178 protein-coding genes, 5 tRNA genes and 3 rRNA genes (2 of these 186 running past the window's edge) are annotated in these 230,686 nt (G+C 32.9%); 122 read left to right on the plus strand and 64 right to left on the minus strand.

The features are described 5' to 3' along the window. The 8 genes from ACYX4H_RS08235 to ACYX4H_RS08270 all read left to right on the plus strand — a co-directional run. Positions 1–615: the 3' end of a pyruvate dehydrogenase complex dihydrolipoamide acetyltransferase gene (locus tag ACYX4H_RS08235; protein WP_476235777.1), read on the plus strand. Its footprint begins 999 nt before the window's first position; the window shows 615 of its 1,614 coding nt (coding positions 1,000–1,614); the start codon falls outside the window, past its left edge; it ends in the stop codon at positions 613–615. Positions 616–738: 123 nt separating this feature from the next. Beyond that, entirely contained in the window at positions 739–1,746 is a 1,008-nt protein-coding gene (locus ACYX4H_RS08240) for a M28 family metallopeptidase (RefSeq protein ID WP_476235778.1), read from the plus strand. Further along, entirely contained in the window at positions 1,739–2,422 is a 684-nt protein-coding gene (locus tag ACYX4H_RS08245; protein ID WP_476235779.1) for an SDR family NAD(P)-dependent oxidoreductase, read from the plus strand. Before ACYX4H_RS08240 ends, ACYX4H_RS08245 begins: the two co-directional genes overlap by 8 nt. Before the next feature lie 146 nt (positions 2,423–2,568). After that, on the plus strand, positions 2,569–5,202 hold the full coding sequence (locus ACYX4H_RS08250) for a T9SS type B sorting domain-containing protein (protein ID WP_476235780.1): 2,634 nt from the start codon (positions 2,569–2,571) through the stop codon (positions 5,200–5,202). 4 nt (positions 5,203–5,206) lie between these two features. Beyond that, complete coding sequence (locus tag ACYX4H_RS08255) at positions 5,207–5,842, plus strand: HAD family hydrolase (RefSeq protein ID WP_476235781.1); 636 nt, start codon at positions 5,207–5,209, stop codon at positions 5,840–5,842. Between the two features lie 143 nt (positions 5,843–5,985). Beyond that, positions 5,986–6,552 carry an RNA polymerase sigma factor gene (locus ACYX4H_RS08260; RefSeq protein ID WP_476238644.1) on the plus strand — a complete coding sequence of 189 codons (567 nt, stop codon included), beginning with the start codon at positions 5,986–5,988 and terminating at the stop codon, positions 6,550–6,552. Next, on the plus strand, positions 6,539–7,288 hold the full coding sequence (locus ACYX4H_RS08265; RefSeq protein ID WP_476235782.1) for a hypothetical protein: 750 nt from the start codon (positions 6,539–6,541) through the stop codon (positions 7,286–7,288). Before ACYX4H_RS08260 ends, ACYX4H_RS08265 begins: the two co-directional genes overlap by 14 nt. Positions 7,289–7,337: 49 nt before the next feature. After that, complete coding sequence (locus ACYX4H_RS08270) at positions 7,338–8,417, plus strand: hypothetical protein (protein WP_476235783.1); 1,080 nt, start codon at positions 7,338–7,340, stop codon at positions 8,415–8,417. Between the two features lie 79 nt (positions 8,418–8,496). On the opposite strand, the gene ACYX4H_RS08275 is transcribed toward ACYX4H_RS08270, so the two are convergent. Further along, positions 8,497–8,820 (minus strand): alpha/beta fold hydrolase, encoded by a 324-nt coding sequence (locus ACYX4H_RS08275; RefSeq protein WP_476238646.1) that lies wholly within the window; start codon positions 8,818–8,820, stop codon positions 8,497–8,499. A gap of 166 nt (positions 8,821–8,986) precedes the next feature. Here ACYX4H_RS08275 and dnaG point away from each other — a divergent pair, with 166 nt between their 5' ends. After that, positions 8,987–10,945 (plus strand): DNA primase, encoded by a 1,959-nt coding sequence (gene dnaG, locus ACYX4H_RS08280; RefSeq protein ID WP_476235784.1) that lies wholly within the window; start codon positions 8,987–8,989, stop codon positions 10,943–10,945. On the opposite strand, the gene ACYX4H_RS08285 is transcribed toward dnaG, so the two are convergent. Together ACYX4H_RS08285 and nadE are read right to left on the minus strand one after the other, a co-directional pair. Continuing rightward, complete coding sequence (locus ACYX4H_RS08285; protein ID WP_475294513.1) at positions 10,940–11,572, minus strand: response regulator; 633 nt, start codon at positions 11,570–11,572, stop codon at positions 10,940–10,942. The genes dnaG and ACYX4H_RS08285 overlap by 6 nt on opposite strands. 96 nt (positions 11,573–11,668) lie before the next feature. Next, entirely contained in the window at positions 11,669–12,457 is a 789-nt protein-coding gene (nadE, locus tag ACYX4H_RS08290) for an NAD(+) synthase (protein ID WP_476235785.1), read from the minus strand. A gap of 74 nt (positions 12,458–12,531) precedes the next feature. Between nadE and gldB the strand changes: the two genes are divergently transcribed. Then, entirely contained in the window at positions 12,532–13,512 is a 981-nt protein-coding gene (gldB, locus tag ACYX4H_RS08295) for a gliding motility lipoprotein GldB (RefSeq protein WP_476235786.1), read from the plus strand. Continuing rightward, a complete protein-coding gene (gene gldC / locus ACYX4H_RS08300) occupies positions 13,512–13,847 on the plus strand; it encodes a gliding motility protein GldC (protein WP_476235787.1) in 336 nt (111 codons plus the stop codon). Before gldB ends, gldC begins: the two co-directional genes overlap by 1 nt. Here gldC and ACYX4H_RS08305 read toward each other — a convergent pair whose 3' ends face one another. From ACYX4H_RS08305 to ACYX4H_RS08345, 9 genes are all read right to left on the minus strand, one after another. Continuing rightward, positions 13,848–14,255, minus strand: a complete 408-nt coding sequence (locus ACYX4H_RS08305) for a GNAT family N-acetyltransferase (protein WP_476235788.1) — start codon at positions 14,253–14,255, stop codon at positions 13,848–13,850. Continuing rightward, complete coding sequence (gene def / locus ACYX4H_RS08310) at positions 14,242–14,868, minus strand: peptide deformylase (RefSeq protein WP_476235789.1); 627 nt, start codon at positions 14,866–14,868, stop codon at positions 14,242–14,244. The genes ACYX4H_RS08305 and def overlap by 14 nt, the downstream gene beginning before the upstream one ends. Positions 14,869–14,900: 32 nt before the next feature. Beyond that, entirely contained in the window at positions 14,901–16,178 is a 1,278-nt protein-coding gene (gene rodA, locus ACYX4H_RS08315) for a rod shape-determining protein RodA (RefSeq protein WP_476235790.1), read from the minus strand. After that, positions 16,178–18,115: a penicillin-binding protein 2 gene (gene mrdA, locus ACYX4H_RS08320; RefSeq protein ID WP_476235791.1), complete on the minus strand. Its 1,938-nt coding sequence runs from the start codon at positions 18,113–18,115 to the stop codon at positions 16,178–16,180. The genes rodA and mrdA overlap by 1 nt, the downstream gene beginning before the upstream one ends. Continuing rightward, the gene (locus tag ACYX4H_RS08325; protein ID WP_476235792.1) at positions 18,112–18,618 is read right to left on the minus strand and encodes a rod shape-determining protein MreD; all 507 of its coding nucleotides are present in this window, start codon (positions 18,616–18,618) and stop codon (positions 18,112–18,114) included. The genes mrdA and ACYX4H_RS08325 overlap by 4 nt, the downstream gene beginning before the upstream one ends. After that, positions 18,611–19,423, minus strand: a complete 813-nt coding sequence (gene mreC / locus ACYX4H_RS08330) for a rod shape-determining protein MreC (protein WP_476235793.1) — start codon at positions 19,421–19,423, stop codon at positions 18,611–18,613. Before mreC ends, ACYX4H_RS08325 begins: the two co-directional genes overlap by 8 nt. Before the next feature lie 11 nt (positions 19,424–19,434). Further along, a complete protein-coding gene (locus ACYX4H_RS08335; RefSeq protein ID WP_475294503.1) occupies positions 19,435–20,463 on the minus strand; it encodes a rod shape-determining protein in 1,029 nt (342 codons plus the stop codon). 333 nt (positions 20,464–20,796) lie between these two features. Further along, positions 20,797–22,329, minus strand: a complete 1,533-nt coding sequence (gene purH, locus ACYX4H_RS08340; RefSeq protein ID WP_476235794.1) for a bifunctional phosphoribosylaminoimidazolecarboxamide formyltransferase/IMP cyclohydrolase — start codon at positions 22,327–22,329, stop codon at positions 20,797–20,799. Between the two features lie 177 nt (positions 22,330–22,506). Beyond that, complete coding sequence (locus tag ACYX4H_RS08345; protein ID WP_476235795.1) at positions 22,507–22,965, minus strand: GAF domain-containing protein; 459 nt, start codon at positions 22,963–22,965, stop codon at positions 22,507–22,509. Between the two features lie 68 nt (positions 22,966–23,033). Here ACYX4H_RS08345 and xrtF point away from each other — a divergent pair, with 68 nt between their 5' ends. From xrtF to ACYX4H_RS08380, 7 genes are all read left to right on the plus strand, one after another. Next, positions 23,034–23,582 (plus strand): exosortase family protein XrtF, encoded by a 549-nt coding sequence (xrtF, locus tag ACYX4H_RS08350; protein WP_476235796.1) that lies wholly within the window; start codon positions 23,034–23,036, stop codon positions 23,580–23,582. Then, positions 23,575–24,009 carry an exosortase F system-associated membrane protein gene (locus tag ACYX4H_RS08355; RefSeq protein ID WP_476235797.1) on the plus strand — a complete coding sequence of 145 codons (435 nt, stop codon included), beginning with the start codon at positions 23,575–23,577 and terminating at the stop codon, positions 24,007–24,009. Before xrtF ends, ACYX4H_RS08355 begins: the two co-directional genes overlap by 8 nt. Positions 24,010–24,074: 65 nt before the next feature. Continuing rightward, positions 24,075–24,488, plus strand: coding sequence for an HYC_CC_PP family protein (locus ACYX4H_RS08360; protein WP_476235798.1), 414 nt, complete (start codon positions 24,075–24,077; stop codon positions 24,486–24,488). 72 nt (positions 24,489–24,560) lie between these two features. Then, positions 24,561–26,801 carry a TonB-dependent receptor plug domain-containing protein gene (locus tag ACYX4H_RS08365; RefSeq protein ID WP_476235799.1) on the plus strand — a complete coding sequence of 747 codons (2,241 nt, stop codon included), beginning with the start codon at positions 24,561–24,563 and terminating at the stop codon, positions 26,799–26,801. A gap of 90 nt (positions 26,802–26,891) precedes the next feature. Then, positions 26,892–27,239: a heavy-metal-associated domain-containing protein gene (locus tag ACYX4H_RS08370; RefSeq protein ID WP_476235800.1), complete on the plus strand. Its 348-nt coding sequence runs from the start codon at positions 26,892–26,894 to the stop codon at positions 27,237–27,239. A 24-nt stretch (positions 27,240–27,263) separates the two neighbouring features. Beyond that, on the plus strand, positions 27,264–28,547 hold the full coding sequence (locus ACYX4H_RS08375) for a cryptochrome/photolyase family protein (RefSeq protein ID WP_476235801.1): 1,284 nt from the start codon (positions 27,264–27,266) through the stop codon (positions 28,545–28,547). A 111-nt stretch (positions 28,548–28,658) separates the two neighbouring features. Further along, complete coding sequence (locus ACYX4H_RS08380) at positions 28,659–31,118, plus strand: endo-1,4-beta-xylanase (protein ID WP_476235802.1); 2,460 nt, start codon at positions 28,659–28,661, stop codon at positions 31,116–31,118. 93 nt (positions 31,119–31,211) lie between these two features. Here the strand turns inward: ACYX4H_RS08380 and groL are convergent, their stop codons facing one another. The 7 genes from groL to miaB all read right to left on the minus strand — a co-directional run bounded on the left by groL (position 31,212) and on the right by miaB (position 38,089). After that, positions 31,212–32,843: a chaperonin GroEL gene (gene groL, locus ACYX4H_RS08385; RefSeq protein ID WP_476235803.1), complete on the minus strand. Its 1,632-nt coding sequence runs from the start codon at positions 32,841–32,843 to the stop codon at positions 31,212–31,214. Between the two features lie 103 nt (positions 32,844–32,946). Further along, the gene (locus ACYX4H_RS08390) at positions 32,947–33,222 is read right to left on the minus strand and encodes a co-chaperone GroES (protein ID WP_475294493.1); all 276 of its coding nucleotides are present in this window, start codon (positions 33,220–33,222) and stop codon (positions 32,947–32,949) included. Positions 33,223–33,388: 166 nt separating this feature from the next. Then, entirely contained in the window at positions 33,389–33,745 is a 357-nt protein-coding gene (gene secG, locus ACYX4H_RS08395; protein ID WP_476238647.1) for a preprotein translocase subunit SecG, read from the minus strand. After that, a complete protein-coding gene (locus tag ACYX4H_RS08400) occupies positions 33,742–34,704 on the minus strand; it encodes a hypothetical protein (protein ID WP_476235804.1) in 963 nt (320 codons plus the stop codon). Before ACYX4H_RS08400 ends, secG begins: the two co-directional genes overlap by 4 nt. A 56-nt stretch (positions 34,705–34,760) precedes the next feature. Next, the gene (gene lptE / locus ACYX4H_RS08405; RefSeq protein WP_476235805.1) at positions 34,761–35,270 is read right to left on the minus strand and encodes an LPS assembly lipoprotein LptE; all 510 of its coding nucleotides are present in this window, start codon (positions 35,268–35,270) and stop codon (positions 34,761–34,763) included. 34 nt (positions 35,271–35,304) lie between these two features. Continuing rightward, positions 35,305–36,573 (minus strand): sigma-54 interaction domain-containing protein, encoded by a 1,269-nt coding sequence (locus ACYX4H_RS08410; RefSeq protein ID WP_476235806.1) that lies wholly within the window; start codon positions 36,571–36,573, stop codon positions 35,305–35,307. Positions 36,574–36,640: 67 nt separating this feature from the next. Beyond that, positions 36,641–38,089, minus strand: coding sequence for a tRNA (N6-isopentenyl adenosine(37)-C2)-methylthiotransferase MiaB (gene miaB, locus ACYX4H_RS08415; RefSeq protein ID WP_475294489.1), 1,449 nt, complete (start codon positions 38,087–38,089; stop codon positions 36,641–36,643). Positions 38,090–38,328: 239 nt separating this feature from the next. On the opposite strand from miaB, the gene ACYX4H_RS08420 reads away from it, so the two are divergent. From ACYX4H_RS08420 to ACYX4H_RS08460, 9 genes are all read left to right on the plus strand, one after another. Continuing rightward, positions 38,329–38,718, plus strand: a complete 390-nt coding sequence (locus tag ACYX4H_RS08420; protein WP_476235807.1) for a hypothetical protein — start codon at positions 38,329–38,331, stop codon at positions 38,716–38,718. A gap of 79 nt (positions 38,719–38,797) precedes the next feature. Next, positions 38,798–39,580 (plus strand): hypothetical protein, encoded by a 783-nt coding sequence (locus ACYX4H_RS08425; RefSeq protein WP_476235808.1) that lies wholly within the window; start codon positions 38,798–38,800, stop codon positions 39,578–39,580. Between the two features lie 127 nt (positions 39,581–39,707). After that, a complete protein-coding gene (gene topA / locus ACYX4H_RS08430; protein WP_476235809.1) occupies positions 39,708–42,197 on the plus strand; it encodes a type I DNA topoisomerase in 2,490 nt (829 codons plus the stop codon). Between the two features lie 5 nt (positions 42,198–42,202). After that, positions 42,203–43,369, plus strand: coding sequence for a formimidoylglutamase (locus ACYX4H_RS08435; protein ID WP_476235810.1), 1,167 nt, complete (start codon positions 42,203–42,205; stop codon positions 43,367–43,369). A gap of 163 nt (positions 43,370–43,532) precedes the next feature. Continuing rightward, positions 43,533–44,900, plus strand: a complete 1,368-nt coding sequence (gene porK / locus ACYX4H_RS08440) for a T9SS ring complex lipoprotein PorK/GldK (protein ID WP_475294484.1) — start codon at positions 43,533–43,535, stop codon at positions 44,898–44,900. Positions 44,901–44,980: 80 nt separating this feature from the next. Beyond that, on the plus strand, positions 44,981–45,622 hold the full coding sequence (gene porL / locus ACYX4H_RS08445; RefSeq protein WP_476235811.1) for a type IX secretion system motor protein PorL/GldL: 642 nt from the start codon (positions 44,981–44,983) through the stop codon (positions 45,620–45,622). 41 nt (positions 45,623–45,663) lie between these two features. Beyond that, positions 45,664–47,226 carry a type IX secretion system motor protein PorM/GldM gene (gene porM / locus ACYX4H_RS08450; RefSeq protein WP_476235812.1) on the plus strand — a complete coding sequence of 521 codons (1,563 nt, stop codon included), beginning with the start codon at positions 45,664–45,666 and terminating at the stop codon, positions 47,224–47,226. Positions 47,227–47,264: 38 nt separating this feature from the next. Continuing rightward, positions 47,265–48,155 carry a type IX secretion system ring subunit PorN/GldN gene (gene porN / locus ACYX4H_RS08455; RefSeq protein WP_475294481.1) on the plus strand — a complete coding sequence of 297 codons (891 nt, stop codon included), beginning with the start codon at positions 47,265–47,267 and terminating at the stop codon, positions 48,153–48,155. Positions 48,156–48,260: 105 nt separating this feature from the next. Then, complete coding sequence (locus tag ACYX4H_RS08460; RefSeq protein WP_476235813.1) at positions 48,261–49,304, plus strand: NAD(P)/FAD-dependent oxidoreductase; 1,044 nt, start codon at positions 48,261–48,263, stop codon at positions 49,302–49,304. A gap of 163 nt (positions 49,305–49,467) precedes the next feature. Here the strand turns inward: ACYX4H_RS08460 and ACYX4H_RS08465 are convergent, their stop codons facing one another. Next, positions 49,468–49,851 carry a DUF983 domain-containing protein gene (locus ACYX4H_RS08465; RefSeq protein WP_476235814.1) on the minus strand — a complete coding sequence of 128 codons (384 nt, stop codon included), beginning with the start codon at positions 49,849–49,851 and terminating at the stop codon, positions 49,468–49,470. Positions 49,852–49,936: 85 nt separating this feature from the next. Between ACYX4H_RS08465 and ACYX4H_RS08470 the strand changes: the two genes are divergently transcribed. The 7 genes from ACYX4H_RS08470 to ACYX4H_RS08500 all read left to right on the plus strand — a co-directional run bounded on the left by ACYX4H_RS08470 (position 49,937) and on the right by ACYX4H_RS08500 (position 60,278). After that, a complete protein-coding gene (locus ACYX4H_RS08470) occupies positions 49,937–51,847 on the plus strand; it encodes an ABC-F family ATP-binding cassette domain-containing protein (RefSeq protein ID WP_476235815.1) in 1,911 nt (636 codons plus the stop codon). Between the two features lie 91 nt (positions 51,848–51,938). Continuing rightward, on the plus strand, positions 51,939–53,069 hold the full coding sequence (locus tag ACYX4H_RS08475) for an efflux RND transporter periplasmic adaptor subunit (protein ID WP_476235816.1): 1,131 nt from the start codon (positions 51,939–51,941) through the stop codon (positions 53,067–53,069). Further along, entirely contained in the window at positions 53,069–56,275 is a 3,207-nt protein-coding gene (locus tag ACYX4H_RS08480) for an efflux RND transporter permease subunit (RefSeq protein WP_476235817.1), read from the plus strand. The genes ACYX4H_RS08475 and ACYX4H_RS08480 overlap by 1 nt, the downstream gene beginning before the upstream one ends. Then, positions 56,259–57,572: a TolC family protein gene (locus ACYX4H_RS08485; protein ID WP_476235819.1), complete on the plus strand. Its 1,314-nt coding sequence runs from the start codon at positions 56,259–56,261 to the stop codon at positions 57,570–57,572. Before ACYX4H_RS08480 ends, ACYX4H_RS08485 begins: the two co-directional genes overlap by 17 nt. Before the next feature lie 145 nt (positions 57,573–57,717). Then, positions 57,718–58,542, plus strand: a complete 825-nt coding sequence (locus tag ACYX4H_RS08490) for a leucine-rich repeat domain-containing protein (protein WP_476235820.1) — start codon at positions 57,718–57,720, stop codon at positions 58,540–58,542. A gap of 193 nt (positions 58,543–58,735) precedes the next feature. Further along, positions 58,736–58,808, plus strand: a tRNA-Met gene (locus tag ACYX4H_RS08495). Positions 58,809–58,955: 147 nt separating this feature from the next. Next, the gene (locus ACYX4H_RS08500) at positions 58,956–60,278 is read left to right on the plus strand and encodes a sugar MFS transporter (protein WP_476238649.1); all 1,323 of its coding nucleotides are present in this window, start codon (positions 58,956–58,958) and stop codon (positions 60,276–60,278) included. Here ACYX4H_RS08500 and ACYX4H_RS08505 read toward each other — a convergent pair. Continuing rightward, complete coding sequence (locus ACYX4H_RS08505; RefSeq protein ID WP_476235821.1) at positions 60,275–61,306, minus strand: LacI family DNA-binding transcriptional regulator; 1,032 nt, start codon at positions 61,304–61,306, stop codon at positions 60,275–60,277. The genes ACYX4H_RS08500 and ACYX4H_RS08505 overlap by 4 nt on opposite strands. 152 nt (positions 61,307–61,458) lie before the next feature. Between ACYX4H_RS08505 and ACYX4H_RS08510 the strand changes: the two genes are divergently transcribed. From ACYX4H_RS08510 to ACYX4H_RS08530, 5 genes are all read left to right on the plus strand, one after another. Then, positions 61,459–62,505, plus strand: coding sequence for a PfkB family carbohydrate kinase (locus tag ACYX4H_RS08510; RefSeq protein WP_475294465.1), 1,047 nt, complete (start codon positions 61,459–61,461; stop codon positions 62,503–62,505). A gap of 118 nt (positions 62,506–62,623) precedes the next feature. Next, entirely contained in the window at positions 62,624–63,292 is a 669-nt protein-coding gene (locus ACYX4H_RS08515; RefSeq protein ID WP_476235822.1) for a bifunctional 4-hydroxy-2-oxoglutarate aldolase/2-dehydro-3-deoxy-phosphogluconate aldolase, read from the plus strand. 115 nt (positions 63,293–63,407) lie between these two features. Further along, positions 63,408–64,136, plus strand: coding sequence for an FKBP-type peptidyl-prolyl cis-trans isomerase (locus ACYX4H_RS08520; protein WP_476235823.1), 729 nt, complete (start codon positions 63,408–63,410; stop codon positions 64,134–64,136). Positions 64,137–64,258: 122 nt separating this feature from the next. Next, positions 64,259–65,143, plus strand: coding sequence for a GTPase Era (gene era, locus ACYX4H_RS08525; RefSeq protein WP_476235824.1), 885 nt, complete (start codon positions 64,259–64,261; stop codon positions 65,141–65,143). Positions 65,144–65,227: 84 nt separating this feature from the next. Then, positions 65,228–66,802, plus strand: a complete 1,575-nt coding sequence (locus tag ACYX4H_RS08530; RefSeq protein ID WP_476235825.1) for a choice-of-anchor I family protein — start codon at positions 65,228–65,230, stop codon at positions 66,800–66,802. Positions 66,803–67,163: 361 nt separating this feature from the next. Here ACYX4H_RS08530 and ACYX4H_RS08535 read toward each other — a convergent pair whose 3' ends face one another. Beyond that, the gene (locus tag ACYX4H_RS08535) at positions 67,164–67,691 is read right to left on the minus strand and encodes a GTP-binding protein (RefSeq protein WP_476235826.1); all 528 of its coding nucleotides are present in this window, start codon (positions 67,689–67,691) and stop codon (positions 67,164–67,166) included. Between the two features lie 145 nt (positions 67,692–67,836). Here ACYX4H_RS08535 and der point away from each other — a divergent pair, with 145 nt between their 5' ends. After that, complete coding sequence (gene der, locus ACYX4H_RS08540; RefSeq protein ID WP_476235827.1) at positions 67,837–69,141, plus strand: ribosome biogenesis GTPase Der; 1,305 nt, start codon at positions 67,837–67,839, stop codon at positions 69,139–69,141. A gap of 44 nt (positions 69,142–69,185) precedes the next feature. Here der and ACYX4H_RS08545 read toward each other — a convergent pair whose 3' ends face one another. From ACYX4H_RS08545 to ACYX4H_RS08565, 5 genes are all read right to left on the minus strand, one after another. Beyond that, complete coding sequence (locus ACYX4H_RS08545) at positions 69,186–70,049, minus strand: TPM domain-containing protein (RefSeq protein ID WP_476235828.1); 864 nt, start codon at positions 70,047–70,049, stop codon at positions 69,186–69,188. A 9-nt stretch (positions 70,050–70,058) separates the two neighbouring features. Beyond that, the gene (locus ACYX4H_RS08550; protein ID WP_475294457.1) at positions 70,059–70,496 is read right to left on the minus strand and encodes a TPM domain-containing protein; all 438 of its coding nucleotides are present in this window, start codon (positions 70,494–70,496) and stop codon (positions 70,059–70,061) included. Positions 70,497–70,520: 24 nt separating this feature from the next. Next, positions 70,521–71,108: a LemA family protein gene (locus ACYX4H_RS08555; RefSeq protein WP_476235829.1), complete on the minus strand. Its 588-nt coding sequence runs from the start codon at positions 71,106–71,108 to the stop codon at positions 70,521–70,523. A gap of 102 nt (positions 71,109–71,210) precedes the next feature. Further along, entirely contained in the window at positions 71,211–71,540 is a 330-nt protein-coding gene (locus tag ACYX4H_RS08560; RefSeq protein WP_475294455.1) for a MerR family transcriptional regulator, read from the minus strand. Further along, positions 71,540–72,511 carry a M23 family metallopeptidase gene (locus tag ACYX4H_RS08565; RefSeq protein WP_475294454.1) on the minus strand — a complete coding sequence of 324 codons (972 nt, stop codon included), beginning with the start codon at positions 72,509–72,511 and terminating at the stop codon, positions 71,540–71,542. The genes ACYX4H_RS08560 and ACYX4H_RS08565 overlap by 1 nt, the downstream gene beginning before the upstream one ends. A gap of 221 nt (positions 72,512–72,732) precedes the next feature. Between ACYX4H_RS08565 and alaS the strand changes: the two genes are divergently transcribed. The 8 genes from alaS (at position 72,733) to ACYX4H_RS08605 (ending at position 82,949) form a co-directional block, all read left to right on the plus strand. Then, positions 72,733–75,345: an alanine--tRNA ligase gene (gene alaS / locus ACYX4H_RS08570; RefSeq protein WP_476235831.1), complete on the plus strand. Its 2,613-nt coding sequence runs from the start codon at positions 72,733–72,735 to the stop codon at positions 75,343–75,345. A 165-nt stretch (positions 75,346–75,510) separates the two neighbouring features. Then, entirely contained in the window at positions 75,511–76,476 is a 966-nt protein-coding gene (locus tag ACYX4H_RS08575; RefSeq protein ID WP_476235833.1) for a GSCFA domain-containing protein, read from the plus strand. Positions 76,477–76,589: 113 nt separating this feature from the next. Then, positions 76,590–77,135, plus strand: coding sequence for a DUF6252 domain-containing protein (locus ACYX4H_RS08580; protein WP_476235835.1), 546 nt, complete (start codon positions 76,590–76,592; stop codon positions 77,133–77,135). 30 nt (positions 77,136–77,165) lie between these two features. Then, complete coding sequence (locus ACYX4H_RS08585; RefSeq protein ID WP_476235837.1) at positions 77,166–79,043, plus strand: outer membrane protein assembly factor BamB family protein; 1,878 nt, start codon at positions 77,166–77,168, stop codon at positions 79,041–79,043. A 235-nt stretch (positions 79,044–79,278) separates the two neighbouring features. Next, a complete protein-coding gene (locus ACYX4H_RS08590) occupies positions 79,279–79,560 on the plus strand; it encodes a hypothetical protein (RefSeq protein WP_476235839.1) in 282 nt (93 codons plus the stop codon). A 9-nt stretch (positions 79,561–79,569) separates the two neighbouring features. After that, the gene (locus ACYX4H_RS08595; protein ID WP_476235841.1) at positions 79,570–81,513 is read left to right on the plus strand and encodes a tetratricopeptide repeat-containing sensor histidine kinase; all 1,944 of its coding nucleotides are present in this window, start codon (positions 79,570–79,572) and stop codon (positions 81,511–81,513) included. A gap of 2 nt (positions 81,514–81,515) precedes the next feature. Continuing rightward, on the plus strand, positions 81,516–82,166 hold the full coding sequence (locus ACYX4H_RS08600; protein WP_476235843.1) for a response regulator: 651 nt from the start codon (positions 81,516–81,518) through the stop codon (positions 82,164–82,166). Between the two features lie 168 nt (positions 82,167–82,334). After that, complete coding sequence (locus ACYX4H_RS08605; RefSeq protein ID WP_476235845.1) at positions 82,335–82,949, plus strand: DUF4230 domain-containing protein; 615 nt, start codon at positions 82,335–82,337, stop codon at positions 82,947–82,949. Here the strand turns inward: ACYX4H_RS08605 and ACYX4H_RS08610 are convergent. Next, the gene (locus ACYX4H_RS08610; protein WP_475294445.1) at positions 82,938–83,246 is read right to left on the minus strand and encodes a rhodanese-like domain-containing protein; all 309 of its coding nucleotides are present in this window, start codon (positions 83,244–83,246) and stop codon (positions 82,938–82,940) included. The two genes, ACYX4H_RS08605 and ACYX4H_RS08610, sit on opposite strands and share 12 nt — an antisense overlap. A 111-nt stretch (positions 83,247–83,357) precedes the next feature. Here ACYX4H_RS08610 and ACYX4H_RS08615 point away from each other — a divergent pair, with 111 nt between their 5' ends. Beyond that, positions 83,358–84,293 (plus strand): pyridoxal-phosphate dependent enzyme, encoded by a 936-nt coding sequence (locus ACYX4H_RS08615; protein WP_476235846.1) that lies wholly within the window; start codon positions 83,358–83,360, stop codon positions 84,291–84,293. A gap of 25 nt (positions 84,294–84,318) precedes the next feature. Continuing rightward, complete coding sequence (locus ACYX4H_RS08620) at positions 84,319–85,077, plus strand: enoyl-CoA hydratase/isomerase family protein (protein WP_476235847.1); 759 nt, start codon at positions 84,319–84,321, stop codon at positions 85,075–85,077. Positions 85,078–85,255: 178 nt separating this feature from the next. Here the strand turns inward: ACYX4H_RS08620 and ACYX4H_RS08625 are convergent, their stop codons facing one another. Further along, positions 85,256–87,019 carry an aromatic amino acid hydroxylase gene (locus ACYX4H_RS08625; RefSeq protein ID WP_476235848.1) on the minus strand — a complete coding sequence of 588 codons (1,764 nt, stop codon included), beginning with the start codon at positions 87,017–87,019 and terminating at the stop codon, positions 85,256–85,258. Between the two features lie 146 nt (positions 87,020–87,165). On the opposite strand from ACYX4H_RS08625, the gene ACYX4H_RS08630 reads away from it, so the two are divergent. Then, positions 87,166–87,492, plus strand: coding sequence for a thermonuclease family protein (locus ACYX4H_RS08630; protein ID WP_475294441.1), 327 nt, complete (start codon positions 87,166–87,168; stop codon positions 87,490–87,492). A 39-nt stretch (positions 87,493–87,531) separates the two neighbouring features. On the opposite strand, the gene ACYX4H_RS08635 is transcribed toward ACYX4H_RS08630, so the two are convergent. Together ACYX4H_RS08635 and ACYX4H_RS08640 are read right to left on the minus strand one after the other, a co-directional pair. Beyond that, positions 87,532–88,092: a DUF4136 domain-containing protein gene (locus ACYX4H_RS08635; RefSeq protein ID WP_475294440.1), complete on the minus strand. Its 561-nt coding sequence runs from the start codon at positions 88,090–88,092 to the stop codon at positions 87,532–87,534. Between the two features lie 155 nt (positions 88,093–88,247). Then, positions 88,248–88,409: a DUF5522 domain-containing protein gene (locus ACYX4H_RS08640; RefSeq protein ID WP_475294439.1), complete on the minus strand. Its 162-nt coding sequence runs from the start codon at positions 88,407–88,409 to the stop codon at positions 88,248–88,250. A 49-nt stretch (positions 88,410–88,458) separates the two neighbouring features. On the opposite strand from ACYX4H_RS08640, the gene ACYX4H_RS08645 reads away from it, so the two are divergent. The 4 genes from ACYX4H_RS08645 (at position 88,459) to hemL (ending at position 91,793) form a co-directional block, all read left to right on the plus strand. Beyond that, a complete protein-coding gene (locus ACYX4H_RS08645; protein WP_475294438.1) occupies positions 88,459–88,788 on the plus strand; it encodes a hypothetical protein in 330 nt (109 codons plus the stop codon). Further along, complete coding sequence (locus ACYX4H_RS08650) at positions 88,788–89,699, plus strand: 1-aminocyclopropane-1-carboxylate deaminase/D-cysteine desulfhydrase (protein WP_476235849.1); 912 nt, start codon at positions 88,788–88,790, stop codon at positions 89,697–89,699. Before ACYX4H_RS08645 ends, ACYX4H_RS08650 begins: the two co-directional genes overlap by 1 nt. A 93-nt stretch (positions 89,700–89,792) precedes the next feature. Beyond that, positions 89,793–90,488 carry a glucosaminidase domain-containing protein gene (locus ACYX4H_RS08655; RefSeq protein ID WP_476235850.1) on the plus strand — a complete coding sequence of 232 codons (696 nt, stop codon included), beginning with the start codon at positions 89,793–89,795 and terminating at the stop codon, positions 90,486–90,488. Positions 90,489–90,506: 18 nt separating this feature from the next. Next, positions 90,507–91,793: a glutamate-1-semialdehyde 2,1-aminomutase gene (hemL, locus tag ACYX4H_RS08660; protein ID WP_476235851.1), complete on the plus strand. Its 1,287-nt coding sequence runs from the start codon at positions 90,507–90,509 to the stop codon at positions 91,791–91,793. A gap of 85 nt (positions 91,794–91,878) precedes the next feature. Here the strand turns inward: hemL and ACYX4H_RS08665 are convergent, their stop codons facing one another. The 4 genes from ACYX4H_RS08665 to lysS all read right to left on the minus strand — a co-directional run bounded on the left by ACYX4H_RS08665 (position 91,879) and on the right by lysS (position 98,293). Next, entirely contained in the window at positions 91,879–92,349 is a 471-nt protein-coding gene (locus ACYX4H_RS08665) for a hypothetical protein (protein WP_476235852.1), read from the minus strand. A 97-nt stretch (positions 92,350–92,446) separates the two neighbouring features. Further along, on the minus strand, positions 92,447–93,667 hold the full coding sequence (locus tag ACYX4H_RS08670; protein WP_476235853.1) for a hypothetical protein: 1,221 nt from the start codon (positions 93,665–93,667) through the stop codon (positions 92,447–92,449). A gap of 288 nt (positions 93,668–93,955) precedes the next feature. After that, the gene (locus ACYX4H_RS08675) at positions 93,956–96,496 is read right to left on the minus strand and encodes a TonB-dependent receptor plug domain-containing protein (RefSeq protein ID WP_476235854.1); all 2,541 of its coding nucleotides are present in this window, start codon (positions 96,494–96,496) and stop codon (positions 93,956–93,958) included. Between the two features lie 105 nt (positions 96,497–96,601). Then, complete coding sequence (gene lysS, locus ACYX4H_RS08680; protein ID WP_476235855.1) at positions 96,602–98,293, minus strand: lysine--tRNA ligase; 1,692 nt, start codon at positions 98,291–98,293, stop codon at positions 96,602–96,604. Positions 98,294–98,526: 233 nt separating this feature from the next. On the opposite strand from lysS, the gene ACYX4H_RS08685 reads away from it, so the two are divergent. Further along, a complete protein-coding gene (locus tag ACYX4H_RS08685) occupies positions 98,527–98,685 on the plus strand; it encodes a YqaE/Pmp3 family membrane protein (protein ID WP_475294430.1) in 159 nt (52 codons plus the stop codon). Positions 98,686–98,714: 29 nt separating this feature from the next. Continuing rightward, positions 98,715–99,434 (plus strand): lipoyl(octanoyl) transferase LipB, encoded by a 720-nt coding sequence (gene lipB, locus ACYX4H_RS08690; RefSeq protein WP_476235857.1) that lies wholly within the window; start codon positions 98,715–98,717, stop codon positions 99,432–99,434. A gap of 1 nt (position 99,435) precedes the next feature. Here the strand turns inward: lipB and ACYX4H_RS08695 are convergent, their stop codons facing one another. The 4 genes from ACYX4H_RS08695 to ACYX4H_RS08710 form a co-directional block, all read right to left on the minus strand. Continuing rightward, positions 99,436–99,948, minus strand: a complete 513-nt coding sequence (locus ACYX4H_RS08695; RefSeq protein WP_476235858.1) for a DUF3124 domain-containing protein — start codon at positions 99,946–99,948, stop codon at positions 99,436–99,438. Positions 99,949–100,021: 73 nt separating this feature from the next. Continuing rightward, a complete protein-coding gene (locus ACYX4H_RS08700) occupies positions 100,022–101,071 on the minus strand; it encodes a nucleoid-associated protein (RefSeq protein ID WP_476238650.1) in 1,050 nt (349 codons plus the stop codon). 373 nt (positions 101,072–101,444) lie between these two features. Next, complete coding sequence (locus tag ACYX4H_RS08705) at positions 101,445–103,880, minus strand: ribonuclease HII (RefSeq protein WP_476235859.1); 2,436 nt, start codon at positions 103,878–103,880, stop codon at positions 101,445–101,447. A 61-nt stretch (positions 103,881–103,941) separates the two neighbouring features. Next, positions 103,942–104,541: a ribonuclease HII gene (locus ACYX4H_RS08710; protein ID WP_476235860.1), complete on the minus strand. Its 600-nt coding sequence runs from the start codon at positions 104,539–104,541 to the stop codon at positions 103,942–103,944. A 478-nt stretch (positions 104,542–105,019) separates the two neighbouring features. Here ACYX4H_RS08710 and ACYX4H_RS08715 point away from each other — a divergent pair, with 478 nt between their 5' ends. From ACYX4H_RS08715 to ACYX4H_RS08765, 11 genes are all read left to right on the plus strand, one after another. After that, positions 105,020–108,388 carry a SusC/RagA family TonB-linked outer membrane protein gene (locus ACYX4H_RS08715; RefSeq protein WP_476235861.1) on the plus strand — a complete coding sequence of 1,123 codons (3,369 nt, stop codon included), beginning with the start codon at positions 105,020–105,022 and terminating at the stop codon, positions 108,386–108,388. 11 nt (positions 108,389–108,399) lie between these two features. Next, positions 108,400–109,899, plus strand: coding sequence for a RagB/SusD family nutrient uptake outer membrane protein (locus ACYX4H_RS08720; protein ID WP_476235862.1), 1,500 nt, complete (start codon positions 108,400–108,402; stop codon positions 109,897–109,899). Positions 109,900–109,916: 17 nt separating this feature from the next. After that, positions 109,917–110,768, plus strand: a complete 852-nt coding sequence (locus tag ACYX4H_RS08725; protein ID WP_476235863.1) for a substrate import-associated zinc metallohydrolase lipoprotein — start codon at positions 109,917–109,919, stop codon at positions 110,766–110,768. Between the two features lie 5 nt (positions 110,769–110,773). Further along, complete coding sequence (locus ACYX4H_RS08730; protein ID WP_476235864.1) at positions 110,774–112,156, plus strand: DUF4302 domain-containing protein; 1,383 nt, start codon at positions 110,774–110,776, stop codon at positions 112,154–112,156. Between the two features lie 175 nt (positions 112,157–112,331). Next, positions 112,332–114,359, plus strand: a complete 2,028-nt coding sequence (locus tag ACYX4H_RS08735; RefSeq protein ID WP_476235865.1) for a putative porin — start codon at positions 112,332–112,334, stop codon at positions 114,357–114,359. Between the two features lie 934 nt (positions 114,360–115,293). Further along, positions 115,294–116,811, plus strand: a 16S ribosomal RNA gene (locus ACYX4H_RS08740). 135 nt (positions 116,812–116,946) lie between these two features. Continuing rightward, positions 116,947–117,020, plus strand: a tRNA-Ile gene (locus ACYX4H_RS08745). Positions 117,021–117,106: 86 nt separating this feature from the next. After that, positions 117,107–117,180: transfer RNA gene (locus tag ACYX4H_RS08750), tRNA-Ala, on the plus strand. Positions 117,181–117,320: 140 nt separating this feature from the next. Next, positions 117,321–120,120 (plus strand): 23S ribosomal RNA (locus ACYX4H_RS08755). A gap of 161 nt (positions 120,121–120,281) precedes the next feature. Further along, positions 120,282–120,389 (plus strand): 5S ribosomal RNA (rrf, locus tag ACYX4H_RS08760). Together the 16S, 23S and 5S rRNA genes with 2 tRNA genes alongside form the textbook arrangement of a ribosomal RNA operon. A gap of 317 nt (positions 120,390–120,706) precedes the next feature. Further along, positions 120,707–123,247, plus strand: coding sequence for a S9 family peptidase (locus ACYX4H_RS08765; RefSeq protein ID WP_476235866.1), 2,541 nt, complete (start codon positions 120,707–120,709; stop codon positions 123,245–123,247). A 117-nt stretch (positions 123,248–123,364) separates the two neighbouring features. Here the strand turns inward: ACYX4H_RS08765 and ACYX4H_RS08770 are convergent. Continuing rightward, positions 123,365–123,437, minus strand: a tRNA-Phe gene (locus ACYX4H_RS08770). 174 nt (positions 123,438–123,611) lie between these two features. Between ACYX4H_RS08770 and ACYX4H_RS08775 the strand changes: the two genes are divergently transcribed. From ACYX4H_RS08775 to ACYX4H_RS08805, 7 genes are all read left to right on the plus strand, one after another. Further along, entirely contained in the window at positions 123,612–124,346 is a 735-nt protein-coding gene (locus tag ACYX4H_RS08775; protein WP_476235867.1) for a type III pantothenate kinase, read from the plus strand. Beyond that, on the plus strand, positions 124,343–125,653 hold the full coding sequence (gene bamG, locus ACYX4H_RS08780) for a BamG family beta-barrel-assembly machinery protein (protein ID WP_476235868.1): 1,311 nt from the start codon (positions 124,343–124,345) through the stop codon (positions 125,651–125,653). Before ACYX4H_RS08775 ends, bamG begins: the two co-directional genes overlap by 4 nt. 18 nt (positions 125,654–125,671) lie before the next feature. Beyond that, entirely contained in the window at positions 125,672–127,051 is a 1,380-nt protein-coding gene (locus ACYX4H_RS08785) for a tetratricopeptide repeat protein (RefSeq protein WP_476235869.1), read from the plus strand. 33 nt (positions 127,052–127,084) lie between these two features. After that, a complete protein-coding gene (lptC, locus tag ACYX4H_RS08790) occupies positions 127,085–127,633 on the plus strand; it encodes an LPS export ABC transporter periplasmic protein LptC (protein WP_475294414.1) in 549 nt (182 codons plus the stop codon). A 47-nt stretch (positions 127,634–127,680) separates the two neighbouring features. After that, a complete protein-coding gene (locus ACYX4H_RS08795) occupies positions 127,681–127,875 on the plus strand; it encodes a hypothetical protein (RefSeq protein ID WP_475294413.1) in 195 nt (64 codons plus the stop codon). After that, positions 127,876–129,165 (plus strand): hemolysin family protein, encoded by a 1,290-nt coding sequence (locus tag ACYX4H_RS08800; protein ID WP_476235870.1) that lies wholly within the window; start codon positions 127,876–127,878, stop codon positions 129,163–129,165. It abuts the gene before it with no gap. Between the two features lie 211 nt (positions 129,166–129,376). After that, positions 129,377–131,500, plus strand: coding sequence for a peptidylprolyl isomerase (locus ACYX4H_RS08805; RefSeq protein WP_476235871.1), 2,124 nt, complete (start codon positions 129,377–129,379; stop codon positions 131,498–131,500). Between the two features lie 48 nt (positions 131,501–131,548). On the opposite strand, the gene ACYX4H_RS08810 is transcribed toward ACYX4H_RS08805, so the two are convergent. Both ACYX4H_RS08810 and ACYX4H_RS08815 read right to left on the minus strand, forming a co-directional pair. Next, positions 131,549–132,457 carry a GYDIA family GHMP kinase gene (locus ACYX4H_RS08810; RefSeq protein WP_476235872.1) on the minus strand — a complete coding sequence of 303 codons (909 nt, stop codon included), beginning with the start codon at positions 132,455–132,457 and terminating at the stop codon, positions 131,549–131,551. After that, entirely contained in the window at positions 132,450–133,775 is a 1,326-nt protein-coding gene (locus ACYX4H_RS08815) for a hydroxymethylglutaryl-CoA reductase, degradative (protein ID WP_476235873.1), read from the minus strand. Before ACYX4H_RS08815 ends, ACYX4H_RS08810 begins: the two co-directional genes overlap by 8 nt. Positions 133,776–134,011: 236 nt before the next feature. Between ACYX4H_RS08815 and ACYX4H_RS08820 the strand changes: the two genes are divergently transcribed. The 4 genes from ACYX4H_RS08820 (at position 134,012) to ACYX4H_RS08835 (ending at position 140,077) form a co-directional block, all read left to right on the plus strand. After that, complete coding sequence (locus ACYX4H_RS08820; RefSeq protein WP_476235874.1) at positions 134,012–136,189, plus strand: S9 family peptidase; 2,178 nt, start codon at positions 134,012–134,014, stop codon at positions 136,187–136,189. A gap of 45 nt (positions 136,190–136,234) precedes the next feature. After that, positions 136,235–137,659: a peptide MFS transporter gene (locus ACYX4H_RS08825; protein ID WP_476235875.1), complete on the plus strand. Its 1,425-nt coding sequence runs from the start codon at positions 136,235–136,237 to the stop codon at positions 137,657–137,659. A gap of 9 nt (positions 137,660–137,668) precedes the next feature. Next, entirely contained in the window at positions 137,669–139,444 is a 1,776-nt protein-coding gene (locus ACYX4H_RS08830; RefSeq protein ID WP_476235876.1) for a peptide MFS transporter, read from the plus strand. Positions 139,445–139,528: 84 nt separating this feature from the next. Further along, entirely contained in the window at positions 139,529–140,077 is a 549-nt protein-coding gene (locus ACYX4H_RS08835) for a thioredoxin family protein (RefSeq protein WP_476235879.1), read from the plus strand. 3 nt (positions 140,078–140,080) lie between these two features. On the opposite strand, the gene ACYX4H_RS08840 is transcribed toward ACYX4H_RS08835, so the two are convergent. From ACYX4H_RS08840 to surE, 5 genes are read right to left on the minus strand one after another with little or no spacing between them, the layout of a single operon-like run. Continuing rightward, on the minus strand, positions 140,081–142,120 hold the full coding sequence (locus ACYX4H_RS08840) for a ComEC/Rec2 family competence protein (RefSeq protein WP_476235880.1): 2,040 nt from the start codon (positions 142,118–142,120) through the stop codon (positions 140,081–140,083). Between the two features lie 23 nt (positions 142,121–142,143). Beyond that, positions 142,144–142,656, minus strand: a complete 513-nt coding sequence (locus tag ACYX4H_RS08845; RefSeq protein WP_476235881.1) for a C40 family peptidase — start codon at positions 142,654–142,656, stop codon at positions 142,144–142,146. A gap of 12 nt (positions 142,657–142,668) precedes the next feature. Further along, on the minus strand, positions 142,669–143,781 hold the full coding sequence (lpxB, locus tag ACYX4H_RS08850) for a lipid-A-disaccharide synthase (RefSeq protein ID WP_476235882.1): 1,113 nt from the start codon (positions 143,779–143,781) through the stop codon (positions 142,669–142,671). Positions 143,782–143,789: 8 nt separating this feature from the next. After that, positions 143,790–144,071, minus strand: coding sequence for a hypothetical protein (locus tag ACYX4H_RS08855; RefSeq protein ID WP_476235883.1), 282 nt, complete (start codon positions 144,069–144,071; stop codon positions 143,790–143,792). Positions 144,072–144,078: 7 nt separating this feature from the next. Beyond that, the gene (gene surE, locus ACYX4H_RS08860) at positions 144,079–144,861 is read right to left on the minus strand and encodes a 5'/3'-nucleotidase SurE (RefSeq protein ID WP_476235884.1); all 783 of its coding nucleotides are present in this window, start codon (positions 144,859–144,861) and stop codon (positions 144,079–144,081) included. A 178-nt stretch (positions 144,862–145,039) separates the two neighbouring features. Between surE and ACYX4H_RS08865 the strand changes: the two genes are divergently transcribed. Both ACYX4H_RS08865 and ACYX4H_RS08870 read left to right on the plus strand, forming a co-directional pair. Continuing rightward, positions 145,040–147,190 carry a carboxy terminal-processing peptidase gene (locus ACYX4H_RS08865; protein ID WP_476235885.1) on the plus strand — a complete coding sequence of 717 codons (2,151 nt, stop codon included), beginning with the start codon at positions 145,040–145,042 and terminating at the stop codon, positions 147,188–147,190. A gap of 7 nt (positions 147,191–147,197) precedes the next feature. Next, the gene (locus ACYX4H_RS08870) at positions 147,198–148,292 is read left to right on the plus strand and encodes an ABC transporter permease (protein ID WP_476235886.1); all 1,095 of its coding nucleotides are present in this window, start codon (positions 147,198–147,200) and stop codon (positions 148,290–148,292) included. A 68-nt stretch (positions 148,293–148,360) separates the two neighbouring features. On the opposite strand, the gene yihA is transcribed toward ACYX4H_RS08870, so the two are convergent. After that, on the minus strand, positions 148,361–148,966 hold the full coding sequence (gene yihA / locus ACYX4H_RS08875) for a ribosome biogenesis GTP-binding protein YihA/YsxC (RefSeq protein WP_476235887.1): 606 nt from the start codon (positions 148,964–148,966) through the stop codon (positions 148,361–148,363). 24 nt (positions 148,967–148,990) lie between these two features. Then, complete coding sequence (locus tag ACYX4H_RS08880) at positions 148,991–149,755, minus strand: alpha/beta fold hydrolase (protein WP_476235888.1); 765 nt, start codon at positions 149,753–149,755, stop codon at positions 148,991–148,993. A gap of 291 nt (positions 149,756–150,046) precedes the next feature. Between ACYX4H_RS08880 and mraZ the strand changes: the two genes are divergently transcribed. The 15 genes from mraZ (at position 150,047) to ACYX4H_RS08955 (ending at position 166,449) form a co-directional block, all read left to right on the plus strand. Then, the gene (gene mraZ / locus ACYX4H_RS08885) at positions 150,047–150,517 is read left to right on the plus strand and encodes a division/cell wall cluster transcriptional repressor MraZ (RefSeq protein WP_476235889.1); all 471 of its coding nucleotides are present in this window, start codon (positions 150,047–150,049) and stop codon (positions 150,515–150,517) included. Continuing rightward, entirely contained in the window at positions 150,504–151,400 is an 897-nt protein-coding gene (gene rsmH / locus ACYX4H_RS08890; RefSeq protein ID WP_476235890.1) for a 16S rRNA (cytosine(1402)-N(4))-methyltransferase RsmH, read from the plus strand. Before mraZ ends, rsmH begins: the two co-directional genes overlap by 14 nt. A 39-nt stretch (positions 151,401–151,439) precedes the next feature. Further along, a complete protein-coding gene (locus ACYX4H_RS08895; protein WP_147137259.1) occupies positions 151,440–151,757 on the plus strand; it encodes an FtsL-like putative cell division protein in 318 nt (105 codons plus the stop codon). A 60-nt stretch (positions 151,758–151,817) separates the two neighbouring features. Next, on the plus strand, positions 151,818–153,779 hold the full coding sequence (locus tag ACYX4H_RS08900; RefSeq protein ID WP_476238651.1) for a penicillin-binding protein: 1,962 nt from the start codon (positions 151,818–151,820) through the stop codon (positions 153,777–153,779). Beyond that, positions 153,776–155,239, plus strand: a complete 1,464-nt coding sequence (locus ACYX4H_RS08905) for a UDP-N-acetylmuramoyl-L-alanyl-D-glutamate--2,6-diaminopimelate ligase (RefSeq protein WP_476235891.1) — start codon at positions 153,776–153,778, stop codon at positions 155,237–155,239. The genes ACYX4H_RS08900 and ACYX4H_RS08905 overlap by 4 nt, the downstream gene beginning before the upstream one ends. A 55-nt stretch (positions 155,240–155,294) precedes the next feature. After that, positions 155,295–156,536 (plus strand): phospho-N-acetylmuramoyl-pentapeptide-transferase, encoded by a 1,242-nt coding sequence (mraY, locus tag ACYX4H_RS08910; RefSeq protein WP_476235893.1) that lies wholly within the window; start codon positions 155,295–155,297, stop codon positions 156,534–156,536. Continuing rightward, entirely contained in the window at positions 156,537–157,868 is a 1,332-nt protein-coding gene (gene murD, locus ACYX4H_RS08915; protein ID WP_476235895.1) for a UDP-N-acetylmuramoyl-L-alanine--D-glutamate ligase, read from the plus strand. It begins immediately after the preceding gene. 87 nt (positions 157,869–157,955) lie between these two features. Beyond that, positions 157,956–159,152, plus strand: coding sequence for an FtsW/RodA/SpoVE family cell cycle protein (locus ACYX4H_RS08920; protein WP_476235897.1), 1,197 nt, complete (start codon positions 157,956–157,958; stop codon positions 159,150–159,152). Continuing rightward, positions 159,152–160,249, plus strand: a complete 1,098-nt coding sequence (gene murG / locus ACYX4H_RS08925) for an undecaprenyldiphospho-muramoylpentapeptide beta-N-acetylglucosaminyltransferase (protein ID WP_476235899.1) — start codon at positions 159,152–159,154, stop codon at positions 160,247–160,249. Before ACYX4H_RS08920 ends, murG begins: the two co-directional genes overlap by 1 nt. Then, positions 160,246–161,598, plus strand: a complete 1,353-nt coding sequence (gene murC, locus ACYX4H_RS08930) for a UDP-N-acetylmuramate--L-alanine ligase (protein WP_476235901.1) — start codon at positions 160,246–160,248, stop codon at positions 161,596–161,598. Before murG ends, murC begins: the two co-directional genes overlap by 4 nt. A gap of 85 nt (positions 161,599–161,683) precedes the next feature. After that, positions 161,684–162,304, plus strand: a complete 621-nt coding sequence (locus ACYX4H_RS08935) for a cell division protein FtsQ/DivIB (protein WP_476235903.1) — start codon at positions 161,684–161,686, stop codon at positions 162,302–162,304. Between the two features lie 78 nt (positions 162,305–162,382). Beyond that, positions 162,383–163,711, plus strand: coding sequence for a cell division protein FtsA (ftsA, locus tag ACYX4H_RS08940; RefSeq protein ID WP_475294385.1), 1,329 nt, complete (start codon positions 162,383–162,385; stop codon positions 163,709–163,711). Positions 163,712–163,780: 69 nt separating this feature from the next. Continuing rightward, positions 163,781–165,766 (plus strand): cell division protein FtsZ, encoded by a 1,986-nt coding sequence (gene ftsZ / locus ACYX4H_RS08945; protein ID WP_476235906.1) that lies wholly within the window; start codon positions 163,781–163,783, stop codon positions 165,764–165,766. A 146-nt stretch (positions 165,767–165,912) separates the two neighbouring features. Next, entirely contained in the window at positions 165,913–166,362 is a 450-nt protein-coding gene (locus ACYX4H_RS08950) for a GatB/YqeY domain-containing protein (RefSeq protein WP_475294383.1), read from the plus strand. Positions 166,363–166,375: 13 nt separating this feature from the next. Continuing rightward, positions 166,376–166,449 (plus strand) — tRNA-Arg (locus ACYX4H_RS08955). A gap of 61 nt (positions 166,450–166,510) precedes the next feature. On the opposite strand, the gene ACYX4H_RS08960 is transcribed toward ACYX4H_RS08955, so the two are convergent. The 4 genes from ACYX4H_RS08960 to ACYX4H_RS08975 form a co-directional block, all read right to left on the minus strand. Further along, positions 166,511–166,645 (minus strand): hypothetical protein, encoded by a 135-nt coding sequence (locus ACYX4H_RS08960; RefSeq protein ID WP_476235908.1) that lies wholly within the window; start codon positions 166,643–166,645, stop codon positions 166,511–166,513. Between the two features lie 11 nt (positions 166,646–166,656). Beyond that, positions 166,657–168,321 (minus strand): sulfatase-like hydrolase/transferase, encoded by a 1,665-nt coding sequence (locus ACYX4H_RS08965; RefSeq protein ID WP_476235909.1) that lies wholly within the window; start codon positions 168,319–168,321, stop codon positions 166,657–166,659. Further along, entirely contained in the window at positions 168,321–169,763 is a 1,443-nt protein-coding gene (locus ACYX4H_RS08970; protein WP_476235911.1) for a sulfatase-like hydrolase/transferase, read from the minus strand. The genes ACYX4H_RS08965 and ACYX4H_RS08970 overlap by 1 nt, the downstream gene beginning before the upstream one ends. A 124-nt stretch (positions 169,764–169,887) precedes the next feature. Continuing rightward, positions 169,888–170,754 carry a helix-turn-helix domain-containing protein gene (locus tag ACYX4H_RS08975; RefSeq protein ID WP_476235913.1) on the minus strand — a complete coding sequence of 289 codons (867 nt, stop codon included), beginning with the start codon at positions 170,752–170,754 and terminating at the stop codon, positions 169,888–169,890. Positions 170,755–170,950: 196 nt separating this feature from the next. Between ACYX4H_RS08975 and ACYX4H_RS08980 the strand changes: the two genes are divergently transcribed. The 16 genes from ACYX4H_RS08980 (at position 170,951) to ACYX4H_RS09055 (ending at position 195,407) form a co-directional block, all read left to right on the plus strand. Further along, a complete protein-coding gene (locus ACYX4H_RS08980) occupies positions 170,951–174,190 on the plus strand; it encodes a DUF1553 domain-containing protein (RefSeq protein WP_476235915.1) in 3,240 nt (1,079 codons plus the stop codon). A gap of 13 nt (positions 174,191–174,203) precedes the next feature. Then, positions 174,204–175,703 (plus strand): DUF1501 domain-containing protein, encoded by a 1,500-nt coding sequence (locus tag ACYX4H_RS08985; protein WP_476235917.1) that lies wholly within the window; start codon positions 174,204–174,206, stop codon positions 175,701–175,703. Positions 175,704–175,731: 28 nt separating this feature from the next. Beyond that, positions 175,732–176,865, plus strand: coding sequence for an NHL repeat-containing protein (locus ACYX4H_RS08990; protein WP_476235919.1), 1,134 nt, complete (start codon positions 175,732–175,734; stop codon positions 176,863–176,865). Between the two features lie 19 nt (positions 176,866–176,884). Then, positions 176,885–178,270 carry a DUF2231 domain-containing protein gene (locus tag ACYX4H_RS08995; RefSeq protein WP_476235921.1) on the plus strand — a complete coding sequence of 462 codons (1,386 nt, stop codon included), beginning with the start codon at positions 176,885–176,887 and terminating at the stop codon, positions 178,268–178,270. A gap of 288 nt (positions 178,271–178,558) precedes the next feature. Further along, positions 178,559–179,689, plus strand: a complete 1,131-nt coding sequence (locus ACYX4H_RS09000) for a glycoside hydrolase family 117 protein (RefSeq protein WP_476238652.1) — start codon at positions 178,559–178,561, stop codon at positions 179,687–179,689. A 102-nt stretch (positions 179,690–179,791) separates the two neighbouring features. Beyond that, positions 179,792–180,586 (plus strand): IclR family transcriptional regulator, encoded by a 795-nt coding sequence (locus ACYX4H_RS09005; protein ID WP_476235923.1) that lies wholly within the window; start codon positions 179,792–179,794, stop codon positions 180,584–180,586. Positions 180,587–180,955: 369 nt separating this feature from the next. Next, positions 180,956–181,972, plus strand: a complete 1,017-nt coding sequence (locus tag ACYX4H_RS09010) for a zinc-dependent alcohol dehydrogenase (RefSeq protein WP_476235925.1) — start codon at positions 180,956–180,958, stop codon at positions 181,970–181,972. A gap of 85 nt (positions 181,973–182,057) precedes the next feature. Then, positions 182,058–182,822, plus strand: coding sequence for an SDR family NAD(P)-dependent oxidoreductase (locus ACYX4H_RS09015; protein ID WP_476238653.1), 765 nt, complete (start codon positions 182,058–182,060; stop codon positions 182,820–182,822). Between the two features lie 25 nt (positions 182,823–182,847). Then, a complete protein-coding gene (locus ACYX4H_RS09020) occupies positions 182,848–184,272 on the plus strand; it encodes a sulfatase (protein WP_476235927.1) in 1,425 nt (474 codons plus the stop codon). A 13-nt stretch (positions 184,273–184,285) separates the two neighbouring features. Next, positions 184,286–185,740 (plus strand): aldehyde dehydrogenase, encoded by a 1,455-nt coding sequence (gene aldA / locus ACYX4H_RS09025; protein WP_476235928.1) that lies wholly within the window; start codon positions 184,286–184,288, stop codon positions 185,738–185,740. A gap of 54 nt (positions 185,741–185,794) precedes the next feature. Next, on the plus strand, positions 185,795–187,954 hold the full coding sequence (locus tag ACYX4H_RS09030; protein WP_476235929.1) for a glycoside hydrolase family 3 C-terminal domain-containing protein: 2,160 nt from the start codon (positions 185,795–185,797) through the stop codon (positions 187,952–187,954). 2 nt (positions 187,955–187,956) lie between these two features. Continuing rightward, a complete protein-coding gene (locus ACYX4H_RS09035) occupies positions 187,957–189,048 on the plus strand; it encodes a mandelate racemase/muconate lactonizing enzyme family protein (RefSeq protein WP_476235930.1) in 1,092 nt (363 codons plus the stop codon). Between the two features lie 21 nt (positions 189,049–189,069). After that, positions 189,070–190,116 (plus strand): aldose epimerase family protein, encoded by a 1,047-nt coding sequence (locus ACYX4H_RS09040; protein ID WP_476235932.1) that lies wholly within the window; start codon positions 189,070–189,072, stop codon positions 190,114–190,116. A 22-nt stretch (positions 190,117–190,138) separates the two neighbouring features. Then, positions 190,139–191,158: an L-rhamnose/proton symporter RhaT gene (locus ACYX4H_RS09045; protein WP_476235933.1), complete on the plus strand. Its 1,020-nt coding sequence runs from the start codon at positions 190,139–190,141 to the stop codon at positions 191,156–191,158. A 239-nt stretch (positions 191,159–191,397) separates the two neighbouring features. Continuing rightward, complete coding sequence (locus tag ACYX4H_RS09050; RefSeq protein WP_476235935.1) at positions 191,398–193,593, plus strand: DUF7133 domain-containing protein; 2,196 nt, start codon at positions 191,398–191,400, stop codon at positions 193,591–193,593. 2 nt (positions 193,594–193,595) lie between these two features. Continuing rightward, entirely contained in the window at positions 193,596–195,407 is a 1,812-nt protein-coding gene (locus tag ACYX4H_RS09055) for a DUF5060 domain-containing protein (protein WP_476235936.1), read from the plus strand. 56 nt (positions 195,408–195,463) lie between these two features. Here ACYX4H_RS09055 and ACYX4H_RS09060 read toward each other — a convergent pair whose 3' ends face one another. Continuing rightward, the gene (locus tag ACYX4H_RS09060; protein ID WP_476235938.1) at positions 195,464–198,382 is read right to left on the minus strand and encodes a glycoside hydrolase family 2 TIM barrel-domain containing protein; all 2,919 of its coding nucleotides are present in this window, start codon (positions 198,380–198,382) and stop codon (positions 195,464–195,466) included. 291 nt (positions 198,383–198,673) lie between these two features. Here ACYX4H_RS09060 and ACYX4H_RS09065 point away from each other — a divergent pair, with 291 nt between their 5' ends. The 9 genes from ACYX4H_RS09065 to ACYX4H_RS09105 all read left to right on the plus strand — a co-directional run bounded on the left by ACYX4H_RS09065 (position 198,674) and on the right by ACYX4H_RS09105 (position 217,285). Then, positions 198,674–199,960, plus strand: coding sequence for an MFS transporter (locus tag ACYX4H_RS09065; protein WP_476235940.1), 1,287 nt, complete (start codon positions 198,674–198,676; stop codon positions 199,958–199,960). Between the two features lie 11 nt (positions 199,961–199,971). Then, entirely contained in the window at positions 199,972–201,129 is a 1,158-nt protein-coding gene (locus tag ACYX4H_RS09070) for a mandelate racemase/muconate lactonizing enzyme family protein (RefSeq protein WP_476235942.1), read from the plus strand. Positions 201,130–201,143: 14 nt separating this feature from the next. Next, complete coding sequence (locus ACYX4H_RS09075; RefSeq protein ID WP_476235944.1) at positions 201,144–201,779, plus strand: bifunctional 4-hydroxy-2-oxoglutarate aldolase/2-dehydro-3-deoxy-phosphogluconate aldolase; 636 nt, start codon at positions 201,144–201,146, stop codon at positions 201,777–201,779. Between the two features lie 14 nt (positions 201,780–201,793). Then, positions 201,794–204,019 carry a sulfatase-like hydrolase/transferase gene (locus ACYX4H_RS09080; RefSeq protein ID WP_476235946.1) on the plus strand — a complete coding sequence of 742 codons (2,226 nt, stop codon included), beginning with the start codon at positions 201,794–201,796 and terminating at the stop codon, positions 204,017–204,019. Positions 204,020–204,051: 32 nt separating this feature from the next. Further along, complete coding sequence (locus ACYX4H_RS09085; protein ID WP_476235948.1) at positions 204,052–207,354, plus strand: VCBS repeat-containing protein; 3,303 nt, start codon at positions 204,052–204,054, stop codon at positions 207,352–207,354. A gap of 346 nt (positions 207,355–207,700) precedes the next feature. After that, the gene (locus ACYX4H_RS09090; RefSeq protein WP_476235950.1) at positions 207,701–210,820 is read left to right on the plus strand and encodes a SusC/RagA family TonB-linked outer membrane protein; all 3,120 of its coding nucleotides are present in this window, start codon (positions 207,701–207,703) and stop codon (positions 210,818–210,820) included. Between the two features lie 17 nt (positions 210,821–210,837). After that, positions 210,838–212,412 carry a RagB/SusD family nutrient uptake outer membrane protein gene (locus ACYX4H_RS09095; protein WP_475294354.1) on the plus strand — a complete coding sequence of 525 codons (1,575 nt, stop codon included), beginning with the start codon at positions 210,838–210,840 and terminating at the stop codon, positions 212,410–212,412. 162 nt (positions 212,413–212,574) lie between these two features. Continuing rightward, the gene (locus ACYX4H_RS09100) at positions 212,575–216,768 is read left to right on the plus strand and encodes a hybrid sensor histidine kinase/response regulator transcription factor (protein WP_476235951.1); all 4,194 of its coding nucleotides are present in this window, start codon (positions 212,575–212,577) and stop codon (positions 216,766–216,768) included. Between the two features lie 91 nt (positions 216,769–216,859). Further along, positions 216,860–217,285, plus strand: coding sequence for a CBS domain-containing protein (locus tag ACYX4H_RS09105; protein WP_475294352.1), 426 nt, complete (start codon positions 216,860–216,862; stop codon positions 217,283–217,285). Here ACYX4H_RS09105 and rpe read toward each other — a convergent pair. The 7 genes from rpe to rpsO all read right to left on the minus strand — a co-directional run bounded on the left by rpe (position 217,282) and on the right by rpsO (position 224,551). Further along, the gene (gene rpe, locus ACYX4H_RS09110; RefSeq protein ID WP_476235952.1) at positions 217,282–217,944 is read right to left on the minus strand and encodes a ribulose-phosphate 3-epimerase; all 663 of its coding nucleotides are present in this window, start codon (positions 217,942–217,944) and stop codon (positions 217,282–217,284) included. The genes ACYX4H_RS09105 and rpe overlap by 4 nt on opposite strands. Positions 217,945–217,980: 36 nt before the next feature. Beyond that, complete coding sequence (locus ACYX4H_RS09115) at positions 217,981–218,391, minus strand: BLUF domain-containing protein (RefSeq protein WP_476235953.1); 411 nt, start codon at positions 218,389–218,391, stop codon at positions 217,981–217,983. Between the two features lie 81 nt (positions 218,392–218,472). Continuing rightward, positions 218,473–218,877, minus strand: a complete 405-nt coding sequence (locus tag ACYX4H_RS09120) for a BLUF domain-containing protein (protein WP_475294349.1) — start codon at positions 218,875–218,877, stop codon at positions 218,473–218,475. 162 nt (positions 218,878–219,039) lie between these two features. Beyond that, positions 219,040–219,903 carry a sigma-70 family RNA polymerase sigma factor gene (locus ACYX4H_RS09125; RefSeq protein WP_019387909.1) on the minus strand — a complete coding sequence of 288 codons (864 nt, stop codon included), beginning with the start codon at positions 219,901–219,903 and terminating at the stop codon, positions 219,040–219,042. 174 nt (positions 219,904–220,077) lie between these two features. Then, positions 220,078–221,526, minus strand: a complete 1,449-nt coding sequence (locus ACYX4H_RS09130) for a glycosyltransferase family 2 protein (protein WP_476235955.1) — start codon at positions 221,524–221,526, stop codon at positions 220,078–220,080. A 204-nt stretch (positions 221,527–221,730) separates the two neighbouring features. After that, positions 221,731–223,977, minus strand: coding sequence for a polyribonucleotide nucleotidyltransferase (locus tag ACYX4H_RS09135; protein ID WP_476235956.1), 2,247 nt, complete (start codon positions 223,975–223,977; stop codon positions 221,731–221,733). Positions 223,978–224,281: 304 nt separating this feature from the next. Further along, a complete protein-coding gene (gene rpsO / locus ACYX4H_RS09140) occupies positions 224,282–224,551 on the minus strand; it encodes a 30S ribosomal protein S15 (RefSeq protein WP_475294345.1) in 270 nt (89 codons plus the stop codon). Between the two features lie 187 nt (positions 224,552–224,738). Between rpsO and ACYX4H_RS09145 the strand changes: the two genes are divergently transcribed. Further along, the gene (locus ACYX4H_RS09145; RefSeq protein ID WP_476235957.1) at positions 224,739–225,842 is read left to right on the plus strand and encodes a sensor histidine kinase; all 1,104 of its coding nucleotides are present in this window, start codon (positions 224,739–224,741) and stop codon (positions 225,840–225,842) included. 56 nt (positions 225,843–225,898) lie between these two features. Here ACYX4H_RS09145 and accD read toward each other — a convergent pair whose 3' ends face one another. From accD to tamL, 3 genes are all read right to left on the minus strand, one after another. Next, on the minus strand, positions 225,899–226,756 hold the full coding sequence (gene accD, locus ACYX4H_RS09150; protein WP_475294343.1) for an acetyl-CoA carboxylase, carboxyltransferase subunit beta: 858 nt from the start codon (positions 226,754–226,756) through the stop codon (positions 225,899–225,901). Between the two features lie 209 nt (positions 226,757–226,965). Then, the gene (fbaA, locus tag ACYX4H_RS09155) at positions 226,966–228,033 is read right to left on the minus strand and encodes a class II fructose-bisphosphate aldolase (protein ID WP_476235959.1); all 1,068 of its coding nucleotides are present in this window, start codon (positions 228,031–228,033) and stop codon (positions 226,966–226,968) included. Between the two features lie 119 nt (positions 228,034–228,152). Further along, positions 228,153–230,686 carry the 3' portion of a translocation and assembly module lipoprotein TamL gene (gene tamL / locus ACYX4H_RS09160; RefSeq protein WP_476235961.1) on the minus strand. It continues 7 nt past the right edge of the window, so only the last 2,534 of its 2,541 coding nucleotides appear in the window; its start codon lies off the right edge, out of view — the gene reads right to left on this strand; its stop codon occupies positions 228,153–228,155.

Consider the following 230,686-nt stretch of genomic DNA (forward strand, 5'->3'; position numbering starts at 1 on the left):
AAATTCTCTGCACCACATTATTACTTAGCAGTTGAGTTTGATATGGATAACGCCATAGCCTTCCGTAAGCAGTTTAACTCTATTCCAGATACAAAAATATCATTTAATGATATGGTAGTTAAAGCATGTGCATTGGCTTTAAAAGCTCATCCGCAAGTAAACTCGCAGTGGTTTGATGATAAAATGCGTTTAAACAATCACGTACACATAGGTGTAGCTGTAGCTGTTCCAGACGGTTTAGTAGTGCCTGTAGTACGTTTTGCTAATGAACAAAGTTTACCGCAAATAGGTGCTGAGGTTAAAGAATTAGCAGGTAAAGCAAGAAATAAAAAATTAACGCCCGATGAAATGTCTGGTAGTACATTTACAGTTTCTAACTTAGGTATGTTTGGTATAGATTATTTTACATCAATTATTAACCAACCTAACTCAGCAATTTTATCTGTAGGTGCTATTGTTCAAAAACCAGTAGTGAAAGAAGGGCAAATAGTAGTTGGTAACACAATGAAATTAACCTTAGCTTGTGATCACAGAACGGTTGATGGTGCCACTGGAGCACAATTCCTTCAAACATTAAAAGGGTATATTGAAAACCCAGTAACTATGTTAGTGTAATATTGTTTTGAAACGCATTTCTTTACAATGTAGTGTGTTTCAAAACACTCATAATAATATAATGTTAAACCTGTTTCTAATGAAACAGGTTTTTTTATCTTTAGTTTTTAAGCAATAATATATATGTACAAAGTATTTTTTTTAGCTGTTACTATTTTTTTTACAACTTGTAAAACTACAGAAACAACTACCAAAACTGGCGTTATTCACAATAATAACAAAAATGAAATAGCACAAAATGATGTTGTAAATTTAAGCACTATAATAGAAGAGGTTAGTATAAAATCAAATTTAGAATTTTTAGCTTCTGATGCTTTAGAAGGTAGAAATACAGGAACTCTTGGTATTGAAAAAGCAGCTGTTTTTATAGAAGATTTTTTTAAAAAGCATAACGTAAAGCCTTATTTTGAAACGTATCGTGATAGTTTTAACCTTAAAGATATTGTTGGTTATAATGTGGTTGGTTATGTTGAAGGAAATGATGATACGCTTAAAAATGAATTTATAATTCTTGGGGCGCATTATGATCATATAGGAAAAGCTAAAGAGGTTAATGGTGATGTTATTGCTAACGGAGCAAATGATGATGCCTCAGGAACAGTTGCAGTTATGGAATGGGCAAAATATTTTGCAGCAACAAAAAACAATAAGCGTAGCATTTTATTTACACTATTCAGTGCAGAAGAAATGGGCTTAAAAGGCTCAGAGCATTTAGCAGAAAGACTTAAAGCGGCTAATTTAAACTTGTACACCATGATTAATTTTGAAATGATTGGTGTGCCAAGAGCTAAAAATCAAGTCATGTCGTATATTACAGGGTACAGTAAATCAAACATGCCAGAAAAATTAAATGAATATGCTGGTAAAGAGGTTGTAGGTTATTTTCAAAAGGCAAAACAATTTGGTTTGTATAAACGTTCAGATAATTATCCGTTTCATAAAGTATTTGGTGTACCTGCTCATGCTATTTCAACATTCGATTTTACAAATTTTGAATATTATCATCATGTTGATGATGAAGCAGATAAAATGGATTTTAAACATATGACGCATTTTGTAAATAGTTTTATTCCAGTAATTGAGGGCATAACTAATTCAGTTTCAAAAGAAATTAAAATAAAAAATGAGTAAAAATATAATTATAACAGGAACTAGTAGAGGTATTGGTTTTGAACTTGTAAAACTATTTGCTAAAGCAGGACATAGAGTTTTAGCTTTATCTAGAAATGAAAAACCGGTGTTTCAATTGGCTTATGAAAACGTTACAACATTTCCGTTTGATTTAAGTAATCCGTTAGATTATAAACGCGTTGAAACGTTTTTAGATTTAAAATTTAAAAAAGTTGATGTATTAATAAATAATGCAGGCATGTTACTAAACAAGCCTTTTGCTGATACTACTATAGCCGATTTTGAAAGGGTGTATAAAACCAATGTTTTTGGAGTATCTGAAATGACCCGAAAATGCTTGCCTTTTATGGGTGAAAATGGGCATGTAGTAACTATTAGCTCTATGGGTGGTGTACAAGGTAGTATGAAATTTCCGGGTTTAGCTGCATATAGTTCTAGTAAAGGAGCTGTTATTACTTTAACCGAATTATTAGCCGAAGAATATAAAGAAACCGGGCCTAGTTTTAACGTGTTGGCTTTAGGTGCCGTACAAACTGAAATGTTACAAGAAGCATTTCCTGGATATCAGGCACCAATTAACGCATTAGAAATGGCTGAATATGTTTTTAACTTTGCGTTAACGGGCCAAAATTTTTATAATGGAAAGTTGTTGCAAGTTGCTAATTCTACACCGTAAAGCATAAAAATAAATCATCGTTTTTTATCTAAAATAATTAAAAGTTCAACGTGAAAGTCATTTTTTTCTTGCGGTTGTAAGTAAATTGTAGTAACTAGAGGCTTTAATAATTTGATTATATTTTCAAATTAAGCTATTAACTGCAAATGAATAATTTAGCTATCCCTAACAAAGCTATACAAATAACTTTTGTATGCTTTACGCTATTCTTTTTTTCAATTTTATCTTTTTCTCAAACACCAATTTATGCCAACGTATTAGTAAGTGATGTTGGTGTAAGTAATAATATTGGTAGAGCTAACACAAGTAGAAATGTTGTGGTTTCTGAAAGTGGCGAAATATACGTGGTTTTCACCGGATCTATGGGAATAAGAGTAGCGAAAAGTATAGACAGAGGTCAAAGTTTTCAACCAAGTGTACCTGTGTTTGCAGGTAATAATGAGCCTGAAATTATTGTAAATAAAAGAGGCGATGTTTTTGTAAGTTGGGTGTCTTTAGGTCGTGTTTATATATCTAGAAGTATAGATGGTGGTGCTACATTTGAAGTGCCAGTAAATATAGGTACAAGTTTTTCTGAAGCTTTACATATGGCTGTGTTTGATGATGCTTTGTATATAATTGATAGAATTGGAGCAAACATATACATAAACAATAACAGGGGTGAAGGCACTTTTACACACATAACTAATACAAATTATGTATATGCCGATATTAGGGCAGACCAAAACGGCGTTTTATATATTCCTTCTGATGATCCTGCACTCTATTTATCTAGAAGTGACGATGGCGGCGCTACATTTACAAGTGTACCTGTATTGCCCAGAGGTAGAAGCGTATATTTTTCTAGTTATGCGTTAAGTGACGGACCATGTGGTACATTTATATTTGTTGCAGGCGGAAGCCCTACTGTAACTGATGGTTTTAAAATTGACGTAGAAACAGGTGTTACAACACCCATAATTTTTGGTAATAATAGCGGAGATACAGAAGGAAGAACACTGTTTGCAGATAATAGAGGGACTTTAGTTGATGGCTACAAAAGCTCTTCAGGCCAATTATTTATAAACATTAGTTATGATCAAGGACAAACATTTAGTACGCCTATTTTAGTAGCAAATGGAACTAGCCATAACGTAACAAGAAACCCGTTTCATGAAGATATTGATGTTGTTTTTGATGCTGCTGGCCAAGTGTATCTTAATGTGTATGATGGCATTTTAAAAAATATTAAAATAACTAATAACAATTTACCAGCAATTTGTCCTGGAGATACTTTTAATCTTCCATACGAGTTAGCGGGTACATTTAATGCAACCACAGAATTTGTGGCATATTTAAGTGATGCCACAGGTAGTTTTGAAAATAAAACCGAAATTGGGTCAATAATAAGCAATGCCAATGGGCAAATATCTTGTAGTATACCAAGCAGCATTACTTTTAGCGAGTTTTACAGAGTTGTTATAGAATCTGCAACAGATTGTGCTCAAAGCAATATTGTAGACATAAAAATTGGAAAAGTAGATATAAACACGCCAACAACTTTAATAGTTTGTGATGATAATAATGATGGTTATTACGCCTTTGATACTTCAAACATAGAGTCTGAAGTACTTGGAAACTTACCAAAAACAGGTTTAAGTATAACGTATTTTGATGGTAACGGTAATGCTTTACCTAGCCCTTTGCCCAATCCTTATACAAATACAATTCAGCATGAAGAAGATATTTTAATTAGAGTTTCTAGAACTGGTACTAGTTGTTTTTCTGAAACATCATTAAAATTACAAGTGTTTGATAGACCCATTGTAAACCAACCGCAAACAATATTTGCTTGCGATGAAGGTAATGGAATAGCTACTTTTAATACAACAAATATTCAAACAGAATTAATTGGAAGTCAAACTAATGTTACGGTTTATTATTTTGATAGCAATGGAAATGCATTACCAAGTCCATTACCAACAAATTATAATAATACAGTGCCTTGGAGCGAAACCATACAAGTTAAAGTTGAAAATAATTTGAATACAAATTGTTTTGTAGAAACATCATTTAGTTTAGAAGTTAATACAACACCAAAAATAGATTTAGAAGGAAAATATTACATATGTAACCTTGAACCTTTTCGTTATTTATCGGTAAGAACAGATTTAGATTATTACGAGTGGGAATATCAAGATGGTACTATAATTTCAAATACTTTTGAAGCTAATTTAATTAATGAGGGTAATTACACACTACATTTCGGAACATTAAATAATAACATTTTATGTCAAAATTCTGTAGAATTAACCCTTGTTAGGTCTGTGTTACCATCTATTCAAGAAGTTAAAACTAAAGAACTTTCTGATGAAAATTATATTGAAATAATAGCTACGGGCGATGGTAATTTTGAATATTCAATTGATGGTGTAAACTTTCAAAATAGCAATATATTTTCAAATGTTATAGGCGGTGTTTATACAGCTATGGTTAGAGATAAAGACGGTTGTGGCGAAGATTTTCAAAAGGTTATAATATTAGATTACCCAAAATATTTTACGCCAAACGGTGATGGTTTTAATGATGTTTGGCAAATTAAAGGCATAGAAAAATATCCGTTAGCCGATATTAAAATTTATGACCGTTATGGCAAATTTATAAAGCAAATAAAACCTCGTGTAAATGATGGTTGGGATGGTACTTTTAATGGAAAAACTTTACCTTCGTCTGATTATTGGTTTACAGCCAATTTAGATGGCGAAAAAACAATAACCAAACATTTTACACTTAAAAGATAATAAAGTGAGCAAATACAAGTGTGTTATTTTTGATTGTGATGGTGTTTTAATAGATAGTGAATCTATTGCTATTGGTGTACTAGTAGATATGGCCAATAATTTAGGCGCTAATTTTAATTTTAAAGAATCATTAATTGCCTTAAAAGGTAAATCGCTTAACTCATGCATGGCGCTCATTTCAGAAACTATTAAAAAACCACTACCCGAAGATTTTGAAAAGCAATACAGAGCTAATACTTTTGAAACTTTTAAAAAAGAAATTCAGCCAATAAAAGGTATAAAAAACGTACTGCAAAATATTAAAGTACCATTTTGTGTAGCCTCAAGCGGTCCCGAAAATAAAATACGTTTAAATTTAGAAGTAACAGAATTACTGCCATTTTTTGGAAATAATATTTTTAGTTGTTACACCATTCAAAAATGGAAACCAGAGCCCGATGTGTTTCTTTGGGCAGCAAAAACAATGGGATTTCAACCCAAAGACTGTTTAGTTGTAGAAGATAGCGTGTCTGGTGTAAAAGCAGCTTTGGCCGGTGGATTTGATGTTGTTGGTTACACAGAGCACGATTATAAAAATGAATTACCAGCACTTGCAACCAATACCATTAAAAGCATGGATGAATTATTGCCAATGCTTTAATTTTTAAAAAAAATACCATGTATAACACTATTTAAATCAGTGTTTTAGGGTGTTTTTATCTTCAGAATAAATTATTTTTTATTGCTTAGGCAACCATTTGCACAAAATTTGCGTCTGTATAAATAGAAAGCAAAATGAAACTTTTGAAGGTTATACAACTCCATAAAAACGAAACAGCTTTAATAAAAAAAGCATTAAAAAATAATCGTGAAGCACAACACGTATTATTTGAGTTGCATGCCCCAAAAATGTTAAGCGTTTGCAGGTATTATGTAAAAGATTTACAACAAGCCGAAGATGTTATGCTTAACGCATTTTTCAAAGTGTTTTCAAATCTAAAACAATTTAAGGCAGAAGGAAGTTTTGAAGGTTGGATTAGGCGTATTATGGTGCGCGAAGCTATTTCATATATAAGAAAAAAAAATAGTGTAGAGTTTCCTGTTGATACATTTCAAAACAATACAAATTCAGAAAATAATATAAATACAAACATTGAAGTAGCAAATATTCAACAACATATTGATGCCTTGCCCCAAGGTTATAAAATGGTTTTTGTAATGTATGCCATTGAAGGGTATAAACATCATGAAATTGCAACCATGTTAAATATTACAGAAGGAACATCAAAATCGCAATTGTTTAAAGCGCGTAAAATGCTCCAGGAAGCTATTTTAAATTCAAATAAAATAACAAGCTATGGCACCAAATAATTTTGATAAACATATAAAAGAAACCTTAGAGAAACGTAGCATACAACCATCAAATGATTCATGGAATAAACTATCAAATCGTTTAGATGCTACTTCAAACAATAGCACTAAAAAATCCTATGTTTGGGTTGGTTTAGCGGCTAGTGTTGCGGCTATTTTGTTGGTAGCATTTCAGTTTTTTAAAGCAGATAGTATAAATGAATCAACTATAAAAATTGTTGATACTTCAAAAGAAGAAATTTTAAAAACTAAAACAAATACAACAAAAGAAGAAGTTATAAGTGCACCTAAAACTTCTATTGCAGTTACAAAAACAGTAAACAAAGAAAAAGAGTTAATTAAAAAGCAACACATTAATAAACAGATTGTTAATGTAGTTGTAACAGCAGAAATATTGCCAAAAGAAGCTGAAACCATTACAAAACCAACAAAAAAACTACAGGAAAAATTAACCTTTGAAGACCAAAAAGTACAACAAATAGTAGCTAAAGTACACCAACTTAAAACTGAAAAACAACAAGTAACCGATGCAGAAATTGAGGCATTATTAAAACAAGCACAGCAAGAAATTGCATTTAAAAAGCTTTATAACGAAAGTACAGGTGTTGTTGATGCTAATGCATTATTAAGAGATGTTGAAAATGATATTGAACGCTCTTTTAGAACCAAGGTTTTTGATGCGCTAAAAGCAAGTTACAGTACCGTAAAAACTGCGGTTGCCAACCGAAATAATTAAAATACATCAATCAATAAATCATCAAATCAAATCAAATAAACGAACAGTTATGCAAACTATTACTCACTATGCAGTGCTTTTGGCACTATGTTTAAGCGTGCAACTAATCAATGCACAAGACACTATTTCTAACACCAATAATACGCTTAAAATTGAAGTATTAAAACAAACCAAAGCACAAATAGAAAAAGAAGAACGTGCTTTTTTAAAAGCTGAAGTTGAAGCTATTAATACAAGGCTAGATAACAAAGAAATAACCATTGAACAAGCCGAAAATTTAAAACAAGAAGCCGCAAAAAAACGCGCTTTAAACATTGAAAACAGAATATCTATAATCAACAATAAAATAGCGCTTTTACAACGTAATGATGAAGGTTATGAAACTGAAAATGATGTTGACGACTCTAAAATAGGTATTTCAATTAGTACAGAAGAAGGTACTTTTGCAGGTATAAAAATTAACAGTAAAAACAAGCCAAAAAAGTATGATAAACGAACTACCAGTGATTTGGTAGTGGCATTTGGACTAAATAATGCTATTGTTGAAGGACAAAGTTTAAATGATTCACCTTATAAATTTGGAGGTTCGCGCTTTTTTGAAATAGGTTGGGCATGGAAAACACGTGTGTTTAAAGAATCTAATTTTTTACGTTTTAAATATGGTTATTCGCTGCATATTAATGGTTTAAAGCCCGATGATAATATGTATTTTGTTAAGCAAGGCAATCAAACAGTGTTACAAGAGTTTCCTCAGAATTTAAAAAAATCTAAACTGTCAATTTCCAATTTGGTATTTCCAATGCATTTTGAATTTGGTCCTTCAAAAAAAATAGAAAAAGACACTTATTTTAGATATTCAACAAAAAAACAATTTAAAATAGGTGTTGGCGGTTACGCTGGTTTTAATATAGGAACCCGCCAAAAATTAAAATATGAATTAGATGGAGAACGTATAAAAGATAAACAAAAGCGTGGTTTTAATACTACTAATTTAGTGTACGGTGTAAGTAGCTATATTGCTTTTGGCGATGCTGCTTTGTATGTTAAATATGATTTGTCTCCTATTTTTAAAGATCAATTAGTTGAACAAAACAACATATCAATTGGTGTGCGTTTTGATATGGATTAGGTTATAAGCACGAGTTAGTCAAAGCAAAAACCCTCAAATTTTGAGGGTTTTGTGTTGTATATAAATATTTTTTGAATGTTTACAAAACACGTCCCATAAAAGCACGTATTTTTTCAATTATTTCATTACCATCTTCTTCTAAAGCAAAATGGCCTGTATTAAAAATGTTATAGTCAATATTTTTTACATCATTTTTAAAGGCTTCTGCACCACTTTCAGGAAAAAAAGCATCGTTTTTACCCCAAACAATTAATAAAGGTGGTTGGTTGTCGCGTAAATATTGTTGCCATTTTGGGTATAGTTTAATGTTATTTTGGTAGTCATAAAACAAATCTATATTTACTTTATGCGCGTTAGGTCTAGACAGTCTTAAGTAATCTAAGTGCCAAGTATATGTTTTTATTTTTTAAGTGAAAAAACTTCAACTTGCTTAATGTAATTAATAAATTGATAAAGAGTGTTTTATTTCTATTGTGATTTTATAAATAACCGAGCGATTTGTGAAATAATTTTCATTTTACAAATCAATTCTTAAATAGTATTTTTACAAACACTTTAAATTTTGTGTATTGATTTCAGCAGCTTCCATAGATCAAGTATTTGAAACCGCCAGAGTAGAGGAGGTTATAGGTGATTTTGTAAACCTAAAAAAAGCAGGTAGTAATTTCAAAGGGCTTAGCCCGTTTAGTGATGAGCGTACCCCAAGTTTTATGGTATCGCCAGTAAAACAAATTTGGAAAGATTTTAGTACTGGTAAAGGCGGTAATGTTGTAGCTTTTTTAATGGAACATGAACATTTTACATATCCTGAAGCTATAAAATATTTAGCTAAAAAGTATAACATTGAAATTGAAGAAACCCAACAAAGTAATGAGCAAAAAGAAGCTGCAAATGAGCGTGAAAGTTTGTATCTGGTAAGTGAATTTGCAAATGATTATTTTCAGCGTATACTTACCAAAACAGATCAAGGTAAATCTATTGGGTTAAGCTATTTTAAAGAACGTGGCTTTACCAATGAAACCATAAAAAAATTCAATCTTGGTTATTCTCTAGATCAGTGGCAAGCGTTTACAGATGAGGCTTTAAAAAATGGCTATAATATTAATTATTTAGAAAAAACAGGACTTACCATTGTAAAGCCAGATAAACATTTTGATAGGTTTAAAGGCCGTGTTATGTTTCCTATAAAAAGTATGAGCGGACGTGTTTTAGGCTTTGGCGGGCGCATACTTACAAACGATAAAAAAGCCGCAAAATATTTAAATTCACCCGAGAGTGATATTTATCATAAAAGTAAAGTGCTTTACGGTATTTATAATGCCAAACAAAGTATTTCAAAAGAAGATAACTGTTTTTTAGTAGAAGGTTATACTGATGTTATTCAATTTCATCAAACAGGCATTAAAAACGTAGTATCATCATCTGGTACCGCATTAACTTCAGAGCAAATTAGACTGATAAACAGGCTTACAAAAAATATTACTGTTTTATTTGATGGTGATGCAGCAGGTATGCGAGCATCATTACGTGGTATAGATTTAATTTTAGAGCAAGGTATGAATGTTAAGGTTTGCAGCTTTCCTGAAGGCGAAGACCCCGATAGTTTTGCAAGACAAAATACCTTGGAAGAATTAACCGAATATTTAGCAAATAACGCTAAAGATTTTATACAGTTTAAAGCTAATATTTTACACCAAGACAGCCAAGGAGACCCCATTAAAAAGGCCGAAACTGTTAGAGATATTGTAAATAGTATTTCTAAAATTCCTGATAGAATTAAAAAAGAAATATACATACAAGAGTGTGCTAGAATAATGGATATTAGTGAAGAGGTTTTATTTAGCACCTTAGCGCAAATTGATAAAAAAGAGCAACAAGAAACAGGTAAACAAGTAAAGCAACAACAAAAAGCTTTTGAAGTAATAAAACACCAACAACCTGTAAAAAAGGTAGATGTTCAATATTTATTGGAACGAAAAATTATTGAAATTTTATTACTATACGGAGATAGAACCGAAGATTTTGAAGATTTAGTTTTAAAAGAAAATGAAAAAGGTGATTTAATTTTAGAACCAGTAATACAACAAGCACGTGTTTTTGAAAAGGTGTTTTTAGATTTGCAAGATGATGAAATGCAATTTTCAAATACCCAGTTTAAAGATATTTATTACACAGTAATAGATAACCTTAACCAAAATGAAAATTTTGATTTAAGAACCTTTATTAATAGTGTAGATCAAGATACATCAAACGCTATTACTACTATTTTAATGGATGATGAAAAACATGCCCTTGCAGATTGGAATAGGGTAGAAATATATCCAAAAGAAAAAAAAGATAGTGTTGCTCAACTAGTAAGCGAAACAATTTTAAGCCTGCGTTGCTTTTTAATAGACCAAAAGGTTAAGGAGTTTCAACAAGAAACGTTACAAAACAAAGGTGATGTAAATAGAAATATTCTTGAGGAAGTAAAAGAATACTCAGGCTTAAAAATGTTATTATCTAGAAAACTAAACAGAGTTTTATAACTGTTCTGCTAGTTTAGCTTGGTTTACTAAATCAACTAAATTAGTTACTTTTAATTTACGCATTAAACGCGCTTTGTAAGTACTAACCGTTTTTTCGTTAATATCAAGCTCTTTTGAAATTTCTTTATTCTTTTTACCAATGGTTAAAAGTTTTAAAACTTCAGCTTCTCTAGTTGATAATTTTTTGTAAAAAGTACCACTGCTTCTGCCAACACGGTTGCCAAAAGCAAGTTGTTGGGTTAATTCGTTACTTAAATAAATACCGCCATCATGCACTTTGGCAATGGCTTCACTTATTGTAATAACGTTTACAGTTTTTGAAATGTAACCAGAAGCGCCTGCTTTAATGGCATTTATGGCATAAACTTCTTCTGGTTGCCCGCTAAATAGTATGGTTTTAACTTCAGATTGCTCATTTTTTAAATGGCGCAAAATGGTTAATCCATTTAACTTAGGAAGATCTGTTTCTGTTAAAAGAATATCTACTGAATTCTTCTTAATGAAATCTAATGCGGCTTCGCCGTCATCTACACTACCAACAATTTTTATGTTGGGTGACGCAGAAAAGAGAACTTCAAGTCCCTTTCTGGTAATTGGATGGTTGTCTGCTATTAATAATTTTATCATAATGTGGTTGTTTTTGCATAATTTTTTGAGAGATAATGATTACATTGAGAGATTATGCATCGGTAAAAGTAGTAATTTATTTATAATTGTACAAATTTACTTCAAATCACTAGGAATAGTACAAACTGGTATTGGTACCATTTTGTGTTTATTACTTCGGTTAAAACGTTTATAAATTTTAAAAACTTCAAGTTTTCTACCTTCAAAATCATTATCTGTTTTACCTTCATCATCCATTTGCATAGCCCATTCTAGTTCTGGGTAAGTGGCACCAATTTGGTCTTCATCACTTCTTGCATCACCAAATAAACCATCACTTGGGGCTGCTTTCATAATAGATTCGGGTACTTTTAAAAAGTCGCCAATGTTATATACTTCAGATTTTAAAAGATCAGCAATAGGGCTTAAATCTACACCGCCATCACCGTATTTTGTGTAAAAGCCAACCCCAAAATCTTCTACTTTATTACCTGTGCCAGCAACCAAAAGTTTGTATAAACCAGCATAGTAGTATAAGGTTGTCATGCGTAAGCGAGCACGGGTATTTGCTAAAGCCATATCTACAGTGGCTTGGTTGCCTTCTAAAGATACTTCGGTTTTAAATTCTTCAAAAACAGGTGTTAAATCGGCTCTGGTATCGCTAACATTATCATAACGCTTTTTAAGTTGTAAAATATGTTCTTGCGCTCTACTTACATGGCTTTCGGCTTGATGTATTGGCATTTCAACAACTAAAACTTGTAAGCCAGTTTCAGCACATAATGTAGATGTTACGGCAGAATCTATGCCGCCAGAGACACCAACAACAAAACCGTTTACACCAGCATTAGTAGCGTAATCTTTCAACCAATTTACAATATGTTTAACAACTTTTTCTGTTTGCATATTAAATGAATTTAATTCTAAGAATAGTACCTTTGCAAACAAAAATAAACCAAACACTCTATTAATAAAAATTTATGCTGACTAAGTTTTGTAAGAATTGTTTTTTATTGTTTTCACTTGTCATTATGTTCATTTTATCGTGTAAACAAGATTATACACTTAAAAATGAGATAGCAAAAATTAATACTAATATTGAAATTGAAAGGTTTGATAAGCATTTTGCTAAAACTAATGAAACTAATTTAGCTGATTTAAAGCAGGCGTATCCGTTTATGTTTTCAGAAAAATTTAAAGATTCATTTTGGATTGCAAAAGCACAGGATACCTTGCAACAAATGTTATATAATGAGGTAGATAAGGCGTTTTCTAATTTTAATACTACTGAAACTGAAATAGAGAAACTTTTTAACCATATAAAATATTATTTCCCTGAGTTTAATCCGCCACGTGTAATTACAACAACTAGTGATGTTGATTACAGAAACAAAGTTATAGTAACAGATACTATTGCAATTATAGCTTTAGATAATTATTTAGGCAGTGAACACGAGTTTTACGCCAATATACCACGATTTATTACGGCTAATTTAGAAAAAGAACAAGTGGTGGTAGATTTAGCTACAGAATATGCTAAGAAATATATATTTCAAACAGCAAACAAAACATTGCTAGATGAAATGATTTATTTTGGCAAACAACTCTACTTTAAAGATGTTGTTTTGCCTTTTAAAACTGAAGCTCAACGTATTGGCTATACCCAAGTTCAGCTAGATTGGGCAACAGCTAATGAAAGTGATGTTTGGCGTTATTTTGTTGAGCGTGAATTACTTTTTAGTACAGATGCTAAATTGCCAAGTCGTTTTATAAATCCGGCGCCATTTACCAAATTTTATTTAGAAGGTATTGATGCTAATTCACCCGGTAGATTGGGCCAATATATTGGTTGGCAAATTGTAAAAGCATACATGGAGCAAAATGATGTAACCCTAAAAAAAATGCTAATTACAAGCCCCGAAGAAATTTTTAATAACACTAAGTTTAAACCCAAAAAATAATGGCAAAAACACATACTTCTAAAATAGAATTAAATGTTGAATTAGATGAAAACCGTGTACCCGAAAAACTATCATGGTCTGCACAAGATGGCGGTATAAATAACGAAGAAGCTAAGGCAATGATGCTTAGTGTTTGGGACTCTAAAGCGCAAGAATCTTTACGTATAGATTTGTGGACTAAAGATATGCCTGTTGATGAAATGAAAGTGTTTTTTCATCAAACATTAGTATCAATGAGTGATACGTTTAAAAGAGCAACGCAAGACGAAAAAATGACAGCTACAATGAAAGATTTTTGCGATTATTTTGCAGAAAAATTAGAGTTAAAAAAATAGCTACAAGTTTCGCTTCATAATTATATACGTAATGCCTCCTTTTTCAAAAGTTTCATCGGTTTCTTTTAACCTGAATTTTTTGTAAAAGGAGGTTTTATCTTTTCTAGCATTACACCATATTTCTTTAAATTGGTTTTGTTTAGCATATTCAAAAACATGTGCTAATAATTGTGAGCCGTAACCTTTACCTTGGTGTGTTTGTAGTGTTGCAAACTTTCTAAATTGTAGCGTATGAGCTTCAGTAAACAATGATACTACCGAAACTAAGGTGTTGTTTATAAACAAGCCAAAATGTATTGCTGTTTCATCATTGGGCAACTCAACATAAGCTGTAGGTTTGTTTGGCCTCATAACTTTATGCCTTATAGCAATGGTTTCAAAAGCTTCAATAGGCTTAATTACTATCATTTTCCTGGTCTTTTTCAAGATGATCTAAATACAAAATACCGTTTAAATGATCTATTTCATGTTGAAAAATTACCGATGTAAAACCAGTTACGGTTTCAGTTTTGTGTTCGGCAGTAGGTGTGTCGTATTCAATGTTTATAGAAAGAGAACGGCTATTTAAAGTATCTGTTCTATTGGGTATAGATAAACAACCTTCTCTAACAGTTTGTGTTTTTTTTGAGTAGCTAGTAATTTTTGGGTTTAAATACACTTCAAAAGGCATATGTTCTTTATCAAAGCGTTGCACCCAAATAATATTTTTTAAAATACCAACTTGCGGCGCTGCAATACCAACGCCTAAACTCATGCTGTCTCTAACTGTAGCGTATAAACGTTTTATAAATTTTTGCTGAATTGCGTTTTTAGGATCAGGTTTTATATAAGTGCTTTTAGTTCTTAATAATAAAGAATCTTTTGTGTTAGTAATTTTAAAAACACGCATAGGTTTTGTATCACTAGAATTAGAAATTAATTCAATTTCAGATTTAGAAAAGCGGCCATTAGTAACATGTTTTGCTCCAGAGCATCCAATAATTGTAAATACGGTTAAAAGTATTAAAAGGTATTTTTTCATTTTGATTAAGCTCTTGAAAACAGTATTCAATATTACCATTCGTTAATTCTGTTAGAATCTAGTTTTATAAATATAAAAATTAGAATTGTGAAGGCCCAAAGCCCAGAGCCACCATAGCTAAACATGGGTAACGGAATACCAATAGTTGGTATTAAGCCCATAACCATGCCAATATTTATAAAAAAGTGAATAAAAATAATAGATGCCACACCATAACCATAAATTCGGCTAAATTGCGATTTTTGTAGTTCGGCTAGGTGTAAAATTCTAAGTAGAAGTAACACAAAAACAATAACTACAAATGATGTACCTAAAAAACCCCATTCTTCACCAACAGTACTAAAAATATAATCGGTGTGTTGTTCTGGTACAAATTTCCCCGTAGTTCTGGTGCCTTCAAGGAAGCCTTTGCCTTTAAATCCGCCAGAGCGGATGGCTTTTTCAGATTCGTTTAAGTTGTAAGCAAATGTTTTTTTCATAGCCTCTAACTTAGCAGGATCTTTTTCTAACCTAAGCCATAAGCTAATTCTGTCTTGCTGATGAGGTTTTAATACACTTTTGTAGAAAAAATTAACACCAAAACTTAAGCCAGAAGCCAAAAGTAGTATAAATAGTGCTTGTATTAGGTTTAATTTTTTTTTGTTGAAAAAGTAATAGGTGAAAATTAAAATTGAAGCTATTATTATAGTTACAATAGCGCCAAATTTTAAAGCTAAAATAGCAAGGATAATAACCGAAATACCTATGGCTAAATAAAATTTAGGTAAGCCTTCACGATATAAAACAAAAAAGAAAGCACCGTAAACTATGGTACTACCAGTATCATTTTGCAATAATACTAAAACGGCTGGTGTAATTATAATGGCAAACGTTCTTATTTGGTCTTTAAATTTCTTAATATCAGTATTTAAATCGCTAATATATTTTGCAACAGCTAAAGCAGTGGCTGTTTTTGCAAATTCACTAGGTTGAATAGTGAAGCTTCCAATAGCGTACCATGATGTAGCACCGTTTACATTTTTTCCAAAGATGAATAAACCAACTAATGATATCATTGAAAATATGTAAATAACACTAGAAAATCGTTCGTAAAATTTAGCATCAAAAGCTAGTAATAGTACAATTAACACAAGGGTTAAAAATATAAAGGCAAGCTGTTTACCAAAGGGTTGCGAAAAATCAAAGTAGTTTATTGTGTCTCCAGTATGAGAAGCCGATAAAATATTTAACCAACCAAAACCAACGAGTAATAAAAATAGAATAATGGTTATCCAATCAAATTTAAAATGTCTATTTGTGTCTCTTAGCATTATGGGGTTTTGCTTTCTATGTGGTTTAAATGTTGTTTTAAGCGCTTATACTCATTATCATCAACAAATTGAAATGATGTTTGGCCATTAATTTTAAACGGCTCGCCAGAGTAAGGTTTTGCGTATTCGTTTTCTAAAGTATGTTTTAAAAGCCATTCTTCTAAATCTTTTCTTGTAGTGTAGCCTTTTATGTGTTTTTCTATCATTAAACTGGCTACTTTACCAGCATAACGGCTTCCCCAATAGCCGTTTTCAACAAATACAGCTATAGCAATTTTAGGGTTTTCTTTAGGGGCAAATGCCACAAAAATAGAGTGGTCTGTTAACTGTGTTTTTGTACTATCAATTATTGCAAAATTCTCTACAGTACCCGTTTTTCCACAAATATCAATATCTTTTATTTGCAGAGACTTTGCAGTACCATTTTTGTAAACTTGATACATCCCTTCAATAACAGGCTCAAAATGTTGTTTATCAATAGTGGTATATTTGCGTTCTGTAAAGCGGTTTGGCACATCTTCACCCTTAATAGCTTTTATTATATGCGGTGTGTAATAATAACCACGGTTTGCAATAGCAGCAGCCATATTTGCTAATTGTATAGGTGTTGTAGCAACTTCACCTTGGCCAATGGCATTTGAAATAGTATATGTTGAATAAAATGTTTTTGGATATATGTATTTGTAATAATCTCTATCTGGAATGCGCCCTTTTTGTCCAACGTACAAATCGTTATTTAAAAAATTACCTAAACCAAAGCTTTTGGCATGACTACTCCATCTGTCAATACCTTCAGAAGCGTTATTGTTTTTATCTAAAATCTTCCTGTAAGTAGTTGCAAAATAGGCGTTGCAAGATTCTTGTATACCCGATATTAAATTATTTCTTCTGCCAATATAACAGTGACATTTCATAAACCTATTACCATAACGGTAACCGGCATAACAAGTTACTTTATCGTGTGGTGTTATAACGCCTTCTTGCAAGCCTATTAAAGCATTCATGAGTTTAAATGGCGAACCAGGTTCATATACGCCTTGTAAACTTCTGTTAAAAAGTGGTTTTGCAATAGAATCGTTATATAGTTTTGTGAAATTTTTAGAGCGTTTTCTGCCAACTAACATGTTGGGGTTGTAGGTTGGAGCTGCTACCATGGCTAGAATTTCACCCGATGCAGGTTCAATAGCAATAACACCACCGCGTTTATTTTGCATAAGAAGTTCTCCGTACTCTTGCAGTTTAGCATCAATGGTAATATGTATGTCTTTACCTTGTTTTGGTAGTGTATCAAACTTGCCGTCTTTGTACGGACCTATGTTACGGTTAAAGCGGTCTTTTTGAATAAACTTGATGCCTTTTACGCCTCTTAGAATATCTTCGTATGATGCTTCAACACCTTGTTTACCAATAAGGTCACCCATTTTGTAGTAAGGTTGTTGCTCTATAATACGTTGGTTAACTTCGCCAATATCACCTAAAACATTAGCGCCAATAGAGCGTTGGTAGTGGCGTAAAAAACGTTTTTGAATATAAAAACCTTCAAACTTGCGCATTTTTTCTTGTAAAACGGCATAGTCTTCTTTTGATAAATGCGATAAAAATACTGATGGCAGCCTAGGCGAGTAGTTTCTTGCTTTAGCAAATGTTTTTAAAAAGCGTTCTTTATCAATTTTTAACAGTTTACAAAACTCAGTAGTATCTAAAGGTTTTACTTCTCTAGGAATAATCATAACATCGTATGATGGTTGGTTAGATACTAAAAGCTCTCCGTTTCTGTCATACACAAAGCCACGTTTGGGATAGTCGTACACTTTTCTAATAGCATTATCACTATACAAATCTTGACCATTAAAGGAATAAATTTGTAAGTAAAATAACCTTGAAATAAATACTAACCCAACAAGAATTATAGATCCAAAGAGTAAAAATTGCCTCATTTAGTTTTTCTACTAAAAATGATAGATAAAATTATGCTTAAAATTACTGTAAATATACCACAGAATAACGTTTTTTGAAGTATTAAAATTGTTTTTGAAATGCTAAAAAATTCTAAAGAAAACAAAATGAAGTGGTGTGCAAATGTTAAAAGTATTACATAACTAATTTTAGGGCCAAAATCTATTGTTGAAAAACGTATGGTTTGGTGTTCATATAAAGTACCAAAAGACCACCTTAAAAGCAGCGGCCTTACATAGGCTATAAAAACACTGGCCGCGGCATGCATACCACCCGAGTCTAAAAACATATCAATAGTTAAACCAATTAAAAAACTCACAAAAATAAGAGTTAACCTATTGTCTTTAACCGGAAAAAACGCAATAAATAAAATATAAACGTAAGGGTTTATGTAGCCGTAAAAATTTATATTATTAAAAATAATTATTTGGGCTAGCACTAGCACAACAAACCTGCTTATATTTAGTATTAAAGCGCTATTCATTTAACAGATTGTTTATTTCTTGTTTGTATGCGTTTTCAATAATATAAACATGTTCAAGGTTAGTCATGTCATTAAATAAGGTAATGTTAATTTCATAAAAGTTTTCGGCAACATCTTTTTCAAAATCTTTCACAATACCAATACCAATATTTTTTGGAAATATTGATGAACGCCCTGATGTAATTATGGTATCGCCAATGTTTACTCTTGCGTTCACAGGAATATCAATTAATTGAACGGTTGCTGGGTTTTGCCCGTTCCAGGTTAATGTACCAAAGTGGTTAGATTTTTTTAACTGAGCACTTATTTTGTTAGTGGTGTTTAAAATTGAAATTACGGTTGCAAAGTTATTACTTGTTTTATCAATAATTCCAATAATACCTTTTGAACTTATAACACCGTAATCTGGCTTTATGCTATCGTTTGCACCTTTATTAATAAGTAAAATATTGTCTTTGGTTGTGTAGCTGTTTTTTATAATACTTGCAGAATAAAACTTGTACGCTGTGCCAAATTTGGTAGAATCAATAAAGGTAGAATCTACATTTAAATTGCTATTAAAAAGTAAATTTCTGAGGCGGTTGTTCTCTTGGGTTAATAATTCGTTTTGCGTTTTTAAGTGTAAATATTGGCTAATGTTGTTAACTGAATTATACACGCCGCCACTAACAAAATTAGCAGAATTTACAAACTTGCTTTTATGGTAAGAGTGTGATTGAATGGTAAATACCAACGACACTAAAAATAGCAACAAGAACAACAGAAAGTTTTTGTTCCGTATTATAAAATTTATAATTTGTTGCATGTGTTAACCTCCTATTTTATCAATACACTTTTGTATTTAGGTAAGTTTTTAAGTGTAATACCAGTACCTCTAACAACAGCACGTAATGGGTCTTCGGCAATATAAACAGGTAAATCTGTTTTTTGCGATAAACGTTTGTCTAAACCACGTAGCATAGAGCCACCACCGGCTAAATAAATACCAGTATTGTAAATATCGGCAGCCAACTCTGGTGGAGTTTGCCCAAGTGTTTCCATAACGGCATCTTCAATTCTTAAAATAGATTTATCTAAAGCTTTAGCAATTTCTCTAAATGAAATTGAAACCTGTTTAGGTTTACCTGTTAATAAATCGCGCCCTTGTACGCTCATATCTTCAGGAGGTAACTCTAAATCTTCGGTAGCAGCACCAATTTGAATTTTTATTTTTTCAGCAGTACGCTCACCAACATATAAATTGTGTTGCGTACGCATGTAGTAAACAATATCGTTGGTAAATACATCTCCTGCAATTTTAACCGATTTATCGCACACAATACCACCCAAAGCAATAACCGCAATTTCGGTAGTACCACCACCTATATCAACCACCATATTTCCTTTAGGTTGCATAATATCAACGCCAATACCAATAGCGGCAGCCATAGGCTCGTGTATTAAGTAAACCTCTTTTCCATTAACACGTTCAGCACTTTCTTTAACCGCACGCATTTCAACTTCAGTAATGCCCGAAGGAATACAAATAACCATTCTAAGTGCTGGTGTAAAAAACTTCTTTTTTAAAGCCGGTATGTTTTTAATAAACATACTAATCATTTGTTCTGAAGCATCAAAATCTGCAATCACACCATCTTTCAACGGGCGAATCGTTTTAATGTTCTCATGGGTTTTACCTTGCATTAAATTAGCCTCTTGGCCAACTGCAATTATTTTGTTATTAACTCTATCTCTAGCAACAATAGATGGTGCATCAACAACAACCTTGTCGTTATGTATAATAAGCGTATTTGCAGTACCTAAGTCTATAGCAATTTCTTCGGTTAAGAAATCAAAAAATCCCATGTATTTCCTGTGGTTTTATTGCGTTAGTATATGAAATCTTGTAAATGTACTAAAAGTTGATAAAAGATTGCATGCGTTAAGTGCCTAAAAATTATAATATTTTTAGGCACATTAAAGTTATACGTTTTTTATCTCATTTCAGACTTTTTGTATTTAAAATTTGGGCGTTACCTAAAGGTCGGGCTTTTCACTATATCTTTTTAAAATATTAGTTTAACTAAGTGTGTTTTTACTATGCATTGGCAACGTTTTGCAAGTAAAACAGCTTATTTTAATGGTTTTAAAAAGGATGCCGTTGCAATCCCTAACGCCTTTGTTTGTTGTGGTTAGTGCTTAGTGTTTAAAATGGCGTGTACCCGTCATAACCATAGCCACATCATTATCATTACAATAATCAATGCTAAGTTGGTCTTTAATAGAACCACCTGGTTGAATAACCGATGCTATACCAGCATTTTTAGCAATTTCTACACAATCTGGAAACGGAAAAAACGCATCACTAGCCATAGCAGCACCATTTAAATCAAACTCAAAAGAATTAGCTTTGTGTATAGCTTGTTGCAATGCATCAACACGGCTTGTTTGCCCTGTTCCGCTAGCGCATAATTGTTTTCCCTTTACCAGTACAATGGTGTTAGATTTTGTGTGCTTACAAATTTTTGATGCAAATAATAAATCTTCAACCTGCTCTGGTGTTGGTGCTAAATTTGTAACAGTTTTTAAATCTTCGGCTTTGTCTGTAACGTTATTTCTGTCTTGTAATAAAACACCATTTAAACAACTTCTTACGTTCATTTTAGGCATTTCAACATCATGAATTTCAAGTAAAATTCTGTTTTTCTTTCCTTTTAATAACTCTAAAGCTTCAGCATTAAAAGAAGGCGCAATAACTACCTCACAGAATAATTTGTGAATTTCTTCGGCGGTAGCCAAATCAATTTCAGTATTACTAATTAAAACGCCTCCAAAAGCAGAAACTGGATCACCAGCCAAAGCATCAACGTAGGCTTTATGAAGTGAGTCTCTTTGTGCTAAACCGCAAGCATTATTGTGTTTTAAAATGGCAAATGTTGGTGCATCGTTTTTAAATTCTAACATTAAATTAACGGCTGCATCAACATCTAAAAGGTTATTGTAGCTTAACTCTTTGCCATGTAATTTTGTGAATAACTCATCAAAGTTTCCAAAGAAAAAACCTTTTTGGTGTGGGTTTTCACCGTAGCGTAATACTTTGCCTTTAGTTTCACTTACTTTTAAAGCGGCTATTTCATGGTCTTGGTTAAAATAGTTAAAAATAGCAGAATCATAGTGCGAAGACACGTTAAAAGCTTTGGCTGCAAAACGCTTTCTATCAGCTTCGGTTAGTGTGCCGTTTTTATCTGTAATTAATTCTAGAAATTCAGCATAATCATCAACAGATGATACGCAAATTACATCGGCATAATTTTTAGCAGCGGCTCTAATTAAAGAAATACCACCTATATCAATTTTTTCAATAATATCTTGGTTGCTAGCACCCGATGCTACTGTTTTTTCAAAAGGGTATAAATCTACAATTACAACATCAATTTGTGGGATTTCGTATTCAACTAATTCAGCAACATCAGAGTCGTTATTTTGTCTGTTTAAAATACCACCAAAAACCTTTGGGTGTAGTGTTTTTACACGTCCGCCAAGTATTGATGGGTAAGATGTTACATCTTCAACAGGAACAACATTTATTCCTAAGTCATTAATAAATTTTTCGGTACCACCTGTAGAATAAATGGTTACACCTTGCTCATTTAATTTTTTTACAATGGGCTCTAAGCCATCTTTACTAAATACAGAAATTAAGGCAGACTTGATTGTTTTTTCGTTGCTCATTAGTGTTGTGTTGTTTAAAAATTGAGAGTTTTTAGTTAGTTTTTGTAATAAATTGCAAAAGTACTCAAAATCATTAAATAACAAACTAATGGCTTGTGTAAAATAGACCTATTTTTTAACTAAACAGGTAAGTTGTTAACAGTTGTGATGTGTTAAATTTTAAGTTGTGTTTGGGGTTTATGCAAGTATTGTGGCTACTTGTTGGCAAACGTATTCTAAAAAACGTTCGTCTGCTTGGGTAAATGGGTCTGGTGTATTAGAGTCTATGTCTATTTGCCCAATATTTTCACCATTCACAAAAATAGGCACTACAATTTCTGCTTTTACGGTTATACTACAGGCAATGTAATTATCTTGAGCAGCTACATCTGGTACTACAAAATTTTCATTGCTAACAGCTACTTGCCCGCAAATACCTTTACCAAACGGAATTACGGTATGGTCTGTTGGCGCACCAACATAAGGGCCTAAATGTAGTTCTTTTTTATCAGCTTTAGCAAAATAAAAACCAACCCAGTTGTAATATGCAATGTGTTTTTCAAGTAATTCGCAAATGTTTAATAAACGTTGGTTTGTTGTTTTTTCGGTGTTAGAAATTATAGCGTCTACCTGTGGTTTTAATGTTTCAAAAATCATAAATAAAAAAGTTTTGGCAAAAGTATTTAAAAAGGTGTAATTTCGGTATTTAGTATTCCTAATTTTTTGTGAAAACACTTTTGGTAAAATACAGGTCGGTTTTAACATTCATCCTTACATTTTTGGTTGTTTATGTTGGGCTTTCATTTTTATACAACTGGTATTTAAGTGTTTCAGAAAGTTTAAATTATTACCCAGATTATATAACACATTTAGTGGCAATGCAAACAGAACAATTATTAGCTAGTTTGGGGTATAATGTACAAATGTTGCCACACCCTAATGAACCATCAATTAAAGTAATTTTAAATGGAAATTATTTAGCTAGAGTAATAGAAGGCTGTAATGCCGTAAGTGTTATTATTTTATTTGTAAGTTTTATTATTGCGTTTTCTAGCAAGTTAAAAACAACATTGGTGTTTTTGTTTGCAGGAAGTGTTTTAATTTATGTGGTTAATTTATTAAGAATTGTATTATTAAGTATGGGTTTGTATCATTACCCGCAATATGAGCATGTATTACACACCGTAGTATTTCCGGCCATTATTTATGGTATGGTGTTTTTGCTTTGGGTGTTTTGGGTAAACCGTTTTTCAAAAACAAGCACGCATGCATAAAACCCTAAAATATTTGGTGTTATTTATGCTTTTTACTTTACTTGTTTTAGTAAGAGCTTTTGAAGAGCAGTTGTTTTACGACCCATATTTGCTGTTTTTTCAAAACGATTATTTATACATTGATAGCCCAAGGCGTGAAATTGCAAAACTTTTAGCATTTACAACATTGCGCTACACTATTAACACAACATTATCAATAGCCATTTTATATGTGGTTTTTAAAGATGCAAGTGTGGTGAAATTCTCCAGCCTGTTGTATGCAGTTGCTTTTGTGGGGCTCATGTTGTTATATAGTTATTTTGTAATTAACCCAAAACAAGAAGATTATTACATGTTTTTTAATGTGCGCCGTTTTTTAATCCAGCCTATATTTTTAATATTACTACTACCAGCATTTTACTATAATAAGTTGAAAAAGCGCACTTAAAAAATGTTAATCATTTAATAAAACAACCTGGGTGTGCGCATACTTTTGTATTTTTGTTTTAAGTTATGATAAAACAGTTATTATATAAAAGTTTTTGTGCAACTTTAGCATTGTTAGTGTTGGTTTCTACAGTATCTTTTACTGTTGAAAAACATTATTGTGGCGATGTTTTAATTGATGTGTCTTTATTTACCGATGCCAACAAATGTGCAGGTATGGAAATGCAAGGGCAAACTTCAGAAGAAATAACAAAAAAATCATGTTGTAAAGATGAAATTCATGTTGTTGAAGGGCAAGATCATCTTTTTAAATCTTTCTCTGATTTAGATTTTCAACAGCAATTATTCATAGCATCATTTGTTTATACATTTTATAATTTTAGTGAAAGTTTACCAAAACAAACAGTGCCTCACAAAAATTATTCTCCACCAAAATTAATATCCAATATTTTAGTTTTAGACCAAGTTTTTTTGATTTGATTTAATAGTGTTTTTTCAATTTCAGCAAACGCTGTAAATAACCAAAAAAATTATTTTAAATTAAATAAAAAAATGAAACAACTATTATACGTGTTGTTTTTAATACCATTAATATTTAGCGCACAACAGCAAATTAATGGTGTAATTTTAGAAGCAAACACCCAAAATAAAAATATAAGAATAGCAGGTACTAATGTATATTGGCTAGGTACAGATGTTGGTACTGTTACTAATATTGATGGTGAATTCTCCCTTCAATATAAAAAAGAATACAGTAAACTAATTATAAGTTATATAGGTTACAAAACAGATACCTTAATTATAAAAGCACCCAAAACAATTAAACATTATTTGCAGCCAACAGATAATTTAAAGGCCGTAACTGTAACCTCAAGAAAACAAGCAACTGCAAAGTCATACATGCAGGCCACCAATACTTTTACGGTAAGTAGTGACGAGTTGCTAAAAGCAGCCTGCTGTAATTTATCTGAAAGTTTTGAAACCAACCCATCAATTGATGTAAATTTTGCCGATGCCGTTACAGGCACCCGCCAAATAAAAATGTTAGGGTTAACAAGTCCGTATATATTAATAACTACTGAAAATATTCCGTCTATTCGTGGGGCTTCGCAAGCGTTTGGGTTAAGCTTTGTTCCGGGTACTTGGGTAGAAAGTATTCAGGTAACCAAAGGAGCAGGCAGTGTTGTTAATGGTTTTGAAAGTATTGCAGGCCAAATAAATACAGAACTTGTAAAACCATCTATAGACAACAAGTTGTTTGTTAATTTATACGGTGCAAGTAGTGAACGTATGGAGCTTAATACGCATATAAACACAAAGGTTTCTAATAAATGGCATACAGGTTTGTACGTACATGGCAACACACACCAAGCTAAACACGATGTAAATGACGATGGTTTTTTAGATATGCCACTTTACAACCAAGTAAACATTATGAACCGTTGGCAATACACTAATGCCCAAAAAGGCTTTGTGAGTTTTATAAATTTGAAGTTTTTAAATGACGAAAAACAAGCTGGTGAAGTAGATTTTAACCCTAATAACGATAAATTAACAACAAACCATTGGGGAAGCGAAATAGATACCAGGCGTTACGAAGTTTCAGCAAAATTAGGCTACGTAAACCCAGAAATTCCATGGCAAAGTATTGGTGTGCAAACCGCTTTTAGTAGCCATGAGCAACAATCGTATTTTGGGTTGAATACCTATAATATAACCCATAATAGTTTGTATGCTAATGCTATTTATAACTCTATAATTTCAGACTCTAGGCATAAAATTAAAACAGGCGTTAGCTATACGTATGATAATTATGACGAGCTTGTTAATACTACAAATTATGAGCGTAAAGAACAATCTGTAGGAGCATTTTTTGAGTATAATTATGATAACTTAGAGCAACTAAACGTAACTGCTGGCGTTCGTGTAGATCATCATAACTTACTAGGTACTTTTGTTACACCAAGGCTACATGCCAGATATTCACCTTGGAGCAAATCGGCCTTTAGGGCATCGGTTGGTCGTGGTAAACGTAGTGCTAATATTTTTGCTGAAAACCAAAATATATTTTCAACATCAAGAAATATTAATATTTTAAATACCAATGGCGAAATTTATGGTTTAGACCCCGAAATTGCTTGGAATTACGGCATATCGTATTTACAAGGTTTTAATCTCTTTGGAAGAAAAGCCGATGTTACTTTTGATTATTATAAAACCGATTTTAAAAATCAAATTGTTGTAGATTTTGAAAACCCGCAAGAAGTGAATTTTTATAATCTTGAAGGCAATAGTTACGCTAATAGCTTTCAAATAGAAGTAAATTATAACCTTTTTGAAGGTGCTGATTTTAGAACCGCCTACAAATATTATGATGTTAAAACAGATTATAAATCTGGAACATTAGAAAAACCACTAACACCTAAACACAGGTTTTTTGCAAATTTAGGCTATGTAACTAATAGAGGAGAAGGCGCGCGTAGCCGCTGGAAGTTTGATGTTACATTTAACTGGTTAAGTAGCCAAAGATTTACGTCAACATTAAGTAATCCATCTCAATACCAATTGCCAGAATACACACCAACATTAGCAACCTTAAATGCGCAAATAACAAAAGTGTTTTCTCCTAAATTTGAAGTATATTTAGGTGGCGAAAACATTACAAATGTAAGGCAATCAAATCCTGTTTTAGGGGCCAATGACCCTTTTGGTGCAAATTTTGATACCACATTTGTATACGGCCCAATTTTTGGCAGCATGTATTACGCGGGGTTACGTTTTAAAATTAAATAGTAGCTATCGTCCTAATAAATGAGTGAATTAATAAAAGAAATAATTTAAATAGATTTTCGCTTCCGCGGAAATAAAAAAAAGAAAATAATCATGAAAAAAATACTAACATTAGCATTAATGCTAACTGCAACAATTACATTTTCACAAAACAAAAATGCAAGAGCCAGTTTAGAGGTTGATGGCGTTTGCATGATGTGTAAATCACGCATTGAAAAAGCAAGCTTAAATACAAAAGGTGTAAAATCTGCATTATGGAATGTAAAAACACACGAGCTTAAATTAATTTTTGATGAACGTAAAACCAATGTAGAAACTATTGAAGCCAACATATTAGCTGTAGGGCACGATGTGAAAGATAAAAAAGCAACTGATGAAGCATACAATTCAGTACATCCATGTTGTAAATATCGTGATACAGAGGTGAAAGACGCACATTAGTAATAAAAACAGATAACAAATTTTATGGATAGTATTTCGGTATTTTGGTTTAGAAGAGATTTAAGATTACACGATAATACGGCATTAAACAAAGCACTTTCTGGTAAGCAGAAGGTGCTTTGTCTTTTCATTTTTGATGAACATATTTTAAATGAATTGCCTGAAAATGATGCCAGAGTTAGTTTTATTCATGATCAATTGAAGCATGTAAATGAAGAACTTAAAAATTATAAATCTTCGCTTTTAGTTTTAAAAGGAAAACCGCTTGAAATATGGAAAGAATTAACTAAGAAATATAAAGTAGACGCTGTTTTTGTAAATAAAGATTATGAGCCATACGCACGCAATAGAGATACTGAAGTGGCTAAATTTTTAAATGAAAACAATATTACTTTTAATACAAGCAAAGACCAAGTAATACATGAAGAAAATGATGTATTAAAAAACGATGGCAAGCCATACACGGTTTATACACCTTACAAAAATAAATGGTTATCAGTTTACAAAGCTCAAAAACCAGAAGCATTATCAAATACAGCTAATTTTTTAAATAAAACACATGATTTTCCAGAGTTAAGTACCATTGGTTTTAAAGGTTCTGCCATAAAAGTAAAAGCATACAATCTTGATAATTTAAATGTTTATAAAGAAAAACGTGATTTTCCTGATGCCGATATTACCAGTTATTTAAGTCCGCATTTACGTTTTGGTACGGTAAGCGTAAGAGAAATAATTAGTAAGTTGAGTGAAGAAAATAGCGTGTTTTTAAGTGAATTAATTTGGCGTGAATTTTTCATGCAAATATTGTATCATTTTCCTAAGGTGGTTACTGAAAATTTCAAATCGAAATATGATGGTGTTCAATGGCGTAATGATAAAACAGATTTTAAAAAATGGTGTGAAGGAAAAACGGGTTACCCAATGGTTGATGCAGGTATGCGCCAATTAAATGAAACGGGCTATATGCATAACCGTGTAAGAATGATAACTGCAGGTTTTTTATGCAAGCATTTGTTAATAGATTGGAAATGGGGCGAAGCCTATTTTGCTAAAAAACTGTTAGATTATGAGTTGGCAACCAATAATGGTAACTGGCAATGGGCCGCAGGTACTGGTTGTGATGCGGCGCCTTATTTTAGAATATTTAATCCTATTGAGCAATTAAAAAAGTTTGATAAAGATTTGGCTTATGTAAAACAATGGATTCCAGAATTTGGAACTGCGGACTACCCTGAACCTATAGTGGAACATAAATTTGCTAGAAAACGAGCTTTAGAAACTTATAAGCTTGGTTTAGAGGTAGTGTAAAAAAGTTAAGGCTTAGTTTAAACCAAATAGATTTATAAAAGTCTAAACCATAGGTTTGGACTTTTTTATGCATTCTACCAAAGATAATACTAACTTAACTAATTTTTTATTATGAAGAACAAAGCAAATATCATTCAGCAGTTATTAATTTTTTACGTACTTATAAATTCAAATTATTTTTTAGCCCAAGCTGAATACGATATTTACGGAGGACGAGTAGATTTACCAATTAAAGAAGGAACAGGTTTTTTTAATCTTGGAAAAATAGGAGATAAAGATTTTTTGGTAACACCAGAAGGGCATGCTTTTAAAGCTATTGGAGTTAACCATACGCACATGGTGAATTCTGGAAATTATGATAAAATTATAGAAAATATTAAATCTTTAGGGTTTAATTCTGGAGATTATCAAGGGCCGCATTGGATGTGGCATAAAATTCCTCATACAAAAGGGGTGAATTTATTAGAAACATCTATTTGGCTTTCAAGAGATAAGCTACATTTTGTAGATGTTTTTGATTCTCAATTCTTAAAAACTCTTGAAGCTAAAATAAATCGCACTGTCACTCCTCAGGTGAATAATAAAATGCTAATTGCCTATTTTTTAACAGACGTTCCCGTTTGGAATATTAAGAAAAAGGATAAAGGTTGGATAGATTTTTTTAAGTCTCTAAATAAAGATGCGCCTGGAAAAATAGCTTTTGAAAAGTGGAAAAAAGAAAACCCCAATAAACCAGAAGACAATTTTATTCCAATAATAGCAAGACAAATATATTCTAAAGGAACAGAATTCATTAAGAAATACGACAAAAACCACCTGATATTTTCAGATAGATACTATGAGAATCATTTTCCGAAAAAGGTTGCTCAAGAGGCACTACCTTTTGTAGATGGTATTGCTATTCAACCCAAAAATTTTCTTGATTTTAGTTTTTTTGATGATATATATAAAACGTTTAAAAAACCCATTTTTATTGCAGATCATGTAACATCTTATGCCACAAAAGAGCATTCAAACACTATGGGACAGGTGGCTACAAATGTTAAAGATTACTTCAAATACTATAGTAAAAGTGTTAATCAAGCAATGTCTAAGCCTTACATTGTAGGGTATAATAAATGCCAGTATAAAGATGAAATTAAGAAAACTCAATTAAAACAGGGGTTGTATAATGTTAAAGAAGAACCTTATCCGTATGTGCGTAATTTGAAAGAAATTCATCAAAGCGCTATAAAAAAAGCTTATGCAGTGCCAAAAGTTGCAAAACATTTAGATAGTTATGGACTACAAGATTGGGGACCATATGAAACGGTGAAACAAGAGGCTGTTAATCGTATAGAAAAAAATAGAAAAGGAAACATTCATTTAAAGATAAAACTTCCAAATAATAAGATTGCTTCTAATGTAAAAGTAAAAGCAATACTAAAAAAACATAAATTTAAATGGGGTGCCGTAGTTAAAGAAAGTTTTGCAAATTCACCATATTCAGAAAAGTACAAAGAAATTTTTCTAAAATATTTTAATGCTTCTGGGTTTACAGTGGCTCTTAAACCTAAATTTAGAAATTCACCTAGAGAAAAAACTGCAGAAAACATAATTATGCCATGGTTTTTAGATAATGATATTTACGTTAGAGGGCATACATTAGTTTGGGAAGGGTTTAATTTTATGAGGCCTGAAGATAAGGCAGTATATAAAAACCCAGCTTTGTCAGATAAAGAGAAAGGAGAACAGTTATTAGAGTCTTGTAGTAAGCATTTTTACCATGCTATACCTAAATGGAATGTAAATTGTTGGGATGTAAGTAATGAGTCTCTCGCTAATAACACAATTAATAACCTGTTACCAAATACTGATACGCATGTGGGGTGGTTTAAATTAGCAGACAGTTTAAGAACCGTTTATAATAAAAAGAATGTTGTATTATATCAAAATGATTACCAAGTTATTTCTGGTATTGCGCCTTGGGTATTGAATTTTAGAAAAAAAGGTTATAAAGGTGTTGGTAGAGTTGCGGTTTATCGAGAAACCTTAGAAAAACAAATAGCTTTAGGAGCTCCTATAGAAGGCATCGGATTTCAATCACGTATTAAGTATGGTAAGATTACACCAGATACTATATATAACCGTCTGTGCAATTTTGATAAATTTAATCTTCCATATCAAGCAACCGAATTCGAGATAAGAGATGTTCAGAAAAAATACGTTTATACCGATGAAGAAAGACGATTAATTACAGAATATATGATGATTATGTATTTTAGTCACGCTAAGGTAAACGGATTTTGGCATTGGACATTTGCTGATGGAAGGAAAGAAAACTTAGATTATCCATTATTTAACTTTGATGGTACACCAAAAGTAAATGGAGAAAAATGGATAGAACTTATGGAAGGGTTTTTAAATACTGAAGAGATTATTGAAACTACTGCATCTGGTGAAATAGACTTGCGCGGATATTTTGGTAACTATGAAATTATTGCTGAAGTTAATAAAAAACTATACACAGGAACATTTGTAATTGATACTGGCATAAATGAAACCCAAGAAGTAAATTTAGAAATGAAATAAAAAAAAACGCTTTTCTAAATCAGAAAAGCGTTTTTAAAAATATTAATGTTTCTCACAGCATATGAGTGAGATATTATCTATAGCAATTTGCTATTACATCATACCTGGCATACCACCGCCACCCATTGGAGGCATTGCAGGGGCGTCTTCTTTAATATCAATTAAAGCACACTCGGTAGTTAAAATCATACCGGCAACAGAGGCAGCATTTTCTAAAGCAATACGTGTTACTTTTTTAGGGTCAATAATACCAGCTTTAAGCATATCTACATATTCTTCAGATTTTGCATCGTAACCAAAATCTTTTTTACTTTCAAGTACTTTGTTTATTACCACAGAGCCTTCACCACCAGCATTTTCAACAATTGTACGTAAAGGCGCTTCAATAGCTTTATTTACAATTTGTACACCAGTAGTTTCATCTAAATTAACAGTTTCAAGTTTTGCTAATACTGCTTTAGCTCTTACTAGTGCAACACCACCACCGGCAACAATACCTTCTTCAACAGCAGCACGAGTTGCATGTAAAGCATCATCAACACGGTCTTTTTTCTCTTTCATTTCAACTTCAGAAGCAGCACCAACATAAAGCACAGCAACACCGCCAGCTAATTTAGCTAAACGTTCTTGAAGTTTTTCTTTATCATAATCTGAAGTAGTGGTTTCAATTTGAGCCTTTATTTGATTTACACGTGCTTTAATAGCTTCTGCATCACCATTACCATTTACAATTGTAGTATTGTCTTTATCAACAGTTACTGTTTCAGCAGTTCCTAACATTGATAAATCAGCGTTTTCTAAAGTAAATCCTCTTTCTTCAGAAATTACTGTTCCGCCAGTTAAAATAGCTATATCTTCAAGCATAGCTTTACGTCTGTCTCCAAATCCTGGAGCTTTTACAGCAGCAATTTTTAAACCGCCACGTAATTTATTAACAACTAAAGTAGCTAAAGCTTGCCCATCAACATCTTCTGCAATGATTAATAACGGACGACCAGATTGTGCAACTGGCTCTAAAATTGGAAGGATTTCTTGTAAGTTAGAAATCTTTTTATCAAATAATAAAATGTACGGATTTTCTAAATCTGCAATCATTTTATCAGAATCTGTTACAAAATAAGGTGATAAATACCCTCTGTCAAATTGCATACCTTCAACAACATCAACGTATGTATCCATTCCTTTGGCTTCTTCAACAGTAATAACACCTTCTTTTCCTACTTTGGTAAAAGCTTGAGAAATTAATTCTCCAATAGTGTCATCATTATTTGCAGAAATTGCGGCAACTTGTTTTATTTTTTCTGAAGAATTACCAACCTCTTGTGCTTGTGCCTCAAGATCTTTAGTAATAGCTTCAACCGCTTTGTCTATGCCGCGTTTTAAATCCATTGGGTTTGCCCCAGAAGCTACGTTTTTTAAGCCTTCTTTTACAATAGCTTGAGCTAAAACGGTAGCAGTAGTTGTACCATCACCAGCTAAATCGTTGGTTTTGCTTGCTACTTCTTTTACCATTTGTGCACCCATGTTTTCATGAGCATCTTCTAACTCAACTTCTTTTGCTACAGATACACCATCTTTAGTAATGTGAGGTGCGCCAAAGCTTTTAGAAATTATTACGTTACGCCCTTTTGGACCTAAAGTTACTTTTACTGCATTTGCTAATGCATCAACACCACGTTTTAATCCGTCGCGTGCGTCTATATCAAATTTTATGTCTTTTGCCATTTTTTTAATTTTTAGCTTTTTGCCTTTAGCTGTTCGCTATTGGCTTTTAAGTTTATTGATTAATTTTTAGGAGCTAGAAGCCAAGGGCCAATAGCCAAAGTTTTTATACAATTGCAAGTATATCGGTTTCTCGCATAATTAGGTAATCTGTACCTTCTAATTTCAATTCTGTACCGGCGTATTTACCATATAAAACGGTATCACCAACCTTAACAGTAATAGGTTCGTCTTTGGTGCCAGGTCCGGCAGCAACAACAGTTCCTTTTTGTGGTTTTTCTTTTGCATTATCTGGAATGATAATACCCGATGCTGTTTTGGTTTCAGCTGCAGCAGGTTCAATAACAACTCTGTCTGCTAAAGGTTTAATGTTTAAGCCCATTTTGTATATAGTTTTTATAAAATTAATATTGTTTAACGCCTTAGTGTTAAGCTAAAAATGTGCCAATGGTGTATAACTGACAAACTTTCAGATTACGGTGTTTTGGAAATTATAAGGCATAAAAAAAGCCAGCTAATTTAGCTGGCTTTGTAATTTTTTAACTGGCTTAGTTAGTAGCTGTAGTATCTGCAGCTGCGCCGTTAGTTGTTGGTTCTGTAGCTTGTGTTGGTAATTCAATTTCATTTACCGTATCAGTATCTAATGCTTTTGAGTCTACAGACTCATTGCCTCCTTTTATAGCTATGTTTGATGCTAAAATTAACACCAATAAAAAGGTTGCTAAATACCAAGTACTTTTATCTAAAAAGTCTGTAGTTTTTTTTACGCCTCCTAGTTGTTGAGTACCGCCACCGCCAAAAGAAGATGATAAACCACCACCTTTAGGGTTTTGTACCATAATAACAACTATTAGTAAAAAAGCTACTACAACAATTAAACTTAAAAATATTGTAAAACTCATTATTCTTTATTGTTTTGTTTTTGTAATTGTTCTACTGCCTTAATTTGGTTTGCAAAGAAACTACTTTTTTCTGGATATTTCAAACTTAAAATTTTATAAGATTGAATTGCCTTTTTAAAGTTTTTTTGTTCCACATAAATTCGTGCCAAAGTTTCAGTCATTAATGCCTCTGGTTTTACCATTTGTGCTTTGGCTAAATTACCCTTTTTATTCGGTGTTGCGCTTGGTGTTATTTTAGGTGTGTTTGTTATAAACTTGTCTATAAGTTCAAACTTTTTAGCCTTTTTTGGGTCTATGCTTTGTGGTTTTTTTTGAGGTATTTCTTCTTGTTTTTGAGGTGTCTCGCTGTTGGTGTTTTCTCTTTTAATAGGTTTAAAACGTGTTAGTTTTAACCATTGATTAAAAGAATGTTTTTCATTTTTATCAAATTGAAGCGGTTGACCTAAGTTTAAAATTTCTGTAGGTGATAGTGTTGTTTCTTCGTTGTTTTTTGTGGTTTCTGCAATACTTTCTTTAGTGTCTAAACTAAAATTCGCGACTTTTTTTTGAGGTTCTTTGGGTTGAAAAAGTGCCGGATCTAAAACATCTTTAGTGTCATTAATATGTTGTTTTAAAATCTCATCTTCAACAATTCTTCTATCTATAGTAATATTTTCTGAAGCAACATCAATATTTTTTAAATGTGCGCTATTTTTTTTTATAATTTGAGATATTTCGTTTTGTGAAAATGCTTCCGAAGTAATAAAATCAAAAAGTATACTGCGGTCTGTAGTATATGCAGCTGTGGTTTTTAATGCTTGGTTGTATTTAAGGCTGCTTTGATTTTTTAACCCTTTTAGATACATGGCTCTTGCCGCTTGAAAATATGGGAATTCATCAACTACAGTTTGTAAATCACTGGTTTGTTGGTGTGTTACTTGCTGCGGATTTTGTAATATGTTAGTTAATTGTGATGAATTCATGGGTTTAGCCAAATTTACGTAAAAAATAATATTTGCTGTTTTATTAGGTTTTTATGTTACCACCTGGCTAAAGTGGCATTAAAAATATCTTGTGTTAAGCGGTCTAAAATTTCTTCGTGGGCTGTGTCTTTTACTGAGCCTACAAGTTGTGAGCTTGCTGGAAAATCATAGAAAAAAGAAAAGCTTTGTTCTAAATCGTCTTCAGAGTTATTGGTGTTAAAAAAACGCACTTTAACAGTAATTGTTAATCGGTTTTGGGCAGCTGTATTTTGTGCTGTTGATGTTGTGGGTGCAATGGTGTAATTGGTTATTTCGCCTTCATAAATTAAATCTGCACCTGATGGTTCTAACCTGTAATTGGTTTGGTTTTGTATTAAATCTTCTAAAGTTATTTTAAAATCGCGGTCTAAACCGGGTTCAAATAAAAGAGACGTGTTTTCAAACCTGTTAACCTGATATGTGTCTGCTTTTATTGATGTTGGTGGCGAAAACCCATATTGTACTTTACAATTGGTAAATAGTACTGCCGAAAAAACTAATAAAAATAAATATGCTGTGTGTTTCATTTTTTTTGAACTTGTTTATAGAAAGAACTAAAAATTACAAATCATATTGTTTAATTTTTCTATATAATGTGCGCTCGCTAATACCTAGTTCTGCGGCGGCTAATTTACGTTTTCCGTTGTGACGTTCAAGTGATTTTTTAATTAATTCTAACTCTTTGTCTTGTAATGAAAGGGTTTCTTCCTCTTCTATTTCTTCGGCAAAATGATATTTGTCTTGTGAATTATCACTGGTTTCAGAATTACCTGTATGTTCGGGTATAGACAATAATTCGGGTTCTTGTACGGGTTCTTCGTAAAGTGCATCTTCATCAGCATCATTGCCGTAAATTTTCTGAATTAAATGTTCGTTGTCTTTTTCAACATCTTTGGTATTGCCGCTTTTCATGAGTTCCATGGTGAGTTTTTTTAAATCGTTTAAATCACTCTTCATGTCCCATAAAACTTTATAAAGAATTTCGCGTTCGCTACTAAAATCACTTTCAGATTTTGATGTTTTTATTACTGCTGGCAAATTATTGTTGGCGTTTGGTAAATATGAGCGTAGAGTTTCGGCAGATATGTTTCTGTCTTGCTCTAAAACAGATAATTGTTCGGCAATGTTTCGTAACTGCCTAATGTTACCATTCCAGCGGTGTTTTGTAAGTACGTCAATTGCGGCATCTGTTAATTTTACGGTTGGCATTTTGTATTTTAAAGCAAAATCACTGGCAAACTTTCTAAATAACAAATGGATATCAGTTTGTCTTTCACGTAGTGGAGGCAAATGAATTTCAACTGTACTTAAACGGTAGTATAAATCTTCTCTAAACTTTTCTTTTTCAATAGCTTCAAACATTTTTACGTTTGTGGCAGCTACAATACGAACATTGGTTTTTTGTACTTTGCTAGAGCCTACTTTTATAAACTCGCCATTTTCTAAAACGCGAAGTAAACGTACTTGAGTGGTTAGAGGTAACTCGCCAACTTCATCTAAAAAAATAGTGCCGCCATCGGCTACTTCAAAATATCCGCTACGGGTTTGGGTGGCACCTGTAAATGCTCCTTTTTCATGCCCAAAAAGTTCACTATCAATAGTGCCTTCGGGTATTGCACCACAGTTAACGGCAATATATTTATTATGTTTTCTGTGTGATAATTGATGTATTATTTTTGGTATACTTTCTTTACCAACACCACTTTCGCCGGTTACCAATACAGAAATATCTGTAGGTGCTACTTGTATGGTTTTTTCAATGGCACGATTTAGTGCTGGTGTATTGCCAATAATACCAAAACGTTGTTTTATAGCTTGAACAGATTCCATTTTTTTTTAAGATTTAGATGAAGGAGAAGCAACAAGCGTTTTTTATTCATCTTTTGTCTGTATTTTTTTAATTGTTTTCAGAATAACCAACGGCTTCACCCATTAAGGTTGCGCTGGTACAATTGGTTATTTTAACGTTTACAAAATCGCCTATTTTATAGTTTTCTTTAGGAAATACTACCATAGTGTTTTGGCTGTTTCTTCCAGACCAATGCTCGTTTGATCGTTTTGAAGTTTTTTCAATTAAAACCTCTTCAACTTTTCCAACATGCTGTTGTGTGCGCATTAAACCGTGTTTTTGCTGAAGTGCTATAATTTCGTTTAGGCGTCGTTTTTTTACATCTAAAGGAATATCATCTTCCATTTTACGCTCAGCTAAAGTACCAGGTCTTTCAGAGTAGGCAAACATAAAACCAAAATCGTATTTTACGTATTCCATTAGGCTTAGTGTGTCTTTGTGATCTTGTTCAGTTTCAGTTGGGAAACCGGCAATCATATCTTGACTAATGGCACAATCTGGAATAATACGTTTTATATTGTCAATAAGCTCAAAATATTCCTCGCGCGTGTGTTGGCGGTTCATTTCTTTTAAAATACGGTTACTACCACTTTGTACCGGTAAGTGTATGTATTTACAAATGTTTTTGTATTTGCCCATGGTTTCAATAACATCTAAAGTCATGTCTTGTGGATTTGATGTTGAAAACCTAAAACGCATTTTTGGTTGCGCTGTGGCACATAATTCTAATAATTTAGAAAAATTAGTGGCTGTAGCTTTTTGTAAATCGGTGGCTTTTTCAAAATCTTTTTTAAGGCCGCCGCCATACCAAAGGTAGCTGTCTACGTTTTGGCCTAAAAGCGTTACTTCTTTATAACCTTTATTCCATAAATCATTTACTTCTTCTAGAATACTTTGAGGGTCTCTACTACGCTCACGACCGCGTGTAAAAGGTACTACGCAAAACGTGCACATATTGTCACAACCACGGGTGATTGATACAAAGGCGGTTACACCGTTGCTGTTTAAGCGTACCGGAGCAACATCTCCGTAAGTTTCTTCTTTTGATAGAATGACGTTTATGGCGTCTCTGCCTTCATCAACTTCAGCTAAAAGGTTTGGTAAATCTTTGTAAGCATCGGGGCCAACAACAAGGTCTACAATTTTTTCTTCTTCAAGAAATTTGCTTTTAAGGCGTTCTGCCATACAGCCTAAAACTCCAACTTTCATGTTTGGATTGCTTTCTTGTTTTACGGCATTGTATTTTTCTAAGCGTTTACGTACGGTTTGTTCTGCCTTATCTCTAATAGAACAGGTATTAACCAAAACTAAATCGGCTTCTTCTAAAATTTGCGTGGTGTTGTAACCTTGCTCATTTAAAATTGAAGCTACAATTTCACTATCAGAAAAATTCATTTGGCAACCATAACTTTCAATAAAAAGTTTGCGTTTGTTGCCTTCCTTTTGCGTTAAAACTAAAGATTCGCCCTGTTTTTTCTCGTCTATAATCTTTTCCATAATATAATTCAACCAAATTACGGTCAATATTTATGCCTCTATTAATTTAGGCAGTTGCAAAGATACAATTAATTTGGGTTTTGTGACAAAGTGTCAGATGCTAAATTTAGTTAAAATTCTTAGTAAGTTTATTTAATGAAAACGCAACCATTTGGTGTTTAATACATCTTTTGAAAAAAATAGTTATGTTTAAATTTATGAAGCAGCTTTTGTTTTTTATTGTATTAATTTTTAGTGTGATGAATACCCAATGCAATGACGATAACAGCATTGATACAAATACATGTGATTTTACAGCCATAGTTAATAAAGAAGCATACGCTAAAGCTAATTTTGAAGGTTTAAATATTATAAATGCTACAATTGAAGCCGATTGTTTGCAAGTTACATTTGGGGCATCGGGTTGTAGTGGCAAAAATTGGGAGTTTCAGTTGGTAGATTCTGGAGCAGTTGCAGAATCATTACCAGAACAGCGGTACATAAAATTAAATTTTAAAAATAATGAGGCTTGTTTAGCTTATTTTGAGCGTACGGTATCATTTAATTTAAAACCAGTTAGAGTAAAAGGCAGTAATGAAATAACGCTACATTTAGAAGGATTAAACACACCGTTAACTTACAATTATTAACACTTTTTTTATGGGTTTTTGTTTGTAATTGAAAAAAAAATATACCTTTATTCGGTATTAAATAACTAACCCAAACATAATGAATACCATATCAAATTTATTAGAGAAAATTCAAAATGCAAAAACTTTAGATTTCGGAACCATTTTTGGCGAAGCCATAGAGCTATTTAAAAAAACATGGTTGCACGGTTTTTTACTGCAGCTTTTCACAATATTAATAATGTTGCCGCTTATAATTATATTTTATGTGCCTTTTATAGGTTTAATTGTAGCACAACAAGAAAGTGGTTATAGTGATAACCAAGCTATAGGTAACTTTTTTGCAGGTATGTCATTATTATACATACTTGTTGTAATTGTGGGTGTGTTTGTTTTAGGAGCCGTATCTGTGGCGCTAAATGCCGGTTTTTACAGAATTATTAAGAAGTTTGATTATAATGAGCAGGTAACAACCTCAGATTTTTTCCATTTTGTAAAAGTGAAATATTTAACCAAGTTCTTGGTGTTAATGTTAATTTCAATGCTAATTGCAATACCATCGGCGTTATTGTGTTATATACCTTTATTATATGTAATTGTACCAATAAGCTTTTTTGCAATTGTAATGGCTTTTAATCCAGATTTATCTGTGGGAGAAGTTGTTAAAGTTAGTTTTAAGCTAGGAACAAAAAAATGGGGGATTACCTTAGGTTTATTAATAGTAGCCAGTATATTATCGCAAATAATAGGAATGCTTTTATGTGGTATTGGTATACTTTTTACAGGCGCATTTCCGTATCATACAACATATTTAGTATATAAAAACGTAATTGGTTTTAAAGATAATGATGACATTAATCAAATAGGATTAATAGAAGAATAAATTTTAAAAAAGCCCGTATTTATGTATTGAAATACGGGCTTTTTTGTAAAAATATTACAGGGTTAATCCATAAAATGCGGCACATAAACTTTTTTTCATATACATTTGTAGCTTCAAAAACGGAAGTATGGCGAAGAATTTAGTGATTGTAGAGTCACCTGCAAAAGCAAAAACTATAGAGAAATTTTTAGGAAAAGAATTCAAAGTAGAATCTAGCTTTGGGCACATATCAGACCTTCCTTCAAAAGAATTAGGGGTTGATGTAGATGGTGATTTTAAACCAAAATACGAAGTATCAAAAGATAAAAAAGCGGTAGTTAAAAAACTAAAAGAATTAGCTAAAAAAGCAGAAATTGTTTGGTTAGCTAGTGATGAAGACCGCGAAGGAGAAGCTATTGCATGGCATTTAGCCGAGGCTTTAAAACTTGATAAAAACAAAACAAAACGTATTGTTTTTCATGAAATTACCAAAGCTGCAATAAAAAAAGCTATTGAAAATCCGCGAGGCATTGATTACGATTTGGTTGATGCACAACAAGCGCGCCGTGTTTTAGATAGAATTGTGGGTTATGAGTTGTCGCCAGTGTTATGGCGAAAAGTAAAAGGAGGTCTATCTGCAGGAAGAGTACAATCAGTTTCAGTACGTTTAATTGTTGAAAAAGAACGTGAAATTCAAGATTTTAAACCTGAAGCATCTTACAGAGTAGACGCCGAATTTTCTAATGAAGATGGGCAATCTTTCAAAGCCAAATTACCAAAAAACCTTTCAAATAAAGAGGAAGCGCAAGCGTTTTTACAAAAAAATGCATCGGCCAGCTTTAAGGTAGCCAATTTAACTAAAAAGCCTGCAAAAAAATCGCCTGCAGCACCGTTTACAACATCAACATTACAGCAAGAAGCATCGCGTAAATTGTATTTTTCAGTAAGTAAAACCATGACGATGGCACAACGCCTTTATGAAGCGGGTTTAATTACATACATGAGAACAGATAGTACCAATTTATCTGATGAAGCTCGCCAAGGTGCACAAGCTGAAATAGAAAAAGCTTATGGTGATAATTACAGTAAACCTCGTAATTACACAGGCAAAACCAAAGGTGCACAAGAAGCGCATGAGGCTATTAGGCCAACAGATTTTTCAAGGCACACGGTTAATATAGATAGAGATCAAGCGCGTTTATATGAGTTAATTTGGAAACGCGCCATTGCATCACAAATGAGTGAAGCGCAATTAGAGCGTACCAATGTTAAAATTGAAGCTTCTACACATAATGAAACGTTTACAGCTAACGGTGAAGTTATTACGTTTGATGGGTTTTTAAAAGTGTATTTAGAAGGTACAGATGATGAAGATGTTGAGCAAGAAGGTATGCTGCCAGCAATGAAAACCGGTGAAACACTTCTATATAATTACATAACCGCAACAGAGCGTTATACACGCCCGCCAGCACGATATACAGAGGCTTCATTGGTTAAAAAACTTGAAGAATTAGGTATTGGGCGTCCGTCAACATACGCGCCAACAATTTCAACCATTCAAAATAGAAATTATGTTGAAAAAGGAATGGTTGACGGCGTAGAGCGTAACTATTCACAACTTACATTACAAGAAGGTAGCGTTACAGATAAAACGTTAACCGAAAAAGTAGGCTCAGACAAAGGCAAACTTGTTCCAACTGATATTGGTATGATTGTAACAGATTTTTTAGTTAATCATTTCAACCAAATATTAGATTATAATTTCACCGCCAAAGTAGAAGAAGATTTTGATGATATTGCTGAAGGAAAAGAAGATTGGCAAAAAATGATGAAATCATTTTGGAAAGATTTTCACCCTAAAGTTGAAGACGTCAAAGAAAACGCCGATAGAGAATCTGGTGAACGCATTTTAGGAACAGACCCCAAAACGGGCAGACAAGTAAGTGTGCGTTTAGGTAAATTTGGACCAATGGTACAAATAGGAACCGTTGATGAAGAAGAAAAACCACAATTTGCAAGCTTAAGTCCAGACCAGCAATTAACAACCATAACCTATGAAGAGGCAATGGATTTGTTTCAATTACCTAAAACGTTGGGCGATTTTGAAGGCGAAGAAGTACAGGTTAATAACGGCCGTTTTGGGCCTTATGTTAAGTTTGGTAAAGCATACGTATCATTACCAAAAGGCACAGATCCTTTAAGTGTAGATTTAGATGATGCTATTGTTTTAATAAAAGAAAAGCAAAAAGCCGATGCACCAATTTACATGTATAAAGATTTACCAGTGCAAAAAGGAAAAGGACGTTTTGGGCCATATATAAAATGGAACAACATGTTTATTAATGTGAATAAAAAATACGACTGGGATAATCTTTCAGATGACGATATAGTAGAACTTATTGAAACTAAAATTCAAAAAGAAATTGATAAAGTTATACATAATTGGGAAGACGAAGGTATTCGTGTAGAAAAAGCACGCTGGGGAAGGCATAATGTAATACAAGGCAAAGTAAAAGTAGAGTTGGCTAAAACAGTTGATGTTACTGAAATGACGCTAGATGAAGCTAAAGCTATTATTGAAGCCAATGCACCAAAGAAAAAAACAACCAGAAAAAAAACTACAACAAAAAAGAAATAATATAAATGAATTTTAACTTTCTTTCTCCAGTATCAGATTTAGTTTTGGCTCACAATGAGCTATTATCTGCTCAAGCATTAGGAAGAAAACTTAAAATACATTCTGAAAAAAATGGTATTCCAGATTTAGATGATGTAAACATTGCTATAATTGGCGTTTTAGAAAACAGAAACAATGTTAATTATATAGGTGAAACATTTCATTTAGATGAAATTAGAAAAGCATTTTACAGTCTTTTCCCAGGTACTTGGAATACCACAGTGGCCGATTTAGGCAATATTCACAAAGGCGAAAGCGTTGAAGATACCTACTTTGCTGTAAAAACAGCCATAAACTTACTTGTTAAAAAAAACATTATTCCTATAATTTTAGGAGGCTCGCAAGATTTAACATACGCAAACTATAGGGCTTATGATAATTTAATACCCATGGTTAATGTGGTTAATGTTGATAGTAAGTTTGATTTAGGCGATTCTTCAAAACCCATAAAAAATAACAGTTTTGTAGGGAAAATTATTTTAGATCAGCCCTATAACTTATTTAACTATGCTACAGTTGGGTATCAAACATATTTCAACTCACAAGAAGAAATAGATTTAATGAATCAACTTTACTTTGAATCGTATAGGTTGGGTGAGGTGTCTCACAATATTTCATTAGTAGAACCTGTTTTAAGGGACGCTAATATTGTGAGTGTAGATTTAACTTCGGTAAAAAGTTCAGAGGTAAGTTCAAAACAAAAGTTCTCCCCTAACGGATTAAATGGTAAAGAAATTTGCGCCATTGCAAGATATGCAGGTATAAGCAACAAAGTATCATCATTCGGTATTTATGAATATAAACCTTCAAAAGATGACGAAATCACAGCTATGTTGGTAGCTCAAATGCTATGGTACTTTGTTGAAGGTGTAAACTACAGAGTGAACGATGATGATTTTACTAATGATAATAACTACCAGAAATTTATAGCTTTAGTTGATGATGATGAACTTATTTTTTACAAGAGTACCAAAACAGGAAGATGGTGGATTGAAATTCCGTTTATTACCGAAGTAAATAATAAATTAAAGAGACATACGTTATTACCTTGCAGCCATGAAGATTACCTTGATGCATGTGCTAATAAAGTGCCAGAACGCTGGTATAAAGCCTTTAGGAAAAATTGCGTATAAAATCGCTATTAGGGTTGAAAAGGTAATTTCATCGGTGAAATGCCAAATTTTTACGATGAAACGTAATTTTTTTTTAAAAAAAGTTGGTTATTTAAAAATATATAAATATGTTTACGCCACAAATTAAGAAGCTGAATTAATTAACCTCGAGTTTACTATAGATATGAAGAAGTTTATTTTATTAACCGCAGTAATAACAATACTAGCTAGTTGTGGCTCTAAAGATAGAGGAGAACTAGTGGGTGTTAAAGGTAAAAAATGGCACCCAGAAAAACCTTATGGGATGGAGCTTATTCCAGGAGGTGCATACATTATGGGTAAAGCTGATGATGATTTAGCTGGTATTAATGACGCGCCAGCAAAAACAGTAACTGTAAGAGCATTTTATATGGATGCTACTGAAATTACAAACAGTGAGTACCGTCAATTTGTTCATTGGGTTAGAGACTCCATTGTTAGAATGCGTTTAGCAGTTTTAGCAGATGAGGTTGGATTAACTCAAGAAGATGATGGAACAATTGGTGAATTTGCATTTAAAGATGCAGATACAACAAATATGACTGTTTACGAAAAGTATATGTTTGAAAACTATACAGGCTTAGGTCCAACTGGTTACGAAGGCAGAAAAATAAATAAAGACATTGATTTAATATTTGATACATCAGAATATATAGATGAGTATTATGCCGAAGTAATGGATACCATGTATTTACCGTTAGAAGAGTCATACAATGGGCAACGTACTTGGGATGTGAAAAAATTCAAGTTCCAATATAATTATATGGATATTAAAGAAGCTGCCAAAAACAGAGGTATAGCGCGTAAAGACGTCATTAAAAAAGAAGAAGTAGAAATTTATCCAGACACTACTGTATGGATTAGAGATTTTGCCTATTCATATAATGAGCCAATGCACAACGATTACTTTTGGCATGATGCTTACGGAGATTACCCTGTAGTAGGTGTAACTTGGAAACAAGCAAAAGCATTTTGTGAATGGAGAACCATAAATAAAAATACCTACCAAAAATCTAAAAAAGGAGCAGCTTTAGTTAACAGATTTAGATTACCATCTGAAGCAGAATGGGAGTATGCAGCAAGAGGAGGCCTGCAAGCAGCAACATACCCTTGGGGTGGTCCTTACACAAAAAGTGATAGAGGCTGTTTTATGGCTAACTTTAAACCAGTAAGAGGTGATTATGCGGCAGACCAAGCATTATATACTGTTGAAGCAAAATCGTACGAGCCAAATGACTATAATTTATACAACATGGCGGGTAACGTTTCAGAATGGGTAAATGCATCTTATGATCCTAACTCATATGAGTATACATCAACTATTAACCCTAATGTTAACGATGAAGACAACACAAGAAAAGTAATAAGAGGCGGCTCATGGAAAGACGTAGCATACTTTTTACAAGTAAGCTCAAGAGACTATGAGTATGCAGACTCTGCAAGAAGTTATATTGGCTTTAGAACTGTGCAAGATTACATGGGCACTAAAGTAACAAGTAACGGAAGCAATTAACAACGTAACAAATCAAATTTAAATACTATTAATTAACCTACTTAAGTACTAGCGTACTTAAATTTTAAAAACCGAAAATTATGGCACAGTCAAAAGCAAGTAAAAGATTCATGAACATGGCTTATGGATTAGGAGCAGCAATTGTAATTGTTGGAGCATTATTCAAAATTATTCACTTTGAAATTGGTCCCTTAACAGGTAATGTTATGTTAACAATTGGTCTTGTAACCGAGGCTATTATATTTGCTATTTCAGCATTCGAACCTGTTGAAAACGAATTAGATTGGTCTTTAGTATACCCAGAATTAGCTGGTGGTGCTAAAAAAGACAGAGCAGTAGCTACAGATGAAAATCCTCAGGGATTATTATCTCAAAAGTTAGACAACTTATTAAAAGAAGCTAAAATTGATGGCGAGTTAATTTCAAGCTTAGGCGAAAGCATTAAGAATTTTGAAGGCGCAGCAAAAAACATGTCTTCTACTGTAGATTCTATTGAGGCTACTAAAAAGTATGGTGAAGAGTTATCTTTAGCAGCAGCGCAAATGGAATCATTAAACAGCTTATACAAAGTACAGTTAGAAAGCATTAACAAACAAACATCTATCAACGAAGAGTCTGTTGAAAATGCAGCAAAATTAAAGGAGCAAATGCAATCTTTAGCATCTAACTTATCTTCATTAAATGGTGTATATGGTGGAATGTTATCTGCAATGAACAAATAATTAGGTAATACCTAAAGTATTAACCCAAAACCTAATTAAAAATGGCAGGAAATAATTTATCACCAAGACAGAAGATGATTAATCTGATGTATTTAATCTTCATTGCAATGTTAGCATTAAATATGTCTAAAGAAGTGCTTTCAGCCTTCGGATTAATGAATGAAAAGCTTACACAGTCTAACAAAGCAGCAAGTGAACGTAATGAATCGTTTGTAGCAAGTTTAGACCAAAAAGCTGCAGATCAACCAGAAAAATACGAGCCTTTAAAAGCCAAAGCGCATCAAATTGATGTATTGGCAACAAACTTCAATAACTATCTTGAAGATTTAAAAGGTAAAATGGTTGCAAAAATTGATGATCCTACGGATTATGAAATTATGGATAAAGGCGATTATTTAGATCAAAATTTCTTTAAAGGCGATGTAATTAAGCCCGAAGGGAAAGAGTTCTTAAATCAAATTGCAACATTTAGAGATGGCGTTTCTGAAATTTTAAAAGATGAAAAAGGAATGCAAGACATTGTTAAAGATGTACAGAAAAACTTTAGCACAGACCAAGTAATTAATAGAGATAACAGGCCTGTAGATTGGTTAGATTACCATTATAAAGGTTTCCCTTTAGTAGCATCATTAACAAAAATGACGCAATTACAAGCCGATATTAAAACTACAGAGTCTCAAGTGTTGTCAGCAATGTTACAAGGTACACTTTCTAGTGAGGTGTCTATGACTAACTATACTACTTTAATGGAAACTTCAAAATCTGCTTACTTTAATGGCGAGCAGTTTGACGGACAAATTGTTTTAGGTAGAAAAGATGCTTCAACAAAACCAAGTAGAGTTGAATTAACTTTAGATGGAAGAAAGCTTACTGAAAAACAATATGCAATTGAAGATGGTAAAGTAAAATTAAAAATAGGTACAGGTGGTGTTGGTGAACATAAAATTGAAGGAAAATTAATTTTTGCTCAAGATGGTGAAGAAATTGAAGTTCCTGTAAGTTCATCATTTGCTACAGTGTCTAAACCAAACTCGGCTACAATTTCAGCAGATAAAATGAACGTAGTTTACCGTGGTGTTAAAAACCCAATGACTATTTCATTTGCTGGTGTGCCAGATAACAAAGTATCTGCAAGCGCCCAAGGTTTATCAAGATCAGGCGGAAGTAAATACATCATGGATGCTACATCTGTAAAAGGAAGAGAAGTAACAATTAATGTAACAGGTACATTACCTGATGGCGGTAAAGTTTCAGATAGAGCTACTTTCAGAATTAAAGATTTACCAAAACCAACGGGTACAGTTAGAGGTGAAGACGGTGCTTTAAAAATGCAAAGAAACTCTTTAGAAATTTCAACTGTTGGTGCTAAGTTTGATGATTTTGATTTTGAATTACCATTACGTGTAACAGGATTTAAATTTAAAGTACCAGGACAGCCTACAATAACTGTAAAAGGAAGCAAGTTAGATAGTAGAGCAAAAGCCGCTTTACGTAAAGCAAAAAGAGGTTCGGGCGTTCAAATATTTGATATTGAAGCTAGAGCTAGCGGTGTTAGCGTAAGGCTTAAAAAAGTATCGCCGGTATTTATTGAGCTTACTAACTAGTACCATAGGTAATACCTAATAAATAAAAAGAAAAGACAATGAATTTAAGAAGTTTTTTATTAACCGTAGCAACTGTTTGTACAGCAACTACCATGTTTGCTCAAGCAAATATTTTAAATGCTAAAAGCCCTGAAGATATTGGGGTGCGAACAGATGAACAAAAAGTAGTAGATAATGACAAGCCCTTAGAATACGGTTATGTTGATGATAGAGATATCTTATTTGCTAAAATGACGTGGGAACGCGTAGTGCTTAATGAGCGCTCTAACTTTCCGTTGTACTACCCAATTGATACTAATAACATTGGTAAAGACAGACGTAGTTTATATGATGTTTTAATGAAAAACATTAAAAACGGTAAAATAGAAAACATCTATGATGATTCATATTTTTCAACAAAACGTACTTTAAAAGATATTGAAGCAGCTTTAACTAAAGTTGATACCACTGAGCTTGGTATTGAGCAGTTAAATGCAGGCGAAACTCTATCTGCTGAGTATATTGATAAAAGAGCAATAACAGCGGCTGACATTGTTGAGTACCGTATTAAAGGTTTATGGTATTTTGACAAAAGGCAATCTGAAATGAAATACAGATTGTTAGCTATAGCACCTGTAGCCCCAGATGTTAATTTTATAGACTCTGATAACCCAGATTTAGTGCCATTGTTTTGGGTGTTTTTCCCAGATGCCAGACAGGTGTTACATGAGGCTAAAGCTTTTAACGGTGAAAACAGTTCGCAACCTTTCTCTTTTGATCATGTGCTAAATTCTAGACGCTTTCATGGTTACATTTATAAAGAAGAAAATGTATATGGCGATAGAAAAATTACAGAGTACGTGTCAGATAACGCGCTTATGCAGTTGCTAGAATCTGAAAGAATTAAAGATAAGATTAGAGATTTTGAATTAGATATGTGGACATACTAATTTAAATTTATCAAATCAAAATATTTAAAGCGCTCACTTTATAAAGTGAGCGCTTTTTTTGTGTTTATTAATAAAGGGAAAACTTCCATTTTATATCTTCGCAGCATGCAAGTAGATTATATTATTGTTGGCACCGGTTTAGCAGGTATTAGTTTTTGTGAACAGTTAAAGGTTAATAACAAAAGTTTTGTTGTTTTTGATGATGGTTCGCAGCAATCATCAATGGTGGCAGGTGGTTTGTATAATCCAGTAGTATTAAAGCGTTTTACAGCTGTTTGGCAAAGTAAAGAACAGCTAAATGTTGCGCTGCCAATGTATAAAAACATTGAAAACCAATTAAATATAACTGTAGATTATAAAATACCAGTGTACCGAAAATTTGCATCAACCGAAGAGCAAAATAATTGGTTTACAGCTTCCGATAATGTTAAGCTTACTCAATATCTTTCAGAGGAAATAATAAAAAATACAAACGCGGCTATTAATGCCCCTTTTGGTTTTGGTAAGGTATTAAATACAGGTAGAATTGATGTTAAAACCTTAATTGAAGCTTATAAAAAAGACTTGAAAAGTAATAAGCAGCTTATTGAAAGTGGTTTTAATTATAACGAGTTAAAAATTACAAGTTTAAATGTTACTTACAATAATATTGAAGCTAAACATGTTGTTTTTGCTGAAGGTTATGGGCTTAATAAAAACCACTATTTTAATTACTTACCTTTAGTACCAGCAAAGGGCGAACTGCTTGTAATACATGCGCCAAATTTAAAAATAGATTTTGTGCTAAAGTCGGCAGCTTTTTTAATTCCTATTGGTAATGATAATTATATTGTTGGCGCTACTTATGAGTGGAAAGATTTAAGCAATAAAACAACCAACAAAGCAAAATTAGAGCTGTTAGATAAACTTAAAAATTTACTTAACTGTAACTTTACAGTGGTTAATCAGGTGGCAGGTATTAGGCCAACGGTTAAAGATAGAAGGCCTTTGGTTGGGCAACACCAAGAATATAAAAACTTATATGTTTTAAATGGCTTGGGTACGCGTGGTGTAATGATTGGGCCATACGTTGCGCAAAAGCTTTACAATTTTATTGAAAATGAAATGCCTTTAGATACTGAAATAAATATAACAAGGTTTAAAGCATAACGCTGCTGCGTTAAGGATAGAAGCGGCATCCTTTTTAAAACGTTTTAACCAGAGTATATTTTTAAAATGCTAAATGTTTTGAAATATAATTATAGCTAACAAAGTGTTGTTATGTTTTAAAAAGATATAGCGTATAGCCTGACCCTTTAGGGTAACGCCCTAATTATTTTTTTACTAGATTTTTATCATAACTCATAAAAAAGTTAATCCAAATATTTCTAGACAAACGCATTATTACTGGCATAAAAACAACTAATGTGCCAACAATTGATATAAATGTAACTTTTAAATTTGCGTTAAAAATTAAATTGCTAATTACAAAAGCAGCCACTGCAAAAGCAACACCAACGGCGTAGCTAACATACATGGCGCCATAAAAAAATGAAGGCTCTATGCGGTATTTTGTTTGGCAGTGAGAGCAGCGTTCGTGCATTTTTAAAGTTTCGGCTAGGTTGTATGCGTTTTTATTTATGTACATTGATTCTTGCTGACACTTTGGGCAAGCGCCGGTTAAAATACTATATAGTTTGGTTCCTTTTTTAAACATTTATTTTAGTGTATTTTTGTACGCGTTTTTATAACGCAAAAATAAATTTATTAGTTTTAATAATTGTAACAAAAGTCACATATCTATGCTTAATATACATAATCTTTCTATTTCATTTCAAGGAGAATATCTTTTTGAAGACATTACTTTTAAGCTAAGTGGTGGCGATAGTGTTGGGCTTATTGGTAAAAATGGTGCGGGAAAATCTACCATGCTAAAAATTTTATCAAAAGATTTAGAGCCAGATTCTGGCCAAATTGCCACAGATAAAGCTTTAAAAATTGGATTTTTAAAACAAGATATAGATTTTATTTTAGGTAGAACCGTGTTAGAAGAAGCTTATGAGGCCTTTACCGAAATTAAAGCTTTAGAGGCAAAAATGGAAGCGGTAAATACGCAATTAGCAGAACGAACAGATTATGAAAGTGAAGCCTACAACCAGTTAATGATTGACATTAACGATTTACAACACCACTACGAAATTTTAGGTGGCTATAATTACCAAGGTGATACAGAGAAGATTTTACAAGGTTTAGGGTTTAAACGCGAAGATTTTAACAAACTAACAGATACTTTTTCAGGCGGTTGGCGCATGCGTATTGAACTGGCAAAACTACTGTTGCAAAACAACGATATTTTACTGTTAGATGAGCCTACAAACCACCTAGATATTGAATCTATTATTTGGTTAGAAGGCTTTTTAAAAAGCTATACTGGTGCCGTTGTTATTGTATCGCATGATAAAATGTTTTTAGATAATGTAACCAACCGTACCATTGAAATTTCTTTAGGTAGAATTTATGATTATCCAAAACCCTATTCAAAATACTTAGTTTTAAGAAAAGAGCTAAGAGAACAACAACTAGCATCACAAAAAAATCAGCAAAAACAAATTGAACAAACCGAAAAGCTTATAGAAAAGTTTAGAGCCAAAGCATCAAAAGCAACCATGGCACAATCTTTAATTAAAAAGCTTGATAAAATTGATAGAATTGAAGTTGATGAAGATGATAATAGTGTAATGACATTAAATTTTCCGGTATCAATAACACCTGGAAAAGTTGTTGTTGAAGCTGAAAAGGTTTCAAAAAATTATGGTGACAATCAAGTTTTAAGTGAAGTAAGTTTACTTATTGAACGCGATAGTAAAACGGCTTTTGTTGGTCAAAACGGGCAAGGTAAATCTACCTTAGCTAAAATAATTGTAGGCGATTTAAAATATAACGGCCACCTAAAATTAGGGCATAATGTACAAATAGGATATTTTGCACAAAATCAGGCAGAATATCTAGATGGTAATAAAACTGTTTTAGATACCATGATTGATGCCGCTAATGAAACCAACAGAAGTAAAGTACGCGATATTTTAGGCTCGTTTTTATTTAGAGGCGATGAGGTTGAAAAATATGTGCGTGTGCTTTCTGGAGGTGAGCGAAACCGTTTAGCCTTAGCAAAATTAATGCTTCAGCCGTTTAATGTGTTGGTAATGGATGAGCCTACAAACCATTTAGATATAAAATCTAAAAACGTATTAAAAGATGCTTTAACACGTTTTGAAGGTACTTTAATTTTAGTGTCGCATGATCGTGATTTTCTTCAAGGTTTAACTAATAAAGTTTATGAATTTAAAGACCAAAAGCTAAAAGAATATTTAGGTGATATAGATTATTACCTAGAACAGCGTAAAGTTGATAATTTAAGAGAGGTTGAAAAAAGAACTGTTGTAAAAGAAACACCAAAAGTTAAAAAACAACAAACCTACGAAGAACAAAAAAAGCTCAAATCTTTAAACAATAAGCTTAGTAATGTTGAAGCTAAAATAAGTGATTTAGAAAAAGAAATTAAAGCTATTGATGCAGATTTAGAGGCTAATTATGAGCAGATAACCTCACAACCTAATTTTTTTGATAACTACCAGAAAAAGAAAAAAGATTTGCAAGAATTCATGGAAAAATGGGAATTGCTTCATGAAGCGTTAGAAATGTTAGAAAATTAAGGTACACATTATCTATTTTATGTTTTTTTTAACTTTATTCACTTAGGGGTTTAGGTAATTTTGCGCGTATACACCATCAAAATTACACTAAATGCGTAAAATTATACTATCCGCTATAGGCGTTTTGCTAATAGTAGTTTCTTTTTTTATTGCCAAAAATTTAATTGCTAGTAAAAATAAACCCAAACCTGTAAAAGGTAAAGTAGTTAAAACAGTTTTTGTAGATACGGTTAAAAATGCCACTATTCCTATAGTTGTTACAGCAAGCGGTAATACCGTAGCCAAACGTAGGGTGGAGCTTTATGCCGAAGTACAAGGTGTTTTTAAACAAACAGGAAAGCTTTTTAAACCTGGGCAAGTTTACAAAAAGGGACAACCTTTAATTAGAATTGATGCTTCAGAATATTACGCAAGTGTACAATCTGCCAAAAGCAATTTGTATAATGATATTGCAGCAATTATGCCAGATTTAAGATTAGATTTCCCTGAGGTTTACAGCAAATGGCAACAATATTTATCTGGTTTTAATATTGAAAAAACAACGCCAAAGTTGCCTAAAATGACTTCAGAAAAAGAAAACTTTTTTATTACCGGCAGAGGCATAGTATCTAGTTACTATAATGTTAAAAATTTAGAGCAACGTTTAGCAAAATATGCAATAAATGCGCCGTTTACTGGTGTGCTCACAGAGGCTTTAGTAACCGAAGGTACTTTGGTAAGAAATGGCCAAAAGTTAGGAGAATTTATTGATACTTCAGACTATGAAATTGAAGTAGCCATAAGCAAAACGTATGCACCATTTTTAAAAACGGGTAAAAAAGTAGTGTTAAAAACATTAGATGGTAATGCTACTTACACAGGTACGGTAGTACGAGTTAATGGTAGTGTAGATTTAACCACACAAACCATAACAGCATTTATTGAGGTAACGCACCCAGATTTAAAAGAAGGTATTTATTTAGAGGCTGAATTAGATGCTAAAAACGAAGAAAATGCTATTGAAATTAACAGGTCTTTGTTAACCGATGATAACACCATTTTTATTTTAAAAGATAGTGTTTTAGATGTTGTACCCGTAAAACCAGTATATTTTACAGATACTAAAGTGGTTTTAAAAGGCGTAAAAGATAATGTTATTTATGTGAGCCAACCAGTACCAGGAGCATACAAAGGTATGTTGGCAAAACCAGCAAATGAAGCATTAGCAACAATACAAGAATAATGAAAAAGATAATTGAATATTTTATACGCTACCATGTTGCTGTTAACGTGGTAATTTTAGCCTTTTTTGTGTTTGGTATTATTGGTATGCTATCGTTAAAATCGTCTTTTTTTCCGTTAGTAGAATCAAAAATAATTACAGTAGCCATTACCTATCCTGGTGCATCTCCACAAGAAATTGAAGAAGGTATTGTGCTTCAAATTGAAGATAATTTAAAGGGTTTAAAGGGTGTAGATAGAGTTACATCAGTTTCTAGAGAAAACAGCGGAAGCATAACTGTTGAAATTGAAAAAGGCGAAAACTTAGATTTTATGCTTTTAGAAGTTAAAAATGCGGTTGATAGAGTGCCGTCATTCCCTTCGGGCATGGAGCCTTTGGTGGTTTCTAAACGAGAAGCTGTTAGAGAAACTATATCATTTGCTGTTAGCGGTAAAGATATTCCGTTAGTAACTCTTAAACAAATTGCGCGCCAAATAGAAACAGATTTGCGTGCTATTGATGGTATTTCGCAAATTGAAATTTCCGGTTTCCCAGATGAAGAAATTGAAATTGCTGTAAATGAAACCAGCTTATTAGCTTATAATTTAACTTTTAATGAAGTTGCTCAAGCTGTTAGTAACGCTAATATTTTAGTAACAGGTGGTAACGTTAAAACTGTTACCGAAGAGTATTTAATTAGAGCAAATAACAGAGAATATTACGGTAGCGAGCTTTCAAATATTGTTGTAAGAGCCAGTAATGACGGTAAAATAATAAGGTTAAAAGATGTTGCAGAAATTCGTGATGTGTTTTCTGAAACACCTAAAGCTACTTATTTTAATAAAGAATTAGCAGTAAATGTATCGGTTACTAGTACTAATAATGAAGATTTAATTTCATCGGCAGATAGGGTTAAAGAATACATTGAAACATACAACCAAAAATATACCAATTTAAAGCTAGATGTAGTAAGAGATTTATCTATAACCTTAAATCAACGTACAGAGTTACTAGCAGAAAATGCTATTGTAGGTATGATTTTAGTTTTAGTATTTCTATCTATTTTTTTAAATACAAGATTAGCCCTTTGGGTGGCTTTTGGTTTACCAATTTCGTTTTTAGGGATGTTTATTTTTGCAGGCCAGTTTGATGTTACTATAAACGTATTGTCATTATTCGGAATGATTATCGTTATTGGTATTTTGGTAGATGATGGTATTGTAATTGCCGAAAATATTTACCAACACTACGAAAAAGGAAAAAAACCAGTACAAGCAGCTATTGATGGTACTTTAGAAGTTATTCCGCCAGTGGTTTCGGCCATTATTACAACACTACTAGCTTTTTCATTGTTCTTTTTTTTAGATAGTAGAATAGGTGAGTTTTTTGGTGAAGTATCAGTAATTGTAATATTAACACTAGTTGTTTCATTAGTAGAAGCTTTAATAATTTTACCAGCGCATTTAGCACATTCAAAAGCATTAAGAGTTAAAAAAGAAACACTTCAAAACGCCAAATCTTCAAACAGTTTTTTTGCTTTTATGAGAGGTTTAAACAAAAGTGGCGATAGATTCATGTCTTTTTTAAGAGATAAGGTATACACACCGGTGCTTAACTTTGTGTTGGCCTATAAAATTTTGGCATTAGGCATTTTTATAATGTTACTAGTTTTAACCGTAGGATCGATTGGTGGCGGAATAATTAAAACAGCCTTTTTTCCAAGAGTTGCTAGTGATGCTGCAACAATTGAATTAGAAATGCCTGCTGGAACTAATGTTAAAATTACAGATTCTATTATTTCTATGATTGAAGAAAAATCATTTATAGTGAATAAAGAACTTACCGAGAAGTATTTAAAAGGCACAGATAAAGAGTTGTTTGAAAACACTATTGTAGATATTAACAGTTCATCTAGTGCAACACTTAAAATTAATCTTTTACCAGGTGAAGAACGCCCTGATGAAATTCAATCGTTTTTAGTAACTAATAGGTTAGAGGAGCTTGTTGGCCCTGTAATTGGTACAGAGCGATTAATTTATGGCTCTGGTGGAAATTTTGGCGGTAATCCTGTTTCGGTTTCACTATTAAGTAATAATATTGAAGAGTTAAAAGCATCAAAAAATGCCTTAAAAAAATACTTGCAAACAAACCCGTTGTTAAAAGATATTGGTGATAATGATCCTGCAGGTATTAAGGAAATTCGTCTTCAACTTAAAGAAAACGCCTATTTATTGGGCTTAGATTTAAGAACTGTTATGGCTCAAGTGCGTTCAGGTTTTTTTGGCGCCCAAGCGCAACGGTTTCAACGTGGGCAAGACGAAATTAAAGTTTGGGTACGTTATGATAGAGCAAACCGTAGCTCTATTAATAATTTAGATAATATGCGTATAGTTACCCCAACAGGAGCACGCGTTACTTTAAAAGATATTGCAAATTATAGTATTGTAAGAGGTGATGTAGCAATAAACCATTTGGAAGGTAAGCGAGAAATACAAGTGTATGCAGATTTAAAAGACCCAAGTAATAGTCCAACAGATATTTTAGATGATATTAAAGAAAATTTTATTCCACAATTGCAAATAAAGTATCCGTCGTTAAGCGCATCTTTTGAAGGTCAAAATAGAGAGTTCAACAAACTTTCAAGTTCTTTAGGGTTTGCAGGTCCTGTAATTTTGCTGTTAATATACATTACAATTGCTTTTACATTTAGAAGTTATTCACAACCATTATTACTAATTCTTTTAATACCATTTAGTTTAACAGCTGTGGCTTGGGGACATTGGATATCTGGTTTTCCGGTAAATATTTTGTCACTATTAGGTATTATAGCATTAATAGGTATTATGGTAAATGACGGTTTGGTTTTAATAGGAAAGTTTAATACCAATTTAAGAGACGGAATGAGGTTTGAAGAAGCCCTATCTGAAGCAGGAAAATCACGTTTTAGAGCCATTTTCCTAACATCACTAACAACTATTGCTGGTTTAGCACCATTACTTTTAGAAAAAAGTAGGCAAGCGCAATTTTTAAAACCTATGGCAATATCAATTTCATATGGTATTGGCTATGCAACCGTATTAACATTATTGGTTTTACCGCTGTTTTTATCATTTAGTAACAGTATAAAGCAAGGCTTTAAATGGTTAATTACCGGAAATAAAGTAACAAAAGAAGAAGTAGAACGTGCTATTATAGAGCAAAATGAAGAACATGAACATGAAAATTAGTTTTGTAAGTCTGTTATTTTTTACAACCGTTTTATTTGCACAACAAAAAATAACACCAAAAGATGCGGTAACATTAGCGCTAGATAATAATTACGGTATAAAATTAGCTAAAAATCAAGTTGAAGTTGCTAAAAATAATGCCAGCATATTAAACAATGGCTACCTGCCAACATTACGAGGTGTTGCTGGTGCAACCTACAATATAGATAACACAGAAGCTGAGTTTTCAAACGGAGACGTTACTAATTTAAACGGGGCAGAAAGTTCGCGTTACAATGCTTCAGTAGAATTGGGGTATACTATTTTTGATGGTTTAGGGCGTTCATACAACTATAAACAATTAAAAGAAACTCAGCAATTAACGGCTTTACAAGCTAGAGAAACCATTGAAAATACTATTCTGCAACTTTTCACAGTATATTATAATGTAGCTGAATTTAAAGAAAATAAGGCAGCATTAGCACAAACTCTTAATATTTCAAACGATAGGCTTACCAGAGCTAAATATCAATTTGACTATGGGCAATCTACTAAACTAGAAATTTTAAATGCTGAAGTTGATATTAATAATGACAGTATTAATGTAATGAATGCCCAACAGCAACTGCAAAGTGCTAAACGAGACTTAAACCTAGTTTTAGGAAATGCAATAACCAATACTTTTGATGTTGAAACAAATGTGGTTTTTACAAACTTGTTAAGTAAAACAGATTTGCTTAATAAAGCAAAAGCCTACAACGCTAGTTTACTTCAAATAAATAAAAATATTGAAATAAATAACTTAATAGTAAAATCTGAAAAAGCAGCCTATTTGCCAACAATTGGTTTAACGGGTAGTTACGGTTGGAATAAAAATGATAACAATGCAGCATCATTTTTAGCAGTATCAACAAATACAGGCTTTTCCGGTGGTGTTAATTTAAGTTGGAATTTGTTTGATGGCGGCAGCACTATAACACGCGTAAAGAATGCTAAAATAAATTTAGAAAATCAAAACCTTCAAAAAGAAGAATTATTAATAACCTTAGAGCGTGATTTTAATAATGCTTGGGACGATTATCAAAACAAACTTAGTATATACAAATTACAAGAAAAAAATATAATAACAACACAAAATAACTTTGATAGAACTGCCGAAAAGTTCAAATTGGGGCAACTCAATTCTATAGAGTTTAGGCAAGCACAAATAAATTTACTCAATGCAGAGTTAACAAAAAATCAAGCCAAATATGCTGCAAAGATAGCAGAATTAGAACTTTTAAAAATTAGTGGCGAACTGTTGAATATCAATTTTTAAAGTACGATTATTCGTCATATCCGGATGAAATACATGTTTTTAAGGATTAAGTGTTAAATTTTTGCGCATTTAATCGATTAAAATGGTTTTTAATCCTTTTTTAAGTTAGTTTCGTATTAGAATTAACCCCTAATCTAGTTCTACAATGAAAACTTTAAAACTTATAGCCATTTGTTTATTCACAACAGCATATACTTTTGCTGATAATGTTTCACTACTTCAAAAAGAAGCTTTAATAGTATTTTATAATGCCACAAACGGTAGTAATTGGAATACAAAATGGAACTTATCGGCCGATGTTAGCACATGGCATGGTATTACTGTTGAAAACAATAAAGTAACAGAAATTAATTTACCATTTAATAATTTACAAGGTGAATTGCCACAAGAAATTGCAAACTTAACAAGTCTTAAAGTATTAAATTTAGGGTTTAACAAAATTTCAGGAAACATACCTGCATCAATAAGTCATTTACAAGATTTAACCTCTTTAGAATTATTTATGAATGCTTTTGAAGGTAACATTCCATCAGAGCTAGGAAAGCTTAAAAATTTACAATCGTTAAAATTATATAGCAACAAGTTAATTGGTGAAATTCCAGCAAGCTTAATGCAATTAACAAACCTAGAAGAGCTTTTAATAGGAAGCAACTTTTTAACAGGAACTATACCAACTAATATTAACGCCTTAACAAAACTTAAAAAATTAAGTTTAATGGATAACAAATTAGTGGGCGAAATACCAGTTCAATTAAGTCAATTAAATAATTTAGAAGAATTGTTATTATCTTCTAACAACCTAACTGGAGATTTACCAATTGAGCTAGTTAACTTAAAAAAGTTAAATACAGTAATGGTTAGTGATAATAACTTAAACGAAGAATATGTAAGTATTTCTGGTAAAAATCCTCCAGGAATGATGACAATAGACACAAACGCAACAGCGGTATTAGATATTGAAAAAGAATAATTTTTTTAGAGTAAAGTTTTATATTGTTAGTTTAAAGCAGTCTTTTATAGGCTGCTTTTTTAGTTTTATAATAATAAATGGTTTTAAAAGTTTAATAAAAGCTTAATATTCAGCAACTAATAATTATTGCGAAAATAATTTTAAAATATTGCTTGTTAAATGTAAAAAGGGTTGTATATTTGCAGTCCAATATCGCGGGATAGAGCAGTAGGTAGCTCGTCGGGCTCATAACCCGAAGGTCACTGGTTCGAGTCCAGTTCCCGCTACTAGTAAAGCCTTCAACTTATGTTGAAGGCTTTTTTTGTTTTACAAATTCCATGTTTTTATAAATATTGATAGAATTTAAAACATTATCAAACTAAAACAGTATTTTTAGCATTACTTCAAAATATCAGTTTTAATATATGAGTAACATGCATACTTCGGCAAGCGCTAAAACTAATTACACATTACCAATTGTTATTATAGCTAGTTTATTTTTTATTTTCGGATTTGTAACCTGGATTAACGGAGCGCTAATTCCTTTTATGAAAACCATCAATGAACTCACTGAAGCACAATCGTATTTAGTAGCATCTGCATCGTATATTTCATTTGTTGTTATGGCGCTACCGGCTTCATCTGTGATAACAAAGCTAGGATACAAAAAAAGTATGTCTTTGGGTTTAATAGTTATGGGGCTTGGTGCTTTAGTGTTTATTCCAGCGGCAAATGCCCGAACGTATTGGTTGTTTTTAACCGGTATTTTTATTCAAGGTGCCGGTATGACTTTGCTTCAAACAGCTTCAAATCCTTATATAACTATTTTAGGACCTATTGAAAGTGGTGCTAAACGAATTGCCATTATGGGAATTGCAAACAAAATTGCTGGTGCATTGGGGTCGGTAATATTTGGAGCTATTCTATTGTCGGGTATTGATGATGTAAAAGAAAAATTAGCCATAGTTGACGTTTCAGAAAAAGAAACCTTACTAAGTACAATGGCCGATAGTGTTATAACACCATATATTATTATGGCAGTGGTATTATTTCTATTAGGCGGTTTAATTTTAAAAGCACCGTTACCGAATGTTGAAAATACCTCTTCGGGAGAAGCTAGTACTGAAAAAACCACCAAAACAAGTGTATTTCAGTTTCCTAACCTATGGTTTGGGGTGTTAGCTTTGTTTGTGTATGTTGGTGTTGAAGTAATTGCTGGTGATACCATAATTTCATACGGCATTGCATTAAATATTCCCGCTGAAGAAGCTAAATACTTTACGCTATTTACATTAATGGCCATGGTAGTAACCTATGCTTTAGGGGTTATTTTAATTCCTAAATATGTAAGCCAATCTTTAGCGCTTAGAGCAAGTGCTATTTTGGGGGTAATTTTATCACTTTGTATTGTATTTACAACTGGGTTTGCATCGGTACTTTTAGTAGCGGCTTTGGGTATAGCAAATGCATTGGTTTGGCCTGCAGTATGGCCTTTAGCTTTAAATGGTTTGGGTAAGTTTACAAAAACAGCATCGGCTTTATTAATTATGGCAATTTCTGGTGGGGCTATCATTCCTCCATTGTATGGTGCCATTGTAGATAGTAGAAAAGAAACATTAGTAACAAGTGGTTTAGGCGAAGCAAATGCTGCTATAGAAGCCGCTAATAACGGTTACTGGATTTTACTACCGTGTTATTTTATAATTTTATTTTACGCTTTCTGGGGTTATAAAATTGGTGTTTCAGAAAAAAACTAATTGCGTTTTTTATTAGAAGAAGCTCTAACAACTAATTCAGCATCTAAAATTTGCTTATTTAAAGTTTGTGTAATAGTGTCTTTTTTAGCGTGTTCTAAAAAGGTTAGAGCAGCACGCCTTCCTATGTCTTCACTATGTTGGTTAATACTTGAAATACTTGGTGTAACCATGGCGGTAAAAGGTTCGTTACCAAAACCAACAAGCGCTATGTCTTCAGGAACTTTTATGCTTTGTTCGTTTAGCACCTGTAAAGCCCCTAAAGCAGCATAATCTCCAGCAACATAGACTGCATCGGGTCTATTTTTTAAGTTTAGAATTTGTTGCATTTTAGCTCTACCATCTTTAATAGTTAAGCTACTTTCAATGAGTAATTCATTTTCTAAAGGTAAATTATGCTTTTTTATAGCATCAATGTAACCTTTAATTCGGTTATTATAAATTCGGGTGTGTTTAAAACCACCAATATGGGCAATACGTTTACAACCTTGCTGTACTAAATGTTCAACAATCATGTGGCTACTTTCATAATCATTAATACCAATGTAATCTACATTCAAATCGTTTTCACCACGGTCAAATAAAATAAGTGGTATGCCTTTAGATTTTACTTTCTCGTAATAGTCTAAATCTACCGTTTCATTCGCCATAGAAGCAATAATACCATCTACTTGGGTAAATAACAAAGTATCAATATTATCACATTCTTTTTTATATGATTCGTTAGATTGGGTAATAATAACATTATAGCCTTCTTTGTTTAAAACCTCTTCAATATTTTGAATAACCGACGAGAAAAAGTTACTATTAGTTCTTGGTACAATTAAGCCCACCAAATTGCTTTTACCTTTACGTAAGGCACTGGCCAAATGGTTAGGTTGGTAATTTAAGTTTTTAGCAACTTGTCTTACTGCCTTTTTGGTTTTATCACTTATTCGGGAATCATTGTGCAACGCCTTAGATACCGCTGCTGGTGAGATGTTAAGCACGTTGGCAATATCTTTTATAGTCGCTTTTTTTTTGTTTCCCAATTTTTTATATATTTGCTTAATCGTTTAAGCAAATATATTGCTTTAGTAAGAAAAATCAAAACAACTTAATATTTTTAATACGTTTTGATTTATTTTTAAAACACTGCTTAAACGTTTAAGCAAAAAACTAATTTATTAAATAAGAATTTACAATGAGTAAAGTAGTCACGTTTGGAGAAATCATGTTAAGATTAGCTCCTCAAGGATTTTTAAGATTTTCACAAGCAAATAATTTTGATGTTATTTACGGTGGTGGTGAGTCTAACGTAGCAGTTTCATTAGCAAACTATGGTGTAGATGTTGATTTTGTTACACGTTTACCAAAAAATGATATTGGTGAGTGTGCCATGATGGAAATGCGTAAAAGAGGCGTTGGAGTAGATAAAATTGTTTGGGGTGGAGACCGCTTAGGTATTTACTTTTTAGAAACTGGTGCGGTATCTCGTGGTAGTAAAGTGGTATACGATAGAGCACACTCTGCAATGGCTGAAATTGAATCTGGAATGATAGATTGGGATGCTGTTTTTGAAGGTGTTGAGTGGTTCCACTGGACAGGTATTACACCTGCAATTTCTCAAGGTTCTGCTGATGTTTGTTTAGAAGCTGTTAAAGCAGCTAGCGCTAAAGGTATTACTATTTCAACAGATTTAAATTACCGTGCTAAACTTTGGAAATATTGTGATGCTGCTCATAGAGAAGCTGTCATGACTGAGTTAACTTCATATTGTGATATTGTTTTAGGTAATGAAGAAGATGCTGAAATGCACTTTGGTATTAAGCCAGAAGGTATCAGCGTTCAAACTGAAGGACACAATGTAAAAGCTGAAGCATTTTTATCAGTTTGTCAACAAATGATGGAAAAATTCCCAAGAGCCAAAAAAGTTATCACAACATTAAGAGGTTCTATTTCTGCATCGCACAATACTTGGGCAGGTGTATTATATGATGGTAAAACATTATTTGAAACACGCCAATACCAAATTACTGATATTGTTGATAGAGTAGGTGGTGGAGATTCATTTATGGGTGGTTTAATCTACGGATTATTAAAATACCCAGAAGATGACCAAAACGCACTAGATTTTGCTGTAGCTGCTTCTTGTTTAAAACACACAATTAAAGGTGATGCAAACTTGGTTACTGTTTCTGAAGTTGAAAAATTAATGGGAGGAGACGCTTCAGGGCGTGTTGCTAGATAAATCCCCTCTTTAATTCTCCCCAAAGGGGAGATGTAGAGTGTAATTTACATTTAAAATAACTAAAGTTTAACTTAAAAATATAAAGTCCTTCCCTTTGGGAAGGATTTAAGATGGGAATATGGCACAATTTACAAGATTAGAAGTTGCTCAAGCAATGAAAGAAACAGGGATGATTCCTTTGTTTTTTAACAACAATATAGAATTAAGTAAAAAAGTATTAAAAGCATGTTATGATGGTGGTGCTCGTTTAATGGAGTTTACTGCTCGTGGTGATTTTGCTCACGAAGTTTTTGGTGAATTAACTAAATATGCTGTAGCTGAATTACCGGGTATGATTATGGGTGTTGGTTCTGTAACCGATGCAGGACAAGCATCTCTTTACATGTCTTTAGGTGCAAACTTTGTAGTAACACCAGTTTTAAGAGAAGATATAGCTATTGCTTGTAACCGTAAAAAAGTACTTTGGTCTCCAGGTTGCGGTACACTAACCGAAATTACTAGAGCTGAAGAATTAGGTTGCGAAATAGTAAAATTATTCCCAGGTGATATTTACGGTCCGCAGTTTGTAAAAGGTATTAAAGGTCCGCAACCATGGACAAGCATTATGCCAACAGGAGGTGTATCGCCAACCGAAGAAAACTTAAAAGGATGGTTTGATGCCGGCGTAACATGCGTTGGTATGGGGTCTAAATTAATTTCAAAAGAAATTATAGCAAACAAAGATTACGCTAAATTAGAGCAAGACGTAAAAAATGCGTTAGCAATAGTTAAAGCTGTTAGAAAATAATAACCATGTTTTTTTAGAACAAAGAGCGCCTCAATTTATTGGGGCGCTTTTCTTTTTATTCTGAACATAAATTCGTTAATTCGCATCTATTAAAACAATAAACAAATTATATACAATGAAAATAGGAAAAATTTTTAGCGTTTTTGCCGTAGCTTTATTAGTGGTGTCTTGTAACCAAAATGGCGCGCAAAACAAGCCATTAAACACAGCTGCAGATTCTTTAAGTTATGCCATTGGTATGGATGTAGCAAGAAATGTATCTGCTACATTTGATGAAGAGTTTGATCATGATTTATTTTACCAAGGCTACAAAAATGTTGTTGATTCTGCCGATGTTAAAATTGATAAAAATCTAGTACAAGGTATCATTCAAACCTACATGCAGAAAAAACAGCAAGAAATGGCTGAAAAGCAACAAGCTGAAGCAGCTAAAAAAGCTGAAGAGCAATTTGGAGAATTAAAAGCTGCTGGCGAAAAATTAATGGCTGAAAATATATCTAAAGAAGGTGTACAAACTACTGAGAGTGGTTTACAATATATTGTTTTAGAAGAAGGTGATGGTGAAAAACCAACAGCTTCAGATAGAGTTAAAGTACATTACCACGGTACATTATTTGACGGTACTGTGTTTGATAGCTCTGTTGATAGAGGTGAACCAACAACATTTGGTGTTGGGCAAGTAATTAAAGGATGGACAGAAGGTTTACAATTAATGCCTGTAGGTTCAAAATACAAATTCTTTATCCCACAAGATTTAGCTTACGGTCACCAACAACGTGGGCAACACATTAAGCCTTTTACACCTTTAGTATTTGAGGTTGAATTATTAGAAATAGTTAAGTAATAACACATTACTTTTAGCAATATTAAAAAGCAGGAAGCACAGTCTTCCTGCTTTTTGTTTTAAATAAATTGTTTAAAACAGCCGTAAGGTTGTAACTTTGCATAACATTTTAAAAAGAATATATGGCGCATAAAGCAGGTTTTGTAAATATTATAGGTAATCCAAACGTGGGTAAATCTACCCTAATGAATGCTTTTATAGGCGAAAAACTTTCCATTATAACCTCTAAAGCGCAAACCACGCGTCACAGAATTTTAGGTATAGTAAATGGCGAAGATTTTCAAGCGGTTTTAAGTGATACACCAGGTATTATTAAGCCAGCATATGAGTTACAAGAATCTATGATGGATTTTGTAAAATCTGCCTTTGAAGATGCCGATGTTTTAATTTACATGGTTGAAATTGGTGAACAAGCCTTAAAAGACGAAGCATTTTTTAATAAAATTACCAATTCAAAAATACCTGTTTTATTATTACTTAATAAAATAGACACTTCAGATCAAACACAACTAGAAACTCAAGTGCAATTATGGGCAGAAAAAGTGCCAAACGCTGAGATTTATCCAATTTCAGCACTTGAAGGTTTTAATGTAAAAGAAGTGTTTTTTAGAATAGTTGAACTTTTACCAGAATCTCCACCATTTTACCCCAAAGATCAGTTAACAGATAAGCCAGAACGTTTTTTTATAAATGAAAGTATACGCGAAAAAATTCTGTTGCACTACAAAAAAGAAATACCATACGCCGTTGAGGTAGAAACCGAAGAATTTCACGAAGAAGAAAATATCATCAGAATTCGTTCTGTTATAATGGTTGAGCGAGACACTCAAAAAGGCATCATCATAGGCCACAAAGGAAGCGCGTTAAAACGAGTAGGAACCGAGGCTAGAAAAGATTTAGAAAAATTTTTCGGCAAGCAAATTCATATAGAACTTTACGTAAAAGTGAACAAAAATTGGCGCTCAAACCAAAACCAGCTGAAACGTTTTGGTTACAATCAACGCTAAAAGCTAACGCAACTTTTAAAGTTACATAACATTCTCTTTAACAAGTAGTTTCATATTTGTTGATTAATTAATCAACTTAAAAAAATGAAACTTAAAAACGTATTAAAATTATTTAGTGTAGCACTAGTATCTTGCTTTATGTTAACTGCATGTGCCGAAGATGGTATTGATGGGCAAGATGGTGTTGATGGTGTAAACGGACAAGACGGTGCTAATGGGCAAGATGGACAAGACGGCGCCGATGGAATGGATGGAATGGATTTTACCTATTTCTCAACCGCAGCAAAAGTGGCTTTAGGTGATGGTATAACTGAAATTTCGGCATACGATGCCAATACACAAACTATTTTTTCTACAAATTCTGAAGCTAAAGAAGTAGAGGTTATTGATATTTCTGATGTAAATAATCCTGAAATAAAAACCGCTATTGATGTAACTCTATACGGAGGAAATGTTAATTCTGTAGCAAGTAAAAATGGCTATTTAGCTATTGCTGTTGAGGCAGAAAATAAACAAGCTGATGGTAGTGTAGTTATTTTTAAAACCGATGATTTAACAACACCTTATGCCAACATTACTGCAGGTGCATTGCCAGATATGGTTACTTTTACACCAGATGGTAAATATATATTATCAGCTAACGAAGGTGAACCAAATGATGACTATACTGTAGACCCAAAAGGTTCTGTTACTTTAATTGATGTTGAAGCAAAAACAGCAAGCCAAATAAATTTTGATGCTTTTAATAGCGAAGAAGCTACGCTTGAAGCTAGCGGTTTTAGGGTATTTGGTCCGGGTGCGGATTTAAGTACAGATGTTGAGCCTGAATACATTACCGTATCTTCAGACTCTAAAACAGCTTTCATAGCACTACAAGAAAACAACGGTATAGCAAAATTAGATATTGACACCAAAACAATTACAGATATATATCCGTTAGGAACAAAAGATTATAATGAAGTTGCTTTCGATTTAAGTGATAAAGACGATATTGTAGGAAACCTAAACTATTGGCCTGTATTAAGCTTTTACCAACCAGATGCTATTGATTATTTTGAAATTAATGGCATGGGGTATATTATTACCGCAAATGAAGGCGATTCAAGAGATTACGATGGATACTCTGAAGAAGATAGAGTAAAAGATTTAACTTTAGATCCAACAGCATTTTCAGGTGCAGCAACATTACAATTAGAAGAAAATTTAGGACGTTTAAAAATTACAACAGCTAACGGTGATACAGATAACGATGGTGATATAGATCAAATTTACGGATACGGTGCGCGCTCTTTTTCTATTTGGAGCACAACAGGTGCTTTGTTATTTGATTCTGGCAATGAATTTACTTTAAAAGGACTTTACAGTTTTGGTAATTATCAAGAAGGAAGATCTGATGATAAAGGCTCTGAACCAGAGGCAGTAACCACTTTTGTTGAGGGCGCAAATACATACGCCGCCATTGGTTTAGAAAGAAGTGGTGATGTTTTAATTTATAACATTACAGATATTTACAATCCGCAATTCATGCAACGTTTACGTAACACATCACCAGAAGGTTTATTAGTAATTGATGCTGCAAATAGCCCTAACGGAAAAACATTACTGGTAGTTTCTAATGAGTTTCCAGATGATGCTACATTAAACATCTATTCAAAATAAAACTAAAACATTTAGTTTGTTAAAAATAAAGAGCTGTTTAAAAGATAATATAATTTTAGGTAGCTCTTTTTGTATTTTAAAGTATTCGTAATTATAGGTGTAATAAATCTTGTAGAATGTATATTAAATAAAAATACCAGTTGTTAAATGTGTATTTTTTAAAATCTAATGGTAAGTTGTTATTAACGTAACAATTAGTTAAAATGAAAAAGGCATATTTGCCTCATCAAAGTTTGTTAAACTTTTGAGTTAGTTAGTTTAGTTATAAAAAGCCTTAATTTTGCCCTAAATTAAGGCTTTTCTTCTTAAAAAAAACTAAATTTTTAGAAGCCACTAAGTACGTTCAAAATATAAAGTAATATTAAACTTCACTAATATTTGGCGCTCCAACATTTTGGTTTAATATTTCTTTCATGAAATTATTAAGCATATGCATTTCTTTTTTGCTAGATGTTTTACCAATACTACCTGCAAAATATAAAGTAAACCAAATTAGTGTCATTAAAATCATAACACTAATTTGTATGCTATAATTGGTGTTTAGTTTCCAGTTGCTGTAAGCCCAAATACCAAAACCAATAAATAGCGTAGCAACAATAAAGTGTAAAAACATAAAAAGCGTCCACACAGTAGGGTTAGGGCCAAATAAGCCATATAATAAACTTGTGTTATTATCTATTTCATCAATTTCTAAATGTAACTGTGGTGTAAAAAACTGCTGTTCTTTTTTAGGGAATTTTATAAAAACATGATTCTCAATACGGTTAACAATAAAAGTGTTTTGTTTGTTTTTAACGTTTTCAAAAGCCTTTAAAATAACTTGGTTATTAACATGTAATTTTAGTTTAAACCTAGGTCTTAAGGCTATATTTTTGTTAGTTGGCATCATATTAGTTTTGTACCATTTAAAATAGTAAAATTTATTAATTAAAAGCAAACCCCTTAATAGTTTTAAAAAACAGTAACTAATGGCAGTATATTTTCTATTTTTGCAAAATATTTAAGGAGCATAATAACGCTAACCTTTTAATTTTATGAGTAGTATAGTAGCAATAGTAGGAAGACCAAATGTAGGTAAATCAACGTTTTTTAATCGTTTAATTCAAAGGCGAGAAGCCATTGTAGATTCTGTAAGTGGTGTAACAAGAGATCGCCATTATGGTAAATGTGATTGGAACGGGCGCGAGTTTTCTTTAATTGATACAGGAGGTTACGTTATTGGTAGTGATGATGTTTTTGAAGCCGAAATAGATAAACAAGTTGAGTTAGCTATTGATGAAGCCGATGCCATAATTTTTATGGTTGATGTTGAAACAGGTATAACTGGTATGGATGAAGACGTTGCTAAGTTATTACGAAAAGTACAAAAACCTGTATTTTTAGTAGTGAACAAAGTTGATAATTCAAAGCGAAGTGAAGATGCCGTAGAGTTTTATGCACTTGGTTTAGGCGAATATTTCACCATTGCAAGTATTAATGGCTCTGGAACCGGCGAACTTTTAGATGCTTTAGTTGAAGCTTTACCAGAAAAAGAAGAAGTGGTTGAAGAAAACTTACCACGTTTTGCTGTAGTTGGTCGCCCTAATGCTGGAAAATCGTCATTTATTAATGCGTTAATTGGTGAAGATAGATATATTGTAACCGATATTGCTGGCACCACACGCGATGCTATAGACACTAAATATAACCGTTTTGGTTTTGAATTTAATTTAGTTGACACGGCTGGAATTAGAAGAAAATCTAAAGTTAAAGAAGATTTAGAATTTTATTCTGTAATGCGAAGTGTTAGAGCTATTGAACATGCCGATGTGTGTTTGTTGGTTTTAGATGCTAACCGCGGATTTGACGGGCAAGTGCAAAATATTTTCTGGTTAGCCGAACGTAACCGAAAAGGTATTGTTATTCTAGTTAATAAATGGGATTTGGTTGAAAAAGATCATAAATCTGTTAAGGAATATGAAAAAGCCATTCGTAAACAAATTGAACCGTTTACAGATGTGCCTATTGTGTTTATTTCTGCACTTACAAAACAACGTATTTATAAAGCAATAGAAACAGCTGTTGAAGTTTATGAAAACCGCAGTAAGCGTATTAAAACAAGCGAGCTTAATGAAGTGTTTTTACCTTTAATAGAGCATTACCCACCGCCAGCATATAAAGGCAAATTTGTTAAAATAAAATACATTATGCAGTTGCCAACACCACAACCACAGTTTGCGTTTTTCTGTAATTTGCCACAATATGTAAAAGATCCTTACAAACGTTTTCTTGAAAATAAACTACGCGAAAATTTTGGCTTTACAGGTGTGCCAATTAGCGTTTACATGCGTAAGAAGTAGTTTTGTAAATATTGAAGTTTAGGGTTGGTGTAACTTTAAATGGTTTACCAACCTCCAGAAGCTCCGCCACCGCCAAAGCTACCGCCACCAAAGCCGCCGCCAAAACCACCGCCAGAAGACCAGCCACCGCCGCCAGAGCTACCCCAGCCACTGCCACCAGATGAACCACGGTAACTACCGCGCCCCATGTTGCTTAAAATAATAGCATCTAAAATACTGGTACCATCAGTTCGGTTACCACGGTTGTTACCGCCACCACCACGTCGGTTTTTTGAAATAGAAATTAAAATAATAAAAAATATAAAAAGGAGCATAACAATTAATCCAACAGGGAAATCATTGTTTTGCTTTCTGGTGCCTTTATATTCGCCATTTAAAACTTCAAAAATAGCATCGGCCCCACGGTTTAAACCGCCAAAGTAATTGTTTTGTTTAAAGTAAGGTATTATATCGCGCTCAATAATACGTTTTGATAAAGCATCGGTTAGCAAATATTCAATACCATGGCCCGTATTTATTCCAATACGCCTATCATCTTTAGCTAATAAAATAAGAATACCGTTGTCTTTTTCTTTACTGCCACCAATACCCCATTTTTGGCCCCATTTGGCTCCTAAATAATTTATGTTTTCACCTTTAGTAGAACTAATAATGGCCACCACAATTTGCGTAGATGTAGTATCAGAATATTTAATAAGTTTGTTTTCTAATATTTTTTTTTGTGAAGGTTCTAATAAGTTTACATAATCGTAAACACTTGTTTGAAATTTAGGTGTTTCAGGAATGTCAAATTGAGCAAACCCAACTGAAGTAGTAAAAAGTAATAATAATGGTAATAGATTTTTAAACACAGTTAATAATTGGGTGTCTTTTTTTTTAGCTAAAGAGAAAGAAACTGAATACTGCATGCCGTAATTTTATCCTTTTGAAATGTCGTTTGAAAGCTCGTTGGTATCCTCTTTTGTGTACGGAAAATAATGTTTTAACGCATTACCAGCTTTAGTGATACCATCAACTAAGCCTTGCTTAAAATTACCTTTTTTGAATTGCTGTTGAATACTGTTTTTTGTGCTATCCCAAAAATTAGGCTCAACCAAATTATTAATACCTTTATCACCATAAATAGCGAAGGTTTTATCTTCTACAGCTACATAAATTATAACACCGTTTTGTGCTTTAGTGTTTTCCATTTTTAGCATGTAAAACACTTCTAAAGCTCTTTTAGAGGCGTTACCATTGCAAGTTTTTTCAATGTGTACGCGTATTTCTCCAGAAGTGTTTAACTCGGCCAACCTAATGGCTTCAATAATTTCTTGCTCTTCAGTTGCAGAAAGAAAATCTTCTATTTTAGACATAATAAAGCAATGATTTCTTAGGTTTTATTGGAAATCAAATTTAACCTCGGGAGCTTTTTCGGCGCCAGCTTCAGCTTCAAAATACGCTTTTTTATCAAACCCCATAATACCGGCAATTAAGTTGTTAGGGAAAGAACGTATGGTTTTATTGTATGGTTTTACAGCTTCATTAAACCTGTCTCTAACCACATTTATTCTGTTTTCAGTACCTTCTATTTGAGATTGTAATTCAAGAAAATTCTGGTTTGCTTTTAATTCTGGATATCGCTCAACGGTTACTAATAAACTTTTTAATGCGCCTGTTAAGCCTCCTTGAACTTCATTAAATTTAGCTAATTGTTCTGGTGTAATATTTGATGGGTCTATGCTTACAGAAGTAGCCTTAGCTCTTGCATTAATAACGGCTTCTAGAGCGCCTCTTTCGTAATCTGCGGCACCTTTTACGGTATTAACTAAATTATCAATTAAATCTGCACGTCTTTGGTATGCGCTTTCAACTTTACCCCAAGTTTCATTGATGTTTTCATCTAGACTAACCAAGGTGTTGTATTTATTCATAGCAAAAAGGCCAAATAAAACAATAATTACAACAGGTAAAATCCATTTTTTCATAATAAAATTAATTTATAGGTTAATGTTTGTAAATGTATGACACAATATTGGTTAAAATGTTACTTAATTATAAAAAATGAATGAAAATTTTGCAGAAATATTTCAAAGATGTTCTTTTATTTTAAGTAGTTGCTCTTTAATGTCTTCAAGCTTATTTATAATTTCAAAGTTGCTTAAGGCTTCTTTTTTTTCTTCTTTTAAATGAATTTTTGCGCCTTCTAAAGTAAACCCACGTTCTTTTACTAAATGATATATAAACTTAAGGTTTTTTATGTCTTCGGGAGTGAATTTGCGGTTGCCTTTTGCATTTTTTTTTGGTTTTAAAATGTCAAATTCTTTTTCCCAAAAGCGTATTAATGATGTGTTTACACCAAAGGCCTTTGCAACTTCGCCTATGCCGTAATAACGTTTATTGGGTAAATTAATATGCATTAGTCTAGTGATTGGTTTTCCATTGAAGCATGTTCAAGCATTTCGCTAAACTCTTCGGCAGTTAAACTTCCGTAGTAAAAATTAATAGGATTTATATTTACACCGTCTTTTCTAATCTCATAGTGTAAATGTGGTGCCTGAGATCTTCCTGTGCTACCAACAAAACCAATTAAATCACCGCGTTTTACTTTTTGGTTTTTGCGTACGTTGTATTTGTATAAATGCGCATAGAGGCTAATGTAGCCAAACCCATGATCTATTCTTATGTGTTTACCGTAACCGCTAGAGCCTGAGTCTGCACGCACTACAACACCATCTCCGCTGGCATAAATTGGGGTGCCTCTTGGTGCTGTAAAATCCATGCCTTTATGCATTTTTCTAACTTTAGTAAAAGGGTCTGTACGCATACCGTAACCAGAAGCCATACGTGTTAAATCTTCATTGCTAACAGGTTGTATGGCAGGAATTGCAGCTAATAATTTTTCTTTTTCTTCGGCAAGTAACGCAACTTCGTCTAAAGATTTTGATTGTACAACAATTTGTTTTTGTAAAATATCTAAACGTTTTGTGGTTTCCATAATAAGTTTAGAGTTATCAAAACCCGCTAAGTTTTTATAACGGTTTATACCACCAAAGCCTGCTTTTCGTTGTTCATCGGGTATAGGGTTTGCTTCAAAATAAACGCGGTAAAGGTTGTTGTCTCTATCGGCAACATTGGCTAAAACCGCTTCAGCTTCATCCATTTTTTTATTTAAAATTTCAAACTGAAATTGCATATTTTGTAATTCTCGTTTTAAGGCCTTCTCTTTAGGAGATTCAATGTATTGTCCTGCAATAAAAACAAAGCCAAAAGCAAATAAGCAAGCAGCTAGTAAAAACAAAAAAACGTACTTAAATGTAGTTCTTTTTTTACGCTCAATTTTTCTGTATGAAAGTGATTCTGAATCGTAGTAATATTTTACCTTACTCATTACGTTATTTATTCTATTTTTGCATGAGATTATCTAAACCTAATTAGCTTAAAATTTTAAAGCTAACGTGCCAAACTTGTAATTATTGTATTTAATGTTTGGTACTAATTTTAAAGCTAAATAGGTACGCTAACACCAAACTAAAATAAAATTTGGCGAGTAAAGATAAAAATTGTTTTACAATTTAAATAATTTAACTAAAAAAGAGCAAATCTGCATTCATGAAGTCACAAGAAATTAGAGCTACGTTTTTAAATTTTTTTAAAGATAAACAACATGCCATTGTACCATCTGCACCTATGGTGTTAAAAGATGACCCAACGCTAATGTTTGTTAATTCTGGTATGGCGCCTTTTAAAGAATTCTTTTTAGGCAATGCTGAACCAAAAAGTAGTAGAATTGCAGATTCTCAAAAATGCTTACGTGTTTCTGGCAAACATAATGATTTAGAAGAAGTTGGGTATGACACTTACCACCACACCCTTTTTGAAATGCTTGGAAACTGGAGTTTTGGCGATTATTTTAAAGAAGAAGCCATAGCTTGGGCTTGGGAACTTTTAACCGAAGTGTTTAAAATAGATAAAGATATTTTATACGTTACTGTTTTTGAAGGTGATGAAGGTGATAAACTACCAATGGATACTGAGGCTTATAATTTATGGAAAAAGCACATACCTGAAAACCGCATTTTAAAAGGAAATAAAAAAGATAATTTCTGGGAAATGGGAGATCAAGGTCCGTGTGGGCCATGTAGCGAAATACATGTAGATATACGTTCGGCAGAAGAAAAAGCCAAAGTAGATGGTAAAGATTTAGTAAACATGGATCATCCGCAAGTGGTTGAAATATGGAATCTTGTATTTATGCAATACAACCGTAAAGCAAACGGCTCATTAGAACCATTACCAAATAAACACATTGATACCGGTATGGGTTTTGAACGCCTATGCATGGTATTGCAAAATGTACAAAGTAATTATGATACCGATGTTTTTACACCTTTAATTAGAGAGGTTGAAACCATTACAGGTAAAAATTATAGTAAAGATGAGAAAGTTGATGTAGCCATTCGTGTTATTTCAGATCACGTACGCGCGGTAGCTTTTTCAATTGCCGATGGCCAATTACCAAGCAACAATGGTGCAGGCTATGTAATTAGGCGTATTTTACGAAGAGCAGTACGCTACGGCTTTACGTTTTTAGATAAAAAAGAACCTTTTATTTACAGGTTGGTTGATGTGTTAAGTGAAAAAATGGGAAGCGCTTTCCCAGAATTAAAACAACAAAAACAATTAATTCAAAATGTTATAAAAGAAGAAGAACAATCGTTTTTAAGAACTTTAGAGCAAGGTTTAATTCTGTTAAATAGAATTGTTGAAGAAACTAAAGGCAATACTGTTTCTGGTGAAAAGGCTTTTGAATTATATGATACCTATGGTTTTCCAATAGATTTAACATCGTTAATTTTAGGTGAAAAGGGTTATAGTTTAGATGAAGCAGGCTTTAATAAAGAACTTCAAAAACAAAAAGATAGATCGCGTGCAGCTAGCGAAATGAGTACTGATGATTGGACGGTTATAGTTAATGATGCCGACCAAGAATTTATTGGCTACGATGCCTTAGAAGCAAACGTTAAAATTACTAGATACAGAAAAGTAACCTCTAAAAAAGACGGTGATATGTATCAATTAGTATTCAATTTAACACCATTTTACGCTGAAGGTGGTGGGCAGGTAGGAGACAAAGGTTATTTAGAAGATGTAAATGGTGATGTAGTTTATATTTTAGATACTAAAAAAGAAAACAACGTAATTATTCATTTTACCAAAAATTTACCTAAAAATATAGAAGCATCGTTTAAAGCGGTTGTAGATGCTAAACAGCGTTATCGTACAGAGTGTAACCACACAGCAACGCATTTGTTACACCAAGCGCTACGCGAAGTTTTAGGAACACACGTTGAGCAAAAAGGTAGTGCCGTACACTCAAAATACTTACGTTTTGATTTTTCACACTTTTCAAAATTAACTACCGATGAATTGCGCGATGTAGAAAATTTTGTAAACGCTAGAATAGACGGCAAATTACCTTTAGAAGAAAAACGAAATATTCCTATGGATGAAGCTGTTGCCGAAGGTGCTATGGCATTATTTGGCGAAAAATATGGTGATACCGTAAGAGCTATTCGTTTTGGGCAATCTATTGAGCTTTGTGGTGGTACACACGTAAAAAATACAGCCGATATTTGGCATTTTAAAATAACATCAGAAAGCGCAGTTGCTGCCGGTATTAGAAGAATTGAAGCTATTACTAATGATGCGGTTAAAGATTTCTATCAAGAAAATAACCGTGCGTTTTTTGAAATGAAAGATTTACTTAACAATGCTAAAGAACCTGTTAAGGCACTTCAAAACTTACAAGACGAAAACAGCGCTTTAAAAAAGCAAATTGAAGCTTTACTTAAAGACAAAGCTAAAAATTTAAAAGGTGAGTTAAAAAATGAGCTAGCTGTTGTAAATGGCATTCAGTTTTTAGCTAAAAAAGTAGATTTAGACGCCGCAGGTATAAAAGATATAGCCTTTAATTTGGGCGGAGAACATAATAATTTATTTCTTTTATTAGCTGCCGAACAAAATGGTAAAGCATTGTTATCTTGCTACATATCAAAAGAATTGGTTGAAAGTCATAATTTAAATGCAGGACAGGTAGTACGAGAATTAGGTAAGCACATTCAAGGCGGCGGCGGCGGGCAACCTTTTTTTGCAACCGCAGGCGGTAAAAATCCTAACGGAATTGAAGTGGCTTTAAAAGAAGCAGAGGCTTTTATAAAATAGGCTTTATTTTATTCTAAGTATTTTGTTAAATGTTTTTATTTCGCATTTGTAAAATTTAATTAATCTATTTTTTAATGTGATATAAGTTTTATTTGTTTTCATAATAAATGTTTTGTGGTTATTAGACAGTAAAACATAAAAAGTGTTACATTGATGTGATTAAAAATGAACTTACAAACAAACATACCATTACTTAAACAAAATGAAAATTTAATAAATTATGAGTCTAATATTCTATTATTAGGCTCGTGTTTTGTTGAAAATATTGGTGAAAAGTTATCTTATTTTAAGTTTAAAAATAAGTATAATCCGTTTGGTATTCTATTTCAGCCTAAAGCTATAGAAACACTTATTAAACGCGCATTAAACAATTTACTTTACACAGAAAAAGATGTGTTTTTTAATAATGAACAGTGGCATTGTTTTGATGCGCATTCAAAACTAAGCAATACTTCAAAAGCTAGTTTGTTAGAAAATTTAAACGCTCAATTACAATTAACAGCACATCAAATAACAAATTCTTCACACATCATTATAACCTTAGGAACTGCTTGGGTTTACAGCGCTATTAAAAATGATAATATTGTGGCAAACTGCCATAAAGTTCCGCAGAAAAATTTTAATAAAATATTACTTCCGGTAGAAGATATTGTGGCATCACTACAAAATATAATAGCGCTTATAAAAACTGTTAATGCTGGGGCGTCGGTTATTTTTACGGTGTCTCCAATTAGGCATATAAAAGATGGTTTTGTTGAAAACACACGTAGTAAAGCACATTTAATTTCGGCCATTCATCAGGTTATTAATGCACAATTATTAACTGAAAAACATAAACTACACTACTTTCCTTCTTATGAAATAATGATGGATGAGTTGCGTGATTATCGTTTTTATGCTGAAGATATGATTCACCCAAACCAAACAGCCGTAAATTATATTTGGGAAAAGTTTAAGCATGTATGGCTTTCAGAAAACGTATTGAAAACAATGGATGATGTTGATACTATTCAAAAAGGACTAAGGCATAACCCCTTTAATCCAAACTCTGAAGCACACAAAAAATTTCTTCAAAAATTGGAAAATAAAAAACAGGCCTTAAGTAAAGCCTTCCCGCACATTTCTTTTTAAAACAAAATTTTAAATTGTACGTAATAAATCAAAATATACGTAATTCATCGTATTGATTCCCCTTGTGTTTTGTTGCAGTTTTGTGATGCTATTAATCATAAAAAAACAACAAAATGAAACATTTCAAAAATCAATTCTTATCAGTAGTTATTATTTTATCAATGCTATTTGTGTCATGCTCATCATCTGATGATTCTGACGGCGATATAAAAGCATCATCAGGTATTTTAGTGGCAGAAGTAGATGGTACTTCGTATAAATCATTCGAAATTTCTTCTTCAGCAACCATTTCAAACGTAAGTTCAACAGCAAAAAGTTTAATAATTATTGCAACAAACAGTGATGGTAACGCTTTTTCTATGACTGTTTTTGGGTATGAAGGCGCGGGCACATACGATTTTACAGGTGCTAATTTAGCCATAACAAATGTGGCAAGTTACACTGAAACCGATGTAAATATAAATAACCCTTCAGCTTCAACAACCGAAATTTGGCAAGCACCCTATGACGATACTAAAGTAGGTTCTATTACCATTACCGAAGAAACCGATACCAAAATTAAAGGCACATTTAGCTTTACATGTAAAAACGTAAACGGCGATAACTCTATAAAAAATATTACAGAAGGTTCTTTTGATTTAAAAAAACAAGTACTGTAATAAGCTAATTATCATAAACCAAATTCAACAATGAGAACATTACAAATTTTAGTTTTTCTATTAGCAAGTACGCTAATGTTAAACGCACAAAAAGCAGAAACACCAGAAAATAGTTATGATTTAGGTGCCAATATTAATCAAATGACTTTAACAGTTGCAGGTACTTTAGTTGTTGCAACTAATGATGGTTTGGTAGGCATAAAACCAGATACCAATAAATTACTTTTCAATTTTACAGATTATGGCAGAGTAAAACCTGAAGAATTAAATTATGTCCCCATGTCTCCGTACGTAATGGTGGGTCAAACAGGGTTTGCAAACTTATCGGCAAAAAAAGCGGTAATAGACCATATTTCCGGTAAAGTATTATTTACTACAGAATCTAAAGGTTGGAAAAACGTTTTTACTTGCGATGTTATTATGCCACAAAACAAATTGGTGGTAAGCGGTTTTCAAAAAGGAGGCGGAAAGGCTGAAAATGTAACGCCTAAAGTAGGTGTTTACGATTTGGCTACGGGTAATTTAGATTATGAATTCTTTTTAATAAAACCAGGAAAAGTATCTATGAAATACTTTGCTGTTACCGGTACGCCAATGCTTTTAAAAGATAAATTACTGGTGCCAACATCACAAGGTATTATAGCAAAATCTAAAACAGGCGAAACACTTTGGGAAAACAAAGTAAAAAATGTTAATTGGATGACTGCTAATGAAACCGAAACCGATATTTATGCGTTTGCAGCTACAACAAACGGAAAAAACACACGAATTTATAAGCTTAATGGAAGTGGTAATGAGGTTTGGACTGAAGAGCGCAAAGTAAAAGGAAACGTTACCAATTTTGAAATGCTACCCCAAGGTTTAGCTGTGGTTAGTGATGTTACTGGCGGTAGTGGTGCTTTAGGCGCAAAAGCAGAATCTAAAATAACCATGTTTAGTGCCGCAACTGGAGATGATTTATGGGAAAAAGCACCAAAAACAAAAGGCTACGTGCAGCATTTTTATGTGCAAGATGATGGTATTTTGTTTGGTATATATGAAGGCGGTATCAATAAAATTTCATTTGATGGCAATACCTTGTTTAAAAAACCATTAAAAACTGGTGAAAACATTATGGTAATGGCCCAAACACCTCAAGGTTTAATTTATATTACCAGTGAAGATGCTAATATAGTAGATTTAAAAACAGGTGAACAGGTTTGGAGCAAGCCTTTAAAATATAAACGAGCTACTTCGGTTGCCTCTACTTTTGATGCTAAAAACAACCGTTATTTAATTGCAGCCGATGGTAAAATTATGGCTATTGATGCTAATTCTGGTAGCGTAAGCGATTTTGCTAAATGTAATTTTGATGAAAAGGAAGATCCTAACACTATGCAAATTAGAGATGGTGGCGTGTTCTTATCATCAGACCAAAATATGACTTTAATAAATTTTGATGGTAAAGAAAACTATCATGCCTATTACAAATCACCAGGCAGAAGCACATTTGGTAAAATTGCAGGAGGTGTTTTAGCGGTAGCATCTACGGCAATGGCTGCCGGTATGAGTATGAAAGCTGGCGCTAACCGTAGTGCTTTTGGTAGTGTAAATGATTTAGATAGCTATAATGAAACAGGAAAAGAAGCAAAACGAGCTGCCGATATGTTTGCAGGTATTGCAAGTGCCTCTTTTGATTATTTATCAACCAGATTTAAAGCAACAGCCGCTACTGAAAACGCTCAATTTATTTTAACAAATTTAGATGGTGGTGCTGGTCTTGTAAAAGTGAATAAAGATTCAGGTAAAATTGATAAGGAAATTATGCTAAAAGATAAAAAACCAGAATATGAAGTAGATGAACTAGGTGGTTATTTGTTTTACAAAGCCAATGATAAAACAATATATTCTTACAACCTTAATAAGTAAATCTTGTTGTTGAGATTTGTACTGATTAGGCGTGATAAATCCTTTTATTGCGCTTAATCTTTTTTAATAACTTTTAGTCGATATTTTACCTTTTTAGAAAACTTATATTGTAGATTTAAAATGCTATTAATCAGTTCATATCAAAAGCATCAATTGCTATTTTCTTGTGAAACAGGAAAGCAGTTGGTGTTTTTTTTATGGGCAACCATAACTAATAATGTAAAACGTTATAGTTATGTGTTTTAATATAATTTTTGAGGTTATAATTGGGTTGCTGTTATTACTTTTAAGTACAGCTATTATTGTTACGGTTAAACGTATGCTTGTGTTTAATGAAAACGCAAAAAAAAGTAATCAAGCACTTGCTTTTAAAGTATATTTAGCAAAAAAGCAAAGTGCGCAATTACAACAAAAAACGGTGTTGTTAAACACCTTAAACACCAAGTTATACCCTCGTTTTTTTAGTATAATTGAACAAATACTTTCATTACAAAAATTTATATTTGATGAAAGTTGATAAATTTTTATGAAAAAACTACTGTGCGCTCTCGTATTAATATTCAGTAATTATTGCTTTTCACAAAATGCTCAAAAAACAATTGATAGTTTAAAAACACTATTAAAAACCCAAAAAGAAATTTCTTTAGTAAATACACTCACTGAACTTGCATGGGAGTATGAAAACCGTAGTATAGATAGTGCATTATTCTATTCAAAACGGGCATTAAAAATTTCAAAAAACATAAAAAGTGACGAGGCTTTTGCTGCGTCTTACAATAGTTTAGCCAGTTGTTTTGATGCTTTAGGAAAATTAGATAGTGCCATTTATTATCATCAAAAAAGTTTAGATTTAAAGCTAAAACTTAATAATAGAATTGGTGCAGCAAATACATATAATAACTTAGGTATTGTTTATGATTTATCGGGTGATTTTGATGTGTCTCTAGAACATTACTTTAAAGCATTAAATATTTTTGAAACTGAAAATGTACCTTTTGATAAAGTACCAATGGTATTGGGTAATATTGGTATTGTTTACAAAAAGCAAAAAGAATTTGAAAAAGCTTTAGAGTATTACAACAAAGCCTTAGAAATTTACAAAGCAAATAATTATAGTTTTGGTGAAGTTGTTACAAAAGGTAATATTGGTGCTATTTTAATTCAATTAAGTCAATTTGAAAAGGCAATAAGATACTGTTCTGAAGCCCAAAAAGCTTATACCAAGTTAGGCTACAAAAGGTATGTGCCTTACATGTTAAGTAACATAGCCATTGCTAAAGATAGCTTAAAACGCTACAACGAAGCAGAAAAAGATTTTGAGCGAGTTATTGCTTTATTTCAAAAAGAAAATAATAACTATGAATTAGTGCATAACAAGCTAAGTTTTGCAAATAATTTAAAACAACAAAAAAAACTTAAAAAAGCATTTTTACAAGCAAATAGTGCATTACAAATAGCTAGAAATAATGGTTTTAAAGAGTGGGAGGTTAAAGCATACAACGTTTTATCTAAAATTGAAAAGTCAAAACAAAATTACAAAGCGTATGCTGCCTATTTAGAAAAGTATGCCCAAAAAAAAGATAGTTTATTTGAAGAAAATAAAACCAAAACTGTTTTTGAGTTAGAAACCAAATACAAAACCGCTAAAAAAGAAAAAGAAATACTAGCACAACGTGCTCAAATAGTAGAAAAAGAACTTAATATTAGTAGAAAAAACACGCAATTACTTGGGCTTGGTGTTTTGGCAATTGTTCTATCGGCTTTTGGGTATTTGGTATATAAACAACAAAAATTAAAAAACAAACAGCTTCAAAAAGAAAGTCAGTTAAAAGAGGCGCTGTCAAAAATTGAAACTCAAAATAAATTACAACAGCAACGTTTAAGAATATCAAGAGATTTACATGATAATATTGGCGCGCAACTTACATTTATAATATCGTCTATTGAAAATTTGCAATACGGTTTCAAAATTTCAAACACCAATTTAACCAAAAAGCTTACAAGCATAAGTAGTTTCACAAAAGATACTATTAATGAGTTAAGAGACACTATTTGGGCAATGAATAAAAACGAAATTTTGTTAACAGATTTACAAAGCAGAATTTCTAATTTCATTGATAAAGCCAATATATCAGCACAAGACACACGCTTTAATTACAGCATACAAGAAAACATTAAAAACAATACTGTTTTCACATCTGTTCAAGGCATGAATATTTACAGAATTATGCAAGAGGCCATAAATAATGCTATAAAATACGCCAATGCCAATAATATAAATATTGAAATATCTGAAAAAAATAATAAACTTGTTTTTGAAGTATTTGATAACGGAATTGGTTTTAATTTAGATGAAGTTGAAGCAGGCAACGGGTTAAACAATATGAAGAAACGAGCCGCCGATATTGGTGCAAACATAACCATACAAAGCAACAAAAACTCCGGAACCAAAATAGCAGTAACTTTATGAGTATGATGGTTAAAATAGCTATAGCAGAAGATAATAATTTTTTACTCCAGGCGGTTAAAGAAAAACTCTCTTTTTTTGATGATTTAAAGGTGAGTTTTAATGCAATCAACGGACAAGATTTAATTGAAAAACTTCAAATTAATCATAACTTAGATGTTATTTTAATGGATATAGAAATGCCCGTTAAAAATGGTATTGAAGCTACCGAAATTGTAAAACAAAAGCACCCGCATATTAAAATTATAATGCTTACAGTTTTTGATGATGATGAAAACATTTTTAACGCCATTAAAGCAGGTGCCGATGGTTATTTGCTAAAAGAAGTAAACCCAAAAGATTTATACAACGGTATAGTTGATACTTTAGGAGGTGGCGCAGCCATGACACCTTCAATAGCTATGAAAACTTTAAAATTGTTGCGTACACCTATAAAAAAATCAAAAACAACAACTTGTGAAGAAATAACACTTACCAACCGTGAAGTTGAGGTTTTAGAGCATTTAAGCAAAGGTTTAAGTTATAATGCCATAGCAAATAATTTAATTTTGTCTGTTGGAACCATTAGAAAACATATTGAGAATATCTATAAAAAACTACAAGTACATAATAAATTAGAAGCTGTTCAAAAAGCCAAAAAAAATAACTTAATTTAAAGGTTGTTTAACCTTGCGGTAAACTAAAAAAATATCAACCAACATATATTTGTAGTGTTAATTTACATTCCAAAAAATGCATTGGTTAGACTTCTTATGTCGAAGGAAACTAATGTTTTTTTTTGCCTTAAACTTTCCCATTCAAATTAAAAAATTATAAATTAGTGTATGCGAAAAATTTTATTTGGTGTTGTAATTACTCTGGTTGTTATTTTAAGCTTCAAGTATTGTAATGATGAAAAAGAAGATGTAGTTCAGCTTAAAGAAAGTTCGGCACTCATTCAAAAACAAATACAAAACGTAGGGAAACTAGTGGTTACCGAAGGTCATTTTAGTGAGGTATTTAACTACCAAAACTCTAAAGAACTTTTAGGCTCTTACGTAACATCACAAAAAAAAGCACTGGTAGTTGTAAATGCCAATGTAACTGTGGCGTATGATTTGAGTAAAATAGAATATAAAATTGACGAAAGCACAAAAACGCTTCACATTTTAAGAATTCCTGAAGAGGAAATTAAAATAAGTCCAGATTTTGAATATTATGATATTCAAGCCGATTTTTTTAATCCTTTTGAAGCCAAAGACTATAACGCCATTAAAAATATAGTCAACCAATCTTTGGCCAAAAAAATTGAAGCTTCTGCACTTAAAACAAATGCAAAAAACCGTTTGTTAAGTGAACTTTCAAAGTTTTATATTTTAACAAATTCATTTGGTTGGACTTTAATGTACCAACAAACACCACTTAACACACCCGAGTCTTTACAAAATTTAAAGTTCTAATTTTTTTGCTAAACTTAGCCAACCGCCACCATTAATACAATCTAAGTTATTTTGTTTTAATAGTTTACTTGCAATACCAGAGCGTACACCACTTGCACAACATGTAATGATGGGTTTGTTTAGTTTTTTTATGTCATTAATACGCTGGTTAAGTGTTTGTAACGGATAATTTAAGGTATTTGGAATAGCGCTTTGTAAATATTCCGTTTCTGTTCTTACATCAATAATAACAGCACCTTTGTTGGCATAATCTATAATTTTGTTTTTGTTATTAAATAAAAAGTTTAGTAATCCCATTATTCCTTAAATTTTAAACAAATATCCTTATTAATTTATTAAAACAATGTAACAAAAGTTACCGTGTAATTTTAGTATATTCAACCACGTTTTTACAAGAAATGTAGATAAATGAATAAAGCTAGTTTGCAAAACATTCATAACAGTATAAAACCTTACATTCATAAAACACCGGTGTTTACATCGCAATTGTTAAATGATATTTGTGAGGCTCAGGTGTTTTTTAAATGCGAAAATTTCCAAAAAATGGGAGCGTTTAAAATGCGCGGTTCAGCGCATGCTATTTTAAATTTATCGCAAGAACAAAAGCGTAAAGGTGTAGTAACACATTCTTCAGGTAATTTTGCGCAAGCATTGGCTTTGGCAGCTAAAAGCATTGGTGTGAAAGCATATATTGTAATGCCCAAAAATGCACCACAAGTAAAAAAAGAGGCGGTTTTGGGTTATGGTGGTATTATAAGTTTTAGCGAGCCTACAAATCAAGCTAGAGAAGCAATGGCTAAAAAAATACAGGTAGAAACTGGAGCAACTTTTTTACACCCATCAAATAATATAGATGTTATTAATGGACAAGCCACTGCAGCTATTGAGTTGCTAGAAGAACAACCTAATTTAAGCAACATTTTTGTGCCAGTTGGCGGTGGTGGTTTGCTTGCCGGTACTATTTTAGCAGCAAATGCATTTTCTAAACATTGCAAAGTTATAGCCGGTGAGCCAGAAAATGTAAATGATGCCTACAGGTCTTTACAATCGGGTAAAATTGAAACTAACATGGCTAACAACACCATTGCCGATGGTTTAAAAACCCAATTAGGAGATAAAAATTTCCCTATTATAAAAAAGTATGTTGAATGTATTGAATTGATTAAGGAAGCTGAAATTACAAATGCTATGGCCTTAATTTGGCAACGTATGAAATTAATAATAGAACCATCAAGCGCAGTAGCTTTTGCTGCAGTTTTGAAACAAAAAAGTAAAATAAAAGGAAAAAAAATAGGTGTGATTTTATCTGGCGGAAATGTTGATATTAGCAATTTACCATTTTAATTGTACTATAAATTAAATAGAAATTATGGAGGTTAAAGAGCCTTATGTGAGTTTGAAAATAGAGGAAAGTGTTGGAATAATTGAATTTTTTCATCCAAACCGAAACTCAATGCCTAGTGATGTGTTAACAAAACTAGAACAAACTATTATTGAAGCAGGCGTAAATGATGCCATAAAAATTATTGTTTTAAAAAGTGGTGGTAACCGAACATTTTGTGCTGGTGCAAGTTTTAATGAGTTAATAGCCATTGAAAACGCCAACACAGGTAAGCAATTTTTTTTAGGTTTTGCCAATGTAATTAATGCCATGCGTAAATGCCCCAAGTTAATAATTGGCAGAGTACAAGGTAAAACTGTGGGTGGTGGTGTAGGTTTAGCTGCGGCTACAGATTATTGTTTGGCAACGCAATATGCATCAGTTAAACTAAGCGAATTAAGTATTGGTATTGGGCCTTTTGTAATAGAACCAGCAGTTTCTAGGCGTATAGGAAAAACAGCCATGTCTCAAATGACAATAAATGCCGAAGCGTTTTATGCCGCTAATTGGGCAAAAGAAAAAGGGTTGTTTGCTGAAGTTTTTGATACAACCCAGGAGTTAGACGAAGCCGTATTAAGTTTAGCCAATAAGTTAAGTAGTTACAACCCCGAAGCCTTAAAAGAAATGAAAAGAATTTTTTGGGAAGGAACCAGCAATTGGGATGATTTACTTAGTAAAAGAGCCGAAATAAGTGGTACACTAGTGTTAAGTAAATTCACAAAAAAAACCTTAAAGCGTTTTAGATAAAAAAAAGCTCAAGAAAAGCGAAAGCTTTATCTTGAGCTAAACTAATACTACTAATTGTATCTTAGGATTTATAGTGTAGGTATTAGCCTTAAACTTTAAATTATTCATTACTGAATATTTTTAAGACACATTTTTTTAATTAGGTCACAATTAAATATTTGATTTTTAATTTCTTAAGTTAAATACTGATGTTTTTCTTATTGGTTATTATATGTAAACCATCATCAATTAAGTTACCAAGCTTAGGTTTTTGTTGCTTTACATTTTCTAAATATTTTAAAATGTTGTTGCATAAAACAGTTTCATTATCGGCATGAGCTAATTCAAAAAGTTCAACAGCAAGTAACCAATCTGTGGAGAAGTTTTCTCTAAGTTCATCAAGTACTTTTGTTCTAGAAATGGTTTTGTTTTTACCTAAGCGGTAATCTCTAACTTGTTGGTAAAGGGCTTCAAGTTTAAGTTGTTTATTAGTTTTTTTAATTTGAATTGTTTTTTCTGAAGGCAGATGGGTTATTAAATCAAAACTATTTAAATCTGCGGGTCCGGAAAAAGCAGAGGTAATATGTTTTCCAACAGCCATGTCGTACTGGCCCCATTCGGGTTTATATAAAACGGTGTCATTATGTGTAACGGTACAATTTTTAAAGCTTATTAAAATTATTTTGCCTTGTAAATTACGTTTTCCTGTAATAATTTCACCTGAAACTTTAATGCCACCTTCAAATTCTAAAGTAGTTATTTCTTCTTCAAAAATGTTATATGCCGCTAAATCTCTAGGGCTCATATCTTCAATAGCAATATTAATACCTTTTAATTTTCCAACCGGAAAACCAAAACCTTTAGAGTGTGTTTTTACACCATGGTTTACAAGTTCTTTTTCTCGGTAAGCTAGCGCTGTATTGCCTGTTGTTTGTACATAAATAGCATTGTTGTTGTAATTAATAACACTGGTGAAAACACCCGAAATTTGAATGCCTGTACTAAGCTCTACAGTGCCTAATGCATTCGAGTTTATTAGTTTTTCAACACCCATTAATCCGCCAGTTCTAACAGCCATGGTGTTTGCAAATTCTTCTAAAATTAAACTTAAATGGGCAAAATTTGGTGTAACAAAAAGTTGAGGTTGTGGTTTAGTGATGTCAAAATCTTTAAAGGTAGCCTCAATACTGTAAGGTAATTTTTTAACAGCATCGGTCATGCACCAAGCGCTTTCACCAATAGATGATAATAAGCCAGCACCATAAATTTTAGGGTTTTCAACCGTGCCAATTAAACCATATTCAACCGTCCACCAATGTAGGTTTCTTATAAGAGCCATTTCACTAGGTTCACCCATGTTTTGTTGTATATTTTCAACTTTTTTTTCAGCTTCGGCAATAGTCTCATTACCAGTGTTGGGTGCTTCTTTTATAATAGATAAATGCCTAACGGCTTCATACAATTCATAATCTTTTGCAGAAGAAATGGCTTTACAACCTATTTCACCAAAGCGTCTTAAATACTCGGCATATTCAGGGTTTGCAATTATAGGTGCATGTCCTGCGCCTTCATGAATAATATCTGGTGCTGGGGTGTATTCAATATGTTCTAATTGCCTAATATCACTTGCAATAACAAGTACGTTGTAGGCCTGAAATTCCATAAAAGCATTTGGCGGAATAAAACCATCAACAGCTACTGCTGCCCAACCAATATCTTTTAAAATACGGTTCATGCCGTACATATTTGGAATACTTTCAATTGAAATACCTGTTTGTTTCAATCCGTTTAAATATGATTTATGTGCTACTTTACTTAAAAAGTTTACATTTTTACGCATTACATAGCGCCATACTGCTTGATCTATAGCAGAATAATCTTCATAATTTTGCGGCTTAATAAATTGTTTTAAATGTTTTGGTAAACGATTTAATATAGGATTAGACTCAACTGCAGTATTCATTTTAATAATTACTAATAATTTCAGTTTAAAAATACGAAATATTCAACAATTAAATAAAATAGTGCTTATTTTTAAAAATACTTTAATACTTAGCTGATTTATTTTGTAAGGTATTTTGTATATTTATTAACTTTAAATAACTTATTATGTACCATTACAAAGCAAGAATAATTGATGTTTACGATGGCGATACCGTTACAGCCATGGTAGATTTAGGGTTTTTACATTTTCAAGAAATGAAACTACGCCTTTACGGCATTGACACACCTGAATTAAGAGGTGTTGAGCGTGAAGCCGGCATAGTTGTAAGAGATATTGTGAGAGAAATGATACTTAATAAAGAAGTTGAAATACACTCTTATAAAGATAAGCAGGGTAAATACGGGCGCTATTTAGCAAATATAATTGTTAATGGTGTTGATTTGAACCAATGGTTGGTTGATAACGGGCATGCAAAACCATATTTTCCTTAAAAATAAAAAGCCGCTTATTTGCGGCTTTTTAAAATGTGATTATTGTGTAACTCCCGGAGGATATTTTTCCATTATTTTAGAAACAAACTCTTTAATACGTTCTTCTTTTTTCTCCATGTTACGGCTTAAATAGCCTGTACCCATACCTTGCCAAACAAGTTCTTTTTTGGTAGCATCAATTAAATCAATGTATAAAGTACCTTGCGTGCTTGTACTAACAGTTGGTTGGTTCCAACCCCAACCCCAACCGGGTCCCCATCCTGGGCCCCAGCCACCCCAACCCCAGGCGCCATTGCCCCAAGCGTTGTTGTAAACATCAACACGTTGTTGAGATTTTGTAAATAAGCTAACAAGTAAATCTGGTTTTTCAGATTTTGTGTAGCCTTTTGCTAAAAGTTCAGCTTCAATAGCGCGCAAAATTCGGCGTTTATCTAAATCGCTAATTTCAGCTTTGTCTATACCAGTTTTAAAAAAAGCAAAGGTTTTGTAATTGTTAAACGGTGCTTTTTTATCGTAATCGGCCGCTACTCGTACAGAGCTGCATGAGCTAGCAATAAGCACAATTAATAAAATTGGTAATGCTCTAAATAATGTTTTCATAATGCAATTTTTTTTTAACGGTTAAAGTAAATTTAATAAAGAAAATTAACTGTTTTAGGTTATGAGCATTTTTTAATTAAAATGTTTTTCGGTTACGCTAATAACATCAATAATCATACCAATGCTTTGTTGTAGAGTAGGTTGCTTAGTGTTAATTAACGTTTTTTGCCTGTAGCAGCGTTAAATCCGTAAGGGCAATGTCTGCAACCGCTTTCACAACAATAACCACGTTTTAAATGGTATTGCTCTGTGAAACATCGGTAGCCTTCGGGCGTTAAGTAGTAATCGCCTTCTTCAATAGGAATTATTTTTTTCATTAATACAAATATAACGTAATTTGGATTGATTTTTGATGCAAAAAAAGCAATGATACGTATTTCAAAATATATTGTACCAAAAGGTTATACGGGTATAACATTGTTTCCGTTTGTGTTTTTAAAATCTTCAAACTTAAAAGCAAATAAAGTACTTTTAAACCATGAGGCAATTCATTTAAAACAGCAAATTGAATTGTTAGTTTTGCCATTTTATATTTGGTATGTTTTAGAGTTTTTATTTAGGCTTGTGCAATACAAAACGTGGCGTTTGGCATACATAAACATTTCATTTGAAAGAGAAGCCTATACCAATGAAGTACAGTTAGAATATTTAAAAAACCGACCATTTTGGGCATTTTTAAAGTACCTTAGCAAATAATGAATTTTAATATTGAAGATAGCATAAATGAGCCCGTAGTTTTGCCAAAAAATTATGGTGTAGAATTATATATTAAAAGAGAAGACACTATTCATCCTTTTATTTCAGGAAATAAATACCGAAAATTAAAATTCAATTTATTAGAAGCAAAATATCAAGGACATGATACGCTTGTTACCTTTGGTGGTGCTTTTTCAAATCACATTGCTGCAGTTGCTTATGCCGGAAAAATATACGGTTTTAAAACCATAGGAATTATTAGAGGTGAAGAATTAAAAGCTAAAGTTGAAGAAAACCCAACATTGCGTTTTGCTGCCCAAAATAATATGCATTTTGAGTTTGTTACAAGAGAAGTTTACAGGCAAAAAACATCTGATGCCTTTTCAAAACATTTAAAAGCTTTTTTTGGCAAGTTTTATTTGGTGCCCGAAGGCGGAACCAATGCATTAGCTATTAAGGGGTGTCAAGAAATTTTAACCAAAACCGATGCTCAATTTGATTACGTGTGTGCAGCTGTTGGCACAGGCGGTACAATAGCTGGTTTAATAAATAGTGCACAAGAAAATCAAGAAATTTTAGGATTTCCGGCCTTAAAAGGAGACTTTTTAAAAGAAGATATTAGTAAATTTGCAACACAAAATAATTGGCGTTTAATTACAGATTACCACTTTGGCGGATATGCCAAAATAAATGAGGAGTTGGTAACGTTTATAAATACCTTTAAAACTGAAAATAATATACCTTTAGATCCTGTTTATACAGGAAAAATGCTATTTGGTATTTTCGATTTAATAAAAAAAGGATACTTTAAAAAAGGATCTAAAATTTTAGCAATTCATACAGGTGGTTTACAAGGTATTACTGGAATGAATGCCGTTTTAAAAAAGAAACAATTGCCTTTAATTAAATAAATGAAAAAAACACTATTTATAATTTGTCTTAGCTGCTTTTTGTTTAATTGTAAAACAAAAAAACATGTTATAACTAAACCTAAAAAGCAACCAGTGGAGCGCGTAAGTAAAACAAATAAGGAAACACCCGCACAAACAACAGTGCCTGCTGTTAAAGTATTTACTAATGATACTGAAAAGTATATTGATGCTTACAAAACCATTGCCCAAAACGAAATGAAATTATACAACATACCGGCAAGTATTACCTTGGCTCAAGGTATTTTAGAGTCGGCTTCAGGTAATGGAAGGCTATCTGTAAAAGCTAATAACCATTTTGGTATAAAATGCCATGACTGGAAAGGAGCAAAAATTTATCATGATGATGATGCCAAAGGCGAATGTTTTAGAAAATATAAAGACGCTAAATATTCGTTTAGAGATCATTCATTATTTTTAAAAGAACGTAAACGATATGCAGGTTTATTTCAGTTAAAAGAAAACGATTATAAAGCTTGGGCAAAAGGATTAAAAGCTGCAGGTTATGCTACAGATAGAAAATACCCACAGAAATTAATTTCTTTAATTGAACGTTACAACTTGCATCAATACGATAAAGAAGTACTAGGTTATGGTTACGTAGCACCTGTTGAACCGCTTAATAAAACTATAATTTATGTGGTAGAAAAAGGAGACACGTTATATTCAATTTCAAAAAAATATAATTTAACAGTTCAACAACTTCAAAATATAAATGGTTTAACAAACACGAGTTTAAGTATTGGGCAAGAATTAATTGTTAAACCATAAATACAAAACTAATTTTTCATGATTTATAAAAGAAGTAGTGCTTTGTTTGCCGAAGCAGAAAAAGTAATTCCAGGAGGCGTAAATTCACCCGTTAGAGCTTTTAAAGGTGTTGGTGGTACACCCATTTTTGTAAAAGAAGCCAAAGGAGCTTATTTGTTTGATGAAGATGGTAATAAGTTAATAGATTACATAAACTCTTGGGGACCAATGATTTTAGGGCATGCTTATAAACCCGTTGTTGATGCTGTAGTTGAAAAAGCCAAAAAAGGAACCTCTTTTGGAATGCCTACTGAAATTGAAACTAAAATTGCAGAATTAGCCGTTTCAATGGTGCCTAATATTGATAAAATTAGATTTGTAAATTCTGGTACCGAAGCATGTATGAGTGCCGTTAGGCTTGCACGTGGTTTTACTGGCAAAGATAAAGTAATAAAATTTGCAGGCTGTTACCACGGGCATAGCGATTCGTTTTTAATTCAGGCAGGCAGTGGCGCCAGCACATTTGGTACGCCAAATAGCCCAGGCGTAACGCAAGGTACTGCTAAAGATACTTTGTTGGCAACGTATAATGATATAACAAATATAGAGCAATTAATTGATGCTAATAAAAATAAAATAGCTTGCATAATTATTGAACCTGTTGCTGGTAATATGGGGTGTATTCCTCCAAAAGAAGGATTTTTACAAGCATTAAGAAATTTGTGTGATACACATAATATTTTATTAATTTTTGATGAAGTAATGACGGGATTTAGGCTAGCAAAAGGAGGCGCCCAGGAATTGTTTAATATTAAGGCAGATATTGTTTGTTTTGGTAAAGTTATTGGCGGCGGTTTGCCCGTTGGTGCTTTTGCTGCTAGAAATGAAATAATGAATTATTTGGCGCCACTTGGGCCTGTATATCAAGCTGGGACATTAAGTGGAAATCCATTAGCTATGGCTGCTGGTTTAGCTATGATTAGCACACTTAACAATGATACCCAAATTTTTAAAAGATTAGAAGAGAAAACTAAATATTTACATGAAGGCATAGCAAATGTATTAACGCAAAACAATGTGGTTTATACTATTAACAGAGTTGGCTCTATGATTTCTGTACATTTTGATGAAGGTGAAGTAACTAATTTTGATACGGCTGCTAAGGGTAATAATGATACGTTTAAAAAATTCTTTCATGGCCTGTTAAATCAAGGTGTTTATATTGCACCTAGTGCTTTTGAAACTTGGTTTATTACAGATGCTTTAACTTATGAAGATTTAGATTTTACTATAAACGCGGTTAACGAAGTTGCCAAAACATTATAAAGTTGCGTATATATTTAAAATAGAAAAAGGCAATTCAACATTCTGAATTGCCTTTTTCATTAACAAACTATAATCAATCAACAAACTAAATTTTAGTTTCTTTTTCACCATGCATTCTCTTTTTATGCATGCCTTTTTTACCGCGGTGTGCCATTTTTGCTTGTATTTTTTCCCATTTAGCAAATTGCGTTTCGTTTAAAATTTTCTTCATGCTAGCTTTCATAGCAATTTGATGGTCTAATCTTTCATTCATCATTTTTAAACGCGCTTCTTTTGTTGGTTTTTCAAATTCACCACTTTCTTTTTTAGCTTTAAAAGCATCTCTTTTGGCTTTTCTTGCTTCGGCATTTTTTAAAAGTATATCTTTTACTTGGGCTTGTTGCTTTTCATTTAAGTCTAAATGTAAAGTCATTTTTTTTGTTTGTAGTGTTGCCGCTTCCTCTGGTGTTAAATCATGCATTTTGTGCATGTTGTTTTTTTGTTTTCTGTCTTGATTTGGCTGCGCAAAAGCTTGTACAGTTACAAGGGCAATTGCAATTACTAGTATTTTTTTCATTGTATTTAAGTTTTTAATTTTAATGTGCCTTTTTGACTTAAACGAAATGAAAAGGTTTAATTGTAATTTTAATTTAACGTGAAATTAACAGAATAGGTTACTTAATAATAGGAATGCTTAATTGAATGCCTGTTTGAAAATCGGGTGCGTTATTTACTTCTAAATCTTGTTTAAAGTAACATGATATTTTGTAGTTTGGACGTTTGTATGTGTAGGTAGCCGCTATGGTTGATAGTGTTTTGTAAAGTGTACTAACACCATTGTGCCAACCACCATTAATTTCGGCCCATTTACCAGATAGCTTGTAATAGCCTTCTTCTTCTTTTTTGTTATAGCGCGTTTGCATTTGATAATTTACACCAAAAGCATGATAGTTTTTTTGTTTGGTAAATGTGGTAAATTCTATATTACCTTCAAAAGTTGCTAAAAACAAATTGTTACCCAAGTCTATAGCGTTATTACTAAACTTAATGAAGTTTTTTCTTAAAAGATTAGTGCCAAAGGCTATGTTAAAAGGAAACTTCTTATTAATAAAATATTGTTTTACAATGTTAGCAGATAAACCAAAATCTGCCGAAGGGTTATGTTTTGAGGTGTTTAAGCCTAAATGTGAACCAAAATTTATAAATATATTTCGGGTTTTATTAATTTTTAAATCAGGGTAGTAGTAATGCGCAAATTCTAAACCACTAATAAAAAAGTTGTTGTTTTCAAATTTCAAAGTATTGCCATTTCTATCTAAATACTCAAAGTTAACTTGGTTTAACCCGTAGTAGCGTCTTCCAAAAGGGTCTTCGCCACCGGCAATATTGCTATGAAACCATTCAATAGTTTCATCACTTGTAAATACAGAAAAAGGGTGTTTGCCTTTGGTTATTAGGTAAGATCTTAAATTAAGGTTTAATTCTTGTGTATTGCTTATTGGTATGGTATAGCCAATTCTAAACTCTTTTAAAACAGCATCAATAACAATATTCATATAATCTGCGGGTGTAGTTTCTTGGTTAATAAAATTAAAACGCCGGTAAAACCATGTGGTATTGCTTAATTGTTTTCTAACTTCGGGGTCTTTAGGAAAATAAGCTTCAACGTAAGGGTGAAACGTATTGCCGCTGCTGTATTGAAGCGTTATTTCTTTATTTTTTGTTGCCTTGTGTTTAAAGTTGGTGTTAATTCTAGCATTAAAAATTCCAAAGTGATGTGTGCTTAATAATGACGGATTTTCTATGCCGTTTTTAATGTGTAAACTGTCTTGTTTTTGAGCAAAAAAAACGTTTGAAAACAGTATGAAAAATAGAATGAAACCCTTTTTAATCATGGGCACAAATATAGTGTAATTTAGAGTTGTTGTTTCTTAAATTTAACCAACGCATATTGTTTTTCTTAAAAAAAATATAAAGTGAAGTTAATTGTGTTAAACCTTTCTAAATAAGCATTGCTACGTGGTTTTTTTATTGGTTATTTGTGTTATAATTTAGTTTTCAATAAGAGAAATACATCTAATAAGTGATTTACACTTTTAGAGTTTTAACTTTTAGTATTAAATTTAGTTAAGTTGTTAGTTAGTTTTAAAACCCGATGATTGAGAGTCATCGGGTTTTAATTTTTAATCAACTTGAAATGTAGAAAAATGGTAAACAGGCACACCATCATCAGTTACGCCTTCAATTTTTATGGCATAATTACTTCTAACATCACTGGTGAAAAATGAAATGTTCTGATTGTTTTTCTCTTGGGTTAATTGAATTTTGGGTTCCCAATGCAGAGTTGTTCTAATATCTTGCTTGTTACTACTATCAAAAGGATCAATATGGTTTGGGGCATAAAATTCTCTAGCGGTATAAAAACCTGTTGATGTAAAATCTATAATACCAGGTTTACGCTTTATGTTTTTTGCTAAAAAATCGGCACCTTCTTTTTGGTGAATAACAATAACACCATTGCCACTATTTGGGAAAAATACAGCATCGGGTCCTTTTAAAACATCAATAAATTCTATTTCGGCCCCTGTCATTGTATAAACATCTTCAATTTGTACAGGAATATTATTAAGGTAAATACTTGGTGTGCCGCCACCTCTTATTGTAATGCTGTCATTAACAACATTAACACCCGGCACCATGCTAACCAACTCTAAAAAACTCATGGTTTCTAAGTTTTCATAATCTTTCATGTCAATTCTGTTCGTTGGAAAGCCGTAAATTGCTTTTTCATTAAGCTCTTCGGTTCTTTTTTCTTCTTGTGTTTTTCGGGTAGCTGTAACAACAACTTCGTCTAGTAAGCGGGCATCTTCAATGAAATCTAAATTAATATCATTTATGTTTTTAGATTGTTTTATGAAGTTGTTAATTTTTGTTGAGTCGTTTAAATTAGGTTTTAAAACAGATTGCCTATTAATAATTGGGCTTGGACTGTAGTTTGGTGTTAAATGAATATCTACCATCCTGTTGGCCTTGGTTTCTTCTTTTTGAAAATTGTTTACTCTAGCTTCAATAATGGTAGGCATGGTATCCATAAAAACAAACGGGCCATATTCAAAACTACCATTAGCATTTACAGGCTTTTTTTCTTGATGCGGAAATGTACCCATAAAAGTTAACCTTGTAGTACCTGTTTTTATGCTTTTGTTTTTTTGAGAAGTTATACGACCAGAAATATATAAACCTCTTTCTGGTTTATAAATGGTTTCTTTTTTTGTTTTATATAAAAGGTTGTTCCATGTAAAGCGTCTCCAACCATGTGTTAGCATAACAAGGTCTAATAAATATTTGCGTTTGGTATTGTTGTTTTCAAAAAAGTATCCAGGGTTTTCTATGTGACCTCTTATATCTGAATTTAATAGCAAATAGGTTTTAATATTTTCTTGTAGTGTGCTATGTTCAATAGCATCAATATCAGTAATAGCCATAGATAAATTACCAGTAGCAGCATTACCTTGCTTATCTTTTACATTTATATTAAAATTTACCTGTTGTCTTGTTCCGGGGTTTTTATTATTTGTGGTTAAGTTTACCTGTACATCATTTTCGGGGTTATCAATATACACTAATCGTTCGGCAACGGGTTTTCCTTCGTTGTTAAAAAGTGTAAAATGTGTAACACCATCATTTAGTTTGTTGGTGTTAAGTTTAATAACATAATTTTTAATTGCAGTGTTTTCAGTTTTTTCAAAAACAAAATTACCTCTTTGGTGTGCCACTAAATAAGCGTTTTTTAGTCCAATAGGGTTGTTTGTTGATACACCAACTAATAAATGGTTGCCATTATTTACAATGTTAAGATTGTAACCTACAGGTAATGCTTTAGGAAGCGGATACGTGTGTTCAACGTTGTTTATTGTTACATGAGCGGCGTAGCTTTTACCACTTTTAGGAGTTAAACTAGCAATGCCTAAGCCAAACTGTAATGTTTTAAAAGCAGATAGAACATTGTTGTCAGAATCTTTAATTACACCGCTAATAGCAATATCGCGGTTTAGTTTGTCTTTTACTTTTATGCCAATTTTTGAAGATAAACCATTTACTAAATATCCGCCTTCGGGATAAAAATTAATTTCGGGTTTTTCTTTTAATGTATTGTTTTGTTTAGGCGTAAGTTCGGTTTTTGTTATGTTGGTAGTAATGCTGTCTGTGTTGCTAACATTCCAAATAGGAATTTGTTTTTTAAAAAAATAATCGGTGTCTTGGTTACGCATATAGTTTGTATAAGCTCTTAGCATATAATTACCAGATTTCCAGTTTTTTTCAATTTTAAAATCGCCTGCCGTATTTTGAGTGAACATGTATAGTTGTTTTTTTGAAACAATACTATCTTGTTCATTTATAAGCTCAACATAAACCACTCTGCTTTTATTACTTTTTTTGTGGTTTATGCCGTTTACTAAATAAGTACTAAACCAAATATCTTCGCCTAAAGAATAGTAAGGTTTATCTGTTTGAACGTATACTTTTTCAGGGTAATTATCAATGTAGCTGTTTAATTTTTCTTGAATTAACTCTGAAAAATTATTGGTTATTGTGAACGAAAGTAACAAGCAAACAATAAAACCAAGCGTAATTTTTTTAAGCATTTTGTTTAGGGTAAAGTTTAGTTTTTTAACAGATTTAAAAGTACAATATTTTAGTGTGAAAATTTTCTTAAAATTCATTCACAGAATTTTAGACTTTTGTTTTTGCTTTTGGTTTAAACTTGTTTGAAAAAAAAGAGGAATTACAATAGCAATTCCTCTTTTTAAAATATTTAAGTGTTTTTTTTATACCACAGAAACAAACAAATTTTCATCAGTTTTTTCAACTTTAGCAAGACTGTTTTTTGTAAGTTCTTTAATAGATTTATCCCATTTTTTATTAGATAAACCTGCTTGTGTTTTTAAATCTGCAAGAGGTAATTTCTCGGCTTTTTTCAAAATATCTAAAACCGCTTTGGCGTCTTCAGTAATGGCTACTTTTTTCTTTTCAGGGCGCATTTGCGGGAAGAATAAGACCTCTTGTATAGATTGGTTATTGGTTAAAAACATAATTAACCTATCCATACCAATACCCATTCCAGATGTTGGTGGCATACCATATTCTAAAGCGCGTAAAAAATCAAAATCTATAAACTCAGTTGCTTCATCATCACCTTTAGCCGCTAGTTTCAATTGGTGCTCAAAACGTTCACGTTGGTCTATTGGATCATTTAATTCAGAGTATGCATTTGCTATTTCTTTACCACAAACCATAAGCTCAAAACGCTCTGTTAATTCAGGGTTATCTCTGTGTTCTTTACACAATGGGCTCATTTCTTTAGGATAATCTGTAATAAAGGTTGGTTGTATGTAGTTGCCTTCACATTTTTCACCAAAAATTTCATCAATTAGTTTGCCTTTCCCCATAGTTGCATCAACCTCAATACCCATATCAATGGCTGCTTTTCTAATCTCATCTTCGGTTTTACCAGTAATATCAAAGCCAGTAAATTCTTTAATAGAATCGGCCATGGTAACTCGGGCATAAGGAGCTTTAAAATCAACCTCATGTTTGCCAAAAGTTGCTTGGGTAGTACCGTTTACAGCCTTAGCACAGTGCTCTAAAAGGCGTTCACAAAAGTCCATCATCCAGTTGTAGTCTTTGTATGAAACATAAATTTCCATAGCCGTAAACTCTGGGTTATGAGTTCTGTCCATACCTTCGTTTCTAAAGTTTTTAGAAAACTCATAAACGCCATCAAAACCACCAACAATAAGTCTTTTTAAGTAAAGCTCATTGGCAATACGCATGTATAAAGGCACATCAAGCGCGTTATGGTGTGTAATAAAAGGTCTTGCGGCGGCACCACCAGGAATAGGTTGCAAAACAGGAGTTTCAACCTCAAAATAGCCAGCATCATTAAAAAACTGGCGCATAGCGTTAAATAATTTTGTGCGCTTTACAAAAACATCTTTAACATGTGGGTTAACAACCAAATCTGCATAGCGTTGGCGATAACGTTGTTCTGGGTCTGTAAAGGCATCAAACACAACGCCGTCTTTTTCTTTTGGTAGTGGTAATGGTTTTAAAGCCTTACTAAGTAATTTAAAATCTTTAACACGCACGCTTTTTTCGCCAACTTTAGTGGTAAACAAATCACCTTCAATACCAATGAAATCGCCAAAATCTAAAAGTTTTTTAAAAATTTCGTTGTATTTAGTTTTGTCTTCACCAGTACAAATTTCATCTCTGTTAAAGTATACTTGTATTTTGCCTTGGGCATCTTGTAGTTGGGCAAAACTAGCTTTACCTTGTATTTTAACCATCATTAAACGTCCGGCAATGGTAACATCTTTACCTTCTTCAAACTGTTCTTTAATTTGTTTTGAAGTATGGCTTACAGGATATAAATCTGCAGGGTATGGGTTAATACCCAAAGCACGTAATTTTTGTAATTTTTCTCTTCTAACTAGCTCTTGCTCTGATAATTGCGACATAATCTAAAAACTGTGTGTAATTTTAAGTGCACAAAGATAATCATTTGATTTACAGTTTACCATTTTTTTTTTGGCGTTACCGCGCTTTAGGCGCGGTCGGGCTTTACGCGCTACACGGTAGCTTGCTGCAATCCCTAACGCGAGGGCAAACCCATAAAGATGTTATATTTTATGTAACAAAATTGAAATGTTAACGTCTCATCTATACATCAATCAAATCAAAATAAATAATAATGAGTTTTTGGAGAGTTTTATTATCCATTATATGTCCGCCACTAGCCGTAATAGATAAAGGTTGTGGCTCAATTTTAATAGTGTTTTTATTGTGGTTATGCGGCTGGGTGCCAGGTGTAATTGCAGCGTTAGTGATACTTAATAATCCTAAACATTAAACGCAAAAAATGTTGTATTTTTGTAGGCTATGAATAAGGAAATAAAAGTAACCGATTTAGGCCACAAAGATTATAAAGACACTTGGGATTACCAAGAACAGCTTTTTAAAGGTATTGTAAATGCAAAAGTTAAAAATAGGCGTGAAGACGCTGGTTTAAAAACCAACAATTATTTTTTGTTTGTAGAGCATCCGCATGTGTATACTTTAGGTAAAAGTGGCGATGTATCAAACCTGCTTTTAAATGAAGCACAATTACAAGAAAAAGGCGCTACATTTTATAAAATAAACCGTGGAGGTGATATAACTTACCATGGCCCAGGACAAATTGTTGGTTACCCTATTTTAGATTTAGAAAATTTTTTTACAGACATACACAAATACCTACGCTTGTTAGAAGAAATGATAATTTTAACCCTAGCAGAATATGGTTTAAAAGCTGAGCGAAGCACGGGTGAAACAGGTGTTTGGTTAGATGTAGGTACGCCGTTTGCAAGAAAAATTTGTGCCATGGGTGTGCGCGCTAGCCGATGGGTAACCATGCATGGTTTTGCTTTAAACGTAAATGCTGATTTAGGTTATTTTGACAATATAATACCGTGCGGCATTAGAGGTAAAGCCGTTACAAGCTTGCATGTAGAGTTGGGTAAAACTAAAGTTGACGAAACCGAAGTTAAAAACAAACTTTTAAAACATTTTAAAACACTTTTTGAAGCAAAACTTGTACACAGTAAAGCAACTGCTTTCTAAGTTATTTAATTCTTTTAGCTTGGGTTGTAAATGATAAACCTTGTTGCCCCATTGTAGAATTCATAATACCTTCAAATAAAGGTTCAGGGCAGTTTTTAGGAATTTTCCATTCAAAAATAAAGTTTGAACCTGTACCGCCAGATGTATCAGTTTCATCAATAACAATATCGGCAGTTTCCATAGGTGCTAAAAAAATAGGTTTGTTAAAGTAGGCCCTAATTGCTTTTCCGTGTGTGTCATAATACTGAGCTTTTAAAATATAAATGGTATCTGTATCACTGGTGTTTCTTAAGCTAACCATGGCGGTTAAGTTGTGCGTTTTGTTTTCGGTTAAACTATAAATTTGAGAATAAATAGATAGGTATGATTTACCGTATTCTAAAGAATCTGTAGTGCTTAAGTTTGCAATATGGCGTTTTGCCCAATTGTCTGGGTTTACAGAGCTTATTTGTTTTTTTTCTTCGCAGCTGTAAACTAAAAGTGCTGTAAATATAAGTGCGAATATGATTTTCATAATACCAGTTTTTTTGTGTGAGATGGCTAACTAAATGTACTTAAAATTTTTTAAAACACAGCATTGTTGTTTTCTAACTTTCGGCATTAAAAAATACTTTGTAGTAATGCATTTTTTTCTCATTGTCATAACCGCGTTCTAAATATTCGGTTGAGGCATCGGGGGCATCAATATCTAGTTTAATTTGTATGTTGGTGTCTAATTTAATGTCGGTTTTTATTTTCTTCTTTTCTTTATTAACAACACGTTCAACTACATCAAATTGGTTTCTAATTAATAAATTTTGTTCGTCTTCAAAGGTTTTTTTGTATTGGTCAAATTCAGTTTTGTATGTGTCTTCTTCAAAAATTTCGTCTTTAAAGCGTTCAATGTTTACTATTTCGTTTTCTTTAAAAAAGTCTATTGTTTTAGCTAAAAAGGTGTTTTGTTCTTTAGCGCCGTAGTTTGTTTTTATTATTTCGGTTGAAAAATCTTTACATAGCTCAAGGTATTGTTGCGTATGGCTGTTAGAATCGTCGGCATATTTTATGTTTAAAAACTGATTAATCCAATATTGTGCATCGTAATTATTATTGTCTACACTAAAAATAATATTGCCTTGAGCATCAGTTTGGTTTAAAATTAAGCAGCCTTTATCAACTTTTTTAGAGCTGATTCCTTTTTGTACTAAAACATCGTAACTGTTGTTTTCTAAATAGGTTTGAAAAAAGTTTATTTTACTTTCAATTTTAAAAATACCAATGGCGTTTGTGGTAATTTCGTTGTATTCAATACCTTCAAAAAGGGCTACAATAACATCGCCAGTTTTAATGTTTGCAGATGTTGATTGCTCGTACAAGTGTGTAACTATATGCTTTGATGTGTCAATAAAAGCATCTTCGTCTTTAAACATTTGAGCGCTGTAATTATTAATTTCGTTTAGGCTTATGTTAGAGTGGTGGTTAAACCTATAACTTTGTACGGCACTGCCAAAGGGTTTTAGTAAAAATGGTAACATTAGGTCGTAGCTGGCTTCATCAAACACAACTGTTTTTTCTGAAAAGGCGTTTTTGGTGTCGTTAAATTTATTACCAACCTTGTGTATTATTAATTTAGTTATTTCGGCGTTTTTTCTAGAAATCATATTACCAATTTGTTTTTGCAATAGTATTAAAAGTTAATTACAAAGTTTGTTTTTTAATTAGTATTTAGCAAAAAATAGAGCGCCAAAACATGAAGTTTTGGCGCTCAAGATTTGAGGACTTCGGGTAAATCTACCAAATCGTACCCGTGTTTTATCTTTAAGTAAGTGCTATAAAGTACTATACATTATTTGCGCTATATTTTTATTTGCTTGAATGTAATGAGAGTTACATTGTTTGTGTGCTTTTAAAACTACGTAATAAAAGTTATTTTGTTTTATGTCAATTGTTAATTAGTTATAATAGCAGGCTAAAGATAAAGATTAGTTTTGTATGGGCAATACTTTCTTACAATAAAATGTATAATGTTTTAGTTTAATTAATTTGATATACAATTATGGCATTAGCATCACCTTTTGTTACAAACTCTAAAGCGCTGTCTTTGTCAATATTATCTAGAATAATTTTTGAGTTGCCGTAAACGGGGAAGTTTGGTAGAAGTTTAGATTGGCTATCAAAAATATATACTTTATGTGATTGCGTATCGGTTACAGTAACGTAAATTTTATCGTTTATATAAAAAATATTAGGCGCTGTGTAGTTACCAAAATCTAGTTCGGTAGTTTTATTTTTAATATGTAGTTTATTTTCAGTTAGTGTTACTAGTGTTTTACTGGTAGTTGTTAAATAGTGATTTTCATTTAAATTAATGTTTTGCATATTAACATTACCATTGGTTTTTACGCTAAGTAAATTACCCGTGTTTGTTGTAGTAGTAAACGTGTTTTTATATAGATATATTGATTGATTTGAATAGGAAGTGTTTGTTTTAGGTGTAACTCTGTGTTTACCTGTTCTGTCTAAAATATAAAGTTTGTTTTGTGTTTTAAAACTTATGTAATCTTTACTACCAATTCTAAAGTGTTTAGGTTGATTTATAATAGAACCATTAGCTGATTTAAAAGTAAAACCATTTACAATTTGTGCTTTTACGTTGTACATTAAAATATTTTTACCTTGTGTTACTAATAGCCTGTAGTTTTTCTTTTTATCATAATCAAAAACAGAAAGTGGTTGGGTAATTGCATCATTAAATTTCATAGGAAAAGGTGCTACATTATTGCCGTTTCTGTCGATTACATAAACATTTTTTGGTGTAGCGAAGCATAGTTGTAATCGCCCGTTTTTATAAATATCAATTTGGTTTATGGTGCCTAAAACGGGCCCACTTAATTGTTTTTTCCAAATAATTTTTCCTTTATTAGAAATTAAATACAAGTTGTTATCAACATCTTGCACTACAATTTCTTTTTCTTTTGTTAAATGGTTAACTACAAATTGAGGTGTGTTTAAAATAGCTTTGTTTAATGAAATGTTTAGCTCTTCGGAAACTGTATTTTGTACAGCATTGGTTTTATTCTTTTTAATAACACCATTAACGTGAGCAAAATTAGCATCATAAACAAATTGAAGCGCTGTAGCTTTATAATCGTTTACGTTTAAATTATCAACATTAATATGGCTTTTTAAAATATTATTAAATGCTAACGGATTAAAAACCATAAGTACTGAAGCTTCATCACTTAAATGTGTTTTAGTATTGTTAAAGTAGTCTCTGTTATTTAAAGTAGTTTTGTTTTGGTAGCTTGCAATAATGTTGTGAAGCATTTCGGTGGTTTCGGCAAATACAAAAAAGGTGTCAATTACACAATACAAATTGGCTTTGTTGAATGATATAAAAGGATGTAAATGTTTAGAAAACAGTAACGGATCATCAAATTCATAAATAGTAACTTCTCGGTAAGTTTCAACATTTTTTTTATTATTACTTAAAGCATCTTTTGTAGCAATATTATCAATAGAGTTTAAAACAATAGCTTGGTTTTCGCCTTCATAAATTACACCAAATTCAATAATATCTTTTAGTAAATTAGTTGTAGTGTGCGTAGAATCTTTTTTGTTGTATGTTATTAAATTAGTTTCAAACTTTTTAAAATCATCAAACGTTACGCTCATAAAACCATCACTATTTGCTGGTGTAATGGTGTGTGTTTTGTTTTCTTGTGCAATGGTGCCTTTAAAAATATTAATTGTACTATTTAAAGAATCTGTAGCCTTAGCTATGCCGTTAATAATAATTTCGTTTTGGCTAGCATCAACATCAAAAGCTAAGTAGTTGGTAAATGTTTTTAAGTTTAGTTTTGGTTCTAAAAAAACATTATTATCAACAAAACTTGTGTCTGGTTTTATAATAACAGAGCAGGTTTTGTTATCATTTAATGTGCTGTAAATTTTCTTTAAATTAATGTTGGTTTCAAATTTGTTAAAAACATCATCAATTATATTTTTTGATGAAGAAGTAAAAAATACACTATCAATAATTGAGCTGTAAAATATTTTGTTGTTTAAAGTAGATTTTACAATGGTTTTGTTTTTGTAAGTTAATGTTTCTTGGGTGTAATTTTTTAAAGAATCTGTTTTAAACAAAGCAGCATCTTGTTTTGTTATAAACGTGTATTGTAAGCTATCATTTTTGTCTTTTGAAAAACAAATTAAAGCGGCAGTACTAGGTTTTAAAATAGATGTGTTTTTTAACGTTTCTTCTAAACTTAAATATGTTTTGCTATTTGAAATTTTTTTTAAAAAATGATTGTTGCTTATAGCATTTTTAAGACTCTCAAAATTTGAAGTTTTAATTATTATGCTGCTGTTTTTTGGAGCAAAATCAATAAGTTCAGTACGTTTTGTGTTTGGGTTAGTACAATTTAAAAAAGTAAATAATACAATAAAAACTATGGCGTAGGGTTTCATGAACAAATTAATTTTATGTAAAGATAAAAACTTGTGGCAAAAAGGCATTTTTTAAAGCAATTTATAAATCTAAACTAAGTTGATCTGGCAATAATTTAAACGACTTACGGTGATGTTTAGTTACGCCGTATTTTTTTATAGCAGCTCTATGCTCTTTAGTTGGGTAGCCTTTGTTTTTTTTCCAGTTGTACATAGGGAATTCTTCATGAATTTTGTCCATATATAAATCTCTATAAGTTTTAGCCAACACAGATGCGGCTGCAATACTTAAATATTTACTGTCGCCTTTAATTATGGTTTCATGCAAAATGTTTTTGTAAGGTTTAAATTTATTGCCATCAACAATAATAAAGTTTGGTGTAATTTTAAGATTACTAATAGCTTTATGCATGCCTAAAATTGAAGCATTTAATATATTAATATTATCTATTTCAGTTTCAAAAACATGAGCAACGGCAAAAGATAAAGCGTCAATTTCAATAACAGGTTTTAAAAGCATGCGTTTTTTTTCGCTTAATTGCTTTGAGTCTGTTAAAATTTTATTGCTAAAATCTTCAGGTAAAATTACGGCAGCTGCAGTAACAGGTCCTGCAAGACACCCTCGGCCAGCTTCATCTGTTCCACATTCAAACAAGAAATCAGAATATTTTTTTAATAGCATATAATATTTGTTTGAGCAAAGCTATAAAACTTTAAAAACTAAAGTGTTATGCGTGCATTGTAATTGTTGGTGCGCTTGTTTTTTTTAAATTATTTTGATAAATCATCAGTATATCTAATAAATATTCAGAATATAGCACAAAAAACAGCATTAAAAAACGAATGTGTTAATTTTAAAACCTGCTTTTTAGCAGGTTTTTTTATGTTTTTTATGTTTTTGCTTGGTTATTAATTATAATATTGTGATGTTTGCAACCGACTAACTCAATATAAATATTCTTGTTTAATATTTAAAAGAAAGCCAGCTTTATGTTGGCTTTCTTTTTTTTTGTTTTATTCTAAGATATTGTTATAATTTAACTGCAAAAAATACTAAATAACTAATAATTGGTCTTGTTTGGTTGTTTTTTTGTTACATATTTTGTCATTCTGATGAAATATAGTGATATTTACATTTGACTAACTCAAATTTTTAATTTATGAAATTAAATTACGCGTATTTGATGGCGTTTTTACTAACGCTGTCATTTCATGTGTCCAGTGCGCAAAATGGACAAATTAATGGATCAATTATTGACTCGGGCGGTATTCCTTTAGATGGAGTTACCGTTATTGTGCAAGGAACTTCACGAGGTGTTGTTTCAGATTTTGATGGGAATTATGCCATTAAAGCTAAAAAAGGAGAAGTGTTAAAGTTTAGTTACATTGGTATGAAAACCAAACTTGTTACCATTGGTGATAGTGATGTAATAAACGTTACGCTAATTGAAGATTTAGAGGGTTTAGATGCTGTTGTAATTACAGGGTATCAAAATGTAAAACGCGAGCTTTTTACAGGTGCCTCTCAAACAATCAAAGCTAAAGATGTTAAATTAGATGGTGTAGCCGATATATCTAGAGCTTTAGAAGGTAGAGCCGCAGGTGTAAGTGTGCAAAATGTTACTGGTACTTTTGGTGCTGCACCAAGAATTACAATTAGAGGATCTTCTTCTATTTTAGGTGATACAAAACCTATTTGGATTATTGATGGTGTTATACAAGAAGAAATTGTAAACCTATCAGTGTCTGATCTTGTGTCAGGTGATCCTAATACACTTTTAAGTTCTGCCGTAGCAGGTTTAAACGCAGCAGATATTGAAAGTTTTGAAATTTTAAGAGACGCCTCAGCAACCGCATTGTATGGAGCAAGAGCTTTAAATGGTGTGGTGGTTATAACCACAAAATCTGGTAGAAAAAACCAAAAACCTACATTTAATTATGCTGCAGAATATGCGGTAAGAGATATTCCACGATATTCAAATTTCGATTTGTTAAACTCGCAAGAAACAGTATCAGTTTACCGTGAAATGGAATCTAAAGGGTTTTTGAATTTACCTTCTTCATTTCAAGGTAGGTATGGTGGTATATATAATATAATGTATAGAGCTATTAATAATTACAATGAAACTACAGGTGAATATGAGCTAGAAAATACACCAGAAGCTAAAGCTAAATTTTTACAACAATATGAATTAGCAAATACAGACTGGTTTAAAACATTGTTTAGAGCAACTCCAACACAAACTCATACTTTAAGTTTTTCTAGCGGTAGTGAAAATGCAACATCATACGCCTCATTAGGTTATTACACTGATGCCGGTTGGACGGTTGCTGATCGTGTTAGAAGAATTACGGGTAACTTAAGAAATACATTTTTCTTATTTGATGATAAATTAAAGCTAACAACACAGTTACAAGGTTCTGTTAGAAATCAATTGGCTCCAGGAACACTATCTAGAGAAGAAGACACCTTTTTTGGGTCGTTCACAAGAGATTTTGATATTAACCCGTTCAGTTACGCAATTAATACAAGTAGAGCCTTACGCCCAAGGGATAATGATGGTAATTTAGAATATTCTAGATACAATTGGGCGCCATTTAATATTATAAACGAGTTAGATAATAACTCTTTAGAGCTAAATGTGAATGATATAAAAATGCAATTGCAAGCAGATTATCAAATTAATGATAAACTTAAATACACACATTTAAGTTCTGCGCGTTATGTAACCTCTGTTGGTGAGCAAGGAGCAACTGAAAACTCTAACGTAGCAGCAGCTTACAGAGCAGATGAAACTACCATTGTACAAGATGCTAATACATTTTTGTTTACAGATCCAGATGAGCCTAACTCAAGACCCAAAGTAGTATTGCCAGTTGGAGGTATTTTAACAAGTACAAAAAATACACTGGTAACATATACTTTTAGAAACACTTTAGATTATACAACAAGATTTAAAGATGATTTACACGGTTTACGTTTATACGCAGGGCAAGAGTACAGGCACACCGATAGGTCTAGCAGTTCAAACACAGGTTACGGATATCAATTTGATAGAGGTGGAACGGTGTTTACAGATCCTGATATTTTAAAGAAAGTAATTTTAGAAGGAAACGATTATTTTTCTTCGCAAGAAACAAGACAACGTGAAGTATCACTATTTGCTAACGTAACTTATGATTTTGATAAGAAATACGTATTAAATGTTTCAGGAAATTACGAAGGCTCAAATAGAGCAGGTAAATCTTCAGATTCAAGATGGTTACCAACATACTCAGTTGGAGGAAAATGGAATATTGATAAAGAAGATTTTATTCAAAACTCAAATGTTATCTCTAGTATGGCATTTCGCCCAAGTTATGGTTTAGTTGGTTTATTAGCCGATAATGCTACCAATAATCTAGCTGTTTTTAGAAACCAAGTTACAGATAGATTTAATCCTGATGATAGAGAAAACTTTATAAATATTGAAGATTTACAAAATAGTGAATTAACCTATGAGAAAACTTTAGAGTTAAACTTGGGGTTAGATTTAGGACTTTTCAATAACCGCATTACCATGAATTTTGATGCTTACTTTAGAAAAGGTAAAGATTTAATAGACTTAATTAGAACAACTGGTATTGGTGGTGAAGAGTTAAAACTTGGTAACAATTCTGAAATGACAACAAATGGTATTGAGTTTCAGCTTAACACTGTAAATATTGATAATGATAATTTCTCTTGGAGAACAAGCTTCAATATTTCACACTTCAATCAAGAAATAACAGATTTAAAGCAAGAAACAAATGTTTTTGATTTAATTACCGGAACCGGAAGAGGTAACGCAATAGGTTTTCCTAAAGGAGCATTGTTTTCATATGAATTTCAAGGTTTAAATGAATTTGGTTTGCCTCAGTTTTTAACAGATCAGCCAGATTATGATCCAGCAGATCCTTTTGCTCTAATAGATTTTCAAGATACTGATGATGTGTTAGATTACCTTGTTTATGAAGGCCCAACAGAACCAAACCTTACAGGAGGTATTGCTAATAATTTTAAATTTAAAAATTGGGATTTAAGCTTTTTCGTGTCTTTTTCAGCAGGTAATAAAGTAAGGTTAACACCTAGCTTTAAGTCACAATACACAGATTTAGACGTGTTTCCAAGAGAATTTGTAAATAGATGGATTGCACCAGGCGATGAAAACATTACTAATGTGCCAGTAATTGCATCACAATCTTTATTACAAGCTTACGGTGATACAGATTTAAGGCAATTGTATAACGCTTATAATTATTCTACAGAGCGAGTTGCCGATGGTGGTTTTGTGCGTATGAAAAACATAACTTTAGGTTATTCATTAGATAAGCAAACAGTACAAAAACTAGGTTTATCTTCTTTTAGAATGAGTTTACAAAGTACAAACCCATTCTTAATCTATTCAGATTCAAAATTAGGTGGTCAAGATCCTGAGTTTTTTAGGTCAGGTGGTGTTGCGTTACCAATTTCTAAGTTATATACGTTTTCACTTAATATTGGCTTTTAATAAAAAATACTATGAAAAATATTTATATAAGAAACATACAAATACTATTTGGCCTAGTGTTGCTAACATCATCATGTAGTGATATTTTAGATGAAACACCAGACAATAGAACAACTATTGATACGCCAGATAAAATAGCAGAGTTATTAGTAGCTGCTTACCCCGAAGCAGCTTATGTGTCGTTTTTAGAACCAATGTCAGACAATGCTGGAGATAAAGGCTCTAGTGCAACTGTAGAGTTTAGAGTAAACGAAGAAATGTATTTCTGGAGAGATTTAAATGATATTGATACAGATACGCCAACAAATTACTGGAACCAGGCTTACAAAGCCATAGCACAAGCAAATCAGGCTTTAGCTTCAATTGAAGAACTTGGTGATGGTAGTGAACTTAGTGCTTTAAAAGGTGAAGCTTTATTATGTAGAGCTTACGCACATTACATGTTGGTTAATATTTTCTCTAAAGCTTTTAATCCGTCAACTTCAAGTTCAGATTTGGGTATTCCTTACGTGTTAGAACCTGAAACAGTTTTACTAGCAAATTATGAAAGAGGAACTGTAGCTGATGTTTATGCTAATATTCAAAAAGATTTAGAAGAGGGTTTACCATTAATTGAAGATAATTACGAAATAAATACCTTTCACTTTACAAAAAAGGCCGCTAGTGCTTTTGCATCAAGGTTTTATTTAACTGTAGGAGATTGGGAAAAAGTTATTGAGCATAGTAATATAGCTTTAGGTGATGGTAATACATTAGCTGTTTTAAGAAACATAGCTTCTTCAAGCAACTTAACATTTAATGAGCAAGTAGCGCTTTATACATCATCAACAGTTGAACCTGCAAATTTATTGCTAGTAACAGGTAATTCACTTTACAATAGAATAGATGCCAGAGCACGATACCAAATGGCACCAAACATTGTAAACAGTTTGTTTAATAGTGCTAATATTTCAGGAAAAGGTTGGGCATATAGTTTGTTTTTTAGAGGCGGAAGCGATAATAACTTTATTCCTAAGTATCAGGAATATTTTAGGGTAACAAATCAAGCGGCCGGTATAGGTATTCCATTTGTTACTTTTGTATTATTCTCAACAGATGAAGCTTTACTAAATAGAGCTGAAGCATATGCTATGTTAGGCCAGTATGAAAATGCTACAAATGATATTAATATGTCTTTAGCGCTAAAAACTGATGGGTATGATCCAAGTACAGATACATTAACGCCAGAAGATATAGCGGCAATATATCAAGGAGTTTCTGCAGATTTGTATACACCATTTTACACCATTTCAAGTGAAGCCTTACCGTTTGTAAGCGCTGTTTTAGATATTAAACAAACCGTATTTTATAACGAAGGTTTAAGATGGTTTGATATTAAAAGGCACAACATAGCTATAGAGCATTTAGATTTCTTTGGAAATAGTTATGAATTGCCAAAAGGAGATAACCGAAGAGCTGTACAAATACCAGAAGCAGCACAATCATTTGGTATAGAGGCTAACCCTAGATAATAAATAAAAGAAGAAGTATGAAAAACATTATAAAAATAATTTACCTACAAGTTTTTTTCTTAGCACTAGTATCTTGTGGTAATTCAGATGCTGTTGGTGATAGTCAAATTGACACCGATGCGCCAATACTAAACAATTTAGATCTTTGGTTAAGAGATAATTTTGTTGAGCCATATAATATTGAAGTACAATATAAATGGAATATAAACGAAACAGATATTGATAGATTTTTACATCCGCCATTTGAGCAAAATGTAAAACCAGTAGCCGAAGCTTTATTAAAAGCTTGGATAGAGCCATACACGGCATTAGGAGGAGAAAACTTTATAAAAAATATAGCTCCAAGGCAATTTACATTATCTGGTGGGTTTAATTTTAATCCTAATAGCCCAACAATTACATTAGGTGTGGCTGAAGCAGGAAGCAAAATTACACTTTTTAATGTAGATTATTTAGATTTCTCTGATGTTGATATAATCAAGCAACCATTAAAAACAGTACAACATGAATATGCGCACATATTAAACCAAACAGTACCGGTAGATCCTATTTATGGTCAAATAAACCCAGAAAATTACAATTCAAATTGGTTTAATAGATCTGATGCAGAAGCAAGAGAGTTAGGTTACATCACAGCTTATGCCTCAAGTCAAGAAAGTGAAGATTTTGTTGAAATGGTTTCAGAAATTTTAACAAACTCAAAAGAAGATTATGATGCCATTGTTGATGGTATAGCAAGTGAGCAAGCCAGAGCTATAATTAGGTTTAAAGAGTCTTTAGTAGTTGAATATTACAAAGAAAACTTTGATATAGACCTGTATGAGTTACAAGCTTTAACCGAAGCAGCAACTTTAGAATTGATAAATTAAGAAATATGAAAAAAATTAATATAAAAAAGTATGGGGTGTTAATGGTGCTAATAGTAGCATTGTTTTCATGTAGTAATGATGATACAACCGAATTGTTTGATACTCCACCTGCCGAAAGGTTAGCGCAAAGAAACTCAGAGTTGTTAAACCTGCTTACTTCGGAAAGCCAAGGGTATAAAGCATCATATTTTACTAAAAATGATGAATTTGGAGGGTTTACATTTTACATGAAGTTTAATGAGGATGGTACAGTTGATATGACTTCAGATTTTAATAGTGAAACCGAAATTCAAACATCATCTTTTGATGTTAGGTTTGGAACCACTAATGAGCTTGTATTTACAACACGAAATCACATTCAAAAAGTTAGTGATCCTTTATTTGATGGTTTAATAGCTACAGGCTATAAAGGAACATCGGTATTTCAATATTTTAATTTTGAAGACGGTAAAATAATCTTTAAAGATGTTAGAAATAGAAATACTTCAAGCTTAATATTAGAGCCAACAGGTTTTACTGATTTCACAACCGAAAGTGTTCAAAAAGCTGAAGCGTCTTTAGCTCAAAGGCAAAATATATTACCAAAACCAACATCTTCTGTATTCCAAATTCTAAGAATTGAAAATGGGAGTGGTACTTCAAATTTTAACCTTAATTATGACTCACTAAGGCATTATGCAAAACCAACACTTACTTTTGATAGTGGTGAGGTAAGCGAGTTGGCTTTTGGCATGTTATTTACTGAAACAGGTTTAAAATTAAGTCCAGCGCTTGAGTTTGAAGGTGAAACTTATGAAGATTTCACCTATGATGAAGCTTCAAATAGTTACATTTCAACTGTAAATGGTACTACAGCAACAATATTATTTGCAGATTGGCCTGCGTATATTTCACCAAATATTTTTAGTATTGCAGAATTAGATGGCGGAGCACCTATTTTTCTTTACAGGCCATCTTTAGGAGCAAACGCTTTAACGTCTGTTGGGCACGATGCTATAATTGATGGGTTAAATGACTTTTTAGGAGGATTTGGAATTTCTGTTTTTGATTATATTTTCTTTTTTGATTTTGATGATAATGGCCAAATATGCGAAGGGCAATTCCGCCTTAGGTTTAATGGCTTTCCAGATTTAAATTATTGCTTCTCTGCAGCAACAATTAATGAAGACAGAACTTTTAATGTAACATTTCAAGGGCCTTTAAATCAAGATAGTCTAGATTTCCAATTCTTAGCACAAGATTTAATAGACTTCTTCAACAGTGCTAATGGTATGGTAGGTGAACTGCATGGTGGTTTTGAAACAGATTCTGCTAGATTTAGTAACCAATCAGTGTCATTTGCAAGTTTAGATAGTCCAAACTTAAGAGTTTACGGTTTGTTCTTCTAATAAGAAAAGGTATAAATAAATTATAATTTACTTAACCACACTGATAATTTCAGTGTGGTTTTTCTTTATTTAAAATAATTTAAGTCACTTTCCGTTCAAATAATTACTTTTGCTGTTTTAAAAAATAAGCTAAAACAAAGCACAATTTATTTTTAATAACATTTAGAAAATAAACATGCCAAATATATTTACAACTAAAATCAAACAAAATACAATTAAAGCATTATTAGTGTGTTTATATTTGGGGATATCGTTTAGTGCAAAAGCGCAGGCTAATTCAACAGATGCTAAAATAAAACAGCAAACAACTGCTCAAGATACAATTCAAGAACCAAAACTTAAAAAAAGGCCTGTTTCAAAATCATCAAAAACAGATAAAGACGAAAAACCAAATATTGAAGAATATTCAATAATTTCAATTGAAAATGATACAACATACGTAGATACTACGTTAACCATAAAAAAAGACTATAAATTTAATTATTTGCGAAAAGATAATTTTGGCTTATTACCTTTTGGTAATTTAGGGCAAACATATAATAGTTTAACCCATAATTTTCAAAACACAAGTTTAATGCCTGGTTTTGGCGCAACAGCAAGACATTTTAATTATTGGGAAATTGAAGATGTTTTCTACTACCGTGTACCAACACCATTAACAGAGTTGTTTTTTAAAACAGCTTTTGAGCAGGGGCAGCTAGTAGACTCTTTTATTACAATAAATACCTCGCCACAATTCAATTTTTCAATAGCATATAAAGGGTTACGCTCTTTAGGTAAATACCAAAATGCGCTAACCAGCACAGGAAATTTTAGGTTTACATCAAACTATCAAACTAAAAACAAAAGATATAATTTACGCGGGCACATAATTACACAAGATTTGATGAACCAAGAAAATGGCGGATTAGATAACGTTAGTACCCAAAATTTTATTGAAGGTGATGAAGAGTTTCAAGACCGTTCCATTTTAGAAGTAAACTTTGAAAATGCCGAAAGTATATTAGTAGGCAAACGCATATATTTAGAACATGATTATACGCTAGTAAAAAAAGACTCACTGTCTTCAAACGAAATAAAACTTGGGCATGTAATGGCTTTTGAAGATAAGTATTTTGAATACGAACAATCATCAGCAGTAACCAACTTTTTTGGTGATGCCTTTGTAACATCAAGTTTAAGAGACAGAGCAACCCTAGAAAACTTCTATAATAAGGTATACGTAAACTATAGCAATAATTTAATAGGTAACGTACAATTTAACCTAAGCAATAACAATTACAATTACGGTTATAATAAAGTAGTAGTGCTAAACAATAACACAATTACAAATAGGCTAAAAGGCAATGTATACGCCGCAGGTGGTAGTTATATAAAACAATACAAGGGTTTTGAACTCAATGGGCAGTTTGGTTTAAACCTCTCAGGAGATTTTACCGGTAATTACATAAAAGCCAAAGCAACCTTCAATTTAAATGAAGATATTGCAGCATCAGCCGCATTAAACCACAGCTCAAAAACACCAAATTATAATGCGTTACTTTATCAAAGCGATTATAAAAATTACAACTGGCAAAATAGCTTTAACAACACCGAAACTCAGCAAATAGCATTCAACCTAAAATATAAAAATTGGGCAAACCTAACGGTAGATTTCAATACAATAACAGACTATGTCTATTTTAAGCAAGATGAAAATATACCAGTTAATGAAATAGCACAATCCATAAGGCCTTACCAAAACAATAGTACAATAACCTACTTTAGGGCAAAATTTCAAAACGAAATCAAACTAGGTAAATTTGCACTAAACAATACAATAATGTATCAAAACGTGCAAGACAATAACAATACATTAAACGTACCCGAAATAAACACGCGTAACACATTCTATTTTTCAAGCCACCTCTTTAAAAAAGCCATGTATTTACAAACGGGTGTTACGCTAAACTATTTCACAAAATATTACATGAATGCTTACAACCCATTGTTGGCAGAGTTTTATGTACAAAATAATGATGAAATAGGAGATTTCCCAAGGTTAGATTTCTTCCTAAACGCAAAAATCCGTCAAACACGTCTCTTTTTAAAAGCAGAACACTTCAACTCAGCCTTTACAGGTTACAATTATTTCTCAGCACCCAACAATCCGTACAGAGATTTTACCGTACGCTTCGGTGTTGTATGGAATTTCTTTTTATAAAATTATAGCGTTCCCCTACATACTTCGGGGTCGGGCTTTCACTACTCAATCTTTTTAAAGTAATGTTGTAGTACCATTATAGGTATATAAATTGTTAGAGTTAAAGTATTTTTTGCAGAGGTAAAAACATAAAACACTTTAAAAAGGATTTCAAACAAGCCGTTCAATCCCTAACGCGCGTGTTAGCAGCGGTCATTTTAAATAAGTAAGTACCGTATTTATTGGCAGTAAACAGTAAACAGAGCGCATTCATAATAAAACAAACAGCATAAAACCCAAACAATAACACATATATATTAGTATTAATAATACAGTAACAAATAGCCAAAGTCACCAACAAACACTAATAAAGAAGAAAACATTGAATTTTTTCAAAAAAATATTCGCATGTAAAGTAGTGATTAATAAAGGGTTAAAATACGGTTAAAAATAAAACATAAATAAAGATAAAAAAAGGCTTGCGAGAAAGAAAAAGGGTTGTATATTTGCACCCGCAAAACGGATGACACAGTTCAGAAGTTAAGCAGAAGTTCATAGAAAAACGAGATTTAAACGAGGGTTAAAAAACTTTCAAAAAAAATCAAAAAAGTTATTGTGAGTTCAAAAAAAGGTGCTATGTTTGCACCCCGCAAAAATGGCTAACAAAACAGTTAGAAATCGAGCGGTAAGTTCACTAAAATATTGGGTTAAAATTTTGAAAAAATATTTTCAAAAAAAACTTAAAAAAGTTTTGTGAGTTTAAAAAAGGGTTTTATATTTGCACCCGCTAAACGAGGAGACGACATTTAGAGAAGAAATAAAGTTCATAAACATATTGAAATTGACAGCGTAAATATTAACTGGAAACGGTTAATATAAACAAGAGAATAAACCATTTTGAGTACTGAAGATTCTATTGGTTGTTAAAGACATAGTCGTAAGACTTAAAAATTTAACGATGAAGAGTTTGATCCTGGCTCAGGATGAACGCTAGCGGCAGGCCTAACACATGCAAGTCGAGGGGTAACAGGAGAGCTTGCTCTTGCTGACGACCGGCGCACGGGTGCGTAACGCGTATACAATCTGCCTTGTACTGGGGGATAGCCTTTAGAAATGAAGATTAACACCCCATAGTATTATAGATTCGCATGATGAAATAATTAAAGGTTACGGTACAAGATGAGTATGCGTCCTATTAGCTAGTTGGTGTGGTAACGGCACACCAAGGCAACGATAGGTAGGGGCCCTGAGAGGGGGATCCCCCACACTGGTACTGAGACACGGACCAGACTCCTACGGGAGGCAGCAGTGAGGAATATTGGACAATGGGCGGAAGCCTGATCCAGCCATGCCGCGTGCAGGAAGACTGCCCTATGGGTTGTAAACTGCTTTTGTACGGGAAGAAACACTCCTACGTGTAGGAGCTTGACGGTACCGTAAGAATAAGCATCGGCTAACTCCGTGCCAGCAGCCGCGGTAATACGGAGGATGCAAGCGTTATCCGGAATCATTGGGTTTAAAGGGTCCGTAGGTGGACTGGTCAGTCAGAGGTGAAATCCTGCAGCTTAACTGTAGAACTGCCTTTGATACTGCTAGTCTTGAGTTATTATGAAGTAGTTAGAATATGTAGTGTAGCGGTGAAATGCATAGATATTACATAGAATACCAATTGCGAAGGCAGATTACTAATAATATACTGACACTGATGGACGAAAGCGTGGGGAGCGAACGGGATTAGATACCCCGGTAGTCCACGCCGTAAACGATGGATACTAGCTGTTCGACTTCGGTTGAGTGGCTAAGCGAAAGTGATAAGTATCCCACCTGGGGAGTACGTTCGCAAGAATGAAACTCAAAGGAATTGACGGGGGCCCGCACAAGCGGTGGAGCATGTGGTTTAATTCGATGATACGCGAGGAACCTTACCAGGGCTTAAATGTAAGTTGCATGATTTAGAGATAGATCTTTCTTCGGACTACTTACAAGGTGCTGCATGGTTGTCGTCAGCTCGTGCCGTGAGGTGTCAGGTTAAGTCCTATAACGAGCGCAACCCCTGTTGTTAGTTGCCAGCATGTAAAGATGGGAACTCTAGCAAGACTGCCAGTGCAAACTGTGAGGAAGGTGGGGATGACGTCAAATCATCACGGCCCTTACGTCCTGGGCTACACACGTGCTACAATGGTAGGGACAGAGAGCAGCCACACCGCGAGGTGGAGCGAATCTATAAACCCTATCTCAGTTCGGATCGGAGTCTGCAACTCGACTCCGTGAAGCTGGAATCGCTAGTAATCGGATATCAGCCATGATCCGGTGAATACGTTCCCGGGCCTTGTACACACCGCCCGTCAAGCCATGGAAGCTGGGAGTGCCTGAAGTCCGTCACCGTAAGGAGCGGCCTAGGGTAAAATCGGTAACTAGGGCTAAGTCGTAACAAGGTAGCCGTACCGGAAGGTGCGGCTGGAACACCTCCTTTCTAGAGAAAGACGACTAGTAGTGTAAGTTTTTAAGAAAGAGATAGTTTATTCTTCTTGCTGTTAATTTAAAATATAAAGTAAGTCATTAGGCATTAGTGATTAAAGCTAAAGACTAAGGGCGAGCGACTAAGTACAGTCTCATAGCTCAGCTGGTTAGAGCGCTACACTGATAATGTAGAGGTCGGCAGTTCGAGTCTGCCTGAGACTACAAGTTCATTAAATATTGAAAAGGAAATTCTAGAGGTTGAGAATTCTAAATTCGTAATTCTGAATTCTACAATTTGAATTCATTACGGGGAATTAGCTCAGCTGGCTAGAGCGCTTGCCTTGCACGCAAGAGGTCACCGGTTCGACTCCGGTATTCTCCACTAAATTCTGAGTTAATTTCAGAATAAAAGTTCATTGACATATTGAAAAAGATACATGATAATTAGATAGAAATATTTAATATAAAATTATAATAATTGTAACGAGCAATTATGTAAACTCATTAAAAAAGCAAAAAGTACAATAAGCTAAATAAGGGCGTATGGGGAATGCCTAGGCTCTCAGAGGCGATGAAGGACGTGATAAGCTGCGAAAAGCTGCGGGGATTGGCACATACAAATTGATCCGCAGATATCCGAATGGGGCAACCCACTATATTGAAGATATAGTATCCGAAAGGAGGTGAACCCGGAGAACTGAAACATCTAAGTACCCGGAGGAGAAGAAAACAAAAGTGATTCCGTTAGTAGTGGCGAGCGAACGCGGATTAGCCCAAACCAGTATTGTTACGGCAATGTTGGGGTTGTAGGACTACAATATTTGAAACTAAGTTAACTAGAATTGTTTGGAAAGACAAACCATAGAGAGTGATAGTCTCGTAAAGGTAAGCGAAGTGGTGATAGTAGTATCCTGAGTAGTGCGGGGCACGTGTAACCCTGTGTGAATTTGGCGGGACCATCCGTTAAGGCTAAATACTCCTGAGAGACCGATAGTGAACTAGTACCGTGAGGGAAAGGTGAAAAGAACCCTGAATAAGGGAGTGAAATAGAACCTGAAACCATACGCTTACAAGCGGTCGGAGCCCATTAGGGTGACGGCGTGCCTTTTGCATAATGAGCCTACGAGTTACCGTTGCTAGCAAGGTTAAGCACTTCAGGTGCGGATCCGTAGCGAAAGCGAGTCTGAATAGGGCGTTTAGTTAGTAGTGGTAGACGCGAAACCGTGTGATCTACCCATGGGCAGGTTGAAGCTGTAGTAACATACAGTGGAGGACCGAACCGGTTGACGTTGAAAAGTCTTCGGATGACCTGTGGGTAGGGGTGAAAGGCCAATCAAACTCGGAAATAGCTCGTACTCCCCGAAATGCATTTAGGTGCAGCGTAGTAATAGTTTTATAGAGGTAGAGCTACTGATTGGATGCGGGGGCTTCACCGCCTACCAATTCCTGACAAACTCCGAATGCTATAAAATGTTTTACTGCAGTGAGGGCATGGGTGCTAAGGTCCATGTCCGAGAGGGAAAGAACCCAGACCATCAGCTAAGGTCCCCAAATGTATGTTAAGTTGAATAAACGAGGTGAAATTGCTTAGACAGCTAGGATGTTGGCTTGGAAGCAGCCATTCATTTAAAGAGTGCGTAACAGCTCACTAGTCGAGCGATTTTGCATGGATAATAATCGGGCATAAACATACTACCGAAGCTATGGACGAAAGTGGTAGGGGAGCATTCTAATTGTGTTGAAGGTGTACTGTGAGGTATGCTGGAACGGTTAGAAAAGAAAATGTAGGCATAAGTAACGATAATGCGGGCGAGAAACCCGCACTCCGAAAGACTAAGGTTTCCTCAGCTATGCTAATCAGCTGAGGGTTAGTCGGGACCTAACGCGAACCCGAAAGGGGTAGTGGATGGACAACAGGTTAATATTCCTGTACCTGCTCTCAACAAAAGTGACGGATCTCTGGAGTTACTGCGTACTGACGGAATAGTACGTTGAAGCTTCGGCAATAGTACACTAAGACTTCGGTTGCGGTGATAATGTAGCGAAAGAGGTTCCAAGAAAAGCGAGAGAAGCAGCCCGTACCCTAAACCGACACAGGTAGTTGGGATGAGAATTCTAAGGAGCTCGAGAGATTCATGGCTAAGGAACTAGGCAAAATAGACTCGTAACTTCGGGAGAAGAGTCGCCCACTTATGTGGGCCGCAGTGAAAAGATCCAGGCGACTGTTTATCAAAAACACAGGGCTATGCTAAATTGAAAGATGACGTATATGGCCTGACACCTGCCCGGTGCTGGAAGGTTAAGTGGAGGGTTTAGCTTCGGCGAAGATCTGAAATGAAGCCCCAGTAAACGGCGGCCGTAACTATAACGGTCCTAAGGTAGCGAAATTCCTTGTCGGGTAAGTTCCGACCTGCACGAATGGTGCAACGATCTGGATACTGTCTCAGCCATGAGCTCGGTGAAATTGTAGTAACGGTGAAGATGCCGTTTACCCGCTGTGGGACGAAAAGACCCCGTGCACCTTTACTATAGCTTAGTATTGGTTTTGGATAAGTAATGTGTAGGATAGGTGGGAGACTTTGAAGCGGCGTCGCTAGGCGTTGTGGAGTCATTGTTGAAATACCACCCTTTGCTTATCTAGAGTCTAACTCAGAAATGAGGACAGTGCTTGGTGGGTAGTTTGACTGGGGTGGTCGCCTCCAAAAGAGTAACGGAGGCTTCTAAAGGTACCCTCAGCACGCTTGGTAACCGTGCGTAGAGTGCAATGGCATAAGGGTGCTTGACTGAGAGACCTACAAGTCGATCAGGTTGGAAACAAGAGCATAGTGATCCGGTGGTTCCGTGTGGAAGGGCCATCGCTCAAAGGATAAAAGGTACGCCGGGGATAACAGGCTGATCTCCCCCAAGAGCTCACATCGACGGGGGGGTTTGGCACCTCGATGTCGGCTCGTCACATCCTGGGGCTGGAGAAGGTCCCAAGGGTTGGGCTGTTCGCCCATTAAAGTGGCACGCGAGCTGGGTTCAGAACGTCGTGAGACAGTTCGGTCTCTATCTACAGTGGGCGTTAGAAATTTGAGTGGATCTGACTCTAGTACGAGAGGACCGAGTTGGACTAACCTCTGGTGTATCTGTTGTCACGCCAGTGGCATTGCAGAGTAGCTACGTTGGGAAGGGATAAGCGCTGAAAGCATATAAGCGCGAAACCCACCACAAGATGAGATTTCTTTAAAGGGTCGTGGGAGATGACCACGTTGATAGGCTACAGGTGTAAAGGCAGTAATGTCATAGCCGAGTAGTACTAATAACCTATAGGCTTATTGTACGCCTGTTTTTTTAGAAGAGTTTAGTAATTAAAGTTCATGTAATTTTTTCAATATGTTAAAATATTTGCTACGAAGTAGCAGTTTGAAAGTAAAAAGTATAAAAGTGATAAAGTGTATAACTTTAAGAACTTTAAAACTTAAATCTTTGAAACTTAAAATTTAAGGTGGTTATAGCGATGGGGCTCACCTCTTACCATTCCGAACAGAGAAGTTAAGCCCATTAGCGCCGATGGTACTACATTTGTGGGAGAGTAGGTCGTTGCCTTTTTTGAATCCCGATTCTAACGAATCGGGATTTTTTTTGCTTTATACTTAAGGTAATTTTACTTAACAAATGATACTTATTGTAGTTTATAAAATTACCTTGGCTGGTGGTTGCAATAGTGATAGTAGTGGTTAGCTTTTGTAAAACTCTTATATATGGTTTTACAAAACTAGTAACGCATAGCGCGATTTTTAAATACTTTTAAAATAATGCTATATTTATTTTGGATAAGATTTATAAGGAAACTTTAACATTTTATTGATAAGGGTTTTTGTTTTTAATTTCATCTATTAAATATATTAATCAATTGTATATTTATAATGAATAAATTTATCTTATCGTTTTCTTTTCTTTTTGTTTGCTTTGTAAGTATTGGTCAAGAAGCTATTGAAAGCATTACTCCAAAGGCTAATTATAGATTAGCTGCTAAATTTTCACCTTCAAATATTTCAAAAAAAGTACATTCAACTGAAGTGTATCCGAGGTGGTTGGCTACAGGGAATAAGTTCTGGTACCAGTATAAAACTACAGATGGTTCTAATTATTATTTAGTTGATTGCGATAGAAAAACAAAAACTAAGTTGTTTGACAATGCTAAAATGGCTAAATGGCTTTCAGAAATAACAAAAGACCCTTATGATGCAAAGCATTTACCACGTTTTAACTTTGAATTTGTAAAAGGGGAAAAGACTATTCGTTTTAGAATTACATCAAAAGAAATGATTGATGTTGTAAACAAAACGGAAAAAGCTGAAACTAAAAAAGACACAAGCTCTATTAAAGATTCTATTTCAGTTAAAAAGCTTAAAAAGCAAAAACCTAAAAAAGAGAGAAAGACTTATTATTTAGAGTATACTTTAGGTTCAAACGGTTTAACTGTTATTGATAATAGTAAAGAAGAAAAAACTTTAAATAAATGGGCTAATGTTGCGCCAGATAGTTCTTTAGTAGTTTTTACAAAAAAACATAACTTGTATTGGATGGATAAAGCTAATTTTTTAAAGGCTTTGAAAAATGATAAAGATACTACTATTGTAGAGCACCAATGGACTAAAGATGGTGTTGAGAACTTTGGCTATAGCAGAAATAATATGGGGGTTAGTGAAGATGATGTAAAAAAGAAAATTGAAGACAGAAAACCTGTTTACGGTTATTGGACACATGATTCTAAAAAGTTTGTTTTTCAGCGTACAGACGTTAGGCACATTAAAGATTTATGGGTTATAAATTCAGTTACTAAAGGAAGACCTACTTTGGAGCGTTATAAATATCATATGGCTGGTGAGCAAGAATTTCCTAAAAGTTATATTGAAATTTTTGATACTGCCACAAAGCATATAACAAAGGTACAATTAGATACCACCGTACAACAAAGTTTAAGTATTTATAGGTATTCATACAAGAAATCTGACACAACAAAGCATAAACCTACATTAGTTTTATCTAAAAAAGGTAATTTGTATTTTAGTACTATTAGCAGAGATAGGAAGCGTTTAGATATTCATGTGGCTAATATTGAAACAGGCGAGGTTAAAACCATTATAAATGAACATTCAAATGTTTATGTTGAAGCAAGAAATAAGCCTTTTTATTTATTTAATGATGAAAAAGAAATAGTTCACTGGTCTGAACGTGATGGTTGGGGGCATTTGTATCTATATGACTCACAAGGTAATGTTAAGAAACAAATTACCAAAGGTGAGTATCATGTTGATAATGTTCATGGTATTGATGAAAATGAACGTATTGTATATTTTACGGCTAACGGTGTTAATAAAGATGAAAACCCATATTATGCACATTTGTATAAAATTAATTTGAATGGTACTGGTTTAAAATCATTAAATCCGGGTAATTTTAATTCTAAAGTAAACTTATCAGACTCTAATAAATACTTTGTTAGTAATTATTCTAGGGTTAATACAGCGCCAAAAACAACGCTAAGAACATCAAATGGCACTTTAATAATGGATTTAGAAGAAGCCGATTTGTCTGAGCTTTTTGCTTCGGGCTATAAGTTTCCTGAACCATTTACCGCTAAGGCCAATGATGGTATTACTAACATTTATGGTGTTATGTATAAACCTTTTGATTTTGATGAAAATAAAAAGTATCCCATTATAGAATACGTATACCCGGGGCCACAAACAGAAGCAGTTAATGCATCGTTCTCTGTAAGAATGGATAATGTTGATAGGTTGGCACAAGTTGGGTTTATTGTTGTTACTTTGGGCAATAGAGGTGGAGATCCTAGGCGATCAAAATGGTACCATACATATGGCTACGGAAATTTAAGAGATTATGGTTTGGCAGATAAAAAGTATGTTGCAGAGCAATTAGCTGATAAACATGATTTTATTGATATAAATAAAGTAGGAATTACAGGTCACTCTGGGGGCGGATTCATGTCTACAGCAGCTATGTTAGTGTATCCAGATTTTTTTAAAGTAGCCGTTTCATCAGCAGGAAACCACGATAATAATATTTATAACAGCTGGTGGAGTGAAACACACCATGGTATAAGTGAAGATGAGCAAGCCGATGGCAGTATCAAATACAAATACTTAATAGATACCAACCAAAGTTTAGCCAAAAATTTAAAAGGAAATATATTATTAGCTACTGGCGATGTTGATAATAATGTACACCCAGGAGGTACCATAAGAATGGTTAATGCTTTTATAAAGGCTAATAAAAGATTTGATTTTATTATGTTTCCTGGGCAACGTCATGCTTTTGGTAACATGACAGAGTATTTCTTCTGGAAAAAAGCCGATTATTTTAGTAAATACCTATTAGGAGATGAAGCTACTAATGTAGATATCACAGAAATAAATAGAGATGTGCCTAAAAAAAGGTAGTTAGCTAGATTTAAAAAGAATAAAATCATGTTTAAGTAAATGTATTTAAACATGATTTTTTTGTAAAAAGCTACAAAAACAAAAAATCCCGTAAACAAATGTTTCGGGATTTTTTTGTGGTACCTCCAGGAATCGAACCAGGGACACAAGGATTTTCAGTCCTTTGCTCTACCAACTGAGCTAAGGTACCTCGCCAAAGCGGTTGCAAATATATATTCAATTTTATTATCTACCAAAATAAATTTAAAAAAAAATTACTTTAACTTTTTTTAATAAAAAAATAAGCACCACAAGTTTCAATATTATAATATAATTAAGATTAAAATTGTAGTTGTTTTGTACTTTTAGCACATTCTTTTTAAAAATGAATTTAATAATAGACGTAGGAAATACCAATGTTAAACTAGCGGTTTATAGTTTAAAAGCTCAATTAAAGCTTAGGCGCGTGGTTCAACACAAAGCGCTTATTAGTAATGTGCATGAAATTTTAGGTGTATATCCTACTTTGAAAAAAGGTATAATTTCATCAGTTGGTAATATTAAAGCTGAAGATTTACAAACGCTTCAAAATTTAATTGACTTATTAATTTTAACTCCAAATGTTAAGTTACCTTTTTCAAATACATATAAAACCCCAAAAACATTAGGTGTAGATAGATTAGCTTTAGTAAGCGCATCTGTAAAACAGTACCCTAAGGAAAATGTTTTAATTATTGATGCAGGAACTTGTATAACTTATGATTTTATAAATAAACAAAATCAATACATAGGCGGCGCTATTTCACCTGGGTTGCGTACCCGTTACAAAGCATTAAATAATTTAACAGCTAATTTACCGTTATTAGAAACAGAAATGCCTGAAAGTATTACGGGGCAATCTACAAACGAATGTATACATGCCGGTGTAGTATATGGTATTTTAAACGAAATAGACGGCGTTATAAGTGATTACAAACATAAATATTTAGATTTAACAGTTATTTTAACAGGTGGCGATGCTAATTTTTTGTCTAAAAAGTTAAAAAGTAGCATATTTGCCAATTCAAATTTTCTTTTAGAAGGTTTGAACTATATTTTACAATTTAATTCAAACGAATGATTAAAAAACTTGTATTAGTTTTTATTGCTTTAGTTGCTATACAAAGTTACGGGCAAGAAGGAACAGCTTCACCATACTCATTTTATGGTTTAGGAAACCAAAAGTTTAGAGGCACAGTTGAAAACCGAAGTATGGGTGGTATTGGTATTTTTATTGATAGTATTCATGTAAATTTACGTAATCCTGCGTCTTATGTAACAAAAAATATTGATGCTTGGGATGGCGAAAATAGACCCGTTAAATTTGCCGTTGGTGGTGGTTATTCAAACATCAACTTAAAATCTAACAATGGTTCAGATAAAGCAAAATCAACCACTTTTGATTATATAGCTATAAATATTCCGTTAGGAAAATTTGGTTTTGGTTTTGGCTTATTACCATACACAGCGGTTGGTTACAAACTAGAATCGCAAAATAACGCAGGCGATATAAAAAATAGATTTAGAGGTGAAGGTGGTGTAAACAAAGCTTTCTTAGGTTTAGGCTATCAAATAGCCGAAGGTTTAACCATTGGGGTTGATGCCCAATATAATTTTGGTAATACTGAAACAAGTGTTGTAGAATTTCTTTATGATGATGATGGTACGTTAACACAATACCAATCTAGAGAAAATAATAGATCTGATTTAAGCGGACTAAACTTTAATTTAGGCCTATCATACAAAACAATGGTTACAGATAAGTTAGAAATGATTTCAGGTGTAACCTATGCGCCCGAAAGTTTAATAACTTCAAAAAATCAACAATCTTTTTCAACAATAACAACAAGTTCAAATTCTCAAGATGAGTTTGTTGTAAACACAGTTGATGTAGATTTAGAAGCATCAGGGTTACAAGAAACAGATTTAATATTACCATCAAGATTTTCAGCTGGTTTAGGTATTGGTGCCCCTAGAAAATGGTTTGTTGGGGCCGATTATTTATTTCAAAATACAAGCAACCTAAGAACCGCATTGCCATCAAATACCAATACAACTACTTATGAAGATGCTGCAACCATATCATTAGGAGGGTTTTTTATACCAGATTATAATGCTTTAGATAGCTATTTTAAAAGAACCGTTTATAGAGCTGGCGTTAGGTTTGAAAAAACAGGATTAGTATTAAATTCAGAGTCGGTAAAAGAGTTTGGCATATCTTTTGGTGTAGGTTTACCACTAAGCGGAGGCATCTCAAACGCTAACCTAGGTTTTGAAATAGGAAAGCGCGGTACAACTAACAATAATTTAATTCAGGAGAATTTTGTTAATCTGCAATTAAGTTTATCTTTGGGCGACAGATGGTTCCAGAAAAGGAAGTATAACTAACAATAGAATAAAATTATCATGAAGGCGAAAATTACTTTATTACTAACATTATTAATAGGCTTAAATTTTGGTTTTGCACAACAAAATGAAGAGTGTATAACTAAACTGTCTATTTTTCATGAATATGTTAAAGCAAAAAATTACGATGCAGCATATGAACCTTGGATGTTTGTAAGAGAAACATGTCCAAAATTCAATAATGCAATATATGTTGATGGCGAGAAAATTTTAGATCATAAAATAGACAAAGCAACAGGTGCAGAAAAATTAGCATTTATAAATGATTTACTTAAACTGTATGACCAAAGAGCAGAGTATTTTGCATCAAAAACTCCTGTAGGTAAATATGGTGCCTTAAAAAGTCAGTTACTTTATGATAACAGAAAAGAATTAAATAAAACTACTGAAGAGCTTTATGAAAGCTTTGATGCTGCCTACAATGCAGATAAAGCAACATTTCAAAACCCAAAAAGTTTATATACTTACTTCTCTTTAATGGTAGATTTATATGATGCTGGTAAAAAACCTGCACAAGATTTATTTAATAAATATGATGATATTGTTGAAAAAGTTGAAGACGAAGTAAACCAATATTCTGAAAAGTTAAACAAACTTGTAGCTAAAGAAGATGCTGGAACAGCATTAACAAAAAGAGAAAATAGCTACAAAAAATACTACGAAAGTTATTTAAAAGCTTATGACCAAATTTCTGGAAGTATAGACAGTAAATTAGGTGATAGAGCTAACTGTGATAACTTAGTACCATTATATCAAAAAGATTTTGAAGCTAACAAAACTAATGCTACATGGTTAAAACGTGCAGTAAGCAGAATGTATTACAAAGAATGTACAGATACACCATTATACGAGCAATTAGTAAAAGCTTATGATGAAACTGCACCATCTGCAGATACTAAATACTTTGTGGGTACTGTTTTATTAAAAAATGGAAAAGAAAATGAGGCTATTGGTTACTTTACAGAATCATATGATTTAGAGTCTGATACCTTCAAGAAAGCAAAATTAGCAAACAGAATTGGTTTAATATTAAAGAAAAAAGGACGTTACGGGCAAGCTAGAACATACTTTAGAAATGCTTTAGCGTTAAACCCATCAAATGGACGTCCGCACTTATCAATAGCAGCCATGTATGCTGCAAGTGCTAATAGTTGTGGTGATACCACTTTTAATAAAAGAGCTGTATATTGGCTAGCTGCTGATGAAGCCAGAAAAGCAGGAAGAGTAGACCCAACACAAAAGAAAAATGCTGCAAAATCTGTGGCAAACTATACAGCAAAAGCACCAAGTAAATCTGATATTTTTAGTGCAGGTAATTCTGGGCAATCTATTAGAATTGGTTGTTGGATAGGGGCTTCGGTTACTGTACCAAGTATTTAAAAATATGGTTTGAGGTAAAACTCAAAACAACACATGAAACAAAACATTAAATATTTACTAAACATAGTCACAGTTTTTACTGTGGCTTTGTTTTTTTCATGCACAGACAACTATAAAGAAGTGCAAAAAATTGGTATTTCAGAAAATGAACCTGTTGGCGAAGCCGAAAATATCAATTTAAAAGTTACAGATTCTGGTAAAGTAACAAGGCATTTGGTAGGTGCTAAAATGCTTAACTTTTCAAACAGAGACTTTCCGTATTATGAATTTCCTGAAGGTGCTACACTTCATATTTATGATGGTGCCAAAAAAAGCACTATAGTATCAGATTATGCCGTGGTTTATGATGCCACAAGTATTATAGATCTGCAAGGTAATGTTGTTATTACAACACATGATAAACGCGTTTTAAAATCTGAACAGTTATATTTTGACAGAAAAAAGGAATGGATTTTTACAAACGTCCCTGTTACTTTTGAGTCTGAACAAGATATAATACACGGTAACGGTTTTGATTCAAACGGTGATTTTACCAATGCCGAAGTGTTAGAAGTTACAGGTATTTTTGCTGTTGAAGATTAATAAGCCATACATCTTAAAATTAATTATCTTTATCCTAAATTTTTAAAATGAAATATTTAAGCATTTTTCAATATGCATATTTAGCATTTGCAGCTGTATTTTTTTATTCTGTTTTTGAAACGTATCAAAAAACAGGTGTAGTAAACTATTCATACATAGTTTTAGGCGCATTGGCCATTTTTATGTTTTTCTTCCGTAGGAGGTTTAGTAAAAAGTTTCAAGACAGAAACAAACAAAACTAAATGACACTATATATTGTTATAATAGTTGTTTCACTGGTGCTTTCGGCATTTTTTTCAGGTATGGAGATAGCGTATGTTTCTTCAAACAAAATACATATTGAAATTGAAAAAAAACAAGACGGCATATTAGCTAAAATACTAAGCAAACTTACTGCTAAACCATCAAAATTTATAACAACAATGCTTATAGGTAATAACATTGCGCTTGTTGTTTATGGGTTTTTTATGGGCGATGTTTTAGTAAATTGGTTCCAGTCTTTTTTACCAACACAAAGTAATTTTGTAGACTATATGTTAACAGATTTAAGCCTGCTAACACAAACTATTATTTCAACATTTATTATTTTAATAACTGCCGAATTTTTACCAAAAGTATTCTTTCAAATTTACGCTAACACACTTTTAAAAGTATTAGCAGTACCCGCGTATATTTTCTATTTACTCTTTAGTTTAATATCAGAATTTGTAATCTGGATTTCAGATTTTATTCTAAAAACCTTCTTTAAAACCGAAGGAGACCAAATACAAATGGCCTTTACAAAAGTTGAATTGGGTAACTATATAAGCGAGCAAATGGAATCTGTAGAAGAACATGACGAAGTAGATTCTGAAATTCAAATATTTCAAAACGCTTTAGAATTTTCAGAAGTAAAAGCACGCGAAGTTATGGTGCCACGTACCGAAATTATTGCCGTTGAAATAAACGAATCTATAAAAACATTAAGCGCGTTGTTTACCGAAACGGGAAGAACAAAAATTTTAGTTTACAAAGAAACTATTGATGATATTTTAGGCTACGTACACTCTTTTGAACTCTTTAAAAAGCATAAAAACATAAAATCTATGATTATGCCCGTTGAGTTTGTGCCCGAAACGGTGTTGATAAAAGATGTGCTAAATGTACTTACAAAAAAACGCCGAAGCGTTGCAGTTGTTATTGATGAATACGGTGGAACATCAGGAATTATGACGGTTGAAGATATTGTTGAAGAATTATTTGGCGAAATTGAAGATGAACATGATACTTTAGATTTAATTGAAGAAAAGGTAGACAATGAAACCTTTATGTTTTCGGCACGTTTAGAGGTAGATTATTTAAACGAAACCTATAAAGTAAACTTACCCGAAAGCGAAAATTATGAAACCCTTGGCGGTTTAATTGTAAACCACACCGAAGAAATACCAAACCAAGGCGATGTTATAAAAATAGATAATTTTAAGTTTATTATTTCTGAAGTTTCAAACACTAAAATAGATTTAGTAAAACTTAAAATGTTAGAAGATAATTAGTTGTTACACCTTTTTTTTGGTAAAATTAAAATATAGCAACATAGCAAATTACACTTTACTAGCAATAAAAATAATTAAAGCCTATTTCTTTTTTTATTATTAAATAGAAAATGGTATTTTCGCGCACGATATTTTCGTCAAATTTAGTGTTTTAACTAACATTTCAATAAAAAGAAAAAATCCGAAAAACGGATAAAATTAAGTATAGAAGATGGCAATTTTAAGTAAGATTAGACAAAAAACCTTAGTATTAATATTGGTAATTGCAATGGCATTATTTGCTTTTGTTTTATCTGGTCTTTTTGATGGTAGCGCAAGCTTTTCAAACAAAGGTCAAAATGTAGGTACAATAAATGGTAAAGATATTTCAAGAGAAGCATTTTTACAAAAAGTAGAAGTTGCACAGCAGCAACTTGGTGGTTCTGCAACTAATACACAGGTTATGAACCGCGTTTGGGAACAAGAAGTAAGACAAGCCGTTTTAGAAACGCAGTTTGATGCTTTAGGTATTACTGTTGAAAAAGATCAAATTAGAGATTTACTTAAAACAGCCTTAGCCACAAACCCTCAGTTTTTAAATGAAGCAGGTGTTTTTGATGAAAATAAACTAAACGAATACATTGCTAATTTAAAAGAAAACTCACCAGAAGGTTATGCCGGTTGGGTAAATTATGAGCAATCTTTAGCTACAAATGCATTACAGCAAAACTATTATAATTTAGTAAAAGCAGGTTTAACAGGTACTTTAGCTGAAGGCGAGTTAGAGCATAAATTAGATGGTAATAAAGTTGATATTAAATACGTACAAGTACCATATACTTCAATTGCCGATAGCCTAGTAAAAGTATCAAAATCTGATGTTTCTAGCTACATAAACAACAATAAGAAATCATTTGAAGTTGAAGAATCTAGAGATATAAGATTTGTTGAATTTAAAGAAGTAGCATCAGTTGCTGATGAGTCTGCAATTATAAACGAATTGTCAACCTATTTAAATGGGCAGTTAGTTGATGAAACAGGAAGAAAAGATACTATTGTAGCTTTTTCAAAAGTAAAAGATAACCAAGAGTATATCAATTCAAAATCTGATATAAAATTTGATGATCGTTTTGTGTTCAAATCTTCATTACCATCAAAAATAGCTGATAGCTTAATAAATTTAGAAATTGGAGAAACTTATGGGCCTTACAAAGAAGCTGGCTATTTTAAAATATCAAAATTAATTGCTGAAAAACAACTTCCAGATTCTGCAAAAGTAAGACACATTTTAATTCCGTTTATAGGTTCTCAAAGCGCTGGTGCCGATGTTACTTTAACTGAAGACCAAGCAAAAGAAAGAGCAGATAGTATTTTAGCAGTAGTGAAAAATAACCGTTCTAAATTCCCTGATTTGGTTACTGAATTCTCTTCAGACCAAGGAAGCGTTGCTAATGGCGGGCGTTATGACTGGCACGCATACAACACAATGGTTCCAGAGTTTAATGATTTTGAATTTAATGGTAAAACAGGAGATTTAGGTGTTGTTAAAACAGTATTCGGTTTTCATATTATAGAAATTGAAGGATTAACAAGTAAAAAGAGAGCTGTTAAAGTTGGTACTATTGCAAGAAAAATTGAACCATCTGAAACTACAACAGCTAAAATATTTAGAGACGCATCAAAATTTGAAATTGATGGCGCCAAAGGTGATTTTGAAGCTTTAGCTAAAGAAAACAATTATACGGTTAGACCAGTAAATGGCATGAAAGCTTTAGATGAAAGTATTCCTGGTATTGGTAACCAAAGACCAATTGTACGTTGGGCTTTTGAAGATGAAGCTAGCGTTGGTGATGTTAAACGTTTTAGTTTGGCAACTGGCGGTTATGTGGTTGCTCAATTAGTAGCAAAACATAAAGCAGGTTTAATGTCTGTTGAAGATGCTTCAGCTACAGTATTACCAATTTTAAGAAAAGAAAAAAAAGCAGAATTAATAAAAGACAGAGTTTCTGTAAGTACTTTAGAAGATTTAGCAACTGCTGAAAACACATCAGTAAAAACAGCATCTGCCATTACAATGAAGAGTCCAACAATTCAAGGAGCTGGTAGAGAACCTTTAGTTGTAGGAACTGCGTTTGGCTTAGGTGAAGGTGAAACGTCTGGTTTAATTGAAGGTGTAAATGGCGTATATATGGTACAAGTTACTAAAGTTACTCCAGCTGTAAAATTAGATAACTATCAAGCAGCAGCAAATAGGTTAGAGCAACAAAAAGCGGCCACGGTAAATAGTAAACTTTACAATGCTTTAAAAGCAGCTGCCGAAATTGAAGATAATAGAGCAGCATCACAAGTGCAGTAAAAAAATAAATATAAATAAAAAAAAGCCCTCGCAATGCGAGGGCTTTTTTTATAATATCATTTTGGAATAAGGTATAACGGTTGTTAAACCTTTATTTTTAAAATACAATTCCGGGTTTGTTGCTGATGTAGCTAAAACAAAATCGCCACCCCAAGCACCAAGGCTTTTAATACTGCCTTTAAAATCATTAAACTGTAAAGTTTTTACAGGTGTTTGGTTGGTTATGTTTGCAATAATACCTTCATGTGTATCTATTAAATTTTCAAAAGCATTTAAAGTATTACAAGTAATCATTTCAGCAGTTATCATATTAATTTCTGAAATAGCACCCTTTAAATCATTTTTGTTTTGTGCTTTGTAATGCGCAATACCTTCTCTACTATTCTGTTTTTTATTAAGGTAAACAAAATATAAATGCTCTTTAAAATTAGGGTTAAAGTCTATAGGTTCAACTACGGGTAATTCAGCAGCTATTTTATAGGTTATTGGGGTATTGTTATCAGCGCATGCAATATCATAACCACTACCACCAAAAGTTAGTTTTAAGAGCTTGTAAGGATTAATATTAGCCCATTTTGATAAGTTGTTTATTAACGTTGAAGATGTACCTAAACCCCAATTTTTTGGAAATTCTAAATGCGTTTCAATAGTATAACCGCTTTTAGTATTTAATAAGTTTGGGTTTAATTGATGGATAGCTTCAAATATTTGTACAATTCTGTCAGAAATTGGGTTTTGTTGTAAAGGTTTTAATTTATTATTGTGAATTTCAAAAGAGCCTTTAAACCAAATGTTATTTTGTTCATTAAAACTAGACCAATTAATTAAGGGTGTATCATTAGGTTTAATAATTAGGTTTTGACCATATTTTGTGGGTATAGCAAGTGCTTTTGCACCATCTAAAACCACATATTCAGCAGTTAATAATAATTTGCCATTGCTGTTATATTTAATCATTATTAACTCTTAAATTATTTAAAGCCTCAACAACTGCACTATGCGAAACTGTATTGTTTTTAAAATGATTAGTAAGTGTTAATTTTTCTGCATTTGTGGCTTCAAACTGGTTTAAAATATTCATTAAATGCATTTTCATATGTCCTTGCTGAATACCTGTGGTTGTTAAAGAATTTAAGGCTGCAAAATTTTGTGCTAAACCAGCAACTGCTACAATTTGCATAAGTTCTTTGGCCGATGGTGAACCCAATATTTCTAATGATAATTTTACTAACGGATGTAAATTTGTTAATCCTCCCACAGTACCAAGCGCTAAAGGAATTTCAATATAAAAAGTAAACGTATTATTTTCAATTTTAGCATGGGTTAAACTGCCGTATTGTCCGTTTTTTGATGCGTATGCATGTGCACAAGCTTCAATGGCTCTAAAATCGTTTCCGGTAGCTAAAACAACTGCATCAATACCATTCATAATACCTTTATTGTGTGTTACAGCTCGGTAAGGTTCGTTTTCAGCAATGGTAACAGCTTGCACAAATTTTTCGGCATATGCTTTACTTGCTTCGGGGTTATTTTCAACTAAATCATTAACAGGGCAGCTTACTTCAGCTCTAACCAAACAATCAGGGACATAATTAGATAGAATACTCATTATAACCTCAATATGCTTGTCGCTTTCAGAAAATAATTCAAAATTTAAAGCTTCGGTTTTCAACGTTTCAGCAAACTGTTCTAAACAAGAATTTATAAAGTTTGCACCCATAGCATCTAAAGTTTCAAAAGAGGCGTGAAGCTGATAATAGCCTGCAATACTATCGGTTTTATTACGTAATTCAATATCTAAAATACCGCCACCACGTTTTTGCATATTTTGGGTAATGGTATTAGTATCTTCAATTAATTGTGGTTTTATGGTATTAAAAAACGTTTGTAAAGTTTCAAAATTACCATGGAACATAAAATGTACCTGACCAATTTTAGTGGTAGAAATTACAGATGTTTTAAAACCACCACGTTGTAGCCAAAATTTAGCTGCTTTACTGGCAGCGGCAACTACAGAGCTTTCTTCAATAGCCATGGGTATGGTGTAAAGCTTGTTATTTATTAAAAAATTAGGTGCTACACCAAGCGGTAAATAGTAGTTTGTTATAGTGTTTTCAATAAACTCATCGTGTAGTTGTTGTAGTTTTTCATCACTATTCCAGTATTGTTTTATAGTGTTTTTGGCACTATTAGGGTTGGTAAAATACGTATCTACAATCCAATCAATTTTTTCTGCTTTTGAAAGTTTAGAAAAACCAGTAATAGATTTACTCATAAAACATTTTTTAATTAGGCAAAGATACTAACTTGCTGTTTATAATGAATTGCTTTTTATTGTAACTTAATTAAGTGTTAATAAATGCTGAATTTTGAATTATTTTTAGTAAAATTGACATCATTTTATGTAAAAATCAAAGTTTTTGAAAAAACATCTATTATTTTCAATTATAAATTGTAATAATTGAAAACCTATGTTGTATTTTAAAAACCTAAAATCTTGTAACGTTATTAATGAGATATCTTAAATTTTCAGTTTGCGTTTTATTTATTTTAACTTCAGTTTTAAACGCACAAAACAAACAAATTACTTTAGAAGACATTTGGAGTGGTAGTTTTAGACCCGAAAGTATGGACGTATTGCACTCTATGGCAAACGGTAAGCAATATTCGGTTTTAAATTTTGATAGAGCTGCAATGGCAACAACTATTGATATTTATGACTATAAAACACAGCAAAAAGTAAAAACGTTAGTAAGTAGTGCCAACCTTAGCGCTATGCAATATTTTAGCAATTATACCTTTAGCGCCAATGAAAAAAAGGTGATTTTAGCAACCAATGAAACACCAATTTACCGCCATTCTGCAGTTGGTAATTATTTTGTTTATAATGTTGAAGATGAAACTTTAGAGCTTATCTCAAAAGAATTAATACAAGAACCAACATTTTCACCTAACGGAACCAAAGTTGCTTACGTTTTTGAAAATAATCTATTTGTGAAAGATTTTATTTCTGGCAAAACTACCCAAATAACTTCCGATGGTAAAAAAAATAGCATTATAAACGGTATTACAGATTGGGTTTATGAAGAAGAGTTTGCTTTTGTTCGTGCTTTTGAGTGGAGTGCCGATAGCCAAAAAATAGCTTTTATTAAGTTTGATGAAACCAATGTACCTGAATTTTCAATGGATGTTTATGGTGAAGCGCTTTACCAAACCCAACAAGTATTTAAATACCCAAAAGCAGGTGAGCCAAATTCTAAGGTATCTTTACATGTTCACAATTTAGTGTCCAGCACAACAACTAATGTTAATTTAGATGAAAAAGCATATTACATTCCTAGATTACAATGGACAAACAACGCAAATTTGCTAAGTTTTCAAATTTTAAACAGAAAGCAAAACAACTTATATGTAATGCGTTTTAATACCGAAACTAAAGAAACTACTGTGCTTTTAAATGAAATGGATAAAGCGTATGTTGATGTAACCGATAATTTAACCTTTTTAGATGATAATAGCTTTATCTGGACAAGCGAAAAAGATGGATACAACCACATTTATCATTATGATAATAACGGTAAATTAATAAATCAAATAACCAAAGGAAACTGGGAGGTAACAAATTATTATGGTTATAACCCAAAAGCAAAACGTATTTTTTATCAATCTGTTGAAAATGGTTCAATAAACAGAGACGTATATTCTGTAAAAATTAATGGCCGTGATAAAAAGCGTTTATCTAACAATGATGGCACAAATAGCGCCTCTTTTAGCGCCGATTTTTCATACTTTATAAACACATTTTCAAATGCCAACACACCAACGCAATACACTTTAAATAACGCCGTAAACGATAGTGTAATTTCTAAAATAGTAGATAATGCTGCTTTGGCTAAAAAAATAGAAAACTATACGCTTTCTAAAAAAGAGTTTAGTACTATAAATATTAATGGAAATGATTTGAATATGTGGATGCTTAAACCAGCTAATTTTGATGAGTCAAAGCAATATCCATTATTCATGACACAATATTCTGGTCCGGGTTCACAATCGGTTTCAAATAGTTGGAATAGTTATAACGATTATTGGTTTCAAATGTTAGCACAACAAGGCTTTATTGTTGTTTGTGTTGACGGCAGAGGTACAGGGTTTAAAGGTGCTGCATTTAAAAAGATAACACAAAACCAACTTGGTAAATATGAAGTTGAAGACCAAATTGCTGCTGCAAAAAAACTTGGAGCATTACCATACATTAATGCAGATAAAATTGGTATTTGGGGTTGGAGCTATGGTGGCTTTATGAGCAGTAATTGCTTGTTTAAAGGTAATGATACCTTTAAAATGGCCATAGCCGTTGCCCCGGTAACTAGTTGGCGTTTTTATGATACTGTTTACACAGAACGCTACATGACAACACCACAAGAAAACCCATCAGGATACGATGATAATTCTCCTATTAACCATGTAGATAAATTAAAAGGAGATTTCTTATTAGTACACGGCACTGCCGATGATAATGTACATGTGCAAAACACCATGCGTTTAGTAGAGGCATTGGTACAAGCAAACAAGCAGTTTGATTGGGCTATTTATCCAGATAAAAACCATGGTATTTATGGTGGTAATACAAGACTTCATTTGTATAGAAAAATGACTGATTTTATTCAAAAATCACTAGGAGATAAATAATTTTCAGATTAAAAAATATTAAAATAACTAACTCAAAAAAAGATTATGGCAGAAATTACAAAAGCACCACACCAAAAAGAATTATGGGGGCATCCAGTAGGACTCTATGTATTGTTTTTTGTTGAAATGTGGGAGCGCTTTTCGTATTATGGAATGCGTGCAATTTTAACTTTATTTTTAGCGGCACCAATAATACTTGGTGATCCGCAATCAGGTTATGGTTGGTCCAATGCTGAGACACTTTCATTTTATGGAACGTACACTATGTTTGTATATTTAACATCGATTCCTGGAGGTTGGATAGCTGATAAATTTATTGGTCAGAAAAAAGCTGTAATGCTAGGAGGATTACTTTTATGTTTGGGTCATGGTATTTTAGCCGTTGATGCACAATGGGCATTTTTTACAGGCTTAATTTTAATAGTAATTGGTGTTGGTTTTTTAAAGCCAAATATATCAACTATGGTAGGAGGGCTTTACAAAAAAGGAGATGATAGAAGAGATAAAGGATTTTACCTTTTTTACATAGGTATTAATTTAGGTGCTTTTTTTGGGGCACTTTTGGTTGGTGCTGTTGCAGCTAAATGGGGTTGGCACTATGGCTTTGGTCTTGCCGGTATTGGTATGGCTTTAGGGCAGTTAGTGTATATGCTTGGGTTAAAATATTTAACAGGTGTTGGAGATTTTTTAGGAAAAAAAGATTCGCCTGATAAAGAGTTAATGAAAAAGCCTTTAACCAAAATAGAAAAAGATAGAATGCTTGTTATGTTTCTATCTTTTTTAATCATTATTGTTTTTTGGGGTGCTTTTGAACAAGCAGGAGGCTTAATGAGTTTGTATACAGAGCAAAAAACAAATAGAGTTCTTTCATTTTCAATTCCTTTAATTGGAAATGAAGTTCCTGCAGCAGTGTTTCAATCTATCAATGCATTTTTTATAATAGCCTTAGGAACTTTAGTAGCTAATTTTTGGTATAAATGGGGTAAAAAAGGAAAAGAATCTTCATCTTTATTTAAAATGGCTATTGGTGTAATAGTAATGGGCTTTGGTTTTGTTTTTATGAGCAAAGCTTCTACAGAGGTAGTTATGAATGGTGATGAAATTGTGCAAAAATCTGCTATGATTTGGTTAGTGTTAGCATATTTATTTCATACGCTAGGAGAGTTATGTGCATCACCTGTAGCACTGTCTTTTATCACAAAATTAGCGCCACTCAAATATGCTTCATTTATGATGGGCGCTTATTTTGCTGCCACAGGTTTAGGTAATAAAGTTGCTGGTTTTGTTGGAGAACTTTCAGAAGGCGCTGGAGAATTTCAGGTTTTTACTGGTATTGCTGTTTTTTGTGCTTTATTCGGCGTGTTAATTCTCTTAATTTTAAAGCCTTTAAAACGATTAACACATGGTGCTGAAAATTTAAACGGAACAACACATGAAGAAGCCGAAGGCTTTGAATTAGCAGATAATTAATATTTCATTATGAATACAGATATACAAAACCTTTTTAAAGATAAAGTTTTAGGGCATCCCGCTGGTTTAATAGTATTGTTTTTTACAGAAATGTGGGAACGTTTCTCATTTTATGGTATGCGTGTGCTATTGGTTAACTTTTTAACAATGGCTATAACAAGTTCAAACCCAGGCTGGGGCTGGACGGCTGAAAATGCTGGAGCTCTTTTTGGCACCTATGCAATGCTTTTATACATAACGCCTATTGTGGGTGGTGTTATAGCCGATAAAATTACAGGGTACCGTTGGGCTGTTGTAATAGGTTCTGTAATAATGGCCTTAGGGCACGCTTCAATGGCTTTAGAAACCGAGTTTTCATTGTACTTAGGGTTGGGACTTTTAGTTATTGGTACTGGTTTTTTTAAACCAAATATCACATCTATAATATCTGAAATGTATAAAGAAAATCCAGAGAAAAAAGATGGTGCTTATACTATTTTTTACATGGGTGTAAATGCAGGAGCTTTCTTTGGTATGATGCTTTGTGGTTACTTAGCTGAAAAAGTAGGGTGGAGTTATGGTTTTGGTTTAGCAGGTATTTTTATGATATTAGGAACACTTCAATTTTGGTTGTCTGGTAATTTATTTGGTAGCATAGGCGCTAAACCTAGTAAAGTTCACGAAGTAGAATTACCTCAAAACATCAATGAAAAAGGTAATAAAACTGTTAAAACTGATGATGTTGAAAAACAAAATCCGTTTACAATGTTAGATAAAATTTTAATTGTTATAACAGCTATTATTGGTCTTGGGTATGCTATTAATGATCCCATGTCTAAAATTGCCGGAATAGATATGTTTTCATGGGCCAAAACAACATCTATTGAAGGGCAATATGTAGTAGTGCTAATAGGTTTATTATTGTTCTTAGTATTATCAATAGGAAGAATTGCCAGATATACAAAAGTGGTTAGAGATAGAATGATAGCTTTCATTATTTTTGCTTTCTTCACCGTATTCTTTTGGATGAGTTTCGAGCAAGGAGCTTCATCATTAATTCTTTTTGCAAGAGATAACGTAGATAGGGTTTTAACAGGCAATGCCGCTGTAATATTCAATATAATAAACGCATTGCTAACAGTGGTGCCTTTAATTATTATAACATACGTATTATTTCTTCTTTGGAAAAAAACGTTTAAAAAAATACCAGGGTCAAATATTGTATTAGTGGTGTGTTTTTTAGGTATGTGGGGATTAGTTGGTTGGATGTTGAATAGAGAATTTTCTGCAGATATTTCTGAAATTACCGTATCTTGGTTTAGTATATTAAACTCCTTTTTTATTATTGTATTTGCATCTTTCTTTTCTAAATGGTGGGAAAGTAAATATAATCCATCGGCAGCAACAAAATATGCTTTAGGTTTAATAATTATGGCTATTGGTTTTGGGTTATTAGCATTTGGGTCATATGGTATTGAAGCCGGCGTAAAAGTTAGTATGCTTTGGTTAGTATTAGCTTACTTATTTCATACTTTAGGTGAGTTATGTTTATCACCTGTAGGTTTATCTTACGTTAGTAAATTAGTGCCTGCCAGAATGATTGCTTTAATGTTTGGTATGTGGTATTTAGCCATAGCTATTGGTAATAAATTAGCAGCAGTTGTTGGTGGCCAAATAGAAAATATTACCAAAGAGTACAGTTTGTCAACATTCTTTTTAATATTTACTATTGTGCCCTTAGTTGCAGGTTTACTTGTTTTTGCATTAAACCCTGTTTTAAAGAAACTTATGCACGGTGTACGCTAATTATAAACGAAAAAAAATATAGAAAAAGCTCCTAATTAGGAGCTTTTTTTGTAAGTTGGGCACACAATTTGCAACAAATTTACTATGAAAAAAATACAACTTATACTAGTTTTAGTGGTTTTAACTACACTAAATGTTACAGCTCAAGAAATAAATTGGCTTACTTTAGAAGAGGCTGTTGAACTTCAAAAAAAGACACCAAAAAAAATTATGATGGATGTTTATACCAATTGGTGCGGGCCATGTAAAATGTTAGATAGAAACACATTTCAAAATCAGCAGGTGGCAAATTATGTAAACGAACATTATTATGCCGTAAAATTTAATGCCGAAGGAAACGATCAAATTACTTTTGATGGTAAAACATTTAGCAACCCAAATTATAATCCGGCAAACGCAAACCGAAGAAATTCACCCCACGAACTATCAAGATATTTTCAAATACAAGCATACCCAACTATTGTGTTTTTAGATGAAGAAGGGAAACTTATATTTCCGCTAAAAGGTTATAAAACACCACCACAGTTAGAGTTGTACTTAAAAATGTTTAAAACTGATGAGCATAAGCAACTTGATACACAAGAAAAATTTAACGCCTATTACGAAGCGTTTAAACCTCAATTTCAAGGATAAATATTAATATTTTATTATAAAAGCTCCCTTTTTGCTAGTTTGGTGAAAAGGGAGTTTTCTTTTTTTACAAACAAGTGCCCAATGTTCAATATAAGATTTATAATTACTGCCATCGGCAATAATTTGTTTGGGTTTAATAGAATCAATAAGTCTGCTTAAATTAATTTTTGGCGATTGCCTAAGCAATACATAATCGGGTTTAATACTCTTTACATTGTAAATACCCAAACTATCAACAACTAAAAGTTTCTTTTTGTTTAAAAAATATATGTTTTTTATTGGTGTATATTTTATGGTTTTAATGTGGTTTCCAACAGTAAAATCTTTAATTATTTTAGTGTTTGCTGTGGTTGTACTATCAAAATCATTTGAAACAAGAAGTTTGTTTTCAGTAATATTTCCTAGTAAACTATATCTGCTTTTATGGAATACTATAAATTCATTTTTAACAGAAGTAAACTGTGTGTAAATAACTGAAAGTTGTAACAATATTACAGAAATTAAAGTCCAAACGATGGTTTTGAAATGTGTTTTTGCGGCCATTTTCACAATACAAATAATTAAAATATAGCTTGTCAAAACATACAATAAATTAAACGGAATGTTTTTAAAAAGAAACGCCTCTTGTTGTGCTACCCAAGCAACAAAACTATTCATTAAATAAATTACAAACCCAAAAGCATCAGCTAAAAATTGAGGAAGTAAGCTTAAAGATGCTAATAAAATAACAATAATACCAAAGCCTAAAACAAAGCCAAGTAACGGAATTATAACTAAGTTTGAAATGAAAAATAACCCCGGAAATTGATGGAAATAAAACAAGCTAATTGGTATAATACCAAACTGTGCCGATATTGTAACCGTTAAAGTTTGCCAATATATTTTTAGTAGCTTATTTTTTGGTTTCCAAAGTTTATTTAGCATGGGCTCTATAGCTACAATGGCAAATACGGCTAAATAGCTTAATTGAAAACCAACATCAAAAATAAAAAGTGGTTTAAATAGTAAAATAACAAACATTGATATGGCCAATGTATTATAAACATTAGTAGGCCTTTTTAAATTTAAGGCAATTGCTACTATGCTAAACATGGTTACAGCTCTGGTAACCGATGCCGATAAACCTGCAATTACAGCAAAGCTCCATAATATTAAAAGCAGCAAAATAGTTTTAATTAAAGCGCCTTTTTTAAAGCGTTCCACAGGTTTTAATAATACGTTTAATATCATTAAAATAATACCAACATGCAAACCCGAAACCGCTAATATATGAATGGCACCAGCATTGGTGTAGTTAGTATACACGGTTTTGTTAATGTTTTGGCGTTGCCCTAAAAATAAAGCGTTAATAATAGCTAGTTCGTTTGTTGAGAAATTGTAAGTTTTAAGTTTACTGTTAATAAAACTGCGTAAATTATTGGCATAACCCAAAAGCGTATGTGGTTTTGATGAAAGTTTTAAAAGCGCTCTATTATCAATAAAAATTTGATGATAAATATATTGTTTTTGTAAATACGTTTTGTAGTTGAATTGATTAGGGTTTAATGGGCTAATTAAATTTTTAAAAGTAGCTTTTGTAATTAAAATATCATCTACTTTTAGTTTAGTAGAAACACTGTCTTTTTCAATGTTTAAAAGTGTTTTTCCTGTAACATGAGTGCTGTCAATATTAAGTAAATCAATAATATATTTATCATAATAATTACCAGGTTTTAACACTTCGCGCACTCTAAATGTTATGGTGCTTTGTGTTGTTTCATCTGTAGTAATTGTATGCGTGTAGTTATTGCTTTTGTTTTTATGATTGTGAAAATTAGTAACTAAAACACCCAAAAAAAGTGTTGTTATAAAACTAAACATACCAAACCAAACAGTTTTTTTTAGTTGGTTTTTAGCTGTGAAATAACAAATACCTAAAGCTACAAATGTAATAGCAAAAATAGTTGAAGATGTATTTATGCTAATAGGTGTTACATACCCAATTATAATGCCTATAATTAAGAAAAAGGTAAGTTTTATTATGGTGAAATTTAACAGCCGCATTAAGCTGTAAGATAAATAAATTCTTATAAAACACGGCGTGCTTCGGTAAAAGCTTTTAACCAATAGGTTTCATTTAAACCAGAAATGATAACACCGCGGCTTGTAGTAGCGTGTATAAATTTTATATCGTTATTTTTAATATCAACAATTAAGCCTACGTGGTTTATTGCGTTTCGGCGATTTTTGCTGGTTTTAAAAAAAAGTAAATCGCCTTTTTGTACCTGCTTCAAGCTAATGGCTTTTCCTTTTTTAGCCATGTCTCTAGAAATTCTAGGTAAATAAATATTATGTGTTCTAAAAGATTCAAAAACTAAACCAGAGCAATCCATTCCGGCTTTAGTAGTGCCGCCCCATTTGTATTTAACACCTTGAAATTGTTTTGCAAAGCGAATAATGCTTTCAGATTGTGAAATACTTTTATTATCATTTTTTGAAATTACTTTTGAAGTACTGCTTTTTGAAGTTTTAGCTTTTTTTGAAGATTTACAATTACAAAAACTAACAAGTAATACTATGATAAAAAGGGCTTTTTTCACTTTTAAAATGTTTTAAGATGTTAATGAAGCGTAAATAAGTTTTGCGGTGTTTTCACTTGCGCCTTTACCGCCTAAGGCTTTTTCAAGCTCATAATAATCTTCAAAAATTCTTTGGCGTGTGTTGGTGTTTAAAATATTTTCTAGTTCGTGTTTTAATTGTTTTTTATTAAAATCGTTTTGAATTAATTCAGTAACCACCTCTTTATCCATGATTAAATTTACCAGTGATATGAATTTGAGTGTAATAATACGTTTAGCAATATGATAAGAAATAGCGCTACCTTTATAACAAACAACTTGAGGTACTTTAAATAAAGCGGTTTCTAAAGTAGCTGTGCCCGATGTTACCAAAGCAGCATGTGCTACACTAAGCAAATCATATGTTTTATTGGTGATGAATTTTACATTATTTGTTTTAATAAATTGCTGATAAAAGCTAAATTCTTGACTTGGCGCACCTGCAATTACAAATTGATAATTTTTAAAATCATCAACCAAACTAAGCATAACAGATAACATTTTTGTTATTTCTTGTTTTCGGCTTCCTGGTAAAAGAGCAATTATTGGTTTTTTGTTTAGCTGGTGTTTTTTTCTAAAATCAATAGGATTAACCTGTGTTCTGTCTGCAATGGCATCAATTAACGGGTGCCCAACAAATGCAACATCATAATTGTATTTTTTATAAAATGGTTTTACAAACGGCAGAATAACATACATGGCATCAATATCGCGTTTAATAGCTTTAACACGACTTGCCCTAGATGCCCAAACTTGCGGAGAAATGTAATAATTAGTTTTAAAACCTTCGGCTTTTGCCCATTTAGCAATGCGTAAATTAAACCCAGAGTTATCAATGAAAATGACCACATCGGGCTTAAAATTTTTAATATCATCTTTACAAAAAGAAATGAGTTTAAAAATTTTTGTGAGGTTCATTATAACTTCAGTAAAGCCCATAAAAGCACGTTCTTTGTAGTGCTTAACTAATGTGCCACCAACGTTTTGCATTAAATCGCCACCCCAAAACCTAATATTGGCATTGGTATCAATTTTTTGTAACGCTTTCATAAGGTTGGCACCATGCAAATCACCCGATGCTTCTCCTGCAAGTATATAATACTTCATTTTTAAATTTAATATAGTTTAAAAATAAATGTAAAAACAGCAATAAAAACAGTAATTAGTAATACGCCACGGGCCTTGTAGTCTTGTCTTTTTTTAATAAAAATAAAAAAAGCAACTAAATTTAATACAGCACCAAGGCTTATTAGTTTTCCTAAAAAACCTTCGTTGGCAGCGGCTTTAATTACGTTTGTAAAATCATCACCATTGCCTAATAGAGTAGCGGCAGCTAATAAACCAATGCCATTTGCAATAAGGCCAACAAGCATGCCAATAATTATGTCTTTTTTCATTTGAAAATTATTCAGTTTTATTAAAATTCCAAGAATTTAAAGTTTTTAAAGCTTGATAAGCGGTTAAGTCAAATTGAACTGGTACTACAGAAATGTAACCATTTTTAAGTGCGTATTCATCAGTATCTTCACCGCCATCTAAATTTACAAACTTACCACTAAGCCAGTAATAATCTTTACCCATTGGGTTTTGGCGTTTATCAAAAGTTTCAACCCAATTACCTTTTGCTTGTCTGCATATTTTTACACCTTTAATTTTATCTTTAGGTAGGTTGGGTATGTTTACATTTAAAACAACATCATTTGGTAGTTTGTTTTTTAAAACTTCAAGAACAATTTGTTTTATAAAAGGTTTTGCATCTTCAAAATTAGCATTCCAAGAATAGTCTAAAAGTGAAAAACCAATAGCAGGTATACCTTCAACACCAGCTTCAACAGCAGCACTCATGGTGCCAGAATAAATAACATTTATTGAGGCGTTAGACCCATGATTAATACCAGAAACACATAGGTCTGGTTTTTGGGTAAGTAACTCTCTGTTGGCAAGTTTTACGCAATCTGCAGGTGTGCCAGAGCAGCTGTATTCTTTTTGTGGTCCGTTATCAAAAGTAACTTTGTTAACATAAAGTGTGGCATCAACAGTAATGGCATGCCCCATACCGCTTTGTGGGCTGTCGGGTGCAACTACTACAACATCGCCAATGGTATTCATAACACTTATTAAGGTTCTAATTCCTGGAGCGTTTATGCCATCATCATTTGTTACAAGTATAAGTGGTTTTTTTGTCATAAAAAGTACATAAATAACATATGCTAAAATACATAATTTCATTAGGAAACAGGCATTTTCTTTGGTTTAACAAAAAATTAGGCCTATTTGCAGTTATTGGCATAGTTTTTTCTTTATTTTAGTGAAATATTACTATTATTTAATAGAACTATTTAAATATTAACTGATGAAAAAAATTATGAAAAGGAATTATAAAGTTCTATCGTTGTTGCTGTTGTTAGCCTTTGCTTCATGCAGTTTTACAACCAAAACATTTGATAACCCAGACAAAGATAAATTACTGGTACAAATTATAACGTTTGTTTTAGAGCGTGGGCATTATGATCCTATTGCAATGGATGATAACTTCTCGCAAGAACTTTTTGATGATTATATTGAAACCTTAGACCCGTTTAAACGCTATTTTTACGAATCAGACATTAAAGATTTTGAAAAATATAGATTGCAATTAGATGACCAATTAAAATCTACAGATGTTACATTTTTTAATGAAACACACGAGCGTTTAATAATGAGAATACGCGAAGCTAAAGAAATATATAACGATGTTTTAAGCACACCTTTTGATTATACAATTAACGAAACATTTAATACAGATTATGATAAAGATGGTTACGTAAAATCAAAAAAGCAAATGAAAGAACGTTGGAGGAAACAATTAAAGTTTTCAACACTTTCAAACTATGATGATATTCATATTCAAGAAGAGCAAGCTAGAAAAAATGATGCCTCATACGTTTCAAAAACCGAAGCACAAATTGAAAAAGAAGCGCGCGAAGCCACAAAAAAATCATTAGAAATATATTTCAATGACAATATTGATGATTTGCAACGCGAAGATTGGTTCTCAATTTACGTAAACACTATTGTAGAAGAGTTTGATCCGCATACATATTACCTAGCACCACGAAACAAAGAAGCTTTTGATATGGATATGTCTGGTAAATTAGAAGGTATTGGCGCCAGATTACAAAAAAGAATGGATTACATTAAAATTGTTGAGCTAATATCTGGCGGTCCTGCATGGAGAAGTAATGAGCTTGATGTTGAAGATGTTATTTTAAAAGTAAGACAAGAAGATGAAGAGTTTCCTATAGATATTGTAGGCATGCGTATTAATGATGCCATAAAATACATAAAAGGCCCTAAAGGCACTAAAGTAATTTTAACTATTAAAAAAGTAGATGGTACCATTAAAGAGGTAACCATTGTTAGAGATGTTGTTGAGTTGGGTGAAACCTATGCAAAATCATCAGTAGTTGAAAAAGAAGGTAAAAACTTCGGAATCATTAATTTACCAAAATTTTATGTAGATTTTAATGATTATAAAAACGTAAATGCGGCACAAGATGTTAAAAAAGAAATTGAACGTTTAAAGCAAGAAGGCATTGAAGGTTTAATTTTAGATTTAAGAAATAATGGCGGTGGTTCATTACCAACTGTTGTTGATATGGCAGGCTTATTTATAAAAGATGGTCCTATTGTGCAAGTACGTTCAACAGGCGATAATAAAGAGGTTTTAAAAGACAGAGATAAATCCATTTCTTGGGATGGTCCTTTAGTAATTTTAGTAAACGAATTATCTGCTTCGGCTTCCGAAATTATGGCTGCCGCTATGCAAGATTACAAAAGAGCCATAGTTATTGGTAGTAAACAAACCTACGGAAAAGGTACTGTTCAAAACGTATATAATTTAAATGATTTAGTTAGAAGCAGTACAAGCGGAGATTTAGGAGCTTTAGCTTTTACAACTCAAAAATACTACAGAATTAACGGTGGTTCTGTGCAGTTAGAAGGTGTGCAAAGTGATGTAACTGTTCCCGGACGTTTTAGTTATATTGAAGTAGGTGAAAAGGAAAAAGAAAATCCGTTACCGTATGACGAAATAACACCTGCAAATTATACGCCTTGGGAAAATTATTTTGATTATGAAGCTACCATAAGCAAAAGTAAAGCCCGTATGAGCAATAATGAACAGTTAAAACTTATTGATGAAAATGCTAAATGGGTAAAAAGTAAAATTGATGAAACAGTAGTGTCTTTAAACTACAATCAATACAAAAAAGATGCAGAGTTAAATGATGAAGAAGGTAAAAAGTTTGATGCTATTTCAAAGTATAAAACCAATTTAACGTTTAGATCTCATGCGTACGAGAAATCATTATTTGAACAAGATACCACAGATTTAAAAGAAAAAAGAGAACGTTGGCATAACAGTTTAACAAAAGATGTTTATGTAGAAGAGGCTATAAATGTTTTAGAAGATTTAAAAACAGCATATCCAATAAAAAAAGTGGCATCAACAAATAAACCAGAAATAAAAAAGTAGTTGGTTTATGCAACATAAGCCAAATTCATTAAAACAATTGGCGCTCCAAAAGTTTAAAAAAAACTTTTGGGGCGTTTTTAGTTGCTTTTTTTTAATGTTTGTAGGTGTAATAGCCATTTTTGCTTATGTCATTGCACCAGATAATACAAGGTATGCCAACCAAATGCACTTGTCAATTCATTCCAAAAAGCCGGGTTTTAAAGTTTTAATGCTTACAATTCCATCAGAGTTTAAAGAAAAAGAAAATGTATTAAATAATGTGTTCTTCGGAAAAAAAAGTATAAATACCGAAGTGCCTATTTCAAAATATAAAATAGAAAATAACGTATTACAATACACTGAATATGCTTCTGATGGTTTAGAAGGTGTTGAAAAAACATTAAGGCTTGAAGTGTTTCCAAATAACAATGCTTCAAAATTTATTAAAGAAAAACGTTTCCTTTTTGGTACCGATAAGTATGGGCGTGATTTATTAAGTAGAGTGCTTGTAGGTGCCAGAATTTCATTTTTTATTGGCTTTATAGCAGTATTTATATCGTTAATAATTGGTCTTTTTATGGGTAGTGTTGCAGGATATTATGGAGGAAAAGTTGATACTGTAATTATGTGGATTATAAACGTAACTTGGTCTATACCTACGTTATTACTGGTTATTGCTATAACGTTGGCTTTAGGTAAAGGCTTTTGGCAAGTGTTTATTGCGGTAGGCTTAACAATGTGGGTTGAGGTTGCTAGAGTTGTACGCGGACAAATAATTAGTGCTAAAGAAATGCAATATGTAACGGCTGCAAAAGCGTTGGGTTATGGTAATTTTAGAATTATAACCAAGCATATTTTGCCTAATATAATGGCGCCAGTTATTGTAATTTCGGCAGCTAATTTTGCAGCGGCCATTTTAATTGAAAGTGGGCTAAGCTTTTTGGGTATTGGCGCACAACCTCCAATGGCAAGTTGGGGTGCTATGATAAAAGACCATTACAATTATATAATTTTAGGTAAACCTTATTTAGCTGTTATTCCAGGGCTGTGTATTATGAGTTTAGTTATGGCGTTTATGTTAATTGGTAACGCTCTGCGCGATGCTCTAGATGTGAAGACTTAGCTTTTTTTAGTGCTTTTTTGTTATGAAAAAACTTAAAATATTGCTTTAGTAAGCGTTGAGAAAAGTTTCTAACGGTTTTCTAAATTGCTGTTTAGATAATCAATATAATTTAGCAAATCATCTTTACCAATACTTTTTGCTGATGATGTAATAAAGTATTCAGGCATTTCTACCCAAGTTTCTAACATAATATTTTGGTAGGCTTCTACATGTTTTTCAATAGCCATAGGTTTTAGTTTATCGGCTTTTGTAAAAATGATACAAAACGGAATACCGTTTTCACCCAACCATTGCATAAATTCTAAATCTATAGTTTGTGGTGTGTGTCTAATATCAACTAAAACAAAAGCACAAACCAATTGCATGCGGTTGCTAAAATATTGTGTAATAAACTTTTGAAATACCTTTTTTGAAGATTTTGAAACACGTGCATAACCGTAACCAGGCAAATCTACCAAATGCCAATTATTATTAATTAAAAAATGGTTTATTAACTGCGTTTTTCCTGGTTTACCCGATGTTTTTGCTAAACTTTTTCGGTTGGTAAGCATGTTAATTAATGATGATTTGCCAACATTGCTTCGGCCTATAAAAGCATACTCTGGCAAGTGCCCTTTGGGGCATTTTTCAACATCAGAATTGCTTACTACAAAGCTGGCAGATTTAATATCCATTAACTAATCTATGCTTTTTATATTTTAAAAATCACGTTTGTTTAACCAGTTTTCCATAAGGCTGTTAAATGTGTCAGGGTGTTCCATCATAGCGGCATGCCCACATTTATCAATCCAATATAAATCAGAATCTGGTAAAAGGCTATGGAATTCTTCAGCAACTTCAGGAGGCGTAACACTGTCATTTTTACCCCAAATAATACATGTTGGAGTTTTCATGTTAGGCAAATCTTTAGCCATGTTGTGCCTAATGGCACTTTTAGCAATTGCTAATGTTTTTATAAGTTTATTTCTGTCGTTAACAGTAGCGTATACTTCATCTACAATTTCTTTTGTAGCAACTTCAGGATCATAAAAAACCTCTTGGGCTTTCTTTTTTATAACCTCATAATCACTACGCTTTGTGTAACCACCGCCCATGGCACTTTCGTATAAGCCAGAACTACCTGTAATTATTAAAGCTTTTACTTTTTTAGGAAACAATTTAGTATGGTATAAGCCTATATGGCCACCAAGTGAATTACCTAATAAAATTACTTCATTAAATCCTTTAAACTCTATAAAACTGTGTAAGTAATTTGCAAAATTTTTAACATTGGTTTTAAGTAAAGACATGGTGTAAATAGGTAATTCTGGAATTATAACCTTATAGCCTTTAGAGCTAAAATGTTTGGTTACAGCATCAAAATTACTCAATCCGCCCATTAATCCGTGTAGCACTATTATAGGAGTGCCTTCACCAACTTCAATATAGCTGTAATTACCTTCTTTTTTTAAACTGTGCGTCATTAAATAGTTAGTCTTTCACAAAAAACAAATATAGTTATTTCATTCATAATATAACTATCATAATTAATTCAGTAAAGCAAAACTTATTTAAAGTATTGTTAATAATATGGTTGTTAAAGTTTTGTGTGTTGTAAATAGTTGATTGCTAGGGTTTATAGGGGTTTTGGGGAACTGCTTGCTGATAAGTGGAGTGTATGTGGTAAAATTTATTAACAAAGTGGTATATTGTGGTAAAATGTGGTAAATTTTTCAATATCTTTGAATTTTGAATAGGGAACCTAACAAACAAGCTTGAATTTTTTAACAGGAACATACGAATGCAAAGTAGATGCAAAGGGTAGGTTAATGATGCCTGCGCCTTTAAAAAAGCAAATGTCCGCTGTTTTAGCAGAGGGTTTTGTGTTGCGCAGATCGGTGTTTCAAAAATGTTTAGAGTTGTATCCAATGGCAGAGTGGCAAGTGCTAATGCAAAAAATGAACAAGCTAAACAGGTTTAAAAAAAAGAACAACGATTTTATTAGAAGGTTTACTGCAGGTGTAAAAATGGTTGAAGTTGATGGTAACGGGCGTTTGCTAATACCCAAAGATTTAACTGTTTTTGCAAACATTTCAAAAGATATTGTTGTGGCTTCGGCTGTAAATATTATTGAAATATGGGATAAAGATTTATATGAACAAGCCATTGATGATGCGGCCTTAGATTTTGCAGATTTAGCCGAGGAAGTAATGGGGCAAGATGATGATGAGTATGGAATATCATAATCCAGTATTGTTAAAAGAAACCGTTGATGGTTTAAACATAAAGCCAAATGGCGTGTATGTTGATGTTACTTTTGGTGGTGGCGGACATAGTAAAGAAATTTTAAGTAGGCTTGATGAAAACGGGAAGTTGTTTGCTTTTGATCAAGATGAAGATGCTCTTAGAAATAAAATTGACGATTCAAGATTTACGCTAATTAATGAAAACTTTAGGTACTTAAAGCGTTTTTTAAGGTTGCATGGTGTAAAGCAAGTTGATGGTGTTTTGGCAGATTTTGGTGTGTCTTCGCATCAATTTGATGTTGCTGAACGCGGATTTTCAACACGCTTTGAGGCAGATTTAGATATGCGTATGAATCAGCGTAGTGCACTATCTGCATTTCATGTGGTAAATGAATATGAAGAGGAGCAACTTAGGCAAGTGTTTGCGCAATATGGTGAGCTAAGGCCGGCGCCAGCAATGGCAAGGTTAATTGTAGCGCATAGGCAAAATGAGCCAATTGTAACAAGTGAACAGTTAAAAGCGGTTTTAAAAAAGTTTTTACCGCCTAGGCATGAAAATAAAGTGTTGGCGCAAATATATCAGGCAATAAGAATTGAAGTAAACCAAGAAATTGAAGTTTTAAAAGAGTTTTTGTTGCAAACACCAGAAGTGTTGGTAAAAGGTGGTAGACTAAGTTTTATATCCTATCATTCTTTAGAAGATAGGCTGGTAAAACGTTTTATAAGAAATGGTTTGTTTGAAGGAGAGCCTGAAAGGGATATGTTTGGAAATTTTGAGGTACCGCTTAAAAAAGTTAACGGGCTTATAGTGCCATCAAAAGAAGAAATTGAAATTAATAATAGAGCTAGAAGTGCAAAATTGCGAATAGCTGAAAAGTTATAAAAGTGTTTTAATAACTGTATGTAAGCTGTTGGTTAAGCAATGAAAAAGAACATTTATAACATATTAAAAGGAACGTTTTTAGTAAGTGATGATTCTTTTAAAAACTGGAGGTTTATCATTTTTATATCAGTGTTGGCTTTGGTTATGATAGCAAGTTCGCACAGTGCAGATAAAAAAGTGTATGAAATAGCACGGTTAAAAAATGAAGTAAAAGAAACCCGGTCCACGTTTTTAGAAGGCCGTACAAAATTAATGCGGCTAAAAATGGAGTCGCATGTAATAAATATAATGAAAGAAAAAGGAATTGCGCCATCAGTAATTCCGCCAAAAAAAATAAAAGTAAAATCTAAAAATTAAACAACATTGGCAATTAACGAGAAAAACATATTAAACCGTTTGTACTTTATAGCAGGGTGTATGTTTGTCTTCGGGCTTGCAGTAGTGTTTAAACTATTTAGTATACAGTTTCTGCAAGGCGAAAAATACAAAGCGCTAGCAGAGAAACGTATTGTAAAAGATGTTGTTATTCCTGCAAACAGGGGTAATGTGTATTCGGTAAATGGCAATTTGTTGGCAACGTCAATTCCTAAATATGATATTAGAATTGATGCGCTAACCCCATCTGCAAAAAACTTCACAAAATATTTGAAACCTTTAGCAGATTCACTGTCAAAATTCACAGGTAAATCATCGGCTTTTTACCAAAAAGAATTAAGAAAAGCACGCGCTAATAAAAACAGGTATTATTTGTTAGTGAGAAATGTTGGGTATACAGATTATACAAGAATTAGAAACTTTCCGCTACTAAGCTTAGGTGCTTTTAAAGGCGGATTAATTGTTGAACAAACAACAAAACGCGAGCATCCAATGGGTGGTATTGCGCAAAGAACCATAGGTTATGAGCGGGTTGATGATAAGGGTAACATTACACGCCCAGGTATTGATGGTGCTTTTGGTGTTAAATATTTACGTGGGGTTGATGGGCAACGAAAAAAACAACGTATAGGTAAAGGGCAATGGAAGCCTTTACGTGATGCTAATGAAATTGAACCTAAAGATGGTTATGATGTATACACAACTATTGATGTAAATATACAGGATATTGCGCATCATGCATTGTTAGAGCAGTTAGAAAAATATAAGGCAGACCACGGTTGTGTGGTAGTAATGGAAACAAAAACGGGTGAAATTAGGGCTATTTCAAATTTAGGTAGAAATAAAAACGGACATTACTATGAGCGCTTAAATTATGCGGTTGGTGAACGTCACGAGTCTGGTTCTACCTTTAAATTAATGGCTTTAGCAGCTGCTTTTGAAGATAAGTTGGTAGATACAAGTGATGTAGTTGATACAGAAAAAGGTGTTATTACTTATTACGGAAAAAAGGTGAGAGATTCTAAATGGGGTGGTTACGGAAAAATTTCAATTTCTCGCGCTTTTGAAGTGTCTTCAAACACCGGAATTGTTAAGGCAATAGATAAAGCTTACAGAAAACAACCTGAAAAATTTGTTGATAGGTTATATGATATGAATTTGAATTCAGATTTAAACCTGCCAATAATTGGTGAGCCAAAGCCTATTATTCCAGATCCGCGTGTAAAAAATGGCCGTTGGAGTGGTATTGCTTTGCAGTGGATGGCTTACGGTTACGGCGTGTCATTTACGCCATTGCAAACCCTCACTTTTTATAATGCGGTTGCTAATAATGGTGTAATGGTAAAGCCTAGGTTTTTAAGAGAGGTTAGAGAGTTTGATAGGGTTATTGAACCCTTTAAAGAAGAGGTTATTAACAGTGAAATATGTTCAAAAGAAACGGTTGGTAAATTACAAGCGTTGTTAAAAAATGTGGTTGAAAAAGAACATGGCACAGGTCATCGTTTGTATTCTGAAAACTTTTCAATGGCAGGTAAAACAGGTACATGTCAAAAAGATTATATCAATAAAGAAAAGCTTAATTATATATCATCATTCGCTGGGTATTTCCCTGCTGAAAACCCTAAATATTCCTGTATAGTTGTTATACATGAGCCCGATAAAAGCGTTGGGTATTACGGGGCTGATGTTTCTGGGCCTGTTTTTAAAAGAATTGCACAAAAAATATTTACCGATACGCCAATTGTTGATGAAGTAGAAACGCTAGATGTTAAAAAAAGTTCAGTTGAAAAAGAGTTTGAAAATTACTATCAATTAGCGCAAACCTATAAAACAATTATGCCAAACGTGGTTGGTTTACCTGCAATGGATGCTGTTGCGCTTTTAGAAAATATGAATGTAAATGTAAAAGTGAAATTACAAGGAAGCGGTATTATAAAAGAGCAATCCATTAATAAAAATATCAAATTAAAAGATAATCAAACAATTGTTTTAATAGCATCATGAACGTGTTAAAAGACATATTATATAAAGTTTCAATAAATGCCGTTGTAGGTAATACAAACGTTGCGGTAAACGCTATTCGTTTTGACTCTAGACATGTAGGTGAAAATGATGTGTTTGTAGCCATTGTTGGTACAGCAGTAAATGGACATGATTTTATTGAAAAAGCTATTAAAAACGGAGCTAAAGCTATTGTTTGTCAGCTAATGCCAGAAGTTTTAGTTGATGGTATAACGTATGTTGAGGTAGGTAATTCTAATAAAGCATTGGCAATTTTGGCGTCAAATTATTACGGTGCGCCTTCAGAAAATTTAAAGCTAGTTGGGGTAACAGGTACCAATGGTAAAACAACAGTTGCTAGCTTATTGTATCAGTTGTTTAAAAATGCAGGTTATAAAGTAGGGCTACTTTCAACAGTAAAAATATTAGTTGATAATAAAGTGTATAAAGCAACACACACAACACCAGATTCTTTAACTATTAATAAATATTTAAAGGAAATGAATGATGAAGGTGTTGAGTTTTGTTTTATGGAAGTGAGTTCGCATGGTATTCATCAAAGCAGAACCGAAGGTTTGGTATTTGCGGGCGGAATTTTCACAAACCTCTCGCATGATCATTTAGATTATCACAACACATTTGCAGAATATAGAGATGTAAAAAAACAGTTTTTTGATGGCTTGCCAAAAGAAGCATTCGCTTTAACTAATGCTGATGATAAAAATGGTGCTGTAATGCTGCAAAACACAAAAGCAAAAAAATATACGTATGCTTTAAAGAGTTATGCCGATTATAAAGCTCAAATTTTAGAAAATCAGTTAAGTGGCTTGTTGCTTAAAGTTAATGATAATGAGGTTTGGACAAAGCTTATAGGTAATTTTAATGCCTACAATGTTTTGGCAATTTACGCTACTGCAGAGCTTTTAGGGCTTGAAAAATTTGAAGTTTTAAGGCTTGTTTCTGAATTAGAGAGTGTTAGCGGGCGTTTTCAGTATGTAATTTCAGATGAAAAAATAACTGCAATTGTTGATTATGCGCACACACCCGATGCGCTTAAAAATGTATTAGAAACCATTAATAGCATCCGTACAAAAAACGAAGAGCTTATAACGGTTGTTGGTTGTGGTGGTGATAGAGATAAAACTAAGCGCCCAAAAATGGGGCATATTGCAACTGCACTTAGTACAAAGGTTATTTTTACTAATGATAACCCAAGAAGTGAAGACCCTGAAACAATATTAAAAGACATTGAAGCGGGTGTTGAGCCTCAAAATTTCAAAAAATCATTAACAATTTCAAATAGGGCGCAGGCTATAAAAACAGCTTGTCAATTAGCGTCGCCTAATGATATAATATTAATAGCTGGCAAAGGGCATGAAACATATCAAGAAATTAAAGGTGAACGTTTTGATTTTGATGATTTAAAAACAGTAAAAGAATTTTTAAAACAGTTACAAAAATAAAATGCCATTTGGTTGCTAAACAAAGTTTAAGTGAGCAAATAGCAAGAAAAAAAGCATGTTATATTATTTATTTAAATATTTAGAACAACAATTCCAATTTCCAGGAGCTACGCTTTTTGGGTTTATAACTTTTAGGGCTGCTTTGGCAATGATATTGTCGTTGTTAATTTCAACTATATATGGTAAAAGAATCATCCGTTTTCTTCAAAAGAAACAAATGGGTGAAACTATACGAGATTTAGGTTTAGATGGGCAAGCCGAAAAAGCAGGCACCCCAACAATGGGTGGTATTATTATTATTCTGGCAACTCTAATACCGGTAATTCTTTTAGCAAAATTAGAAAACATTTACATCATTTTATTGCTAATAACAACCTTATGGATGGGAGCTATTGGTTTTATAGATGATTTCATAAAAAAATTTAAAAATAATAAAGAAGGGCTAAAAGGTAGGTTTAAAGTAATTGGTCAAGTTGGTTTGGGTGTTATTGTGGGTGCAACGCTTTATTTTCATAATGATGTGGTTATAAAAGAAAAATTACCAATAGAAACACAACAACAAATACGAAAAGAAAACCCTGCAGCTAAAGAGTCTGCATTTTTTAAGGCTGAAGAAAAATCAACTAAAACAACCATTCCGTTTTTTAAGCATAATGAATTTGATTATTCAGATTTAATAACTTGGATTCACCCAGATTTAGAAAAATACACATGGTTAATTTTTATAATAGCGGCCATTTTTATAATAACAGCTGTTTCTAATGGCGCTAATTTAACCGATGGGATTGATGGTTTAGCTGCCGGAACATCAGCAATTATTGTGCTCACATTAGGGATTTTCGCTTGGGTGTCTGGTAATATAATTTTTTCAGATTATTTACACATCATGTACATACCAAGGGTTGAAGAAATTACTATTTACATAGCAGCATTTGTTGGTGCGCTTATTGGTTTTTTATGGTACAATACGTATCCGGCACAGGTGTTTATGGGAGATACCGGAAGTTTAACTATTGGTGGAATTATAGCTGTAATAGCAATTGCGGTACGAAAAGAATGGCTAATTCCTGTGTTGTGCGGTATCTTTTTAGCTGAAAATTTATCAGTAGTAATGCAGGTTAGTTGGTTTAAATATACCAAGAAAAAATATGGTGAAGGTCGCCGAATTTTCAAAATGTCGCCACTGCATCACCACTATCAAAAACTAGGATATCACGAAAGTAAAATTTCAACACGCTTTTGGATTATTGGAATTCTACTAGCTATTCTTTCAATAGTAACATTGAAGATTAGATAAATGAAAAAGCTTGTAGTTCTTGGAGGTGGCGAAAGTGGTGTTGGTACTGCTTTACTGGCAAAAGAAAAAGGATACAGCGTGTTTATGTCTGATAAAGGAAAAATAAAAGAAAAATATAAAGAGGTTCTTATAAATAATGAGATTGCATGGGAAGATGAAATGCATACTGAAGCAAAAATTCTTAATGCAAATGTGGTGATGAAAAGTCCAGGAATACCAGACAAAGTGCCGTTGGTAAAATTAATACATAGCAAAGGTATTCCAGTGGTTTCAGAAATTGAATTTGCGGCTATGTTTACCAAAGCTACAATTGTGGGTATTACAGGTAGTAACGGAAAAACAACAACGGCAAGTTTAACGCATCATATTTTAAAACAAGAATTAAATATAGGTTTAGCGGGTAATATTGGTGATAGTTTTGCTAAACAAGTGTTGCAAAAAAACTATCAGAATTATGTTTTAGAGATTAGCAGTTTTCAATTAGATGATATCATCAAATTTAAGCCGCACATAGCAGTAATAACCAATATAACTCCGGATCATTTAGATAGGTATGATTATAAGTTTGAAAATTACATTGCTTCAAAATTCAGAATAGTAGAAAATCAAACTGAAAACGATTTTTTAATATATGATGCTGATGATGAGGTTATTGTAAAGTACTTAGAAAACAACCCTGTAAAATCAACATTATTGCCGTTTTCATTAACAAAACGTATTGAAAATGGAGCCTATTTAGAAAACAATAATATAAAAATAACAGTAAATAATAGCGAATTTATTATGCCAACAACAGGTTTAACATTAGAGGGTAAACATAACGTAAAAAATGCAATGGCAGCTTCAACAGTTGCTCATTTGTTAAAAATTAGAAAGCAAACAATAAGAGAAAGTTTAGAGAATTTTCAAGGCGTAGAGCATCGTTTAGAAAACGTACTTAAAATAAATAAAGTGCAGTATATAAACGATTCTAAAGCTACCAATGTCAATGCAACATATTTTGCTTTAGAAAGTATGGATGCGCCAACCGTTTGGATAGTTGGCGGTGTAGATAAAGGTAATAACTATGAAGAGTTGTTTCCTTTTGTGAATGAAAAAGTAAAGGCCATTATTTGTTTGGGGGTAGATAATGAAAAGCTACTTAAAACGTTTGGTAGCATGGTTGATGTTATTGTTGAAACACAATACATGAGCGAAGCTGTAAAAATAGCTTACAAAATTGCCGAGGTTGGAGATAATGTATTGCTGTCACCAGCATGTGCAAGTTTTGATTTGTTTGAAAATTATGAAGATAGAGGGCGTCAGTTTAAAGATGCTGTACGTAACTTATAACAATACCATCTTAATCTTCCTAAAGGGAGGCAATAAGATGTTAAATACAAATTTAAGAGTTTTTCCTTAGGGGAAAATGTCCGCAAAATGAGTAGCATATTTAAAAACATAAAAGGAGATCGTTTAATTTGGGCAATTGTGGCGTTGTTGGCTATAGTTTCATTTTTGCCTGTATACAGTGCTGCTAGTAATTTAGCTTATAAAGGTGGTGGTAGTAATACGTTTGCTTTTTTTGTAAAACATTTTATGCATTTGTTTTTGGGGTTTGCAATAATGTATGGGGTTCATAAAATTCCGTATAGGTATTTTAAAGGCTTGTCCTTAATTATGATTCCTGTGGTATTAGTGTTGTTGGCTATAACCATGATGCAAGGAACGGTTATTGATGGTGCCAATGCTAGCCGTTGGATACAAATACCAATAGTAGGCATGTCATTTCAAACATCAACGTTAGCGTCGGTAGTTTTAATGGTGTATGTGGCAAGGTACATGTCTAAAATAAAAGATAAAAAAATAACATTCAAAGAGTCTATTTTACCACTTTGGGTACCCGCATTTTTAGTGTTGGCTTTAATATTGCCTTCAAACTTTTCAACAACAGCTATTATATTTTTAATGGTTATTGTATTGGTGTTTTTGGGCGGATATCCATTACGATATTTAGCAGTAATTATTGGCAGTGGTTTGCTAATGCTCACATTGTTTATTCTAATTGCAAAAGCATTTCCTGATGCTATGCCAAACAGGGTAGATACTTGGATGAGCAGAATTGAAAGTTTTTCTAATGCTGAAGATACTGAAGCCGATTATCAAATTGAAAAAGCTAAAATAGCTATAGCCTCTGGAGGTATTAATGGTGTTGGTCCAGGAAAAAGTAGACAAAAAAACTTTTTACCACAATCATCATCAGATTTTATTTTCGCCATTATTATAGAAGAATATGGTTTGTTAGGAGGCTTGTTTGTTATGGTTTTGTATATGTGGTTGTTGTTTAGAATAGTAATAGCTGCCCAAAAAGCAGATACCGTTTTTGGTAAATTATTAGTGCTGGGTGTTGGCTTGCCAATAGTATTTCAGGCATTAATAAACATGGCTGTGGCTGTAGAGTTGTTTCCAGTAACAGGGCAAACACTACCGTTAATTAGTAGTGGAGGAACCTCTATCTGGATGACTTGTTTAGCGCTAGGAATAATTTTAAGTGTTAGTGCTAAACGCGAAGAAATAAAAGAAAAAGAAGAAAATATAGAAGAAAACCCATTAGAAATTTTATCTGAAACTATTTAATGAGTAACTACAAAATCATATTATCAGGTGGTGGTACTGGCGGTCATATTTATCCGGCTATTGCAATTGCTAACGAGTTAAAAAGGCGTTATCCAAATGCCGAATTTTTGTTTGTTGGCGCAAAAGATAGAATGGAAATGGAAAAAGTACCACAAGCGGGCTATAATATTGAAGGTTTATGGATTTCGGGCATACAACGCAAGTTAACAGTAAAAAACTTGTTGTTCCCTTTTAAATTAATTAGTAGTGTTTTAAAATCTAAAAAAATATTAAAACAATTTAAGCCAGATGTGGCTATTGGTACGGGTGGTTTTGCTAGTGGTCCGTTATTATATGCGGCAGCATCTAAAGGTATTCCTAGTGTAATACAAGAGCAAAATTCGTATCCAGGAATTACCAATAAGTTTTTATCAAAAAAAGCAGCAAAAATATGTGTGGCTTATGATGGTTTAGAGCGTTTTTTTCCGAAGGATAAAATTATAAAAACGGGTAATCCGGTGCGTCAAGGTTTGTTAAATATTACATCAAAAACAAACGAAGCCAAAAAGCATTTCGGTTTAAAAGAAAATATGACAACCTTGTTGGTTTTGGGCGGTAGTTTAGGGGCAAAACGTATAAACGAATTAATTGAAAAAAAATTAGACTTTTTTAATACTCAAAACGTACAAATAATTTGGCAATGCGGTAAGTTGTATTATCAGCAATATAAAATTTATGGTAATACAAAGCATGTACAAGTGCATCAGTTTTTAAATGACATGGCCAGTGCTTATGCAGCGGCCAATGTTATAGTTTCAAGAGCAGGTGCTAGCTCGGTTTCAGAGCTGTGTATTGTTGGTAAACCGGTAATTTTTATACCATCGCCAAATGTTGCTGAAGATCATCAAACTAAAAATGCTATGGCTATAGTAAATCAAAATGCAGCTTTACTTATAAAAGAAGAAGATTTAAATGCCGATTTTGAAAATAAATTTTCACAATTAATAGCATCAAAAGAAAAACAACAAACGTTGTCTGAAAATATTAAAAAATTAGCCTTGGTAAACGCAACAAAAGATATTGCAGATGAGGTTGAAAAATTATTAAACAAAGCATGAATTTAAAAAGCGTACATAACATATATTTTGTAGGCATTGGCGGTATTGGTATGAGTGCTTTAGCTAGATATTTTTTAGCTAATAATAAGTGTGTTGCTGGTTATGATAAAACACCAACTGAAATAACCGAAGCTCTATCAAGCTTGGGTGTTCATGTACATTTTAATGATGCTGTACAGGTTGTGCCAAAGCCATTTTTAAACCCAGCAAACACTTTGGTTGTTTATACGCCGGCAATACCTAAAAATCATGCAGAACTTAATTATTTTATTAACAATAATTTTAAGGTATTAAAACGCTCGCAAGTGTTAGGTTTAATTACAGAAAACACATTTTGTTTGGCGGTGGCTGGCACACATGGTAAAACAACAACATCAAGTATTTTAGGGCATTTATTGCATGAGTGTAATGCAGAGGTTACTGCGTTTTTGGGTGGTGTTACAGAAAACTATAATTCAAATTTAATATTGAAGGGAACTGAAGTTTCGGTGGTTGAAGCAGATGAATTTGATAGGTCGTTTTTAACATTGTCTCCAGATTTAGCATGTATAACTTCTATGGATGCTGATCATTTAGATATTTATGGTGAAGCTGAAGCATTGCAAGAGTCGTTCGTGCAATTCACAAAACGTATAAAACCAAATGGGAAGCTGTTTGTTAAAAACGGTTTGCCACTTGAAGGTATAACCTACGGAATTGAGGATGACGCAGATTACAGTGTTCAAAATATAAAAATAGAAAATGGATCTTATGTTTTTGATGTGAAAACACCAAAAACTATCATTAAAAATTTAGTGTTTAATCTTCCGGGTAGGCACAATTTGTCTAATGCACTTGTGGCTTTTGCTATGGCTATAGATTATGGTTGTTCTCATGAGCAGCTCGCCAAAGCTTTGGCGTCTTTTAAAGGAGTGAAAAGACGATTTTCGTATCATATAAAAACTGATGATTTAGTTTTTATAGATGATTATGCACATCATCCTGAAGAAATTAAAGCAGTGCATCAGGCTGTTAGAGAAATGTATCCAAACAAAAAAGTATTGGCTGTATTTCAACCGCATTTGTACAGTAGAACAAGAGATTTTATAGATGATTTTGCTTTAAGCCTATCAAAATTTGATGAACTATTGTTGCTAGATATTTATCCGGCCAGAGAGTTGCCTATTGAAGGTGTAACATCAAGTTGGTTATTAAGTAAAATTACTAATAAAAATAAGCAATTGGTAAGTAAACAGGCGCTGTTGCAAAAAATAAACGAAAGTAATGCGCATGTAATTTTAACCATTGGTGCAGGTGATATTGGAGAGCAAGTAAAACTTATTAAAAAAGGTTTAAGCGTTGAAAGTTAACTGGAACTACATAAAAATGTTTGTGCTGTTAGTGTTTACAGTGTTTCTGTATGCGTTTTCATTGAAGAAAAATGGAGTACGAAACGTGTCTAAGCCTAACATTGAATTTGTGGGTGAAAACAGGCCGTTTATTACCACTAACAATGTTAGTAAATTGTTAATACAAAATTACCAAGACGTGAAAAACGTGTCAAAAGAAACTTTAGATTTGAATGCGTTAGAAACTGCCCTAAAATCTAATCCAATGGTCAAGTCTGCAGAGGTGTATGTTGCTGTAAATGGCACACTTAACGCTAAAGTTGAACAAAAAACGCCTATTGCAAGAGTAAATACAAATGTATCGTATTACATTGATGACGAAGGTTCGTTTATGCCTTTGTCTGCAAGTTATTCAGCAAGAGTGCCGTTGGTTACAGGGTATGTAGAGAAAAATAATTTAAAAAATCTCTTTACTGTAGCTCAAAAAATAAAAAACGATGTGTTTTTAAAAAAGCACGTTATAGAAATACACCAAGGTTTAAATAAAACAATCAATTTAAAACTTAGGCAGTGTAATTTTATAGTACAGTTAGGAGACGTGAAATTATTAGATAAAAAAATTAATAATCTAAAAGCGTTTTATAAAAAAAGTTTAAAAGAAAACACGCTAAATGATTATACAAAAGTGAATTTACAATTTGATAACCAAGTAGTTTGTAGTAGGTAGGTTGGTTACAATAATCATTTAAGTGCGCGTTTAGCATTAAAGTATAAAATCTCAATTTTTTTGAGTAAAACGTAAACTATGGAACATAATTTAGCAGTAGGATTAGACATAGGAACCACAAAAATTGTGGCCATGATTGGTCGTAAAAACGATTATGGTAAACTTGAAATTTTAGGCATTGGGAGGTCTAAAAGTTTAGGCGTACACCGTGGTGTGGTAAATAATATCACACAAACAATACAGTCTATACAACAAGCGGTTCAAGAGGCAGAAGCAGCTGCAAATATAAAAATTGCCGATGTTACAGTTGGTATTGCGGGGCAACACATACGTAGTTTACAACACAGTGATTATATTACCAGACCAGATTCTGAAACGGTAATTGATGACGATGATATAGATAGGCTAATAAATCAAGTGCATAAGTTGGTTATGTTACCCGGTGAAGAAATTATTCACGTATTACCACAAGAATATAAAGTTGATGGGCAAGCTGAGATTAAAGAGCCAATAGGTATGTATGGAGGTAGGCTAGAAGCTAATTTTCATGTAGTTGTGGGCCAAGTATCATCTATCAGAAATATTGGTAGATGTGTTAAAAGCTCAGGTTTAAGTCTTGAAGGTATAACTTTAGAGCCTTTAGCATCAGCAAATGCCGTACTAAGTCAAGAAGAAAAAGAAGCCGGTGTAGCCTTAATAGATATAGGTGGTGGTACAACAGATTTAGCCATTTTTAGAGATGGCATCATTCGTCATACAGCAGTTATTCCGTTTGGAGGCAATGTAATTACTGAAGACATAAAAGAAGGCTGTTCAATTATAGAAAAACAAGCAGAATTATTAAAAATAAAATTTGGTTCAGCATGGCCAGGTGAAAACAAAGACAATGAAATTGTATCAATACCTGGGCTTCGTGGTAGAGAACCAAAAGAAATAACCCTCAAAAACTTGTCTAAAATAATTCACGCACGTGTGGTTGAAATTATTGAGCAAGTATATGTTGAAATAAAAAATTACGGACACGAAGAGCAAAAGAAAAAACTTATTGCAGGTATTGTTTTAACTGGCGGAGGTAGCCAATTAAAGCACTTAAAACAATTAGTAGAATATATTACAGGTATGGATACCAGAATAGGTTATCCTAATGAACATTTAGCAGGCGATAGTGATGAAGATATTACCAGCCCATTGTTTGCAACAGCTGTAGGTTTAGTGTTAGATGGCCTAAAACGCCAGCAACGTAAAAAAGTTGAAACAGAAATTACAACAGAAACAGAGGTTGAAGAAGCAACTGAAACTACAAATGAAAACGTAAATGAAGTTGTTGAAGAACCCAAAAAAGAACGTAAGTCGTTTTTAGATAAATTAACCGAACGTGTTAAAGATTTTCTAGATAACGCAGAGTAGCCAAAGCGGCACATTAAAAAAACCATTGAATTTAAAATATAAGTACAAAACCCCAGAAAAACAGAATTTATGAGCAGCAACAAAGAATTCGAAAGCATTAAGTTTGATTTACCCAAAAACCAATCAAACGTAATCAAAGTTATCGGTGTTGGTGGCGGTGGTAGCAATGCCATAAACCACATGTTCCAACAAGGCATAAAAGGTGTAGATTTTTACATCTGTAATACCGATGCTCAAGCACTTCAAAACAGTGGTGTTCCAAACAAAATACAATTAGGCGTTAACTTAACCGAAGGGTTAGGTGCCGGTGCAAATCCTGATATTGGAGAGCAAGCAGCAGTAGAGAGCTTTGAAGAAATTTCTAGAATGCTAGACTCTAACACTAAAATGGTATTCATTACAGCTGGTATGGGTGGTGGTACAGGTACAGGAGCTGCGCCTATAATTGCTAAAATGGCTAAAGATTTAGATATTTTAACAGTAGGTATTGTTACCATGCCATTTCAGTTTGAAGGAAGAATGCGTATTGAGCAATCACAAAAAGGAATTGAAAAAATTAGAAGTGTTGTAGATTCTTTAATAGTAATAAACAACAATAAGCTAAGAGAAGTTTATGGTAATCTTGGTTTTAAAGCAGGTTTCTCTAAAGCCGATGAGGTATTATCAACTGCTGCTCGTGGTATTGCCGAAGTTATAACACACCATTACACACAAAATATAGATTTACGCGATGCTAAAACGGTATTAAGTAATAGCGGCACTGCAATTATGGGGTCTGCAGTAGCTGCTGGTCAAAACCGTGCGCAAGATGCCATTAGAAATGCGCTAGATTCACCGTTATTAAACGATAACAAAATAACAGGTGCCAAAAACGTATTACTACTTATTGTATCAGGTACACATGAAATCACTATTGATGAAATAGGTGAAATTAATGACCACATTCAAACAGAGGCTGGCCATGGTGCTAACATAATTATGGGTGTTGGTGAAGACAGTACCTTAGAAGAATCAATTGCAGTAACCATTATAGCAACAGGTTTTAATATTGAACAACAAGACGAAATTTCAAACACTGAAACCAAAAGAGTTATTCATTCTTTAACAACCGAAGAACAAGATTTAAGTACCGAAGAAAAAGAACCAGCTATAATAGCGCCATCTATAGAGTTAGAAAAGAAAGAAACACCAAAAATTGTTCGTCACACTTTGCATTTAGATGCCGAAGAAACGCACATAAAACCAAAGCCTTCAAAACCAGAAAATAACGTTGAAAAAAATGTAAATTTAGATATCATTCCAACTTCTGAAATTATAAAAAACATCAATGTTGTGTATGATGAAGTGAAGGCAACCGTTGCAGATGAAGACGATTTTATCATTAAGCCAGTAACAAAAATGGAAAATGATATTAAAAATATTGATGTAGTAGCCGAAACCATTGAAGAAGAAGAACAACAAATAACCCTAACTTTTGATTTGCCTTTAACAACCAATAATGTTGAAGCAACAAAAGAACCTGTTAGAGATGAAGATATTATTTCGCACGATTTAAATGAAGAAATAAAAGATATCACAGTAAATGATTACACAGAGCTAATTACTATTACCGAAACAAATGAAGAAGGTGATATTAGATATACTTTAGATGATTATGCCGAAGCTGATGCCGTAAACCCCAAGAAGCAAACCAAAGAAGAGGTTGTTGAAGAGGTAGATAATGATGTGGTTTTTGAAAGAAAAGTGGTTAATGAGCCAGCTGTAGAAGCAGAAGAAGAGCAAGAAATAGACCCAATGAATACGCCTATTTCAGAACTTTTAAAAGAACGTGCCGAAGAACGCAGACGAAAAATGAAAGACTTCAATTATAAATTCAATACTTCAAAAATTGATGATATTGAAAAAGTGCCAGCATACAAACGTCAAGGATTAGATATTAGCCAAACCAAATCATCATCTGATACTGATATGTCTCGAACCAGTGTAGGTTTAGATGATAATGACGACATACAATTAAGAAGTAATAATTCTTTTTTACATGACAATGTCGATTGATTTTTTCCTACTTAAATAGTTATGAACCCGAAAAGCAACTCTCACCTTTTCGGGTTTTTGTATTTTATGCATAGGTTTAAACTAACGGTTTTACTAATAAAATAACACTACAATTTCTTATATTCGCATTCTAAAAAAAATAAAAAATGAGTTTACAGCAAGACGTAATGACGGCTTTAAAAGAAGCAATGAAAGCCAAAGACCAAACAGCTTTAACAGCTTTAAGAGCCGTAAAATCGGCCATACTTTTAGCCAAAACCGAAAGTGGTGCAGGCGATGAGTTAACTGAAGAGCAAGAGCTTAAACTTTTACAAAAGCAAGTAAAACAACGTAAAGATAGTGCAGCTGTTTATTTAGAACAAGGTAGAGAAGATTTAGCGGCGCCAGAATTAGCTGAAGCAGAAGTTATTAGTCAGTTTTTACCCGAAGCTTTAACAAATGAGGAAATTGAAAAAGTAGTAGTAGCTACTATTGAGCAAACAGGGGCTGAAGGCATGAAAGATATGGGCAAAGTAATGGGAATTGTTAGCAAACAATTAGCAGGACAAGCCGATGGTAAAACCATTTCAAATATAGTAAAAGCTAAATTAGCTTAAAAAAATAAAAAAAGGCTGCGTAGTTCAACTGGATAGAATATCAGATTTCGGCTCTGAGGGTTGGGGGTTCGAATCCCTTCGCGGTCACTAATAAATTCAAAAATCAAGTGTCAAATCAAGCTTTCTTGAATTTGTAAAATTCATTTTATTAATTCTTTACAAAAGTGAGTTCTACAATTTCAGGAATGCCATTTTGTTCTAAAACACGTAGTCTGAATTTTTGAGCTTTTACTTCTTTAAAAGGGTGTTTTTCATGAAATGTAGCAGGACCACCAGTAAACAATACTGTTCATATTATTTACTTTTATAATTAGATGTTGATTCACTTTCATAAGTGTATCTATAAACCTTTGGTGTTCCTTTACCACGAGCTTTAATTAATTCTTTTTTCCAAACTGATTTTAATTGGTTTAAAACCGAAGCGTGTTTAGGGTTGTTAATTAGGTTTTTAAGTTCTGAAGGGTCATTTTTTAAGTTGTAAAGTTCTTCATAAACTGGTTGTTCACCTTCAAGAGATCCGTTAGAAAGTGCACGATATATTGCAATATCAGTATCATGTACTTTATAAAGCATATCATTTATGTTTAAACCAAGCTCTTTGGCAGCAGCAATTTTCTTTAAAGCAGGAAAACTGGTGTTTTTGTAGTAGCGTATGTATTTCCACTCTTTGTTTTGTACGGCTTCAATTTTAGGATTACCAAATTGTGTTGCCCATAAGTTTTCAGTAAAAATATAATCTCTAACTTCGGTTTTATCACCTTTAACTAAGTTTGAAATGTCTTTACCTTGAAATTCTTCAGGAATACTCACACTAGCTAAGCTTAACATAGTTGGTGCAACGTCTATACTTTGTACTAAGGCATCACTTTCTAAACCTCTTTGCCTCTTTTTTAAAGAAGGGTTGTAAACAATCATAGGTACATGTGTGGTTTTTTCATAGCACAGAGCTTTTCCTCCTAAGCCTTGTTCACCCATAAATAACCCGTGGTCTGATGTGAAAATTATAACGGTGTTTTTGTCAAGTTTTAAATCTTTTAACTTTTCTCTTAAGTTACCAACTAACCTGTCAATACCAGTCATGGCTTGTAATTGGCGAGTGTAGCGTTCTATATTATCTTCGGGTTTGTCTACGTAGTTGTAACCTGTTTGTCTGTTTTCAACTTTCAAAAGATTAGCAGGTAATTTGGGTGTTATAATATCTTTTTTTGCAATGTAATTTTTAGGAAGCGGAATATCTAAATCACGATACATGGTTTTGTAAATGTCATCATCAGTTTTTCGTAATTTCATAGAGCCAGTACCAGCACTGTGAGGTAGGTTGAAATTTACCGATAGCATAAAGGGTTTGTTGCTTGGTCTGCTTTCTAAAAATTTTATGGCGCCTTTAAGTTTGCGTTCGTTTGGGTCTAAAAAATCATTAATACCTTCGTTAATAATTTCAACCTGTGTGTCTGCAATGGCGTCATTAAAAATATTGTGGACTTCTTTTGGGTAAAATCTAATATGGCCGTGTCCTGCATACCAATAATCAAAACTCTTTTCCATGAGGCCGCTGCCATAACCGCCTTTACCAATTGGCGCGTGATTTTTACCAATCCAGCCTGTGTAATAACCCGCATTTCTCATTACCACTGGGTAAGATTTAGCCCAAGCTTCATTTGAAACACTGGTGCCAGAATTAAAATTAACGGCATGTTTTCTTTCAAACTGACTTAATAAAATTGAAATTCTGCTTGGTGTACAAATAGCGCTAGTTATATGTGCGTTTTTAAATAAAGTGCCATCTTTTGCAAGTTTGTCTAAGTTGGGTGTTTTTACAATTTCGTTACCAGTGCATCCCATCATGCCATAAGATTGATCATCAGTTAATATGAAAATGAAGTTAGGGCGTTCTTGTGCGAAACTTATAAAAAAACTTAAGCAAAAAACTGTTGCTAAAAAAGTGTTTTTAAGGTTCATTATTTTTTATGCTTTAATGATTTATTTCTAATGGCTTGAAATTTTTTCTCTTCTTTAATTACATTCTCAGGGTGCGGATCTACCCAACCAGGTTCCAGGTTTTTAGAATTCCATTCTGCATATGCTTTTTCTAGTTTAGAAACTATTTCAGGATTGTTTTGAGCAATATCGTTTCTTTCAAAAGGGTCTTTTTTTAAATCGAATAACAAGGTTTTTTCTTTGTAGGCACTTTTGTATAATTTATAATCATCAATTCTAGCGGCATATTCAAAGCCACCCACAGAGCGCCAGAAAAGTTTTTCGTGAGGTCTATTAGTGTTTTTACCCTCAATATATGGTAATAAATTAACGCCTTCTAGTTGTGGTTCGTTATTAATGTTTCCGCCAGCAGCATTTAAAAAAGTAGGAAATAAATCTAATGAAATTACAGGCTTATTGTAAGTTTGATTAGCTTTAATACCGGCAGGCCAAGAGATAAAAAACGGAACTTTAATACCGCCTTCAAAAATCATTCCTTTATGGCCACGGTTTGGTCTGTTATCAGCATGTTCTTTTCTTCCGCCGTTATCACTTAAAAATGCAATAATTGTGTTTTCTTTTAATCCGTTAGCAACTAGGGTTGAATCTATTTTGCCAACACCAACATCTACACCGTTAACCATGGCGGCATACACACTTCTTCCGCCATATTCTATATGTTTTGTGTTTTCTAAATATTGTTCTGTTGCGTGGTCTGGTGCATGTGGTGCATTGTAGGCAAGATATATAAAGAATGGATTGTCTTTTTCTTTGGTAATGAAATTAATGGCTTCTTCAGTAAAATCATCAGTTAAATAACTTAACTCATCTTGTGAAACATCGTTGCCATTGCGTACAATTTTATTTGTTGGACTTTGAGGTATACCCCAAAAATTCATGCCGCCACCAGCAAAACCAAACCAGTGGTCAAAGCCCTGTGCGTTAGGGTGTAGGTCTGGGTGGTCTCCTACGTGCCATTTACCAATAGCAGCTGTTTTGTAACCTCGTTCTTTTAAAGCTTCAGAAATCATTTTTTCAGATAAAGGAGTGCCTACAGTATTATCATTTTCACCCTGATATGGCATGTTACAATCGTGCCCAAATCTTGCTTGGTATCTGCCTGTTAAAATACCTGCTCTAGAAGGGCTACAATAAGGATGCGATACATAGCCGTTTGAAAATATGACACCTTCGGAAGCTAGTCTATCTAAGTTTTGTGTAGGAATATCTGTTGCGCCGTTAAAGCCAACATCTGCCCAACCTTGATCATCTGTTAAAACAATAATGATATTTGGTTTTTTATTGGTTTTTGATGGTGTTTCAATTTGAGATGTAGCTAAAGCGGTTTCTTTTGAAGAATTGTTACAGTTTAAAAAGCAAAGTGTAATACTACAGAAAAACAGCTTTTTTAATAGTGATTTCATGGGTTTTTTGTTTAGTTGTAATTTAAGTTGCTAAGCAAATGTAGTTATACCTTGAGTTAAAAAAAGTTAGTTATAAATTATATTGTGCAACAAATGGTTTTATTTTAGTTTATATGAGGTTTTGTTAATGGCTTAGTTGTTCTTTTCTAAATTTATTAGGTGTTTTGTTTGTTATTTTTTTAAAAATTCTAGAAAAGTATGAAGTGTTTTCAAAGCCTACTTTACTTGCAATTTGTTGTAAAGAGTTGTTGGTTGTTAAAAGCAAAAGTTGTGCCCTTTCTACACGTTTAGATTGAATATATTTTAAAGGCCGCATACCAAAATTTTCTAGAAATACTCTTGAAAAATGATCTGTACTTAAATGACAAAAATTTGCTAAACTTTTCACGGTAAGTTCTTCATGCAAATGTTCTGTAATGTAAATTAAAACTTTTTCAAAATTTGTTTTTGTATTGGTGGTGTGTTTTAACGTGCTTTCATCAATAAATCTAGATAATAAAATAGATAAAATACCATGTGTTTCTAATAATTTGCTATAGCTTTTAGTGTTTTCTTTTTTTAAAAAAACTTCTTTTAAAGGTTTATTTACATAGGCTTTAGGGTCGCTATTTGTAACGGCCATATCTGGGTTTAGTTCTATAAGTCTTTTAAAATATTGCACATCAGATATTGATGCTTTAACCTCATACTTAAAGTTTTTTAGGTTGTAAATAGATAGGCCGTTGCTTGTTTCTTCAAAAAAACCAATATAATACTGTTCGTGGTATTTATCGCATTTGTATCTATTAAATGTGTAGCTAGGTATTAAATACATGAAGCCAGGGCGCAAATTAAATTCAACATTATTATGGTATGCTTTTGCGTTTCCTGTGGTTACGTAAAATAAGCGTGAAAAAGGACTAATAACATTATTGTAGTTCCAGTTTTTGTCTAGTTTGGCGTAGCCTATATGTAGCAAATCTAAATTTATATTATGAAGGATTTGTTGCATTTTATTAGCGTTTTTTGCTGTTATAATGTTTTGAAAATAGCAATTTTTATACTTCAAAAGTATTTAAAATTAAAATTTAAAAATAGTTAAATATCGGAAATGTACAATTTATAGTCTGATTTTGATGTTTGCCGTTGTAAACTTTTCATTTATATTTGAAAAAAAAATTCAATAGTAATTTTTTATGTTAAAAAATATGAGATTTATCACCTTTTCTTTATTGGTGTCTTTTTTGTTTTCATGTGGCGGACCAGATATACCTGAAACCGTTGCTGTAGAGTATGATAAATTGCCTAAGAAATTAGATTTTAATCAGCATGTAAAACCCATACTATCAGATAAATGTTATTTATGTCATGGGCCAGATGCAGGAAATATTAAAGGTGGCTTGCAGTTGCATACAGCAGAGGTGGCCTATGCAGAGTTGCCTGAAAACCCGGGGAAAGTTGCCATTAAACCTGGTAATTTATCTAAAAGTGAGTTCTTTCATAGAATAATTACTGAAGACCCAAAGTTAATAATGCCAGAACCAAGTTCGCATTTAACCTTGTCTGATTACGAAAAGGCGGTGTTAGTAAAATGGATTGAAGATGGTGCTGAATATAAAGATCATTGGGCATTTATAAAACCCGAAAATCATGCTATTCCTAATGTTAAAAATAAAGAGCAAGTTGCTAATCCTATAGATAATTTTGTTTTAGAACAACTAGAGTTAAACGATTTAAAACTCTCGGAAAAAGCAGATAAAGAAACGCTATTAAGAAGAGCATCGTTAGATTTAACGGGTTTGCCACCTACATTAGAAGAAATTGAAGCGTTTGTTAACGATGATGCTCCAAATGCTTTTGAGAAACAAATAGATAGGCTTTTAGCTACTGAAAAATACGGTGAGCAACGTACTTTAGATTGGATGGATTTAGCGCGTTACGCAGATACGCATGGTTATAGTGTTGATAGATTTAGAGACACATCGCCATGGCGAGATTGGGTGATAAAAAGCTTTAATGAAAATATGCCTTATGACAAGTTTATACTTTGGCAAATGGCAGGTGATATGTTGCCAAATGCAACTAGAGAACAAAGGCTGGCAACTACCTTTAATAGATTGCATCCGCAAAATATGGAGGGCGGTATTATTGATGAAGAGTTTCGTGTAGAATATGTGGCAGATAGAACTGCTGTTACAGGGCAAGGGTTTTTAGGTTTAACTTTAGAATGTGCCAAATGTCATGACCATAAATATGATCCAATTTCGCAAAAAAACTATTTCGAAATGTTTAGTTTTTTCAATAATGTAGATGAAACTGGCCTTATTTCATGGGATAATGCTACGCCAGTACCAGCAATGATGTTGCCAACCGATGAACAAGAAAAAGTATTAGCATATTTAGAAACACTGGTTGATGATACAGAAAAATCTCTTGAAACTATTGTAAGTGAAGAGCACAAAAAAGCTCAAGATTGGATTGTTAGTGAAGGTTATAAAAAAATTCCATCTCAAACAAAACCAAAAGAATTAGTAGCTGCATTTAATTTTGATAGTGGTAAACTTGTTAATACTGTAGGCGGTAATGGGAAAAATAATATTCGAATGCGTCAACAATTTGCTAAAAACGAACCCGCTGTTTTCAAAAAAGGGGCTCAAGGCAAAGGATTGTATATGGATGGTGATACTTGGCTAGATCTTGATAAGATAGGTATTTACCAAAGAGCAGAAACGTTCTCAATTGCCATTGATGTTTTTATTCCTGAAAATTTAGAAACTGGTGTTATTTTTCATAAAATGAATAGCCCAGAGTTACATAGTTTTAGAGGGTATCATCTTAAGATAAAAGATAATAAACTTGAGGCGCTATTAGCACACGTATGGCCAGATAACGCTTTAGTGGTTGAATCTTTAAATGATGTGCCAAAAGAACAGTGGGTGCAATTAACCATGACTTATGATGGTTCTAGTAAAGCAAGTGGTGTATCTATTTATATGAATGGTGAAAAACTTCAAACTAAAACAACGTTTGATAACTTGTATAAAGACATCATTTTCCATGGATTACAATTATATGAAAATAGTCCTATCATAGAACCTGGTTTACGTATTGGAGCTGTATGGAGAGGAAAAGGCATTAGGGGCGCGGTGGTAGATAATTTAATGGTTTTTGAAAAAGAATTAACCCAGGTTGAGGTTATGCAAATTTCAAAGGCAGATAAGTTGAATGCAATAAAGCAAAAAGCTGTTGGAAATTTAACTGCTGATGAAAAAAATATACTTTCAAAATACTATTTATCTGTAAATTCAAAACCATATAATTCAGTACTAGAAAAACTAGAAAAAGAACGTTTGGTTTTAGCTGATAGTGTAGATAATGTGAAACAAATTATGGTTATGAAAGAAAGCCCGAAAGTAAGGCAAGCTTATGTTTTAGATAGAGGGCAGTATGACCAACCAACAGATTCTGTTTTTCCCAACACACCCGAAGAAATTTTCCCATTTACTGATGCTTTTGAAAAAAATAGAATTGGTTTAGCTAAATGGATAACACATCCAGATAATCCGTTAACATCCAGAGTAACTGTAAATCGTTATTGGCAAAACCTTTTTGGAATTGGTATTGTTAAAACAGCCGAAGATTTTGGAAACCAAGGTGAGCTACCTTCACACCCAAAATTATTAGATTGGTTGGCCATTAAGTTTGTTGAGTCTGGGTGGGATGTTAAAGCACTTCATAAGCTAATTATGATGTCTAATACCTATCAGCAAAGTAGTTTGGCAAGTAAAGAATTAATGGAAATTGATGGAGAAAACAGGTTGCTGGCTAGAGGACCTTCAAAACGTTTATCTGGTGAAATGTTAAGAGATAACGCACTTTATGCTTCAGGCTTATTAAATGAAACTGTTGGAGGCAAAAGTGTGCATCCGTATCAGCCGCCAGGGTTATGGCGTGTAACTGGAGATACGTATCCGCAAGGTGAAGGTGAAGCTTTATACAGAAGAAGCATGTACACTATTTGGAAGCGTGCAGTACCACACCCAACTATTTCAACTTTTGATGTACCTTCAAGAGACTTATGTACCACCCGAAGACAAGAAACAAACACACCATTACAGGCTTTAGTTTTACTCAATGACCCAACATTTGTTGAAGCTGCTAGAGTACTAGGAAAAAAAATGGTAGAATATGATAGTGTAGCCGAAGGTATTTCAAAAACATACAAGAAATTAACCGGACGATCTATTAAGAAAGAAGAATTAGCAATTCTTACAGATTTACAAAAATCTGAATTTGAAAAATTTCAAAATAATAACGCAAAAGCAAAAGGCTGGATAAGTATTGGCGAGCATAAATTAGACCCCAAAGACGATATAGCTTTAGTTGCTGCAAATGCGGTAGTAGCATCAACAATTATTAACTCTGATGCTTTTATAACAAAACGATAAATCATTTCATAATATGTGTGATCATCATGATATATTAAGATCTAACAATAAAGATCTTCAAAGTGTAGAAAAACAAATTGACAGAAGACACTTTTTAAAGAAAACATCTTTAGGAATTGGAGCCTTAGCTTTAGGTAGTTTACTTAATACAGAAAAAGCTTGGAGTTCTATTGGTAAAAATGAAGCTGTTGATAGCTTTACAAGAAATAAATTAGGGCTTCCGCACCATTTGCCAAAAGCAAAACGTATTATTTATTTGTTTCAAAGCGGTGGGCCATCGCAGTTAGATTTGTTTGACTATAAGCCAAAATTAGTAGATATGTTTGGTAAAGATTTACCAGAATCTGTTATTGGTGGTCAACGTTTAACAGGTATGAGTGGTAGCCAAAGCACATTGCCCGTAGCGCCTTCATTGTTTAAATTTAAACAATACGGAGAATCTAGAGCATGGGTAAGCGAAATAATGCCGCATTTATCTGAAGTGGTAGATGATTTATGTTTTGTGAAATCAATGCAAACAGATCAAATAAACCATACACCAGCAGTTACATTTATGCAAACTGGTCATCAACTACCAGGGCGTCCATCAATTGGTTCTTGGTTGAGTTATGGTTTGGGGTCAGATAATGATAACTTACCAACCTTTATTACGTTAATTTCTAAAAATGGTAAAGGCCAACCATTAAAAGCTGGTTTGTGGGGTAATGGATTTTTACCAACAGAACATCAAGGAGTGCAATTCCGTTCAGGTAAAGATCCTGTTTTGTATTTGAATAATCCTGATAATTATGATGGTACAGACCGAAAGAAAATGCTTGATTATTTAAGTGAGCTGAATTCTATACAGCATGATGCTTACGGTGATCCTGAGATTCAATCTAGAATGGCGCAATATGAAATGGCTTTTAGAATGCAAACCTCTATTCCTGAAGTAACAGATACTTCTGATGAGCCAGATCATGTTTTTGAAATGTATGGAAAAGATAGTAGAGATGCCGGAACCTATGCCGCAAATTGCTTAATGGCTAGAAAATTGTTAGAAAAAGGCGTGAAGTTTGTACAATTATATCACCAAGGTTGGGATCAACATATTGGTTGTCCTGGTGGAGTTAAAAATAAAGCGAAACAAACAGATCAAGCAACAGCGGCCCTTATAAAAGATTTGAAACAACGCGGTATGCTAGATGATACGCTTGTTGTTTGGGGAGGTGAGTTTGGTAGAACAGTGTATTCACAGGGGCAATTAACTGAAAAAAATTATGGTAGAGATCATCACCCAAAAGCATTTACAATGTGGATGGCAGGTGCCGGTGTAAAACCAGGTTTTACCTATGGTGAAACTGATGATTTTAGTTATAACGTTACTAAAGATCCTGTTCATGTGCATGATTTTCATGCAACATTACTCCATTTATTTGGCGTAGACCACGAAAGACTTACGTTTAAACACCAAGGAAGACGTTATAGGCTAACAGATGTGCATGGTCATGTGGTAAAAGATATTTTAACTTAAAAAACAACTAAACTAATTAAACTAAACTATGTCTTCTAGAAGAAATTTTATAAAAAAAACAGGATTGGCAGCCAGTGCTGCTTTAGCTTCGTCTTCGTCCGTTTTTGGAGCTTCAATAATAACAAAAAAGGAAACTTCAACACATTTACTTAATGAAACCGATACTATTCTAGGGCATGGTGATTATAAGTACAAGTTAACCAAAAATTGGGCGCAAATGAGTTCTACAAGAATTCCATTGCTTAATTGTCATGAAATGGTAATGGACAGTAAAGGGCGCTTAATTATGGTGGGTGATCATCCTCAAAATAACATCTTAATTTTTGATAAATCTGGTAAATTGTTAGATTATTGGGGAACAGCCTACCAAGGCGGTCACGGTTTAACATTGCATGATGAAGGTGGTGAAGATATGTTATATATAACAGATTCTGGTTGGGCATTAGGTAAAAACAACAAAATGGTAAAACACAATGGTCGTGTTGCTAAAACTACCGTTGATGGTAAGGTGATTTTTGATATTGGACACCCAATGACTATTGGAGTTTATAAACCAGGTGAAGATTTTTGCCCTACCGAAACTGCCATTGGGCCTAATGGCGATATTTATGTAGCCGATGGTTATGGCCAAAGTAGAATTATTCAATACGATTTACACGGAAGATATATCCGCCATTGGGGAGGTAGTGATAACTCAGATCCAAACTACAGGTTAAAAAGTGCTCATGGTGTTGCTATAGATTACAGAGAAAAAGGAAACCCTATGGTGGTTTGTACATCGCGTTCAGAGCAGTGTTTTAAGTATTTTACCTTAGATGGTAAATATGTAAAAACAGTTAAAATGCCAAATATGTCGGTTTGTAGAGCTGTTTTTGATGATGATAATTTATATGCAGGCGTATGTTGGTCTCAACCAAAAGTAGGTAAAACCAATTGGAGAGATCATACTGGGTTTGTTACCATTATGGAGGGCGATAAAGTGGTGTCTAACCCAGGTGGTACATCACCAGTTTATGAAAATGGCGAACTTCAAAAAACATATCAAATTGATGAAAAACCAATTTTACATGGTCATGATGTGTGTATTGATGAAGATAAAAATATTTACATCTGCCAATGGAATGCCAACCATTCTGCACCGTATAAATTAACACGTATTTAAAGAATTTACTTTTTGTTTTATGAATGAAACATCAGACTTTGTCTTGTTTTTAGGAAGGTTTCACCCATTGGTAGTGCATCTTCCTATAGGATTTTTATTTTTCGCATTTGTTTTAGAAATCTTCGGAAGAAAGAAAAAATATGAAAATATAACAGTAGCCATTCCTTTGGCTTTAATGTTGGGCTTTCTTTCTGCATTAGTTGCTTGTATTTTAGGTTACATGTTATCGCTTAGTGGAGATTATGATGAAAATATGCTCGATAGCCACTTTTGGTTTGGTGTATTTACAACAGCTTTAGCCTTGGTAGCTTGGTTAATTAGGGTTGATAGAATTAAGTTGCCAAACAAAAGCAAAGTAAAAGCAAATATTTCAGCATTAACAATCATTGTAATTTTATTAAGTGTTACAGGGCATTACGGTGGTAATTTAACTCACGGTAGTGATTATTTAACAAAGTATATGCCTTTTAATAAAAAAGAAGAAAAAGTATTAGTGCCGATTGAAAAAGTTGAAGATGCTGTGGTTTTTGATTACTTAGTTGCGCCAATTTTAGATGAAAAATGTACCAGTTGCCATAATGAAAGTAAGAAAAAAGGAGGTTTGTCATTAATAGATTCGCTTTCAATAATGAAAGGAGGTAAAGGTGGTGAAGCTGTAGTTGTTGGTAATGCCAATAAATCTGAAATTGTAAAACGCGTTCTGTTGAATCCGCATCATGAAGATTTTATGCCGCCAGAAGGAAAGACACCATTAACTGAAGAGGAAGTGGCTGTTATTAAATACTGGATTAATAATGCCTTTGCAGGATTTTCAAATACAGTAGGCGCGGTTGAAACACCTGAAAGTATTTCAAAAATAGCATCAAATATGTTAGGCTTAAGTGCCGGTGCTGCAAAACAGGCAAGTTTAAAAGCGCTACCTAAAGTATCTGATGATGTATTAAAAGAAATAGTAGCACAAGGTTTTCGTGTGTCTGAATTAGTGTTTAATTCAAATATTTACGCCGTAGAGTTGCCTGCAAATACCATAACGGCTAATAATTCTGCAGAATTAAAATCAAAATTAGAAATACTTTCAAAAATAAAAGATAATATTTTATGGCTGTATTTAGAAAATAATCAATTAGTAGATGATCATGTGGCAGTTATAAATCAGTTTAAAAATGTTCAAAAATTAAAACTGAATAAAAATAATATAACTGATGCTGGTGTTTCAAAAATTAATTTACCACAATTAGAAGTTTTAAACCTTTTTGGAACAAAAATTACCAAAGCAAGTTTGCCTATTTTGGCCAAAAATAAAAGTTTAAGTAAAGTATATATCTGGAACACATCAATTTCTAAAAAAGATTTAGAAAATAGTCAAATAGATTTAACATCTCTAAAATTTATAGTAGGTAATTAGTGTTTTGGTAATATCTATTCTTATTTTGGAAATTTGTTATATATTAATAATGTTTGTTGCGTTTATTTTTGCTAGTATAGTTTTTGTCAAGTCTTAAATTAAGTACTTTATGTATTGTGTTTTACATTTGGCATTCAAAAAAATATACTAATCAGCTTAACTTCCAACTAAATGAAGAAAACAGTAAATTTAATAACTGCAATTTTATTAACATTAATTATGGTAGGGTGTAACTCACAGCAATCGCAGCAAAAGGCTAAAGAGTCTAGAGCCTCTAATGAAGAATATATGAATATAACAAAAGAACAATTAGATCACTTAGGAATTACAGATGTAAATCATTTAAGTGCGGCATCAAAAAGAGCATTAAAATGGCCAACAGATTTAGGTAACGAATGGTTTATAGAATTTGGTCCATTAAAACCATTAAAAGGTGATTTAGCTTATGAAGAAGGTGTTGTAAGAAGAGATCCTAGTGCTATGATTAAGCATGATGGGAAATATTATGTTTGGTATTCAAAAAGTACTGGAGAAACGCAAGGTTTTGGTGGTGATATTGAAAATGAAAAAGTATTTCCTTGGGATAGATGTGATATTTGGTATGCAACATCTGAAGATGGTTGGACGTGGAAAGAAGAAGGTGTAGCAGTTAAACGAGGTGAAAAAGGTGCTTATGATGATAGATCTGTGTTTACTGTTGAAATTATGGAGCATGAGGGTAAATATTATTTATGTTACCAAACAGTAAAATCACCTTATAATGTAAGAGTTAAAAACCAAGTAGGATTATCTTGGGCAGATTCACCTGATGGCCCTTGGACTAAACTTGATGAGCCAATTTTAAGTCCTGCAGATAATGGAATCTGGAAAGGTGATAATTTACAAGATAGAAGTATGGTTGTAAAGAAAGGCGATTTTGATAGCCATAAAGTGCATGATCCGTGTATAATTCCATATAAAGGTAAATTTTACTTATACTACAAAGGCGAACAAATGGGTGAAGAAATTACCTTTGGTGGCCGCCAAATACGTCACGGTGTTGCTATTGCTGATAATCCTTTAGGGCCATACGTAAAATCTCCTTACAACCCAATTAGTAATAGTGGTCATGAAATTTGTGTATGGCCATACAATGGTGGTATAGCGTCATTAATAACTACCGATGGTCCTGAAAAAAATACTATTCAGTGGGCGCCAGATGGTATAAATTTTGAAATAATGTCTGTGTTAAAAAGCGTAGATGCCCATGCTATAGGTTTAAACAGAACTGCAGATGTAGAAAAAGAGCCAACCGAAATTTTACGTTGGGGTTTAACACATGTTTACAATAACTGGAACTACCAAAGCATTATGCGTTTTTCATCTAAAAGAAGAACAGCTCATACAGCAAAAGGCGAGGTGAAAGAAAGTAAGAAGTAAAAAAATATTTTAAATAAGTAATTAAAAATTGGCTGCGATTTTTCGCAGCCAATTTTTTTATTACCCAAGTAATCTTATTTTTGTTTTCTACACAAATATGATATGAGTAAAGATAGTAATGATGCTAAACCAAATTATAATGTTCCTAATTTAGAACGTGGTTTATTAATAATAGAGTTATTGGCCAACCACTCAAAAGGTCTTACATTAACTGAAATTATTGATGTTCTAGATATTTCAAAAACAAGTGCTTTTAGAATAATAAATACCTTAATTTTTAAAAACTATCTTCAAAAAAACGAAACAACCAAAAAAATAACGCTTTCAAGAAAAATGCTCACACTTGGTATTTCATCAATGAATGAGCAAAGTATTGTTGAAATGTCTATTGATGTTATGCGAGCTTTAAGAGATGAGCTTAAAGAATCTGTAATGCTAGGTGTTATATTAGGGTCTAAAAAAGGTACTATTTTAGAGCAGGTTTCATCATCGTACCCTGTAAAATTATTTGTTGAGCGTGGCACCCAATTTAACTTGCATAGTTCGGTTGGAGGTAAATCTATATTAGCTTTTTTGCCCGATGAAGAGTCTGATAGTATTATCAAACAAATGACATTAAATAAGTTTACCAAAAATACTATTACATCAAAAGTTGTTTTTAGAGAACAACTTAAAGAGGTTAAAAAGAAAGGATACGCTATAGATAATGGCGAAGATATTCAAGGTATTCATTGTATTGGTGCTCCAATTTTTGATGAGTACGGTTATCCGGTAGCTTCATTATGGATAACAGCGCCTCACGGTAGGTTGCCGCATGATGAGTTTCATAAAAAAGGTAAAATTGTTTCAAAATACGCCTTAGATATTTCTGAAAAATTAGGGTATTTAGCACCCTAACAGCAGGTGTTAATAGGTCTTCCTTAAAGGTTAGATGTCATATATTTTTTTAAAAAAATGGTTGTGCTAATTTCCTTAATATAACCAAAAATACAGAAGTGTATAAATTTTAAAAATTTTATAATAAGCATCAGTAAAATTTCTTATATTTGTTTCAAATAATAAACTAATTCCTTATTTGAAACAATTGAGTTTTTTTAATGCTGTTGGATTGGATTTGTTTTTCGTATATAAATCTTATTTTAATATTTGAAAAAGATAAATGTTTTGTATTAAAAATCATTTGTCATACTAGTAATGAAAAACAATAAGTAATATTGATAAATAGTAGAAATTAAAAGTTTCAATAATTAGTTAAATTAAATTAAAATGATAGCAACACAGTACGAAGGAAACAAAACCTTTTCAGTTGTAGAAAAGCAAATTGAAACTCCAGCAGCAGGCGAAGTGAGAATTAAAGTAGCCTATTCAGGAGTTTGTGGTACAGATGTACACATCTACCACGGTATGATGGATAAACGTGTGGCAATGCCACAAACTATTGGGCATGAAATGTCTGGTGTAATTGATGCTGTAGGCCAAGGGGTTAATGGCTTTACTGAAGGAGATAAAGTGGTGGTTCGCCCTTTAGATGATCGTAAAGTTAAGGCGTCAGACAAAGGTTTCAATCACATTTGTGAGGAGTTAAATTTTATAGGTATTGATAGTCCTGGTTCAATGCAGCAATACTGGAATGTGCCTGCGTTTACATTACATAAATTAAAAGAGAATACAGATTTAAAATTAGCGGCTTTAATAGAGCCTTTATCTGTAGCTACGCATGATGTACGTTTAAGTGGCTTAAAAGCAGGCGAAACCGCAGTTGTTTTAGGTGGTGGGCCTATAGGGCTTTTAGTGGCTATGGTTGCTAAAGAGGTTGGTGCTCAGGTTATTATTTCTGAAGTTAACCCAACAAGAATAGCTAAGGCCAAATCTATGGGCTTAGAAGCTGTAAGTCCGTTAGATGTTGATTTAGTTGACTACGTAAAAGGAAAAACCGAAGGCGGATTAGCCGATGTTGTTTTTGAAGTAGCAGGCGTTCAGCCAGCATTAGACATAATGACAGAAGTTGCAGGAATAAGAGGTAGAATTGTAATGGTTGCAATACATGGGCAACCTAAACCTGTAAACTTATTTAAGTTTTTCTGGAAAGAATTAAAGTTAATTGGTGCGCGTGTTTATGAAAAAGAAGATTATGAAAAATCAATTGCATTAATCACTGCAAATGAGTTGCCTTTTGAAGATATGATTACAGATGTGCAACCGTTATCAAACATTCAAAAAGTGTTTGAAAATATTGATAACAACCCTGATGGCATGAAAGTTTTAATGGATTGTCAACTTTAAAAAAAATAGGCAGTTAGTCTGTGTTTCATAATGTAAAACAGATTGATAGTTAACATCAATAAATCAAAAAATTATAAAAATGAGTATTTTAAATAAATTCAGTGTAGAAGGAAAAACGGCATTAGTAACTGGTTGTAAACGCGGTATTGGTATGGCAATGGCTATAGGTTTAGCTGAGGCTGGTGCCAACATTATTGGTGTTTCAGCATCTTTAGAGTTAGAAGGCAGTGAAGTGTCTAAAGAAGTGGAAGCAAGAGGAAAATCATTCAGTGCTTATCAGTGCGATTTTTCAAACAGAGAATCATTATATGCGTTTATAAAAGCAGTAAAAGCCGATCATCCTCAAATTGATATTCTAGTAAATAATGCGGGTACAATTTTAAGAACACCAGCGGCAGACCATCCTGATGATATGTGGGATAAAGTAATTGAGGTTAACCAAAACGCTCAATTTATTTTAACTAGAGAAATTGGAAAAGAAATGGTTAATAGAGGTAGCGGAAAAATAATTTTCACAGCATCATTATTAACTTTTCAAGGAGGTATTACAGTGCCAGGATACGCAGCTAGTAAAGGTGCTATTGGCCAGTTAACCATGGCATTTGCTAATGAGTGGGCTGGTAAAGGCGTAAATGTAAATGCTATTGCACCTGGTTATATTTCAACAGACAATACTGAAGCTTTACGTAATGATCCTGTAAGATCAGAATCAATTTTATCAAGAATTCCAGCAGGTCGTTGGGGTAATCCAGAAGACTTTGCAGGACCAACAGTATTCCTAGCATCTGAAGCTGCTTCATACATGAACGGTGCTATCGTTCTTGTAGACGGTGGTTGGATGGGTAGATAAAACTAAAACATTCATTATTTTATTAATGACTATTTCAAAACTAAACTTTACTAAACTATGCTTATTACTTTTGGTGATTACATCTTGTAGTCACCAAAAAGTAGTGGCACAAAAGCCTAATATTCTGTTCATTTTTTCTGATGATGCAGGATATGCCGATTTCGGATTTCAAGGAAGCAAAGATTTTAGCACACCTAATTTAGATGCACTTGCTAAAAAGGGTGTTAAGTTTACACAAGCCTATGTGTCTGCTGCAGTTTGTGGACCATCTCGAGCAGGATTGTTAACGGGTAAATATCAGCAGAAATTTGGGTTTGAAGAAAACAATGTAAAGGGGTATATGAGTAATTCATCTCGCTATTTAAGTGATGAAATGGGGTTGCCTTTAGACCAAGTTACAGTTGCAGATTACCTTAAAAAGTTAGGCTATAAAACAGCTGTTTTTGGTAAATGGCATATGGGGCATGCCGATGAATTTCATCCTTTAAAAAGAGGATTTGATGAGTTTGTAGGTTTTAGAAGTGGTGCCAGAAGCTACTGGGCTTACAATAACGAAAACCCATCAGATGAAATAGAAAAACACCTAGAGTACGGATTTGGTAAATACAATGAACAACCAGAAAAGTACATGACAGATATTTTAGCAGATGAAACAGTTGCGTTTATTGAACGCAATAAAGAGCGCCCATTTTTTGCTTATTTATCTTTCAATGCTGTGCATACCCCTATGGAAGCTCGTAAGGATGATTTAGAAAAAGTTCCTTCGCATTTAACTGGCAGACGCAGAACTTTAGCAGCCATGACTATAGGTATGGATAGAGCTATTGGGCGTGTGCTCAATAAAATAAAAGAACTTGGGTTAAGCAAAAACACGTTAATAGTTTTTTCAAATGATAATGGCGGACCTTCAGATACTAATCATTCATCTAATCACCCGTTAAGTGGCACAAAAGCAAATCATTTAGAAGGCGGTATTCGTGTACCTTTCTTAATGTCTTGGGAAGGAGTGTTAGCACCAAATTCAATATATAATAACCCAGTTTCTACACTAGATTTATTGCCAACATTTGTAAATGTAGCAGGTGGCAATGCTTCACAAATTGATGGGTTAGATGGTGTTGATTTACTGCCATTTGTAAAAGGAGAAATAAAAGAGAAACCACACAAAACACTCTTTTGGAAAAAAGAAAACAGAGCAGCCATTCGTCATAATGAATGGAAGTTAATTCGTTTTCCAGATAGACCTGCAGAACTTTATAATATAGAAGAAGATATTTCTGAAGTGAATGATTTAGCTTCAGAAAAACCAGAATTAGTCCGAGAGTTATATAAAAAACTATTTGAGTGGGAGCTTACTTTAGATAGACCACTATGGCAACTAAAACGCCTTTACGAAGGTAAAGCAGCCGAAAGAATGGATAAGCACAGAAAACCAAAAATTAAAAAATAAATTACTAAATATTATGGGGCAAGTTAAAGAATACCAGTTATTTATAAACGGAGAATGGAAAACCTCTGCATCTGGAGAAACTATTGATATTGTAAGTCCTTCTACAGAAGAAGTTGTGGCTAAAGTACAAAATGGTACAGCAGAAGAAGCTATTGAAGCTTTAAGAGCAGCCGAAGCAGCTCAAAAAGAATGGAAAAAATTACCAGCACGTACAAGAGCAGATTACATGTTTGCTTTAGCTGATGAAATTGATGCCAACAATGAGCGTTTAGCGGTATTGTTAACAAAAGAACAAGGTAAACTTTTAAAAGTTGCACGTTTTGAAGTACAAGTTACAGCGTCTTTCATTAGATACGCTGCTGAAGGTGCTCGTAGAATTGAAGGTGATATTATTCCTTCTGATAATCCTAATGAACAAATCTGGATTCAAAAAATTCCAAAAGGTGTTGTAGTAGCAATTACAGCTTGGAACTTCCCATTAGCACTAGCAGGACGTAAATTAGGGCCAGCATTAGTGGCAGGTAATTCAATAGTAATAAAACCTACTTCTGAAACACCAATCGCTACTCTAGAATTAGGAGATTTAGCTAACAAAGTAGGTATTCCAAAAGGTGTAATTAACATCCTTACAGGACCAGGAAGAGCTATGGGAAATGCATTGGTTGAAAGTCCAATTACTAAAATGATAACCATGACGGGGTCTACTCCTGTTGGTCAATCAATTGCCCGTGCAGCAGCTAATAATTTAACACATGTGCAGTTAGAATTAGGAGGTAAAGCACCATTTATTGCATTTGCCGATGCTAATATTGATGCGGCCGTAGATGCAGCATTACACTCTCGTTTTGATAACTGCGGGCAAGTTTGTACATGTAATGAGCGTATGTACATTCATGAAGATATTTATGATGTATTTATGGAAAAATTCTTAGCTAAAGTAGCTCAGATAAAAGTTGGTGACCCAATGTTAGAAGAAACAGATATGGGGCCAAAAGTGAATGCTTCAGAATTAAAGCATATGGAACATTTAGTAGAGGTCTCAGTAAAAGAAGGTGCTACTATTGCTGCTGGAGGTAAAAAACCAGAAGGCAAGGAATTTGAAAAAGGTTACTGGTTTGAACCAACGGTTTTAACCAATGTTACCCAAGATATGACTATTGTTCATGAAGAATCATTCGGGCCAATATTACCGGTACTAAAGTTTAAAACTTTTGATGAAGTTATTGGGTATGCTAATGATTGTGAGTACGGATTAGCTGCTATGGTGTTTACTAATGATATGAATACCATTATGAAGTGTAATGATGAGTTAGAATATGGTGAAATCTATGTAAATAGAGGCCATGGAGAACAACACCAAGGGTTCCATAATGGTTATAAATTATCAGGTTCTGGTGGTGAAGATGGAAAATATGGTTTTGAGCAATATTTAGAAAAGAAAACATTTTACATAAAACATACAGTTTAATTTAGTTTGCTTTACTTATAAATGAGAAAATATAATATCTTATTTATACTTTTTTTGAATTCACTTTTGGGCTTGAATGCCCAAGGTGAATTTAAATGGTTTGATGAATCTCTGCCTTTTGATACGCGTGCAGATTTATTAATTCAAGCCATGACTCTTGAAGAAAAGTGTAGTCAATTTACATCAAGTTCACCTGCTATTGAACGATTGGGCGTACCAGAATACGACTGGTGGAACGAATCGCTACATGGTGTTGCTAGAAACGGAAAAGCTACTATTTTTCCGCAAGGTATAGCAATGGGCGCTACTTTTAATCCTGATTTAATTAAAGAAGTAGCATCTGCTATAACTGATGAAGCACGTGCTAAATTTCAAGTATCCTTATCTATAAATAATAGAGGAAAATATGCAGGTTTAACCTTTTGGTCACCAAACGTAAACCTATTTAGAGATCCTAGATGGGGGCGCGGACAAGAAACATATGGAGAAGATCCTTATTTAATGTCTAAAATAGGAGTGGCCTATGTTCAAGGAATTCAAGGAGATCATCCCAAATACTTAAAAGCTGCTGCTTGTGCCAAACATTTTGGGGTGCACTCTGGTCCTGAAGAACTACGTCATAGTTTTAATGCAATTCCGTCTAAGTTAGATTTATATGAAACCTATTTCCCAGCTTTTGAAGCTTTAGTAAAAGAAGGTAAAGTTGAAGGTGTTATGGGGGCTTATAATGCAGTTTTTGGTGAGCCTGCAACTTCTAGTATGTTTTTAATGGATGAAATCCTTAAGAAAAAATGGGGTTTTAATGGGTACATTGTTTCAGATTGTGGCGCGCTAGGTGATATTATAAAAGGACATAACAAAGCAAAATCTGCCGAAGAAGCTTCTGCTTTAGCAATGTTAGCAGGAGTGAATTTAAATTGTGGTTGGGTTTATAAAAGTGGACTAAAAAAAGCTGTAGATAAAGGGTTAATTAAAGAAGAATTAATAGACCAACGTTTAAAACAATTGTATTTAACGCGTTTTAAACTTGGCTTTTTTGATAAAACTGAAAGCAATCCATACAACAGTTTAGGAACAGAGGTTATTAATTCTCAAAAGCATAAAGATTTAGCTAGAAAAGTGGCGCAGCAATCCATCGTTTTGCTCAAAAACAAAAACAATGTGCTGCCTCTTAAAAAAGATATTAAGTCATTATACGTTACTGGCGCATTTTCGTCTTCAACTAATATTTTAATGGCTAATTATTACGGCATGTCTTCAGATTTAGTTACAGTTTTAGAGGGTGTCACAGAAAAAGTATCATTAGGAACTTCTCTAAACTACAGACAAGGCGTGTTGCCTTTTACTTCAAACTTAAATCCTAAAAATTGGGCGCCAAACGTGGCTAAAGAAGTTGAAGCTACAATTTTAGTTGCTGGTATTTCTAATGAAATTGAAGGTGAAGAAGTAGATGCTATAGCTTCAGAATCTAAAGGCGATAGAAAACATTTACGTTTACCTCAAAGTCAGATAGACTATATAAAAGAAATAAGCGAAAAGAAAAAAGGACCATTAATTTTAGTAATTGGAACAGGTAGTGCAGTTTCTCTTGAAGAGGTAGAACCTTTGGTAGATGCTATTGTTTTAATGTGGTATCCTGGGGAGCAAGGTGGTAATGCTGTAGCCGATGTATTGTTTGGAGATGTTGCTCCATCAGGACATTTGCCCGTAACATTTCCAAAAAATGTAGAACAATTACCGCCTTTTGAAGATTATAGTATGAAAGGAAGAACCTATAAATACATGGATAAAGAACCTATGTATCCATTTGGTTTTGGTTTAAGTTACGGAAAAATAACTTTAGAAAATGCTATTGCTAATTCAAACAAACTAAAGAAGAACAAAGGAGATTTTGAGGTCTCTGTAGACATTAGTAATAAAAGTGATTTGAATTTAGAAGATGTTGTACAAGCTTATTTAGTTCCAGAAGATACTAAAGGGTACTTGCCTTTTTATGCTTTGAAGGCATTCAAAAGAATAGCATTAAAGCCAGGAGAAAAGCAAAGTGTAAATTTTGTAATTCCTAACAAAAGCTTTTTTCAAACTAATTTAGAAGGCAAAAAAGAATGGATAAAAGGGAATTACAAAATTGTAATTAGTAATGCCTTACCAAGTAAAAGAAGTAAAGATTTAGGAGCTGCTACAGCTGTAGAGCTTCCAATAATATTAAGATAAAAATGAGTACAAAAATTTCAAAAGTAGATGCACGTTTATTTGAAGTGCCATTACCAGAAGTGATGTCTGATGCAAAACACGGAGATCACTATCATTTTGAGTTAGTCACTGTAACCATTACCCTTGAAGACGGAAGCGAGGGTACTGGTTACACATATACAGGAGGAAAAGGAGGAAGAGCCATAAAAGCTATGGTAGATTATGACTTTGGTGTTTTAGTTGGAAAGGATGGAACCGATATTGATGGTATTTATGATTTTCTAGAATGGCACATTCATTATGTTGGTAGAGGTGGTATAGCATCTTTCGCTATTTCAGCAGTAGATATAGCGCTTTGGGATATTAAATGTAAAAAAGCGGGTCAACCTCTTTGGAAAATGGCAGGTGGCGTAAATAATACTTGTAAAGCATATTGCGGAGGTATAGATTTAATGTATCCTATAGAAAAGTTGTTGGGCAACATGCAAAACTATCTAGATAGAGGTTACAAAGCTGTAAAAATTAAAATAGGGCGAGATAATTTAGATGAAGATTTAGAGCGCATTAAAGCGGTAAGAGAATTTGTTGGTCCAGATGTTACGTTTATGGTAGATGCTAATTATTCCATGGATGTAGAAAAAGCTATTAAAGCAATTGAAGGATTTAAGCAATATGATATCACATGGTTTGAAGAACCTATCATCCCTGATAATTATAAAGGTTTTGGAGAAATAGTTGATAGAACTGGTTTTCCTTTAGCAATGGGAGAGAACCTACATACTATTCACGAGTTTGAATATGCAATGGAGCAAGCAAAACTATCATTTGTTCAGCCAGATGCTTCCAATTGTGGTGGCGTAACAGGGTGGTTAGCTGCTGCAAGATTAGCCGATAAACATGGTATTCCTGCGTGCTCACATGGTATGCAAGAATTGCATGTAAGTTTGGTGTCTGCACAACCAAATTCTGGTTGGTTAGAAGTACATAGTTTCCCTATTGATGAATATACAACAAGACCATTGGTGGTAGAAAATCATAGGGCTGTAGCGCCAGATTATCCAGGTGTTGGTGTGATTTTTAATTGGGAAAAATTAGCACCTTTCGAAAAAAAATAAAAACAAAATTAAATAAGACTTATGAGTGTAACTAAATCTCTTTTTGGAAACTACAACGATGTAGATATACAGCAGTTTACCTTATCAAATGATAACGGAATGGTAGTGAAAATTACTAATTACGGAGCTACAATAACGTCATTAAAAATACCTGTTAATGGAGAATTAAGAGAAGTTGCCTGTGGTTTTGATACTTTAAATAGTTATTTTTCTGAAGATTACAAAAACAACGCACCTTATTTTGGCTGTACAGTTGGTCGTTATTGTTCTCAAATTAAAGATTCAAAATTCACCTTAAATGGTAAAACATACTCTTTATCAGATAATTGCGGACCAAATAATTTGCATGGAGGTGCGGTTGGTTTTGATAAAAAAATATGGAATGCAGAGGCTATAACTGTTGAAGGTGCAACTGCTGCTCTCAAAATGAGTCTTAAAAGCAAAGATTTAGAAGAAGGATTTCCTGGAAATGTAAATGTATTTGTAGTTTTTAGTATTAATAATGATAATGAACTTCATATAAATTATGAAGCTTTGCCAGATGCAGATACGCCTTTATCGTTAACAAATCACACATATTTTAATTTAAGCGGATTTTCTGAAAGTATAGAAAATCATACTGCTCAAGTTAATACAGATAAGCGTTTAGAAACTGATGATACAGGGGCCGCAACAGGTGTGATTTTAAACCTTGAAGGTAAAGCAGACGATTTGCGTCAACCAAAGCGAATTGCAGATGTACACCAAGCAATGGGTGATGGTTTTGAGCACTTTTATGTATTTGACAATCCAAATTCAGATTTAATCCAAACAGCTTCAATTACAAATCCATCAAAAGATTTAACTTTAGATGTTTTTACCACAGAACCTAGTATGTTATTGTACACAGGAAAATATACTTCAAACGATTTAAAGCGTGAAGACGGTACCCAATTTGGTAAATACAGAGGTTTCTGTTGTGAAACACACCGCTATCCAAATGGTCCAAATATTGAAAATTCACCACGTTCAATAACCAAGGCTGGTGAAACCTTCACAAGCACAACAATTTTTAAGTTTAAAAACTAATTACTAACTAAAACTAATTATTATGATTACAGGTGTTTTATTTGCCATTTTAGCAGGCTTATTATTAGGTTTATACGCATTACCTGAAAAATTTACCAAAGATTATGAGTTTGAGAACACATGGAGTATGTTCTTTGCTATCAATACTTTTGTTGTTCCTAATGTAGCTGCCTTTTTATTAATAGATGGCTTTACAGATATTTTAGGAGCTATTCCATCGGATGTGTTAATTGGTATGATTGTATCAAGTGTTGCATGGGGTATTGGAGCTATGATGTGGGGCAAAGCCATTAATTATATTGGATTATCTCTTGGGTTTTCAATATTTATTGGCACTATTATATTGGTTGGTTCTCTAATACCATTCTTTGTAAATGGCGTACCTGCAACTAATATATTTTTAACAATTTTAGCAGGTTTATTGGTTGTACTTGTTGGTGTAATGGCAAATGGTAGAGCAGGTATTATTCGTCAAAAAGATGAAGAAGGAAACTCTGCCAATGAAGAAAAGAAAAGCGGTTCTATTATTACAGGTATTTTAATTGCTGTAGTTGGTGGTTTATTGGCAACAGGCTTTAGTTTTGCAAATTCTTACGGAGCCGAAATTATAGACAAGGCTTCTCAAGCACAAGGTAACCCTTCTTGGAAAAGTGCTATTGCTGTAATGTATGTTATTTATATGGCGGGCGGTGTTGCTATTGCTATTTACTTTGCGCAGCAATTAACAGCTAAAAAATTATGGGGTAAGTTTAAAACGCCTCATTTAGGTAAAAACGTAATATTAACAACCATTATGGGTATTTTTAATTTTGCAGCATCGGTAGTATTTGCTTATGCAGCCTTCAAATTAGGCGAATTAGGAGGTAGTATTGGGTACGCAATTTTTAATACAGCTTGTGTTGTAACTGCTATTGTAAGTGGGTTAATAACCAAAGAATGGGTAAAAGCTTCAACAAAGGCAAAAAACTTTTTATATATAGGTTTAACATGTATGGTAGTAGGTATTATTATTGTAGCTTATTCTAACAGTTTGGCTGCTTAATAATTTTAAAAAAAAATATTTTAAAGGCGCATTGTAATTAGCAATGCGCCTTTTTGTATATATAAAGTTAAGTAGTAATTTTTGGTCAAAATTAAGGGGTAAGTAATCAGTTTAATAAAATTTATAATGGCTTTTATTAAGTTTGAAAAATGAATCATTTGTTACCGTTATTGAAACAAATATAGTGGTTAAGCAAGGTTGAAAATCGTATTTTGCAGCTTAAACTAAATTCACATTAAATGAAATTAAACATGTACCGTTTAGCTACCTTTTGTTTGGTAGCATTAATACTTTCTAGCTGTAAAGAAGAGAAAAAAGTATATGCTGATGTTATTTACACAAAACCAGCAATAGTTAAAGATCCACCAATAGATTTTTTATCACCCGAAGAAAGTATAAAAACTATGCATTTACCTCAGGGTTATAGGTTAGAATTGGTTGCTAGTGAACCCATGATAAATGAACCCGTAGCTATTGAGTGGGACGGAAACGGAAAAATGTATGTGGCAGAAATGCTAACCTATATGCAAGATGTTGATGGTACAAACCAACAAGAACCTTGGAGTAGAATTTCTGTTTTAGAAGATTTAGATAACGATGGTAAAATGGATAAAAGTACCGTTTTTATTGATAGCATTATTTTACCCAGAATTATTATGCCGTTAGATGATAGACTTATTGTTGGCGAAACGTATAACAGACATATTTGGAGTTACAGAGATACAGATGGAGATAATATTGCTGATGAAAAAATTAAACTTTTAGATGCTCCAAAACGAGACAATGCTAATTTAGAACACCAATCGGCCAGCATGCTCTGGGGTATAGATAATTGGTTGTATTTATCAAAAAATTCTATTCGTTACAGATTTACCAGAGGAAAAATTGAAACAGACACCTTACAAGATGCACCAAATGGGCAATGGGGTTTAGCACAAGACGAAATTGGACAATTGTACTACTCTAGCGCCGGTGGCGAAGTACCTGCCCTTGGGTACCAACAACACCCATACTACGGTACTTTAGAGTTAAAAGGAAAATGGGAAGAAGGTTTTGAACAAGTATGGCCCATAACCGGAACACCCGATGTACAAGGCGGCTTAAAAAGATTACGAGAAGATGGCACCCTTAACCATTTTACAGCAAGTTGCGGGCAAGCCATTTATTTGGGTGATAAATTACCACCCAACCTTTATGGCGATTTGTTTATTCCTGAACCAGTAGGAAGATTAATTAGGCGAGCAAAAGTAGTAAACGTAAACGGCAAAAAAGTACTTAAAAACCCTTACGAACAAACCGAATTTTTAGCATCAACAGATATGAATTTTAGACCTGTTGATATGAAAACAGGACCAGATGGTTGCCTGTATGTAGTAGATATGTACCGCGGTATTATTCAAGAAGGTAACTGGACACGTAAAGGTAGTTTTTTAAGACCTGTTATTGAGAAAAAAGGACTTGATAAAAACATTGGTAAAGGCAGAATTTATAGAATTGTTCATGATGAAATAAAGCCTTCAAAAGTTGAAAATCTCCTAGAAAAATCTGCAAAAGAATTACTTTCATATTTAGGGCATGCTAATGGTTGGTACAGGCTTAATGCGCAAAAGCTTATTATTTTAAAGAAAGATGCATCTGTAATTTCAAATCTTGAAAGTTTGACTTCTAAAGGTGAACCGTTAGAAAGATTACATGCATTGTGGACTTTAGAAGGGTTAGATGCTATAAATGAAAGTATAGTAATTAAAGCTTTAAAAGATGATGATGCGCGCGTAAAACAGGCAGCTTTAAGATTAAGCGAACCTTTTCATGCTAAGGGTAACTCTGCAGTTTTTGAAGCACTATCAAATATAAAAAACGATACAAATATTGATGTTGTATTACAGTTATTATTATCATTAAGAGCTAATAAAACACCCGAAGTTAAAAGCTTAATTAAAGAAATTATGGCAGCGCATCCAAATAATGAAGTTATAAAAGTTACAGGCGAAGAAAGTATTAAAGAAGTACCGCCAGTAATTGAACAATTAAAAAAGAAATACGTTTTAGAAAACTCACATGTTAGAAAAAATATTATTGAGGGTTACAAAAACTACAATAATATTTGTGCAGCCTGCCATGGTAAAAATGGCGAAGGTATTGATGGTTTAGCGCCAGCACTAGTAGGTTCGCCAAGAGTTAAAGGCAATAAAGATATTACTACCAAAATTATACTTAACGGTTTAACAGGGCCAATTGATGGTAAAACATACTCGGGTGTTATGGTTGGTTTTAAACACCAAGATAATGATTGGTTGGCAAGTGTTTTAACATACGTAAGAAAAGAGTTTAACAACGCATCGGCCGTTGGAGGTTGGCAAGTACAACAAATTAGAAATAGAATTAAAGATAAAGAAGATTATTTTACAATACAAGAACTATATAAAACCAAGTAAACATGCGTAAAAACACCACCACATTTATTTTTTTAGCAATGCTTTCATTTATGTTTCAATTTTCTGAAGCACAAAATATAAAAGGCGAATTAAAAAAATGGCATAAAATAACTTTAGAGTTTGAAGGCCCCGAAACATCAGAGGATGCTGAATATAATCCGTTTTTAAACTACAAGTTAGATGTCACTTTCACACATAAAAATTCAGGTAAAAAATATACAATTCCAGGATATTTTGCTGCCGATGGTAATGCTGCAAACACCAGTGCAACTAAAGGTAATGTTTGGCGTGTGCATTTTGCCGCCGATGAGGTTGGAGAGTGGCAATATAAAGTGCGTTTTGTAAAAGATAAATGGGCTGCGGTACGTGTTTCAAAAAAGTTGAAATCTGCCGGATTTATGGATGATAAAGAAGGCTCTTTTGTAGTTAAAAACACAGATAAAACAGGTAGAGATATGCGCGCCAAAGGAAGGTTGCAATATGTTGGAGAACGCTATTTGAAGTTTGCCGAAACTGGTGAATACTTTTTAAAATGTGGTGCAGATGCCCCAGAAAATTTTTTAGCTTATGAAGAGTTTGATGGCACATTTCATAATGACGGGTTTAAAGATGATTTAGTAAAATCTTGGGAAGCTCATGAAAAAGATTGGAAAAACGGTAATCCAACATGGCAAAATGGCAAAGGAAAAGACATTATTGGTGCCGTAAACTACTTAGCATCAAAAGGTATGAATGTATTTTCATTTATTACTATGAATATTGAAGGTGATGATAAAAATGTATTTCCGTACACAGATTATAACACAAAAGATAGATTTGACATTTCTAAATTAGACCAGTGGGAAATTATTTTTGAACACGCCGATGCTTTGGGGATGTTTTTACATTTTAAAACCTTAGAAGCCGAAAACCAAGGTCTTTTAGATAATGGTGGCGTTGGTTTATACACAAAACTATATTACCGTGAATTAATAGCGCGTTTTGGTCATCATTTGGCTCTAAATTGGAATTTATGCGAAGAAACTGGCGATTGGCAAAACCCGCCACGTACCTTTCCTGTTGATGTGCAAGGGCGTTTAACATTGGCAAATTATGTAAGTGAAATTGATCCTTACAAACATCATATTGTAATTCATAACGGTAATTGGTTTACGGGTGTTTACGGTAAAAACAGCAAGTTTACAGGAGCATCTTTACAAACCAATAAAGCTGATTTTAGAAACGTTCATAATAGTGTTTTACGTATTTTAAAAGAAGCTGAAGCTGAAGGTAAAACGTGGGCTGTAGCTTGCGATGAACCTGGTGATGCCCAACATTCTTTATTACCAGACAACGAAGATCCTGAGCATAATGATGCTAGAAAAAACGGCCTTTGGGGTGCTATGATGGCAGGTGCTTGGGGTACAGAGTGGTACTTTGGCTATAAACATGCGCATTCAGATTTAACGTGTCAAGATTACCGCTCTAGAGATTTATTCTGGGATCAAGGTAAAATATGCTTAGATTTTTTTAATGATAATAAAGTGCCTGTTTGGGAAATGATTTCAAATGATGCTTTAATTTCAACAAAAAATGATTTCGTTTTGGCTAACGAAGGTAAAACATATGTAGTGTTTTTAAAAAATGGCGGAGAAGCTATGTTAGATTTTAAAGATAATACAGGAGAATATTCTGTACTGTGGTACAACCCCAGAATAGGTGGAAAGCTTCAAAAAGGAAAAGTAAAAACTATAAAAGGAAATGGTAAGCAGTCTTTAGGTTTACCTCCAAAAGATAAAACAAAAGATTGGGTGGTTTATATACAAAAAAAGTAATTAAAAAAACAAAAACCTGTTTCAAAATATAAAATTGAGAAACAGGTTTTTTTTGTTTATTTCCATTCACTTAATTCAAAAGCATTTATCCAAATTCCTTTGTTTTCTTCTCCGTTGAAGTTTATGGTAACTGGTGCATTTCCATTAGAAACAAATTCAATAACACTTAACCCTGGTAATTGCCATTGCATTTCTTTGCCTTCGGTAACTTTTGCTTTTTTGTGTTTTTCACCAATTAAAGCTTCCGAAGAAATAATAATTTCTTTTTCATAAGGTAATTTGTGAATTGTTATAGATTTCAATTTTTCTTTATTGGGATCCATTGAATCTGAATTGCTACTAGGTGCGTGATGCCATGTTGTTAATTTGTAATTTCCTTTGGGAAGGTTTTCAAAAACCAAGTTAACACCTTTATCATCTATAGCTATAGCACCTTCGCCATAAGCATAGCCATATTTTCCAATAACATTCATTTCTCCTAACCAACGTAAAACGCCATCGTTTGAGGCTGCCGATATTTTAGCATTAACACCATCAAAATTTTTAAAATTGTAGGTGCTTTCAGTGTTATCAGATCCGTACCAAGGTTGCCACCCAAATTGAAGTAATTGATCGGCAGAACCAAGATCTACACGTTCACTTTTAAAATCATAAATAGCTTTGGCATTTTTTTGAATAATATTGGTGTTGTTAGCAACTAAATTCACGGTGCTGCTGGCAGATTTTAACCCCTTGCATTTAGCAGTAATAGTAATGTTTCCTTCTGTATTTCCAGCTCTAATTAATGCGGGTGCTACAGCATATTCTGTAAACATTGGGTTTGCATTAATGTTAGCATTATCTCCAATAATAGAAGCATCACCTTTTACAGAGAATTGAATTAAATGGTCTGTGTTAAAAACTGGTGTTCCGTTTTTATCAATCACAGTAGCATACGCAACCAAAATATCATTTCCATCGGCAGTAAAGATTCTGTTATTATTGTCTAATTCAAGCGTTATAGCATGAGGTTTACCGGGTGTTTGTTTAGTGGTTTCAATGGTTTTTCCATCATTAAAGAAACCTTTGGCAACAAGTTTTCCTGAGCCATAGTTAATATTTTTAAAATGGAATGGTGCGTGGTCTAAACCATCGTAAATGGTGTCATTGCTTGGTTTTAGGCGTTCAATTAATTGTCCGTTTAAAGATAATTCTACTTCATTAGCATTACTGAATACTGTAATTTCTTTGGTGTTTGGCACCCATTCTTCTTGTATGTTTATAAAAGGTTCATCAAGTAATTCTGCCTTATACCACTCTAAATAAGGTCTTGGGTCTCTAAAAATTGTCATCATACCGCTTCTAGTACGATCTCTTTTATCATTAGCTCTACTGTGTGTTGGGTGAAAGGTGTAGTAGGCATGCGCCGTCCATGATATTAAACCTGTCATTAATACGTCTTTTTTATAAGGCGCAACAGCAGCAGCACCTCTACCACCTTCCATGGCAAAAATAGGTTCGCTGCGGTCCCACAAAAATGGGCCGTATAGCATGTTTGCGTTAATATCAGTTAAACCAGAGGTTTGCCAACCAGTCCACCTAGCACCTTGTGATGCTGTTAAGCGCGTTGGGTCTTCTTGTTTTATAGTATTGTGAACTCTGGGTACGTATCCACGATGGTTTACACCGGCGCCCCACATAACAATAGATGGGTGATTTCTGTGATTGCGCACCATAGTTCTTGCAGATTGTTCAAGGTTATCCCACCATAGGGCTTTATCTGAAATTGAAATCCAAGTAGGAGCTTCTTCGTATACAAGAATACCTAATTCATCGCAAGCATCAATTAAAGCGTCGTCTTGTGGGTAGTGGGCGGTTCGCATAATATTCCAACCATATTCTTTAAATTGCACCATGTCTTTATAATGAAGCGCATTAGGTACGGCATCGCCTAAATACGGGTATTGTTGGTGGCGGTTTGCACCAATAAGTTCAATGGGTTTTCCGTTTAAAATAAAACCTCTAACAGGATCTAATTCAAACTTTCTAAGACCAATACGGTTTTCAACAAAGTCAACTTCTTTACCATTAATTATTACCATACTGTTAACACGGTATAGGTAAGGAGTGTCTATGTTCCAAAAATGAACATTGTCTTCTAAGCTACCTATTTGATTAAATTGGTGTTCTTGTCCTGGCCAAATATCAGCATCTTGCGTGAGGCGCAAAACAACCAAACCATTTTTGTCAATTACGCGCGTTAATAATTGGCATTTGGCAGATTGAGCTGTTTCGTTTTTTACAGCTGTTTTTATTGAAATAACGGCATTTTTGTTTACCACATCAATAGTTGGTGTAGTAATATTTACACCAGAGTTTAAAGTTTCCCAATTAAACGTTACATGTATAGGGTTGGTTTCAACAAGGTAAACATCACGGTAAAGTCCGCTAAATTTCACATAATCAAAAGGTCCTGGGTCTGGTGGAACCATTTCGTTGCGTCTGTTATCAACCAAAACAGTAACTTGGTTGTTTTCTCCTTTGGTAACAAAATCTGTAATATCAAAATGAAAAGGAGTATAACCACCAACGGCGTGTTTGCCTACGTGTTTGCCGTTAATCCAAAGGTCTGTAATTTGGTGAGCGCCTTCAAACTCTAAAAATACTTTTTTGTTTGAATTTGAAACCGGAATTGTTTTTCTGTACCAGCCAACATCTCTATGGAAAATTAACTGCGTTTTTTCATCTTGTAACCCATCAAGAGTTAAAGAGGTGAGTTTTAAGGTGTGCGGAATATTTACTGTTTCCCATGAAGTATCATCTAAATTGGTGGTGTGATTTTTAGCTTCAGGGTTGCCTAATTGAAATTTCCACCCTTGATTAATACTAACTTTTGTTCTGTCTGTATCGGGAAATCCGTTTGGTAAATTTTGTGCATTAGTATTTAAAACTAATACTATTAATGTTAAAATAGTTAGGGTTAAATGGCGTTGCATAATGTGTATTGTTTAGTTTGGGAATAAAATTCATAAATAAAACACTTAAAAGCCTTAACAAATGGGTATAATAGTAAAACAAATGTTTTTATAATTTAAAGTGTTATAGCCTTTAAAGTTTTTAAAATTATAGTTAAACATGGCTGAAGGTTTGTAAAATATGAGAATTTAAAGGTAAAAACAGGTCAAATACGTCTACAAGTTATTTAATTTTATGTGTAATATATATATTTGGTTTAAAACACTATACTAGATTTAGCTAGGAAAAATTATACACATACAAACCAAAAAATGATAGAAAAACCAACAACCAAAAAACGGTATAATATTTTAGCAATGATATTTATTACCGTTGTTATAAATTATTTAGATAGAACAAACATATCTGTAGCTGCCTTTGCTTTAAGAACAGATTTAGGAATAAATACAGAGCAAATGGGTTGGGTATTTTCAGCATTTGGTGTGTTTTATGCAGCATTGCAAATTCCAGGAGGCGTATTAGCAGATAGGATAAAGTCTAGAGTTTTATATTCAATAATTTTAGTGCTTTGGTCTGTAGCAACGTTGGTGCAGGGCTTTGTAAATTCATTAGCAGCATTAATTGGTTTAAGAGCCAGTATAGGTGTTTTTGAAGCGCCATCTTACCCTATAAATAATTTGGTGGTAAGCCGTTGGTTTCCCGAAAAAGAAAGGGCTTCGGCTATAGCCGTTTACACGTCTGGTCAATTTTTAGGTTTAGCCTTTTTAATGCCTGTGTTAACATTAATTCAAGATGCTTTAGGTTGGCGTGGTTTGTTTATAGTATCTGGTATTATAGGTATAATTTGGGCGCTAATTTGGTATTTCTTTTACAGAGACCCAAGAAATCATAAAAGTGTAAGTGATTCAGAGTTAGATTATATTGAAAAAGGAGGTGGTTTAGTAGGCTCAAAAAATAAAGAAGAAGCTCCCAAAAAGAAGTTTACGTGGCACGATTTTAAGCAAGCATTCATATATAGAAAACTTTGGGGTATATATATTGGTCAACTTTGTTTGGGGGCCATAACATGGTTCTTTTTAACATGGTTTCCAACATATTTGGTAGAGTTTAGAGGTTTAGATTTTGTGAAATCAGGATTTTATGCATCAGTACCATATTTAGCAGCCTTTTTGGGTATTTTGCTATCGGGCTTTACATCAGATTTTTTAACCAAAAAAGGATTTTCAGTTGAAATATCACGAAAAGCACCAATTATAATAGGTATGTTAATGACCATTTTTATTATTGGCGCTAATTATACAGATAATATTGTATTTATCATTTTATTTTTAGCTCTGGCAGGTTTTGGTATGGGGTTGGCAAGTATAGCTTGGGTGTTTGTATCATTAATTGCTCCAAAAGATAACTTAGGTTTAGTTGGTGGTGCTTTCAATTTTATAGGTGGTTTTTCGGTATTTGTTCCTGCAATTATTGGTTATTTAGTTGCCGACGGCGATTTTAGTCCTGCACTTGTATTCATAGCTGTTGTATCATTAATAGGAGTGCTTTCATACACTTTTATAGTAGGTAAAGTAGAACGTATTGTTCCAAAAAAATAAAAAGAATTACAGTGAAAATTTCAGCAATAAAAACATTTCCGGTAAACATTGGTTCAGGTAGCCAATTGGTTATAAAAATAGAAACAGATAATGGTTTACACGGTTGGGGAGCATCAGGTTTATCTGGTCGTGAGTTAGCAGTTATAGGCGCTATTAATCATTACCGCCCGTTATTAATTGGTAAAAACCCTATGCAAATTGGTGCCATTTGGCAAGATTTATATAGAGGGCAATATTTTGAAGGTGGCCGTGTATTAACAGCTGCTATTTCAGCTATAGATATTGCACTTTATGATATAAAAGGGAAAGCACTTGGTGTGCCAGTTTACGAACTTTTAGGAGGTAAACAACGCGATTATGTGCCTTGTTTTGCATCGGTGCGTTTTTCAACGTTAGAAGCCCTTTTAAAGCAGTCTAAACGCTTGGTTAATGAAGGTTGGGATATGTTGCGTTTAGCACCAGCAGAGTTTGAAGCGCAAGAAGATATTAGTCTTTTTGAACCAAGAAAATCTATTGCTTTACTAGCCGATTGGATGGTGAAACTTAGAAAAGAAGTGGGCCATAACGTTACAATTGGTATTGATTACCATACCCGATTAACAGCAGCCGAAACATATTCTTTTATGAATAGAATGCCAAAAGGCACTTTAGATTTTATTGAAGAACCAATTAGAGATGAAAACCCTGAAGCATACGAAAGCCTAAGGAAAATGATTGATATTCCTTTTGCTATTGGCGAAGAGTTTTCAAGCAAATGGCAATTTTTACCATACATAGAGCGCAATATTACGCAGTATGCTAGAATTGATGTGTGTAATGTTGGTGGTATTACAGAATCTATGAAAGTTGCTGCCATGGCCGAAGCGCATTATATTGATTTAATGCCTCATAATCCGTTAGGCCCTATTTGTACAGCAGCAACCATTCATGTTGCAGCTGCAAGCCCTAACTTTAGTTGGTTAGAAGAAGTTAACACAGGTGCACACGTATCTACTAATGATCCTAAATATTATCCTGTACAGCCAAAATTAGAAGGCTCAAGATATCCTTTGCCAACAACACCAGGGTTAGGTGTTGAATTTAACGAAGCATTAGCTTTAAAAGAAGGATTTACACCCGTTGAAATACCACGATTAAAACGTAATGATGGTTCTTTTACTAATTGGTAAATTTTAATTTAAAAATGACAAGAAATGAGATTGTAAATGGTATTGGAGCTGAAAAATTAGTAGTAGTTATTCGTTTGCAACACCAAAATGAAGTAGCAGGTGTTATAAAAAACTTGGTTGAAGCTGGTATTAAAGTTTTAGAGGTAACATCAAATACACCTGGTTTTTCAGAAGAAATTAATAAAGCAAGACAACAATATCCAAACGTTTTAATTGGAGCAGGAACGGTTATAAATACTGAAATAGCAGAAAAAGCAGTAGCAGCCGGTGCTCAATTTTTAGTAACCCCAAATACAAATGCAGCGGTAATTAAAATAGCTCATAAAAATAACATACCAGTTTTAATGGGCGCTTTAACGCCAACCGAAGTTTGTAATGCGCATGAAGCCGGTGCAGATTTTGTAAAGTTATTTCCAGCAGATATTATGGGTGTAGATTATTTCAAATCTATAAAAGCACCGTTAAATCATATCAAATTATTGGCTGTTGGTGGTATAAATTTAGAAAATGTAAAAGCGTGGATGGAAGCAGGTGCAGCTGGTATTGGTATTGGTGGAGCACTAACAAAAACAGTTACTAATACATCAGAATTAAATGCTGTTAAAACAAGAGCTGCTCAGTTTATTTCAGAAATAAAAAAGTTTAAATAATCAATATCAATAATATGAGATTTTTAACCCTATTATTAGTGTTTTTAGCACTTAATTGTTCTTCAAAAAAATCAAAAAAACAGCCTAATATTATTTTAATAATGGCCGATGATTTAGGGTTTGAATGTATTGGTAGTTACGGTGGCACATCTTACAAAACACCTAATATTGATAAGTTAGCAGCTAATGGTTTGCAGTTTAATCAGGCTTATGCACAACCACTTTGTACCAACACCAGAGTAAAGTTAATGACAGGTAAATATAATTTTAGAAACTGGACTGCTTTTGGCATTTTAGATCCTGAAGAAAAAACCTTTGGGCATTTAATGCAAGATGCAGGTTATAAAACATGTATTGTTGGTAAATGGCAGTTACAAAGTTATGATCCGCTTGGGTATCCCGGATCTGAGCACAGGCGAGACACAGGAATGAAAATTAGCAATGCAGGTTTTGATAAATACTGCGGATGGCATGTTGGGCATACAGAAAACAAAGGGTCGCGTTTTGCAAACCCAACTATTTATCAAGATGGTGCTTTTTTAGAAGCTACAAAAGGTAAATATGGGCCTGATGTGTTTGTTAATTATCTGAATAATTTTGTAAACCAACAAAAAGATAATGAGAAGCCTTTTTTTGTGTACTATCCAATGGCGTTAACACACGACCCTTTTTCGCCTACACCAGATAGTAGTATTTGGAGTGATGAAGCTCGTAGGTTAGATAATGAACCTCAATATTTTGGTGATATGGTGGCATATGCCGATAAAATTATTGGTAAAATTATGAGCAATCTTGAAGCACAAGGTTTAGCCGAAGAAACCCTCGTTTTATTTTATTCAGATAATGGAACACATCAAAAAATTTACTCAAAAATGGGTGGTAAAGTGGTGCAAGGTGGTAAAGGTTTAACAACACAAGCCGGAATTAAAGTGCCCTTTATTGCAAGCTGGAAAGGTAAAATAGAAAAAGGGCAACAGTCTGATGAATTTGTTGATGCTATAGATTTTCTTCCTACACTTTTAGATGTTGCTGGTGAGCCAGTACCAGAAAGCTTTAAAACAGACGGACAAAGTTTTTTACCTGTTTTAAAGGGTGAAAATACCAATAGGCGAGACTGGGTTTATATGAGTTATAACCCAAAACCAGGAGCGCATAAAGAACATTTAAGTCCTGCAGAATTTGTAATGAACAGCACTTATAAGTTGTATGCCGATGGCAGGTTTTATAATTTTAAAAATGATGTTTTAGAAACTAAACGAATTGATGCAAAAACAGATTCAGAAATTCAATTAAAAGCTAAATTTCAAAATATTTTAGATTCATTAAAAAAATACCCAACCACAGGAAGTATTGAAAGAATTGCGCCAGAATTAGATAGTATAATATCAAAACATGCTAGAATTGATGTAGTAGCTCAAGGTTTTAGCTGGTCTGAAGGTCCTGTGTGGCAACCAAAAGGGCAGAATCTATATTTTTCTGATGTACCAGAAAATAAGGTTTACAAATGGAATGATTTAGATGGTTTAAGCGTGTATTTGTCAACATCAAAAAACTCAAATGGTTTAGCAATAGATGCCGAAGGAAACTTAATTTTATGTCAGCACGGTACAAGATCGGTTAGTAAACTGGTAAGTTTAAAAGATACTTTAAATCCGGTTTTTAAACCTTTGGTTTCTCATTATAAAGGTAAAAAGTTTAACTCGCCAAACGATTTATTCTACGATAAAAAAGGAAATTTATATTTTACAGATCCGCCTTATGGTTTAGGTAAAAAAGGTGTTAGTGAGTTAGGTTTTAACGGTGTTTATTTTTTAAGTAAAGCAGGTCAATTAACTTTACTTGATAAAACATTAGCAAGACCAAATGGTATAGCAGTTGCAAACAACGGAAAAATACTTTATGTTGCAGAATCTAATATACCAAAACCAATAATTTGGGCTTATGATATTGTAAAACCAGGAGTTGTTAAAAATAAACGCGTATTTTTCAATCCTAAAGAAATAATAGATAAAAGTACCGCAAAGCAAAATCCAGACGGTATAAAACTAGACCAGCATGGTAATATTTTTGTAGCAGCAGGCAATGGTATTTTAATAATTTCTCCAGAAGGGAAACATTTAGGAACAATTAATACCGGAAGAACAACAGGTAATTGCGTTTTTAATGATGATTATAGATACTTGTTTATAACCGCCGATAATTATTTGTTAAGAGTTAATTTAAAACCATTTTCTAAGTAAAATTGGTTGTATTTAAAGATTTTAAAATATATATGAAAAACCTTTTTTTCTTTATACTAGTAGCAACTTGTTTAATTTCTTGTAAAAAAGAAGTTGAAACAAAAAATGAGCTGTCAACATCGTTTAAATCATTATCAAAAGAAGAAACCGGAATAGTTTTTTCTAACAATATAATTGAAAATGATTCACTTAACTATTTCACATTTCCGTACATGTATATGGGTGGAGGCGTTGCTATTGGAGATGTTAATAATGATGGGTTAGATGATATCTATTTTACAGGAAACATGACGCCAAATAAACTGTACCTTAATAAGGGCAATATGCAGTTTGAAGATGTTTCTGAAAAAGCAGGTGTTTCAGGTGATGAAAGATGGTATACAGGAGCAACCATGGCCGATGTAAATGCCGATGGTTGGTTAGATATTTATACATCTGTTTCAGGGTTGTACGGTGAAACTAGAAATCAACTTTTTATAAATAATAAAAACGGTACTTTTACTGAATTAGCTGATAAATACGGTCTTGCAGATGCTTCTTACTCCATACAAGCAACTTTTTTTGATTATGATAATGATGGCCTTTTAGATGTTTTTGTGGGTAACTATCCTTTAGTACCTGTAAGTCAGGGAAATCAGTATTACTTTAACAAAATGCAAAATAATGCGTTTGAAGATTCTGGTCATCTCTATAAAAACAATGGAAATAATACATTTACTGATGTAACAGCAAACTCTGGTGTACAAAATTTTGGAATGACTTTGGGTGTACTAGCCTCAGATTTTAATAATGATGGTTTCAAAGATTTATACTTGTCTAATGATTTTAATGTGCCAGATTATTTCTATTTAAACAACGGAGATGGTACTTTTAAAGAAGTTGTAAAAGAAGCAACCAACCAAACCGCCATGTTTGGAATGGGCATTGATGCAGCCGATTTTAATAATGATAATCTTCTAGATTTTGTACAGTTAGATATGACACCCGATGATTATAAACGCGCCAAAACCAATATGGCAAGTATGAGTCCTGAAACGTTTTATGAAGCCATAGATTTAGGTATGCACTATCAATACATGCAAAATGTATTACAGGTAAATAATGGTATAAACAAAAACGGTATGCCGCTTTTTAGTAATATTTCAAGGTTTGCAGGTATGGCCACAACAGATTGGAGTTGGGGCGTTTTGTTTGCAGATTTTGATAACGATGGCTTAAAAGATGTTATTGTAACCAATGGTATGAAACGTGATGTTAACAACAATGATGTAAACCAAAAAACAAAAATAAAAAGCTTTACAGAGCTAAACAAAGCCATTGATTATCGTCAATACCCAAGTAACCCAATTGATAATTATGTGTTTAAAAATGAAGGGGATTTAAAATTTACAAAAGCCAATAATTTATGGAATTTAAAATATGAAGGTTTTTCAAACGGTGTGTCTTATGCAGATTTAGATAATGATGGCGATTTAGATGTGGTAATGAACAATTTAGGTGATGCCGCATCAATTTTTAAAAATGAAACTAATACTTCAAAAAATCAAAAATTTATAAAAGTAAAACTAAAGGGACCTAAAAATAATCCTAATGGTTTAGGGGCAAAAGTTACTTTAAAAACTAGCAAAGGCACGCAATATCAAGAGTTGACTTTAAGTCGCGGTTTTCAATCTAGCGTATCACCAGTTTTACATTTTGGTTTAGGGGATGCAAGTATAGAGCAGTTAAAAGTAATTTGGCCAAACGGAAATGAGCAAGTTTTTAACATACTTGAAGCTAATAAGCAACATGAAATTTCATTTGAAAACTCAAGTGAAATAAATACCAAAGTTAATACTAGTTTACCAATGTTTACTGATATTACTGAAAAATGGGGAGTTAATTTTAGTCATAAAGAAGATGCTTACAATGATTTTTTAAGAGAGCCGTTATTGCCACATAAAAATTCGGCTTATGGACCAGCCTTGGCAGTAGGCGATGTTAATAATGATGGTTTAGAAGATTTTTTTATTGGTAACGCAACAGGAAGTAAGGCATCAATGTATATTCAAAAAGCAGATGAAACATTTCAAATACTAAACGGTCCTTGGGAAGATGATGCTACTTTTGAAGACATATCTGCACTTTTATTTGATGCTGATAACGATGGCGATTTAGATTTATACGTTGTTAACGGCGGAAATGACCCAACTAAACCCGCAAGTTTTTATCAAGATAGGCTATATGTAAACACTAAAAACGGTTTTATAAAAAGCAATACGGCATTACCAAAAATTACCGCTAGCGGAAGTAAAGTGATTGCCTCTGATTATGATGGAGATGGTGATTTAGATTTGTTTGTAGGCGGAAGAATTGTACCAGGTAAATATCCATTTGCAGCAAAAAGTTATATTTTAAAAAATGAAGGCGGTAAAAACGAAACACTAAAATATACAAACGTAACAAATCAAGTTTTACCAGAGCTACAAGACGCAGGTTTAGTAACATCGGCACTTTGGGAAGATTTTAATAATGATGGAAAACCAGATTTAATAATTACGGGTGAATGGATGCCTATTCGGTTTTTTGAAAATAAAGGCAATAAGTTTAATGAAGTTACCAATAAATTAGGTTTTAATGATTACACCGGTTGGTGGTACAGTTTAGAAAAAGCTGATGTTGATGACGATGGAGATATAGATTTTCTTGCCGGAAATTTAGGTTTAAACTACAAATACAAAGCCAAAAAAGAAAAACCTTTTGAGGTTTATGCCAATGATTTTGATGAAAACGGCAGTATGGATATTGTACTTAGTTATCAAAAAAATGGTAAAATGTTACCACTAAGAGGTAGAGAGTGTTCATCTCAACAGGTGCCGGCCATTGCACAACGTTTTCAAACTTTTGAGTTGTTTGCAGAGGCATCATTAGCTGATATCTATGGGCAAGCAATGTTAGATAAATCGTTACACTATCAAGCAAACATGTTTGAAAATACATGGGTAGAAAACCTAGGTAATGGCACTTTTAAGCTTCATAAATTACCAAACACTGCGCAGCTATCTTCTATAAATACTTTTAAAAGTTTAAAAGTAAATAACAAAAATATTGTTTTGGCAGCAGGTAATTTGTACAATGCTGAGGTTGAAACACCAAGAAATGATGCAAGTTTAGGCTTGGTACTACAGTTTAATAAAAATGAAAAAGTAGAAGTGCTTTCAACTAAAGAAACAGGATTGTTTGTGAATGGTGAAGTTAGAAATATGGAAACCATTTTACTCGGAAAAAACGGGAAACAAGGAGTAATATTTGCGCGTAATAATAATACTGTTAAGTTACTGCAGATTTCAAAATAAAAAAGTAAAACACACTTACACAAACGCTTCATAATTTTAATTAATTATGAGGTGTTTTTTTTTGGGGTATTGTTAAACAAGTAAGTTTAACTAAATAATAAGCCTGCAAAAATTCTTTCAAATAATTACCAAATAGCTGATTCTATAAGGGTTTGATTTAATAATCCGTAATAATGAACATATTTTACCAAGCTAAAAAAAGTCAATTCTGTTACTTTGAAATTGGTATTTAAGACATAATCATGCGCTTTTCATTTTAGTTGAAAATATTCATAATTAAAATTCTAGCTCATTACCCTTAAATAACAATCAAACTAAATTAAATAACTAAAACTTCAAAACGCTTATGAAAGTATTAAAATTACTTAAGAAGACATTTCAGCATCGCGTTTTTATGATTGCAACTTTTTTGCTAGCCGGTACATTGGTTAGTTTTGCGCAAGACATAAAAATTAATGGTGTTGTAAGTGATGAAAATGGGCAACCGCTAACGGGAGCCAACATTGTTGTAAAAGGAACAACAACAGGAGCACAAACAGATTTTGATGGTAATTACTCATTAACAGCTTCTAGTAGTGCAACGCTTGTTGTTAGTTACCTAGGTTTTATAACCAAAGAGGTGCCCGTAAATGGCAAAAGCCAAATTAACATTACTTTAGTTGAAGATGCTAGTCAATTAGACGAAGTGGTAATTGTAGGCTATGGAACAACAAAAAAATCTGATTTAACAGGTGCTGTGGCTGTTGTAGGGTCAAAAGATATTGAAAAATACACTTATAACGATGCTTCACAAGCGTTACAAGGTCGTGTTGCCGGTGTAAGTGTTCAGGCCGCAGGTGGTGCACCAGGTGCGGGCTCAAATTTTTTAATTAGAGGAGCTACATCTTTTTCGAATAATGAACCTTTGTTTGTTATTGATGGAATGATAACGGGTAGTATGAGTTCTGTAGCACCCCAAGATATTGAATCTATTTCAGTATTAAAAGATGCATCAGCATTAGCAATTTATGGTTCGCGTGCTGCAAATGGTGTAATTATAATTACTACTAAAAAAGGTAAAGGTGGTAAGGTTAATATCTCTTTAGATACAAGCTATGGTGTGCAAAAGGTTATTAATACTTATGATTGGGCAAACGCAAGCCAATATGCTCAAATAGTTAATAATGCTAGAGATAATGATGGCCAAGATAGATACCCTGCTTTAGATGAATATTTTGATCCAAACTACAGCAATAACCTATACGATGAATCACTTAGAACAGCTGGTGTTAAAAATACAAACGTAAGAGTTACAGGTGGCGGAGAAAATACAACATACAGTGCCTCTTTTACGCAATTTGAGCAAGAAGGTATTGTTAAGTATTCAGATTTTAAAAGACAAACATTACGCACTAACGTTGGGTTAACTAAAGGTAAATTTAAAATTGAAAATACCATTGGTTTAACAAGAACTGTTAATAATCCCAATAACTACTTTAACAAAGAAAGGAACATAATTCCAGTAATTAGATTGAAAAATGATGCTGGTGATTGGAGTTTGTCTGATATTGCAGACAGAGGCGTAATAGATCCTGCAACAGGAGACTTATTTCAACAAGGTAAATTTTATGGAGCAAACAATACAATAAATGAATTAGGTTTGGCAGCTACCCAAGATAGAACTGTTACTCGTAATACGCTTTTAGGTAATATAGCTGCGTCTTATGAAATATTAAATGGTTTAACCTATAAAATTAACTTAGGATTAGAACATTACAATAACAACAATTATACATTTACACCATTAGTATCTGTATTTGCAGATAATGGAGGTAATGATGTACAATCTAGATTACAAGAAACCAATACTACATTTACTTCAACATTACTTGAGCATACATTAAGCTACAACAAAACATTTGCAGATAAACATACTATTGATGCGGTTATTGGTTTTACAGAGCAAAAAAATAATTCTAGATCTTTAGGGGTAGATGCAAGAGATTTTCCAAATAACGATATAAGAGTAGCTTCTGCAGCTCAAACGTATGTAGAAGTACCATCTAATGATATCACATCGGCAATTCACTCTTATTTAGGTAGGTTAAATTATAATTTTGATGATAGATATTTAATTACGGCATCTATACGTCAAGATAGATCATCTTTATTTAAAGAAGGACTTAGAGACGCTACCTTCCCATCGGCAGCTTTAGGTTGGAATGTAAGTAATGAACCATTTATGAAAGATTTTGATGCTTTAACAAATATTAAATTTAGAGCAGGTTATGGTGAGGTAGGTTCAAACAATGTTAGTGCATACCAAACAGATTTTGTTATAGATTTCTTTAGTGAATATATTTTAGGTGAAAATCAAGAAAGACAAACAGGTTACGCAATTACTCAAATGGTTAATCCATTTATAAGTTGGGAGACAACAAAAACAACTAATATTGGTTTAGAATTTGAAGCTTTAGATAGAAAGTTAAGTGTTACAATGGACTATTTTAAGGCTGAGACAGAAGATATCCTGCTAAATTCATCACCTGTATTTTATTCCGGTTTTGGTAATGAGTTTCCTCAAAATATAGCAACCATGGAAAACAAAGGTTTTGAGTTTTTAGCAACCTATAGAGACAATTTTGGAGATTTAAACTTTTCAGCAACAGTAAATTTTTCTAAAATAAATAATGAAGTAACCTCATTAGGTTCTGCTGGTCGTTTAGTGCAAGGTTCTTTTACCTCTAATACTTTAAATAGTATGGAAATTGTACCTGGACGTCCAATAAGTTCATTCTATGGCTATGTGGTTGATGGTATTTATCAAACTGATGCTGAAGCCACAGCTGCTAATGATCAGGTAGGAAATCCTGTAGCTGGAGATTTAAAATTTAAAGATATTGCAGGACCTGATGGAAGCGGGCCAGATGGTATAATAGATCAGAATGACCAAACCGCTTTAGGTTCAGGTATACCAGATTTTGAATATGGTATTAACCTATCTGCAGATTATAAAAATTGGGATTTAAACTTATTCTTCAATGGCGTATCTGGTAATACAATATTAAACGGAACTAAGTATAGAGGATATTTTGATACTGAAGGTAATTATTTTACTAATAGATTAAATTCTTGGACTACTACCAACACAAATACAAACATTCCAAGAAATACAAGAACAGATAATGGTTTTAATAGAAGAATGTCTGATTTCTATTTAGAAAATGGTGCATACTTCCGTTTAAGGAATGCACAAATAGGCTACACGTTACCAACCGATATTACAGAAAGAATTAAAATTCAAAAAGTAAGATTATATGCTTCTGCAACCAATTTGTTTACAATAACAGATTATACAGGGTATTACCCAGAAGTTGGTAGAAACAATAGAGGCTCTAACGGTAGAGCAATTATCAACACAGGTATTGATGAAGGATCTTACCCAACACCAAGAACATTTCAGTTAGGTTTACAAGTGTCGTTTTAATGAAAAAAAATAGAATTATGAAAAAAATAAATATAAAATTATCAATCACAGCTCTATTTTTAATGGGAGTTGTAGGGGTAGTAAACATTAATTGCTCAGACGATGTTTTAGATCAGGTAAACCCAAATAAACTATCACCAGATACATTTTGGCAATCGCAAGGTGACGCCGAAAAAGGAATAATAGGAGCTTACAGTCCATTCACACATATTTGGTATTATACCAGATTTGAAATATTTATTTCAGATTATAGAGATGATGTAGTAAACGGATTTAATACCTCAGAGCGTACAGCAGTTGGCTACTTTAGCGGGACTTCAGATAGTAATGCAACACGCTGGTGTTGGCAAGCAATGTACCAAGGAATAGCCAGAGCAAACGAAGTACTTAAGCATGTGCCAGACATTGTAGACCCTGAATTTTCACAACAAGAAAAAGATAATATTCTAGGTGAAGCTTACTTTATTAGAGCCTTTAATTATTTCAATCTACTAAATAGCTGGAGGAATATTCCATTAATAACAAAACCAACTTCCGAAGTAGACTTATTCACGGTAACACAAGCAGATCCTGCTGATGTATGGGCACAAATAGAAGCTGATTTACAAATGGCTCAAAGTATGTTGCCAGATTCTTGGTCTGTAAACCAAGTTGGTAGAGCTACTTCAGGTGCTGCAACAGGTTACTTAGGTAAAGCTTATTTATACCAAAATAAATATGCTGAAGCAAAAGTAGAATTTGCTAAAATAATGGATGGTAGATACCAGTTAATGGATGATTATGCACACAACTTTACAGAAGAATTTGAAAACAATGCTGAGTCTGTATTTGAAATTCAATTGGTTGCAGACGGTTTAGGCGGATGGGGAGCCGATGCTCCAAATAGAGGTAAAGGAGCAGCATATCAACCAGATTTAGCACCTGCAGGGTACACCGGTCAAGATGGTATGCGAGTAAACCAATGGGCGCTAGATTTGTTTTTAGATGAACAAACTATTAATGGAGAAATAGACCCAAGAACATTTACTACGCTTTTTTGGAATACAGAAGAAACAACTCAGTACGAAGGTAAAACACTTAGGTCTAGAACTTATTTAAATACGCCATATACTAGTGCATATAGTGCTACAGCAACTGAAGTTTATGCAAATAAGTTTTTAGATTGGGAATTTAATAATCATAGTGGATCGCAAGATGGTGGTTGGCATGGTTCAGGAAATAACTTAAGATTAATGCGTTATGCTGATGTTTTATTAATGTTTGCTGAAGCTGATTTAATGGATGATAATAATTTATCAGCTGAAGGTTTAGAGGCTATTAATAAAGTGAGAAGAAGAGCAGATATGCCTGAGTTTACAAGTGTTACAATGCAAGATATTGAAGACGAACGTGTTAAAGAGTTAACTTTTGAGCGCTCAAGATATTTTGATTTATTACGTTGGGGTAGAGTAAAATCTAGAATTGTAGATAACCCAGATTTAAAATCTGAAAGTGCAGGAACATCAGCCTATAAACCAGGTAGAGAGTACATTGCTATTCCTCAAAATGATGTTGATAGAAACCCTAATTTAGAACAAAACGAAGGATATTAATTATAGTTAGTCATATTTAAATTTTTAGAATTGTTTTAGTTTTTTTAAACGGCTCAAAAGCATATTTGGTTTTGGGTCGTTTTAATTTTATAAATCAAAAGTTTTAAGTTATTTTTAAATCTAAGGTCAATTTTTGCATTAATGAGTTTAAGTTTCCATAAAATGATGTTCAAAAAAATAATACTAGTTTTAATTATAATAATTGGTATTGTTAAAGGCACAAATGCGCAGTCTCCAAAAATTCAGTTTGAACATTTTATTGATGATAAAGGCTTAACCCAAAACACCATTGAATCTGTAGTGCAAGACAATGATGGACTATTATGGCTAGGTACATCAAACGGTTTGTATAAGTATGATGGGCAAAGGTTTACTGTTTTAAGAAGTGCCATAAACAATAATGCTAATAGCCTTATTAATAACATGATAAGTAAACTAGCTGTAGATAAAACCAATACACTTTGGGTGGGTACTGTTGGTGGTTTATGCGCTTACAACATAAACAAACAGCATTTTTATGCCGTAAATTCACAATTAAAAAATAAAGAAATAACCGCTATTTTTCCTGATGAGGCTGATGGAACCATTTGGGTTGGTACAAAAAAATCAGGCCTATTTCAAATAATACATCCTAATGAATTAAATGAGCACATAAAGCACTATTACTATCAACCAAATGAGCAAAATGTAATAAATAGTAATACTATTTTATCTATTGCAAAAGATGGTTATAACAACCTGTGGGTAGGTACAATAACAGGTTTAAATAGAGTGTATGCATCAAAATCTAGCAATAAAAGTTTTTCAAAAGTTAAAGGTTTTAATAAGCCTATTAATGCCATGTATTTATCATCAAAAAAAGCATTTTTAATAGGTGAAAAAGGTACAGGTGTTTGGAGTTTAAACAAACCAACTAGTATATATGCAACAACTAAAAGTGATTTTAAAAGGTTCCATTTAAATTTAAATGAAAATGAAAATCTTTATGGAGAAATTAATGCAATAACCGAAGATTTTAATAATAAAATTTGGGTAGGTGTTTATGGCTATGGTATTTATAATTTAAATACAGAAACAGGAGCCTATACATTACATGCACCTAGTGATGTTTTTTCAACAAATTTGAGTAACACAAGGGTTAAATCTATACTAGTAGATAAAACCAATGTATTGTGGGTTGGTACAGAAGTTGGCGGATTAAATAAAGCCGATTTACAAAAAAAAGACATACTACATTTTACAAGAAATAAATTAACTAAAAACACATTAAGTAATGCTTCAGTAAATACTATTTTTCAAGACGATAACTACGTTTGGGTTGGTACAGAGCAAGGGTTGAATAAAATAGAATTTCAAGAAAATTTTCAATCGCCATTAATTACACATTATTTTTATAACGATGAGCAAACAAGCCAAAAGTTTAACAAATTACAATCTGTAAAGTCTATTTTTAAAGATAAAGAAGGCCATTATTGGTTGGGTAAAGAGGCTATTTATACCATGCAGGTTAATGCAGTTTCAAAAGCCGTAACTTTTAATAAAACACCCCTAAATATTCCTGATGTTTTTTCAATTGTACAAGATAAATACGGCACAATGTGGTTTGGGTCCTTTGGTCAAGGCTTGGTAAAGTTGGAAAAAAATGAAGCCTTTAATTTTTCAAATGCAGTTCATTTTAAATCAGATTTAAATAACGAACACAGCATAGGTAGTGATTTTATAAGTTGTTTGTTTGAAGATAGCAACGGAAACTTATGGATTGGCGGTGTGCAAGGTGGTTTGGGGCTACTAAAGCGCGGTACTAACGGAAACCCAGATATTTTTAAAACCTATTATCATAACCCTGATGATATTACCAGTTTAAGCCATAATTCAGTATTTGCTATTCATGAAGATAGAAATGGTGTTTTCTGGATTGGTACTTTTGGTGGCGGGCTAAACAAAATGACCTTTACAGATAATGGAACGCCTGTTTTTGAGCATTTTACAGAAGAGCACGGTTTAGCAAATAATGCTATTTATGGTATTTTAGAAGATGAAAGTAGCAACCTTTGGATTAGTACAGATAATGGTATTTCATGCTTTAACCCCAAAACCAAAAGCTTTAAAAATTATAGTAAAGATGATGGTTTGCAAAGTAATAACTTCAGAAAAAACGCCTACTTTAAAAACAAACATGATTATATGTTTTTTGGCGGTTTACGGGGGTTAAATATTTTTCATCCCAAAAACTTACAACAAAACAATTTAATTGCACAACCTAAACTTACAGGTTTTAAAATAAAAAATCAGTTAATTGATGTTGGCCAAACATATAACGGGCGTGTTTTAATTAATTCTAATAAAAATAATGAAGTTGTTAAACTAAAACACCATGAAAACACCTTAACTTTTGAGTTTGCAGCTTTACATTATGCTGCCCCCGAAAAAAATAAATTTCAATACCAATTAGTAGGTTTTGATAATACTTGGCAGCCAGCAAAAAAGTTACCATTTGCTCATTATACAAACCTATCACCGGGTAATTACACGTTTAAAGTAAAAGCTTCAAATAATGATGGTATTTGGAATGAAACCCCAGCCGAATTTAAATTTAGAATTTCGCCACCGTTTTGGTACACTTGGTGGGCTTATGCGTTGTATATAGTGCTATTATCAGGTGTAATTTATAGTATAATATCATATAATAGTTTAAAAGAAAAAGAAAAAGCGGCCGTTAAGATTCAAAAAGAAATTGAAGAAGTTAACAGGTTAAAATTACAGTTTTTCACCAACATATCACATGAGTTTAAAACACCAATAACATTAATTTTAAATCCTATTGAAGAACTTTTAGAAAATCTCAAGAGTAACAATCAATCAATAAAACCAAAATTAAAAATTATTCAGCGAAACGCTAATTCACTGTTAAGACTGGTGCATCAATTAATGGAATTTAGAAAAATTGAAGTTGGTGAAACCAAATTAGGCGCCACAAAATCTAACATTATTAGTTTTGTTAGAGAAATAACAAATTCATTTCGTTCTTCAGCAAAAAAAAACAACATCAATTTAATTTTTGAGTCTAAACTAAAAACTTTTGATATTTGGTTTGATTGGGATAAACTAGAAAAAATATTAAACAATTTAATATTTAATGCCATAAAATTTACCAATCAACAAGGTACTATTACAGTTAAAATTAAAAAAGCAAAAGGTGTTAATGATATTACAATTAATGATACAGACTTTAGTGTAAAATACTTAATTATTGAGGTTGAAGATAACGGTGTTGGCATTAAGCCCGATGAGCTACCATTTGTATTTCATAGGTTTTACCAAGTAAATCAAACACGTGAGCGTATGCGTAAAGGTACAGGTATTGGTTTAGCCATAACTAAAGATTTAGTAGAGTTACATCATGGTAAAATTGAAGTAGCATCTCAACTAGGTGTTGGTACTAAATTTACTATAAAACTACCCGTTGGAAATGATCATTTATTACCAGAAGAAATGATTGAAACAGCTACCTTTTCAGAACAAGAAGCTTTTGAAGAAACACAAGAAATTAATCAAGATTTTGATAATGATGAAGATTTAGAAAACGAAAAATTTGATAACACTATTTTGGTTGTTGATGATAATCCAGATATTCGTTTATTGGTAAAAGAAGGTTTTTCTAAAAATTATAATGTATTTGAAGCCGAAAACGGTAAAGAAGGTTTAAACATAGCCTTAAAAGAAATGCCAGATATTATTATAAGTGATATTTTAATGCCCGAAATGGATGGAATTGAACTTTGTAAAGCCTTAAAAACAAATATTAGAACAAGCCATATACCAATAGTTTTACTTACTGCATTGTATTCTGTAGAACATAGAATTGAAGGTTTAGAGTCTGGAGCAGATGCTTACATTCCAAAACCATTTAAAATGAAATTACTTCAAGTAAAAGCAGAAAACCTTATTGAAACCAGAGCGTTAATGCGTAAGCGTTTTCAAACCGAAAAAGAGTTAACACCAGAAAAAGTAACCTTAAATTCATTAGATGAAGCTTTCTTAAAAAAAATTATGGATTTAATGGAAGCCAATATGGGTAATGATAGTTATTGGGTTGATAGTTTAGTTGAAGATATGAATACAAGTCGCTCAACGTTTTTTAGAAAATTAAAAAAGCTAACAGGCCAATCGCCTAATGATTTTATTAGAATGGTACGTTTAAAACGTGCAGCACAACTTTTAGAGCAAAATGAGTTAACTATTGGGCAAGTTAGCTACATGGTTGGTTTTTCAGATCCTGGGTATTTTGGTAAATGTTTTAGGAAGTTTTTCGGAGATTCTCCTTCAAATTATATTAAGAAAAAAGTAACATCATAGGGCTTTTAATGGTATTTTTCAAATGACTTTTGTCATACTTTTTTTATGCTTGGTTCTGTAATTTTAAGGGACAAAGTAAATTTAAAATGTTATGATACGTAAAGCACCCGTTTCAATGATTATGACAGCTCCCGTTATTACGTTGAAAAAAACAGACTCATTAGAAAAAGCCGAATATTTATTTAAGCATAACCATATTAGGCACATACCAGTTGTAGATAATAAAAAAATTGTTGGTATGCTAAGTTATACAGATTTGCAGCGTTTAAGTTTTGCAAACATTTCTGAAGATGAAGTAGCTGAGGCTGATACAGATGCTTTGGTTTATAACATGTTTACAATAAACCAAATAATGACCAAAAATGTAATAGTAGTATCAGCATCAAATTCAATAAAAGATGTTGCAAAAATTTTTACCGAAAAAGAGTTTCATGCCCTACCTGTGGTTGATAATAACCAACTAGTTGGCATTGTTACCACAACAGATATAATAAAACACGTTTTAAACCAAAACTAAGAATTAGCAAGCGCCTTTAACCCTTTTACAGTTTCTAATTGGTTAGCACTTTTAAAAACGTAACTACCAGCAACCAAAACATCAGCGCCAGCATCAATAAGCTGTTTTGCGTTTTTATTTGTAACGCCACCATCAATTTCAATTAATGTTTTAGCGCCTTTTGTATCAATAATTTCTTTAAGTTTTGAAACTTTATTATAGGTGTTTTCAATGAAACTTTGGCCGCCAAAACCTGGGTTTACACTCATAATGCAAACTAAGTCAATATCATTTATAACATCTTCAAGTACATTTACATTTGTATGTGGGTTTAAAGCTATACCCACTTTCATGCCTTCAGCTTTTATAGCTTGTAAAGTGCGGTGTAAGTGCGTGCAAGCTTCATAGTGTACCGTTAAAATATCGCTTCCAAGTTTAGCAAATGTTTTTATATAACGGTCTGGGTCTACTATCATTAAATGTACATCAATAGTTTTTTTAGCGTGTTTGGTAATAGCCTCTAAAACCGGCATGCCAAACGAAATGTTTGGTACAAAAACACCATCCATTATATCAATGTGAAACCAATCGGCATCACTAGTATTAACCATTTCTATATCACGTTGAAGGTTTGCAAAATCTGCTGCTAAAACCGAAGGAGCTATTAATTTATTTGACATTTTAAGTGTTTGAATCTTTTTGCAAATCTAAGATTTTTATTGAATCGCTTCTAAAAGCTCTTCAACAATTTCTAAAAAAAGACCACTATTTTCAGCGTATGATGAATTTAGTTTTAAAAGATAATCGTGTAGTTGATATATAGATTCTGAATTTTCAATAACAGTGTAACCAGCGTTGAAATTACTGAAACTACGTTTTGAAATAGAGCCATTAACTAACTCTATTATATTATTGTGCCTAGAATCTTTTTTTATTTTAAGATATAATTCATCAATTATAGAAGCGTCTCCTTCTAAAATTTGGAAGAAAATGTTTTTGTCTTTAACCAATACCCCAGTAATATTGTTAGAAATATTATTGCTAATGGTTTCCTTAAATATCATTTCAGTAGAAAGTATATTTATACTAGGTTTTACACTGCTTTTGTAAGATATGGTTTTTAACATATTATAAAGTTAGTAAATTTAAATATGTTTTTCGAAATATATTCTGACAACTTTAACAGTTTACATGATAAATAGTTTAGTTTAAGATGACATAAATTGATTTGCTATTAAAATTACCCTATTAACATTTTTACTGTTGGCAGTTTTTAGCCAATTTAAATATTGCTTTAAATCTTTTAATGCTATGTTAGAATTAGCAATTGTAAAACCAAAATTATAGTCTTCAAAAATTCTATGCTCTGTATTTGTATTTATAACCATAAATATATTTTTGTGCCTTCTATCTTTCTTTATTTTTTCAAAAAGAAGGTCTACTTTTTCTGGCTCACCTTCCATTACTTGTAAAAAGTTGTGGTCTTTATGAATAAGAAATCCGGTTATATTATTTGCATTATTATTACCCTTAACATGTTGGTAGAAATCATCAAGTGAATCTTGAAACTCTTCAAGTCTAGAATCACTTATATAGCAAATAGTTTTAAGCATTGTAAGTTGGGTTAAATTTATTTAAATTTAATAAAAACATTTCATTAGTTAAAGTTATAAAAAAAATAAACCCGCGGTAATCAGCCGCGGGTTCTTTCATCAATCAAAAAACGAACAGTTATGTGTAACTGTTGTGCTTGTAATTTAGGTGTTAAAAATAAACTATCCTAAATAAGTTTTTAATATTTTGCTTCTAGAGGTGTGTTTTAACCTTCTAATTGCTTTTTCTTTAATTTGTCTTACACGTTCACGAGTTAAATCAAATGTTTCACCAATTTCTTCAAGCGTCATTGGGTGTTGGTTTCCTAAGCCAAAATATAAACGGATAACGTCTGCTTCACGAGGCGTTAATGTTTCTAAAGCACGCTCAATTTCGGTACGTAAAGACTCGTGTAATAACTCTTTATCTGGGTTTGGAGATTCTCCACTATTTAATACATCATATAGGTTAGAATCTTCACCTTCAACTAAAGGAGCATCCATACTTACATGGCGCCCAGAGTTTTTCATAGATTCTTTAACGTCATTAATAGTCATGTCTAGCTCTTTTGCTATTTCTTCAGCAGAAGGCGGACGCTCATGACTTTGCTCTAAAAAGGCAAATGTTTTATTAATTTTATTAATAGAACCAATTTTGTTTAATGGTAAACGTACAATTCTAGACTGTTCAGCTAGTGCTTGAAGAATAGATTGACGAATCCACCATACAGCGTACGAAATGAATTTGAAACCACGAGTTTCATCAAAACGTTGTGCTGCTTTAATTAGGCCTAAGTTACCTTCATTAATTAAATCTGGTAATGTTAAACCTTGGTTTTGGTATTGCTTTGCTACCGATACTACGAAACGTAAGTTAGCTTTTGTTAATTTTTCTAAAGCTATTTGATCTCCAGCTTTAATACGTTGTGCTAACTCAACTTCTTCGTCGGCAGTAATAAGGTCTACCTTACCAATTTCCTGTAAATATTTATCTAACGAAGCGGTTTCTCTGTTGGTAACCTGTTTCGTAATTTTAAGTTGTCTCATTTAAAAGTCTCCTGTAATTTAATTGTGAATATATAGGGCATTCAGTGGTTATACGTAAATAAGTCGGTTTTTGTTACAAAAAGTTTCAAATTATTTTTAACCATCTGTATTTTAGACACTAAACGCTATAAAAAGTCACAATAAAATAACACAGCGTGTACTTTTAAAATGTAATTAACTGGTTAATTTTGGCTGTAGGGTAATAATTTTTGAATCCTTTTTTTCTTTTGAAATACCACGTGTTAACCAACCACTTTTGTTGGCAGTTGCAATGGCATATGGCGTTATCCAAAATAAACCAAATGTATGGAGTAGACTATATGAATAAATCCATAAAGATTCCTTTAAATTATATTTTTTAGAATAGAATAGTACCGGAAATGTTGATAAAACTAAAATACTAACTAGCGTTGAACTTATAAATAATAACGGGTGTGTGGCAACAAAATAAAGCATAAATAATAGAAACGGATAACTCATAATTATTTTATAAGCTTGGTTAAAAAATAGTAATCTTGCACCTGCTTTTGTGCCTTGTTTAAAGTTGGTAAATACGTATTTAGCCATTTCAATATTTTCTCTAACATTACTGCGTGCCCACCTAATAAACATTTTGTATAAGTTTTTATATTTTTCGGGTACGTTTGTGTAAGCGTAAGCATTGCTTTGAAATAGCACATGATTACCTTCTTTTAAAATCATATTTGTCATAGCGCGGTCTTCTCCAATATCTGATGCTTGCCCCATAAAAGTTTGGTTAATCCAATTTGGTAAAATTTTAAAAACAGCACTACTACGGTAAGCAGCAAGAGCACCAGGTGTACATAATACACTATTTAGTGTACTTTCGGCAGAACGTACAAATTCAAAACTTAAAACAAAACTAACGTCTAACATTTTAGGTATTATAGCTTTGTGTTTGTTTAAAACTCTAATGTTTCCTGCAACGGCTCCAACTTTTTTATTAGTAACAAATGGGCTTACTAAATTTCTTAGCGTTTCGGGTGTAACAATAGAATCACTATCTACAGTAACAAAAACATCACCGGTACCTAAGTTAAAACCACGATATAATGCGTGTCTTTTTCCTTTGTTTTTTGGTTGCTGATAAATTTCTAAAGTAGAACCAAGATCTAATTTTGCTTTTTGCATCCATTGCCAAGTATTATCTACACTGCCATCATCAATAGAAATAAGTTGTAGTTTTTCTTTAGGGAAATCGCTATTATTTAAGCTAACAAGGGTGTCATAAACCTGTTTGCCTTCATTGTAGGCAGGTACAATAACGGTTATTGTTGGTAATTCATCATTAGTAACCGAGGCAATTGGTTTGTATTTGAAATAACGGAATAACATAAATAGGAAAAATAGCGCTTTAAAAGCTAGTAATACAGTGGCAATTACCATAAAAGTAGCACCAAAAAAGTTGCTAGTACGTTCTGTATTAAATTTTAAAAAATCGTTTTGAAGTATTACAAAAAAGTAGGCAGCTACAAGTAAAACTAAAAATGTACCTGTTAAAATAAGCTTGTTAAAAAGTTTGTTTTTTGATGCTTCAGAAATTTGATTAGTTGAGGGTTTGTTTTCTTTTGAGGCTTTTAATAACATAAGTATTGTGTTCATGGTTTAACAATTAATTTTGTTTTCACTGCTTTTACGAACAAATACTTTTTTTAGACTTTTTGTTTTTTCTATTTGTGATTATTTTAAGAAATAAACGGCATTTCAACCATAAAAATGTTAAAAGCGTTTTATTAAAAATTGAGAAAAATAAAAAAACCGGAAGAGTTAAATCTTCCGGCTTTTGTTTTTATTTCTTAGAGAAAATTAATCGTCTTTTCTATCTTCTCTAGGTTTTCTATCGTCTCTACGGTTACCTTTATTGCGGTTATCACGTCCACGATTATTATCTCTATTACGATTGTTGTTATCACGTTTTTGTCTATCTTCCCAACCTTCAGGTTTAGGTAAAATAGCTTTTCTTGATACCTTTTCTTTGCGTGTTCTTTGGTCTATGCCAAAATACTTAACATCAAAAACATCACCCATGTTTACAACATCGCTTACGTTTTCGGTGCGTTCCCAAGCTAATTCACTTACGTGTAATAATACTTCGTTTCCTGGAGCTTCAACATATTCTACAACAGCGCCAAAGTCTAACATTTTAATAACTTTAACTTCGTAAATGCTACCAACTTCTGGTTTAAATAGCATAGCATCAATACGCGCTAATACAGCATCAATACCTTCAGAGCCCACACCTAATATTTCAACAATACCCTCTTCAGTAACAGGGTCTTCATTAATAACAATAGTAGTTTCAGTCTCTTTTTGTAATTCTTGAATGTTTTTACCACCAGGACCAATAAGCGCTCCTATAAATTCATTAGGTATACGTCTTGTAACCATTTTAGGAGCATGACCTTTAACATCTGCATTTGGTGTGGCAATAGTATCAGTTAATTTACCAAGAATGTGCATTCTGCCTTCTTTAGCTTGATTTAAAGCATTTACTAATATTTCATAGCTTAATCCTTTAATTTTAATATCCATTTGACAAGCCGTGATACCGTCTTCAGTACCAGTAACTTTAAAGTCCATATCACCTAAGTGATCTTCATCACCTAAAATATCAGATAAAACAGCGTAACGTTCACCATCAGAAATTAATCCCATAGCAATACCAGACACTGGTTTTTTAAGCTGTACTCCAGCGTCCATCATAGCCATAGTACCAGCACAAACAGTTGCCATAGAAGAAGAACCGTTAGATTCTAGTACTTCAGATACAACTCTTACTGTATATGGACAATCTTCTGGTACCATACGTTTTAAAGCACGTTGCGCTAAGTTTCCGTGTCCAATTTCACGACGTGAAGTACCTCTTAAAGGTCTTGCTTCACCAGTTGAAAATGGCGGGAAGTTATAATGTAAATAGAAACGTTCTTCGCCTTCTAATGATGGGTTATCAATCATATTTGCTTCACGCGATGTTCCTAAAGTAACTGTTGCTAACGCTTGCGTTTCGCCACGCGTAAATATAGATGAACCGTGTGTAGATGGTAAATAATCTACCTCACACCAAATTGGGCGCACTTCGGTAGTTTTACGTCCGTCTAAACGAATACCTTCTTCTAAAACTAAATTTCTAACAGCTTCTTTTTGTACTTTACTAAAGTATTTAGATACTAAATCGCCAACTACCTCAAGTTCTTCTTCAGTATATTCAGCTTTTAAGGCTTCTTTTACTTCAGAAAACGCTAAACCTCTATCGTGTTTAGATGATGCGGCTTTGGCAATTTCGTAACATTTATCATAAGCAAAGGCTTTTACTTTTTCTAAAACCGCTTCGTCTTCATTTTCAAGTTCGTATTCGCGTGTTTCTTTTTTGCCTACTTTTTCAACTAATCGTTTTTGAGCTTCAATTTGAAGTTTAATGGCTTCGTGAGCTACTTTAATAGCTTCAACCATTTCTTCTTCAGAAATCTCGCTCATTTCACCTTCAACCATCATTACAGAATCTTCTGAGGCACCAATAACCATATCAATGTCAGATTGTTCTAATTGTGATTGACTTGGATTAATAATAAATTCGCCATTTAAACGAGCAACTCTAACTTCAGAAATTGCCGTTTCAAAAGGAATATCACTTAATTGAATAGCCGCAGAGGCCGCTAAACCTGCAAGTGCATCTGGCATAACATCTTTATCTAAAGACATTAATTGAATCATTACCTGCGTTTCGGCATGGTAATCTTTAGGGAATAATGGGCGTAAAACGCGGTCTACAATACGCATTACCAAAATTTCTTCGGTACTTGGGCGTGCTTCACGTTTAAAAAATCCGCCAGGGTAACGTCCTGCCGCGGCAAATTTTTCTCTATAATCTACCGTTAAAGGTAAAAAATCTACATCGGCAGCATTGTAATTTGAAACTACAGTACAAAGTAACATGGTCTCTCCCGATTGCACAACAACACTACCATGAGCTTGTTTTGCTAATTTTCCGGTTTCAATAGAAATTTCTCTACCGTCACCAAGGTCTATAACCTCTCTAAAAGTTTGTGGAATCATAAATTTTTTTAATTCTAATTAAACAATGGTCGTTGTGTTGTTGCGGTTGTTGTGTGTGGCAAAAAATGCCTAGACCAATGAAAAACTATAATTAGCTTCTTATTTATCAGGATTTTTTTAAACTCTTCCTGATTTAGAGTTTTATATATTTTTGGCGTTACCCGCAAGGGGTCGGGCTTTACGCTATATCTTTTTCTTCGTACCTCAAAAAAGGATGCCGCTTCAATCCCTAACGCGCCCACCAGCTAAGTGTAAGGCTAAAACAAAAAACCACGCTAAGTGCGTGGTCTTTTTTTTATTACGATTATTTTCTTAATCCTAATTCTTTAACTATTGCACGATATCTTAAAATATCTTTCTTAGTTAAGTAATCTAATAACGCTCTACGTTTACCTACTAATTTCACTAATGAGCGCTCTGTGTTATAATCTTTTCTGTTATTTTTTAAGTGCTCAGTTAAGTGGTTAATTCTATGCGTAAATAATGCAATTTGCGCTTCCGCTGTACCAGAATCGTTTTTACCTTTTCCGTGTTTAGCGAAAATTTCTTCTTTCTTTTCTTTTGTTAAATACATGCTAATATTATTGTAAATGATTTTTATGTATATGAAAGACCATCTTTCAAGCGGCAAATATAATTATAATTAAATTTTTATTTACAAAAATTACAAACTTTTTAAAAAGTAATATTTTCCTTGTTAAAAGTGCTGATAATCAAATATATTTCCTAATTTTATATATAAGCTATTACATAATGACCGTATGAGGAAAAATTTAAGCCTTGATGCTGATAGAATTTTTGAAAACATTTTTAATTATGCAAGTGGAGGAATTGCAATAGTTAGTTTAAAAGGCGATTGGATAAAGGTAAACAACAGTATTGAGAAAACTTTAGGGTATACTAAAGAAGAACTCTATAACCTAACATTTCAAGAAATTACGCATAAAGACGATCTAGATTTAGATGTTAGCCTTATGCAATCTCTCATAAGAGGTGAAATAGAAAGTTATCAAATAGAAAAACGGTATTTTCATAAACGTGGCCATATTATTTGGGCTTTACTTTCAGTGTCTTTGGTAAGAGATGATTACCATAGGCCGTTACACTTCATATCTCAAGTTAGTGATATTTCACAACAAAAAAAAGCATCGGTTGGTTTGCAAAATATGCTAGATGTAGCTAAAGAGCAAAATACCAGACTATCAAATTTTGCAAATATAATTACGCACAATTTAAGAACACACGCCACCAATTTAAAAACCTTGTATAGTTTTATTGAAGATGAAGAGGCACACGTAATTAACAAAAGCGAAAATTTTAGTTTTTTAAAAGAATCTATTTTAAACTTAAATGAAACCGTTAGTCATTTAGCTGAAATTGCAAAAATTAGAGCAGTTTCTGATGATAAAATGGAGCGTGTTAATTTAAGGTTATACGTTAAAAATGCTATTTACAATGTAAGTGCGTTAATTAAAAATTTAAACTTTACTATAGAAAACAACATAAAGCCAGACCATTATTTAAAAGTTATACCAGCGTATTTAGATAGTATAATTCTTAATTTTTTAACCAATGCCATAAAATATAGAAGTACAGAAAGACCAGGAGTGGTTGTGCTATCTAGTTTTTTAGAAGATGATTATGTGGTGTTTTGTGTAAGAGATAATGGTGTTGGTATAGATTTAAAAAAACATGGCGAGCACATGTTTGAAATGTACAAAACCTTTCATAGAAATAAAGATGCCATGGGCTTAGGGTTGTTTATTACAAGAAACCAAATAGAGTCAATGGGCGGATATGTTGAGGTTGAAAGTGAAGTAGGGGTTGGTACAAAATTTTTAACATACCTAAAAAAGAGCGCATAAAAAAACGTCTTTAAACTAAATTTTAAAGACGTTTTTTAGTGATTTTTTATTTTTAACTATGCTCTTAAAGGCATATTTAATATTAAATCTAAATATTGGTTTACTTTATTTTTTAATTCTTTTCTTAAAGTAATAAAATCTAAAAAGCCATGTTCTAACAAAAACTCAGAAGTTTGGAAACCTTCAGGTAAATCTTGTCCGGTAGTGTCTTTTACAACACGTGGGCCGGCAAAACCAATTAAAGCACCAGGTTCACTAATATTGATGTCTCCTAACATAGCAAATGATGCAGTTGTACCACCTGTTGTAGGGTCTGTACACAATGAAATATATGGTATTTTAGCATCAGCTAATTGCGCTAGTTTTACTGATGTTTTAGCTAATTGCATTAATGATAATGCGGCTTCCATCATTCTTGCGCCACCAGATTTTGAAATAATCATTAATGGTACGTTGTTTTTTAAGGAGTAATCTGCAGCACGAGCAATTTTTTCTCCTACAACACTTCCCATTGAGCCGCCAATAAAGCTAAAATCCATACAAGCAACTACCAAATTGCGCCCTTTTGATTTTCCTACGGCGGTTCTTACGGCATCTTTAAGTTTTGTTTTTTCTTGAGCTGCTTTTAAGCGTTCAGGGTATTTTTTTGTGTCTTCAAATTTTAAAGGGTCTTTAGATTCTAAACTAGCATCTAATTCTTTAAACTTGTTATCATCAAAAAGTATTTCAAAATATTCTTTGCTACCAATACGTACGTGGTATCCATCTTCTGGACTTACGTAAAAGTTTTTAGCTAATTCTTCAGTATCAACAATTTTACCTGTTGGTGTTTTGTACCAAAGTCCTTTAGGGGTGTCCTTTTTTTCTTCGGTGGTTGTGGTTATTCCTTTTGTTTTTCTTTTAAACCAAGACATATGATTTATAATTTTAGGTTTACGGTAGTTAGCCGTTTATTTTTTAGGTTTTAGAGTACAATACTAAAAAAGCCTGTTGGCAAAATTAAGGCTTTTTTTAATTTTGTGGTAACACCGTACGGTTTTTATTGTAATGCACGCATACTAAATAGGTTGTATAAAAAAAGCTCTGTTAATACAGAGCTTTAATAATATTTATACTGTGCTTATTATAACGTGTTTACGTTGTTTAAGTCTTCAAAAGCTTTCTTTAAACGTTCAACAAACGTTTTTTCACCTTCGCGTAACCAAACACGAGGATCGTAGTATTTTTTGTTTGGTACATCTTCACCATCAGGGTTTCCAATTTGAGCTTTTAAATAATCTGCTTTTGCACCCATGTAGTCTCTAATACCTGTCATAAATGCATATTGTAAATCTGTATCAATATTCATTTTAATGGCACCATAACTAATACTTTCTCTAATTTCTTCAACTGTTGAACCAGAACCACCATGGAATACAAAGTCTATATGGTTGTGACCTACGTTGTATTTTTCAGAAATATATTCTTGAGAATTTTTTAAGATTTTTGGTGTAAGTTTAACGTTACCTGGTTTGTAAACACCGTGTACATTACCAAAAGCGGCAGCAATTGTAAATTGGTCACTTACTTTGCTTAATTCTTCATAGGCATAAGCAACTTCTTCTGGTTGTGTGTATAGTTTAGAATCATCAACATCAGTATTATCAACACCATCTTCTTCACCACCAGTAATACCTAATTCAATTTCTAGCGTCATGTTCATTTTGCTCATGCGCTCTAGGTATGTTTTACAAAGTTCAATATTTTCTTCAATTGGCTCTTCAGATAAGTCAATCATATGTGAACTGAATAATGATTTACCGGTTTCGGCATAGTGTTTTTCACTAGTGTCTAATAAACCATCAATCCAAGGTAATAATTTTTTAGCACAGTGGTCTGTATGTAAAATCACAGGAACACCGTAAGCCTCGGCCATAGTATGTACGTGTTTAGCACCAGCAATAGCGCCTTGAATTGCGGCTTTTTGCCCATCATTACTTAAGCCTTTACCTGCGTTAAACTGTGCGCCACCATTTGAAAATTGAATAATTACAGGTGCGTTTAATGCTGCTGCAGTTTCTAAAACACCATTAATTGCGTTAGAGCCTATTACGTTTACTGCTGGTAAAGCAAATCCTTTTTCTTTTGCTAGTTTAAAGATTTCTTGTACCTCATAACCTGTAGCAACTCCTGGTTTTATATTATGTGCCATTTTGTGTTTAAATTTAATTTGTATTTAATGTTTTCAAAAGTAATTAAATTTTATATAAAATTATATGGTTTTTAGTATGTTGAAGATAATTTAAAACTAAAACGTTATAGTTTTTTGTATTAAAATGGGTAGTTAATACCTATGTTATAAACGGCATTGGCAAAGTTATAATCATTAAACCAACGATTATTGTTTGGATATGTTGGGTCATAGGATTTAAAACCTACATCAAACCTAAATACAAAAAAGCTAAAGTCATACCTTAACCCAAAGCCAGAGCCAACAGCAATATCCTTTAATGCACTTAAATTGTTAAAAGTTGCGTTGGTATCATCAACATCATCAAGTACATTCCAAATATTTCCGGCATCAATAAAAAGTGCGCCATTTAGGTTCTCAAAAATGTTAAAACGTTGTTCAATGTTTAAAGCAATTTTTAAGTTAGCTTCATTAAACTCGTTGGCAGATTCTGTACTACCAGGACCTAAACGGTAGGCAGACCACGCTCTATTATCATTGGGGCCGCCAGCAAAGAAACTTTTAGAAAAAGGTATGTTTGAAGAGTTGCCATAAGGTATAGCAATACCAAAAAAACTGCGTAATGCTAATACGTTTTTAGAGCCTAAATCCCAGTGTTTTGTGTATTCTAATTCGGTTTTAGCATATTGTGAAAAAGCTACATCTAGTAAATTATACCGGTTGTTTTCATCTTTTTTAAGTCCTAAAAGGCTAGAGGCGTTTGCTAATAAATTACCTGCAAATTCTATTTTGAATCTGAAAATTGAAAAATCATCATCAAACAGATTGGTTCTTTCATCTTTAGTGAAACTAAAGGCCGTTGACAGTATTAAGTTGTCTTCGGTTAAACGCTCTTTACGTTCATTAATACTGTTTACATTTTGCCTTTGCGTATTTGAAATTTCAGAAGGTGTAGGGCTTGAAAGTGCGTAATTTATAAATTCATCGGCTTCGTTTACAGGATTTTCATTATTGGGTAAATTCAAGTCATCATCAGTGTAATTAACATCTTTTGCAATGGAATTTAAAAGTGCATATGAATTTTGGTACACATCAAAATAATTGTCTGTATTTAAATTTCTAACGTATTGAACATTGAATAAATCTAACCTGTTTGTTATTTTACTGTTAGGAAACCAGTTATAATTTAGTGTGCCACTTAATGATTGCTTATCTAAACCAATATTGGTTTGGCTAGATAGCGCTAAGCCAATACGGGTGTTTGGCGACATGTATTTTGGAATAAGGCGCTCTGTATAAAATGGCGATAGCAGCCTTGGTATGGTTAGTTTAAAATCTAAACCATATTCAATAATATCAAAAAACGGATCTGCAGCGTCTTTGTTTGCATCAATAGAAGCGCCAATAGCACCAATTGTTGATATTTGAAGCGTTTCGGCACCTCTAAAAATGTTTCGTATTTGTAAACTAGGGTTTACAGAAAAGCCTACTTTTTGAATATTACTTGTAGAAACATCGGCTCCTAAACTTAAGCTAAACTTTTTTAATGGCGCTAGTTTTATGGTGCTAGATAATGAGTGGTCTAAATTTTCAACATACTCAATATTTGGATATTTAAATGTGCGTAATTGGTTTAAATGGCGGTAGGTTAGTGTGCGGTCTGCGTCTTTGTAAATATTACCAGGGGTAATAAAAATAGCATCTGTTAAAGCTCTAGGTTTATAACGCATTTTACCATAACTGTAAAGGTTGTAACCACCAAACTTTATAGAGTCTTTAAAAGGTTGATTTCTTTTATTAAATGAATAATCTGTAATAATATTTACCTCTCTAATATCGTAAATGTTAAAAGGTGTTCTTTTAATAGAATCTGGTGTTCTTATGGCTCTATTGCTAATTAAAACATCAATATCAACATTGTCATTTTCTTTGTTATGTATAACATCAAAGTTTATGTTTTCTTGAGTAAAATGATATACACCAGAATTTCTAAATAAATTAGTTAAACGATCTCTTTCATTAACAAGGTGCACATCTCTATACTGCTCATTACTATTAATAAAGCTTTTTTCTGTTGAAAATTTATAAATAGAATCTACCACTTTAGAGCTTATGGTAGTGTAAATAGAGTCTATAATTTTGGGATTGCCGGTTGTAACGTTGTAAGTAACATTTGCACGTTTGTTGTTTGTTTTATCAATATTATAAGTTACTTGGTTGTTAAACCAACCATTGGCTTTGTAGTAAAGCTCTAGTCTGTTTTGAGATTTTTTGGTTTTGTTTTCGTCTAAAATAACAGGTGCTTCTCCCGTTTTTTTTAGCCAATTATTAAACCCAATAGATGATTGTTTAAGGTTGTTAACCTGTTTTTTTGAGAGTGTTTTAGTTAAGCGTTCTCTACGCTTTGGTTTCTCATCTAACCATGCCTCAAAAAGCGAATCTCTATTTTTTCTGGCTAAATTATAAATATGAAGTCTTAACGGTGTGCCTAAAATTTTGCGGTTAGGTTTTTGTATAATAAGGTTGTTTACAGCTTCGGTATTGTTTTTTTTACCATTAACATTTACAGTGTTATTGGTTAGTAAAAACGTGTTGTTAGGCACTCTTTTTGTGGCTTCACAAGCAAAAAAAAGTATTATGCATACAAAAAAAGCTAATATTTTTAAAAACTGTT

The sequence above is a fragment of the Seonamhaeicola sp. ABD4_340 genome (assembly GCF_056312135.1).

Coding starts and splice junctions, on each gene's coding strand:
- fbaA (WP_476235959.1), bottom strand. CDS start 228,033: ATGGCACATAATATAAAACCAGGAGTTGCTACAGGTTATGAGGTACAA.
- ACYX4H_RS09145 (WP_476235957.1), top strand. CDS start 224,739: ATGAGGAAAAATTTAAGCCTTGATGCTGATAGAATTTTTGAAAACATT.
- ACYX4H_RS08725 (WP_476235863.1), top strand. CDS start 109,917: ATGAAAAACATTATAAAAATAATTTACCTACAAGTTTTTTTCTTAGCA.
- ACYX4H_RS08895 (WP_147137259.1), top strand. CDS start 151,440: ATGAAAAAGAACATTTATAACATATTAAAAGGAACGTTTTTAGTAAGT.
- ACYX4H_RS08775 (WP_476235867.1), top strand. CDS start 123,612: ATGAATTTAATAATAGACGTAGGAAATACCAATGTTAAACTAGCGGTT.
- mrdA (WP_476235791.1), bottom strand. CDS start 18,115: ATGAGGCAATTTTTACTCTTTGGATCTATAATTCTTGTTGGGTTAGTA.
- ACYX4H_RS09045 (WP_476235933.1), top strand. CDS start 190,139: ATGATTACAGGTGTTTTATTTGCCATTTTAGCAGGCTTATTATTAGGT.
- ACYX4H_RS08825 (WP_476235875.1), top strand. CDS start 136,235: ATGGCAGAAATTACAAAAGCACCACACCAAAAAGAATTATGGGGGCAT.
- ACYX4H_RS08950 (WP_475294383.1), top strand. CDS start 165,913: ATGAGTTTACAGCAAGACGTAATGACGGCTTTAAAAGAAGCAATGAAA.
- ACYX4H_RS08605 (WP_476235845.1), top strand. CDS start 82,335: ATGCGAAAAATTTTATTTGGTGTTGTAATTACTCTGGTTGTTATTTTA.
- ACYX4H_RS08305 (WP_476235788.1), bottom strand. CDS start 14,255: ATGATAGTAATTAAGCCTATTGAAGCTTTTGAAACCATTGCTATAAGG.
- ACYX4H_RS08630 (WP_475294441.1), top strand. CDS start 87,166: ATGTACCATTACAAAGCAAGAATAATTGATGTTTACGATGGCGATACC.
- ACYX4H_RS08390 (WP_475294493.1), bottom strand. CDS start 33,222: ATGGGCTTAAACATTAAACCTTTAGCAGACAGAGTTGTTATTGAACCT.
- ACYX4H_RS09075 (WP_476235944.1), top strand. CDS start 201,144: ATGACAAGAAATGAGATTGTAAATGGTATTGGAGCTGAAAAATTAGTA.
- ACYX4H_RS08245 (WP_476235779.1), top strand. CDS start 1,739: ATGAGTAAAAATATAATTATAACAGGAACTAGTAGAGGTATTGGTTTT.
- ACYX4H_RS08470 (WP_476235815.1), top strand. CDS start 49,937: ATGCTTAATATACATAATCTTTCTATTTCATTTCAAGGAGAATATCTT.
- porN (WP_475294481.1), top strand. CDS start 47,265: ATGAATTTAAGAAGTTTTTTATTAACCGTAGCAACTGTTTGTACAGCA.
- rsmH (WP_476235890.1), top strand. CDS start 150,504: ATGGAATATCATAATCCAGTATTGTTAAAAGAAACCGTTGATGGTTTA.
- murC (WP_476235901.1), top strand. CDS start 160,246: ATGAATTTAAAAAGCGTACATAACATATATTTTGTAGGCATTGGCGGT.
- ACYX4H_RS09040 (WP_476235932.1), top strand. CDS start 189,070: ATGAGTGTAACTAAATCTCTTTTTGGAAACTACAACGATGTAGATATA.
- ACYX4H_RS08735 (WP_476235865.1), top strand. CDS start 112,332: ATGCCAAATATATTTACAACTAAAATCAAACAAAATACAATTAAAGCA.
- ACYX4H_RS08500 (WP_476238649.1), top strand. CDS start 58,956: ATGCATACTTCGGCAAGCGCTAAAACTAATTACACATTACCAATTGTT.
- accD (WP_475294343.1), bottom strand. CDS start 226,756: ATGTCTTGGTTTAAAAGAAAAACAAAAGGAATAACCACAACCACCGAA.
- ACYX4H_RS08710 (WP_476235860.1), bottom strand. CDS start 104,541: ATGCTATTAAAAAAATATTCTGATTTCTTGTTTGAATGTGGAACAGAT.
- ACYX4H_RS08970 (WP_476235911.1), bottom strand. CDS start 169,763: ATGAAATCACTATTAAAAAAGCTGTTTTTCTGTAGTATTACACTTTGC.
- def (WP_476235789.1), bottom strand. CDS start 14,868: ATGAAAAAATACCTTTTAATACTTTTAACCGTATTTACAATTATTGGA.
- ACYX4H_RS08835 (WP_476235879.1), top strand. CDS start 139,529: ATGAAAAAAATACAACTTATACTAGTTTTAGTGGTTTTAACTACACTA.
- ACYX4H_RS08805 (WP_476235871.1), top strand. CDS start 129,377: ATGGCAATTTTAAGTAAGATTAGACAAAAAACCTTAGTATTAATATTG.
- mreC (WP_476235793.1), bottom strand. CDS start 19,423: ATGCAACAAATTATAAATTTTATAATACGGAACAAAAACTTTCTGTTG.
- ACYX4H_RS09085 (WP_476235948.1), top strand. CDS start 204,052: ATGAAAAACCTTTTTTTCTTTATACTAGTAGCAACTTGTTTAATTTCT.
- ACYX4H_RS08400 (WP_476235804.1), bottom strand. CDS start 34,704: ATGAATTCATCACAATTAACTAACATATTACAAAATCCGCAGCAAGTA.
- groL (WP_476235803.1), bottom strand. CDS start 32,843: ATGGCAAAAGACATAAAATTTGATATAGACGCACGCGACGGATTAAAA.
- ACYX4H_RS08685 (WP_475294430.1), top strand. CDS start 98,527: ATGAGTTTTTGGAGAGTTTTATTATCCATTATATGTCCGCCACTAGCC.
- ACYX4H_RS09020 (WP_476235927.1), top strand. CDS start 182,848: ATGACTATTTCAAAACTAAACTTTACTAAACTATGCTTATTACTTTTG.
- ACYX4H_RS08640 (WP_475294439.1), bottom strand. CDS start 88,409: ATGAAAAAAATAATTCCTATTGAAGAAGGCGATTACTACTTAACGCCC.
- hemL (WP_476235851.1), top strand. CDS start 90,507: ATGATTTATAAAAGAAGTAGTGCTTTGTTTGCCGAAGCAGAAAAAGTA.
- ACYX4H_RS08625 (WP_476235848.1), bottom strand. CDS start 87,019: ATGAATACTGCAGTTGAGTCTAATCCTATATTAAATCGTTTACCAAAA.
- ACYX4H_RS09050 (WP_476235935.1), top strand. CDS start 191,398: ATGAAATTAAACATGTACCGTTTAGCTACCTTTTGTTTGGTAGCATTA.
- ACYX4H_RS09010 (WP_476235925.1), top strand. CDS start 180,956: ATGATAGCAACACAGTACGAAGGAAACAAAACCTTTTCAGTTGTAGAA.
- ACYX4H_RS08800 (WP_476235870.1), top strand. CDS start 127,876: ATGACACTATATATTGTTATAATAGTTGTTTCACTGGTGCTTTCGGCA.
- surE (WP_476235884.1), bottom strand. CDS start 144,861: ATGACAAAAAAACCACTTATACTTGTAACAAATGATGATGGCATAAAC.
- ftsA (WP_475294385.1), top strand. CDS start 162,383: ATGGAACATAATTTAGCAGTAGGATTAGACATAGGAACCACAAAAATT.
- ACYX4H_RS08355 (WP_476235797.1), top strand. CDS start 23,575: ATGCATAAAACCCTAAAATATTTGGTGTTATTTATGCTTTTTACTTTA.
- ACYX4H_RS08520 (WP_476235823.1), top strand. CDS start 63,408: ATGAAAATAGGAAAAATTTTTAGCGTTTTTGCCGTAGCTTTATTAGTG.
- murD (WP_476235895.1), top strand. CDS start 156,537: ATGAAAAAGCTTGTAGTTCTTGGAGGTGGCGAAAGTGGTGTTGGTACT.
- ACYX4H_RS08285 (WP_475294513.1), bottom strand. CDS start 11,572: ATGATAAAATTATTAATAGCAGACAACCATCCAATTACCAGAAAGGGA.
- mraY (WP_476235893.1), top strand. CDS start 155,295: ATGTTATATTATTTATTTAAATATTTAGAACAACAATTCCAATTTCCA.
- ACYX4H_RS08270 (WP_476235783.1), top strand. CDS start 7,338: ATGCAAACTATTACTCACTATGCAGTGCTTTTGGCACTATGTTTAAGC.
- ACYX4H_RS08635 (WP_475294440.1), bottom strand. CDS start 88,092: ATGAAAACATTATTTAGAGCATTACCAATTTTATTAATTGTGCTTATT.
- ACYX4H_RS08880 (WP_476235888.1), bottom strand. CDS start 149,755: ATGACGCACAGTTTAAAAAAAGAAGGTAATTACAGCTATATTGAAGTT.
- ACYX4H_RS08240 (WP_476235778.1), top strand. CDS start 739: ATGTACAAAGTATTTTTTTTAGCTGTTACTATTTTTTTTACAACTTGT.
- ACYX4H_RS08865 (WP_476235885.1), top strand. CDS start 145,040: ATGAAAAGGAATTATAAAGTTCTATCGTTGTTGCTGTTGTTAGCCTTT.
- ACYX4H_RS08905 (WP_476235891.1), top strand. CDS start 153,776: ATGAACGTGTTAAAAGACATATTATATAAAGTTTCAATAAATGCCGTT.
- ACYX4H_RS08815 (WP_476235873.1), bottom strand. CDS start 133,775: ATGAGTAAATCTATTACTGGTTTTTCTAAACTTTCAAAAGCAGAAAAA.
- porL (WP_476235811.1), top strand. CDS start 44,981: ATGGCACAGTCAAAAGCAAGTAAAAGATTCATGAACATGGCTTATGGA.
- ACYX4H_RS08870 (WP_476235886.1), top strand. CDS start 147,198: ATGCAACATAAGCCAAATTCATTAAAACAATTGGCGCTCCAAAAGTTT.
- ACYX4H_RS09125 (WP_019387909.1), bottom strand. CDS start 219,903: ATGAGACAACTTAAAATTACGAAACAGGTTACCAACAGAGAAACCGCT.
- lipB (WP_476235857.1), top strand. CDS start 98,715: ATGAATAAGGAAATAAAAGTAACCGATTTAGGCCACAAAGATTATAAA.
- ACYX4H_RS08700 (WP_476238650.1), bottom strand. CDS start 101,071: ATGATTTCTAGAAAAAACGCCGAAATAACTAAATTAATAATACACAAG.
- ACYX4H_RS09065 (WP_476235940.1), top strand. CDS start 198,674: ATGATAGAAAAACCAACAACCAAAAAACGGTATAATATTTTAGCAATG.
- ACYX4H_RS08575 (WP_476235833.1), top strand. CDS start 75,511: ATGAACTTACAAACAAACATACCATTACTTAAACAAAATGAAAATTTA.
- ACYX4H_RS08465 (WP_476235814.1), bottom strand. CDS start 49,851: ATGTTTAAAAAAGGAACCAAACTATATAGTATTTTAACCGGCGCTTGC.
- ACYX4H_RS08765 (WP_476235866.1), top strand. CDS start 120,707: ATGAATAAATTTATCTTATCGTTTTCTTTTCTTTTTGTTTGCTTTGTA.
- ACYX4H_RS08995 (WP_476235921.1), top strand. CDS start 176,885: ATGAATGAAACATCAGACTTTGTCTTGTTTTTAGGAAGGTTTCACCCA.
- ftsZ (WP_476235906.1), top strand. CDS start 163,781: ATGAGCAGCAACAAAGAATTCGAAAGCATTAAGTTTGATTTACCCAAA.
- rpsO (WP_475294345.1), bottom strand. CDS start 224,551: ATGTATTTAACAAAAGAAAAGAAAGAAGAAATTTTCGCTAAACACGGA.
- ACYX4H_RS08375 (WP_476235801.1), top strand. CDS start 27,264: ATGGATAGTATTTCGGTATTTTGGTTTAGAAGAGATTTAAGATTACAC.
- ACYX4H_RS08795 (WP_475294413.1), top strand. CDS start 127,681: ATGAAATATTTAAGCATTTTTCAATATGCATATTTAGCATTTGCAGCT.
- aldA (WP_476235928.1), top strand. CDS start 184,286: ATGGGGCAAGTTAAAGAATACCAGTTATTTATAAACGGAGAATGGAAA.
- ACYX4H_RS08325 (WP_476235792.1), bottom strand. CDS start 18,618: ATGAATAGCGCTTTAATACTAAATATAAGCAGGTTTGTTGTGCTAGTG.
- ACYX4H_RS08555 (WP_476235829.1), bottom strand. CDS start 71,108: ATGAAAAAATGGATTTTACCTGTTGTAATTATTGTTTTATTTGGCCTT.
- ACYX4H_RS08620 (WP_476235847.1), top strand. CDS start 84,319: ATGGAGGTTAAAGAGCCTTATGTGAGTTTGAAAATAGAGGAAAGTGTT.
- lptE (WP_476235805.1), bottom strand. CDS start 35,270: ATGAAACACACAGCATATTTATTTTTATTAGTTTTTTCGGCAGTACTA.
- purH (WP_476235794.1), bottom strand. CDS start 22,329: ATGAGCAACGAAAAAACAATCAAGTCTGCCTTAATTTCTGTATTTAGT.
- ACYX4H_RS09005 (WP_476235923.1), top strand. CDS start 179,792: ATGAGTAAAGATAGTAATGATGCTAAACCAAATTATAATGTTCCTAAT.
- ACYX4H_RS08965 (WP_476235909.1), bottom strand. CDS start 168,321: ATGAACCTTAAAAACACTTTTTTAGCAACAGTTTTTTGCTTAAGTTTT.
- yihA (WP_476235887.1), bottom strand. CDS start 148,966: ATGGATATTAAATCTGCCAGCTTTGTAGTAAGCAATTCTGATGTTGAA.
- topA (WP_476235809.1), top strand. CDS start 39,708: ATGGCGAAGAATTTAGTGATTGTAGAGTCACCTGCAAAAGCAAAAACT.
- ACYX4H_RS08855 (WP_476235883.1), bottom strand. CDS start 144,071: ATGAAAAAAGACATAATTATTGGCATGCTTGTTGGCCTTATTGCAAAT.
- ACYX4H_RS08785 (WP_476235869.1), top strand. CDS start 125,672: ATGAAGGCGAAAATTACTTTATTACTAACATTATTAATAGGCTTAAAT.
- lptC (WP_475294414.1), top strand. CDS start 127,085: ATGAAACAAAACATTAAATATTTACTAAACATAGTCACAGTTTTTACT.
- ACYX4H_RS08535 (WP_476235826.1), bottom strand. CDS start 67,691: ATGATGCCAACTAACAAAAATATAGCCTTAAGACCTAGGTTTAAACTA.
- ACYX4H_RS09000 (WP_476238652.1), top strand. CDS start 178,559: ATGAATATAACAAAAGAACAATTAGATCACTTAGGAATTACAGATGTA.
- ACYX4H_RS08585 (WP_476235837.1), top strand. CDS start 77,166: ATGAGAACATTACAAATTTTAGTTTTTCTATTAGCAAGTACGCTAATG.
- ACYX4H_RS09130 (WP_476235955.1), bottom strand. CDS start 221,526: ATGAACACAATACTTATGTTATTAAAAGCCTCAAAAGAAAACAAACCC.
- ACYX4H_RS08715 (WP_476235861.1), top strand. CDS start 105,020: ATGAAATTAAATTACGCGTATTTGATGGCGTTTTTACTAACGCTGTCA.
- ACYX4H_RS09135 (WP_476235956.1), bottom strand. CDS start 223,977: ATGATTCCACAAACTTTTAGAGAGGTTATAGACCTTGGTGACGGTAGA.
- ACYX4H_RS08425 (WP_476235808.1), top strand. CDS start 38,798: ATGAATACCATATCAAATTTATTAGAGAAAATTCAAAATGCAAAAACT.
- ACYX4H_RS08250 (WP_476235780.1), top strand. CDS start 2,569: ATGAATAATTTAGCTATCCCTAACAAAGCTATACAAATAACTTTTGTA.
- ACYX4H_RS08695 (WP_476235858.1), bottom strand. CDS start 99,948: ATGAAAATCATATTCGCACTTATATTTACAGCACTTTTAGTTTACAGC.
- era (WP_476235824.1), top strand. CDS start 64,259: ATGGCGCATAAAGCAGGTTTTGTAAATATTATAGGTAATCCAAACGTG.
- ACYX4H_RS09060 (WP_476235938.1), bottom strand. CDS start 198,382: ATGCAACGCCATTTAACCCTAACTATTTTAACATTAATAGTATTAGTT.
- ACYX4H_RS08665 (WP_476235852.1), bottom strand. CDS start 92,349: ATGAAAAAAATACTAGTAATTGCAATTGCCCTTGTAACTGTACAAGCT.
- ACYX4H_RS08380 (WP_476235802.1), top strand. CDS start 28,659: ATGAAGAACAAAGCAAATATCATTCAGCAGTTATTAATTTTTTACGTA.
- ACYX4H_RS08370 (WP_476235800.1), top strand. CDS start 26,892: ATGAAAAAAATACTAACATTAGCATTAATGCTAACTGCAACAATTACA.
- miaB (WP_475294489.1), bottom strand. CDS start 38,089: ATGGAAAAGATTATAGACGAGAAAAAACAGGGCGAATCTTTAGTTTTA.
- ACYX4H_RS08460 (WP_476235813.1), top strand. CDS start 48,261: ATGCAAGTAGATTATATTATTGTTGGCACCGGTTTAGCAGGTATTAGT.
- ACYX4H_RS09080 (WP_476235946.1), top strand. CDS start 201,794: ATGAGATTTTTAACCCTATTATTAGTGTTTTTAGCACTTAATTGTTCT.
- ACYX4H_RS08530 (WP_476235825.1), top strand. CDS start 65,228: ATGAAACTTAAAAACGTATTAAAATTATTTAGTGTAGCACTAGTATCT.
- lpxB (WP_476235882.1), bottom strand. CDS start 143,781: ATGAAGTATTATATACTTGCAGGAGAAGCATCGGGTGATTTGCATGGT.
- ACYX4H_RS08975 (WP_476235913.1), bottom strand. CDS start 170,754: ATGCAACAAATCCTTCATAATATAAATTTAGATTTGCTACATATAGGC.
- bamG (WP_476235868.1), top strand. CDS start 124,343: ATGATTAAAAAACTTGTATTAGTTTTTATTGCTTTAGTTGCTATACAA.
- rpe (WP_476235952.1), bottom strand. CDS start 217,944: ATGTCAAATAAATTAATAGCTCCTTCGGTTTTAGCAGCAGATTTTGCA.
- ACYX4H_RS08410 (WP_476235806.1), bottom strand. CDS start 36,573: ATGGAATCTGTTCAAGCTATAAAACAACGTTTTGGTATTATTGGCAAT.
- alaS (WP_476235831.1), top strand. CDS start 72,733: ATGAAGTCACAAGAAATTAGAGCTACGTTTTTAAATTTTTTTAAAGAT.
- ACYX4H_RS08675 (WP_476235854.1), bottom strand. CDS start 96,496: ATGAATTTTAAGAAAATTTTCACACTAAAATATTGTACTTTTAAATCT.
- ACYX4H_RS08595 (WP_476235841.1), top strand. CDS start 79,570: ATGAAAAAACTACTGTGCGCTCTCGTATTAATATTCAGTAATTATTGC.
- rodA (WP_476235790.1), bottom strand. CDS start 16,178: ATGCTAAGAGACACAAATAGACATTTTAAATTTGATTGGATAACCATT.
- ACYX4H_RS09095 (WP_475294354.1), top strand. CDS start 210,838: ATGAAAAAAATAAATATAAAATTATCAATCACAGCTCTATTTTTAATG.
- ACYX4H_RS08615 (WP_476235846.1), top strand. CDS start 83,358: ATGAATAAAGCTAGTTTGCAAAACATTCATAACAGTATAAAACCTTAC.
- der (WP_476235827.1), top strand. CDS start 67,837: ATGAGTAGTATAGTAGCAATAGTAGGAAGACCAAATGTAGGTAAATCA.
- porK (WP_475294484.1), top strand. CDS start 43,533: ATGAAGAAGTTTATTTTATTAACCGCAGTAATAACAATACTAGCTAGT.
- ACYX4H_RS08550 (WP_475294457.1), bottom strand. CDS start 70,496: ATGTCTAAAATAGAAGATTTTCTTTCTGCAACTGAAGAGCAAGAAATT.
- ACYX4H_RS08360 (WP_476235798.1), top strand. CDS start 24,075: ATGATAAAACAGTTATTATATAAAAGTTTTTGTGCAACTTTAGCATTG.
- ACYX4H_RS08365 (WP_476235799.1), top strand. CDS start 24,561: ATGAAACAACTATTATACGTGTTGTTTTTAATACCATTAATATTTAGC.
- ACYX4H_RS08485 (WP_476235819.1), top strand. CDS start 56,259: ATGAACATGAAAATTAGTTTTGTAAGTCTGTTATTTTTTACAACCGTT.
- ACYX4H_RS08335 (WP_475294503.1), bottom strand. CDS start 20,463: ATGGGATTTTTTGATTTCTTAACCGAAGAAATTGCTATAGACTTAGGT.
- ACYX4H_RS08565 (WP_475294454.1), bottom strand. CDS start 72,511: ATGAGTAAGGTAAAATATTACTACGATTCAGAATCACTTTCATACAGA.
- ACYX4H_RS08820 (WP_476235874.1), top strand. CDS start 134,012: ATGAGATATCTTAAATTTTCAGTTTGCGTTTTATTTATTTTAACTTCA.
- ACYX4H_RS08920 (WP_476235897.1), top strand. CDS start 157,956: ATGAGTAGCATATTTAAAAACATAAAAGGAGATCGTTTAATTTGGGCA.
- ACYX4H_RS08545 (WP_476235828.1), bottom strand. CDS start 70,049: ATGCAGTATTCAGTTTCTTTCTCTTTAGCTAAAAAAAAAGACACCCAA.
- ACYX4H_RS09115 (WP_476235953.1), bottom strand. CDS start 218,391: ATGTTAAAAACCATATCTTACAAAAGCAGTGTAAAACCTAGTATAAAT.
- nadE (WP_476235785.1), bottom strand. CDS start 12,457: ATGCAAACAGAAAAAGTTGTTAAACATATTGTAAATTGGTTGAAAGAT.
- ACYX4H_RS08560 (WP_475294455.1), bottom strand. CDS start 71,540: ATGCATATTAATTTACCCAATAAACGTTATTACGGCATAGGCGAAGTT.
- gldC (WP_476235787.1), top strand. CDS start 13,512: ATGGCAAAAACACATACTTCTAAAATAGAATTAAATGTTGAATTAGAT.
- ACYX4H_RS08515 (WP_476235822.1), top strand. CDS start 62,624: ATGGCACAATTTACAAGATTAGAAGTTGCTCAAGCAATGAAAGAAACA.
- porM (WP_476235812.1), top strand. CDS start 45,664: ATGGCAGGAAATAATTTATCACCAAGACAGAAGATGATTAATCTGATG.
- ACYX4H_RS08580 (WP_476235835.1), top strand. CDS start 76,590: ATGAAACATTTCAAAAATCAATTCTTATCAGTAGTTATTATTTTATCA.
- ACYX4H_RS09100 (WP_476235951.1), top strand. CDS start 212,575: ATGATGTTCAAAAAAATAATACTAGTTTTAATTATAATAATTGGTATT.
- ACYX4H_RS08435 (WP_476235810.1), top strand. CDS start 42,203: ATGAATTTTAACTTTCTTTCTCCAGTATCAGATTTAGTTTTGGCTCAC.
- ACYX4H_RS08480 (WP_476235817.1), top strand. CDS start 53,069: ATGAAAAAGATAATTGAATATTTTATACGCTACCATGTTGCTGTTAAC.
- ACYX4H_RS08345 (WP_476235795.1), bottom strand. CDS start 22,965: ATGATTTTTGAAACATTAAAACCACAGGTAGACGCTATAATTTCTAAC.
- ACYX4H_RS08900 (WP_476238651.1), top strand. CDS start 151,818: ATGTTTGTCTTCGGGCTTGCAGTAGTGTTTAAACTATTTAGTATACAG.
- ACYX4H_RS08730 (WP_476235864.1), top strand. CDS start 110,774: ATGAAAAAAATTAATATAAAAAAGTATGGGGTGTTAATGGTGCTAATA.
- ACYX4H_RS09120 (WP_475294349.1), bottom strand. CDS start 218,877: ATGCTTAAAACTATTTGCTATATAAGTGATTCTAGACTTGAAGAGTTT.
- ACYX4H_RS08720 (WP_476235862.1), top strand. CDS start 108,400: ATGAAAAATATTTATATAAGAAACATACAAATACTATTTGGCCTAGTG.
- ACYX4H_RS08610 (WP_475294445.1), bottom strand. CDS start 83,246: ATGGGATTACTAAACTTTTTATTTAATAACAAAAACAAAATTATAGAT.
- ACYX4H_RS08600 (WP_476235843.1), top strand. CDS start 81,516: ATGATGGTTAAAATAGCTATAGCAGAAGATAATAATTTTTTACTCCAG.
- ACYX4H_RS08590 (WP_476235839.1), top strand. CDS start 79,279: ATGTGTTTTAATATAATTTTTGAGGTTATAATTGGGTTGCTGTTATTA.
- ACYX4H_RS08265 (WP_476235782.1), top strand. CDS start 6,539: ATGGCACCAAATAATTTTGATAAACATATAAAAGAAACCTTAGAGAAA.
- ACYX4H_RS08650 (WP_476235849.1), top strand. CDS start 88,788: ATGAATTTTAATATTGAAGATAGCATAAATGAGCCCGTAGTTTTGCCA.
- ACYX4H_RS08990 (WP_476235919.1), top strand. CDS start 175,732: ATGTCTTCTAGAAGAAATTTTATAAAAAAAACAGGATTGGCAGCCAGT.
- ACYX4H_RS08705 (WP_476235859.1), bottom strand. CDS start 103,880: ATGAAACCCTACGCCATAGTTTTTATTGTATTATTTACTTTTTTAAAT.
- lysS (WP_476235855.1), bottom strand. CDS start 98,293: ATGTCGCAATTATCAGAGCAAGAGCTAGTTAGAAGAGAAAAATTACAA.
- murG (WP_476235899.1), top strand. CDS start 159,152: ATGAGTAACTACAAAATCATATTATCAGGTGGTGGTACTGGCGGTCAT.
- ACYX4H_RS08510 (WP_475294465.1), top strand. CDS start 61,459: ATGAGTAAAGTAGTCACGTTTGGAGAAATCATGTTAAGATTAGCTCCT.
- ACYX4H_RS09090 (WP_476235950.1), top strand. CDS start 207,701: ATGAAAGTATTAAAATTACTTAAGAAGACATTTCAGCATCGCGTTTTT.
- gldB (WP_476235786.1), top strand. CDS start 12,532: ATGCTGACTAAGTTTTGTAAGAATTGTTTTTTATTGTTTTCACTTGTC.
- ACYX4H_RS08810 (WP_476235872.1), bottom strand. CDS start 132,457: ATGATTAAATATAACAGCAATGGCAAATTATTATTAACTGCTGAATAT.
- ACYX4H_RS08985 (WP_476235917.1), top strand. CDS start 174,204: ATGTGTGATCATCATGATATATTAAGATCTAACAATAAAGATCTTCAA.
- ACYX4H_RS09035 (WP_476235930.1), top strand. CDS start 187,957: ATGAGTACAAAAATTTCAAAAGTAGATGCACGTTTATTTGAAGTGCCA.
- ACYX4H_RS09055 (WP_476235936.1), top strand. CDS start 193,596: ATGCGTAAAAACACCACCACATTTATTTTTTTAGCAATGCTTTCATTT.
- ACYX4H_RS08840 (WP_476235880.1), bottom strand. CDS start 142,120: ATGCGGCTGTTAAATTTCACCATAATAAAACTTACCTTTTTCTTAATT.
- ACYX4H_RS08420 (WP_476235807.1), top strand. CDS start 38,329: ATGAATACCCAATGCAATGACGATAACAGCATTGATACAAATACATGT.
- ACYX4H_RS08670 (WP_476235853.1), bottom strand. CDS start 93,667: ATGATTAAAAAGGGTTTCATTCTATTTTTCATACTGTTTTCAAACGTT.
- ACYX4H_RS08980 (WP_476235915.1), top strand. CDS start 170,951: ATGAGATTTATCACCTTTTCTTTATTGGTGTCTTTTTTGTTTTCATGT.
- ACYX4H_RS08475 (WP_476235816.1), top strand. CDS start 51,939: ATGCGTAAAATTATACTATCCGCTATAGGCGTTTTGCTAATAGTAGTT.
- ACYX4H_RS08830 (WP_476235876.1), top strand. CDS start 137,669: ATGAATACAGATATACAAAACCTTTTTAAAGATAAAGTTTTAGGGCAT.
- ACYX4H_RS09105 (WP_475294352.1), top strand. CDS start 216,860: ATGATACGTAAAGCACCCGTTTCAATGATTATGACAGCTCCCGTTATT.
- ACYX4H_RS08490 (WP_476235820.1), top strand. CDS start 57,718: ATGAAAACTTTAAAACTTATAGCCATTTGTTTATTCACAACAGCATAT.
- ACYX4H_RS08645 (WP_475294438.1), top strand. CDS start 88,459: ATGATACGTATTTCAAAATATATTGTACCAAAAGGTTATACGGGTATA.